We start from the raw sequence: 223,182 nt of genomic DNA on the forward strand, positions 1-223,182 counted from the left end.
TCCAGCTCCTGCTCGATGCCGCGCGCATGCAGAACCGCCCGCCCGATCACATCCTGCTCGCGGGTCCTCCAGGACTCGGCAAGACCACGCTGGCGATGATCATCGCGCATGAGAGCGAACGCCCGCTGCGGCTTTCGAGCGGACCGGCGATCCAGCACGCCGGCGACCTCGCCGCCCTGCTCTCGAGTCTCGTGCCCGGCGAGGTGCTGTTCATCGACGAGATCCACCGCATGGCGCGGTCCGCGGAGGAGATGCTGTACCTCGCGATGGAGGACTTCCGCATCGACATCATGGTCGGCAAGGGAGCAGGTGCGACCAGCATCCCGTTGGACCTAGCCCCGTTCACGCTCGTCGGCGCGACCACCCGCTCGGGTCTGCTCCCGAACCCGCTGCGCGACCGCTTCGGATTCACGGGCCACCTCGAGTTCTACGACGAACCGGAGCTCGAGCGGGTCATCGATCGCTCTTCTCGCATGCTGCGCGTCGATCTGCCCCGTGATTCGCTCTCGGAGATCGCCCGCCGGTCGCGAGGCACACCTCGAATCGCCAACCGCCTGCTCCGACGAGTGCGTGACTACGCGCTCGTCCACGGCGGCGGGGAGGCTTCGCTGCACGGCGTCCGGGCCGCACTCGAGCTCTACGACGTCGATCCGATCGGGCTCGACCGCCTCGACCGGGCCGTGCTCGAGGCGCTCGTGCGTCGTTTCCGCGGCGGTCCCGTGGGCCTCAGCACGCTCGCGGTCGCGGTCGGCGAAGAGGCCGAGACCGTCGAGAGCGTCGTCGAGCCGTACCTCGTGCGCATCGGATTCCTCGGCCGCACACCGCGTGGTCGCGTGGCCATGCCGGAGGCCTACGCCCACCTGGGCATCGCGCACCCCGACGGGGCGCTTCGTCTTGATGACCTATAATCGCTGAAGACTTCCCCCGATAGAACTGCGCGCCCGTTTTCTGGTGCGCGCACCTGAGAAAGGCCCTTCGCCACCATGCCCATGGAAATCCTCCTCTTCGGCCTTCTCGCCGTGCTCGTCGTGTTCATGTTCGTCAACGGACGCAAGCGCCAGAAGCAGATGAAGGCAGAGCAGGAGGAGAAGGCCACCAAGACCGTTCCCGGTGTCAAGGTGCTCATGCAGGGCGGCATCTACGGCACGATCGTGGCCTACGACCACGATGACCTCGACTCGCCCGCGCTCGTCGAGATCGCGCCCGGCACGGTCATCGAGGTGCACAGCCAGGCGATCCTGCGCATCGTGGAGCCCAAGGATGCCATCGTCGAGGACGCTGACGACTCGGTCGTCGTGATCGACGAGGCTCCGATCGTCGACGACGCTCCGGCCATCGAGACCACCGAAGAGACCCGTCGTCGTCTCGAGCGCGACGCCGACGACAAGTAGCCTTCGCGCTGCACCACCTCGGCACTCCGGCATCGTAGAAAGCTGATCACACGTGGCCACTTCTTCCCCGGTCCGTCACGCCTGGCGGGTCCTCACGGGCCTGCTCCTGGTGACGGGCATCCTCTTCGGCATCAACGCGCTCGGCGTCCACGTGTTCGAGAAGAGTTCGTGGACTCCTGAGCTCGCGCTCGACCTCCAGGGCGGCACGCAGATCGTGCTGAGCGCCGAGACCGAAGACGGTGCCGCGCCCTCGCCGGAGCAGCTCGACCAGGCGGCGTCGATCATCCGCCAGCGCGTCGATGCGTCGGGCGTGGCCGAGGCCGACATCACCACCGAGGGTGGCCGCAACATCGTGGTCCAGATCCCTGGTGTGGCCGACGAGCAGACCCGCGCGCGCATCCAGTCGAGTGCGCAGCTCGAGTTCCGCCCGGTGCTCGCCACGACCGCCGGCACGAACCAGTACGTGGGAGAAGACGGGAACGAGACGGCGTACCCGACTCCGGACGACTCGCTGAACGCGACGCCGACGGCCGAGCCGACCGACGCGAGCGACCTCGCGTGGGTCACCGACAGGCTCGCGGCGGAGTTCCAGGCGTACGACTGCGCCAACCCTGACAACGACCCCTCGAATGCACCGAAGGACGAGCCGCTCATCGCGTGCGATCCCTCCGGTCAGGCGAAGTACCTGCTCGGTCCGACCGAGCTCACCGGTGACGCGATCACCGACGCATCCGCAGGCCGCGATCCTCAGTCGGGTGCATGGCTCGTGCAGCTGACGATGAACGCAGACGGTGCCGAGGCTTTCGGCGAGGTCAGCACCCGCTTGAACCAGAACCGCCTGGCGGAGCTCTCCCCGCGCGATCAGTTCGCCTTCGTCCTCGACGGCTCCGTGATCAGTGCACCGCGGATGAACGGGCAGATCCTCGACGGTCGCCCCAGCATCTCGGGTGACTTCAACCAGGAGTCGGCGACCGCCCTCGCAGACCAGCTCAAGTTCGGCGCGCTGCCGCTGAGCTTCGAGGTGCAGAGCTCCGACACGATCTCGGCGACCCTGGGCACCCAGCAGCTCCAGATCGGTCTCATCGCCGGACTCATCGGGCTCGCACTCGTCGCCATCTACTCGCTGATCGTGTACCGAGCACTCGGATCCGTGATCATCGCATCGATCGCGGTGATGGCGGTGCTGACCTACATCATCATCTGCATCCTGGCGTGGAGACTCGGCTTCCGCCTGTCGCTCGCCGGCGTCGCGGGCCTGATCGTCTCGATCGGCTTCACCGCCGACTCGTTCATCGTCTACTTCGAGAGAATCCGAGACGAGCTCCGAGACGGCAAGTCGATCACCTCGGCGGTCGAAGACGGCTGGGGCAGAGCCAAGCGGACGATCTACATCTCGAAGTCGATCAACATCCTCGCGGCCGTCGTGCTCTACATCCTCGCCGACTCCACGGTGAAGGGCTTCGCCTTCACTCTGGGCCTGACGACCCTGATCGACGTGTTCATCTTCGTGATCTTCACGCACCCGGTGATGCAGCTCCTCGCCCGCACGAAGTTCTTCGGGGGCGGCCACAAGCTCTCGGGCCTCGATCCCGAATCGCTCGGCGCGGTGTACCGCAGCCGATCGCAGTTCCGTCAGGTGTCGACCGCGACGGCGGGCCGTGGTGCGAAGAACGCCAGGGCCAAGGGCGAAGCCGAGCGCCGTCAGACCATCGCAGAGCGCAAGCGCGCCGAAGCACTAGCCGGTGACAGATCCAGCCGCACCGGAAGCGAGGGGGACGCCTGATGGCTTCCATGAACGAGTTCGGCAACAACCTCTACACGGGAAAGACGTCCTTCCCGTTCGTCGGCAAGCGCCGCCTGTGGTTCATCATCGCGATCGTGCTGGTGGTCGGCTCGGCGCTCGTGCCCCTCATCCGACCGATCCAGTTCTCGATCGAGTTCACCGGCGGCTCGCAGTTCACGGTGCAGGCGCCCGACAGCTTCGAGCAGGAGACCGCCACTACTGCAGTGCAGTCCGTCGTGCCGGGCGCGGCGACCAAGGTCGTCGTCGTCGGTGGCAACGACATCCGTGTGCAGACCGACCAGATGAGCGCCGAGGAGACCCAGCAGGTCTCCAACGCCCTCGCCGACGCCTATGGTGTCGCGCCCGAGAGCGTCACGTCGTCGTTCATCGGACCGGCCTGGGGTGAGAACGTCACCAAGCAGTCCCTCTGGGGTCTCGCGATCTTCCTCGCGCTCACCTTCCTGATCCTCGCGATCTACTTCCGCACCTGGAAGATGTCCGCAGCGGCGATCATCGGCCTGCTCGATGTGCTCGTGATCACGGTCGGCGTCTACGCCCTGGCCGGCTTCGAGATCTCGCCTGCGGCCGTGATCGGCTTCCTCACGATCCTCTCGTACTCGCTGTACGACACCACAGTCGTGTTCGACAAGATCAGGGAGAACACGACGGAGGACGGCGAGAACTCGTCTCGAACGTTCGGCGAGTCGGTCAACCTCGCGGTGAACCAGACGCTCATCCGATCGATCAACACCTCGGTCGTCGCGGCGCTGCCTGTGGGAGCCGTGCTCTTCATCGGCGCCTTCTGGCTCGGTGCCGAGTCGCTCACCGACATCTCGCTCTCGATCTTCGTCGGCATCCTGGTCGCCACCTACTCGACGCTGTTCGTGGCCGCTCCGCTCTACTCGCTGTTCCGCGAGAACGAGCCGCAGATCGCTGCGCGCGATGCGAAGATCCGCGAGGCGCGAAGCCTCGCCACTGCAGAGGCCTGATCCCCGCTCTGCGGGGCCGCACCCCGCAGAGCCCGCGTAAACTGTTGTGATTCGGAGGTGAGCGGATGGCGGAACCGCAGACGGCGTCGCAGGGCTCCAGCCTGAGACGACTGGTTCCCCGCATCTTCTCCCGCGCGCCCAGGGTCAACGACCTCGACAACTTGATCCGCACAGTGCGCGCGAATCATCCCAAGGGTGATCTCGCCGTCATCGAACGGGCCTACACGGTCGCGAAGGACAAGCACACCGGACAGCTGCGTCAGAGCGGTGAGCCGTACATCACGCACCCGCTGGCCGTGGCGCAGATCCTCGCCGAGATGGGACTCGGCCCCCGTGCGATCGCCGCGGCTCTGTTGCACGACACCGTCGAAGACACCGGCTATGCCCTCACCGACCTCACGGCGGAATTCGGCGACGAGGTCGCGATGCTCGTCGACGGCGTCACGAAGCTCGACAAGGTCAAGTACGGCGAGAGCGCGCAGGCCGAGACCGTCCGCAAGATGATCGTCGCGATGTCGAAGGACATCCGCGTTCTGCTCATCAAGCTCGCCGATCGGCTGCACAACGCGCGCACCTGGGGCTTCGTCCCCCCTGAGAAGGCCGCGAAGAAGGCCAAGGAGACGCTCGAGATCTATGCGCCTCTGGCCAACCGTCTCGGCATCCAGGCGATCAAATCGGAGCTCGAAGACCTCTCGTTCGCCGTGCTGCATCCGAAGATCTACAACGAGATCCATAACCTGATCGCCCAGCGCACCCCGCAGCGCGAGAAGTACCTCGCTCAGGTCGTCGAGGAGATCGACGAGGATCTTCGTGATCTGCGCATCCGCGGCAAGGTCGTCGGACGCCCGAAGCAGCTGTACTCGGTGTACCAGAAGATGGTGGTGCGAGGTCGCGAGTTCGACGACATCTACGACCTGATCGGCATCCGAGTGCTCGTCGCCTCCGTGCGCGACTGCTACGCCGTGCTCGGGGCGATCCACGCGCGGTGGACCCCGCTCCCCGGTCGTTTCAAGGACTACATCGCGACCCCGAAGTTCAACCTCTACCAGTCGCTGCACACCACGGTGATCGGTCCGTCCGGGCGCACGGTCGAGATCCAGATCCGCACGCATGAGATGCACCAGCAGGCCGAGTACGGTGTCGCCGCGCACTGGATGTACAAGGAGCGGATGAACGGCGGCAAGGCCGAGGTCCGTGCGTCCGACAGCGACATGGCCTGGCTCGCGCACATCTCGGACTGGCAGGCCGAAACCGCCGACCCGGGGGAGTTCCTCGACTCTCTCCGCTTCGAGATCGGCGCCAAAGAGGTCTACGTCTTCACCCCCAAGGGTCGTGTCGTCGGACTCCCGGCCGGCGCGACGCCCGTCGACTTCGCGTATGCCGTGCACACCGAGATCGGCCACCGCACGATGGGCTCGAAGGTGAACGGCCGTCTCGTGCCGCTGGAGTCCGAGCTCAAGAGCGGTGATGTGGTCGAGGTCTTCACCTCGAAGAACCCCGACGCCGGTCCGAGCCAGGACTGGCTCGGCTTCGTCAAGAGCACCCGCGCACGCAACAAGATCCGCGGATGGTTCACGAAGGAGCGTCGCGAAGAGGCCATCGAGCAGGGCAAGGAGGCCATCGCCCGTGCGATGCGCCGCCAGAACATGCCGCTGCAGCGGCTGATGAGCCAGGACTCGTTCGCCGAGGTCGCTCACCAGCTCCGCTATGAAGACGTCTCGGCCCTGTATGCCGCCGTGGGCGAGGGGCATGTGTCGACGCAGTCGGTGCTCGAGAAGGTCACGGCGCTGGTCGCAGCGACCGACCCCGCCACAGGTCCGATCGACCTCCCCGGAAGCATGCCCTCGCGAGAGCCCCGCTCCGGAGATTCCGGGGTGCTGGTGCGTGGTGCATCCGACATCCTGGTCAAGGTCGCGAAGTGCTGCACCCCCGTGCCCGGCGATGCGATCGTCGGCTTCGTCACCCGCGGCAGCGGCGTCTCGGTGCACCGCACCGACTGCCCGAACGTCAAGGCTCTCCAGAGCGACGAAGACCGGTTCGTCGAGGTGTCCTGGGCGCCGACGACGAAGAGCGTGTTCCGAGTGCAGATCCAGGTCGAGGCTCTCGACCGCTCGGGGCTCCTCTCTGATGTCACCCGAGTGCTCAGCGAGCACCACGTCAACATCCTGTCGGCGACGGTCAGCACCACCGACGAGCGCCTCGCGATCAGCCGCTTCGTGTTCGAGATGGGCGATGCCGTTCACCTCGACCGCGTGCTGAACGCCGTGCGTCGCATCGATGCGGTGTACGACGTCTACCGCGTCACGTCGTCCTGACGAGGAGCCTCTCGAGAGCACCTCGTCCGGCACGCTTTCCCGGAACGCGGGTCATTGTTTCGAGTTCGAGAAGCGCAGCCGGCACGAGGCTCGGCTCGGCATGGGCCAGGAGCAGCATCCATCGCCGCAACGACTCGTCGCGGTGCAGGCCGAGGGCGAGGTCGACCATCGTGCGTTCGGGGGTCATCACCGGCACCCCGCCGATGAGCACGACGTGCGTGAGCGAGAGCGCGGTGTCGTGCAGGATCACCCGAGGGGGCAGCGCGAGCCGGATGCGATGGCTGACCGCGCGCCTGACGTGGTGGCGGGCGGGCGGAGCATCGCCGGCCCCGTGAATCCACGCCGCGGATGGCCCGGATGCCGCGGTGTCGGCGGGCACGAGAGTCGCGATCGCGGCCGCCCTCGCACTGGAGCTCTCGATCAGAACGGCGGGGATGTAGCCCTCGCCGAGATCGACCACGTGCCCGTCGATCCTCGCCGCGCTCAGTTCGGGGATGGTGAGTCGATCACCGGGCAGATACAGGAACGCGGGATGCATCACGCCAGTCTGGCGCGGTGCATCCCGCGTTCCGGGTCGATCCGGGGATCTGTGGAGAAGGTCAGCCGCCGAGCGCGTTGAGCCAGGTGCGGCGCGCTTCGAGAGCATCCGCTGCAGCCTTGGCAGCCTTCTTGTCTCCCGACTTCTCTGCGGCGGCGAGCTCGGCCTCGAGCTTCTCGATCGCCTCGAGAAGCTGCGAGCTCATGTCGTTCGCACGCGCCTTGGTCTCGGGGTTGTTCTTCTTCCAGTCGACCTCTTCGCGGGCCTTGAGCGCCTGCTCGATCACGCGCAGGCGATCGTCGAGCGCGCGCTCCTTGTCTCGGGGGAAGATGCGACCGATCTCGTCCCACTGGCGCTGGATGCCGGTGAGCAGCGCGCGGGCGCGCTTGATGTTGGGCTCGTCGGCCACGGCCTTCGCCTCTTCGAGCAGTGCCTGGCGAGCCTCGATCTTCGGAGCGGAGTCTGCCTCTTCGGCCGCCGACTGCTCGGCACGCGCCGAGTACAGCGCGTCTCCGGCCGCCTTGAATCGGGCCCACAGCGCGTCGTCGGCCTTGCGTCCGGCACGGCCGGCGGCCTTCCACTCGTCGAGCAGGGTGCGGTACGCCGGGATGCCGTCGACACCGCGCGGTGCGAGGGCCTCGGCGCGCTCGACCAGACGGGTCTTCGCATCGCGGGCGCTCTTGTGGGTGTCGTCGAGCTCGGAGTAGAACGCGCGGCGTGCCTTGTCGACGGTGCCACGTGCGTCGCGGAACCGCTTCCAGAGCTGCTGCGAGACACCCTTCGACAGGCGTGGTCCGCTCTGCTGCTGTGCCTGCCAGGCGTCGAAGAGCTCTCCGAGCTCTGCAGTCACCTGCTTCCACTGCACCTTCGACAGGTCGCGGGCGGCGATCTCCTCGGCACGCTCGACAAGGACCGTGCGCTCAGCGATGGCCTTGTCGACCAGTTCCTTCGCCTGCTGGGCCTCCTCGGCCGTCGCCTCGGAGAGCGACGAGGTCAGGGCGTTCAGCCGCTCGCGGAGCCCGGCGAGGTCGCCGACAGCGGCCGCATCCGTCGCCTCGGCGAGAAGGTGGCCCGCCTGCTTGACGAGGTCGGCGGCAGAAGCGCCCCCCGCCTCGTGACGCTGTTCGAGCGTGTGCACCTTGAAGGCGATGTCGTCGTACTTGCGCACGAAGTAGGCGAGTGCCTCGTCGGGGGTGCCGTCAGGGTACTGACCGACGACGCGCCAGTCCTCGCCCTCGCGGACCTCGACGGTGCCGTCGTCTGCGACGCGACCCCACTTCGCTGCGTCGGACGACGACGCGGCACTGGCGGCGGTCGGCGCGACAGCAGCGGGCTTCGGCACCTTTCGCGGCAAGGGCGCAGCCGGGGGAGCGGGAACGGGGGGAGTCGGCTTCGACGGCTCTGTGGCAGACACGGTGATTCTCCTTGCGCGGTAGGGCCCGCGGGAGGCGGAAAGGACGAGCTTCAGCCTAGTACGAGAGCGAGGTTGCAATGTGGTGGTCGGATCTCACAATGGCCGTTACCGATCTGTGAGCTAATCGTTCGACGCACGAAACACCGCGCGTCATATGCGGGAAACATCGTGCTCCTATCGTCGCCATCACGACGTCCCCCGGCGATAGGAGCAGTATGAGCGAGGCCGTCCTCACCCCCGCGGAGATCGTGGTGGTCGGAGCCGGCATGGTCGCGCACCGATTCGTCGAGAGCCTGATCAGCACTGCCGAGGTGCCGATCCACGTCACCGTGATCGGCGACGAGGCTCGACACCCTTACGACCGGACGGGAATCTCCGGGCTGTTCTCCGGAGCGGCGCCCGACTCGCTGGAGCTGGACCGCTCGGTCTTCGAAGACTTCCGCGTGCGATTCATGGCAGACGACAGAGTGCTTCGCATCGACCGCGGTGCGCGGACCGTGATGACCCGGTCACGACGGATCGTCCGGTACGACTCGCTCGTGCTCGCCACGGGTTCGTATGCCACGAGCGGGGACATCGTCGGCTCCGACCTGCGCGGATGCTTCGGCTATCGCACTCTCGAGGATGCGCAGAGTCTCGAGTGCTTCGCGGATCGCCGCAGGAAGGAGCTCGGTCGTCCGCTCCGCGGCGCTGTCATCGGCGACGGATCGCTCGCGATTGACGCCGCCGGCTCCCTGCAGCTCTTGGATGTCGTGCCCGTCGTCGTGCAGCACTCCGATCACCTGATGCCCGTGAAGCCGATATCGGAAGCTCACGGCTTCTCATTCACAGGTCTCCTCGAGGCGAGAGGCATTGCCGTCCACACCGAGTCGCACGGTGTGCGTCTGGCGGCGGACTCGTCGGGTGCCGTGGGGGCCGTCGAGTTCGGCGACTCCGTCGAGCCTGTCGATCTGGTCGTTCTCACGGTTGGCCTGCGCCCTCGGGATGAGCTCGCCCGCAACGCCTCGATCGGTGTCGACCCATGGGGCGGCATCGTGATCGACGAACGATGCACGACCTCCGACCCGTGTATCTTCGCGATCGGCGAGGTGGCGAGTTTCGAGGGCCGACGTGTCGAAACGCTGTTTCGCGGCTATGCCATGGCGGAGGTCGCGGCAGCCCGGATCCTCGATGCCGACGCGATGAGTGCTCCGCGAGATGTCACCGCGGTGACGGGTGGTGCGCTGCGGATGAGCGCGTCCGCGGCGGCAGGACCACGACGTATGCGTTCGCTGCAGGCTGTCTGATGTCGATCGTGACGATGCGCAGGGTGCGGCCATGACGCCCGCACGAACCCTCGACTCGACGCTGGTGGGGTGCGCGATCGTCATCGCGGACGAGTGCGCGTCCGGTGACCTCGACGCGATGCTGAGCAGTCGGGGAGCGAACGTCCGGCGTGCGTTCGTTCCGCGCTCGCATGCTCACGAGATGGGCTCGGCCGCGATGCACGCCGCTCGCGGTGAAGTGGATGCGGTGATCCTCGCCTCAGCTTCGGTGGCCGGATTCTGGGTCGAGGCCGCAGAACAGGCAGATGTGCTCGAGAGCATCCGGCGGCGTGCTGGATCGGGCCGCCTGCTTCTCGTATCCCTCGGTGCTGGCGTCGCGGATCGGCTGGGTGACGCCGACCTCCGGACGGCGGTCTCGGATCCCGAACGACCCACGTCGTCGGTCGACCGGGTGATCGAGCATTTCGAGCGTGGCGGCGCACTGTCTCTGCCCACCGATGCCGGCCTGGTCGAGGTCCGGAGCGGTGGCGTCGTCGTCGACGGGGCGTTCGTTCCGCTCTCGCGGTCCGCCGTCGCATTGATCGACGCGCTGGCCTCAGCAGGGGGTCGCGTCATCTCGAGGGCGGAGCTCGGAGCGGCGCTTCCCGGACCACAGCGCACACCGCACGCGGTCGAAGCAGCGGTGGCGCGTCTGCGCGAGGCGCTCGGGCAGAGGGCGCTCGTGCACACGGTGGTGAAGCGCGGCTACCGACTGGCCGTCAACGAGACCTGACAGCGCTCGGAGCAGCGGTGGTGAGATCCGGACGAGTGCGGCACCGCAGAAGACGCCCGCTCGACACGGGACTGAGAGCTATTCGGCCGGAGCGTCGGACGGAAGCGGGTCGGGCAGCGGAGTCTCCGTCGGTACCGGCGCGACTGTCGGTTCGACCGTGGGCGTGGGAGCGGGTTCTTCCGGCGGCCTCGTCTGCGCGAGGGCGACCTGACTGGCGATCGCGCCGGCGATGACCAGTGCGGCGACGACGGAGGCCACCGCGTTGTCACGGGCGCGGCGTCGGATCTGCCCCTCGTGCCACGTCTTGCGGGCGGTGTGCAGGCGCGCGCGCTCCGCCTCGGTGCGCGACTGCTGCGTGCTCTTCCCGCGTCCGGCCATTGCGTGCTCCCTTACTGGACGTGAATGTGCAACGTCGCCTGAGAGCCTACCGTCGAGATGACGCTGCGCTGTTGCGCCCGAAGTGTCGGTGCCCCGCGTTAGCCTGGACGGATGACCTCCGCAGCCGCACTGCTCTCCGGGCAGACGCCCCTCGCCGTGCGCATGCGCCCCGTGTCGCTCGATGAGGTCGCCGGTCAGAAGCACCTGCTGCGCGCCGGTTCGCCGATCGTCGCCCTGGCCGACCCCGCCGCCACCTCGCCGGGCGCCGTCTCGATCATCCTGTGGGGGCCGCCAGGCACCGGCAAGACGACCCTGGCGCAGGCGATCGCGCGATCATCCGGTCGCAGGTTCGTCGAGCTGTCGGCGATCACCGCCGGCGTCAAAGACGTGCGCGAGGTCATGCAGGAGGCGATCACCCAGCGTGACCTCTACGGTCAGACCACGATCCTGTTCCTCGACGAGATCCATCGATTCACCAAGGCGCAGCAGGATGCGCTGCTGCCCGGCGTCGAGAACGGCTGGGTCCTGCTGATCGCGGCCACCACCGAGAACCCCTCGTTCTCGGTGATCTCGCCACTGATGTCGCGGTCGCTGCTCCTCACCCTGCAGCCGCTGACAGACGACGACGTCGGACTGCTCGTCGATCGGGCGGTGACCGATGCGCGCGGGCTCAACGGCGCAGTCACTCTGGCCGATGACGCGCGCGCTGCCCTCATCCGGCTGGCGTCCGGCGATGCCCGGCGTGCGCTCACGGGGCTCGAGGCGGCCGCAGCGGTCGCGCTGTCTAAGGGCGAAGAGGGCGTGGTGCCGGCCGCGACCGCCGATGACGTCGCTCAGGCCGTCGACAAGGCCCTGCTGCGCTACGACCGTCAGGGTGACGAGCATTACGACGTCATCAGCGCGTTCATCAAGTCGATCCGCGGATCCGATCCCGACGCGGCGCTGCACTACCTCGCCAGGATGATCGAGGCGGGGGAGGACCCTCGTTTCATCGCCAGGCGGCTTGTCATCTCCGCCTCTGAAGACGTGGGCCTCGCCGACCCGCAGGCCCTCTTGATCGCCGTCGCCGCAGCCGACGCTGTCGCGTTCATCGGTATGCCGGAAGGGCGGATCCCGCTCGCCGAGGCGACTGTCTACCTCGCCACGACCGCCAAGTCGAACGCGGCGTATGTGGGAATCGACGCGGCGATCGCCGACATCCGCTCCGGGGGGTTCGGTCGGGTGCCGCTGCACCTGCGAGACGCCCACTATCCGGGTGCCAAGCGGCTCGGCCACGGACGCGGCTACGTCTACCCGCACGACGGCGAGTTCGGCATCCTTCCGCAGCAGTATCTGCCCGACGAGCTGCAGGGCAAGCGCTACTACGAGCCGAAGAATCTCGGGGCCGAGCGCGACATCTCGGCCCGCCTCGAGCGCATCCGTCGCATCCTCGACGGCCGCTGACGCGAATCTGTTAGACTGGATCGGCTCGAAACCAAGTTTTCGGGCATCTCCTCGTTCACACCCCACCTTGCTGGCGCCCCGGCGTGCGCTCCAAGGCAGAACGCGGACGATACGTCCGTGAGTCGTGAAAGACGCGACCACGTCATCGGAAGGATAACTTCGTGACCACGAAGTCCCAGGACCGCCGCAAGGTGCGCCTCAGCCGCGCACTCGGCATCCCGCTCACCCCGAAGGCCGCCCGCTACCTCGAGAAGCGTCCCTACGCTCCGGGTGAGCACGGCCGCACCAAGCGCAAGGCTGACAGCGACTACGCCGTCCGTCTGCGTGAGAAGCAGCGTCTTCGCGAGCAGTACGGCATCCGCGAGAAGCAGATGCGCAACACGTTCAACGAGGCTCGCCGTCAGGACGGCCTGACCGGTGAGAACCTGGTCGAGCTGCTCGAGATGCGTCTCGACGCCCTCGTCGTGCGTTCGGGCTTCGCCCGCACCACCGCACAGGCTCGTCAGCTCGTCGTGCACCGTCACATCCTCGTCGACGGCCAGCTCGTCGACCGCCCGTCCTTCCGCGTGAAGCCGGGTCAGCTCATCCACGTCAAGGCCAAGAGCGAGGGCACCGAGCCCTTCCAGGTCGCAGCAGCCGGCGGTCACGCCGAGGTCCTGCCGCCCGTTCCCGGCTACCTCGAGGTCGAGCTCGACAAGCTCCAGGCTCGCCTGGTTCGTCGCCCGAAGCGCGTCGAGGTCCCCGTGACCTGTGAAGTGCAGCTCGTCGTCGAGTACTACGCAGCTCGCTGAGTTCAGCTTTTCCGCAGAAGGCGTCGGGGTCACCCGACGCCTTCTGTCGTTTCCGCATACGATGGAAGCACCGCGCCCACGCGGGCCAGAGGCAAGGATGGCGACATGAAGAACGTGCAGTGGTTCCTGATCGGTGTGATCGGCGGCTTCATCGCGGCGCATCTCATGAACAACGACCCGCGCGGTCATGAAATCCTCGCCGAGGTCGACGCCCGCTTCAACGAGTTCACGGGGATCGTCGGCGAAGCCTTCCGCGAGGAGCAGGCTCGCCTCACCGACCCCGCTGACGACTGACCGTCTCGGCACCCTCGCCGAGACATCACGTCAGTCGGCACGCCCTTCCACACCCTGTACGCAAGGACACCTGGCACCCCTATGAAAACTGCGGAGATCGCGGAGCGGTATCTCGACTTCTTCGAGAAGAACGACCACCTCATCGTCCCCTCGGCCTCGCTGGTCAGCGACGACCCCTCGCTTCTCTTCACGGTCGCCGGAATGGTGCCGATGATCCCGTATCTCACCGGAGTCGTGCCCGCCCCGCACCCGCGCATCGCCGATCTGCAGAAGTGCATCCGCACCAACGACATCGAAGAGGTCGGCAAGACCGCGCGTCACGGCACCTTCTTCCAGATGATGGGCAACTGGTCGTTCGGCGACTACTTCAAAGAGGGCGCGATCCGCTACGCGTGGGAGCTGCTGACGAGCTCCGAGGCCGATGGCGGCCTCGGTTTCGATGAGAAGGACCTCTGGGTCACCGTCTACGAGACGGATGACGAGGCCGAGGCGATCTGGCGCGACATCATCGGCCTCAAGCCCGAGCGCATCCAGCGTCTGGGGCGAGCCGACAACTACTGGAACACCGGCCAGCCCGGCCCCGGCGGACCGGACTCCGAGATCTTCTTCGATCGAGGCCCCGCATACGGCAAGGACGGCGGCCCGGCCGCCGACGACTCGAGGTTCCTCGAGATCTGGAACCTCGTGTTCATGCAGGACTTCATCGAGAACATCCGGGGCAAGACCGAGTTCGACATCGTGGGGGAGCTGCCCCAGAAGAACATCGACACCGGCATGGGACTCGAGCGCGTCGCTTTCCTGAAGCAGGGCGTCGAGAACATGTATGAGACCGATCAGGTGCGTCCGGTGCTCGACCGCGCGGTCGAGCTCTCCGGCCGCCGCTATGGCGCCGTGCACGAGGACGACGTCCGCTTCCGTGTGGTCGCCGACCACGTGCGCTCGTCGCTGATGCTGCTCTCAGACGGCGTTCGCCCGTCCAACGAGGGCCGCGGCTACATCCTCCGGCGCCTGATGCGTCGCACCGTGCGCTCGATGCGCCTGCTCGGTGTCGACGAGCCGGTGTTCCCCGAGCTCTTCGCCACCTCGCGCGATGCGATGAAGTCCGCCTACCCGGTGCTCGAGAAGGAGTGGTCGACCCTCTCTGCTTCGGCGATCGCCGAGGAGGAGACCTTCCGGCGCACGCTGGCATCGGGTTCCACGATCCTCGATCTCGCACTCGACGAGACGAAGAAGGGCGGCGGAGCGTCGCTGAGCGGCTCCGAGGCGTTCCTGCTGCACGACACCTACGGCTTCCCGATAGACCTCACGCTCGAAGTCGCAGAGGAAGCGGGTCTGGCGGTCGACCGCGAGGCGTTCGACACCCTGATGCAGGAGCAGCGCTCACGCGCCAAGGCCGACGCCCGCAACCGCAAGCGTCAGCTCGCGGACGTCTCGGTGTACCGTGACCTCCGCGCTCTCGGCGAGACGGGCTTCGACGGATACTCCGAGCTCGAGGTCGACTCGCGCATCCTCGGGATCCTCGTCGATGGTCAGACGGTTCGCAGCGCGACGGAGGGGCAGATCGCCGAGGTCGTGCTGGCTGAGACCACGCTGTACGCCGAATCCGGTGGTCAGGTCGCCGACAAGGGTGTGATCGTCGGCCCCGGGTACGAGCTCGAGGTGCTCGACGTGCAGCGCCCGGTGCCCGGACTCATCAGTCACACCATCGAGGTCACCCGCGGTGTCGTCGCCGTCGACGATGCGGCCACGACCGTCGTCGATGCGGCCAATCGCCGCGCTGCGCGCCAGGCGCACTCGGCGACGCACCTGGTGCACGCCGCGCTCCGCGACACGCTCGGTCCGACGGCGACGCAGGCCGGGTCGCTCAACCGCGCGGGCTACATGCGGTTCGACTTCTCGTGGTCGCAGGCGCTCTCCGCCGACACCCGCACCGAGATCGAAGAGATCACCAACCGCGCCGTCAACGACGCTCTCGAGGTCACGACCCGCATCCTCACGCTCGACGAGGCGAAGGAAGCCGGAGCCATGGCTCTGTTCGGCGAGAAGTACGGCGATGTCGTGCGCATGGTCGACATCGGCGGGCCGTGGTCGCGCGAGCTGTGCGCGGGAACCCACGTCAGCACGAGCGCGGAGATCGGTCTCGTCAGTGTCGTCGGCGAATCGTCGGTCGGCGCATCGAACCGCCGCATCGAAGCGCTGGTCGGTCAGGATGCGTTCCGCGAGCTCGCGGCAGAGCGCGCGCTCGTGTCGCAGCTCACGACTTCGCTCAAGACGCCTCGCGACCAGCTGGCCGAGCGCATCGCCGATCTCTCCGCGAACCTCAAGGCGGCCGAGAAGCGCATCGCGCAGTTCGAGTCCAAAGAGCGCGCAGGTCGTGTTCCCGCCATCGCCGATGCGGCGAGCCGCGTGGGCGCGTTCCGCGTCGCTGCGCAGTCACTCGGCGAGGTGGCTTCGGCCGATGACGTGCGCGAGCTCGTGCTCGGTGTCCGGGATCGCCTCGGGTCCGACGCCGCGGTCGTCGCTCTCGGCGCCTCGGTCAACGGTCGCCCCGTGGTGGTCGTCGCGACGAACGACGCCGCCCGTGCGGCCGGCGCCAAGGCCGGAGCGCTCGCGAAGCGCGCCGCTTCGGTGCTCGGTGGAGGCGGCGGCGGTCGTGACGACGTCGCTCAGGGTGGTGGCACGGATGTCGCAGCCCTGCAGTCGGCGCTCGAGGCCGTGTCACAGGAGCTGCAGTCAGCGTGAGTGGTTTCCGCCGCGGCGTGCGCATCGGTATCGATGTCGGGCGGGCGCGCGTCGGGGTCGCTCGCTGCGATCCGGATGGCATGCTTGCGGTGCCTGTCGAGACGGTGCAGCGGAATGAGCAGGCGATCGACCGGATCGCCGTGATCGCCGAGGACTACGACGTGCTCGAGTTCGTGGTCGGACTGCCCGTCAATCTGATGGGCGCCGACACGGCGTCGACGACGGATTCCCGCGAGTTCGCGGTCGCCCTGCAGGCGCGCACCGGCACTCCGGTCCGGCTCGTCGACGAGCGACTCAGCACTGTCACGGCACACGCCGCGTTGCGTTCTTCGGGCAGATCACAGAAGAACTCTCGTAGCATTGTGGATCAGATCGCCGCGGTGGTCCTGCTGCAGCAGGCGATCGACACGGAGAAGAGCACCGGAAACCCGACCGGTGCCACGATTCCGCTCGACGAGGAGTCCCCCGATAATGCCCGAACGTGAGAGTGCTTCGCCCCAGCACGATCCGGACGCCCGCCTGGGTGACCTGTTCGAGAACCTTCCCGACCCGTCGCAGCAGATCCCGACGGTCGACAACACCCCACCCGTACCCGGGTCGCGGCGCGCAGCGCGCGAAGCAGCCGCCGTGCAGCCGCCTGCTGTCCCTGCAGTCCCGTCTCCGGACACCTCGACAGGTGAGGACCTGACGACCCAGGCGATGCCGGCAGCAGCCGCCGGCGACTCGATCGACCCGCGCTCGGCTGCGCCCACGCCGTCAGCGGATGCGGTGACCTCCGCAGAACGAGCCTCCGTCGCGCCGTCGGACGCGCCCACCGGCGACGAGGCCCCGACCAGGGCGGGCGATGGCTCCGTGGCAGGCGGCCGTCTCGAAGACCTCTTCGACGGACATCCGGAGGACCACACAGGCAACCGACCGCCGGCGAAGAAGAAGCGCCGGGCTGGCTGCCTCGTGGCCTTCATCATCGTCCTCGCCGTGATCGGCGGCATCGTCGGTGCCGGCGTCTGGGCGTGGAACGCGTACGGCGACAAGATCAGCGACGCGCTCGGCTGGGGCGATCCCAAGGACTGGGAGCCGGGGATGGCCACCGGCGAGGTGCTCGTGACGATCCATGAGGGCGACACAGGCGCACCGGTGTCGACGGCGCTCTACGAAGCCGGCGTCACGCGCTCGGAGGACGTCTTCTACGACTACCTCGTCACCGAGAACATCGCGATCACCTTCTATCCGGGCATCTATTCCCTGAAGGAGAAGATGACGGCCGAAGCGGCTCTCCAAGCGCTGCAGAATCCCGATAACAAGCGCGAGAACTCGGCCAGCGTCGGCGAGGGCGCGACCATCGAGTCCTCCCTGCCCGACATGGCCGAGTCGCTCGGCATGCCCATCGAGGAGCTCCAGGCGGCGGTCGATGCGGATCCTGCGACGTATGGTGTCACCGCGCAGAGTCTCGAGGGGTGGCTCTTCCCGGCCGTCTACACGTTCGATCCGGAGGTGACGGCCACGCAGGTGATCCAGCGCATGGTCGATCGCACGAAGGAAGCGCTGACAGAAGCCGGAGTGCCCGCCGAAGATGCACAGCGCGTGCTGACGATCGCGTCGATCATCCAGCGCGAGGGCCTCACCGGAGACTTCCCGAAGGTGTCCCGCGTGATCGAGAACCGTCTCGACATCGACATGAAGCTGCAGATGGACTCGACGGCGCAGTACGGATACGGCTCGCTCCACGAGGGTGTCGTCTCGAGCTCCGCCGAGGCCCTCGAGGACGACAACCTCTGGAACACCTACGTGCACACCGGTCTGCCGGTCACGCCGATCGCCAGCCCGAGCTACGCGGCGATCGACGCCGCGATGCACCCCGCTGACGGTCCGTGGCTCTACTTCGTGACCACGAACCTCGCCACCGGAGAGACCCAGTTCTCGGTGACCTATGAGGAGCACCTGCAGGGAGTCGAGAAGTGGGAGCAGTGGTGCCAGGAGAACCCCGACGGGGGATGCTCGGCCGGATGACCCATCGGCGCCTCGCGGTGTGGGGAGACCCGATCGCGCACTCCAAGTCCCCTCAGCTGCACGCCGCGGCTTACGCAGCGCTCGGCGTCGACTGGGAGTACACGCGTCGCCGGGTCGACGAGGCGGCGTTCGGCGGCACCCTGGGCGCTCTGGACGATTCGTGGCGCGGGCTCTCGCTCACGATGCCCCTCAAAGAGCACGCGCACCGCGCCGCGAGAACGCACGATCGCTACGCGGACCTCACCGGAGCGGTCAACACGCTGCTGCTGACCGACGGCATCCGCGGCTTCAACACCGATGTCGGCGGCATCCTCGACGCCCTGGGCGAGCAGGATCTGCTCGACATCGAGAGCGTTCGCATCCTCGGCGCCGGCGCCACGGCCTCATCCGCTCTGGTCGCGTGCGTCGAGGCAGGAGCCCGCGCGATCGACGTGCGGGCTCGCCGACCTGAGCGCGCTGCCGAGCTCGTGGCTCTCGGGCGGCGGCTCGGGGTCTCCGTCTCGGCGTCGCCCTTCGATGCAGACGCGGTCGACGTCGGCCTCACCGTGGCGACGCTGCCCGGTGGCACGGCCCTCGACTCGACGACCGCCGCGCGATTGAGTGCGAGCGGGGGAGTGCTGTTCGATGTCGCCTATTCGCCCTGGCCGTCGGCGCTCGCATCCGCGTGGAGCGACGGCCGCGCCGCCTCCGGCGAGGCGATGCTGCTGCGTCAGGCCGTGCGTCAGGTCCGGATCTTCGTGCATGGTGACCAGAGCGTTCCGCTGCCGTCCGAAGAGGCCGTGGTCGCCGCCATGAAGACCGCTCTGTAGTCACCGGTCGTCACGCGGCACGATCCGAGTCGAAACGCGTGGGAGACTAGAACAATGCTCCGCGTGCTCACGGCCGGCGAATCGCACGGCCCAGAACTCATTGCCGTCATGGAGGGTCTGCCTTCGGGCGTCCCGGTGTCCTCTGAGGCGATCCAGGCCGATCTCGCACGTCGCAAGCTCGGTTACGGGCGCGGCTCGCGCATGAAGTTCGAGCAGGATGAGCTGACGATCTCGGGTGGCGTCCGCCACGGCAGGACCCTCGGCAGCCCGATCGCTCTTCGCATCGGCAACACGGAGTGGCCGAAGTGGATCGAGGTCATGAACCCTGAGCCCGTCGAGCTGACCGACAAGTCCCGCGGCCGGAGCGCACCACTGACCCGCCCGAGGCCAGGTCACGCCGATCTCGTGGGCATGCAGAAGTACGACTTCGATGAGGCCCGGCCCATCCTCGAGCGCGCCAGCGCCCGTGAGACCGCTGCCAGGGTCGCGCTCGGCGCCATCGCCCGCTCGTTCCTCGGCGAGCTGGGCATCCGCCTCGTCAGCCACACGCTGTCGATCGGCCCGGTGCGGGTGCCGGACGGCGCTGAGCTTCCCACCCCCGACGACGTCGACAGGCTCGATGCCGATCCGCTGCGCTGCTTCGACGCGGCGACATCCGCTCTCATGGTGGCCGAGGTCGATGACGCGAAGAAGGACGGCGACACCCTCGGTGGAATCGTCGAGGTGCTCGCATACGGGCTTCCGCCCGGACTCGGCTCGCACGTTCACTGGGATCGCCGTCTGGACGCGCGCCTCGCGCAGGCCCTCATGAGCATCCAGGCGATCAAGGGCGTCGAGATCGGCGACGGCTTCGAGACCACGCGCCGACGCGGCTCCGCCGCCCACGACGAGCTGTTCGCGACCGCAGAAGGCATCTCACGCGGCTCTGACCGCGCAGGCGGCACCGAGGGCGGCATGTCGACCGGAACCGTGCTGCGCGTGCGCGCGGGAATGAAGCCGATCGCCACCGTGCCGCACGCTCTTCGCACGATCGACATCGCATCGGGCGAGGACGCCACCGCACACCATCAGCGATCCGACGTGTGCGCCGTGCCCGCAGCCGGGGTGGTGGCCGAAGCCATGGTGGCCGTCGAACTCGCCAACGCCGTGCTCGAGAAGTTCGGGGGCGACAGCATCGGCGAGACGCGCCGCAACCTCGAGGGCTACCTCGCAGCGATCCCGGCCGAGCTGCGCACGACGCCCGCGTCCGAGGCTGCGCTCATCGCGCATGACGAGCGAGGCTGATCGGCTGACGCTGGTGCTGGTCGGCCCGATGGCCGCCGGCAAGACCAGCGTCGGGCGTCGCGTCGCACGCAAGCTCGGCGTGCCGTTCGTCGACACCGACAAGCGCGTGGTCGCGGCGCACGGCTCCATCCCCGCGATCTTCGAGCAGCACGGAGAGCCGCATTTCCGCGAGCTCGAGCGCGCCGAGGTCGCAGAGGCTCTGCACGAGGGGGGCGTGATCTCCCTGGGCGGAGGGGCGGTGACCGACGCGGGCACCCGAACGCTGCTGCTCGAGCATCCGGTCGTGTTCCTGACCGTCACTGCTGCAGCGGTGGCCGATCGGATCCACAGCGGCGGACGCCCCCTGCTCGCAGGCGATGACCCCGTCGCGCGATGGACGCAGATCTTCGAAGAACGTCGAGACTGGTATGACGAGGTGGCATCCGTGACGTTCGACACGTCGCGGCGCCCCATGCAGCGCATAGCCGACGACATCGTGGCATGGAGGAGAGAACTGGGATGAGTACGACAACCATCAGCGTGACAGGGGAGAACCCCTACGACATCACCATCGGACGCGGCATCCTCGATCGGGTGTCGGCGGCCCTCGAGCCTGGAGTGCGCAAGGTGCTGGTCGTTCACCCGCCCACGCTCGCCGCCCGTGCGGCAGAGCTGCGTGATCGCCTGCTCGCCGACGTCGAGAACGGCCAGCGTGAGGTCTTGCTCGCCGAGGTGCCGGATGCCGAGCAGGGCAAGCGCGTCGAGGTGGCCGCCTTCTGCTGGCAGGTGATGGGACAGGCCGACTTCACCCGCTCGGATGCCGTCGTCGGATACGGTGGCGGCGCCGTGACCGACCTCGCCGGCTTCGTCGCCGCGACCTGGCTGCGTGGGGTGCAGCTCATTCAGGTGCCCACCACGGTGCTCGGCCTCGTGGACGCATCGGTCGGCGGCAAGACCGGGATCAACACGGCCGAGGGCAAGAACCTCGTCGGTGCCTTCTGGGCGCCGCGCGCGGTCATCGGCGATCTCGATGAACTCGCCAGTCTCAGCCCGAACGAGGCGACGGCAGGCTTCGCGGAGGTGGTGAAGGCCGGATTCATCTGGGCTCCCGAGATCCTCGACATCATCGAGGCCGACCCCGCGCGCGCCGTCGACTCGACGACACCCGAGTTCCGGCGGGCGATCGAACTCGCCATCGACATGAAGGCCCAGGTCGTCTCCGATGACTTCCGCGAGGCCGGTCAGCGCGAGATCCTGAACTACGGCCACACTCTGGGCCACGCGATCGAGCATGCGGAGCGGTACCGCTGGCGGCACGGTGCGGCAGTCTCGATCGGCATGCTCTACGCGGCGGAGCTGTCGCGACTGGCCGGGCGGCTGTCGGACTCCGCCGCCGAGCGCCACCGCATGATCCTCGACTCGCTCGGACTGCCGACCGGCTATCGTGCCGGTGCGTGGCCGCAGCTGCTCGCGACGATGCAGCGCGACAAGAAGAGCCGGGGCGGAATGCTGCGGTTCATCCTCCTCGACGACATCGCCAAGCCCACCGTTCTGCAGGCGCCGGACGAGTCGCTGATGTTCGCCGCTTACCAGGAGATCGGTGAATGACCCGCCGCATCCTGCTGGTCAACGGACCGAACCTCAACCTGCTCGGCAGCCGCGAGCCCGAGGTCTACGGCACGGCGACTCTCGCCGATGTCGAGAAGCTCACCGCTGCGGCCGCCGAGGCGGCGGGCTTCGAGCTCAGGGCCGTGCAGAGCAACCACGAGGGGGTGCTGATCGATGCCATCCACGCCGCCAGGGAGGACTGCGCCGCGATCATCATCAACCCGGGTGGGCTCACGCACACGAGCGTGTCGCTGCGCGATGCCCTGACCGGAGTCGCTCTGCCGTTCGCCGAGGTGCACATCTCCGACGTGTACGCGCGGGAGGAGTTCCGGCACCATTCCTACCTCCACGACGTCGCGGCGGTGCGTGTGATCGGCGAGGGTGTAGACGGCTACGCGAGCGCCGTGCGGCAGCTCGCAGCGCTCATCGCGTAGAATCGACTCTCGGCCCACCCCAGTCCACCTCGGACGCGAGCGGCCCCCAGACTCCAGAAACGGAAAGCCCAGCGCATGGCATCTACCGCAGACATCAAGAACGGCGTCGTCCTCAGCATCGAGCGGCAGCTCTGGAGCGTCGTCGAGTTCCAGCACGTAAAGCCCGGCAAGGGCGGCGCGTTCGTCCGCACCAAGCTCAAGAACGTGATGAGTGGCAAGGTCGTCGACAAGACGTTCAACGCCGGCGCGAAGATCGAGATCGAGAACGTCGACCGTCGTGACTACACCTACCTGTACACCGATGGTGACGGGTACGTCTTCATGGACCAGACCGACTACGACCAGATCACGGTCCCCGCAGCGACCGTCGGCGACGCGAAGAACTTCCTGCTCGAGAACCAGCAGGTCACGATCGCGCTCAACAACGGCAACCCGCTGTACATCGATCTGCCGGCGTCCGTGATCCTCGAGATCACGTACTCCGAGCCGGGCGTGCAGGGCGACCGTTCGTCGGCCGGCACGAAGCCCGCCACGCTCGAGACCGGCTACGAGATCCAGGTGCCCCTGTTCGTCGAGACCGGCACCAAGGTCAAGGTCGACACGCGCACCGGCGACTACCTCGGTCGCGAGAAGTAAGGCGTGAGCGCCCGCACGAAGGCGCGCAAGCGCGCACTCGACATCCTGTTCTCCGCTGACGTTCGAGGCGACGAGGTCGCTGTGGCCCTGGCCGCAGAGGCGAAGCGAGCCGCGAGCGAACCCGCCCGTGAGGCCTCCTGGCTGTATGCCCGCGAGGTTGTCGACGGCATCATCGACCACCGTGATGAGATCGACGAGCTCATCACCACGCACAGCCGCGACTGGAAGCTCGAGCGGATGCCCGCGGTCGACCGCGCGCTGCTGCGCATCGGCGTCTGGGAGATCCTCTTCAACGCCGAGGTGCCCACGGCCGTCGCCATCGATGAGGCGGTCGAGCTCGCCAAGGAGTTCTCCACCGACGATTCGGGCGCATTCGTGCACGGTGTGCTCGCCCGCGTCTCTCGCGCGGCCTGAGCGACGACTCAGGACGCGGTCTCCGAGATGTCGGAGGCCGCGGGAAGGATGGGGTCATGCCCGCGCCGCACGTCGATCTTCGAGATCTCATGCAGATCACCGATGCGGGTGGTTATCAACGCGGTCTCGCGTACTTCCGCGAGGGCAACGTCCTCGACGTGGTCTGGCATGAGGATCTCCTCGAACTCGAGGGGCATGTCCGTGGCAGCTCGGACGCCCAGTATGTGACCGAGGTCCTCTTCCACTCGTCGAACGGAACGAGGCGGCCGCGTACGACCCGCTGCTCGTGCCCGGTGCGCAGCGGGTGCAAGCATGTCGTCGCCACGCTGCTCGCCTCCAACGTGCACGAGTACTCCCAGCAGGCTGCGGCTCTCCAGCGGCAGCCCGACGCCCCGACCGAGTCTGCCGCGCCTCGCAGCGCTGCGGCGCCGTCGTGGCGCAACCTGCTCGACCCGTCGGTGTCCCGGCATCCGCAGCGGCTCGCGCTCGGGATCGAGCTGCGGCACCGCGAGTCCCGGAGTGAGAACCACTGGGGCCCACGCCCCGTTCGCGCTGCCACGGCACGCGACCTGGCACGCCCGCACGGTGAGCTGCTGCTGGCGATCCGCCCGATGATGCGCAGCGCGCAGACCGGTGCTTGGATCCAGGGCGGCGCAGGCTGGGATGCCGTCCGTCGTGACGCCTCGCAGTTCGGCCGCGACCAGAATCGCTGGTTCGGAGACCTGCTCAGCATCTCGCGGGATTCGCTGCTCTCCGGCAACGCCGGCGAATGGCTCGTGCTCGATCAGGTGGAGTCGCCGTTGCTCTGGCGACACCTCCGATCCGGCGCCGAGCTCGGCATCCCGCTCGTCGCGAGCCAGAAGAGCGCATCGGTGCGCATCGCCGCCAGCGCAGAGGTCTCGACGCGCATCACGCGAGCGGACGACGGCTCCCTGGTGGTGTCCGCGGACGTGCGCATCGACGATCGTGAGATTCCCGACCGGGAGGTGCATCCGATCGGCCGCACGGGGGTCTACTCGGCCGGCCTCGTGGGTGCGCGGATAGAGATCGTCCTCGCCGAGGCGTCTCTGAGCGAGCAGACACGTGCGCTGCTCGCGGCATCCGATCCGATCGTCGTGCCCTCCGACGACGAGCAGGCGTTCATCGCCGACGCCTACCCGCTGCTGGCGAGGCGCAGCACGGTGCGCACGGTCGGGGCGGTCGCGCTTCCTGACGTTCCCGAGCCCGAGCCCGTGTTGACCGTCAGCTACGAGCGCGGCGATGTCGTGAGCTACACGTTCGAGTGGTCGTACGGTCAGTTCGGGCGCGTGCCGTTCGCCTGGAACGACGCGGCCGTGCGCGACGCCGCGGTCGAGACCGCCAAGAGGGCGAAGATCGAGGCGGCGTGGCAGGAGTTCCGCACGACGAGCTTCAGGCCGAGTGGATCCTTCCACGACATCGACGCGGCGGCGTTCGTCGCGGAGGGGTTTCCCGCGCTCGAGGCGGCGGGAGTCCGCGTCGAGTCGAGCGGAGAGCGCAAGGCGTACCGCGAGCTGACCGGCGACCCCCAGGTCAAGGTCACGACCGTCGAGTCGACGGACTCCGACTGGTTCGATCTCGGCATCCTCGTGACGATCGACGGCCGGATGATCCCGTTCGGGCCGCTGTTCACGGCGTTGAGCAAGGGGCGCAGGAAGCTGCTCCTCTCCGACGGCGGCTACTTCTCGCTCAACCACCCGGCGCTGGATCGTCTCCGCGACCTCATCGAGGAGGCGGGCGAGCTCGACGAATGGGAGACGGGCCCGCGGATCAGCCGCTACCAGACCGATCTCTGGGAGGAATTCGAGGATCTCGCAGACGAGGCCGAGCCTGCTGTCAGCTGGCGCGCCACGGCGGACGGCCTTCGTCAGGCCACCGGTGTTCCCCCGACGCCAGTGCCCGCGGGCGTTCAGGCCGACCTGCGCCCGTATCAGAAGACCGGCTTCGACTGGCTGGTCTTCCTGTGGCGTCATCGGCTGGGAGGGATCCTCGCCGACGACATGGGTCTCGGCAAGACGCTGCAGCTTCTCACGTTCGTGCAGCACACGAGAGATGCCGGCGAGACGCGGCCGTTCCTCGTGCTCGCCCCCACGTCGGTGCTGAGCACCTGGCGGTCAGAGGCCGCACGTTTCACCCCGGGCCTTCGCGTGTCGATCGTCGACAGCACGAGCGGCAAGCGCGCTGACGCGTTGAGGGCGGCGGCCCGGTCGAGCGACCTCGTCGTCAGCTCCTACACGGTCGCGCGACTCGATGAAGAGGAGTTCCGCGAGGTCGAGTGGGCCGGACTGATCCTCGATGAAGCCCAGTTCGTCAAGAACCCGAAGACGAGGCTCCACCGCGCCATCTCGACGTTCCATGCCGACGTCACGTACGCCGTGACGGGCACACCGATGGAGAACAGCCTCTCCGAGCTGTGGTCGCTTCTCAAGCTCGCCGCCCCAGGGCTCTTCCCCTCGGCCCGCAAGTTCAAGGACCGGTACATCCAGCCGATCGAGAAGGGGAAGATCCCCGAGAACGAAGAGGGCGGCGAATACCGCGCTCGGCGCCTCGCCCAGCTCCGTCGTCGCGTCAGGCCTCTGATGCTGCGACGGACGAAGGAGCTCGTGGCGCCCGATCTGCCTGCCAAGCAGGAGCAGCTTCTCGAGGTCGAGATGAGTCCCGAGCACAGGGCCCTCTACGACGTCGTGCTGCAGCGCGAGCGTCAGAAGGTCCTCGGACTCATCAACGATCTCGATCGCAACCGCTTCATCGTCTTCCGCTCGCTCACGCTGCTGCGCATGCTGAGCCTCGCACCGGCGCTGGTCGACGAGGCCGACGCCGAGATCGGCTCGAGCAAGCTCGACACGCTTCTCGAGCGTGTGGTCGAGCTGCAGGCCGAGGGGCACCGCGCTCTCGTCTTCAGCCAGTTCACCTCGTTCCTCGATCTCGCGGCCGCACGCCTCGAGGCCGCGGGCATCCCCTACGCGCATCTCGACGGCTCGACGCGGCGCAGGGAGCAGGTGATCGACGGGTTCAAGGCGGGGGAGCAGCCGGTGTTCCTGATCAGCCTGAAGGCCGGCGGTTTCGGACTCACGCTGACCGAAGCCGACTACGTCTTCCTGCTCGATCCCTGGTGGAACCCGGCCGCCGAAGAGCAGGCGATCGACCGCACGCACCGCATCGGGCAGACGAATCAGGTGTTCGTCTATCGGATGATCTCGACCGGCACGATCGAGGAGAAGGTCCTCGAGCTGCAGCGTCGCAAGGCCCGACTCTTCACCGCTGTGATGGACGACGACGAGCTCTTCGCGCAGTCGCTCACGGCCGATGACATCAAGGGTCTGTTCGACGAGGCGTGATTTGTTCCGGCCGGGTCACCGCATCCGTCCAGGACCCCGTCGGTAGAATCGAACGGTTCACTTCAGGAGGAATGCATGCGGATCACGGGACTCGGCCACGCCGGGATGTTCATCGAGACAGTCGGCGGGAACATCATCTGCGACCCGGTTCTCGGGCCCTCGTTCTTCGGCTCGTGGTTCCCCTTCCCCGACAACCGCGCGCTCGACTGGGAGCGGTTCGGCCGTGAGGCGGACTTCCTCTACATCTCGCACCGGCACCGCGATCACTTCGATCCGGCGCTGCTCGAGCGCTACATCCGCAAGGACATCGAGGTGCTGCTGCCCGAGTACCCGATCGATGACCTCGAGCAGGATATCAGGGCGCTGGGCTACACGAACATCACCTACGCGCCGGCGGGGAAGATCATCGAGCGCGGCGATCTGAAGATCATGATCACGCCGCTGCGTGCGCCGAGCGACGGCCCCATCGGCGACTCGTCGCTGAGCGTCGACGACGGCACCGGATCGGTGCTCAACCAGAACGACTCCCACCCCCTCGACCTCGACACGCTGCTGCACTTCGGCAAGCCGGACGCGTACTTCACGCAGGTCTCGGGCGCGATCTGGTGGCCCATGGTCTACGACCTGCCGCTGGATGCGAAGCAGAACTTCGCGAAGCTCAAGCGCGACGCGCAGAACAAGCGCGCCATGTACTACATCGACAAGGTCGACGCACCGCACGTCTTCCCGATGGCCGGGCCGCCGATGTTCCTCCGCGACGATCTCTTCGACTTCAACGGTCTCGGGCGCAACGGCGAGTCGATCTTCACCGACCAGAAGCAGTTCCTCGCCCACATGAAGGAGCTCTCGCCGCAGTACGACGGGCACCTGTTCGTGCCGGGCACGGTCGTGACCGTCGACGCCGGTGAGGTGTCGACCGAGCAGTCGCTGTACACCGAGGCGGAGCTCGCCCACATCTTCGACGAGAAGTGGGAGTACCTCGAAGAGCAGCGGGCCTCACGTCAGCAGGAGATCCTCGACGAGGAGGCTTCGCGCGCCGAGGTCCTGCCGCCAGCCGAGATGCTCGAGGAGCTGAAGGCCTGGTGGGAACCGCTCCTGAAGAAGTCCCGCACGATCCGACTCGGAGTCGGCGGCTGCGTGCGATTCCGGATCGGCGACCTCGACATGGTCGTGGACTTCCCCCGGGCGAAGGTCCGCGAGTACGCGGGCGAGGAATGCATCTACTGGTACACGATCCCGGCCGACCTCGTCTCTACCAACATCCGCGATCATGAGATCGACTGGTCGAACTCGATCTTCCTCTCGATGCAGTTCCAGGTGGGACGCAGCGGCAAGTTCAACGAGTTCCTCACGACGTTCCTCAAGTGCCTCTCGGTCGACCGCATCGAGTACGTCGAGAACTGGTACCAGGAGCAGACAGATCAGACCGAGGATGCCGAGATCGGCGACTGGGTCGTTCAGCGCCGTTGCCCCCACCTGCGGGCTGACCTGACGAAGACCGGCAAGGTCGACGAAGACGGCGTACTGACCTGCAGCATGCACGACTGGAAGTGGGATCTCAAGACCGGCCGGTGTCTGTCGACGAGCGGCCACCCCATCCGTTCCACGAAGATCGACGAGGTCAGCGACGCTGTGCTCAGCGAGGCCAGCTGACGTGTCACGAACCCCGCATCCGCAGGGATCGGGTCGTGATGCCCGCACGTCGCGGCTCGAGCACCAGGGGCCGTTGCGTGGTGCGCGATGGATCGTGCGCTCCGACCCCGAGCGGCTCGTGCGCATCGCCGCCGACTTCTTGACCGGCGTGGGCTTCGAGTTCCGAGACGACGACTTCGACGGCGGTCTCCGCGCGCGAGGTTCGGAATGGACGGCGACCGCGCTCGAGATCGGCGACGAGAAGGGCTCGAAGCGCAGCTGGTGGCGGGGTCTGCTGACCGACGAGCTGCCGTTCCCGTTGCCCCATGCGCTGCAGCCCGTGCTGCCCCCGACGCTCGTCGTGGCCGCAGCACGGCCCGTCGTCGCCGGGGTCGCCGAGCTCGTGGTCTTCCCTCACACCTCGACACGCGGAGATGCGACGCATGCGCGGGCAGCGGCGCCACGGGTCACGGCCGCCCTGGAACAGATCACCGCGGCCGCCGGGGCCGAGGGTGCGATGCTCTCGCACGAGTCTCTCTCAGGCATGGCGAACGACGGGTCGCCCGCCTCGCAGGCCGTCGTGCGCGAAGTCCTGCAGTGGCGCTGAGCCGCGCTAGACTGAGTGCATCAAGCAACCTTTAACACCGTCCTGTGAGGCGGAGAAGGGAGCGGCCGATGAGTGCACGAACTGTGTTGCACGAAGCCGATATCTCGCGGGCTCTGACCCGCATCGCACACGAGATCCTCGAATCCAATCGAGGGGCTGAGAACCTCGTCCTGCTGGGCATTCCGACCCGCGGAGTCACTCTCGCCCATCGCCTGTCCGCTGTGATCGGCGAGATCGCGCAGACCACCGTCCCGGTGGGTGCCCTCGACGTCACGCTCTTCCGCGACGATCTCGCGAAGCAGCCGACGCGGTCTCCTCGTCCGACCGACATCCCCGCCGGTGGCATCGACGGCAAGACCGTCGTCCTCGTCGACGACGTGCTCTTCTCCGGCCGCAGCATCCGCGCCGCGCTCGATGCGCTGCAGTCGATCGGTCGCCCCTCGATCGTCCGCCTCGCGATCCTCGTCGATCGCGGCCACCGCGAGCTGCCGATCCGGCCCGACTTCGTCGGCAAGAACATCCCGTCCTCCCGTCAGGAGCGCGTCAACGTGCGGCTGGCCGAGCACGACGGCGCCGAAGAGGTGACGATCGAAGCATGAGACATCTCCTCGACACCCGTACCCTCGATCGCGAGACGGCTCTGCGCATCCTCGACGTCGCTGAGGACATGTCCGACACGCAGTCGCGCGAGGTCAAGAAGCTCCCGACCCTCCGCGGCAAGACCGTCGTGAACCTCTTCTTCGAGGACTCGACGCGAACCCGCATCTCGTTCGAAGCCGCGGCGAAGCGCCTGTCGGCCGACGTGATCAACTTCGCCGCCAAAGGCTCGAGCGTTTCCAAGGGCGAGAGCCTGAAGGACACCGCCCAGACGCTGCAGGCGATGGGCGCGGATGCCGTCGTCATCCGCCACCCCGCGTCAGGCGCGCCGCAGACCCTCGCCACGAGCGGCTGGATCTCGGCCGGCGTGGTCAACGCCGGCGACGGCACGCACGAGCACCCGACCCAGGCGCTTCTCGATGCGTTCACGATCCGCAAGCGGCGCTTCGGCGCTGACAGCCGGGGTCGCGATCTCGCCGGCATCCGGGTGGTGATCGTCGGCGACGTGCTGCACTCGCGGGTGGCGCGATCGAACGTCTGGCTGCTCGCCACGCTCGGCGCCGAGGTCACTCTGGTCGCTCCGCCCACCCTGGTGCCGCAGAACGTCTCGCTCTGGCCGGCGAAGGTCGTCTACGACCTCGACCAGGCTCTGGCCGAGGGGCCGGACGCCGTGATGATGCTCCGCATACAGCTCGAGCGCATGAACGCCGCATATTTCCCCACTGAGCGGGAGTATTCCAGGCGATGGGGTCTTGACGCACTGCGTGTGGCGGGCCTTCCGGACGGTAGCATTGTCATGCACCCCGGACCCATGAACCGCGGGTTGGAGATCTCCTCCGAAGCCGCCGATTCCCCGCGCTCGACCGTGCTGGAACAGGTGACGAACGGAGTGTCCATCCGCATGGCGGTGCTGTACCTGCTCCTTGCAGGAGAACGAGACGACGAACGAGGGGGAGACCAGTGAGCGAGACCCTCGTGATCACCGGCGCACAGCTTCTCGGTGCCGAGCGCGCCGACATCATCGTGGAGAACGGGCTGATCTCCGAGATCGGCTCCGGACTGAGCCGTGCGGGTGCACGGGTCATCGACGCCGACGGCTTGGTGGCCCTTCCCGGACTCGTCGATCTGCATACCCATCTGCGCGAGCCCGGCTACGAGGCCTCCGAGACGATCCTCACCGGCACCAGGGCGGCGGCGGCCGGCGGCTTCACAGCCGTCTTCGCCATGCCGAACACCTCGCCGGTGGCCGACACCGCCGGGGTCGTCGAGCAGGAGCTCGCGCTCGGTGAAGCGGCCGGGTACGCCACCGTGCAGCCCATCGGCGCCGTGACCGTGGGGCAGAAGGGCGAGCGTCTCGCCGAGCTCGGCGCGATGGCGACCTCCCGCGCCCAGGTGCGCGTCTTCAGCGACGACGGCTTCTGCGTCTTCGACCCGCTGATCATGCGTCGCGCGCTCGAGTACGTGAAGTCCTTCGGCGGCGTCATCGCCCAGCATGCGCAGGATCCCCGCCTCACCGAGGGCGCGCAGATGAACGAGGGCACCGTCTCGGCCGAGCTCGGACTCGCCGGATGGCCGGCCGTGGCGGAGGAGTCGATCATCGCCCGCGATGTGCTCCTCGCCGAGCACGTGGGTTCGCGTCTGCACGTCTGCCACCTCTCGACAGCGGGCTCGGTCGACATCATCCGCTGGGCCAAGAAGCGGGGCATCGACGTCACGGCCGAGGTCACCCCGCATCATCTGCTTCTCACCGACGAACTCGTGCGCGGGTACGACGCGCGCTACAAGGTCAATCCGCCGCTGCGTCGTGAGGAAGATGTGCTGGCGGTGCGCGAAGGCCTCGCTGACGGCACCATCGACATCGTCGCGACCGACCACGCGCCGCACCCGAGCGAGCACAAGTCGTGCGAGTGGCAGGCAGCCGCCAACGGCATGGTCGGACTCGAGAGCGCGCTGCGGGTCGTGCACCAGTCGATGGTGCAGACCGGCCTGATCGGCTGGGAGGACGTCGCTCGGGTGATGAGCGCGGCGCCCGCGCGCATCGGACGCCTCTCGGGTCACGGACTGCCTCTCGAGGCGGGCGCGCCCGCGCAGATCACGCTCTACGACCCGTCGGTCGCCGGCGTCTTCACCGAGTCGGACCTGCACGGTCGCAGCGTGAACTCGCCGTACCTAGGCCGCGACCTTCCCGGTCGAGTCGAGTTCACACTGCACCGCGGAGTCCTGACGGTCGACGGCGCAGACGTCGTCGAGGAGCTGAACGCATGAGCGCACGCGACATCGCCATCGCGATCACCATCGCAGCGGCGGCGCTCGTGCTCATCGTCATGTTCACCGCGTGGCGACGACGACTCCGACGCGACTCGGGTCTCGCAGCACCCCTCGGGGTGCCAGAGCACGCGGAAGTGATCGACCGTCACGAGGTGCTCTACGTCTCGACCACCAAGCACGACCAGCCGCTCGAGCGGCTGACCCTGCATCCGCTCGCCTACCGTGCCAGGGGAGAGGTCGCGGTCACCGACCGCGGGCTCGCACTCTGCCTCGACGGCGCGCCGACGGTCTTCCTCGCCTCCGCACGGCTCGCGAGCGTCGATCGTGCGACCGTGACGATAGACCGCGTCGTGGAACCGGGCGGACTCGTCCGCGTCGCCTGGAGCGCAGACGACGACACGATCGTCGACTCGTACCTCCGTCTCACAGACGGCGACCCCCAGAACTTCATCTCAGAACTGCAGCGCCTCGTCCCGGCCACGGACGACACCGCCGCCCCCGACACAGGAGCAACGTCATGACAGCCCTCCCCGAACCCGCCGTCCTCGTCCTCGAAGACGGGACCCGCCACACGGGCCGTGCATACGGCGCGCGGGGCACCACTTTCGGCGAGGTCGTCTTCGCCACCGGCATGTCCGGCTACCAGGAGACCCTCACCGATCCCTCGTACGCAGGCCAGATCGTCCTGCAGACGGCACCGCACATCGGCAACACCGGTATGAACGACGAAGACCGCGAGTCTCGTCGCATCTGGGTGGCCGGCTACATCGTCCGCGACCCCTCGCGCGTCGTCTCGAACTGGCGAGCCAACGCCTCGCTCGACGAGATCCTCGAGCGAGACGGCATCGTGGGCATCAGCGGCATCGACACCCGCTCGATCACCCGACACATCCGCTCGGCCGGCTCGATGCGCGGCGGCGTGTTCTCGGGCGACGCCGCGAAGATCGACCCCGAAGAGCAGCTGCGGCTCGTGCGCGAAGCCCCCGAGATGGCCGGTCAGAACCTCTCGTCGCAGGTCTCTGTCGACGTCGCCACGGTGACGACGGCGATGGGGGAGCGGGTCGGCAATCTCGCCGTCCTCGACCTCGGAGTCAAGCAGGCGACGATCGACAATCTCGCAGCCCGTGGCTTCGAGGTGCACGTGCTGCCCCAGGACGTCACGATCGACGACATCCGCTCGATCGACCCCGTCGCCGTCTTCTACTCGAACGGCCCCGGAGACCCCGCGGCGTCGGGCGACCATGTCGAGCTGCTGCGCTCGGTGCTCGACGACGGGCTGCCGTTCTTCGGGATCTGCTTCGGAAACCAGCTGCTCGGCAGGGCGCTGGGGCTCGGCACCTACAAGCTGCCCTTCGGCCACCGCGGCATCAATCAGCCGGTGCTCGACAAGTCGACCGGACGCGTCGAGATCACCGCTCACAACCACGGTTTCGCCGTGGAAGCGCCGCTGGAGGGTTCGTTCGACAGCCCCCACGGCTACGGCAAGGTCGAAGTCAGCCACGTCGGTCTGAACGACAACGTCGTGGAGGGCCTCCGCGCCCTCGACATCCCGGCGTTCTCGGTGCAGTACCACCCGGAGGCCGCTGCCGGCCCGCACGACGCCAACTATCTCTTCGACCGGTTCCGTGACATGGTCATCGCCAGCAAGAAGGACGCCAAGTAATGCCCAAGCGCGACGACATCAACTCCGTTCTCGTCATCGGCTCCGGCCCGATCGTCATCGGTCAGGCCTGCGAGTTCGACTACTCCGGCACCCAGGCGTGCCGTGTGCTCCGCGAAGAGGGCGTCAGGGTCATCCTGGTCAACTCCAACCCGGCCACGATCATGACCGACCCCGACTTCGCCGACGCGACGTACATCGAGCCGATCACGTGGCAGGTCATCGAGACGATCATCGCGAAGGAGCGCCCTGACGCGATCCTTCCGACCCTGGGCGGACAGACCGCACTGAACGCCGCGATCGAGCTGCACAACCACGGCATCCTCGAGAAGTACGACGTCGAGCTGATCGGCGCGAGCTTCGAGGCGATCAACAAGGGCGAGGATCGCCAGATCTTCAAGCAGCTGGTGCTCGACGCCGGAGCCGACGTCGCCCGCAGCATCATCGCGCACACGATGGACGACCTGCTCGAGGGTGCGGCCGAGCTGGGGTATCCGCTCGTCGTGCGCCCCTCGTTCACGATGGGCGGTCTCGGCTCGGGCTTCGCGTACGACGAAGAGGACCTCCGCCGCATCGGCGGAGCCGGTCTGCGCGATTCGCCGACCACCGAGGTGCTCCTCGAGGAGTCGATCCTCGGCTGGAAGGAGTACGAGCTCGAGCTCATGCGCGACACGGCCGACAACACGGTCGTCGTCTGCTCGATCGAGAACGTCGACCCCGTCGGCGTGCACACGGGCGACTCGATCACCGTCGCCCCGGCCCTGACGCTCACCGACCGCGAGTACCAGAAGCTCCGCGACATCGGCATCGACATCATCCGCGCCGTCGGCGTCGACACCGGTGGCTGCAACATCCAGTTCGCCGTCGACCCGAGCAACGGCCGCATCATCGTCATCGAGATGAACCCGCGCGTCTCGCGCTCGAGCGCTCTCGCCTCGAAGGCCACCGGGTTCCCGATCGCCAAGCTCGCGGCCAAGCTCGCACTCGGCTACCGCCTCGACGAGATCCCCAACGACATCACGGGTGTCACTCCGGCGAGCTTCGAGCCCACGCTCGACTACGTCGTCGTCAAGGTGCCGCGGTTCGCGTTCGAGAAGTTCCCGGCCGCCGATGCGACGCTGACGACCACCATGAAGTCGGTGGGTGAGGCGATGGCGATCGGCCGCAACTACGCGACCGCGCTGCAGAAGGCGCTGCGCTCGCTCGAGAAGCGAGGCTCGAGCTTCCACTGGGGCGAGGAGAACCGTTCGGCAGCCGAGCTGCTCGAGATCTCGAAGATCCCGACAGACGGTCGCATCGTCACGCTGCAGCAGGCGCTGCGCAAGGGCGCGACGGTCGAGCAGGCATTCGAGGCGACCGCGATCGACCCGTGGTTCATCGACCAGATCGTGCTGATCAACGAGGTCGCCGAGACCGTGCGCACGGCGCCGGAACTCGACGCTGCCACGCTCCGCTACGCCAAGGAGCACGGCTTCTCCGACGCGCAGATCGCACAGCTCCGGGGCGACCAGGAGGCTGAGATCCGCGGTGCGCGCCACGCCTTCGGCATCCGCCCCGTGTACAAGACGGTCGACACCTGCGCGGGCGAGTTCCCGGCTCTCACGCCGTATCACTACTCGAGCTACGACTTCGAGACCGAGGTCATCCCGTCTGAGCGCACCAAGGTCGTCATTATCGGATCGGGTCCGAACCGCATCGGCCAGGGCGTCGAATTCGACTACTCGTGCGTGCACGCGTCGTTCGCGCTCTCGGATGCCGGCTTCGAGACCATCATGGTCAACTGCAACCCCGAGACGGTGTCCACCGACTACGACACGTCGGATCGGCTCTACTTCGAGCCGCTGACGCTCGAGGACGTGCTCGAGGTGCTCGACGCGGAAGCCGCCAGCGGCACCATCCTCGGCGTGGTCTGCCAGCTTGGCGGCCAGACGCCGCTGGGTCTGGCCAAGGGCATCGAGGCCGCGGGCTACAAAGTGCTCGGTACGAGCCCCGCGGCGATCGACATCGCTGAGGAGCGCGAGCTGTTCTCTCAGCTGCTCGACTCTGCCGGTCTCATCGCACCGCGTCACGGCACCGCTGTGAACGCTGATGGTGCTGTGGCCGTGGCCGACGAGATCGGCTACCCCGTGCTCGTGCGTCCGAGCTTCGTGCTCGGCGGACGCGGGATGGAGATCGTCTACAGCGCGGAGTCGCTGCGCGAGTACTTCGTGCGCACGGCGGGCGAGGTCATCATCGAGGAGGGCAAGCCCCTGCTCGTCGACCGGTTCCTCGACGATGCGATCGAGCTCGACGTCGACGCGCTGTACGACGGCACCGATCTGTACATCGGCGGAGTGATGGAGCACCTCGAAGAGGCCGGCATCCACTCGGGCGACTCCAGCTGCACTCTGCCGCCGGTCTCGCTGGGCCGCACCGACATCGACCGGGTGCGCGAGGCGACCCTCGCGATCGCCAAGGGCGTCGGCGTCCGCGGACTGCTGAACGTGCAGTTCGCGATCAGCGCCGGCGTGCTCTATGTCATCGAGGCGAACCCGCGTGCGAGCCGCACGGTGCCGTTCGTCTCCAAGGCCCTGGGCATCCCGATGGCGAAGGCGGCGAGCCGCATCATGGTCGGCTCGACGATCGCCGAGCTGCGCGCCGAGGGCATGCTCCCCGAGAAGGACGGCTCTCGTGTGCCTCTCGATGCCCCGGTCTCGGTGAAGGAGGCCGTGCTTCCCTTCAAGCGGTTCCGCACGGCCGACGGCAAGACCGTCGACTCGATCCTCGGCCCGGAGATGCGCTCGACCGGCGAGGTCATGGGCATCGACCGTGACTTCCCGACCGCGTTCGCCAAGAGCCAGGCGGCCGCGTACGGCGGGATGCCGACCTCGGGCACCGTGTTCATCTCGGTGGCCGACTCCGACAAGCGCGCGGTGATCCTGCCGGCGCACCGTCTGCAGCAGCTCGGGTTCACGATCGTCGCCACCGAGGGCACAGCCGAGATCCTCTCGCGCAACGGCATCGCGGTGACCGTGGTCGAGAAGTACAGCGAGACCCAGGAGTCGGGCGCGACCAACATCGTCGACCTCATCAACGACGGGTCGATCGACATCGTCGTGAACACGCCTTCGGGGGGCGCGGCGCGCGCTGACGGCTACGAGATCCGCGCGGCGGCCGTCGCGGCCGACAAGGCGCTGTTCACAACGATGGCGGTGCTCGGCGCCGCGGTGAGCGGCATGGACGCAGCGCACGAGGGCTTCCAGGTGAAGAGCCTGCAGGAGTACGCACTCGACCGGAAGGCCGCTTTGTGAGCGCACGCTTCGGCGAACGGGTCCGTGCCGCCCTCGCGGCGCACGGCCCGCTGTGCGTGGGGATCGACCCGCATGCGGCGCTGCTCGCGGCCTGGGGGCTCGGTGACGACGCCTCCGGAGTCCGCGAGTTCGGACTGCGCACGGTCGAGGCCGCCGCCGGCCGCGCGGGGATCGTGAAACCGCAGGTGTCGTTCTTCGAGCGCTTCGGCTCCGCGGGTATCGCGGCCCTCGAAGACGTGCTCGCGGCTGCACGCGCGGCCGGGCTCGTCGTCATCGCGGATGCCAAGCGCGGGGACATCGGCTCGACCATGGATGCGTACGCCGCGGCGTGGCTCACGCCGGGGTCTCCGCTCGAGGCGGACGCCCTGACCGTGAATCCGTTCCTCGGGGTCGGTGCGCTCGACGGCGCCTTCGCTCTCGCCGAAGAGTACGAAAAGGGTCTCTTCGTGCTCGCCGCCACGAGCAACCCCGAGGCGCAGACGCTGCAGCGCTCGATCTCCGAGACCGGCCGCGCGGTGTCTGCGGACATCATCTCGGTCGTCTCGGCTCGCAACGCGGAGCACACGGACACAGGCGAGTGGGGGAGCTTCGGGTTCGTCATCGGAGCAACGGTGGACTGGACGGATGCCGGTATCGCCGCATTCGCGCCGATGGCGCCCATCCTCGCTCCCGGTTTCGGCACGCAGGGTGCGGCTCCCGCAGACCTCCACCGTCGATTCGGCTCGATGAGTCCTGCGATCATCGCGAGCGAGAGCCGCAGCATCCTCTCGGCCGGGCCCGCTGGTCTCGCCGCCGCCATCGACGCCCGCGTCGCAGAGTACAGGGAGGTCGGCCGTGGCTGAATCCCGTCCCGTTCCCGAGGTCGACCGCGCCGCCGCCGCACGCAAGGCAGTCGAGCGGCGCCGCGCCCGCGCATCCCTCAAGCGCGACCTGACGATGCGTGTCGTCACCCCGCAGTCCGTGCTCGCGCGGGCCACCGCCGACCCCGACTCGGTCGAAGGATCGATGCGCATCACGGACTTCCTGCTCGCCCTCCCCGCCATCGGCGCGGGGAAGCGCGACCGGATCCTGGCGGAGCTGCACATCTCGCCGGTGAAGCGACTCGGAGGGCTCGGCGTCAGGCAGCGGGTGGCGCTCTCGCACTGGCTCGACTCGCGCTTCCCGCTCCTTCAGCCGCGGGGGGCGCGAAGCCGCCTCCTTGTCCTCGCCGGTCCGACCGCGGTGGGCAAGGGCACGGTCGCAGCACACATCCGCGAGCACAACCCCGAGATCCACCTGTCGGTCTCGGCGACGACCCGTGCGCCGCGGCCGGGCGAGATCGACGGAGTGCACTACTACTTCGTCGACGATGCGGAGTTCGATCGGCTGATCGCCGAGGATGAGCTCCTCGAATATGCGGTCGTGCACAACAGGTCGCGATACGGGACTCCCCGTGCCCCGATCGATGCCGCACTGGCTGCCGGCAAGACCGTGCTGCTCGAGATCGACCTGCAGGGTGCCCGCCAGGTGCGCAAGGCCGAGCCGGCCGCGACGCTGATCTTCCTGCTGCCGCCGACCTGGGACGAACTGGTTCAGAGACTGGTCGGTCGAGGGACCGAAGGCGCCGAGGAACGTGCCCGCAGACTGCGCACCGCGAAGGTGGAACTCGCCGCGCAGAACGAGTTCGATCACCTCATCGTGAACGAGGACGTCGCCGCTGCGGCCGCAGAGGTCGTAGAATTGTCTTCAAGCTCTGCGCGCTGAGCGTTTTCGCGCGCCGTTGCACAGTCTTCGCGACGATCCCGTCGCCTGATCAGGAGGTCCCACCATGGCCGGACACCACACCAACGGAATCATCGATCCCCCCATCGACAACCTTCTCGACCGCGTCGACTCGAAGTACGAGCTCGTGATCTACGCCGCCAAGCGCGCCCGTCAGATCAACGACTACTACTCCGACCTCCACGAGGGAAACCTGTTCGACAACGTCGGCCCGCTCGTCGACTCGTCCGTCGAGGACAAGCCGCTGACCATCGCTCTGCACGAGATCAACGAGGACAAGCTCCGCCTCCGTCACGCCGAGTGACGTCCGATGACCGCACCGCCGACTGATGTCGGCGGTGCGGTCCATCATGGGAGCCACCCCCTTCCTGCTGTCCGATTCCGTTCTGGAGCCCTGATGAGCGCGCTGCGTCTGTTCACGTCCGAGTCCGTCACCGAGGGGCACCCAGACAAGATCTGCGACCAGATCTCAGACAGCATCCTCGACGGACTCATCGCGAAAGACCCCGGCTCGCGGGTCGCGGTCGAGACGCTGGTGACGACCGGTCTCGTGCACGTCGCCGGCGAGATCCGCACCGAGGCGTACGTCGACATCCCGACCATCGTCCGACAGGTCGTCAATCGCATCGGCTACACGTCGAGCGACACCGGCTTCGACGGAGACTCCTGCGGTGTGAGCATCTCGGTGGGGGAGCAGTCGACAGACATCGCCCACGGCGTCGACAACGCCCAGGAGCACCGCGACGGCTCATCCGTCGATCCGCTCGACGGACTCGGTGCCGGAGACCAGGGCATCATGTTCGGCTTCGCAACGAACGAGACGCCCCAGCTGATGCCGATGGCCGCGTGGACCGCACACCGCATCGCCGAGCGTCTCGCCGAGGTCCGCCGCTCCGGCTTGCTGCCGTTCCTCCGTCCAGACGGCAAGACGCAGGTCACGCTCGGGTACGACGGCTTCACGCCACAGACCGTCGACGCCGTCGTGCTGTCGACCCAGCACCACCCCGAGATCTCGCAGGACGAGCTCAAGGCGCAGGTGCGCGAGCACGTCATCGACCCGATCCTGGCGACCACGGGGCTCGACCTCGACGACATCACCTACTACATCAACCCGGCGGGCCCCTTCGTGACCGGCGGCCCCAAGGGCGACGCAGGGCTCACCGGCCGCAAGATCATCATCGACACCTACGGTGGCGCCGCGCGTCACGGTGGGGGCGCGTTCAGCGGCAAGGATCCGTCGAAGGTCGACCGTTCGGGCGCCTACGCGACCCGCTGGGTGGCCAAGAACGCTGTCGCGGCAGGACTGGCAGACCGGCTCGAGGTCCAGGTCGCGTACGCGATCGGCGTCGCACGTCCGGTGGGTCTCTACGTCGAGACCTTCGGCACAGGCAAGGTGTCAGACGAGGCGATCACGCGCGCGATCAACGACGTCTTCGATCTCCGTCCTCAGGCGATCATCGAGCAGCTCGATCTGCTGCGCCCGATCTATGCGCAGACAGCCGCCTATGGGCATTTCGGTCGCGAGCTGCCGGAGTTCACCTGGGAGCGCACCGACCGCGCTGAAGAGCTGCGGCGCGCTGCAGGCCTCTGACGGAGCGCGGGCCTGATGGCGATCCGCTCATGACGGCCGAGAGCCGTCGCATCGCGCGCGTTCTGCTGGACTCGCCGCTTCCGCAGCTCGATCGGCTCTTCGACTACGCGCTGCCGGCAGAGCTCGGAGACGTGCCGATCGGGGTGCGCGTGCGCGTGCCGCTTCGCACCGCCGGTCGGGTGATCGACGGGTACGTGGTCGAGATCGACACCGAGGACGACGCCGACAGGCCGCTCTCCGAGGTCGAGAGCGTCGTCTCGCAGGTTGCCGTGCTGCCCGAGCGCACCTACCGGCTGGCTCGTCGTGCAGCCGACCGCGCGGCGGGCTCGGCGTCGGATGTGCTGCGTCTCGTCATCCCCAAACGTCAGGTGCGGGTCGAGAAGGCGTGGACCTCAGACGCGCCGGCGCCGGTGCCGATCGATGACGCCGTCGCCTCCGCCGCTTCGCTCATCGCCCTGTACGACCGTCTCGAAGAGGTTCTCAAAGACGCCGGCAGGGCTGCTGTGGAGGCCATCCCGGTGCATCACCGGGGCGAGCCGGGCTGGGCGGCTCTGCTCGCATCGACGGCGACGCGGATGCTCGCGGCCGGACGCTCCAGCATCCTGATCGTGCCGGATCATCGCGACCTCGATCTGCTGCTCGCTGCCCTCGGGTCGCTCGTTCCGCCCGAGGCCGTCGTGCGATACGACTCACGGCAGACCAACCCCGACCGATACCGCTCGTTCCTCAGATCGCTCGAGGATGCGCCGTGCATCGTGGTCGGCAACCGCTCTGCCGTGTACGCGCCGGTGCGCGCCGGGCTCGTCGCCGTGTGGGACGACGGCGATCCGCTGCTCGGCGAGCCGCTCGCGCCCTACATCAACGCGCGCGATGCGGCACTGCTCCGTCAGGAGCAGGAGGACTCCGCCTTGCTGTTCGTCGGCCACACCCGCACGACGGACGTCGAGCGCCTCGTCGCGCACGGCTATCTGCAGGACGTGCGGGCCGCGCGGCGCGTGATGCCGAGGGTGATCCTGAGCACTGCGCAAGAGATGGATGCGCCGACGGCGCAGCGGATGCCGTCGTCGGCCTTCCTCTCGGCACGCAACGCCGCGTCCGAGGGGCCGGTGCTCGTGCAGGTCTCTCGCCCGGGATTCGCGCCGTCCCTCGTGTGCGCGGAGTGCCGCGCCCCCGCCAGATGCGCGCACTGCGGCGGACCCCTGGGCGCCAAGCATCGCGGCGCCGTGCCAGTATGTGCCTGGTGCGGCCGGGGCGCGCGAGCCTGGGCGTGCCCGACGTGTTCGTCGACCAAGCTGCGTCTGGCGTCCTCGGGCAGTGAGCGGACCGCCGATGAGCTGGGCAAGGCGTTCCCGGGCGTCCGGGTGATCGTGGCCGACAGCGCGCACCCGGTCGAGCACGTCGCGGACAAACCGGCGCTGATCGTCGCGACGCGCGGCGCCGAGCCGCTCGCCGAAGGGGGCTATCGTGCAGTGGTGCTGCTCGACGGTCCGCGGATGCTTCAGGCCCCAGACCTTCGCATCGGTGAGGCCTGCCTGCGGTGGTGGTCGAACGCGGCCGCACTCGCGGCGCCAGGCGCGCCCATCCACCTCGTCGGGGTCGACGGCACGATCGCCCGAGCGCTCGCGACCTGGAACCACTCGGGGTACGCACGTGGCGAGCTCGCGGAGCGCGCACCGCTGCACATGCCTCCGGCCGCGCGCGTCGCCCTGGTCGAAGGGTCCGCCGCGGCCGTCGGCCGGGCGCTGGCTTCGTTGCAGGAGCTCGCCCTGCCGTCTGACGCGGTCCTGGGCCCGGTCCCCATCGAATCCGACGACTATCCGCCGCGCGTGCGCGCGCTCGTACGGTTCGAATACGGTGCCGGAGTCAAGGTCGCGGCGACGCTGCGAGCCTCCGTCGTCGCCGAAGCCGTCAGCAATCGTCGAGGCAAGGGCAAGTCGACTCGGAGCACGCTCTCGGTTCGGCTCGATATCCTCGATCCAGAGCTCTGATCATTCCGATCCGATCTCACCCGATCCACATCGCATCCCTCCGGAGCACCTTCATGCGTCTCGTCTTCGCCGGCACACCATCGGCAGCCGTCCCCACCCTCCTGCGTCTCGCGGCAGAGCACGACATCGCGGCTGTGGTCACGCGACCCGATGCGCCCGTGGGGCGCAAGAGGGTTCTGACGCCGTCACCGGTCGCTCAGGCGGCAGCCGACCTCGGTCTGCCGATCATCAAGGCTGCGCGGCTCGACGACGAGGCGACAGAAGCCATCGCCGCCCTGCGGGTCGAGCTCGGCGTGATCGTCGCGTATGGCGGTCTCGTGCGCGAGCCGCTGCTCTCCACTCCGGCGAAGGGGTGGATCAACCTGCATTTCTCGCTCCTGCCCCAGTGGCGGGGCGCGGCTCCCGTGCAGCGCGCGCTGATCGCCGGCGATGCCCATCTCGGAGCGAGCGTCTTCCAGCTCGTTCCCGCCCTCGACGCGGGCGATGTCTTCGCGACCCGCGTCGTCGATGTGGCACCCGGAGCTACGGCCGACGCGGCGCTCGCGACCCTGGCCATCGACGGGGCACAGCTGACGGCAGAGGTCGTGCAGTCCATCGCCGACGGCACGGCGCAGTCGGTGCCGCAGCACGGCGAGCCGACGCTGGCACCGAAGCTGACGCTCGACGACGGGCTGCTCGACTGGAGCCAGCCTCTCACCCAGGTGTTCGCGCGCTTCCGCGGCGTCACTCCCGAGCCCGGAGCGCACACCACCGTCGACGGGATCCGCCTGAAGATCCTCGAGGCTGCACCAGCGAGCGACGACGTCACGCTCGAACCGGGCGAGATCGCTGCGACGAAGTCGGCGCTCCTCATCGGCACCGGCTCAACGCCCCTCTCGGTCACTCGTGTGCAGCCGTCGGGCAAGGGGGCCATGAACGCGGTCGACTGGTGGCGGGGCCAACGCGACACCGATGGTCTGCGAGCCGGAGCATGAGCGGCGAGGGCGACGCGAAGCGTCGCGACGGTCGTCCGGGCGGTTCGCAGGGCCGGTCGCAGGGTCGCCCCCACGGGCAGCGTGGCGGTCAGGCGCGGGGTGGTCAGTCTCAGGGCCAGCGTGGCGAGGGCCAGCGCGGCGACCAGCAACGCGGGCCGCAGCGCACGGTGCAGCCCGCTCGTCGAGTGGCCTACGACGTCTTGCGAGCGGTCTCCGAGTCGGATGCCTACGCCAACTTGATCCTGCCTCCGGCGATCGCCGAGGCGCGACTCGACCCGCAGGATGCCGCCCTCGCGACAGAGCTCGCGTACGGAACCCTTCGTCGTCGTGGCACCTACGACGCGATCATCGCCGCGGCCGCCGATCGTCCGGCGGAGGAGATCGACCCCGCCGTCCTCGACGCACTGCGACTGGCGACCCATCAGCTGCTCGCCACACGGGTCGCCTCTCACGCAGCCGTGAACGAGTCGGTGAACCTGGTCGCCTCGACGCAGGGCCGAGGAGCATCGAGCTTCGCGAACGCCGTGCTGCGCAGGATCTCCCGCGAGACACCGGGGGAGTGGGAGGAGCGCATCGAGAGCTCGGCGAGGTCCGATGACGAGCGTCTCGCACTGCGCTCCGCGCACCCGGTCTGGGTGATCCGAGCGCTGCGACGCGCTCTGGCGGCCGAGGGACGCGCCGACGAACTCGACGATCTCCTCGAGGCCGACAACGCGTCGCCGGAGGTGACGCTGGTGGCGCTCCCCGGACTCGCAGAGCCGGGTGAGCCACGGCGTCCGTATGCGCCGACGGCCTACGGGTCGCCCGGTGGCGACCCACATCGTTTGATCGCCGCGACCGGCGGCACCGTCCGCGTCCAGGATGAGGGCTCTCAGCTGGTGGCGCTCGCCCTGACGGCGGCCGCGCCGATCACGTCGGGCGAGCGCTGGCTCGACCTGTGTGCCGGCCCGGGTGGCAAGACCGCGCTGCTCGCTGCCATCGCCCGCGAGCACGACGTCACGCTCGAGGCCAACGAGGTCATCCCGACACGGGCACGTCTCGTGCGCAACGCCCTGCGCGGCGTGCCGGGCGAGGTCGTGGTGCATGAGGAGGACGGTCGCTCGTTCGGCGCCACCCACCCCGGCGCATTCGATCGCATCCTCGTCGATGCACCGTGCACCGGTCTCGGTGCGCTCAGGCGGCGTCCGGAGGCGCGCTGGCGCAAGACCCCCGCCGACGTCGCCGAACTCGTGCCGCTGCAGGTCGAGCTGCTGAGCTCCGCACTCGACGCGCTCGCGCCGGGCGGGATCGTCGCGTACGTGACCTGCTCACCGCATCTCGCCGAGACCACGGGCGTGGTTCAGGAGGTGCTCCGAGGCCGCACCGACATCAGCGAGATCGATGCGCGTGCCGTGCTCCACGGCGTCTCCGACTCGCCGATCGACCTCGCGGACGACGGTTCCGGTCGGGTGCAGCTGTGGCCCCATCGCCACGGCACCGATGCCATGTTCCTCGCCCTTCTGCAGCGCAGCGCCAGCGAGCAGGGCGACGCGAGCTCCGAAGAGAGAGACTAGAGACGTGGACCTCCCCAGCGCACCTCGCATCAACCCCAGCATCCTGGCCGCCGACTTCGTGAACATGCAGCGCGATCTCGCCAAGATCGCGACTGCGGACTTCGCGCATGTCGATGTGATGGACAACCATTTCGTGCCGAACCTCACGTTCGGGCCGCAGATGGTCGAGCGAATCCAGGCGACCAGCCCCATCCCGCTCGACGTGCACCTGATGATCACTGAGCCCGAGCGCTGGGCCCCCGCCTACGCCGAGCTGGGAGCCGCCAGCGTCACCTTCCACCTCGAGGCCGCGGCGGATCCGATCTCGCTCGCTCGCACTCTGCGCAGCATCGGCGCGCGCGCGGGTGTGGCGATCAAGCCGGACACCCCCGCGGAGGGGTTGTACAGCGTGCTCGAGGAGTTCGACCAGATCCTCGTGATGACCGTCGAACCCGGGTTCGGCGGGCAGGGGTTCATGCACGAGACGATGCCCAAGCTGCGTGCTCTCGCCGATGAGGCCAAGCGCCGCGGATCCAACGTCTGGCTCCAGGTCGACGGCGGCATCTCGGATGCGACGATCGAGGCCGCCGCCGCAGCGGGCGCCGACACGTTCGTCGCAGGATCCGCGGTCTACGGGGCTGACGACGTCGAGGCGGCCGTCACCCGGCTCAGAGACCGCGCCAGAGCCGCTAGCCTGGAATCGTGAAGACTTTCGACGAGCTGTTCGCCGAGCTCAGCGTCAAGGCCGTGACCCGCCCAGAGGGGTCGGGTACGGTCGCGGAGCTCGACGGCGGCGTGCACACGATCGGCAAGAAGATCGTCGAGGAGGCCGCCGAAGTCTGGATGGCATCCGAGTACGAATCCGAGGAGGCCGCTGCGGAGGAGATCTCGCAGCTGCTCTACCACGTCCAGGTGATGATGATCGCGAAGGGCCTGAGCCTGCAGGATGTCTACCGACATCTGTGAAGCGCTCCGCCCCACTCGCTTCGATCTGAAGGCTCCCCATGCTGCGCATTGCTGTTCCCAACAAGGGCTCTCTCTCCGAGACGGCCGCCGACATGCTCGCGGAGGCCGGCTACGCCGGTCGCCGTGATCCCAAGACGCTCCACGTCGTCGATGCCGACAACGACGTCGAGTTCTTCTATCTCCGCCCGAAGGACATCGCCACCTACGTCGGCTCAGGCGCCATCGACGTCGGAATCACGGGTCGCGATCTCCTCCTCGACGCTCGCATGCCCGGTGCACGCGAGATCGAGGCGCTCGGCTTCGCCGGGTCGACGTTCCGCTTCGCCGCACCCTCGGGACGCTACACCGACGTGTCAGAGCTCGACGGTCTGCGCATCGCGACGTCGTACCCCGGTCTCGTCGATGCGTTCCTCGATGAGCGCGGCATAGCGGTCGACCTCGTGCCGCTCGACGGCGCAGTGGAGTCGGCCGTGCGCCTCGGTGTCGCAGACGCCGTCGCCGATGTCGTAGAGACGGGCACGACGTTGCGTCAGGCAGGGCTTGACGTCTTCGGCCCTGTCATCCTGCAGTCCGAGGCCGTGCTGATCGCCGGCCCGCACGATGCGGAGGGCGCTGACACGCTTCTGCGCCGTCTGCGGGGTGTCATGGTGGCCCGCCGGTTCGTGATGATCGACTACGACCTGCCGCTGGCTCTGCTCGACGACGCGGTGAAGATCGCCGGCGGCATCGAGTCGCCCACTGTCTCGCCGCTTCGCGACCCGGAGTGGGTCGCCGTCCGCGTCATGGTCGCGCGTGCGCGGGTCAACCCCGTGATGGACGCGCTGTACGCGCTCGGCGCTCGCGCGATCCTCGTCACGGCGATCCACAACGCGAGGCTCTGATGACGCTCGCGAGTCGCGTCATTCCGTGCCTCGACGTCGCCGCAGGTCGCGTCGTCAAGGGCGTCAACTTCGAGAACCTGCGCGACATGGGCGACCCCGTCGAGCTGGCGCGCCACTACGCGGCGCAGGGCGCTGACGAGATCACGTTCCTCGACGTCACCGCGACCGTCGATGCCCGTGCGACGACGTACGACGTCGTGCAGCGCACCGCTGAGCAGGTGTTCGTGCCGCTGACGGTCGGCGGGGGAGTGCGCAGCGTCGACGACGTGGCGCGGCTGCTGTCGGTCGGTGCTGACAAGGTCGGCGTCAACTCGGCCGCCATCGCCCGCCCTGAGCTGATCGGCGAGATCGCCGACCGCTTCGGCGCGCAGGTCCTGGTGCTGTCGCTCGACGTCAAGCGCGCACCCGGCACGCTCTCCGGCTTCGTGGTCACCACCCACGGCGGACGCACCCAGACGACCCTCGATGCGCTCGACTGGGCGCGTGAGGCGGCAGAACGCGGGGCAGGCGAGCTGCTGGTCAACTCGATCGACGCCGACGGCACGCGTGACGGCTTCGACCTCGAACTGGTCAAGCTCATGCGAGAGGCCGCCTCTGTGCCGGTGATCGCCTCGGGCGGCGCGGGCAAGGCCTCCGACTTCGCCCCGGCGATCAAGGCAGGAGCCGATGCGGTGCTGGCAGCCAGTGTGTTCCACACGGGCGCGCTCACGGTCGGCGACGTCAAGGACGCGCTGCGCGCGGAGGGAGTGCTCGTCCGATGAGCGATATCGAGGGGCGCATCGCTCAGGTCGCCTTCAACGACGACGGCCTCGCGCCGGTGATCGTGCAGCAGTGGGACACGGCAGAGGTCCTCATGCTCGCATGGGTCGATGCCGAGGCGCTGCGCCGCACCCTCACCACGGGCCGCGCGGTGTACTGGTCGCGCTCCCGTCAGGAGTACTGGCGCAAGGGAGACACCTCTGGGCACATCCAGGTGGTGCACGAGGCGAGACTCGACTGCGATGGCGACGCGATCCTGCTGCGCGTCGACCAGACCGGCCCCGCCTGCCACACCGGCACCCGCACCTGCTTCGACACGACGGACCTGCACGCCGTCGAGGGGAGCTCTGCCGAGTGACTCTCGCGCACAGGGGCCGTTCGATCGCCGTCTCGGGGTTCCTTCTCTCGGGCGCGATCGGGATCATCTCCTCGACCCAGACGTGGCTCACGGTCGAACGTGCGGATGCCGGGGAGGCGATCCTCGTGCCCGGGGCATCCGCGCTGCCGCTGCTCGCTCCTCTGAGCCTCGCTGTGCTGGCGCTCGGCATCGCGCTCTCGATCGTCGGCCCGGTGGTGCGACTCGTGTTCGGCGTGCTCGCCACCGCAGCCGCGCTCTTCCTCGGCTGGACGACTCTGCAGCTGCTCCTGACCGCGCCGCTGAGCGCTGTCGGCCCCACCGTCACCGAGACGACCGGGCTCGCCGGCAGCACGGCGATCGCCGATGTCGTCGCCGGCATCGAGCTCTCGGCCTGGCCCGTGATGACGCTCATCGGCTGGGTCATCCTGCTGGCGGCATCCCTCGTCGTGCTCCTCACCTGGCGGCGCTGGAAGCGCGGAGGACGCCGCTATCGCACCGATGCCGCACATGTCGACCAGACCGCCGGGCCCGTGGACGCGATCGATTCGTGGGACGACCTGTCGCGCGGAACCGACCCGACACGATGACCCCGATAGACTTGATCCGAACCAGCACGTCGTCCCCCGGAGGAGACCATGACCAACCCGATCGCTGACCCCGGCCACGGACACTCGCCTGCCGCATGGACGGGCGTCATCATCATGCTCGCCGGCTTCACGATCGGCACGCTGGCGTTCTGCCTCGCCGAGTTCAGCCCCGTGTGGGTCGCCCTGATCTGGGTGGGTGCCGCGATCGTCCCGATCGGTGCGCTCGTGGGCTGGCTGCTGTCGCGGGCCGGTTACGGCGTGAAGGGCCCCAAGTACTCGCCGAAGGCGCACTAATGGTGCTCGCCGACCTCACGGCCGGCGCAGTCGCAGACGCTGAACGTCGCGCTCTCACCCGGCCTCTGGCCGACGTGGAGCGCGATGCTCTCGCACGCCCCGCCGCCAAGGATGCGCTCGCGTTCCTCGCTCCCTCCGAGCGCGTGAAGATCATCGCCGAGGTGAAGCGCGCCAGCCCGTCCCGCGGCGCCCTCGCCGAGATCCCCGACCCGGCACTCCAGGCGTCTCTGTACGAGACGGGCGGTGCATCTGCGATCAGCGTCCTGACCGAAGAGCGTCGATTCGGCGGCAGCCTCGCCGACCTCGAGGCCGTCACGGCCCGCGTGTCCCTGCCAGTGCTGCGCAAGGACTTCATCGCGAACCGATACCAGGTGCTCGAAGCCCGCGCGGCCGGTGCCGACCTCGTGCTGCTGATCGTCGCCGGGCTCGACCCGCACGTGCTCCATGATCTGTTCGGCTTCATCACCGAGCTGGGCATGACGCCGCTCGTCGAGACGCACTCGGCCGACGAGCTCGAGGTCGCGATCGATCTCGGTGCGCCGCTGATCGGCGTCAACGCCCGCGATCTGACCACACTCGAGCTCGACCGCGATCTCTTCGGCCGTCTCGTCGACCGCATCCCGGACTCCGCGGTCAAGATCGCCGAGTCCGCGGTCCTCACACCTGCAGATGTCACGCACTACCGCTCAGCGGGTGCTGACGTCGTCCTGATCGGGGAGGCGCTCGTCACGGGCGACCCGGTCGCCACACTCAAGAGCTTCCTGGAGGCGTGATGAGCCTGCGAGATCAGCATGGTCCCCTGTTCGGCGAATACGGCGGGCGTTACATGCCCGAGTCGCTGATCGCCGCGATCGACGAGCTTGCAGCGGCATACGCCGATGCGATCGTCGACCCGGTGTTCCGCGCAGAGCTGGCGTCGCTGCTCAGCTCGTACGCCGGGCGTCCGTCTCCGCTCACCGAGGTCGCCCGGTTCGCCGAGCACGCCGGTGGTGCGCGGGTCTTCCTCAAGCGCGAGGACCTCAACCACACCGGCTCGCACAAGATCAACAACGTGCTCGGCCAGGCGCTGCTGACCAAGCGCCTCGGCAAGAAGCGTGTGATCGCCGAGACGGGCGCGGGCCAGCACGGCGTCGCCACGGCGACGGCAGCGGCCCTCTTCGGTCTCGAGTGCACGATCTACATGGGTGAGGTCGACACCGAGCGCCAGGCGCTGAACGTCGCTCGGATGCGGCTGCTCGGCGCAGAGGTCGTCGCCGTCACCTCAGGATCGCGCACCCTGAAGGATGCGATCAACGACGCCTACCGCGACTGGGTCGCGTCGGTCGAGACCACCAACTACATCTTCGGCACCGCCGCAGGCCCGCACCCGTTCCCCGCGATGGTCCGCGACTTCCAGAAGATCATCGGCGAGGAGGCGCGACAGCAGCTCCTCGACGAGGTCGGGCGCCTGCCCGATGCTGTCATCGCCTGCGTCGGAGGCGGCTCGAACGCGATCGGGATGTTCGACGCCTTCCTCGACGACGAGGGCGTGAAGCTCTACGGCGTCGAAGCCGCCGGTGATGGCGTCGACTCTCCGCGGCACGCGGCGTCCATCGAACGTGGGCGCCCGGGAATCCTGCACGGTGCGAAGACCTACGTTCTGCAGGACGATGACGGCCAGACCGTCGAGTCCCACTCGATCTCCGCCGGTCTCGACTACCCGGGTGTCGGCCCCGAGCACTCCTGGCTCGCCGACATCGGTCGCGCCGAGTACATCCCCGCGACCGACGACGAGGCCATGCAGGCACTGCGTCTGCTGAGCCGCACCGAGGGCATCATCCCGGCGATCGAGTCGGCACACGCGCTTGCGGGCGCTCTGCGTCTGGGTCGTGAGATGGGGCCCGATGCGGTGCTCGCCATCTGCCTCTCCGGCCGCGGAGACAAGGACATGGACACCGCCGCACGCTACTTCGACCTCTACGATGCCGAGGCGCTCGCGCACGATGTCGAGGACGAGAGCGACGCAGAAGCAGCCGCGTCCAAGGGGGAGCCGGAACTATGAGCCGCGTGGAACAGGCGATAGCCGCAGCGCATGAGGCCGGTCGCAGCGCGTTCGTCGGATACCTGCCGGTCGGGTTTCCCGATCTCGAGACGAGCATCCAGGCCGCGATCACCCTCGCCGAGAACGGCGTCGACATCATCGAGCTCGGCCCGCCCTACAGCGACCCTGTGATGGACGGCGCGGTGATCCAGGAGGCGACCACCGCGGCGCTCGCGAACGGGTTCAAGATGAAGCACCTCTTCACCGCCGTGCGCGCGATCACCGCCGCCACCGACGTGCCCGTGCTGGTCATGACGTACTGGAACCCGGTGTTCCAGTACGGCGTCGATCGTTACGCCGACGACCTGCTCGCGGCCGGCGGCGCCGGGCTCATCACCCCCGACATCACCCCGGAGGTCGCAGGGGAGTGGATCGCCGCGAGTGAGCGGACGGGTCTCGACCGCGTCTTCCTCGCGGCCCCCACCTCGACGGACGAGCGGCTCGAGCTGGTCGTGAAGTCCTCGACCGGATTCGTCTACACCGTCTCGACCATGGGCATCACCGGTGAGCGCACCGAGCTCGACCGGGCTGCCCGCACGCTCGTCGGCCGCCTGCGTGAGCACGGCGACGTCCGGGCCTGCGTCGGCATCGGAATCTCGACCGCCGAGCAGATCGCCGGAGTCTCCGAATACGCAGACGGCGCGATCGTCGGCACCGCCCTGGTCCGCGCTCTCCGCGACGGCGGCATCCCCGCTCTCGCAGAGGTCACCCGAAACCTGGCAGTCGGCACGTCGTCGGCACGCCCCGTACACGAGAACTAGAATCGCACTCATGTCCCTCGCGCTTCACAGCACCTTCAGCGGCGTGCTCGCCAGCATCCCGAGCCCCCCGGTCTCCTACATCGACCTCGGCCCGCTACGGATCCACTTCTACGCGCTCTGCATCATCGCCGGCATCATCGCCGCGGTGCTGCTGACGAACCACCGCCTCACGAGGCGCGGTGCAGAGCCGTGGGTCGTGATCGACATCTCGATCCTCGCCGTTCCACTGGCGATCATCGGCGCGCGCATCTTCCACGTGCTCACCCACCCGAACTTCTACTTCGGCGAGGGCAAGAACACCTGGAACCCGTTCGAGCCCGGCTCCGTCTGGGCGATCTGGGAGGGGGGCATCGCCATCTTCGGCGCCCTCATCGGTGGCGCCATCGGTGCGTACCTCGGCTGCCGCTGGACCGGCATCCGCTTCTGGACCTTCGCCGACGCGCTGGCGCCCGGTCTCCTGCTCGCGCAGGCCATGGGACGCTTCGGCAACTGGTTCAACAAGGAGCTCTACGGTCTGCCGACCGACCTGCCGTGGGGTCTCGAGATCCCCGCTGACAACTCCGCGTTCCCCCCTGGGCTCCCCGAGGGCACGCTCTTCCACCCGACCTTCCTCTACGAGGTGATCTGGAACGGCCTCGGCGTCATCGTGCTGCTCTGGCTGAGCCGCAAGGCGACCGCGTTCCAGTGGGGAAAGCTCTTCGCGATCTACCTCATCTGGTACAGCGCCGGCCGCGTGGTCTGGGAGTCGATCCGCATCGATCCGAGCGAGATCTTCCTGGGCCTGCGCAGCAACGTCTGGGCAGCGATCATCGGCATCGTCGTGGGCCTCGCGATCCTCATCGTGCAGTCGCGACGTCACCCCGGACTCGAGCCCTCGCCGTACCAGCCCGGCCGCGGCCGGACCGACCTGGACGCTGATGTAGAATCGCAGAACAATCCCTCCGATTTCGTGGACGTGAGTGAGCCTCCGTCCGAAGAAGTCGCCGCAGGAGCCAGCGCCACAAGCACCGCTCCCACGGACACCGAAGGCGCTCGATAGCCGACCGGTCCGTGCGGACCCCATCACATCCACCCGGCCAATGACGTCCCCGGGTCAGCTGCAGATCTGAGGACGGTACTGGTGTATTTTCAGCCTCCCTACGGCGCTTCCGGCGCTTACCCCCCGAAGCAGGGCATGTACAACCCGGCGTTCGAGAAGGACGCCTGCGGCCTCGCCATGGTCGCGACGCTTCGTGGTGAAGCGGGCCACGACATCATCGCGCTGGCGCTCGAAGCGCTGCGCAACCTCGAGCACCGCGGTGCGATCGGCTCGGATGCCGGCACCGGAGACGGCGCGGGCATCCTGACGCAGATGCCCGACGTGTTCCTGCGCGCGGTCACCGATTTCGAACTGCCCCCGGTCGGCGAGTATGCCGCGGGTCTGGCATTCCTCCCTCGTGATTCGAGCGAGCGCCGTCAGCAGAAGGCCGGCATCGAGAAGATCGCCCGCTCCGAGGGCCTGCGCGTGCTCGGATGGCGCGAGGTGCCGACGGTCAACGACAACCTGGGCAAGCTCGCCGATGAGGCTCGCCCCGCCTTCGAACAGCTGTTCGTGAGCGCAGGGGGAGCGACGCACTCCGACGCGCCGCTCACCGGCATCGCACTCGACCGCGTCGCGTACCGCCTGCGCAAGCGCGCCGGACACGAGCTCGGCGCCTACTTCGTCTCGCTGTCCGCCCGCACCCTCGGGTACAAGGGCATGGTCACGACGCTGCAGCTCGAGCCGTTCTACCCCGACCTGCAGGACGAGCGCTTCATGTCGGAGCTCGCCGTCGTGCACTCCCGCTATTCCACCAACACCTTCCCCTCGTGGCCGCTGGCGCAGCCGCTGCGCATGCTCGCGCACAACGGCGAGATCAACACGGTCGGGGGCAACCGCAACTGGATGCGGGCACGTCAGTCCCAGCTCGAGTCCGAACTGCTCGGCGACGTCGCGCCTCTGCTGCCGATCTGCACCGACGGCGCCAGCGACTCCGCGTCGTTCGACGAGGTGCTCGAGCTGCTCACCCTCACTGGTCGCAGCCTGCCCCACGCCATCATGATGATGGTGCCGGAGGCCTACGAGAAGCAGTCCGACATCTCGCCCGAGTTGCGCTCGTTCTACGAGTACCACTCGAACCAGATGGAGCCGTGGGACGGTCCGGCCGCCCTCATCTTCACCGACGGCACCGTGGTCGGAGCGACCCTCGACCGCAACGGCCTGCGCCCAGGACGCTGGACCGAGACGACCGACGGCCTCATCGTCATCGGCTCGGAGACCGGCGTGCTCACATTCGAGCCCGAGCGGATCAAGCGCCGTGGACGCCTGCAGCCGGGCAAGATGTTCCTCGTCGACACCTCGCAGCAGCGCATCATCGAGGACGAGGAGATCAAGCACGACCTCGCGACCATGCACCCGTGGCAGGAGTGGCTGGATGCCGGGTCCGTGCGTCTCGCCGACCTGCCGGAGCGTGAGCACATCGTGCACCCGCCGGCGTCGATCACCCGACGTCAGCGCACCTTCGGCTACACCGAAGAAGAGGTGCGTCTGCTGCTGACCCCGATGGGGCAGACCGGTGTCGAGCCGCTCGGCGCCATGGGATCCGACACGCCGATCGCCGTGCTGAGCAAGCGCCCGCGTCTGCTCTTCGACTACTTCACGCAGCAGTTCGCGCAGGTCACCAACCCGCCGCTCGACTCGATCCGTGAAGAGGTCGTCACGAGCCTGAAGCTGGGTCTCGGTCCCGAGAGCAACCTGCTCACCTGGGGCCCTGACCACACGCGCACGGTGTCGCTCGACTTCCCGGTCATCGACAACGACGAGCTCGCGAAGATCCGCCACATCGACAAGGCGCTTCCCGATCGCTCGAGCGTCACCATCCGCGGGCTGTACCACTTCGACGCCGGTTCGAACACGCTCGAGAAGCGTCTCACCGAGATGTGCGACGAGGTCGACGCGGCCATCGAGAGCGGCGCCGAGTTCATCATCCTGTCTGACCGTGACTCGAACAAGGATCTGACCCCGATCCCCTCGCTGCTCATGGTGTCGGCCGTGCACCACCACCTGATCCGCCGCGAGAACCGCATGAAGGTGGGTCTGATCGTCGAGGCCGGAGATGTGCGCGAGGTGCATCACGTCGCGACCCTGATCGGATACGGCGCCTCGGCGGTCAACCCGTACCTCGCGATGGAGACCGTCGAGCATCTGGTGCGCACCGGCTACATCACGGGCATCAGCCCCGAGAAGGCCGTCCGCAACCTGATCTACGCGCTCGGCAAGGGCGTCCTGAAGATCATGTCGAAGATGGGCATCTCGACCGTCTCGTCGTATGCCGGCGCTCAGGTCTTCGAGGCCGTCGGTCTGAGCGAGGAGTTCATCGACAAGTACTTCACGCGCACCGAGTCGAAGCTCGGCGGGATCGGCATCCAAGAGATCTTCATCGAGAACCAGGCTCGTCACGACTACGCGTACCCCGAGGACGAAGCAGCTCGTGCGCACGAGCGGCTCTGGACCGGTGGCGAGTACCAGTGGCGCCGCGACGGCTCGCCGCACCTCTTCAACCCCGAGACGGTGTTCAAGCTGCAGCACGCCACGCGCGAGCGCCGCTACGACATCTTCCGCGAGTACACGAAGATGGTCGACGACCAGGCGGCGGAGCTGAAGACGCTCCGCGGGATGTTCACGCTGCGCACCGGCACCCGCAAGCCCGTGCCGCTCGACGAGGTCGAACCGGTATCGGCGATCGTGAAGCGCTTCTCGACGGGCGCGATGAGCTACGGATCGATCTCCAAAGAGGCTCACGAGACCCTTGCGATCGCCATGAACCGGCTCGGCGGCAAGTCGAACACCGGTGAGGGCGGCGAGGACACCGACCGTCTGCTCGACCCCGAACGTCGCAGCGCGATCAAGCAGGTCGCCTCAGGACGCTTCGGTGTCACGAGCCTGTACCTCACTGAGGCCGACGACATCCAGATCAAGCTCGCCCAGGGCGCCAAGCCCGGCGAGGGTGGTCAGCTGCCTCCGCAGAAGGTCTACCCCTGGGTCGCCCGCACGCGCGGCGGCACGCCTGGTGTCGGCCTCATCTCGCCGCCGCCGCATCACGACATCTACTCGATCGAAGACCTGAAGCAGCTCATCTTCGACCTGAAGCGCGCGAACCCCGAGGCGCGCATCCACACCAAGCTGGTCAGCCAGTCGGGTATCGGCGCGGTGTCTGCGGGTGTCGCCAAGGCGCTCAGCGACGTCATCCTGGTGTCGGGCCATGACGGCGGCACGGGCGCGAGCCCGATGAACTCCCTCAAGCACGCGGGGACGCCCTGGGAACTCGGTCTCGCCGAGACGCAGCAGACGCTCATGCTGAACGGCATGCGCGACCGCGTGGTCGTGCAGGTCGACGGACAGCTGAAGACCGGACGCGATGTCATCATCGGTGCTCTGCTCGGCGCCGAGGAGTTCGGTTTTGCCACTGCACCGCTGGTCGTCAGCGGGTGCATCATGATGCGGGTCTGCCACCTCGACACGTGCCCTGTGGGCGTCGCGACGCAGAACCCGGTGCTGCGCGAGCGCTTCACCGGCAAGCCGGAGTTCGTCGTGAACTTCATGGAGTTCATCGCCGAAGAGGTCCGTGAGATCCTCGCAGAGCTGGGCTTCCGCTCGATCGACGAGATCGTCGGACGCGCCGAGCTCATCGAGGCGAACGCGGCCCTGCAGCACTGGAAGGCAGAGGGTCTCGACCTGAGCCCCGTGCTCGAGGGCCCCGCGTTCCCCGCGAGCGAGCCGCGTCGCAGCCGCCGCACGCAGGATCACGAGCTCGAGAAGCACTTCGATGTGCAGCTCATCGACATCGCGAAGCCCGCTCTCCTCAACGGAGAGCCGGTCGTGGTCGAGCTGCCCATCGCGAACACCGAGCGTGCGGTCGGCACGATGCTGGGCCACCAGGTCACGTCGCGCCACGGTGCCGCGGGGCTTCCCAGCGGCACGATCGACGTCACGCTGCACGGCACGGCCGGTCAGTCGCTGGGAGCATTCCTTCCCTCCGGCATCGTGCTGCGCCTCGAAGGCGATGCGAACGACTACGTCGGCAAGGGCCTCTCCGGTGGCGACATCTCGATCCGTCCGGCTCGGGGCTCTGCCATCGCGCCGCACGAGAACGTGATCGCCGGCAACGTGATCGGATACGGAGCGACGTCGGGAACGATGTTCCTCTCCGGCGTCGTGGGCGAGCGATTCCTCGTCCGCAACTCCGGTGCCACGGCGGTCGTCGAGGGCGTGGGAGACCATGCGCTCGAGTACATGACCGGGGGAGTCGCAGTGATCCTCGGCTCGACGGGGCGCAACCTCGGCGCGGGCATGTCGGGGGGAGTGGCCTACATCCACTCGCTCGACAGCGGCAAGATCAACGCCCAGTCGCTCGGCAGCGGCGAGCTCCGGCTCGAGCCGCTCGACCGTGCCGACCTCGAAGTGCTGCGCAGCCTGATCGTCGCACACGTGGAGCGGACGGCCTCGCCGCTCGGCTCCGACATCCTGGCGCGGTTCGATGAGACCGCCGGCCAGTTCACGAAGGTGCTTCCGCGGGACTACGCCGCAGTGCGCAGCATGCGCGAAGAAGCAGTCGCCGAGGGCATCGACCCCGACGGCGACATCGTCTGGAACCGCATCCTGGAGGTGACCGGTGGCTGATCCCAAAGGTTTTCTGAAGGTCACCGAGCGTGAACTTCCGAAGCGTCGCCCTGTGCCCGTGCGCATCATGGACTGGAAAGAGGTCTATGAGGCCGGTGACCAGGCGGTCCTGAAGCGTCAGGCCGGGCGCTGCATGGACTGCGGCGTGCCGTTCTGCCATCAGGGCTGCCCGCTGGGCAACCTGATCCCCGAATGGAACGACCTGACCTGGCGCGGAGAAGGGCGTGCGGCGATCGATCGCCTGCACGCGACCAACAACTTCCCTGAGTTCACCGGTCGTCTGTGCCCTGCCCCGTGCGAGAGCTCGTGCGTGCTCGGCATCAATCAGCCTGCGGTCACGATCAAGCAGATCGAGGTCTCGATCATCGACGAGGCCTTCGCCAAGGGCTGGGTCGAACCGCAGCCTCCCGCTCGTCTGACCGGCAAGACGGTCGCCGTCGTGGGCTCCGGCCCTGCAGGGCTCGCGGCCGCGCAGCAGCTCACCCGTGCGGGTCACACCGTCGCGGTCTTCGAGCGAGACGACCGCATCGGCGGTCTGCTGCGCTACGGCATCCCCGACTTCAAGATGGAGAAGGGGCAGCTCGAGTCGCGCCTTCGCCAGATGCAAGAAGAGGGCACGAGGTTCCGTGCCGGAGTGGAGATCGGCAAGGACATCTCGTGGTCCGACCTCCGCGCCCGTTACGACGCCGTCGTGATCGCCACCGGATCCACGATTCCCCGCGACCTGTCGATCCCGGGTCGCGACCTCGACGGAGTGCACTTCGCGATGGAGTACCTCGTCGAGTCCAACCATGCGGTCGCCGGAGACAAGGTCCCCGAGCAGATCAGCGCCGAGGGCAAGCACGTCATCGTGATCGGCGGCGGCGACACCGGTGCGGACTGCATCGGCACCGCGCACCGTCAGGGCGCGATCAGCGTCACCAACCTCGCGATCGGCAAGCAGCCTGGCACCGAGCGGCCGGGACACCAGCCCTGGCCGATGATGCCGACGCTCTTCGAGATCTCTTCTGCTCACGAAGAGGGCGGTGAGCGCGTCTTCCTCGCCTCGACTGTCGAGTTCCTGTCGAACGACGTCGGCGAGGTTCGTGCTCTGCGCGTCGCCGAGACCGAGTACATCGACGGCCGTCGCGTGCCCAAGAGCGGCACCGAGCGCGTGATCCCCGCAGACCTCGTGCTGATCGCGATGGGCTTCACCGGCCCGGAGCAGGACGGCTACACCGAGGACACGCTTCCGCAGGTCACCGACCGTGGCGCCTTCCGACGTGACGACAGCTACGAGTCGACCGTCCCCGGTGTGTTCGTCGCCGGCGATGCCGGCCGCGGGCAGTCGCTCATCGTGTGGGCGATCGCCGAGGGCCGTGCGGCCGCAGCCAACGTCGATCGGTTCCTCATGGGCACCACCGTTCTGCCCGAGCCGGTGCGGCCGCATGAAGTCGCTATCGGCCTCCAGCCCGCGTAGGCTGAGCCGCGGCACCGTCGCCTGATTTCCATCCCCCACTACCCTGGAGCAATCTGTTGAGACGCGCGAAAATCGTCGCCACCCTGGGCCCCGCCACCTCCACCTATGACACCGTGCGTGCACTGATCGACGCCGGCGTGGACGTCGCGCGCCTGAACCTCAGCCACGGTGACTACTCCGTGCACGAGAACAACTACGCCAACGTCCGCAAGGCTGCCGATGACGCAGGCCGCGCCGTCGCCATCCTCGTCGACCTGCAGGGACCGAAGATCCGCCTCGGCAAGTTCGAGAACGGCCCCTACGAGCTCGCCGCCGGCGACATCTTCAAGATCACGACCGAAGACATCATCGGCAACAAGGACATCTGCGGAACGACCTTCAAGGGCCTGCCCAACGACGTCAAGCCGGGAGACTTCCTCCTCATCGACGACGGCAAGGTCCGCGTCGAGGTCGTCGAGACCGACGGCGTGACCGTCACGACCCGCGTCATCGTCGCGGGAGCCGTGTCGAACAACAAGGGCATCAACCTTCCCGGTGTCGCCGTCAACGTCCCCGCTCTGAGCGAGAAGGACGAAGACGACCTCCGCTGGGGCCTTCGCATCGGCGCCGACCTCATCGCACTGTCGTTCGTCCGCAATGCGGAGGACATCAGCCGCGTGCACGAGATCATGGCCGAAGAGGGCGTCAAGGTCCCCGTCATCGCCAAGGTCGAGAAGCCGCAGGCCGTCGACGCGCTCGAAGAGATCGTCGACGCCTTCGACGCGATCATGGTCGCCCGTGGTGACCTCGGCGTCGAGCTTCCGCTCGAGGCCGTTCCGATCGTCCAGAAGCGCGCGGTCGAACTGGCGCGCCGCATGGCGAAGCCGGTCATCGTCGCGACGCAGATGCTCGAGTCGATGATCAACAGCCCCGTGCCCACGCGCGCAGAGACCTCCGACGTCGCGAACGCCGTGCTCGACGGTGCAGACGCCGTGATGCTCTCGGGCGAGACCAGCGTGGGCGACTACCCCGTGGTCGTCGTCGAGACGATGGCTCGCATCATCGAGTCCACCGAGGAGCACGGTCTGGAGCGCATCGCCCCGCTGACGACCAAGCCGCGCACCCAGGGTGGTGCGATCACCCTCGCCGCCCTCGAGGTCGCGGAGTTCGTCGACGCCAAGTACCTCTGCGTGTTCACGCAGTCGGGTGACTCGGCCCGCCGCCTCTCGCGTCTGCGCTCGCGCATCCCGATGATCGCGTTCACCCCCGAGCCGAGCATCCGTCGGCGCATGGCCCTCACATGGGGCATCCGCTCGAAGCTCGTCGACATGGTGCAGCACACCGACCTGATGTATCTGCAGGTCGACGACTATCTGCTCGGCAGCGGTCTCGCCGTCGAGGGTGACAAGGTCGTCGTGATCTCCGGGTCCCCTCCCGGAATCGTCGGCTCGACCAACGACATCCGCGTCCACAAGGTCGGGGACGCCGTGAACGGCGCCGCTCCGATCTACAAGGAAGCGACGATCTGATCCAGGTCGCACAGGAAGGGGCGGAACGATTGTTCCGCCCCTTCGTCGTGCGTTCGGCAAGGTTCCGCGGGACCATGTCAAGCGGCTGGCGCAGGAGTTCGCGCCGCACCTACGGTGAGCGGATGACTCTTCTCTCTCGGCGCATCGTCGTGGCGGGCCAGGCCTTCCGCCTTCACGAAAGCACCGAGACGAAGGCATCGGATGCCGTCACGTACGTGCTGATCCACGGCGTCGGCATGTCGCATCGCTATTTCGCTCCTCTGCACGAGGCCCTGCCGGAGTCGGCACGGGTGATCTCGATCGACCTCCCCGGTTTCGCGGGATTGCCGCAGCCAGAGCGCGATCTCGAGGTCGCAGACATGGGACGCCTGCTGGCAGAGCTCGTCGCGGTGCTGGGCCCTGAACGCGTCGTCTACGTCGGGCATTCGATGGGAGCCCAATGGGTGCTCGAAGCTGCGCGTGCGCGCACAGAGCCTGTCGAGGGCGTCGTGATGATCGGCCCGGTCGTCGATGAGCGTCACCGCACTCTCGGTGCGCAGGCACGGGCTCTGGTGGTCGACACGCTGGGGGAGTCCCCGGCCGCGAACGCCGTCGTCCTGGTCGACTACCTGCGGTGCGGCATCCGCCGGTATCTGAAGCAGGCACGGCGGATGGTCGAATACTCGACGGCGTCGGGGGTTCGGGCACTGCAGATGCCGGTGCTCGTCATCCGCGGAGGCGACGACCCGGTCGCCGGATCGGAGTGGGGCCACGCGCTCAGCGCCGCGGCACGCGACGGAGTGCTCGTCGAGATCCCCGGGCAGGTCCACAACGTGCATTTCTCCGCCCCGCAGGCAGTCGCAGAAGCGATCGAGGGGTGGGCGCCATCCGCACGCTGAGACGAGCCGTCTGGTGGATCGCCGACTACACCTATGCCGTGTACTGGCAACTGCGCGCTGCCTTCGACCGACGCGACGCCGCATCGTTCGCGAGCGGCTCTGAGGCACCGATCGTGATCCTTCCCGGCGTGTACGAGACCTGGCGGTTCATGCAGCCGCTCATCACGGCGCTGCACGCCCGGGGCCACCCCGTGCATGTCCTCGATTCGCTCAGGCACAATCGCAGGCCGGTCGTCGAATCAGCCCAGCTCATGACCGACTTCCTCGAGACGGCGCAGCTCACCGATGCGCTCATCGTCGCGCACAGCAAGGGCGGTCTCGCGGGCAAGATGGCGATGGCCGGCCCCTCCGGCTTCCGGGTGCGCGCCATGGTGGCGGTCGCCACGCCCTTCGGCGGCTCCAGCTATGCGCGCATGTTGCCGGTCCGCTCTCTCCGGGCGTTCTCGCCCTCGGATCCTTCGATCATGCAGCTCGCGCGCCAGCTCGATGTCAACGAGCGGATCGTGTCGATCTACGCAGAGTTCGACCCGCACATCCCCGAGGGCAGCGAGCTCAGCGGCGCGATGAAGAACGTGCGTCTCGACTCCGGCGGGCACTTCCGGGTTCTCGCGAATCCCCGGGTCCTCGCAGAGGTCGCCGCGCTGTCCGAGCGCTGAGCGACCGGTCGGCGCTCAGGCCTCACTGTTCCTTCCACGGCCCCGCAGGTTCTCAGCCGCAGACCTGTACTCTGGTCAGGCGCAGCCCGCCCGCACGGCGGCAGGCCCGCACCCCACCCATGGATGACCTGACCATCGAACCCGCCGTGGCCGAGCGACCCGAGCGCTCCCGCCCGCTGGTCGGAGCGCCATCCGCAGCTCAGCGGCCTGCCCTCATCGGGCACCCGGAGCTCGACGACACGCCGCCGCTCACGAGGAAATCGGGAAGCATCGGCGTCCGATTCCGTCTCAGGCGTCGCTTCCGCACCTACGATGCCATCGCCTGCGTCCCCACGTATCTTGCTCAGACCCGCACATGCGACACCATTCTCGGCCCCGACGGCGGCCGGGTGCACGACGGCCAGACATATGAACCGGTGCTGGTCGGCGGACTTCACGTCGATGCAACGGATGAGAACCTCGACGCGATCATCCGCGCCGTGGTTCCGCGGGACGTCGTCACCGCCGACCATCCTGCGGTCGCTGAGCGGATGATCCTCGAGGCGATGAGCCCCGCCCTCGATCGATATCTGTTGATCGACGGTCGGGTATGGATCAGCATCTGAACTGATGTGCCGGCGGTGGGACTCGAACCCACACGCCCTTTCGGACAGAGCATTTTGAGTGCTCCGCGTCTGCCATTCCGCCACGCCGGCTCGTGTGTCGCGTCTTCGACTTTAGCGCAGGCGATCCGCACTGACCCGCACCCGTCACACCATCGGGGGACCTCAGAGGTGGTCTCCACTAGGATGGGTCTGTGACCGAGCAAGAGCAGGCAGCAGAACAGCCCACGTCATCCGCACCCCGACGCGTCGTCGTCGCCGAGGACGAGTCGCTGATCCGTCTCGACATCGTCGAGATCCTCCGCGACAACGGCTTCGATGTCGTCGGTGAGGCAGGTGACGGCGAGACGGCCGTGGCACTCGCGACCGAGCTCCGCCCCGACCTCGTCATCATGGACGTCAAGATGCCGCAGCTCGATGGCATCAGCGCAGCCGAGAAGCTGCACAAGGGCAACATCGCACCCGTCGTCCTTCTCACGGCGTTCAGCCAGAAGGAGCTCGTCGAGCGCGCGAGCGAGGCCGGAGCGCTGGCCTACGTCGTCAAGCCCTTCACTCCGAACGACCTGCTGCCCGCCATCGAGATCGCCCTCGCCCGTCACGAGCAGATCATCACGCTCGAGGCCGAGGTCGCCGATATGGTCGAGCGCTTCGAGACCCGCAAGCTCGTCGATCGTGCCAAGGGCCTGCTGAACGAGAAGATGGGCCTCTCCGAGCCGGAGGCGTTCCGCTGGATCCAGAAGGCATCGATGGACCGCCGTCTCACGATGCAGGACGTCGCCAAGGCGATCATCGAGCAGCTCGCTCCGAAGAAGTAGTCTTTGCTGCCGCTCGACGCGGAGCACCTGCTGCGTCCTGTTCAGATCGGTGACGGCGCTGCACTGGCGAGAGCGTATTCGGCGAACCGAGAGCATCTCGCACCGTGGGAGCCGCTCAGGGCGCCGGAGTTCTTCACCCCGGAGTGGCAGGAGTTCCACGCCGAGCAGTGCGTCATCGAAGCCTCTGCAGGCCGGAACATCCGCTTCGTGATCGAGTCGTCCGACGGCGAGATCCGCGGACGGATCAACCTCAACAACATCGTGCGCGGTGCGTTCTGGAACGCCGATCTGGGTTACTGGATCGACAAGACTCGTCTCCGTCGCGGTCTCGCATCCCGCGGGGTGCGCCTCGTCGCCGCGTACGCGCGCGACGAAGTGCGACTGCACCGCCTGCAGGCAGCGACACTGCTGCACAACTCCGGCTCACAGCGTGTTCTCGCGGACAACGGCTTCGAGCGCATCGGCATCGCACCGCAGTACCTGCGCATCGCGGGGGAGTGGCAGGACCACCTGCTGTTCCAGCTGCTGCTGGAAGAACCTCTCAGCGAGCCTCGGGAGCGTCCTTGATCATGTTGGTGATCCGGATCGTCGAGCACCGGCGGCCCTGATCGTCGGAGACGACGATCTCGTGCACCGTGATGCTGCGCCCGAGGTGCACGGGCGTGCACACGCCGGTCACCACGCCGGACGTCGCCGATCGCGTGTGCGTCGCGTTGATGTCGACCCCCACGGCCAGTCGCCCTGGACCCGCGTGCAGGTTGGCGGCCATGGATCCCAGCGACTCACCGAGCACGACATAGGCGCCGCCGTGCATGAGGCCGACGGGCTGCGTGTTGCCCTCGACGGGAAGCGTCGCGACGCAGCGCTCGGTGGTGAACTCGAGGAACTCCATGCCCATCTTCTGAGCGAGCGCACCCATTCCCCGGGCTGTCGCCCAGTCGAGTCCTGCACTGGTCGCGGTGTCGCTCATGGTTCCTCCTCAGCGGGTGTCTGTCGTCCTCGTTAGGCTGACAGGGTGACGGACTCCGCAAAGCCTACCCTCATGGTCGTCGACGGCCATTCGCTCGCCTATCGTGCCTTCTTCGCCCTGCCGGTCGAGAACTTCACGACCAAAGACAACCAGCACACGAACGCCATCTACGGCTTCCTGTCGATGCTGGTGAACCTCATCAAGGCCGAGCAGCCGACGCACATGGCGATCGCATTCGACACCTCTCGCCATTCGTTCCGCACCGACGTGTACCCCGAATACAAAGCGACACGCTCCGAGTCGCCGCAGGAGTTCCGCGGGCAGATCCCGCTGCTGCAGGACTGCCTGGCCGCGATGTCGATCCCGGTGCTCACGAAAGAGGGGGTCGAGGCCGATGACATCCTCGCGACCCTCGCGGCGCAGGGCGCCGAGCAGGGCTACGACGTTCTCGTGGTCTCCGGCGACCGTGACACCATCCAGCTGGTCACCGACGACGTCACGCTGCTGTACCCGTCGGTTCAGGGCGTCTCGCAGCTCAAGCGGTACGACCCGGTGACCGTGCAGGAGCGCTACGGCGTGCGACCCGAGCAGTACCCCGACATCGCTGCTCTCGTCGGCGAGACGAGCGACAACCTTCCCGGGGTGCCCAAGGTGGGCGAGAAGACGGCAGTCAAGTGGCTGACCCAATTCGGCTCGCTCGACGATCTGCTCGAGCGCTCAGACGAGATCAAGGGCGTCGTGGGCGGCAACCTGCGCGAGCACATCGAAGACGTGCGACGCAACCGCCGGCTCAACCGACTGCTGACCGACGTCGAACTTCCCGTCGCGCCTGACGACCTCGCCGTCGCGCCGATCGATGCCCAGGCCGTGCGCGACATCTTCGCCCGTCTCGAGTTCCGCACTCTGCTGCCACGCGTCTTCGAGGCCGTCGGCGCGGGGGAGGTCGCCGACGACCCGGCGACGGCTGTGGTGCTGCCTGAGCCCACCCAGGTCACCGCGGCAGAGTTCGTCAGCTGGGCCGAGTCGCAGCCCGACGACATCGCCGTGCGGATCGTCGTGCAGGGCGGTGCTCCGACAAGGCTCGGGGCCGCGGCTGCGGGCGAGCTCCGTGAACTCGACTGGAACCACGACGTCGTCGATGTCCTGCGTCCATGGCTCGAGTCCGCGAGGCCCAAGGTGCTCCACGACGCGAAGCCCCAGGTGAAGGCCCTGCTGCGACTGGGTGTGCGGTTCAGCGGCTTGGCCTACGACACGAGTCTGGCCGGATGGCTGCTGCGTCCGAGCTTCCCCGACAAGACCCTCGGCGACCTCGTAGAGCGCTATCTCGGTGAGAAGCTGCCTGAGGCAGACCCGACGCAGCTCGTTCCTGAGACCGAAGGCGCCACTCCGTCGCAGGAGGCCTGGTTCACGCTCCGTGTCGCCACCGCACTGCGCGAGGACATCCCCGAGTCCGTCGCCACCGTGCTCACCGACATCGAGCTTCCGACGCTGCTGACCCTGGCCGACATGGAGGTCGCGGGAGTCGCGGTGTCGCACGACGTAATGTCGACGTTCTCGGGCGAGCTGGCGACTCGCGCCGAGGCTCTCGCTCAGAACGCGTTCGGCATCGTCGGTCGCGAGTTCAACCTCGGCTCTCCGAAGCAGCTGCAGGAGGTGCTGTTCGACGACCTGCAGCTCCCCAAGACCCGCAAGACCAAGACCGGGTACTCCACGGATGCCGCCGTGCTCGCCGACCTGCAGGAGTCTCACCCGCATCCGTTCCTCGGTCTGCTGCTGCAGCATCGTGAGGCGACGAAGCTGCGCCAGATCATCGAGTCGCTCGACACGGCCATCCAGCCGGATCACCGCGTGCACACGACGTACGTGCAGACCGGCAGCCAGACCGGACGCCTGTCGAGCACCGACCCGAACCTCCAGAACATCCCGGTGCGCACCGAAGAATCCCGACGCATCCGCAGCGCCTTCCAGGTGGGAGAGGGCTACGAGGCACTCCTCACCGCCGACTACTCCCAGATCGAGATGCGGATCATGGCCCACCTCTCGGGCGACGAAGGCCTCATCGAGGCGTTCAACAGCGGCGAGGATCTGCACCGGTTCGTCGGTGCGCGTGTCTTCGGCGTCGAGCCGAGCGATGTGACCTCCGCGATGCGCACGAAGGTGAAGGCGATGTCGTACGGGCTCGTCTACGGCCTCTCGGCATTCGGGCTGTCGAAGCAGCTCCGCATCGAGCAGTCTGAGGCGAAGCAGCTGATGGTCGAGTACTTCGCTCGGTTCGGTGCGGTGCGCGACTACCTCCGGGCATCCGTCATGAAGGCCAAGGAGGTCGGGTACACCGAGACGATCTTCGGACGGCGCCGACCGTTCCCCGACCTCGCGAGCCCGAACCGGGTGCTGCGCGAGAACGCCGAGCGCGCAGCGCTCAACGCGCCGATTCAGGGAAGCGCCGCCGACATCATGAAGATCGCGCTCCTGCACATCCACGAGGACCTCAGGTCAGAAGGTCTCACCTCGCGCGCACTGCTGCAGATCCACGACGAGCTCGTCGTCGAAGTGGCACCGGGGGAGTGGGATGCGACCGAACGGATCGTTCGAGCGCGGATGGGCGATGCGGCGGACCTCACCGTGCCTCTCGACGTTCAGGTCGGACGCGGACACGACTGGAACGAGGCAGCTCACTGAGCATCACCGGGCTATCGTGACGGGTAAGAACCCAGCGATGGGCATGCCAATATCCTGCGCCGGGGGTGCAGGGCTACGCTGGAGGGATGACCTCTTCCCCTCGCACACCGTCTGCCATCGACAGAGTCGCCGATGAGTGGGTCGACACCATCGCTGTGCTCGCTCCGACGCTCGGCACCTACATCGGTCGAGACGAGGTCAACGACCGTTTCGGCGACCTGAGCCCCGAAGGGCACGAGCAGATCGCGTCAGCGACCCGTTCGACACTCGCGAAGCTGGAGGCCCTCGAACCGGTCGATGCGATCGATCAGGTCACGAAGACCGATCTGGCCGCTGAGCTCAGCCTCGACCTCGAGCTCCATGACGCCGGCTGGCACCTCCGCGACCTGAACGTCATCGCTTCGGCACCCCAGGACGTGCGGTCGGCTTTCGACCTGATGCCGACGGCCACAGCCGACGACTGGAGCGTCATTGCGACGCGTCTCGCTGCAGTGCCCGGTGCGCTTCGGGGCTACACCGAGACCCTCCGCGCCGGCATCGCCGCCGGAGTCACCCCCGCTCGCCGTCAGGTGGTGGAGGTCGCGACACAGATCGACCGTTACACCGCGGACGACGGATTCTTCGCCGCGTTCGTGGCCGAGGCGGCCCCCCACGAGGGCAATCTCCCCGCGTCCCTCGCACGCACCCTGGCCGACAACTCCGCCGCAGCGCGGGTCGCATACGACGAGCTGCGCAGCTTCCTCGCGGAAGAGCTGGCGCCCGCGGCGACCGAGACCGACGCGGTGGGCCGCGAGCTCTATGCGCTGAACTCCCGTCGCTTCCTCGGAGCGACGATCGACCTCGATGAGACCTATGAATGGGGCCGTGAAGAACTCGCCCGCATGGTCGCCGAGCAGACCGCGATCGCGAACGAGATCCTCCCCGGTGCGTCGGTCGAAGAGGCCGTCGCCCACCTCGAGGCCGACCCGGCTCGCAAGCTCGTGGGCACCGAGGCTCTGCAGCGCTGGATGCAGGAGACGAGCGACCGCGCGGTCGCCGAGCTCGGCGCGACGCACTTCGACATCCCGGAGGCGATTCGCACCCTCGAGTGCATGATCGCCCCCACCCAAGAGGGCGGTATCTACTACACCGGTCCGACCGACGACTTCTCGCGTCCAGGGCGCATGTGGTGGTCGGTTCCTGAGGGCGTCACCGAGTTCGACACCTGGCGCGAACTGACGACCGTCTACCACGAGGGTGTTCCCGGCCATCACCTGCAGATCGCGCAGGCCGTCTACAACCGCACCGAGCTCAACTCGTGGCGGCGTCTGCTGGCCGGCACCTCCGGCCATGCAGAGGGCTGGGCACTGTATGCCGAGCGTCTGATGCAGCAGCTGGGCTACCTCGACGACCCGGCCGACCGTTTGGGCATGCTCGACGGCCAGCGCATGCGTGCAGCCCGCGTCGTGCTCGACATCGGCGTGCACCTGGGCAAGCCGCGCCTCGATGGCGAAGGCACCTGGGACGCCGACTACGCGTTGGACTTCATGCGCAAGAACGTGAACATGTCCGACCAGTTCGTGCAGTTCGAGGTCAACCGCTATCTCGGCTGGCCAGGCCAGGCGCCCTCCTACAAGGTGGGCCAGCGCATCTGGGAGCAGGTGCGCGACGCCTATCAGGCTGAGCGGGGCGCGGACTTCGACGTGAAGGAGTTCCACAAGCGGGCTCTCGACATGGGCGGCGTCGGACTCGACACGCTCCGAACCGCCCTTCTGACGCGCTGAGGGAATGCGGCGGCAGCATCCGCTGTTCATTCAGCTGAATAGAAAGGGCTGACATGAGCATCGAGTTCGGGCTGGACACCTTCGGCGACATCACGAGAGGCGACGACGGCGAGCTTCTCACGGGCGCGCAGACGATCCGCAACATCGTCCAGCAGGCGGAGCGAGCCGACAGCGTCGGCGTCGACTTCTTCGGCGTGGGGGAGCACCACCGCACGGAGTTCGCCGTGTCGGCGCCGGAGATGGTGCTCGCCACCATCGCGGGTCGCACCAAGAGCATCCGCCTCGGCACCGCCGTCACCGTGTTGTCCTCCGACGACCCGGTGCGCGTCTTCGAACGCTTCTCCACCCTTGACGCCCTCTCGAACGGACGAGCCGAGGTCGTGCTCGGCCGGGGCTCGTTCATCGAGTCCTTCCCGCTCTTCGGCTATGACCTCCGCGACTACGACGCCCTCTTCGAGCAGAAGCTGGAGCTCTTCGTCGAGCTTCTCATAGAGCAGCCGGTGACGTGGTCCGGATCGATGCGCGCATCGCTCGAGAACGCGAACGTCTTCCCGAAGACCGAGAACGGTCTGCGCACCTGGGTAGGGGTGGGCGGCAGCCCGGAGTCCGTGGTGCGTGTGGCGCGTCACGGGCTCGGCCTCATGCTCGCGATCATCGGAGGTCCGGCCGGTCGCTTCCGCCAGTTCGTCGATCTGTACCACCGTTCGGTGGCGTCCTTCGGCACCACCTCGCACCCGATCGCCGTTCACTCCCCGGGCCACATCGCCGACACCGATGAGGAGGCATGGGAGGCCGCGTACTCCGGGTTCGAGGCGATGAACAACACCATCGGTCGCGAGCGTGGATGGCCTCCGTACAGCCGGGCACGCTTCCAGAACGACGTGGGCCCTGCGGGAGCCCTCTACGTCGGTTCGCCCGACCGGGTCGCCGCCAAGATCGCCGACACCGTCACGACGCTCGGGCTCGGCCGCTTCGACATGAAGTACGCCACCGGCACGCTCTCGCACGACTCGATGATGCGCAGCATCGAGCTCTACGGTTCCGAGGTCATTCCTCGGGTGCGCCGGCTGCTGGCCGATCGCGACTGACGCACAGCTCAGCAGCGCGGTGCGCCCATCTACGATGAAGGAATGGCCAACACCGCGCTGCCGAGCCGGGCGTCGATCGCCGGGCGCCTCGATGAGCTCCCGTTCACGCGCCGTCACCTGCGTCTTCTCACCGGCTCAGGGGTCGGTTGGGCTCTGGACGCGATGGACGTCGGACTCATCTCGTTCATCCTCGCGGCTCTCACTCAGCAGTGGGGACTGACGAAGACGGATGCCGGATGGATCGCATCCGTCGGCTTCATCGGCATGGCGATCGGCGCCACCCTCGGCGGCCTTCTCGCCGACAGGCTCGGGCGACGCCAAGTCTTCGCACTGACGTTGCTGATCTACGGCGTGGCAACGGGAGCAAGCGCACTCGTGAGCGGTCTCGCCGCGCTCCTCGTGCTGCGGTTCCTCGTAGGGCTTGGCCTCGGTGCCGAGCTTCCCGTGGCTTCCACCTATGTGAGCGAGTTCGCGCCCGCCCGCATCCGAGGCAGGCTCATCGTCATCCTCGAGGCGTTCTGGGCGCTGGGATGGACGGCGGCCGCGCTGATCGGCTTCTTCGTGATCCCCGCATCCGACGAAGGGTGGCGCTGGGCCTTCGCACTCGGCGCGATCCCCGCCGTCTATGCGCTGATCGTCCGGTGGGGGCTCCCGGAGTCGCCGCGGTGGCTCGCCTCGCGCGGGCGCATCGCCGAGGCCGACCGGATCGTCGCGACCTTCGAGGCGGACGCGGGGGTCGAACCGGGGCCGGCGATCAGGCGAGAGCCGGTGTCGCGAGCGATCGCCGTCACCACGCGCGCGCGATTGACCACGCTGTGGAACGCGGAGTTCCGCGTACGCACCATCTGCCTCTGGATCGTCTGGCTCTGCGTGAACTTCGCGTACTACGGCGCATTCATCTGGATCCCCAGCATCCTGGTCGATGCGGGGTTCGATCTCGTTCGATCTTTCGGATTCACGCTCATCATCACCCTCGCTCAGCTCCCGGGCTATGCGGTCGCCGCGTGGCTGATCGAGGTGTGGGGCAGGCGCACCACGCTCTCGGTCTTCCTCGTCGGATCCGCTGTGTCGGCTGTCTTCTTCGGAACGTCGACGACCGAGGCCGCCATCATCGCCTCCGGCATGGCCCTCTCGTTCTTCAATCTCGGCGCCTGGGGTGCCCTGTACGCCGTCACTCCGGAGATCTACCCGACATCGCTGCGGGGGACAGGGGCGGGCTGGGCTGCGGGAGTGGGCCGCATCGCGTCGATCATCGCCCCGCTGGTCGTGCCGGTCGTGCTCGTCGCCGGGGGCGCACCGGTGCTGTTCGCGGTGTTCGGCGCGTGCTTCGTCGTCGCGGCGGCGGCGGCGTGGGGCCTGGTCGATCGCGGCGGGATGGCGCTCGACGACCGCTGATTGCCTGAGTGTCCGTGCGCGGGAATAGGCTGGCGAGGTGACTGACGTTCGCTATGTGGCCATCGGAGATTCCTTCACCGAGGGAGTGGGTGATGTTCTACCCGACGGCCGCGAACGAGGATGGGCGGATCTCGTGGCTCAGGGTTGGGCCGATGCCGCCGGTCACCCGATCAGCTACGCCAACCTCGCGATCCGCGGCAAGCTGGCCTGGCCGATCGTCGAGCAGCAGCTGGAGCCCGCGCTCGCGCTGCGTCCGACACATCTCTCGTTCAACGGCGGCGGCAACGACATGCTCCGGCCGAGGACCGACCTCGAGCACATCGCCGACGCTTTCAGTCGCGTTCTGCGCCGGTGCGACGAAGAGGGCGTCACGCTGATCCTTCTCTCCGGGGCGAATCCGAGCGGCCAGCTTCCGATGGGGTCACTCGTGCAACGTCGCGGAGACCTGCTCTCCGATGCCGTGCTGCGCAGGGTCGAGGGTCGCGACGACGTCGTGCGGGCATTGAACTGGCCCGATCGCGAGCTCGCAGACGCGAAGTACTGGTCTGCCGATCGCCTGCACATGAGCTCAGCGGGTCATCACCGCGTCGCCGCGCGTGTGCTGCAAGGCCTGGGGTTCGAGCCGCCGTCGACGTGGTGGTCGCCGACCTCTCTCACCGCCGGCGGACCGGCCGGCCTCGCCTACTATCGCGAGTTCGTCGGCCCCTGGGTCAGGCGGCGCGTCACGCGCACCTCTTCCGGAGACGGCCGCGCCGCGAAGTACCCCGACTGGGTCGAGAGAGTCCCGCAGGCGTGACCGACATCGAGATGCGCCGCATCACGGGCGGTTCGGTGACCCTGCATGATGCGCGTCGCAAAGTCGAGCGCACCGTCACTGTCGAGGACTTCGAGATCGGAGTGTTCCCGATCACCGAAGAGCAGCTCGCCGAGATCCTCCCCATCGCGTCGCAGCATCCGCGGCGGCCCGCTGTCGACCTGAGCTGGTTGCGCGCGATCCACTTCTGCAATGCCGCCTCCGAATGGGAGGGCCTCGATCCGGTATATCGGTTCGACGGCGAGGACGTCACCTGGGACGCGACGGGCGACGGATATCGACTGCCCACCGAGGCCGAGTGGGAGTACGCCTGCAGGGCGGGCTCGGTCGGTCCTCACTATGCACCTTTGACTGACGCCGCCTGGACGAGCGCCGACGCTGTCTCATCCCCGCAGGATGTCGGTGGCAAGCTGCCGAACCTGCACGGGCTCTTCGATACGCTCGGCAACGTGTGGGAGTGGTGCTGGGATCTTCTGGATCCTGCCCGCTATGGCGACTACCGGGTGTTCCGCGGTGGCGGATTCGCCGACGATTCCTGGAGCGTGCGGGCGTCGGTGCGCCGAGGGGGAGGACCCCGGATGCATCACGAGGACGTCGGCTTGCGTGTCGCCCGAGGAGCCTTCGACACCCCGGATGACGCACAGGGCTGGTCAGCGCGTGCGGATCGCGAGCGGGCGGTGATCGACGGACCCGTGCCGTTCGGATGGACGCCGCTGAGGCGACCGGGGCGCTGACTTCAGGCTCGATCGATCAGCTTCACCATGTAGTGGTTCGGATCGGCCGACGGTGCGAAGCCGTACTGCTCGTACAGCCCGCCGGCGGTGCTCGTGGCGAGCATGATGCGCTTGACCGTCGTGGATTCGCGAAGGTCTTCGAGCACACCTTCAACCAGCATCCGACCGATTCCGTGCCCTCGGGCGCTCCCGTCGACGAACACGTCGCACAGCCACGCGAAGGTCACTGCGTCGGTCACGACGCGGGCATACCCGACCTGCCGGTCCGTCTCGTCGCGGATCGAGTAGTTGCGCGATGCGTCGATCGCGGCATCCTGCGTCGCGCGACTGCGGCCCTTCGCCCAGTACGATTCCTCGCTCAGCCAGCGGTGCACCAGGTCACCGTCGATCAGGGCGCGGTCGTTCGAGAGGGTGAAGCTCGTGGGCATGAGAATCATCCTAGAAGCAGTCAGCGTCGCCTCTCGGGATCCAAGCCCATCCTGATGCGCGTCCGCTTGCGCTCGATCAGGATGAACGTGACCCCGAGGATCCAGAGCGGGATGGGCATGAGGAACGCGACACGGAACGCCTCGAGCGAGTAGGTCTCCGGCGTCCCCGCACCTTGCAGGTCGAGTGCGAGACCGATGAGGAAGATCGCGATCAGAGCCGCGATGAAGCCGCCCGCATTGGTGACGCCGGTCGCGGTGCTCAGGCGGTGCGAGGGGTTGTGGGTGCGCGCGTGGTCGAAGGCGATCATGCTCGCAGGGCCGCCCGTCGCAAGCGCCACGGCGAGCACGTACAGCAGCCAGAGTGGAGCCGGTTCGGGCAGAGCGAGGACGGCCACCCAGGCGATGAACTGCACCCCGACGGCAGGGAGCACGAGGGCGAGCGAGCGCTGATTGGGCAGACGACGCGAGAGGTCGCCGATGATCGGACCGAGCGCCATTCCGGCGACCACATACACCGAGATGATCCCCGCCGCGTGCGCGGTGTCGAGGCCCTGAGCCGCGGTGAGGAACGGCATTCCCCAGAGCAGGATGAAGGCGGTGCCGGCGAAAGGCGTCGTGAAGTGCGACCAGAAGGCGAGACGGGTGCCGGGGTGCGCCCACGCCGCTCTGATGCCGACGCCCGTATCGATCGCCGAGGTCACGACGCGGATCACGCCCGTGTCGGTGTCGACCGTCACATCAGCACCGCGGTCGGCAGGGTGATTGCGGATGACGAGCGCGACGAGGATCGTGAACAGCACGCCGAGCCCCGCGATGCTGCCGAAGGTGATCGTCCACGTGGTCGCATGCAGAAGCGCCGCGAGCGGAACGAGCGCGATCAGCTGACCCGCCTGACCGACGATGCCGGTGAACTGCACCATGATCGGCCCTCGCTGCGCGGGGAACCAGGTCGCCACCAGTCGAAGCACAGCGGGGAAGATCGCCGCATCTCCGGCGCCGAGCAGGATACGGGCGAAGATCGCGATCCCGATGCCGGGGGAGAGGGCCATGGTGAGCTGGCCCGCGGCCATCAGCAGCATCCCGATCGTCATGATGGGGCGTGAGCCGAAGCGATCGAGCAGGATGCCGATGGGGATCTGCATGCCACCGTAGACGGCGAGCTGCACCACGGCGAACAGCGCGAGGGTCGAGGCATCCGCCTGGAACCGATCGGCGGCCTCGACGCCGACGGCGCCGAGAGACGTGCGGTTGGTGATCGCCAGGACATACGCCGCGACGCCGACGCTCCAGATGAGCCAGGCCCTCCATCCCGGGGTGGTCACGGGGGAGCGAGGAACCTGTTGCACTCCTCCCACGGTACTCCTGGTCTGCGACCTCTCTGATCGCGTGGAGCGGGACGACGCGGACTGCCGGATGTCCGATGCGGTCGCTACCGTGGCTGCATGACACCTGCACCTGTGCATCACTCGATCAACTATGTAGAGCTCGTCGTCTCGGATCTCGAAGCCGCGAAGCGCTTCTACGGAGACACGTTCGGCTGGGTCTTCGTCGATTACGGACCCGCCTATGCGGGAATCGCCTCGCTGACGGGCGACGGGTCGGAGGTGGGTGGTCTGCTGCTCTCGGATCAGCCTCGCCCGGCCGGCGGCCCGCTCGTGCTGCTCTACTCGGACGACCTCGACGCCACTCACGCTGCGATCACGGAGGGGGGCGGCGCAGTGATCCAGGGACCGTATGACTTCCCTGGCGGCCGCCGACTTCACTTCGTCGACCCGAGCGGCAACGAGCTCGGCGTCTGGGCAGCGCAGTGAGGGCCGACTGACTGCGTGAAGCGCAGCTTCCGCGATGACGCGAGCGCGAGGTCGCACGCCGCCGAAAAACTTTGCTCTTGCGCTAACTGTGCACCGCGCGCAATACTTTACTTCATGGCTAACCATGAGGATGTGAGCGAGGTGTTCCTCGCCCTTGCCGACCCCACCCGGCGCCAGGTGATACGAACACTGGGGAGTGGTCCTGCGAGCGTCGGAGACCTGGCGCGGCCGTTCACCATCACGTTGCCGTCATTCATGAAGCACATACGAGCGCTGGAGCAGAGCGGGCTGATCCACACAGTCAAACGCGGGCGGGTGCGCACCTGCAGTCTCGATCGTGATCGCCTGTCAGTGGTGGGGGACTGGCTCGACGAGCAGCGCCTGGTCTGGGAAGCCCGCACCGACCGTCTCGAAGACGTGGCGACCGAATTGGAGGAGATCTGATGACCATCAGCGCACACGACCCCCGGCTGGATCTGACGCTCGAGAGAGTGATCAGAGCCTCTCCGTCTTCGATCTGGCGCGCATGGACCGAGCCGGAGCTGTTGGCGCGCTGGTGGGTTCCTGCCCCCACGCAGGCTCGAGTCGATCACCTCGTTGTGAAAGCCGGCGGCGCTTTCGTCACCAGCATGCGCGAACCAGGAGGGGAGTACCTCCCGCATACGGACGGGATCTTCCTCGTGGTCGAAACGGGCAAGCGCCTGATCTTCACCAATGTCATCGACAGCCGCCTGAGGCCTGCACGACCCGAACCCGTCGCCATGACCGCGGAGATCGTGCTCGACGAGCATCCCGACGGCACGGACTATCGCGTGATCGTCCGACATGGCGACCCGGCGGCACGCAACCGTCATGAGCATCTCGGGTTCTTCGATGGTTGGGGCTCGGTGACATCAGCTCTGGCCGAACTCGTCGAAGCCGGATCGGCGACGCGAGCGTGAGTGCCATCCTCCAGGCGCGGGGCGCGCTGGGCCGTGAGACGCTGCAGACGGCGCGGTTGACCCTCCGCCCCCAGGCGGTCACGGATGCGGAGGTGTTCCACCGACTGTGGACTGAACGCGACGAGCGCGTACCTGCGCATAGAAAACTCGATGCGCAAGGTCACCCGACAGTCTCCGACATCGCGGCCCGCATCGCGAACGAGGCAAGCGCGCGCTCCGATTTGCTGACCGTGCAGGATGCCGCGACCGGCGAAGCGTACGGCTACTGCGGGCTCATCTTCGAGGACAACGGAGCAGAAGGAGAGCCGGAGATCGCCTTCGAACTTCTGCGCAGTACCCAAAACCGCGGGTACGCGACGGAGGCCGCCACAGCCGTTCTCGCGTGGGCGGTTTCAGCAGGCCACGATCGAGCGTGGGCGAGCGTCTGGGAATGGAATGTCGCCTCGCGCCGCGTGCTCGAGAAGCTCGGCTTCGTGGACTCAGGCAGTGATCGCCCCGCGAGCGAGCACGGGCGGAACATCTTGACAGTGACGGCGCTGCGCTCGACGCCCGCCGTCATCGATCCGACGCAAGGCGGATTCTGAATGACGGAGCACGTCGCCGTCGTCGAGCACGACGCCCTGTCCGAATCACAGTCGGCGGCGCTGAGAGACCTCTTCGACCGCGAGTACCGAGCGGAGCACGGAGAATGGAATCCTGACCGCCCGTACGGGTACTCGCCGGTAGATGTGCACACGGTGCTCTTCCACGGCTCGACCGCGATCGCTCACGTCGGATTTCAACGGCGCTTCATACGAGTCGGCGCGCACGAGGTCGCGGTCGCAGGAACCGGGGGAGTCCTGGTCCATCCGGACTGGCGCTCCGACGGAGTCGGCCGTCGCGTGATGACCCACGCCCAGCAGGTGATGCGCGACGACGATCGTGTCGACTTCGGCTACCTCGGGTGCCGAGAAGAGGTCGCATCGTTCTACGAGCGCACCGGCTGGTCCCGGGTGGACGCCGTGGAGCGCCACGTGTCGATGATCGACGCGAACGTGACGGTGACATCTTCAGCGGGGCCGATACTCATCTTCGCAGCCGGCTCGGGCGCTGGCAGAGATCAGTGGCCGCAGGGCGACATCGACCTTCGCGGTACTCCATGGTGATCCGCGGGCAGTGGAGAGGGGTCGCTCTGCTTGCGACCTGACATAATGTGCATTATCGGCGTTACCACGATCACTGCAATCGGGGCGATCGGGGCGGTCGATAGGCTCGACACGTGAACGGAAGCAACGTCGAGATCGACTGGGAAGCAGCGAGAAGCGCGAACAGGCAGAACTGGGATGATCGCGTCCCGTTGCACGAAGCAGCATACGGGTTGGACGCTTACGACGATCCGACCCACATCAGCGACGTCGTGAGCGACGATCTGCCAGTGCTCAGTCGTTTCGTGGGCGGTGGAACTCTCTCAGGACTCGACCTCTGCCATCTGCAGTGCCACATCGGCACGGACACGATCTCTTTGGCGCGCGCCGGGGCGACCGTGACGGGCGTCGATTTCTCGGAGCCGGCGCTACGCGCCGCAGAGGCGCTCGCGAATCGCGCAGGAGTCTCCGCCACGTGGGTCCAGACCGACGTCCTCGACGCGAGCAACGCCGTGTCGGGCCATTTCGACGTCGTCTACACGAGCATCGGGACGATCTGCTGGCTCGAGGATCTCGACCGGTGGGCGACCCAGATCGTCGCTCTGCTGCGCCCGGGTGGCACGTTCTTCATCCGAGACGGCCATCCCGCACTGCTCGCTCTCGACGAGGATGCGCAGGACCTCACGACGCGCTACCCGTACTTCGGCGACGGCCGCGCGCAGCGATGGGACGACGAATCGACCTACGCCGGAGACGGCAAGGTCGCGCACCCGCGCACGTACGAGTGGCCGCACCCCCTCTCCGAGATCCTCGGATCGTTGCTGAGAGCGGGTCTCCGCCTCCTGCACTTCGACGAGGGCCGAACACTCCCCTGGCAGTTCAGCCCGCGGATGGGCGAGGTTCCGGGCGGCTACGCGTGGCCCGAGGCGGAACGCAACCTCATCCCCTGCACCTTCACCATCGTCGCGCGCCGGGACTGAGGCAAGGCCTCCCCTACGCGCCGACGTACTCTGCCAGGTGCTCCGCGGTGACCGTCGACTTCGCAGCGACGAGATCCGCCGGGCTTCCCTCGAAGACGACCCGACCCCCGTCGTGGCCTGCGCCGGGTCCGATGTCGATGATCCAGTCTGCGTGGGCCATCACCGCCTGGTGATGCTCGATCACGATCACGGTCTTGCCGGATTCGACGAGTCGATCGAGAAGACCGAGGATGTTCTGGACGTCCGCCAGGTGGAGCCCCGTGGTCGGTTCGTCGAGGACGTACGTGTCGCCCTTCTCCCCCATCTGGATCGCCAGCTTGACGCGCTGACGCTCGCCGCCCGACAGCGTCGACAACGGCTGCCCGAGGGAGAGATAGCCCAGGCCGACGTCTTCGAGGCGCCCGAGGATCGTGGCGGCAGCGGGAAGCTTCGCCTCACCCTCGGAGAAGAACACCCGCGCCTCGGCGACGGGCAGATCCAGCACCTCGGTGATGTCCTTGCCTCCCAGCTTGTACTCGAGGACGGCAGCCTGGAACCGCTTGCCGCCGCAGTCCTCGCAGGGCGTCTCGATCGTGTCCATGAAACCGAGCTCGGTGATGATCACTCCGGCGCCCTTGCACGTCGGACACGCTCCTTCGGAGTTCGCACTGAACAGCGCGGGCTTGACCCCGTTCGCTTTCGCGAACGCCTTGCGAATGGGCTCGAGCATGCCCGTGTACGTCGCGGGGTTGCTCCGTCGTGATCCCTTGATCGCACCCTGGTCGATCGCGACGACGCCCTCGAGCTTCGACACCGATCCGTCGATCAGCGAGCTCTTGCCCGAACCGGCGACCCCGGTGACCACGGTGAGAATGCCGGTGGGGATGTCGACATCGACGTTCTGCAGGTTGTTGGCGGTGGCGCCGCGGATCTCGATCGCACCGGTGCCACTGCGCACCGATTCCTTGAGCGCCGCTCGATCATCGAGATGATCACCCGTGCGCGTGCCACTGGCCTTCAGCCCTTCGACGGTCCCCTCGAAGCAGATCTCGCCTCCCGCGCTTCCCGCGCCGGGTCCGAGATCGACGACATGGTCTCCGATCACGATGGTCTCGGGCTTGTGCTCGACGACCAGCACCGTGTTGCCCTTGTCCCGGAGGCGCAGCAGCAGCGTGTTCATGCGCTGGATGTCATGCGGATGAAGGCCGATGGTCGGCTCGTCGAACACGTAGGTGACGTCGGTGAGAGACGACCCCAGGTGGCGCAGCATCTTGATGCGCTGCGCCTCTCCGCCGGACAGCGTACCGGAGGGACGTTCGAGGCTCAGGTACCCCAGGCCGAGTGTGACGAACGCGTCGAGGTTGGCACGCAGCGCCTCGAGCAGCGGAGCTGCGCCGGGGAGCTCCAGACCGCGCACCCATTCCGCCAGGTCGGTGACCTGCATGCGGCACGCATCGGCGATGCTGATGCCTGCGATCTTCGACGAGCGAGCGCCCTCGGTCAGACGGGTGCCGTCGCACTCGGGGCAGGTCGCGAACGTCGCCACGCGTTCGACGAAGGCGCGGATGTGCGGCTGCAGGGCGTCGAGATCCTTCGAGAGCATCGACTTCGTGATCTTGGGGATGAGTCCCTCGTAGGTCATGTTGATGCCCGAGATCTTGACCTTCGTGACTTCACCGTAGAGGAAGAGCTGGCGCTGCTTCTCGGTGAACTCAGCGACCGGCTTGTCGGCCGGATAGAAGCCCGACGCGGAGAAGCCCTTCACCATCCAGCCGTCCGCGGTGTATCCCGGGACCATGATGGCCCCCTCGTCGAGAGACTTCGACTCGTCGACGATCTGAGCGAGGTCGAGATCGGACACCGCTCCCCTGCCCTCACACCGAGGGCACATGCCCCCGAGGTAGATCGCGTCCTTGACGATCTTCCTCTCCCCGCCAGGCCCCGTCATAACTCCGCTGGCCCTCTGGGTGGGGATGTTGAAGGAGAAGGCGGTGGGGCCTCCGATGTAGGGCTGACCCAGCTTGCTGAAGAGGATCCGCAGCATCGCATTCGCATCGGTGACGGTGCCGACCGTCGACCGGGGATTCGCCCCGAGACGCTCCTGATCGACGATGATCGAGGTCGTGAGCCCCTCGAGCACGTCGACGTCGGGGCGGGGCACCGACGGCATGAATCCCTGCACGAACGCACTGTAGGTCTCGTCGATCATGCGTCGGGACTCGGCGGCGATCGTGTCGAAGACCAGCGAGCTCTTGCCCGACCCTGACACCCCGGTGAACACCGTGAGACGACGCTTGGGGATGTCGACGCTCACCTCTTTCAGGTTGTTCTCGCGCGCACCCTGCACGCGGATGATGTCGTGGCCGTCAGCGGGGTGCGTCGTCATGAGGATCCTCGAGTAGGGACCGGCGTCAGCCGGCCTGGTTGATTCGGAGCAGATTGCCGGCGGGGTCGCGGAACGCGCAGTCGCGCACTCCGTACGGCTGGTCCATGGGCTCCTGGACCACGTCGGCGCCGCTGTCGACGAGCCGCTCGAACAGGGCGTCGAGATCGTCGCTCGCGAGCGTCAGTGCGCCATAGCTGCCCTTGGCGATGAGCTCGAGGATCGTCTGACGCTCTGTGTCGGTGATCCCGGGATCCGTGGCCGGCGGGTGCAGCACGATCGACGTCTCGGGTTGTCCGTGGGGACCGACCGTGAGCCACCGGAGACCGTCATAACCGACGTCGTTGCGCACCTCGAAACCGAGGGCGTCACGGTAGAAGCCGAGGGCAGCGTCGGCGTCGGTGTGCGGAAGGAACGCGTAATGGATGCTGATTTTCATGGGATTCACGTTAGATGTGCGCCGGTACGCGGCGCTTCTTGATTCCTGATCGGTCTGATCACGTGCTTCGCCTGGAAGGTGGGGATGCCGTCGACATCCGCTGCGCGCTCACGATACACGCGGGGTGAGACACCGACGAGCTCGGTGAATCGTGTGCTGAAGGTGCCGAGCGATGAGCACCCCACTTCGAAGCACACCTCGGTGACGCTGAGGTCGCCGCGGCGCAGCAATGCCATGGCCCGCTCGATCCGCCGCGTCATCAGATAGGAGTACGGCGATTCGCCGTAGGTCTCCTTGAACTGCCTGCTCAGATGCCCCGCCGACATGTGCGCGCCGCGCGCCAGAGCCTCGACATCGAGAGGCGTCGCATACTCGCGATCGATGCGATCCCGCACTCTGCGCATCACGACGAGCTCGCGGAGCCGCGCATCGTCGTCCGGGGTCACCCCCCGATTTTCGCATGACCTCGCGTAACAGCGTGTGAACGTCCGCGACATATCGATATCGGCCTCCCCCCATCTCGCCCCAGACAGCGCTACTCTGTGACCATCCCTCACAGGCTTTTCTCAGAAAGGGGTCCCCAACCATGTCTGATCCACTCGCAACCGAAGCGAAATCACTGTTCAAGTCCATTCGCGTGGTGCTGGCGGTCTCGGGCGCCATCGCCCTCATCGCCGGCATCGTCCTGCTCGTCTGGCCGCTCAAGTCCGCCGTCATCGTCACAGGCATCTTCGCCACCTACCTCGTGATCGCTGGTCTCGTCTACATCGGCCTCGGCATCTTCTCGAAGGTCAAGGGCGGGTGGGCTCGAGTCGGCCACATCGTGCTCGGCCTCGTCTACATCGTCGCCGGCGTCATCGCGTTCGCGAACCTCGGTGTCGCCGCTGCGACCCTCGCACTCGTCGTCGTCATCTTCATCGGCATCAGCTGGATCGTCGACGGAGTGGTGGCGCTGTCCCTCCTGGGCAAGGATGGCTCGCGAGTGTGGACGCTGCTCTACGCACTCCTGAGCATCATCGCCGGTATCGTCGTGCTCTTCTCCCCGCTGTATGCGGCAGCGGTTCTCTGGCTGGTGCTCGGCATCTCGCTCGTCGTTCTCGGTATCGTGCAGATCGTCCGCGCGATCACCCTCGGCAAGGACGCGAAGGAGTTCGTCGCCGCGGCGAAGGCCGACTCCGCGATCTGACCCTCTCGCAACGGAAGAGCCCCGTCCATCCAGACGGGGCTCTTTCGGTTGGTCTCAGAGATTCACTCCGCTGCGAAGGCGCTCACGTCGCCGACGAGCCGGGTGTTGTCGGCGGGAACGGCGTCGACTGCCGCGCGTGCGATCTCCGCGGCGAACTCCGACACGTTGTAGAGCCTGCCTGCCGACTCGCGGCGCTCGGCGATCGCCCCGGGGTTGGCGCGCTCGAGCAGCGTCGCCGTGATCGTGCCTTCGATCATGTCGCCGGAGACGACGGTGAAGCCGATGCCCTTCTCGGCGAGACCCGGGATGCGCTCACGGAGCGCGTCTTCGCCGGCGCGCTTCGAGAGGGCGACCGGCTCGTACTCCGGCATCGTCGGCGTGGTGCGGATGAAATGCGCCTGGTGGCTCGTCACGAAGACGACTCGAGATCCGTCGCCGAGCAGAGGGGCCGCGGCGTCGAGGACGTTCAGCTGCGCATCGCGGTTGAGGGTGAGCGCGTAGTCCTCAGCCATCCCTGATTCCATGCCCCCTGATGCGTTCAGGACGAGCACATCGAGACGACCGAACTCGGCATTCACCGTGTCGAACATCTCGGCGACCGACGCGGGGTCGGTCAGATCGGCACCGACGACGAGCACGCGCCGACCCAGCTCGCGCAGCTGGGTGGCGAGCTTCTCGGCGCGCGGCGCCTTGTTGCGGAAGTTGATGACCACGTCGGCGCCGGCCTCGGCCAGGTAGCGCACGGTGTCCGCCCCGATTCCTCGAGACGAGCCGGTGACAAGGGCGACCTTGCCGTCGAGAGAACCTGCGGGAAGAACGTCGGTCACGGTGACTCCTCTGATGCGTGAATCGCCGTGATGACACGGCGCTTTCAGACTATCAAGACGGTCCTGTCGAGCCGGGACCCGGCTCGTGCTGCGTGATAGGTTGACCGCAAAGGAGGCCGCATGGACAACTTCGCGACATTCGTACAGTTCATCGACCAATGGGCTTGGATCGGATGGCTGATCCTGATCGCCATCTTCCTCGTGATCGAGATGCTCACTCTCGACTTCACCTTCCTCATGCTGAGCTTCGGCAGCGCGGTCGGACTCGTCACCGACTTCGTCGGCATCCCGGTCTGGGTGCAAGTGCTGATCGCCGCCGCGGCCGCAGGACTGTTCATCCTGTTCCTGCGTCCACCGCTGATCAAGCGCCTGCATCGAGGTGAGGACCCGACGAAGTCCAACGTCGAGGCGCTGCTCGGCCTCCGAGGCACCGCTCTGCAGGACATCACCCAGATCTCGGGCCAGGTGAAGCTGAGCAACGGCGACACCTGGACCGCCCGCACCGCCGGGGTCATGCCGATCCCCCAGGGCTCGCCGATCGCAGTGATCGCGATCAACGGCGCGACCGCGACCGTCCGTCCCGTCAACGACTAGGAGAACCTCTTGGACGATGCATCGTTCATTCCCGCAGCGATCGGGTGGATCCTCGTCATCGCGATCATCATCTTCGTGGTGGTCACGCTGGCCCGCTCCATCCGCATCATCCCCCAGGCCACGGCAGGCGTGGTCGAGCGTCTGGGCCGTTACCACAAGACCTTGATGCCAGGACTCAACATCCTGGTGCCCTTCATCGATCGTCTGCGGCCCCTCATCGACATGCGCGAGCAGGTCGTCTCGTTCCCGCCGCAGCCCGTGATCACCGAGGACAACCTCGTGGTGTCGATCGACACGGTGGTCTACTTCCAGGTGACGGATGCCCGAGCAGCCACGTACGAGATCGCGAACTACCTCGGTGCTGTCGAGCAGCTCACGACGACCACCCTGCGCAACGTCGTCGGTGGCCTGAACCTCGAAGAGGCTCTGACCAGCCGCGACAACATCAACGGCCAGCTCCGCGTCGTGCTCGACGAGGCGACGGGCAAGTGGGGCATCCGCGTCGGCCGAGTGGAGCTCAAGGCGATCGACCCGCCCATCTCGATCCAGGACTCGATGGAGAAGCAGATGCGCGCCGAGCGTGACCGACGCGCGGCGATCCTCACGGCCGAGGGAACGAAGCAGTCCGCGATCCTCGAAGCCGAGGGCGCCAGGCAGGCAGAGATCCTCCGCGCAGAAGGTGACAAGCAGGCGGCAGTGCTGCGTGCACAGGGTGAGGCCGAGGCGATCCAGAACGTCTTCACCGCCATCCACCAGGGTGAGCCGGACGACAAGCTGCTCGCCTACCAGTACCTGCAGATGCTGCCGAAGATCAGCGAGGGACAGTCGAACAAGCTCTGGATCATCCCGAGTGAACTCACCGAGGCGCTCAAGGGCATCGGCTCCGCGTTCACCCCGCGACCGGGTCAGCCTCCGACGAACCCGCCTGGCGCGTGAAGCACCCCTACTTCGAGAAGGCGGGCCACCCCAGAGTCCTCGCTCACCGCGGTCTGATCACCGCGGCGGGCGGGGACTCCGGCGTCTGGGAGAACTCGGCCGCAGCCTTCGCAGCCGCTCACGCCGCCGGCGCCCAGTACATCGAAACGGACTGCCGGATGACCGCCGACGGCGACGTAGTGCTCTTCCACGACGCGACGCTGCAGCGGCTGGTGGGCGACCCCCGATCCGTGCGGGATGTGCGCACCCGCGAGCTCGCCGAGATCTTCGCCGATCACGGCGGACTCCTCACCGTCGCAGAGGCGCTGTCGGCCTTCCCGACGACGCGTTTCAACATCGATGTGAAGACCGCCGAGGCCGCCGAGCCCCTCGGCCCGATCCTCGAGGATCACACGCACCGCGTGCTCGTCACGAGCTTCTCGGATGCCAACCGTCGCGCGACGACCGCAGCCGTGCTCCGTGCCGGTGCCGCTCTGCGCCCGGCCACATCGGGTGGCAGCCGCACCATCGCCGCGGTCCGCGCTCTCTCGGCCGTCCGCCTCTCCCCCGCCCGCGCTCTGCACGACATCGACGTCCTGCAGATTCCCGAACGTCATCGCGGTGTGAAGGTCCTCACTCCCTCTCTTCTCCGCGCTGCGCACCGACGCGGCGTCGAGGTCCACGTGTGGACGGTGAACGATGCTGACTCGATGCGAAGGCTGGTCGAGGCGGGTGTCGACGGGATCGTCACCGACCGCGCCGACCTCGCGATGGCCACGATCGGCCGCTGAGCGCGCCACGCCGCCTTTACGCTGTGGCGCTGGGATTCAGCTGTGAATCGCGCCGAGAATCCGCTCGCGTGGATGAAGCGCACAGGCTGGAGCGTTATACCTGACAGCGACGAGAGGACCACACAATGGCAGATCGCAGCCTACGCGGCATCCGACTCGGCGCCCAGAGCCTACAGAGCGAAGAGGGCGTCGTTTTCATGGAGCGCCGTGAAACCACCTACATCTGTGACACCTGCGGCCATGTCACGAACCTGATGTTCTCGGCAGACGCAGAACCGCCCCAGACGTGGGAATGCCGCGCCTGCGGAGCAGACGCGCGCCTGAACGTCGACGGCCAGGCCGTCACGCTCGACGCCACCGACGAGAAGGCGGCCCGCACGCACTGGGACATGCTCCTCGAGCGTCGCACCCGTGCAGAGCTCGAAGAGCTTCTCGAAGAGCGACTCGCCTTCATCCGCGCCCGACGCGGTGCAGGCGAAGACCCGACTCGCGAGAAGATCGGCGCTTAGCGCCGACGGGCGCGCAACCACCCGAAGGCCAGCGCGCCCAACCCGCCCCACAGCAGAATCTGCTGGATCCAGGGGCCGAGAACCATTCCAGCGGTAAGGCCGGAGCGCAGCTCGACATCCTCGAGCAGCGCTCCGGCCTTTCCTGCATCCAGACTCGAGACAGTCGACCCGTCCGGGCGGATGATCTGACTGGTTCCGACGGTCGAGATGTTAACCACGCTGCGACCCGTCTCGATCGCGCGCATCCGCGCAAAGGCGAGCTGCTGCAGGTTCTCATCGGTTCCGCGGAAGTCCGCGTTGTTGGTCTGGAAGACGAGCACCTCGGCTCCGTCACCGATCCCCTCGTTGATCACGTCGTCGTAGATCACGTCGAAGCAGATCGCCAGACCGACCTTGACTCCGTCGACATCGATGATCGGAGGGTTCGTCCCCGGCGTGTATTCGCGTTGGATGAGACCGATCAGATCGGGCGCGAGGGCGTTGAAGAACGGGCGGTCGGGGACATACTCGCCGAAGGGAACCGGATGCCGCTTGTCGTGCACCTGTCCGTCGCCGCCGTCTTTCGTCCACAGCATCGAGGTGTTGTAGAACAGACCCTGTCGTTCCGTCGCGGCGTTCGCAAGCAGCGGCGCGCCGATCCGCGAGGCGATCGCGCTCATTCTCCGCGCCAGCGAATCCGACTGGAACGGGTCGAAGTCGAGCGATCCCTCTGGCCAGACCAGCAGGTCGACGTCTTCGCCATAGAGCGGTTCGGTCGCGTCCGTCTGCGCGTCGATGAGCGAGTAGGGCTGGCGCTCGTCGAAATAGCCGCTCGGCCCGTTCCCCTGCACGGCGGCGATGCGCATCGATCCGCTGACGGTCGTGGGGAACAGGGGTGTGGCGAGCAGGGCTACCGTCGCGATCACCGGTGCGATCAGCGCGGTCGGGCGGCGCCAGGCACGTTCGCGAATCACCTGGATGACGAGGGCGACGAGGAACACCATCAGGAAGCTGAGTCCGCTGACGCCGATCCACGACGTGACGGGGGCCAGCGGGCTCTCGGCCTGGCTCATGCCCAGACGCGCCCAGGGAAAGCCTCCGTAGGGCCAGGAGCCGACGAAAAGCTCTCGCGCGACCCACAGAGCGGCCACGACGGCCGGAAGAAGCAGGAGCCGCGCCCAGACACTCGGGAAGGCCCTGGGGATCCAGCGATAGGCCAGTGTGGTCAGGATCAGGGCCACTGCCGTGAGAACGCCTTCGAGGACGCTCAATGCGGCCCAGGGCAGCGGACCCAGATAGCGCGACGTGAACGACACGAGGAGCCCGAAGAAGATCACCCCGTAGACGAGTCCCACCGCGAGCGCACCTCCGGCCCGACGGCCGATGAGCGCGACGAGGAGCAGGGCGGAGGCCGGGAACGCCAACACCCACACCGCGGTGTCCGGATAGGAGAGATCCATCAGGAGGGCGGCCGCCGCCGCGGCCGGAAGGGCGAGAGAAAGCGGCAGAAGAGGGCGCTGTCGCGCTCGGGGATCAGGCATGGTTCCGGTTCTCACATCGAGGAGTAGGCGACGATGCCGCGGCGCACGCCGTCGAGAGCGACGCGGGCATTGCGGGCCAGTGCGCCGTCCTCGGCGACGATGGAGAGCTGGTCGAGCAGGTCGATCGTCTGCTTCGCCCAGCGGACGAAGTCGCCCGCGGCCATGTCGGCGTCGATCAGGACTCGATCGAGCATCCCGCCGCGGGCCCACGAGTGCATCGCGCCGGCGAGACCGGCAGCCAACGGCTCGGACCCCGGGAGGTGGTGATCCTTCTCGAGATCATCGAGCTCGGCCCACAGCGTCGTGGTCTTCTCGTACGCGGCGCGGAATGCACCCCTGGGCAGATCGCGCTCGCCCGAGTTCGCCTCGTCGCGGCGCGGCTCGTAGACGAGGCAGCATGCCATGGCGGCGAGCGACGGGGCATCCAGGCCGTTCCACAGACCCTGCCGCAGGGATTCCGCGACCAGGAGGTCGCGCTCTCCGTAGATCCGACGCATCGTCCGCCCGGCCTCCGTGAGGGTGGTCTCGTCTTCGTCGTCTCTGTGGAGGTAGTCGAGCGTCTCGAGCACCTCGACGACGCGGTCGAAGACGCGAGCCACGGTGCCCGTCCTCGTCTCGATCTGACGACGGATGCGGTCGTTCTGCCGCTTGAGCTTCCAGTAGCGCTCCGCCCAGCGGGCGTGGGACTCGCGATCAGGACAGCGGTGGCAGCCGTGCCGTTGCATGCGGGTGCGCAGACTCTGGATCTGCTTCATGCGCTTGTCGCGCGACGCCCGGGGAGCGTTCGAGTCCTGACGGTTCTTCTTCTCGAGATCGCTGAGTTCTCGGCGGATCGAGGCGTAGTCCAAGAAGTCGCCGTGGTCGCAGACCATCGCCGCCTTGTAGCCCTCGAGAGACTCCTCGGCCTCGCGCACCTGACGGGCGAGTCCGACCACCGCCCGATCGGCCTGGAACTGAGCGAAGGACGACTCGAGCACCTCGCGCGCCCGCTGTTTGCCGAACAGGTCGATCAGGTTGACGGCCATGTTGTACGTCGGCCGGAAGCTGGAGTTGAGCGGATAGGTGCGTCGTGAGGCCAGCGCGGCGACCGCCTGCGGATCCATGCCCTCGGTCCACTGCACCACGGCATGGCCCTCGACATCGATGCCGCGTCGCCCGGCTCGTCCGGTGAGCTGGGTGTACTCCCCCGAGGTGATCGCCACGCGGGCCTCACCGTTGAACTTCTCCATCTTCTCGAGCACCACAGTGCGCGCGGGCATGTTGATGCCGAGCGCCAGGGTCTCGGTCGCGAAGACGACCTTCACGAGCTTGCGCTTGTAGAGCTCCTCGACGACCTCCTTGAAGGCGGGCAGAAGCCCGGCGTGGTGGGCGGCCACGCCGCGTTCGAGGTTCTCCAGCCAGTCCCAATAGCCGAGAACGCCGAGATCCTCATCCTGCAGCGTCCGGGTCCTGTCTTCGACGATCGCGCGGATCTCGGCCCGCTCCTCGGTCGAGGTCAGGCGGACCCCCGACCTGCGGACCTGCTGCACCGCAGCGTCGCAGCCTACCCTGCTGAAGATGAAGAAGATCGCCGGCAGCAGATTCGCCTGTTCGAGCAGCCGCACCACGTCGGGGCGATCCATGCGCTCGATCCTTTGCACGTTCGCCGCCCGCACGGCTCGGCGTCCTCCACGAGGTGGACGCTGCGCCTGTCGTCCCGCATGACGATTGCTGCGGTACGACTGCGCCTCACGGTTGTTCTCGTAGTTCGAACCCGTGGCGGAGCGGATTCGCATCAGCTCTTGGTTCACGAGCGCCGTCGCGATACCCGCGCGGTCGTCGAAGAGCGGGAGCAGATCGTCGCGCACCAGCACGTGCTGCTCGAGCGGCACCGGTCGGATCTCCGAGACGATCACCTCGGTGTTCCCGCGGACCGTGTCGATCCAGTCTCCGAACTCCTCGGCGTTCGACACCGTGGCGCTCAACGACACCAGTCGCACCTGCTGCGGCAGGTGGATGATGACCTCTTCCCACACGGCCCCGCGGAACCGGTCGGCGAGGTAGTGCACCTCGTCCATCACCACGAACTGAAGGTCGCGCAGCGCCGCGGAGTCGGCGTAGATCATGTTGCGCAGCACCTCGGTCGTCATGACGACGATCCGCGCGTTGCCGTTGATGTTCGTGTCGCCGGTGAGCAGACCCACATCGTCGGCGCCGTAGACGTCGACCAGCTCGCGGAACTTCTGATTCGAGAGAGCCTTCATGGGCGTCGTGTAGAACGCCTTGTCGCGCGGCGTCTGCATCGCGAGATGGATCGCGAACTCTCCGACGATCGTCTTGCCGGCCCCGGTAGGGGCGGCGACCAGCACGCTGCTGCCGTCTTCGAGAGCGTGGCATCCTTCGATCTGGAACGGATCGAGCTCGAACTTCTGGTTCGCTGCGAAGGCGACGGTCGCCGGATGCCCTGCGGCTTCGCGAGCCGCGGCGTATCGTTCGGCCGGCGAGCTCATGCGCTCAGGGGCTCGATGCCGGCGGCCTTTTCGAGCTTGCGCTTGCGCCGATCGAACAGCATCGAGATCAGTGTCGCCGCGAAGTACAACACGATCATCGACCCCATCAACAACAGCATCGAGAAGACGTCCGCGGGGGGCGTAGTGACTGCGGCGAAGATCGTGCAGACGAGGATGGCCACGCGCCAGCCCTTGAGGATCTCCTTACCGGAGACGACCCCCGCGAGGTTGAGCGCGACGAGGAAGACGGGGAGCACGAAGGCGATGCCGAGCACCAGCAGGAATTTGAAGACGAAGTCGTAGTACGTCGAATAGTCGAAGAACTGCGCCATCCCCGTCGGGACGAACGAGGCCATGACCTCGATGACATGCGGAAGGACGAAGAACGCGACCGTGCAGCCGCCGAAGAACAGCGGAATCGCCGCGCCGAGGAAACCCCAGGTGTACTGGGTCTCCTTCTTGGTCAGCCCAGGCATGACGAACGCCCAGATCTGCCAGAGCCACACCGGTGCGGAGAGCAGGAACCCGATGGCGAACGCGATGCGCATGCGCAGATCGAAGCCGCTGGTCACGGTGGTGAAGTTGAGCCCGGTGTACTCGCGCCCCGCCTCTTCGGCGATCGTCCGGATCGGGACCGAGAGCAGCTCGATGATCGGCTCGGTCACGAAGAACGCGATGATCATCGCGACCACGAGTGCCCCGGCGGCGATGAACAGTCGCCGACGCAGCTCGATCAGGTGCGCGCCGAGAGACATCCGCCTGTCGCGGCCCGGCGTCTCCTGGTCGGCGGATTCGAGAGCGGACACGAATTATGCGGATCGAGGAGGCTGACCCGGATCCGTGTCGCGAGCCGTCACCGTGGTGTCCGCGACCGAAGGCGCGGGGGCCGGGGATGCGGGGTCCGCGGCGTCAGTCGCGTCCTCGTTCTTCATCGCCTTCATCTCGCCCTTGAAAACCCGAGCGGACTGTCCGAGGCTCTTCGCGAGTGCCGGCAGCTTCGCCGCACCGAAGAGCAGCAGGATGACGGCGAGGATGATCAGCAGATGTGGCCAACCGAAAGCGCCCATGATTCTCCTTCGTCGTTTGGTGAAAGTCTAACGGGCGTTGTCGCCCTCAGGGTGGCGATACAGGGCGAGTCCTGCGGCGGCCCATTCCCGTGCAGCCGTCCGGGCGACGCCGGGATCCACGACTTCGAGGGCTCCGCCGAACTTCGCCGCCAGTCGCTTCACTCCCCGAGGGTCGGCCAGGTGCAGTCGCACGGTGACGATCCCGTCACTGACGTCAGCGTTGTCGGCGGTGAGGAAGTCTCCGAGCAGAGGCGCCATCCTCTCGGGCACGCGCACGCGGACCTCGCCCTCGTCCTCGACGGCGGTGAACGCCTCCGGGACGTGGTCGCCGGCGTGGGTGATCGGAATATCGGTCAGACGCGCATCGCTCACCCGATCGAGATGGAACGTCCGCATCGCCTGTCGCATGTGGCACCACCCCTGCAGATACCACTGCGCGTTGGTGATCAGCACCTGCACCGGATCCACGGTGCGCGTGGTGGGTGCCGCATCGGGCGCCTGGTAGGTGAACGACACGGCGACACCGTTCTGCACACCCTTCGACACGACCTGGCGCACCTCGTCGACAGCACTCGGCGCGACGACGACCTCTGCCGGAGCATCGGCCGCACCGCGCGAGAGCTTCGAGATGAGACCGCTGATGAGTCCTGAGTCGGAGACCGCCGGCACGGCCGCGACCATCTGCAGACCTGCGAGCAGAGCCGCGGCCTCGCGTGCGGTGAAGCGCGGAACCCGTCGCAGGGCGACGTCGTTGGTGATCTCGATGACATCCTCTTCGTCGAGGAGGTCCCAGTTGATGTCGAACATCTCCTGCGGCTGCTGCCAGAAGCCGGAATCACCGGGCAGACCGATGACCGTCAGCTTCTCGACCATCTGTCGCATCTCCGCCGGAGACACCCCGAACTCCGCGGCCGCCTCGGCGAGCGAGACCTGGCCGTGCTCGAGCAGGTAGGGCACGAGCGTCAGGTAGACGCGGACTCGGTCGGCGGCGAGCAGCGGCTTCGCCTGGGCGCTCATCGTGGCTCCCCTGCGTCTGCGTTGGCCGCGACGACAGCGGTCAGGCGATCGACGACGGCGGTGCGAAGAGCTGCGGGCTCGACCACGCGCACCTCCGGGCCGTACGAGGCGAGTTCGTCGGCGAAGATATGCAGGTCGACGAACGGCACGCGGATTCCCTGAGTCGCCGCCGGTGTCGCGCGGCGGCCCAGACGCAGCGACGCCTCGGTGCCAGGCGTGACCTCGAGCAGAGCGGAGTTCTGAGAGGCGACGCGCTCGAGCCCGCTCAGGGCACGCTCCCCCGCGCCTTCGCGCAGCGAAGAGTCGAAGGCCTTAGCCGTGATCTTCACGTCTCCGACGATTCTGCTGAGCAGGAACATGCGGTCCTCCTCTATGTCCACATCGACACCGAAGACGTGCCATCTCGCCTCATAGTCGACGAGAGCGAGCGGACGGATGCTGCGACGACGGGGCGCGTCCTCCCCCGGCTTGAGGTAATCGAAGACGACCACACGACTCTTCTCGATCGCGTCCTGCAGCTGCGGGAACGCCGCATCGCGAGCCGTGATCCGCGGCGCGAAACCGATGATCGGCTCGTCGCCGTCGATCCCGAGCGCCCGGATCTTGCGCACGCCCGCCTTGGCGTCGCCCGACGCCGATTCGGCGCTCCACACACTGCCGGCCAGCTGCAGCACGGCGAGCTCGGCAGCGGTGAACTCGATGTCGCTGGGCAGGTCGTATTCCGCCTGGGGAATGCGATAGCGCGCTTCGCGGAGATCATTGGGGTCTGCCTGGTCGCCGATCGTCTCGACGGGGACGCCGAGCGTACGAAGCTCGTCCTTGTCACGCTCGAACATCTTCTCGAGCGCGTCAGAGCGCACGCCCGCATCCGCGCGCTGACGGTAGCCCGACACGTTGTCGAGGATCTGCTGCTTGGTGAGCCCGATCTCCGTGGCCATGAGCGCCACGACGAGGTTCGTCAGGCGCTCTTCCGCCGGAATACGGGCTGCCATCACTGCTCCGGGACGGGAACGATGCCCAGGATGTCGACCACGATGGCGGTCGCCGGGGTTCCGTCTGCTTCCGGCACGACGACGAGCAGCTGCGAGCCGACGGTCGCACCGACGAGCTCCTTCGCAGCCGGACCGATGTTGGGCTCCGCACCCCAGCTGCTCGAGGTGACGGTCTTGTCGTCCCAGCCCAGGGCCATGATGTTGGTCACGATCGTCGAATCCTCCTCGACCTTCGCGCCGTCGCCCTTGATGAGCGTCTGGGTCACAGCCTCCGTGGGAGCATCGCTGTCGGGGATGATCACACCCGGGGTTCCGTCGGGAGCGCGAACCACGGTCGGCAGGCCACGGGCGTCGTTGAACTGCGATGCACCTTCGGCGTGTGCCAGGTAGACGTCCTGCAGGTCGACGACCGCGACGACGTTCTCGTCCTTCGCGAGTCCGAAGGCCTCGACATTGGCCTCGCCGAAGTCCTCGGGGGTCAGCACCGCGACGATCCGGCTGCCGCCGGTGGCGCACTCGAGCACAGTCTCGAGTCCGGCGGAGCGCTCGGCCCAGTACGAGATGCTGTGCACGCGGCTCGGGTCGCCGTTGAACTCGGATTCGTACAGCTTCTCGCCGCTCTCCCCGCCGTAGAAGGCGATGTCGAGCACCATGGGCTGAGACGTGGAGGTGAGGATGTTGCCCTCACCGGTGATCGCATCGGCGAAAGAGGTCTCGTCGGCCTTCACAGGGCTGTAGACCGTGACGTCGGGAGCTTCACCCAGATCGCCCTCCACGGACACCGAATCCTTGACGGATGCGGTCGATGCGGCCGCACGATCGCAGACGTCACCGGCGAACGACGGCGCCGACGCGCATCCGGTCAGAGTGAGGACGGCGAGGCTGATGGTGGCCAGAACGGCGGACGTTTTACGCACGCGCTCCAGTCTATTCCGTCGGTGGCTCCGATTCGCGCGAACCGGATGCGAGACGCGCCCCTTCGGCGGCCTTCGCCGCCTCCCTGGCTCGCTTGCGGAGGTTCTTGTCGTTGATCTCCCGATCGCCGACGGCTCCCGGCGTCCACGCGTCGACATCCGCATCGCCATAGCTGCTCTTCGAGGCCCTGCGCTTGACCTGGGGAGCCACGGCTCCCGGTGCCAGCCGACGAGCCGTGAGAAGGAATCCGGTGTGCGCGACCATGCGGTGATCCGGCCTGACCGCGAGTCCTTCGACGTGCCACCCTCGCACCATCGTCTCGGATGCCTCGGGATCGGTGAACAGCCCGGTGCCGCGGATGTACTCGGCGACCCGCGAGAGCTGGGTGGCCGTCGCGACGTAGCAGAGTACGACGCCGCCAGGGGTGAGTGCGTCGGCGACCACGTCCATGCACTCCCAGGGCGCGAGCATGTCGAGCACGACGCGATCGACCGTGCCGGCCGGGAACTCGGCCGGGAGCGCATCGGCGAGATCTCCGACGACCACGTTCCAGGTGTCCGGCGTCTCGCCGAAGAAGGTCTCGACGTTCCCCCGTGCGACCTGGGCGAAGTCCTCACGACGTTCGAACGACACCAGGCGACCGACCGGACCGATCGCCCGGAGCAGCGAGAGCGAGAGCGCGCCGGATCCGACGCCCGCCTCGACGACGACCGCCCCGGGGAAGATGTCGGCCTGCATCACGATCTGCGCCGCGTCCTTCGGGTAGACGATCGCCGCGCCGCGCGGCATCGACATCGCGAAGTCGCGGAGCAGGGGCCGCAGCGCGAGGTACTCGTGCCCCGAGCTGTTCGCGGCGACCGAACCGTCAGGAAGACCGATGAGGTCCCGATGGCGGAGCACTCCCTGATGGGTGTGCAGCTCGCCGTCCTCGCGGAGGGTCACGGTGTGCAGGCGTCCCTTGGGCCCGGTCAGCTGCACCCGATCGCCCTCCCGGAACGGCCCGCTCGGCCGCTGTGAGGTGATGTCGGTCATCGGGTGGCTCCCGTCATGGAGGTCTTGCGGTCGAAGAGTTCGATCAGGTCGGCGGCGGTGCGGCCCTCGAGGGTCGACCACAGCTCGTGCGCCCCGACGTCGTCGAGGGAGACGATGTGCGGCACACCGAGAGCCACGGCGCCGGATGCGATGCCCGCGCGGAGTCCGGTCGGCGAGTCCTCGATGACCACGGCGTCGGCGATGTCGATCTCGAGCAGAGACGCCGCATGCAGATACGGCTCGGGGTGAGGCTTGGGGTGGGTCACGTCGTCGCCGGCGACGACGATGTCGAAGGCTTCGAACTCGATCAAGTCGACGACGCTCAACGCCATGCGACGCAGCGACATCGTGACGAGACCGGTGGGGATCCCGGCCGACTTCAGATCCTGCAGCAGCTCGCGGGCACCGGGGCGGAAAGGCACTCCCTGCGTGCGCAGCGCCTCCTGCACTCCGTCGGTGAGGAGCGAGATGATCGCCTCGGCATCCATGTCGACGCCCGCGTTCTGGAGGATGATCGCGCTGTCGATGAGACCGTTGCCGACGAGCTGAAGGGCATCGTCGTGGGTCCACGTTCCCCCGAAGGATTCGACGAGCGCCGTCTCGGCTGCCATCCAATACGGCTCGGTGTCGACGAGAGTTCCGTCCATGTCCCAGAGGATCGCGCGGGGCTGTCTGCTCACCGAACCATGTTACCCGTGGCTCCGCCCGGTCCCCGCGCGGTCGGACTAGCCTGGAGGGATACCGATCCGGAACTGGCGAAGGGAGCCCACGATGGATGTCCTCGGTTCACGCATCGTCATCGTCGCCTTCGATGGCTGGAACGACGCGGGTGAGGCCGCGAGCGGCGCGATCGCCGCGCTGCGTTCGGCGAACGACTACGACCTCGTGCACTCCATCGACCCGGAGTTGTACTTCGACTATCAGTACACCCGCCCGGCCACGAAGATGGATGCCGAAGGCCGCCGCCAGCTCACCTGGCCCGAGGCGGGGCTGTGGCGCCCGCGCGACCCCGGGCCCGGCCCCGAGTTCTGGGTGCTGACCGGAGTCGAACCCGCGCGCACCTGGCAGTCGTTCGCTGCGGAGTTCATCGACGTCGCCCTCCGCGACGACATCACCGGGTTCGTGACCCTTGGCGCGATGCTCTCGGATGTGCCCCACACGCGTCCGATCTCGATCTTCGCCTCGAGCCAGAACGAGCAGGTCCGCGAGGCCCACGGCCTCGAACGGTCTCTCTACGAGGGCCCCGTCGGCATCCTCAGCGTGTTCGAGCACTTCGCCGAGAGCGCCGGCATCCCGACCGCGAGCCTGTGGGCCAGCGTGCCGCACTACGTCGCTTCTGCCACTCCGTCGCCGAAGGTGACCCTCGCGCTTCTGGACCGGCTCGAGGAGCTGACCGGCGTCGACGTCCCGCGCGATCACCTGCGCACGGAGGCTGCCGCCTGGGAGGCGTCGATCGACGCTGCCGCCGCCGATGACGAGGACATGACGGAATACATCCGCCAGCTCGAGCAGACCCGCGACACGTGGGACTCCCCCGATGCGTCGGGCGATGCGATCGCTCAAGCCTTCGAGCGTTATCTGAAGCGCCGAGGCGACGGCCCCGGAGACCACAAGCGCTGAGCTCGGAGGTCACCGGGAGTCGCGCCGTTATGCCGCGATGACGCCGGTGCCGAGGAGAACCAGGAGCACCGTGCCCAGCAGGATGCGGTAGATCACGAACGGCAGGAAGCTGCGCTTCGAGATGTAGTTCATGAAGAACGCGATCACGCCGAGTGCCACGACGAACGCGATGCCGGTCGCCGCGAGCGTGTCGCCGAAAGAGAAGAACGAGGGCTCGTCCCAGCTCTTGAACACCTGGTAGAAGCCGCTGCCGAACACGGCCGGGATCGCCAGGAGGAACGCGTAGCGAGCGGCGGCCGCGCGCTCGTAGCCGAGGAACAGGCCCATCGTGATCGTCCCGCCTGAGCGCGACACACCGGGGATCAGCGCGAGCGCCTGCGCGAAGCCGTAGGCGATGCCGTGCGGGTAGGTCAGCTGATCGAGCTTGCGTCGCTTCGCACCCACGTGGTCGGCGATGCCGAGCAGGATGCCGAACACGATCAGCATGATCGCGACGATCCAGAGCGACCGGAACACGGTCTCGATCTGATCCTGGAAGAGCAGGCCGAGCACCACGATCGGGATGCTGCCGATGATGATCATCCAGCCCATCCGGGCATCCGGATCGCTACGCGGAACCCTGCCGGTGAGAGACCGGAACCACTGCGCGATGATGCGCACGATGTCGCGCCAGAAGAACACCACCACCGCCGCCTCCGTGCCGATCTGCGTGATCGCCGTGAACGCGGCACCGGGGTCTTCGCCGGACGGCAGGAAGGTGCCGAGGATGCGCAGATGGGCGCTGGAGGAGATCGGGAGGAACTCGGTCAGTCCCTGGACGATGCCGAGGATGAGCGCTTCGAACAAGTGCATGGTGGAGCTTTCTGAGTCGTGGTGCGCGGACGTGGAGCAGAGAGCTCAATACGTGCGCAGCAGATCGGCCAGCACCCGCTGACCGAAGACAAGCGATTCTACGGGCACTCGCTCATCGACCCCGTGGAACATCCCCGTGAAGTCGAGGTCGGCAGGGAGGCGGAGCGGCGCGAACCCGTACCCGGTGATCCCGAGATGGGCCAGTGCCTTGTTGTCGGTTCCGGCGCCGAGCAGATACGGGATGACCGGCACTCCGGGGTCGTGACGACCGAGACTCGCCACCATCGCCTCGACGAGCTCGCCCTCGAAGGGCGTCTCCATGCCGATGTCTCGCACGACCGTCTGGATCTCGATGTCGTCGCCGACGATCTGCTGCAGCTCGGCGAGCACATCGTCTTCGGTGCCGGGGATGACGCGAACGTCGATCAGCGCTTCTGCGCGCTCGGGGATCACGTTGTGCTTGTACCCGGCGGAGAGCGCTGTGGGGTTCGTCGTGGTGCGGAAGGACGACCGCAGGAACGCCTCAGCGGGTCCGGCGGCCGCGGCGAGGGCGTCTGGATCGTCGACCGAGCGGCCCGTGAGATCGCTCAGGCCCTGCAGCAGCGCCTCGGTGGTGGGCGTGAGTCGGAGGGGCCACCGCGTCCGCCCGAGGGCCGCCACGGCCTCGGCGAGCTTCGTGACGGCGTTGTCGTCGTGCAGACGGCTTCCGTGGCCGGCGCGCCCCCTGGCGACGAGGCGGATCCAGATGAGCGCCTTCTCCCCCACCTGCAGCAGGTAGGCGCGGCGATCGTCCACCGTGATCGAGTAGCCGCCCACCTCGCTGATGGCCTCGGTCGCTCCCGCAAACCACTCCGGGTGGTTCTGCACGACGAGAGCCGACCCCTCGACGCCGCCGTTCTCCTCGTCGGCGAAGAAGGCGAGCACCAGATCGCGCTCCGGCTGCTCCCCCGCACGCAGGAGGTCTGCGACAGCGGTCAGGATCATCGCGTTCATGTTCTTCATGTCGACCGCTCCCCGCCCCCAGAGCATCCCGTCCTTGACGATTCCCGCGAACGGATCGACGGTCCAGTCCTCGGCCATCGCCGGCACTACATCGAGGTGTCCATGGACGACGAGCGCCGGCTTGCTCCGATCACGACCGGGCACCCGCGCCATCACGTTCGTGCGCCGCGGAATCGGCTCGTAGTATTCGACGTCCAGACCGAGCTCCTGCAGGTACGCGCCGACGTACTCGGCGGCTTCACGCTCGCCCTTCGCGTTGCCTCCGCCGAAGTTCGAGGTGTCGAATCGGATCAGGTCGCTCGCGATGCGAACCACCTCGGGGAGAGCCACGTCAGTCATGAGGTCCAGGCTATCGAAACGCCGTGGCGCGCCCGGGCGTCACCGCCGGTTTCTGAGTGCCTCGAAGCTCGTGCTAATGTAAATCTTCGTTCGGCAACGAACATCCAACACCTGCGCGGGTGGCGGAATGGTAGACGCGCTACGTTGAGGTCGTAGTGCCCGTAAGGGCGTGGGGGTTCAAGTCCCCCTCCGCGCACAGACAGGCCTCGGATATCCACACGATATCCGAGGCCTTCTTCGTACCAGCGGTCTTACCGTGTCGTCGGGCAGAGCTCGAGGTGAATTCCTCGGGCCCTGCCCGACGGTCCGGCGCCGGCGTCAGAGCGCGCTGACGCCGAACACCAGCCCGAGCACGTACGTGACAGCTGCAGCACCGAATCCGATCGCCAGCTGCCGCAGCGCGCGACGCAGGGGCGGTCCTCCCGACAGGATGCCGACCATCGCTCCGGTCGACAGCAGGGCGACACCCACCAGCACGAGCGCGACGACCACTGCAGTGGTCCCCTCGAGTCCGAAGATCCACGGGAGCACCGGAATGATCGCGCCGGACGCGAAGAGCAGGAAGCTCGAGATGGCCGCCGTCCAGTCGCTGCCGACGATCTCGTGGTCGTCTCCGGCGTGGATGTGGATCGGCCCCGTCGTCGTTCGCTCGACTCCGGCACGCGCGGCATCCACTATCCGCCGCGCGCGCTCGAGCGCCTCCTGCTGGCCGATACCGCGCGCGCGGTAGACCAGAGCGAGTTCGTTCTCGTCGATGTCGAGGTCGGCAGCGGACGCCGCGGCATCCTCGTTCGCTTCGGTCGACGCCAGCAGCTCGCGTTGGGAGCGCACGGAGACGAACTCCCCCGCCCCCATCGACAGAGCGCCGGCCAGCAGACCCGCGATTCCGCTGAAGAGGACGAAGGCGGAGCTGACACCCGTGGCGCCGATGCCGAGCACGAGGGCGAGGTTGCTCACCAGGCCGTCGTTCGCTCCGAAGACGGCCGCACGGAACGACCCGGACAGACGGCGCCTGCCACGCGCGGCGAGGCCTCTGACCACTTCGGAGTGCACCTTCTCGTCTGCGCGCATCGCGGGAGTCGCGTACTGCTCGGAGTCGTACGGAGATCTGTCCTCGGCGCTCTGCGCGAGCGCGAGGACGAAGATGGATCCGAAACGCCCGGCCATCCAGCCGAGCAGACGTGACCGGATGCCCGCTCGCGGCAGTCGCGCCGGCTCGGCGCCCAGCAGATCGAGCCAATGCTGCTCGTGTCGCCGTTCGGCATCGGCGAGGCTGAGCAGGATGTCGCGCTCCTCGCCGGTGCGACGGTTCGCGAGCTTCTGATAGACGAGTCCTTCGGCGCGTTCTTCTACGAGGTACCGCGCCCAGCGGCGACGGTCTGCGGCGGTCGGCTCGGCGGCAGCGGGGGCTGTCATGAAGTCTCCTGATCGACGATCCCCGAGAACGGGGCAACCGTTCAACGCTAGCTTCGAGCGCCTGTCACGACGGCACCGAGGGCAGGATTGCCAGCTTTTCGGGCCTCCGAACCGAAGGCTGTGTTCAGGATCGGACGCGCTTGCGGAGCACGTCGATGCGCGACTGCAGCTGCGTGACTGTCGCTTGCGCGACAGCAGGACCACCGCAGATCCGGCGCAGCTCCGCGTGCACCGCCCCGTGCGGCTCGCCCTTCTGACGGGCGTACAGACCCACGAGGCTGTTCAGCAGCTGGCGCTGCTCGCGAAGCGTACGGTGCAACGGCGCCGGGAGCGTGGTCGTCTCGGTCGGCCCGGCCTCGGCCTCCCGCGTCTCGCGCAGGCGCGTCTGACGCGCCTGGCGTTGCATCAGCAGCTCGTGCACGTGCTCGGGCTCGAGAAGACCGGGGAAGCCGATGAACTCCTCCTCCTCGGGCGTGCCCGGCTCGGCGAGCTGGCCGAACTCCTGTCCTTCGAACACGACCCGGTCGAAGTGCGCGACAGACGAGAGCGCCTGATAGCTGAACTCCTGTGTCAGCGCATCCGAGGCGTCGTCTTCGCGGTTCGCCGACTCGAGCAGCGAGTCCTCGAGCCCGTCGTCGTCTTTCGACTGACGATCGAGCGCGTGGTCGCGCTGCTTGTCCATCTCGTTCGCGAGTCCCATGAGCACCGGAACCTGAGGAAGGAAGACACTCGCCGCCTCACCCCTGCGGCGGGCCCGCACGAAGCGACCGATCGCCTGGGCGAAGAAGAGCGGCGTCGATGAGGACGTGGCGTAGACCCCGACGGCGAGTCGGGGCACGTCGACGCCCTCCGACACCATGCGCACCGCGACCATCCAGCGATCCTCGCTGTTGCTGAACTTCTCGATGCGCTCGGAGGCCGTCGCGTCATCGGACAGGACGACCGTCGGCCGCTGACCGGTGATGCTGTGCAGGATCTTGGCGTAGGCGCGTGCCACCGTCTGGTCGGTCGCGAGAACCAGTCCCCCGGCATCGGGCACGTGGTGCCTGATCTCGGTCAGACGACGATCCGCCGCCGAGAGCACCGCAGGCATCCATTCGCCCTCGGGGTCGAGCGCGGTGCGCCAGGCCTGCGAGGTGACGTCCTTCGTGTTGTCCTGACCGAGATGCGTCTCGAGCTCGTCGCCGCTGCTCGTGCGCCACCGCATCTTGCCCGCGTACATGTGGAACAGCACGGGTCTGACGACGCCGTCGGCCAGCGCTCTGCCGTAGCCGTAGTTGTAGTCGGTGCGGGAGATGCGGGCACCGGACTCGTCAGGGTGGTATTCGATGAACGGGATCGGCGCGGTGTCGCTGCGAAACGGGGTGCCGGAGAGCAGCAGCCGACGCTTCGCCGGGCCATACGCATCGCGGATCGCGTCGCCCCAGCTGAGCGCGTCGCCACCGTGATGCACCTCGTCGAGGACGACGAGCGTCTTCGCGTCTTCGGTCAGGTGGCGGTGCACCGACGACTTCGCCGCCACCTGCGCGTAAGTGACCACGGCGCCGTGGTAGTGCCGTGCCGGAGCCCAGTCGCTGTTCCTGAAGCGGGGGTCGAGACGGATGTGCACCCGGGCCGCGGCATCGGCCCACTGCGTCTTCAGATGCTCGGTCGGGGCGACCACGATGATCCGGTTGACCTCACCCATGCGCATCAGCTCGACCGCGAGGGTGAGGGCGAACGTCGTCTTTCCTGCACCCGGTGTCGCCGCCACGAGGAAGTCGCGCTGATCGGCCTGGAAGTACTGCTCGAGTGCCTCCTGCTGCCAGGCGCGCAGCTTGTTCGCGGTTCCCCAAGGGGCACGCTGAGGAAAGGACGGAGAGAGCATCGAGACAACGATAATCGCTGCCGCCGACACTCGGCACGCTCACGAGTTCCGCCGCGCGCGTCTCGCCCGGACGCTCGTACCCGGGTAGGCTCGTTCACTGCGCGACCGCCACCGCACGGCTGCGCTCGTCGTGAAGGAGAGCTGGATGACAGATCAGGATTCGATCCGAACCCCCGAGCTCGACAACGAGAATCCGCACCCCTGGCGCAGGTTCGTCGCAATCGGCGACTCGTTCACCGAGGGCATCGGCGACCCGGACCCGTCGCAGCCGGGCAGCCACCGTGGCTGGGCAGACCGTGTCGCCGAGGTGCTTTCGCGCCAGGTCGACGACTTCGCCTATGCGAACCTCGCCGTGCGCGGCAAGCTGATCTCCCAGATCGTGCGCGATCAGATCGAGCCCGCCGTGGCGCTGCATCCCGACCTCATCTCGATCTGCGCCGGGGGCAACGATGTGATCCGACCGGGCACCGACCCCGACGCGATCGCCGCCCAGCTCGAGGACGCCGTCGCTCGTCTGTCGTCGACGGGCGCCGCGATTCTGCTCTTCACCGGCATCGACACGGCCTTCACCCCGGTCTTCCGGGCTTTCCGCGGCAAGGTCGCCATCTACAACGAGAACGTGCGCGCGATCGCCGAGCGACACGACTGCATCGTCGCCGATCAGTGGGCGCTCAAGGTCGTGCAGGACATGCGGTTCTTCGACGACGACCGACTGCATTACAACTCGCTGGGCCACCACGAGGTCGCCCGCATGGTTCTGCGCGCGCTCAACGTGCCCAACGATCTCGAGGCCATGCAGCCCGAGACGATCCCGCTCCGCACCTGGCGCGAGGCCCGCACCGAGGATTTCGGCTGGGCACGAGAGCATCTCGTGCCCTGGGTCCTGCGGCGTCTGCGCCACCAGTCATCCGGCGATCACATCGTGGCCAAGCGCCCCGAGCCCTCCCCGATCATCCTCCCGAAGTCAGACTGACGACGGCCAGCGGTCAGGGCGAGGTGAGCGCCCACAGCGCCACTGCGGCGGCAGACGCGACGTTCAAGGAATCCACGCCACCGGACATCGGAATCGTCACGACCGTGTCGGCGTGGTCGAGGGCCGTGCGGGAGAGCCCGTCGCCCTCTGAACCCATGACGATGGCGACTCGCTCGGGGCGGTTCGCGACATATGCATCGAGCGTCACGGCGTCATCGCTGAGAGCGAGAGCTGCGATGTCGAACCGCGCGGCGTGGAGGTCTGCCACGGCAGACTCCCAATCGGTGATGCGGGTCCACGGCACTTGGAACACGGTCCCCATGCTGACGCGCACGCTGCGCCGATACAGCGGGTCCGCCCCCCCGGGTGACACGAGCACCGCGTCTGCTCCGAGACCGGCGGCCGCACGGAACGCCGCGCCGACGTTCGTGTGATCGCCGACGTTCTCGAGGATCAGCACGAGGGTTGCGTCTACGAGGACCTCGCGCACGGTCGGCAGCACGGGACGATGCATCGATGCGATCGTGCCCCGGTGGACGGCGAAACCGGTCACCGATTCAGCCACCTCATCAGGAACGACGTACACCGGCACGTCGATGTGCCCGACGATCGCCCTGATGTCATCGACCCGACGCTCCTGCACGAGCACGGAACGCGGACGATGGCCCGCCGCGACGGCCCGCGCGATCACCTTGGTCGATTCGGCGATGTACAGCCCGCCGGCAGGTTCCTTGACAGTCCGGAGCGCGGTGTCTGTGAGCCCTCGGTAGTCATCGAGTCGTCGATCGTCCGGATTCGTCACGCGCAGCAGTTCCACGAGCCCCAGTCTGCCATCGCCCGAGAGGCCGGCTCCACGATCGGCGGCGGAGCATCGGCCACGCTGCACGTCGTAGACTCGCTCAGGGAGGTTCTGTGAGCGCATCGAGTTCGGTCGAGTTGTCGGCCACCATCGCTCGCACCGCTGAACTTCTGCGCGGTCGCAGGATCGCACTGCTCACCGGCGCCGGCATCTCGACGGATTCGGGAATCCCTGCCTACCGTGGCGAGGGATCGCGCAACCGCACCGATCCGATGACCATCCAGAAGTACCTGGCCGACGAGGCAGCGCGACGACGCTACTGGGTCGGGGGGCACCTCGGATGGCGGGCGTTCGCCCGAGCCCAGCCGAATCCGGGCCACCTGTCGCTCGCAGCGATGGAGTCATCTGGTCACGTCAGCGGTGTCATCACCCAGAACGTCGACGGACTGCATCTGCGTGCGGGCAGCTCCCATGTCATCGAAGTGCACGGCACGATGCGCAGGGTGCTCTGCCTGAAGTGCGGCCAGGTGTTCGACCGTCGCGACGTCGCGGTGCAGATCGAAGAGCGGAACCCGTGGATCACGGTCCCCGAGAACGTGGCGTTGAATCCCGACGGCGATGTGCTCCCCGAGAGCACCGACGGCTTCATCGTTCCCGTATGCACAGTGTGCGAAGGGATGCTGAAGCCTGATGTCGTGTTCTTCGGCGAGTACGTCCCGCAGGATCGCTTCAAGGCGGCTGAGTCGTTGCTCCGCGCCAGCGACGCGCTGATCGTCGCCGGCTCGTCCCTCGTCGTCAATTCCGGGGTGCGCCTCGTCGAACGCGCACGAAGGCGCAGCATCCCGCTCATCATCATCAACCGTGAGCCCACGCGCGCGGATGTCTGGGCGAATGTCACCATCGCCGCGGGCACCAGCGATGTGCTCCCCGCGATCCAGGAGCTCCTCGAATGACTCTGCTCACGCTCATCCGCCATGGCCAGACCGACTGGAACCTGGCCCGTCGGATCCAGGGTTCCACCGACATCCCCCTGAACGAGAAGGGCCGCGCGGATGCACGGACCGCCGCCGGTGTGCTCGAGGGCGTCACGCACCACTCGATCTACGCCAGCCCGCTGAAGCGCGCGCGGGAGACGGCTGAGATCATCTCGGAGAGCCTCGGACTCGGAGCACCCGTGCTGGTGCCCGACATGCGCGAACGCGAGTTCGGCGAGGGCGAAGGCATGCTCGTGTCGGAGTACATCGAGAAGTACGGCGACTGGCTGTCGCCGGTGCCCGGAGCGGAGACGCTGGAGGGGGTCGCAGAGAGAGCGCTCGTGGCGCTCGATGCGATCGCCCGTGACGCTCGGCGCCGATCGGCACCCGTGGCGGAGTCCGTCATCGTCGTGACGCACGGAGGCGTGATCCGATCGCTGATCGACCACGTCTCCGGTGGCACGCTGCCGCGGGTCGGCGAGGTCCTCGCGAACGGCTCTGTGCACCGTTTCGAGGCGTCTCCCGGGTCGCTGCGTCTGATCGACCAGGGGATCCTCGTCTGATCAGCGAGTGCGGCCGAGCACCGACCGCGCATGCCTCAGCACGGGCTCGTCGATCATGCGTCCTCTGAAGCGGAAGACTCCTCGTTCGCTCTCGGCCGCCGCGAGCACTCCGTGTGCCCACTCGACGCTGGCTTCATCCGGTGCGTACGCCGCGCGGATCACCGCCACCTGACTCGGGTGGATGCACGCGGTCGCGACGAACCCCGAAGCGGCCGCATCGACCGCCTCGGATTCGAGACCGGAGACGTCCTCGATGTCGACGTGCACCGCGTCGATGGCTCCCTTGCCCTGGGCTCCTGCCTCGAGGAGCACCCGTGAGCGCGCATACCGGGCGACGTCGCGATAGCCGCCCTTCGCCGTGCGACTCGATGTGCCGCCGAGGGAGGCCACCAGATCCTCCGCGCCCCACATCATCGCGACGACCTGAGGGTGCGCGGCGATGCGATCTGCTGCGTGGACGCCCCTCGCCGTCTCGCACAGGGCGATCAGCGAGAATCTCTCCTCGAACGCGGCGAGGCTCTCCGCGCTCTCCGTCTTCGCGACCATGACGGTGCGGAAGTCGGTCTGGGCGAGGGTTGCGAGATCGGCGGTGAATGCGGCGGAATCCGGCGCGTTGACGCGGACGATCACCCGATCGGGGTCAAGGTCGGCATCGATGAGATTCTGCCGGGCGCCGGCTTTCGCCTCTGGTAGCACGGCATCCTCGAGGTCGAGGATGACCGCGTCCGCCTTCTCGAGAGCGCCTCGGAACCGCTCGGGTCGGTCGGCAGGACAGAAGAGCAGCGCGGGCCCCAGGCTGAAGGTCATCGTCCCGCCTCCGGCAGGCAGTGGACGAGGACGGTGCGGGTCGCCGTCGCGACGACCGTGGCGTCCTGGTTGCGTCCGGTATGGGCGATGGTCACGATCCCCTGCCCCGGGCGTGATGTCGACAGCCTCTTCTCGACGACGACGCTCTCGGTGTACAGCGTGTCGCCGGCGAACAGCGGGTGAGGGAACGCGATCTCCCCGAATCCGAGCTGAGCCACCAGAGTGCCCTGGGTCAGCTGCGCCACCGATGCCCCGACCATCGTCGAGAGCGTCCACATCGAGTTGATCAGACGCGCACCGAAGGGGCGCTGCGCATCGGCGAAGGCCGCATCCAGGTGAAGCGCCTGGGTGTTCATGGTGAGCGTCGTGAAGAGGACGTTGTCGGCCTCAGTCGCGGTGCGTCCAGGGCGATGCAGGTAGCGCGCGTCTGTGACGAACTCCTCGAAGAAGAGTCCCCGCTGGACGATGTCGTGCACGGTCATGCTGCCACGCTACCCGGCGAGTCCCAGCGCCCGCGCGATCACGAGCAGCTGCACCTCGGTGGTGCCTTCACCGATCTCGAGGATCTTCGAATCGCGGTAGTGACGGGCGACCGGGAACTCGTTCATGAAGCCGTTGCCACCGAAGATCTGCGTCGCATCCCTCGCGTTGTCCATGGCCGCTTCTCCGGCGACGAGCTTCGCGATCGCGGCCTGCTCGGCGAACGGGCGTCCCGCGTCGCGAAGACGCGCCGCATGGTGCCAGGCGAGTCGCGCGGTGTGCACTCGAGCGCGCATGCGCGCGAGTGTGAACTGCGCGTTCTGACGGGTGCTGAGGGCGCTGCCGAAGATCGTGCGGCTCTTCGCATAGTCGACGGCGGCTTCGAGACATCCTTCCGCGGCGCCCGTCGAGAGGGCGGCGATCGCGATGCGTCCCTCGTCGAGGATGCTGAGGAAGTTGCGGAAGCCGCTGCCCTGCTCCCCCAGCAGGTTGCCCGCGGGCACACGCGCGCCGGCGAAGCTGAGCGGATGCGTGTCTGACGCGTTCCATCCGACCTTGTCGTACGGGGCCTCCACGGTGAATCCGGGGGTGCCGTTGGGAACGATGATGGTCGAGATCTGCTTGCGCCCACCTTCGTTGCCGGTCACGGCGGTAACGGTGACGAAGCGGGTGATGGGCGTCCCCGAGTTGGTGATGAACTGCTTCGAACCGTCGATGACCCATTCACCCCCCTCGAGACGAGCGGTTGTGCGGGTCGCTCCGGCGTCGCTGCCCGCCTCCGGCTCGGTGAGACCGAAGCCCGCGAGGGCGCGGCCGGCGAGCAGGTCGGGCAGATACTCGCGCTTCTGCTCTTCTGTGCCGAAGCGGAACACCGGCATCGCCCCGAGGCTGACTCCGGCCTCGAGCGTGATGGCGATGGACTGGTCGACGCGCCCGAGAGCCTCGATCGCGATGCCCAGGGCCATGTAGTCGCCTCCCTGGCCGCCGTGCTCCTCGGGGAACGGAAGACCGAACAGCCCGAGATCCCCCATCTGGGCCACGACATCCATCGAGAGGGTGTGCGTGCGATCCGCCTCGTAGGACTGCGGTGCGACGACCCCCTCAGCGAAGTCGCGCACCATCGCGGCGAGCTCGCGCTCCTCATCGGTCAGCTCGTACATGCTCACTTCTCCTCCGTCGTCATGTGCGCGACCGGCTGATCGCGTCGTACCTGATCACCGACGGCCACCGTCAGGCGCACCGTCCCGTCGTGGGGTGCCAGCACCGGGTGCTCCATCTTCATCGCCTCGATCGAGACGAGAGGAGTGCCGGCGGTCACCGCGTCGCCGTCGCGGACGTGCACGGCCACGACGCTTCCCGGCATCGGGGCTCGCGCATCCGGGCCGCTCGCGGTCTCGCGCTGCTCCCGCGCCTGCAGTCTGTGCAGCATGCGGGCCCGACGATCCAGCGGTCGCAGGTGCACCGTGCGTCCGTCCTCGCTCACCCAGACGCCGCCGTCGGCCTCCGTCGCGACCGCCACGCGGGGCCGAGGGCCGTCGGACGCGGGGGCGCAGATCACCTCACCCCGGTCGGTGAGGAACGAGACCTCGCGACGATCAAGCCCCGTGAGCGACTCCCACACCTGACCAGCGCGTCGAGCCCTTCTGGCTTCGCCGACTGCGTCATCGGCGTGCGACACAGCGCGGCTCGCGGCCGCCAGCATCGTCGGCGACGGCGGCTGGTCATCGAGCGGCAGAAGCGTCTCGATGAGTCCGGTGTCGAGATCGCCGGCCATGACCCGCTCATCGCGGCAGAGCAGTCGGAGGAAGGCGATGTTCGTGTCCACGCCCAGCACGACGGTTCTGCTCAGAGCCTCGTCGAGGCGGCGGAGGGCAGTGCTCCGGTCATGGGCGAAAGCGATGACCTTGGCGATCATCGGGTCGTAGAAACCCGTCACCTCGCTGCCCGTCTCGACCGCCGCATCGACTCTCACGCCCTGAGGCGGGTCGAAGAGCAGGATGCGGCCGGTCGAGGGAAGGAACCCGCGCTCGGGCGACTCGGCGTAGACACGAGCCTCGACGGCGTGCCCTCGCATCGGGGGCGCAGGGTCGAGGCGCCCTCCAGCGGCGACACCGATCTGGAGGGCGACGAGGTCGAGTCCTGTCACCTCCTCCGTGACGGGGTGCTCGACCTGCAGGCGGGTGTTCATCTCTATGAAGAAGACCTGGTCCGGGGCGTCCGCGTCGACGAGGAACTCGACGGTGCCGGCGCCGACGTACGAGACACTCGCCGCGGCCTGCGTCGCGGCCTCGAGAAGATGGTCTCTGGTCGTGTCGGGAATGCCTGCAGACGGAGCCTCCTCGATGACCTTCTGGTGGCGGCGCTGGAGCGTGCACTCGCGCTCGCCGAGGGCGATCACCGTGCCGTGCGTGTCGCCGAACACCTGCACCTCGATGTGGCGTGGGCGTCGGATGAGCCTCTCCAGGATCAGCGAGTCGTCACCGAAGGCCGAGCGTGCGACCCGTCGCGCAGAGGCCAGGGCAGCGCTCAAGCCGGCTGATGCCTCGACGACCTCCATACCCTTGCCGCCACCCCCCGCGCTCGGTTTCACGAGCAGGGGGTAGCCGACAGCGTCCGCCTCCTCGGCGATCTCCGCGTCCGACAGACCTCTCGCATCGAACCCTGGCACGACGGGCACTCCCGATCGCACGACGTGATCGCGGGCCTTGGCCTTGTCGCCCATGATCTGGAGCGCGTCGATCGACGGCCCGATGAAGACGACACCGCTCTCGGCGCACGCTTCGGCGAGCCCGACGCTCTCAGAGAGGAAGCCGTAGCCGGGATGGATGGCCTGTGCTCCGGTCGCGCGCGCGGCCGCGATGACGGCATCGATGTCGAGGTACGACTCGGCGACCGGCGCCGCTCCGATCCGCACGGCGTCGTCGGCCTCGCGTACATGGGGTGCGTCGGCATCCGCATCGCTGTAGACGGCGACGCTGCGGATGCCCATGTTCCGCAGCGTGCGGATGATACGGCGCGCGATCTCGCCTCGATTGGCGACGAGCACCGTGTCGAATTCGCGGGAGGGAGAGGTGGTCGTCATGGCGGTCACATCCTGAAGAGGCCGAAGCGCGGCTCGGGCAGGGGGCTTCGGGCGACCACGTCGAGGGCGAGCCCCAGCAGGTCGCGGGTCTGGGCCGGGTCGATGATGCCGTCGTCCCACAGGCGGGCGGTGGCGTAATACGGCTCGCCCTGGGTCTCGTACTGCTCACGGATGGGCTGCTCGAACGCCGCCCGCTCGTCCGAGCTCCAGGTCTGTCCGCGTGCCGTGAGCTGGCCGTCCTTGACCGTGCCGAGAACCGAGGCCGCCTGGGCGCCGCCCATCACCGATATGCGGCTGGCCGGCCACGTCCACAGGAATCGCGGCGAGTACGCCCGTCCGCACATCGAGTAGTTTCCCGCGCCGAAGGATCCGCCGATGATCACCGTGAGCTTCGGCACGCGCGTGCTGGCGACGGCGGTGACCATCTTGGCTCCGTCCTTCGCGATGCCCCCTGCCTCTGCGTCCGACCCGACCATGAAGCCCGAGATGTTCTGCAGGAACACGAGGGGGATGCCGCGCTGATCGCACAGCTCGATGAAGTGCGCACCTTTCAGCGCGGACTCGCTGAACAGCACGCCGTTGTTCGCGACGATCCCGACCGGATGCCCGTGCAGCCGCGCGAATCCGGTGACGAGGGTCGTGCCGTACTCCGCCTTGAACTCCCGGAACGTGTCGCCGTCGATCAGCCTCGCGATGACGTCGTGCACGTCGTATGCGGCGTTCACATCGACGGGGACGACGTCGTAGAGCGACCCGGACTCCGCCGGTTCACGGGTGTCGTGCACGTCCCACGCCGGAGGGAGAGGCGCAGGCAGCGTGGCGACGATGTCACGCAGGATCTCCAGCGCGTGCTCGTCGTCTTCGGCGAGGTGGTCGACCACACCGCTGCGCCGGGCGTGCAGCTCGCCGCCCCCGAGCTCTTCCGCAGAGACGACCTCGCCGATCGCCGCCTTGACGAGCGGCGGGCCACCGAGGAAGATCGTCCCCTGGTCCCGGACGATCACGGTCTCATCGCTCATGGCCGGGACGTAGGCGCCGCCGGCCGTGCATGAACCGAGCACGGCGGCGAGCTGAGGGATGCCCTCTGCAGACATCCGGGCCTGGTTGAAGAAGATGCGGCCGAAGTGCTCCCGATCGGGGAACACTTCGTCCTGCTTGGGAAGGAAGGCGCCGCCGGAGTCGACGAGATACAGGCACGGCAGTCGGTTCTCGAGCGCGATCTCCTGCGCGCGCAGGTGCTTCTTGACCGTGAGCGGGTAGTACGTTCCGCCTTTGACGGTGGCGTCGTTGCAGACGACCATCACGTGGCGTCCGTGCACGAGACCGACCCCGGCGATGACTCCGGCGGCCGGTGCGTCTCCCCCGTACAGTCCGTCTGCTGCCAGCGGCGCGATCTCGACGAAGGGACTGCCCTCATCGAGGAGCCTGGTCACACGGTCTCGCGGAAGCAGCTTGCCCCGAGCGATGTGCCTCTCACGAGACGCTTCAGGGCCGCCCCTGGAGGCGACAGCCAGCCGTTCGTGCAGCTCGGCAGCGAGGGACTGCTGGGTTGCGGGCATCGCGACGTCCTCCTAGATTACGGGGCGCCGGCGTCATCGCCCTGGCGCACTCGATGCTTTCTCGGTTAGTGTTCACTAACCGACGGCATCAGGTTAGCGAGGATTAACTGAGATGACAAGCCCCCTCACCGCGCGAGATCGCGCGAAGGCAGAGCGCTCGGACGCGATCCTCCGAGAGGCGGCGCGGCTCTTCGCCGAGAGCGGATACAACGGGGTGAGCCTCGAGGACATCGGCGCCGCCGTGGGCGTATCCGGCCCGGCTGTCTACCGTCACTTCGCGGGCAAGCAGGCGCTGCTCGGCGCCGTGCTGATCAAGGTGAGCGACGATCTCGTCACGGGCGGCACCCGGGTCGCGGCCGACGGATCCACGCCCGAAGCGCGCATCCGTGCACTCGTCGCCTTCCACGTCGAGTTCGCGCTCGGCAACGCCGACGTGATCCGCGTTCACGATCGAGACGTCGTGCACCTGGCGGCTCAGGACCACGCCACGGTCCGACGACTGCAGCGCGCTTACATCGAGCTCTGGATCGACACGCTGCATCCTCTGGTCGAGGCCGATGCCGACGAGCTGCGCCTGCGGGTGCAAGCGTGCTTCGGGCTGATCAACTCGACACCGCACAGCACCCGGGCAGCGGCCAGACGCCACTCCGCCACCGCGGCAGTGCTCGCCGCGATGGCGGAATCGGCGCTCCGAGCGACTATCTGAGGAGCATCGCCCGACCCGGTTCCTCCAGCACGTCGGCGACGTCCTTGAGGAACCTCGCGCCCTCCGCTCCGTCGACGATCCGGTGATCGAACGAAAGGCTGAGCGTCATCACATGGCGAAGGGCGATCTCGCCGCGGTGCTCCCACGGACGGCGCCGGACCGCTCCGATCGCGAGGATCCCGGACTGCCCTGGCGGAAGGATCGGGGTGCCCGCGTCGACCCCGAACACCCCGATGTTCGAGATCGAGAACGTGCCACCAGACAGCTCGACCGGAGACGTCCTGCCTTCACGCGCCGTGGCGGCGAGAGACTTCACGGCATCCGCGAGCTCGATGAGGCTCAGGGTCTCGGCGTCACGGATGTGAGGCACGATGAGTCCGCGTTCGGTCGCTGCGGCGATCCCGAGATCGACGTAGCCGAACTGCACGATCTCTCCGGCGGGCTCGTCCAATCGCGCGTTCAGGCCGGGCGTGCGGGTCAGTGCGAGACAGACCGCCTTCGCCACGACCGCGAGCGGACCGATCCGGTGCTCGGACAGCGAGCGGTCGCCGCGCAGCGACTCGAGAAGGTCCATGGTCGATGTCACATCGACCGTGTGGAAGACCGTGACGTGCGGCGCGGTGAAGGCGCTCTCGACCATGGCCGCCGCCGTGTGCTTGCGGATTCCGCGAATGGGGATGCGCGTCTCTCGCGAGTGCTCGCGAAGCCCGGCCGCGTCGTTCGGAACTGCAGCGTGCTGCAGTGCGGGTTCGGCCTGCTCGACGGCCACTCCGGTGCGAGAGACGTAGTCGTCGATGTCGTCACGTGTGATCACGCGATCTCCGACCGACGCTGCCACGAGGGCGAGGTCGATGCCGAGACGCTTGGCATACGCGCGCACCGGAGGGGTCGACCGGGGCCGTTCGACGACGACCTCGACGCTCGCCGTCGGCGAGGCGTCATGCGGCGCGGCCTCGAGCACAGCCGTGTCGGTCGTCGCTCTGCCGCCGGCCGCACGTCTGGCGCGTCGAGCGGGCCGCCCGGATGCCGTGGGAGCGGCTCCGTAGCCCACGAGGTTGGGCTGTGCCTTCTCCTGCTCTTCGGCTCCGGCGGGGTCCGCCGACGCCGACCCATCGGCGCCCTCCACGTCGAACTCGATCAGGGGAGCCCCCACCGCGATCGTCTGCCCCGCCTCGGCGTGCAGAGCGGCGACGACACCTTCGTAGGGAGAGGGCAGCTCGACGATCGCCTTGGCCGTCTCGACCTCCGCCAGCGTCTGGTTGAGCGTCACGGTGTCGCCGGGTGCGACGAGCCATTGGACCACCTCGGCCTCTGTCAGCCCCTCCCCGAGGTCGGGCAGGCGGAATTCCGCGTTCACGCGTCGGCTCCCGTCAGGCTGTTCGGACGATCGAGCACACGGTCGACGGCGTCCAGCAGCCGGTCGAGGTCGGGCAGGTGGTACTTCTCGAGCTTCGCCGGCGGATAGGGGACGTCGTGTCCGGTGACGCGCAACGGAGCCGACTCGAGGTACTCGAAGCATCGCTCTGTGACGCTCGCGATCACCTCGGCGGCCATGCCCGCCTCGCGTGACGCCTCGTGGGCGACGACGACCCGTCCGGTCTTGCGCACCGACGTCGCGACCGTGTCGTAGTCGACGGGCGACAGCGAACGCAGATCGATGACTTCCAGAGAGATTCCCTCGTCCTCCGCAGCCTCGGCCGCCTGCAACGCGGTCGCGACCATCGCCCCGTAGGTGATGAGCGTCGCATCGTCTCCTGCACGGACGACGCGTGCGAGTCCCATCGGCGCCGCATCCGCCAGCGGTGCGTCGAGGTCGACCTCGCCCTTGTGGTGGTACAGCCGCTTCGGCTCGAAGAAGATCACCGGGTCGTCCGACGCGATGGCCTGACGCAGACTCCGATACGCGTCTTCCGGATTCGACACGGCGATCACGCGCAGTCCTGCCGTGTGCACGAAGTACGCCTCGGGTGATTCCGAGTGGTGCTCGGCCGCGCCGATCCCGCCGGCCCACGGGATGCGGATCGTGATCGGCATCTTCACCCGGCCCTGCGTGCGATAGTGCAGTTTGGCCACCTGGGCGACGATCTGATCGAACGCGGGGTACACGAAGCCGTCGAACTGGATCTCGACGACGGGCCGATAGCCCCGGAACGCCAGCCCGACAGCCATGCCGACGATGCCGGACTCCGCGAGAGGCGTGTCGATCACACGCTTCGCACCGAACTCATCGAGGAGTCCGTCCGTGATGCGGAAGACACCGCCGAGTCTGCCGATGTCCTCCCCCAGCAGCACGACCTTGTCGTCGTCGCGCATCGCCTGGCGAAGACCGGCGCCGAGCGCCTTGCCGAGAGTGATCTGAGTCATGATCACACCTCGCCGTCGAAGGACGCCAGGTGCGCGGCGTACTCATCACGCTGACGCTCGAGCCCGGAATGCGGCTCGGCATAGACGCCATCGAAGACGGCGAGCGGGGGGCGCGTCACCATGCTCAGGCACTCGGCGCGCATCTCTCGCGCCGCGATGTCCGCGGCCTGCTGCGTGTCCGCGACCTGCTCATCGCTCAGACCGCCGATCGACCGCAGGTGCGCCTCCAGGCGAGCGATGGGGTCGCGACGGCGCCACGCCTCGAGCTCGTCATCCCTGCGGTAGCGGGTCGGATCATCGGCTGTCGTGTGCGGGCCCATCCGGTACGTGACCGCTTCGATATAGGCGGGGCCCTTTCCCGACCTGGCGTGCGCGAGGGCCCAGCGCATCGCGGCCATGCACGCGAGAACGTCGTTGCCGTCGACCCGCAGGCTCGGGATGCCGAATCCGGGCGCCCGCCCGGCGATCGGATACTTCGACTGCACCGACACGGGCTCCGAGATCGCCCAGTGATTGTTCTGACAGACGAAGACGACCGGGGCCTGATAGGACGAGGCGAAGATCATCGCCTCATTGACATCGCCCTGACTCGTGGCCCCGTCGCCGAAGTAGGTGACGGCGACTTCGTCCGCCCCTTCGTGACGGATGCCGAGGGCGTAGCCGACGGCGTGGAGCGTCTGCGCTCCGATGATGATCTGCAGCGGAGCGACCCGGAGCGCGGCAGGGTCGTGACCTGCCCCCTCCTCGCCGCGCCACATGCGGACGAAGTCTCCGGGCTTCGCGCCACGCGCATAGATGACCCCGGTCTCCCGATAGCTCGGGAAGACGTAGTCCTGCGGTGCGAGCGCCTTCGCGGTGCCGATCTGGGTGGCCTCCTGCCCCTGGCAGGGTGCCCAGAGTCCGAGCTGTCCCTGGCGCTGGAGCGCGACGCCCTCCGCGTCGATACGACGGAGGATGAGCATGTCGCGATGGAGCGCCCGCAGCTGTGCGGCGTCGACGTCATCGACGTAGGGGTCGAGCAGCGGGTTCGAGATGCGCTCGCCCTCGGGTGAGAGGATGCGCTCGGCGAGTTCGAGATCCTGTGCCGTGTCGGCGATCGGGGTGATCTGCGGTGACATCATCGTCCTCCTCATTCGTGGCCGTCGTCACGGGTTCTACGCTCGGCCCCGGCATCATCGCCGGTTCACTTGAGCGTACGTCCGCTCATCACCTCGCTCAAGCAGCCGCGATCGGCTTGAGCATGTTGCCAAATATGGGCTGCTCCCACCCTGCTATCGTTTGGCAGTATGGCCGGACTTGACCGCATTGATCTGGAACTTCTCGCCGCCCTCGCCGATGATCCCCGTGTCACGATCGTCGCGCTCGCGGAGAACCTCGGGCTGTCGCGCAACACCATCCAGGCGCGCATGGCGCGACTCGAGCAGACCGGGATCTTCCAGTCGTATGAGCGATCGTTCTCGACCGATGTGCTCGGGTTCCCGCTTCAGGCGTTCGTCAGCATCGGGGTGCGTCAGACCGAGCTGCCCCGCATCATCAACGAGCTTGCGCGCATCCCCGAAGTGGTGCAGGCGCACGGACTCAGCGGATCGATCGACCTGCTCGCGCGCGTCGCGTGCAGAGACGCGCGGCACCTCTTCGACACCGACGCCCGCATCCTCTCGATCGAGGGTGTCGAACGCACCGAGACCTCTCTGGCCATGGGCGAGGTGATCCCGTTCCGCGTCGCCGGCCTCATCGGCCTCGCGCGACGGGAATCCTGAGGAATCGGCGAACGGCGCCCGCAGCTTCGGCGGGCGTCTCGTAGTGGATCAGGTGGCCGACCTCGGCGATCTCGACCAGAGTGGCGTCGTCGAACCGGGTCGCGAGACGTCGCTCGACCTCGATGGGGGTGATGTCGTCTCGCTGGGCGGCGATGAGCAGCGTGGGAGTCGAGATCGACGAGGCGAACTCGCTCACGTCATGCGACACGCTCGTCACGAACGCGTCCCGGAGCACGTCACGGTCGGCGAAGCGCGAGAAGTAGGTGTCGTGCTGGTCGTGGATGAACCGACGCAGCTGGGGGTCGGCCGTCTTGGCCATCGTGATGCTCATGACCCGGACGATCAGCCGGTTGCGCAGGAGCGCAGTGCCCGCTCGTTCGGGCAGACGCGCACCGAGCGAGTAGTACAAGACGGCGAGACGCGTCATGATGCCCTTGGGGCCCTCGAGTGCCGGTGCGCCGATCGGGTTGATCAGGATCAGCCGCGGCGTCTCGAGCCCCGCCGCGACCGCCGCAGAGGCGACGATCGATCCGAAGGAGTGTCCGAGTATCACCGCTCCGGGAGCGACTGTCGCCGCGAACTCCGTCAGCCAGGCGACGTACTCGTCGAGATCGTACGAACGGCCAGCGACGGGCGCCGTCTCGCCGAAGCCGGGGAGATCTGGAGAGATCACGCGAACCTCGGGAAGGAATGCGAGTACCGGCTCGAGGCCGTGGTGCTCACCCCGGAACCCGTGCACGGCGACGACCGTCATGTCAGCATCGGCAGGTCCGTACTCCCAGAACACCGTCGTGCCGCCTCGGACCTCGACCTCGCGGCGCACGACGGGCAGTCGGCTGAGGCGATCTGCGTAAGGAGAGGGGACGGTCATGCACCAAGTCTAGAGTCGGCGGATGCATGCTCTCCGTGTGCCTCCGCTCGGATGTCGGAGCCCGGATCTACGGTGAAACCATGCCCCCAGCCCCCTCGCTCCCGCACTGGATCACTCGTGTAGGCGTGTTCGACCTCGAGACCACCGGTGTCGACGTGGAGAGAGACCGGGTCGTCACCGCGCACGTGGGGCTCCTCGACGCGGATGGGCGCGAGATCGCCGCTAGGGACTGGCTGTCGGATCCCGGTGTGCCGATCCCCGAGGGTGCTACAGCCGTGCACGGAGTCACCACCGAGCATGCCCGTCAGCACGGGCGTACGGGTGCCGAGGTGGTCGGAGAAGTGACCGCTGCCCTGCGATCCCTTCTCTCTCAGGGGGTTCCGATCGTCGCGTACAACGCGGCATACGACTTCTCCCTCCTGGCGCACGAGGCGCGTCGCCACGGAATCGCACCGCTCGAGAATCCCTCGCCGATCATCGACCCGCTCGTGATCGACAAGGCCTATGACCGATACCGCCCAGGCAAGCGCACCCTCGAGGTGGTCGCGGCTCTGTACGCCGTGCGACTCGAGGACGCCCACGAGGCCGCCGCCGATGCGGTGGCCGCAGGCCGGGTCGCGCAGGCGCTGGCGCGTCAGTTCGTGCTTCCTGAGACCCTCGAAGAACTGCACACCCGGCAGATCGGGTGGGCCCGTTCTCAGGCGGCGAGCCTCACCGAGTACTTCATCCGGATCGGTCGCCTCGAGCCCGAGGAGCGCCTCGACGGCACCTGGCCGGTGCGCGCACATCGCACCCTCGGGGAGGTGCCTCGCGATGCGGTTTCGAACCAGTGACGTCTCACGCGTGGAGAGCACCTGGAAGCAGTTCGTCCCCTCCGCGGTCCTGCACGACGTAGACCCCGAGCGGTTCCACTTCGATTGGCACTCGGCCGATCTCGGGGGTGTGAACCTCGTGCGATACGACCTGGCGGCGGAGGTCCGCTCGACAGCAGAACCGCACGACCAGGTTCTGGTTTGCCGAGTGGACGGTCCGGATGCACAGGTGTACTCCGATCGCGGCGATCTCGATGCGAGCCGCCCGTGGATCTCCGACGGGCCACGAGTGCATGCACGGTGGGACGCGGGGGCCCGGGTCACCGCACTCGTGTTCGAACGCGACACCCTGTCGCGCCTCGCCCGGCGGATCAGCGGCGACGACGACCTCTCCATCCGTATCGGCGACCTCTCCCCTCGTTCCGAGTATGCGGCCGCAGCATGGGACCGCATGTTCGCGTACCTCGAGCAGAGCGCCGCCCCCCTCGAGACCACGGACGATCACGAGATCCTGCGCAGCGAGTTGGCACGCCATGCGGCGGCGACGACGCTGGCGGCTTTCGCGACGACGAGCCGCCTCGAGCGGCATCGCCCGACGCAGACGACAGCTGCCCCGGCGACCGTGCGCCGTGCTCTCGACTTCATCTCCGAGAATTCACACCGGCCGATCACCGTCGACGACGTCGCCGCGGCCGTCCACATCTCGACGCGGGGACTCCAGTACGCCTTTCGACGAGCGCTCGACACGACGCCGGCCGAGTCGCTGCGACGGGCGCGGCTGGACGGCGCCCATCGCGACCTCCAGTCCGGGTCACCCTCGACGGTGGCCGCGGTGGCTCGCCGATGGGGTTTCTCGCATCCTTCACGATTCGCCGCCGCGTATCGCGACAGCTTCGGTGTGCTTCCTTCCGTGACAGCTGCGCGGCATCGCCGATGACACCATGCGAACAGATTGTTCGTGACCATCGCGCGTCGTGAGCGGCCAGTGCGGAGGCTCGCTCTCGAACCCATATATTTCGGCATATGGGTTCTCTCTATTACGGCGCCTCGGAGCCGATCCATATCGACGATCGTGCGCTCGCGCACCTCAAGGTCGTCGTGGCGACGAAGCTGCGTCGCAACGAGAGCTTCACCCTGACCTGGAAGCACCCGGAAGGCGATCCCGAGGGCCGCTCGACGGTCTGGCTGCATCCGTCGATCCCCCTGCGGTTCGTGTTCGACGAGAGCGAGGCGCCGGATCTCAGCCGTCGATGGATCGAGAATCTCGCGCATTCGGCAAACTCGAGCGGCGGCATCACACTCGTGGACGAACTGATCGAGCCTTCTCCCGACCTGCAGCCCGCAGACGCTCGCTGATCCGGACGAGGCAGGCGGGGTGAGCTCCCCCGGTGTCAAGTCCCTCGTTGGCCCCGTCGATCGATGACAGGATCGCGTCGATGACGGAACTCAGCGAAGTGCATGTGACGGGGAGCGCCGTCTCTGTCCGGTCAAGGACGAGACCCGCCCACTCCCCCACGACGTCGGTGGTCATCCCCGTCAAGGACGACGCAGCGCTGCTGGCACGGTGTCTGCGGGCGCTGCACGCACAGGAGACGCCGGCCGACGAGATCATCGTGGTCGACAATGGCTCCTCAGACGCGTCGGCATCCGTGGCGCGGGAGTTGGGAGCGCGGGTGTTGACCTGCATCGAGCCGGGCATCTCGGCCGCAGCGTCCACCGGATACGACGCCGCACGCGGTGATCTGATCCTCAGGCTCGACGCGGACTGCGAACCGGATGCCGACTGGATCTCCGCCGTCGTCTCGGTCTTCGGGGAGGACGCGCGTACTGGCGCCGTCACCGGACCTGCGCGCTTCACCGATGGACCCGCGGCGCTCCGCGTCCCGCTCGCTCGGCTCTATCTCGGGGCGTATACGAGCATCTTGAGTGTGACTCTCGGTCATCGACCACTTTTCGGCTCCAATCTCGCGTTCCGCAGGGATGTGTGGCACGCGGTGCGTGCTGACGTGCATCGCGGCGACCCTCAGATCCACGACGACCTCGACCTCGCCTTCCACGTCGGCGAGAACCACCGCATCGCGCGGCTCCCTGGCGAGTCGATGGGGATGTCGATGAGACCCCTCACCGCAGGACGGTTCGGCCGGCGTGTGCACCGCGGCTTCCGCAGCGTGCTTGTGCACTGGCCTCGAGACTTCCCACCTTTCCGATGGGCACGCCTGGTGGTCCGGCATCGCCTGCGCGGCCCTGCATCGCGGAGGACGCGATGACCGCGCCACCGCTGATCGGCCCCGCGCTCGCACCGGAGTTGCACGTGATGTCCTTCAACATCCGCCGTGCGATGGAGGGCCGTCTGCGTCCGGAGCGCGACCGTTGGAGCGTGCGCGCACCGGCCGTCGCTGAGATGCTCGGCTCGGAGCGTCCCACGATCCTCGGGCTGCAGGAGGTGCGGCCCCGCGCGATGACGGTCGTCACCCGCGCGATCGGCCGGACCCATCGGTTCGTCGGCAGAGGAAGGGCCCGCGATGGCGCGGGCGAGGGCAGTCCGCTCGTCTACGACGCCGAACGCCTGGAGCTGCGTGGCTGGGAGCAGCGGGCCCTCTCGGCGCGGCCTGACGAACCGGGCAGCCGATCCTGGGGCAATCTGCTCCCCCGCATCCTCGTGACGGCGGAGTTCTCGGACAGGTCGACCGGCGTCCGGTTCATCGTTGTCAACGCCCACCTCGACCATCTGTCCTCTCGTTCTCGACGACGATCAGCAGAGGCCATCACTGCCCTGATCCGGGAGCGCGCGCTTCCGGCGATCGTGATGGGCGATCTCAATGCCGGCCCCCGCTCCGAGGCCGTACGCACGCTTCTCTCTCGCGCGGAGCTCACCGATTCCTGGAGCGCCGCAGAAGATCGGCTGACGCCGCTGTGGAGCACGCTCAACGGGTATCACCCACCCCGGCTCACAGGGCGGCGCGTCGATTGGATGCTCGTCAGCCGAGACGTGCGGGTGCGTGCTGCCGCCATCAACGCACGCGTCTTCGACGGGATCAGACCGTCGGATCACCTCGCCGTACAGGTGATGCTGCGTATGGACGGGAAGACGCAGTGAAAGAGGACTTCCTCCGTCGGCCTCGGTCCCTCGCGGAGTGGTCCGCAGACGCCCTGCGCGTTGTGGGGATCATCGGCGTCGGAGTCGCACTGATCTGGCTCGTGCCGACGGACGCCGGCATCGCCGCGCTTGCTCTTCCGGCTCTGATGCTGCCACGAGCGCTGGGGTTGCGCGGGGGGTTGGATCTGGCCGTGTGCGTGACCGTGCTCGTCGCTGCGTGGAGCAACGTACTCGACCTGTACCGCACGATCCCGGGGTGGGATCTGCTCGTGCACCTGGTCTGCACGGGCGTTCTGACGATCATCGCGGCGCTGATCCTCACGCGGGCTGACGTCGTCGCGATGACTCGTGATGGCGGCGCCCGACCGCGGACTCCGCTCGTCCTCGCGCCGCTCGTGGCACTCGCGCTCAGCGCGGTGTGGGAGATGGTCGAGTGGCTGGGCTGGGCCTACCTCAGCGATGAGATCTTCGTCACCTATCAGGACACCATCGGCGATATGGTCTTCGGCGGGATCGGCGGCATCGCGGCCGGGGTCATCCTCGCGTCATCATCTCTGACCCGAGCGCACTCGACAGGTGACGTCGCGGGATCGACGAGCAGGAGTAGGGCGGGCGGGACTTGAACCCGCGATCGTTGGGTTATGAGCCCACTGCCTTAACCAGCTTGGCCACCGCCCCGTGAGCACCAGCCTATCGGGCGGAACCGATCAGATCGGCGTCGCGGCGGCGTGCGTCTCGAGGTGCGCCAGATAGATGTCGGCGTTGGCGATCAGGTCAGCACGCTCATCGTCGCTGAGCGATCGGCGCACCTTCGCGGGAACCCCGGCCACGAGTGAACCGTCCGGCACCTCGGTTCCGCCGAGCACCACCGCTCCTCCGGCGATGAGGCAGCCCGCGCCGATGACGGCGCCACTGAGCACGACAGCCCCCATGCCGATGAGTGAACCGTCTCCGATCGTGCATCCGTGGACGACTGCGTTGTGACCGATCGACACCTTCGCACCGACGACGACGGGATGAGCCGCATCGACGTGGACCGAGACGTTGTCCTGCACGTTGCTGCCGGGGCCGATGATGATCGCCGCCGAATCTCCCCGGAGCACGGCGTTGTACCAGACACTCACCCCCTCGGCCAGCGAGACGTCTCCGACGATGCGCGCTCCCTCGGCGATGAACGAGTCGGCGGCGACCGACGGGGTCTTTCCGGGGAGCGCGAGGACAGAGGCTCCGGCTGCGATGCTCATGAGGTGAGACTATCCTCACAAGGCCGGATTTCCGCATGATTCCGGGGCACTAAGCCGAGCCTTCGCTTGCTTGCGGAATGTTTTCAGACGAGTAGCGTTGTCATCATCAGGCACGAAGAGACAACTCCGGAGGAGTCAAGATGAGCAAGGTACAGACCGTTTCCACCACCGCCAGCGACCCGACAGTGGCAGCTGCAGCGGCTCAGTTCCTCTCCCCCGTCGTGCTCGGACTCCAGGCACTGACGATCGATGGCAAGCAGGCGCACTGGCACGTGCGCGGTGCCAACTTCGTCGGCGTCCACGAGCTCCTCGACACGATCGTCGCGCACGCAGGAGACTTCGCAGACACCGCCGCAGAGCGCATCGTCGCCCTCGGCCTGCCGATCGACGCGCGCATCAGCGCCGTAGCCGCCAAGGGCAGCGCGACCTCGGTTCCCGCCGGCTTCACCCAGTCCGACGAGCTCGTGCGCGCTGTCATCTCCGACATCGACGCGATCCTCATCGACGTGAAGGCTGCGATCGACGGGCTCGACGAGGTCGACCTCACGAGCCAGGACGTCGCGATCGAGATCATGCGCGGACTCGAGAAGGACCGCTGGTTCCTCGTGTCGCACATCGCCGCATAAGCATCCGTCTGACGAAGAAGGGCACCGGGTTCTCCCGGTGCCCTTCTTCGTGCTCCGGCCGTCATCCGCCGTAGGTCAGGCGCCCGGCCACCATCGTCGCCGTCACCGGCATCCCTCGCAGATCCGCACCGGAGGCGGTCAGCGGGTCGTAGCCGCACAACGTGATGTCGGCGAGCTCGCCCGGGCGCACCGAGGTGCGGACGCTCGCCCGGAGAGCCTGCTCCCGCGTCAACCGCTCCTCGGGGTGCCAGGGATCGCGGTCATCGTCGGTGCGGGTGACGGCAGCGGCGATCGCCTGCCACGGATCGAGCGGCGCCACAGGCGCGTCGGATCCGAAGCGCAGCTCGACACCGGCGTCACGCAGGGCGCCGAGCGGGTAGCCGATCGAGGTCTGACCGGCCCAATGCCGTCCGACGAGATCTCTGTCGTCGAGCGCGTGCTGCGGTTGCACGCTCGCGACGATGCCGAGTCTGCCGAACCGCGCGAGATCGGCGTGCCGCACCAGCTGGGCGTGCTCGATGGTCCCGACCGCACCCGACGCGGTGAACGCATCGAGCGCGCCGGTGACGGCGCGGTCGCCGATCGCGTGCACAGCGACCGCGAGTCCCGCTCCGGTGGCGACGGTGAGCAGCTCTGCGAGCTCGGCCGGCGGCACGGTGAGAACCCCGAAGTTCTCAGGATCACCCGGATACGCGTGCGAGCACGCGGCGGTCCGCGTGCCCAGCGAACCGTCGCTGATCACCTTCAGCGGCCCGACGTGGATCAGGTCGCGTCCTGCCTCCGGTGCATCCTCCGCCTGATCCAGCTCTCCCGACCTCAGGCCGGCACGGATGGCTCGCTCGAGGTCGAAGGGATAGATCGCGAACTCGACACGATGCGCGGCGAACCCCGCCGCGACTCGGCGGGGCCACGCATCGGCGTTCCACGCCATGTCGAAGTCCACCAGTCCCGTGACGCCGCGAGACGCTGCGCGCTCGCCTGCGTCCAAGACCGCCGCATCGCCGCGATCAGGGTCCACGGCGTTCAGTCGACGCGAGATCTCGAACGCGTCCTGCTCTCGCAGCATCCCGTCGACGCTGTCGAAGCCCTCGAGCCGCAACGCGGCCGAGTTGAGCCACGTGCTGTGCACGTCCGCGTTGATGAGGTAGGTGGGCACCTCTCCGGTGACGTTGTCGAGCAGAGCGAGCGTGGGGCGATCGGGCCACATCGCATCGCGGAATCCGCTGCCCACCTTCCGCCCATCCGGGAGGGGTGCCGCGGCGGCCATGATCGCAGCCGCCTCAGATGCGGAGGCCGCGCTGCCGAGGGCGACGCGCTCGGCAGCCAGCGCCCACTGGACCGTGTGAACGTGGTTGTCCCACAGGCCGGGCACCGCCCACGCTCCGTTGCCCTCGAGGATCTCACCCTGCGGGTCGAGTGCGCCCGCGGGTGCGATGTCGCTGATCCGACCGTCTTCGATGAAGATGTCGACCGGCTCGTCGTCGATCAGGAACTCCCTGCCGGGGCCCGACACCCGTACGCCGGCGATTGTGCCGATCCGCTCCCCGATTCTGATCACGAACGGCCTCCGGAGCGCGCCTGCTCGGCGCGACGCATCTCGGTGGCGAGGTCGGGCTGCGCGTATGGCCCGTCGCCTTCGAGTTCGGCGATCACGGCCTCCACGGTGTCGAGCGGCTTGTTCTGGCTGAGTTTGCGCTTGGCGACGACCCTGGACGGGGTGAGTCTGAAACCCACCGTCCCTCCGGCCAGCCGCGTGACGAACGAGGGGTCGTTCGGCCGTTCCCACATTCGGCGGGGCTCCGGCATCCGTCCCTCGAAGCGATCGACCAGCCGGTCGAGCACGGCGAGGTTCTCTTCGTCGCTGAGGATCTCGGGAACCCCAGCAAGATGCACGGCCGTGTAGTTCCAGGTCGGAACCGACTGCACGTCGCCGTACCACCCGGGCGAGATGTAGCCGTGCGGCCCCTGGAAGACGACGAGCAGCTCCCTCTCCCCCATGCCGTGTATCAGGTCGTCGGGACGCCCGACATGGCCCACGACCGTGAGATCGTCGCGGTCGTCATCGAGCAGAACGACGTAGTGCGAAGAGACCAGGCCATCGGGACCGTGGCTCACGATCGTCGCCCACGGATTGGCATCGACGACACGACGGATCTCGGCCATATCAGCGAGCGTGAAACTGGGGTTCTGACGCATCCCCTCAGCCTATGGCCGACGGGTCACGCTTGGCAGCGCGGGCACCAGTACAGCTTGCGCGCCCCGATCTCCTCGAGAGCGATCTCGGTGCCGCAGATGCGGCAGGGCAGACCGGCGCGATGGTAGACCCAGTGCCTGTCGTCACGGCTCGCCATCGCGGCTCGATACGCATCGGGCGAAAGGTCGTCCATGGTCATCATCTGGCCGGTTTCGACGCCGATGGCGAGAAGACGCACCCAGTCATGCCAGAGCGCCCGCACGACGTCTTCCGGAACCTCGCGGCCGGGCGTGTGCGGGTTCAACCGCTGGCGGAACAGCATCTCGGCCCGGTACACGTTGCCGATGCCGCTCACCACGGCCTGATCCATGAGCAGGAGCGCGATCACCGTCTGCTTCTTGCGGACCGCCTCGACGAAGCGCTCCTCGTTCTGCGCAGGATCGCCCACGAGCGGATCGGGGCCGAGCTTCGCGACGCTGGCGAGCATCTCCTCAGGAGTCTGGAGCACGCAGGCGGTCGGACCGCGCAGATCCGCGGCGGTGATGTCGGTCATCAGTCGCAGCCGCACCTGGCCGACGACCGGCGGCGGCCACTCGAACCCCTCGTCGGCGAGACCCTTCGTCTGCTCGGACATGCGGACGTGCACGCGGGTCCGGCGGGGTGCGCCGATCGACGCGAGCGAGTTCTCTCCGGCGTCGTCGAGGATCTCCTCGTCGACCACCGTGCCCCGCTGGTTGGTCTGCCCCATGCGACCGTTCGCTGAGGCGATGGTGGGGTCCACCAGGATGTCACCGGCGAAGTCCCAGGCCCCGTAGAGACCGAGGTGCACGCGCAACCACACGTCGCCTTCGGCCTCGAGGAACATCTGCTTGCCCACTGCCTGCACGCTGATCGCCTCACGCCCGTTCAGAACGGCCGCTCCCTCGGCGAATCGTCCCTGCGGGCTCGAGGCCAGCATCGACTTGCCGACGAAGTTCCGATCGAACTGTCGAGCGATGCGGTGAACGGAGTGGCCCTCGGGCATGTCAGGCTCGCGGGTCCGGCAGCAGCGAGCCGTCGCGCTCGAAGTCCGCGATCTGACCGATGCGGCGGACATGGCGCTCGTCGTGCGAGAACGGCGTCGCGATGAAGGTGTCGATGAAAGACGTGACCTCGTCGAACGAGTGCTGACGCGCTCCGATCGAGATCACGTTCGCGTCGTTGTGCTCGCGGGCGAGTTCTGCGGTCGACGTGTTCCACACCAGCGCGGCGCGGACGCCCTCGACCTTGTTCGCGGCGATCTGCTCGCCGTTGCCCGAGCCGCCGAACACCACACCCAGCGTCTCGACCCCGGCTGCCTGATCGGCCACGACCGCCTGCGCCGCGCGGATGCAGAACGCGGGGTAGTCGTCGAGCGCGTCGTACACGACCGGCCCGTGATCGATGACTTCGTGCCCTGCGCCGCGCAGGTGATCCTGCAGCTGCGTCGAGAAGTCGAGACCGGCGTGATCGGTGGCGATATGGATGCGCATGGCATCCATCCTAGAAGCGCAGGGGGTCAGCGGGTGCTCACGGAGCCACGCCGGAAGCCGCCGGCTTGAATCCCGCCCGGACGTTCTCGCAGCAGCCGGGGCGGCACACGTCGAACGCACCGGGCAGAGACGTCACGTGGGGGCGTTCCTCGTTGGGACGTCCCTCCAGGCGCTCGACGATCAGGTCGACGATGCCCGTGACGAACGACGGAGCGACCCCGGGGGTCGGAGTGCGCGTGAAGGCGAGTCCCGCCTCCTCCGCGGCTTCGGCGGCCTCGGTGTCGAGGTCCCAGAGCACCTCCATGTGATCGCTCATGAAACCGACCGGCACCACTGCCACGGCCTTCCGACCGCGCTCGGGGAGCTCGCCGATGACGTCGCACACGTCAGGCTCGAGCCACGGCTGCGAGGCGGGGCCCGAACGAGACTGGTAGACCAGCTCCCACGAGACGTCGGCCGCGGCGGGGATGCTGTCGCGGACGCGATCCATCACCCATGCCGCGACGGCGAGGTGCTGCGCGGCATACGCGCCGCCTTCGCCCCAGTCGATGTCCCGCGCGCCCGAACGCTCGGCATCCGCGGTCGGGATGCTGTGCGTCGAGAAGAGGATCTGGATGTCGGCCGGGGCGATGCCCTGAGCGAGGAAGGTCTCCACGGCCTCGCGGACGCCCGTCTCGAACGCCTCCACGAACCCGGGGTGGTCGTAGAAGGGACGGATCTTGTCGATCGTCACCGTCTCGCCGAGCTTCGTCTCCTCGAGCACTCGCGCGAAGTCCTCGCGGTACTGCCGGCAGCTCGAGAAGGAGCTGTAGGCACTCGTGGCGAAGGCGAGGAGCGTCGTCTTGCCGTCTGCTGCGGCTTCGGTGACGACCTCTTCGAGGTACGGGCTCCAGTTGCGGTTGCCCCAGTACACCGGAAGATCGATGCCGCGGCGGGCGAGCTCGGCCTCGAGCGCCTCCTTGAGGATGCGGTTCTGTCCGTTGATCGGGCTCACGCCGCCGAAGTGGCGGTAGTGGTGCGCGACCTCTTCGAGACGCTCATCCGGGATCCCCCTGCCACGCGTGACGTTGCGGAGGAACGGGATGACGTCATCCTGTCCCTCAGGGCCACCGAATCCGGCGAGCAGGATGCCGTCGTAGGCCACCGGGGTGGTCATGTACGGCGCGCCGGAGGCAGCAGCATCGGAAGCAAAGAGGACGGTGTTCGGCTCGATCGCGGTCACGCGTCTATTCTTTCATCTCCTGGAAGTGAGTCAGGCCGCCGTGCTGGCGTAGGCTGTCATGGTTGCCGTGGGCGCCAACTGCGCTGGGTTGCGGCAGCATCCCCTCACCCCTGGGAGTACAGCTGTGCCTGGAGAGAACCTCACCCGCATCGAAGCGCAGGAGCGCCGCGACGTCATCGACACCCAGTCGTACGAAGTCTCGCTCGACCTGACGAAGGGTGCGGAGGTCTTCGGCTCCCGCAGCGTCGTCCGGTTCACCGCGACGCCGGAGAGCCTCACCTTCATCGACCTGATCGCACGTGATGTGCGCGAGATCTCGTTGAACGGAGAGCAGCTCGACCCCGACGAGGTCTTCGCCGACTCGCGCATCGCGCTCGCCGGCCTGCAGGCCGAGAACGTCCTCGTGGTCGACGCGGACTGCCTGTACACCAACACCGGCGAGGGACTGCACCGCTTCGTCGATCCCGTCGACGGCGAGGTCTACCTCTACTCCCAGTTCGAGGTCCCCGACTCGCGTCGAGTGTTCGCCGTGTTCGAGCAGCCTGACCTGAAAGCCACCTTCCAGTTCACGGTGACCGCTCCGGCATCGTGGAAGGTCGTCTCGAACTCCCCCACGCCCGAGCCCATCGTCCACGACGACCACTCGGTAGCGACGTGGGGCTTCGAGCCCACGCCTCGCATCTCGTCGTACATCACAGCCCTCGTCGCGGGCCCCTACGAGGCGACGTTCTCCGAGCTCACCAGCGCCTCGGGCCGCGTGATCCCGCTCGGCGTCTACGGGCGCAAGAGCCTGTGGCAGCATCTCGACGCCGACTACATCTTCGACAAGACGCGCGAGGGCTTCGCATACTTCGAGTCGAAGTTCGGCGTGCCCTACCCGTTCGCGAAGTACGATCAGCTCTTCGTCCCCGAGTTCAACGCCGGTGCCATGGAGAACGCGGGAGCGGTCACCTTCACCGAGACCTACGTGTTCCGCAGCAAGGTCACCGACGCCGTCAAGGAGCGCCGCGTCGTCACGATCCTGCACGAACTCGCGCACATGTGGTTCGGCGACCTCGTGACCATGAAGTGGTGGAACGACCTCTGGCTGAACGAGTCGTTCGCCGAGTGGGCATCGACGATCGCGACCGCCGAGGCCACCGAATGGACCGAGGCGTGGACGACGTTCAACGCCATGGAGAAGACCTGGGCCTACCGCCAGGATCAGCTTCCCTCGACCCACCCCATCGTGGCTGAGATCAACGACCTCGAAGACGTGCAGGTGAACTTCGACGGCATCACGTACGCGAAGGGCGGCTCGGTTCTCAAGCAGCTCGCCGCCTGGGTGGGCATCGAGGCGTTCTTCGCCGGCGTCTCGCAGTACTTCCAGAAGCACTCGTGGGGGAACACCGAGCTGAGCGACCTTCTCACCGAGCTCGAAGCCACCAGCGGACGCGATCTGAGCACCTGGTCGAAGAAGTGGCTCGAGACCGCGGGCGTGAACACGCTCGAACCGGTGATCGCAGACGACTCGGACGGCACGATCACACGATTCGCCGTGACGCAGACCGCTCCGGCCGACTACCCGACCATCCGTCCGCACCGGCTCGGCATCGGGTTCTACAACCTCCAGGACGGCGCACTCGTGCGCTCGCACTACGCCGAGGTCGACGTCGACGGAGACCGCACCGAGGTTCCCGAGCTGCATGGCCTCGCGCGTCCCGACCTCGTGCTGCTCAACGACAACGACCTCGCCTACGCGAAGATCCGCCTCGACGAGCGCTCCCTCGCCACCGCGATCGCGCACCTCGCCGACATCAGCGACCCCCTCGCGCGCTCCCTCGTCTGGGGCGCCGCCTGGGACCAGACCCGCGACGCCGAGACCGCGGCCTCCGATTACGTCGACCTGGTGCTCGGCAACATCGGCCGCGAGACCGAGTCGACCACGGTCCGCACGACGCTCGCGCAGCTGCGCACCGCCGCCACGCTCTATGTCAGGCCAGAGGCTCGTCTCGCCGCTCGCCAGAAGGTCGCAGACGGACTCTGGGCTCTTGCAGAATCCGCCGAATCGGGCAGCGACAGCCAGCTCCAGTTCGTGACGGCCTTCGCGAACGCCCTGGTCACTCCCGAGCACGCGGGCATCGTGGGGCGCCTGCGCTCCGGCGAGGAGACGCTCCCGGGCCTCGAGATCGACGCGGACCTCAGCTGGCAGCTGCTCGTCGGACTCGCCACGATCGGCGCGACGGATGCGGCATCCATCGATGCCGCGCTCGCGTCTGACAACACGTCGAAGGGCGGCGAGTTCGCCGCGCAGGCACGTGCGGCGCTGCCCGACTCCGCCTCGAAGAAGGCGGCGTGGGCGTCGCTGATCGAACGCGACGACGCTCCGAACACGATCGTGCGGTCTGCCGCGCTCGGCTTCGTGCACCCGGCCGGCGCCGAGGCTCTTCGCGAGTTCGTGCCCGCGTACTTCGACATGCTGGTGCCGATCTGGGAGTCCCGCAGCTACCAGATCGCGCAGTATCTGATCGTGGGCCTGTTCCCCACGGCCATCGCCGATGTCGAACTGCGCGACGCGACACGCGCGTGGCTGTCGGCCAACCAGGACGCGGCACCGGCGCTGCGCCGTCTGGTGCTCGAGAACCTCGCCGACGTCGAGCGCTCGCTCGCTGCGCAGTCCCGCGACGCGGAGGACTGAGCCCGCTTCTCCCATCAGGCCTCTGCGCGATGCGTCCAGCCCGCGCAGAGGCCTGATCGCTACTCTGGAGGGGATGATGCAGCCATTCGAAGTCACCCCATCACCCGAGGAGACGGTGCCAGCCACCGCGTGGACCGACTTCCTCGCGATCCTCACGACGGTCGGCTGGAGGGCGCTCCACGTCGCGATCATCATCGCCTCGTGCGTGATCATCGCTCTCGTGCTGCGCGTGGTGATCAGACGGGTGGTGCATCGCATCGTCGACAGCGCCAAGAACAAGGCGGCCGTCGACGACACCCAGGCGCTGGAGCGCTCACCCCTCGCTGACATGCGTCTCGTCCAGCGGACGCGCACGCTCGGCACGATCCTGCAGAACATCGTCAACGTGATGCTGGTGGTCATCGCCGTCGTCCTCGTGGTGAACGCGCTGGACAACAGCCTCCTCGGCTCTCTTACGCTCCTCACTGCCGCTGTCGGCGCCGGTCTCGGCTTCGGTGCCCAGAACATCGTCAAGGACGTGCTCAACGGCATGTTCATCGTCGCGGAGGACCAGATCGGAATCGGCGACGTCGTCGATCTCGGTCTCGCCTCGGGCGTCGTCGAGTACGTCAGCGTGCGCATCACGCAGGTGCGTGACGTGAACGGCACGCTCTGGTACGTCCGCAACGGCGAGGTGCTCCGCATCGGAAACATGTCGCAGGGCTGGGCCAGGGCGATCATCGATCTCGGCGTGCCCCTCGACTCCGACCTCGAGAAGGTCGAGCAGACGATGCTCGACACGGCACTGGCACTCTCGAAGGACCCGAAGTGGCGAACCCGCATCATCGAGAAGCCGGAGCTGTGGGGTCTCGAGTCGATCGACGGCGAGGCCCTCGTCATCCGTCTCGTCATCAAGGCTCGGGCCAACGCCAAGGACGACGTCGCCCAGGAGCTCCGCAAGCGCCTGCGATCGGCCATGCTCGAGAACGACATCGCGCTCCCGATCATGACGACCGTGGTGCCCACCGGGCTCGACGGGGCGCGCCGGGTGCGGGGCGCCAATCCCCCCAAGACCCGTCCGAACGCCGTCACCGGTGTTCCCGTCATCCCGGATCGTGGAATCTGGCGGCGCAAGAAGACCAACGACGACGGGAGCTCCCAGAAGTGACGTTCTACGACGAGGTCGGCGGTCGCGACACCTTCGCGAAGATCGTGTCGGTCTTCTACCGCGAGGTCGCACTCGATCCGGTCCTGAAGCCGATGTACCCCGAGGAGGACCTCGGCCCCGCCGAGGAGCGGCTGCTGATGTTCCTCGAGCAGTACTGGGGTGGCCCGACGACCTACGGAGAGACACGCGGACATCCGCGCCTGCGGATGCGCCATATGCCGTTCCACGTCGACCCCGATGCTCGTGACAGGTGGCTCCGGCACATGCGAACGGCTCTGGACGAGGCGCAGTTGTCGCCACTCCACGAATCGACGCTGTGGGACTACCTCGAACGCGCCGCGTATGCCATGGTGAACACATTCGAGCCGTCCGGCATAGGCACACCGTCGGCCGGGCGCCCCACGCTCGAGACGCGATCACGTCAGGAATCAACGGAGAGCACATGACGAACACGCCCCTGTCTGCAGACGTACTGGTCATCGGATGGGGGCTCGCGGGTCTCGTCGCAGCAGGTGAGGCGCTGGACGCAGGCCGCCGTGTGATCCTGATCGACCAGGAGCCGCGCACCAACCTCGGCGGGCAGGCGTGGTGGTCATTCGGTGGCCTGTTCTTGATCGACTCTCCTGAGCAGCGGCGCATGGGCATCCGCGATTCGCTCGCCCTCGCCACGCAGGACTGGTTCGGGACCGCGTCGTTCGACCGCCCTGAAGACCACTGGCCGCGCCGGTGGGCCGAGGCCTACCTGCAGTTCGCCGCCGGAGAGAAGCGCTCGTGGTTGCGCGAACGCGGAGTGGGTTTCTTCCCGGTCGTCGGCTGGGCCGAACGCGGAGGCTACGGGGCGCTCGGCCCAGGCAACTCCGTCCCCCGATTCCACATCACCTGGGGCACCGGGCCGGGTGTCGTCGCACCGTTCGCCGCTGCGGTCGAACAGGGCGAACGCGAGGGCCGGATCACGATCCTCCCCCGCCATCGCGTGACGGAGCTCGTCACCACCGACGGGGCGGTCACCGGCGCACGCGGGATGATCCTGGAGTCGAGCCCTGCCGCTCGCGGGGTCGAATCGTCACGGCATGAGATCGGCGACTTCGAGATCAGGGCAGGCGCCACGATCGTCTCGTCCGGCGGCATCGGGGGAAATCACGACCTCGTGCGCGCCGCATGGCCAGCCCGCCTCGGGGTGCCTCCTGAGCACATGCTCACGGGAGTGCCCGCGTACGTGGACGGATCGATGCACGCCGTCTCCGAGTCGGCCGGTGCTCGCCTCATCAACGGCGACCGCATGTGGCATTACGTCGAGGGCATCACGAACTGGGATCCGGTGTGGCCGTCGCACGGCATCCGCATCCTCCCCGGCCCGTCCTCGTTGTGGCTGGATGCGACAGGCAAGAGACTGCCGGTTCCGCTGTTCCCCGGGTTCGACACACTCGGAACGCTCGCGCATCTCCGCACGACCGGTCACGACCACTCCTGGTTCGTCACGTCGCGTCAGATCGTCGAAAAGGAGTTCGCACTCTCGGGCAGCGAGCAGAATCCTGATCTCACCGGCAAGGACGTGAGCCTGCTCCTCAAGTCGCGGCTCGCCAAGGGCCCGACGGGGCCGGTGCAGGCGTTCCTCGACGAGGGCGAGGACTTCATCGTCGAGAACGACCTCGAATCGCTGCTCGAGCAGATGCAGCGGCATCCCGGTGGAGAATCGCTCGACATCGATCATGTGCGACGGGAAGTCGTCGCGCGTGATCTCGAGATGGAGAACGAGTTCACGAAAGACGCCCAGATCGGCATGCTGCGTTCGATGCGCGGCTACCGCGGAGACAAGCTGATCCGCACCGCAGCTCCGCATCGTCTCCAGGATCCGTCGGCCGGCCCTCTCGTCGCCGTCAAACTGCACGTTCTCACCAGGAAGTCACTCGGCGGGATCAACACCGATCTCGACGGCCGCGCTCTCGGAGCCGACGGCGAACCGATTCCGGGTCTGTATGCCGCAGGCGAGGCCAGCGGCTTCGGAGGCGGCGGCGTGCACGGCTACCGGGCACTCGAGGGTACGTTCCTCGGCGGGTGCCTCTTCTCGGGGCGACAGGCCGGACGCGCCGCGGGTCGCTGAACTCGCGCTCCCCGCTATTGGGCGGAGCCCGTGCCCCTGACCGCCGTGAGGCCCGTGGCAACGGGTCCTCGAGCGAGAACATGACCTCGCCGGAAGGCGAGTCGAGTCCACCGCCCTGACTGCATCACCGGAACGTCCTCCTCGCCGGAGATGAAGCCGAACGCGTCGGCCGCGAATGCGACCCCACGCGGCAGGCCGCCGAGATCCTCGTCGGGCTCGCCCCAGATGGCTGCACGGAGCGCTCTGACCGCTTCTTCCCCGGATCCGGGCGTCGCTCCACGCGCGACAGCGCTGATGCCCCACTGCGCACGTCGAGCGATGACGGATGCCGCCAGGGTCGAGGTCGGCTGCCAGTGGCCGCGCGGCGGAGCGACGCCGGCCCATGCGGGTGAGAGCCCCGTCTCGGGCAAGGTCAGCGCGCGTTCATCGTCGGTCGCCGTGAGGGAAGAGACGACGACATCGCACTCGAGCTCAGGGTCCGCCTGCACGACGCGCATCGCCAGCACTGTCGGAGTCTGATCGAACAGACCGTGGGGCGCGAGAGCGGCTCCTGTGAGCGCGAGAACACCCCGCGCCGCCTGCAGCCGAACCCCCTCATCGGAGATGCGGGTCGCTCGCCCGAGGAAGGTCAGAACGTCCTTCGCCGTCTCGGCGTCTGCAAGAAGAAGCTGGTGGGGCACACCCTCTAAACTAGCAACGCCAGCGGCATCCGCAGTCGCGGGAAGGAAGTCATGACCGCAGACGCCCACGCGATTCGCACCGTCGAACAACTCTTGGACGTGCTGGACCTCGATTCCACTCAGGCCCGCACCACCGAGGACATCTTCACCGGGTCTTCGCATCCGATGCCCTCCGGGCGGATCTACGGTGGTCAGGTGCTCGCGCAGAGCCTCCTCGCCGCGGAACGGACCCTGCCCGAGGATCGTGCAGTGCACTCCATGCACGGGTACTTTCTGCGGCCGGGCGACGCAAGCCAGGGAATCACGATCGCCGTCGACCGCATCCACGACGGCCGATCCTTCTCCACCCGTCGCTCACAGGCGTATCAGAACGGTGTACCGATCTTCTCGATGATCGCGTCCTTCCAGGACGACGATCCGGGCATCGAGCATGCAGTTCCGATGCCTGAGGGCATCCCCGGTCCGGACTCCCTGCTGCCCGACGAGCAGCGCGTCGACGGGCTGCCGTCCGGCGTGGTTCGGATGCTCAGCGATCGGGCGGCTGACGTGCGCCATATCGACTCGCCGATGTTCCTGCCGAGCGACGATTCCCGCGTGCCTCAGCAGGGCGTCTGGATGCGCATGAAGGCGCCGCTCCCTGACGACCAGCGCATTCACCGGGCGGCTCTCGCGTATCTGAGCGATATGACGATCCAGGAATCGATCCTGCGCGCCCATGGCGTGTACTGGGGGCTTCCCGGGTTGAAAGTGGCGAGTCTCGACCATGCGATGTGGTGGCACCGACCTGCTCGTGTCGATGAGTGGCTGCTCTACCTGCAGGAGTCGCCGAACGCTCGCGGCGGTCGCGGCCTCGCTCAAGGCCGCATCTACACGCAGTCCGGCGACCTGGTCGCCTCTGTGGCACAGGAGATCATGGTCAGGGTTCCGACCCCGGTTTGATGTCGCGTCCTGCGGGTCAGCGGTGCGTGTATTCGATGGAGGGGCCGACGTACGGCTCCCACGCGTCGCGCATCTCCTGCGTGAGACGTGTGGGTCGGCCCGTCTTGGCGTCGACGAGCACGATGATCGCGGTCGACCGCGCATAGATGGTGCGGGGCTCGGCTGAGGGGTCGTTGTGCACCTCGTAGCAGACCTCGACGCTGGAGCCGCCGAGCTTGCCGAACCACATCTGCACCTCGAGCGGCCGTCGCTGGTACGGCACCGGAGCGAGGTACTCGATCTCCTGCCGCGCGATGAGCGTCAGCGTGCCCTCGTCGATGCCCGAGTCGAGCACAGCGGTCGAGGGCGCCTGCTCACCGGGACCCGCACGCCAGAACGCGCGCACGCGCGCCTCCTCGAGGAGCTTCAGCATCGAGGTGTTGTTGACGTGATTGAATGCGTCCAGATCGCCCCAGCGGAGGTGGATCGGGATGTGCAGCCGGGGCCCCGGTGTCAGGTCTGACATCGGTGATCAGTCGCGCGTGAGCTTGCGGTGCGTCGACCGGTGCGGCTTGGCCGCGTCGGCGCCGAGGCGCTGGATCTTGTTCTCCTCGTATGCCTCGAAGTTGCCCTCGAACCAGTACCACTGAGCGGGCTTCTCGTCGGTGCCCTCGTACGCGAGGATGTGGGTCGCGATGCGGTCGAGGAACCACCGGTCGTGTGTGATGACCACAGCGCAGCCGGGGAACTCGAGAAGCGCGTTCTCGAGTGAACCCAGCGTCTCGACGTCCAGGTCGTTGGTGGGCTCGTCGAGGAGGAGCAGGTTGCCACCCTCCTTGAGCGTGAGGGCCAGGTTCAGACGGTTGCGCTCACCACCCGAGAGCACACCTGCCTTCTTCTGCTGGTCCGGACCCTTGAACCCGAACTTCGAGACATACGCACGTGAAGGGATCTCCGTCTTGCCGACCGTGATGACGTCGAGGCCGTCGGAGACGACCTCCCACAGCGTCTTGTCCGGGTCGATGTTCGAGCGCGACTGGTCGACGTAGCTGATCTTGACAGTCTCGCCGATCTTGAGGTCGCCACCGTCGAGCGGCTCCAGGCCGACGATCGTCTTGAACAGGGTCGTCTTACCGACACCGTTGGGTCCGATCACGCCGACGATCCCGTTCGGCGGCAGGTTGAAGCTGAGCCCGTCGATGAGCACCCGGCCGTCGAAACCCTTCTGCAGCTTCTTCGCGTCGATCACGATGCTTCCGAGGCGCGGCCCCGCGGGAATCGAGATCTCCTCGAAGTCCAGCTTCCTGGTGCGCTCGGCCTCTGTCGCCATCTCTTCGTAGCGCGCGAGTCGAGCCTTCGACTTGGTCTGGCGGCCCTTCGCGCTGGACCTGACCCACTCCAACTCCTCCTTGAGGCGCTTGGCGAGCTTCGCGTCCTTCTTACCCTGGACCTCCAGGCGTTCGCCCTTCTTCTCCAGGTAGGTCGAGTAGTTGCCCTCGTAGCCGATCAGGCGGCCGCGGTCGACCTCGGCGATCCATTCGGCGACGTGGTCGAGGAAGTACCTGTCGTGAGTGATGGCGATGACCGCGCCCTTGTAGGCCTGAAGGTGCTGCTCGAGCCAGAGCACGCTCTCTGCGTCGAGGTGGTTGGTCGGCTCATCGAGCAGCAGCAGGTCGGGCTTCTGAAGGAGCAGCTTCGCGAGTGCGACGCGACGCTTCTCACCGCCCGAGAGCGGGGCGATCGCCGCGTCTCCCGGTGGCGTTCGCAGGGCGTCCATGGCCTGCTCGAGCTGCGAGTCGAGGTCCCAGCCGTCAGCGGCGTCGATCTCCTCCTGCAGGGTGCCCATCTCGGCGAGGAGCGTGTCGAAGTCGGCATCGGGATCTGCCATCAGCATGGAGATCTCGTTGAACCGGTCGACCTTCGCCTTGATGGCGATGCCGTCCTGGATGTTCTCGATCACCGTCTTGGTCTCGTCGAGCACAGGCTCCTGCATCAGGATTCCGACCGAGAAACCGGGAGACAGCTTCGCCTCACCGTTCGACGGCGTGTCCATGCCGGCCATGATCTTGAGGATCGTCGACTTACCGGCGCCGTTCGGACCCACCATGCCGATCTTGGCACCGGGGAGGAACGCCATCGTGACGTCATCGAGGATGAGCTTGTCGCCCACCGCCTTGCGCGCACGAACCATCGAGTAGATGTACTCAGCCACCGAAAACCGCTCCTTCTGTTGGCGTCGAAGATCGACACTCCAGCCTACCGGCGATCACGGAGGCCGCCACCGAAGCGAGGTGCGACATCTGAAGACACGGCTGAGCGAGTCGCGACTCGCGCCGTGAAGATCACGAGTTACCAGTCGATCGCTCGTGTCGTCCCGACGAGACAACGACCCTCGGCGAGTTGGGGCATAACGACCGTGACGGGTTCGCCCGTCGACGGACCCACCTGACCGACGAGGCACTCGGTGTCACCCCACCGCACCGAGAACTGGATGCTCTCAGCCGGATTACCGACCGTCGAGACGTCCTGTGTGACCTGCATCGCACCGCGGTCGAACCCGGCGGCGATCAGGGCGTCTATGTAGGCACGACCCGACACCTTCTGGTCTGACGACCACACCGCGGCGGTGACGGCCGCGAAGAGCGGCAGGTTGTCACTCGCGGTGCCGTCTGCGACGTACACGGGACCTTCGGGAGACGCCGACTCGCTGGGGGTCACACCGGCGTCCGTCGGCTCGGGGGTGATCGGTGCGGTCGGACCGCACGAGGTCAGCAGCAGCACCAGCGTCATGGCGACACCGGTCGCGATGGCCGCACGCGATGCGGAGGAGTCCGGTCGTCGAAGCACGAACTGAGTCTAAGGGCGTCCTCCCCCGCACGCGCTCGAGCGCGCTCACTAGCGCCATGTGCGCCAACGTCGACCCTCCACGAACCTCAGAGAGGGCTCGTCGCTGCGGCAGACGAATCCACGAGGCCGTCTTCGGCGCCCCCGAGATCGCCGTCCCTCGCCGCCCATGACGTGTCGATGTCCGGCACGTCGCCACCCGATTGCGACGACTGCTCGGCGCCGTCGTGCGGATCGGACGTCGCGGCGCTTCTCGGCGAGGCATCCGCGGCCGATCGTGCACTTCGGCGGTACGCCGTCGTCCCCCACCGGAGATCGTGGCCGATCGCATCGGCGTCGATGTCGACGCTCGTGCCCTGTTTGCCGTTGTTCTCCCAGGCGCGGATCTTCATCCGCCCTGTCACGATCACGCTGTCACCCGACCGCAGCGACACCTTGGCATGTTCCCCCAACTGACGGAAGGCGGCGACCGAGTACCAGTTCGTCATCACATCGACCCATGTCTGCGTCGCATCATCGAACCGCCGATGCGTGCTGGCAAGTCGGAAGTTCGTGACGGGAACTCCGCTGGTCGTTCGGCCCTGAGTCGGATCGGTGGCGACGTTGCCCACGATGGTCACTGTGTCATGCATGTTTTTCTCCTCTGTGCCCGGAGCGTGCGTCCGGATCACTTCAGAGTGCGCCCTGTCGACGCCTCGACGTTGCCGAGAACACGGGCATCCTGAGTAACCCGGATCGGCGTCGGGATGTGCAGAACAACTGCGTCGCCTTCCCACTCTCCCGATGTCGGTGGTCGGTCATACGTTCGAATCATGAAAGGAGATTCGATGTCTGCAACCCTGAACACGTCCATGCCCGAGGTTCCCTACGCCACACCACGACTGACAGCCAAGAAGGAGCACCTCGTGCGCGCCTCAGCGCACCTCTGGCGGGTTCAGGACGCGAGGGAGCGGGTTCTCGGGCATCTGCGCCTCATCCCGGATCCGCTCGGGGAGCGCTACCGGGCGGAACGCCTCCATCTCGCCACCGCGTCGTTCCGACTCGTCGGGGACTTCTGGAGCGCAGATGATGCGGTCGCCGCCCTGCGCAACGGATGAGTGCGCTGCCCGGCTCAAGGCGATGGTGCCCCCGGCAGGATTCGAACCTGCGACCAAGAGATTAGAAGGCTCCTGCTCTATCCCCTGAGCTACGGAGGCGCACAGATCTACCGTACCGCGCCCGACTCGGATGTCGGAGCCGTCGATAGGATGGCGAAATGGTATCTGCCTCAGAGAACGACCGCCTGGTATGGATCGATTGTGAGATGACCGGTCTCGATCTGGCCGTCGACGAGCTCGTCGAGATCGCCGTCGTCGTCACTGATTTCGAACTCCGACCGGTCGACCCCGGCTTTCAGATCGTCATCCGCCCGAGCGACGCAGCACTCGAGAACATGAATGACTTCGTGACGAAGATGCACGAGTCGTCCGGGTTGATCACCGAGATCCCCCACGGTGTATCGCTGGCCGAGGCCGAAGCGCAGACCCTCGCCTACATCAAGCGATTCGCTCCCGTCGAGCGCAAGGCTCCTCTCGCCGGCAACACCATCGGCACAGACCGGATGTTCCTGGCCAAGTACATGAGTCAGGTCGATCAGTGGCTCCACTATCGCAACGTCGACGTCTCGAGCATCAAAGAACTCTCGCGGAGGTGGTACCCCCGGGTGTTCTTTCAGGCGCCGGCGAAAGACGGCGGACACCGCGCCCTCGCCGACATCCTCGAGTCCATCCGTGAGTTGCGCTACTACCGCGAAGCGGTCTTCGTCGACGAGCCCGGACCCTCGAGCGACGACGCTCGCGACATCGCCGCGCGCACCGTGTCAGAGTTCACTCCGAACATGTAATAGACTCGTCTGGTTGCCGATCACGATCGGCACATGGTGGGTATAGCTCAGCTGGTAGAGCGCTGGCTTGTGGTGCCGGATGTCGCGGGTTCGAGTCCCGTTACTCACCCCAGTAGGGAGTAGGGCAGGCGGGGGATCAAACCCCCGCCGCCTACATCCCCGCCTACATAGCCACGGATCACGCCCAACTGAAGGGCGGTCCCGATGAGCGATCGGTGCCTGAACCCAACGCAGTCAACTTGCTGTGGAACATTCGTGGTCGGCTATGGATCTTGCCTAGGTGTCATGGGGCACGAGGGGCATCATGGTCCTGAGGCGATTTACGCGTCAGGGCCGCCAGATTGGGACGACCGCAAGGATCTTCTCGAAATCTGGCAGGCCCATGCGCCCCTCCCGGACATTCCTTTACGAGACGGCGTCTTCGATGCGCTGCTGGCAGTCGCTTCGTGGGGTTACAGTCGGGCGACTGGGCAACTAGTGTCCGACCCCCAGCGTAGGAATGGAGAGTGACCATGACCATCAACCGAGACTTCACCCCCAGCGACAAGCAATTCCGCCGCGACTATCTGGAGGCGATCGCTGACCGCGGGTTCGAAGACCTGTATGCCGCCGAGTATGACCGCTGGGTTGAGTCCATGCGCGCCGAGGCTTGGGATGCGGGGTACGAAGCCGCGGCACGGTTCCACGAGGGCGAGCGGGGTCACTGGGAGGACGATTCTCCACGCAAGGGGCTTCGGACGTGGCGCTCAGCTCCCGCACCAGAGAACCCGCATGTGAACCATCGTGGCTAGTGTCTCTCCCCGCACTCTCGCATCCGGCGAGGTGCGTTGGCGCGTGCAGGTGCGCGTCAAGGGGCAGATGAAGCAGACGACGTTCTTGGAGAAGAAGGGCGCCGATCAGTTCGCGGCGCTCGTGGATCGCGTCGGATGGGAAGCTGCGGATCAGGTTCGGCAGACGCGCGGACAGAAGGACGCCGCGACACCCACCCTGCGCGAGTACACCCACCGGTACCTTTCCCCCGAAAGCGGCCTGCTCACGGGCGTGGAGAAGGGGACTCGGGAAGGCTACGAAGCTGAGGCTGAACGATCCTGGTTGCAGCTATTCGGGGACGTGCCGATCGACCTCATCACCAAACCCGACGTGGGCGCGTGGCTCGCGTGGCAGGAACGTCAACCCGTGTGGCGTGACCGACACAAGCCACGCGACCAACAGAAGCATGTGTCATCCAAGACGATCAAGAACTATCACGCACTGCTGTCCGCGGTACTCAAGTCTGCGGTCGATGAAGGCTTCCGGAAGGACAACCCCGCCTACAAGATGCGGATGACTCGCGGGGTGAAGCGTGAGAACGTATTCCTCACGCCGACAGAGTTCTCAACGCTGCTCCACTTCACCCCTGAACGCTACCGACGCATGATCCTGTTCCTCGCCGGCACGGGGCTCAGGTGGGGTGAGATGAGCGCTCTGACGTGGGGTGACGTGAATCTGTACGGCAATCCCCCAACGGTGCGTGTGACGCGCGCGTGGAAGAAATCGAAGGGTGGGCCACTGCTCAGCTACCCGAAGTCGTCCAAGTCGCGGCGCTCCGTATCGCTGTTCCCAGATCTCGTCGCAATCATGGGCGAGCCTGGCGCATCAGACGAATGGGTGTTCACTGCGCCCCAGGGTGGGCATATGTGGCACGGTGCGTTCTACTCACGTATCTGGCGCAACGCTGTGATCAAGGCGTCTGACCCGGAATCATGCCGCGCGGTGGGTCTCGAGCCGCTACGCCGCGAGCCAACCGTTCACGATCTGCGCCACACCCACGCTTCATGGTTGATCGCTCAGGGCATCCCTCTCCCCTACATCCAGGCGCGCATGGGACACGAGTCGATCACCACCACGGTGGGCGTGTACGGGCACCTTGTCGCGGATGCTCACGACCAGATGGCTAGTGCGATCGCGCTCACTCTGTCGGGTGCTCAATCACCACTTTCGATCACGCAACACGCCGAACCGTAAAACGTACTTGACATGTCCGCAATTACAGACACATAATAGGGACATGACGAACAACCACCACTCGGGCCGGCGGGTCGTGATGCCAGCCAGAAGATGCTTAGGGGTCAATGGTGACCCCGCCAACGGCAAGAAGAGCAGCGCTCCCACACGCAGAAGAACCCCCGCCCGATGAACTGGGCGGGGGTTCTGTGGTTCACGGGGCAACGACGAATAGCCCCCACCCCGAGATAGTCAGGGTGGGGGCTTCGTCATGTGGATAGATCGGCGGGTGTCGCTGCGGGGCGGGCGGGGTCGTTGCCGCGTGCTACAGCCGGATAGGTTGCGTCGAGCTGTGCGGATGTTCTCGTCTGTCGCACTGTTGCCCCACCACTTTGAGTGTTTCGACCCCAACCCCATTTTGCGGGACCGTTGCCTTCAACACGGGTGGCGAACGTTTCGGCTGGTTTGGGTGTTGTCGACTTGTCCCATACGTGTGCTTGGAAGTAGCCGTAGTCGGGTCCGAACTGGTTGTTGATGATCTGAACGTTGCGGACTTCTCCGGTGACACCTTCCGCCTTGTGTATGTCGTTGATGTTGCGGCGCCCGTCGTCACAGACTTCGAGTTGTGCGGCGGACCCGTGGTTGAGTTTGTTGCCCCACACGCGGGTGTCATTGGAGTCGAGCACCATGATGGAGTATTGGGCTGGACCTTGGGTGACGTCGTTGAATGCGATGTCACCGAACCCGGATAGTTCTGCTTCGATTTTCGCTTCAGTCCCGGGTGAACCTGTGACGGTGTTGTGGGCTATCAGGTATTGGTAGCAGTACACGTCCAACCAGATGCCACCACAGTCTGGGATGCCGGTAACAACGTTGTGGGCGATGTGGATGTTGCGTGCTCGGGTGTGTTTCATGGCAGCGGTGACGGGTTGCATCATCGGCTGCTTGGAAACATTTGCGTCTTCGAACTTGCACCATTCGATGGTGAGGTTCGTGGTTTTCTCGGACTGGATGTGGCAGACACCGGATCGCAGGAAGGTGCAGTTGCGTACGGTGACGTCACGGTTGGAGTAGATGTTGAGTGCACCGGTTCCGCGTCTGGTTGCGACGGGCCATGAGCCGGTGAAGTCTTCGAATACACAGTTTTCGATGAGTGAACCGTCTGACCCGGATGCGAATGTGACACCGGAGTTGGGGTCGGTGGTGGTGATTGTGTTGCCGTTGCGGAGTCCGATGCCGAGGATGCTGGTTTTGGATTTGCCTACGATGGGGAGTTGCACTTTCCCTTCGAAGTCCAACCATGCTTCACCGTCCGCCATGATGGTGACCGGCTTCGACAGGGTGAGCGTCTTCGTGACACGGTGCACGGCGCCTTCGAGGACGATGGTCGCACCCGAGGGTGCTGCCGCGTATGCGAGGTGGAGGGACTGCGAGGCGCTGACCCGGATCGCATCGGCGGGGATCTTGTATCCCGTGCCGAGTTTTACCGCGCCGGCAACCTTCACGACCGGTGGCAGGGTCTCAAGTTCACGGATGCGCTCAAGGAGTGTGGCATTCTCGGTGCGCAGACCCGTGATCGCCTGGTCAGCGTCAGCTAGCCGGCGTTCGTACTCTGCCTGTGCCCCGTCAACGACCTGTTGGAAGGCGGTGACCGCGTCGGTGTAGATGCTCATGTTGCCCCTAGTGTTCGTCGAGGTCGGGTTCGATGCGGATGACGTAGTACCCGTCTGTTGGCGCCGTTCGGATTTCGCCGGCCTGGGTGATCTCCAGTTCGATGTAGTGGCGTCCGAGTGCCCATGTGCCGTCGAGGTTGTGGGTGATGGTGCCTGTTGCTGCATCGGTGACGGTGTGTGGCAGTTCTTCGAGGTCACCGGTTCGTGTGAGGTGGCGCACGAGGAGCCGCACTGTCGCACCCGTGAGGTCGTGGTTGACGGTGAATGTGACCGGGAACTGATCGCCTTGCTTCACCATGTCGCCTCCAATGTAAGTTGCGGCACGGTTGCCGTGAGTTCGAGGGTCGGAATGTCAGCCTCGAGGGTGAGCATGACGGGGAACACTGTTTCGGCGCCCGACACCACGCCTACGCCGGTGAGGGCGAGCGTTCCGGTGGCGTTCGTGTCCGTGTTGTTCGCATGGCTTGCCATTGCAAGGAATGCGAGCATGCCGAGCGCGGTTCGGGTTGTCTGGATTGTGCGGGCCGCATCGCCTGAGAGTGTGAGTGTCCCGGTGGCGACGCGGACGATTCCGCCCGTCTCGAGCATCCCCGTACCGCTTGCTGCGAGTTCACCTGTCGCGGTGTGGGTGCTGTTGATGCTGCGTGTTCCTGCGCCTGTGATTCCGAGCTCGCCGATCGCAACGGTTTCAACGTTGACGACTCGACTGGCAGACCCGGACAGGATGAGCATGCCGCCACTGTCGCGCGACGTGTCGATGGAACGTGTGGCCGTTCCCGAGAGCACGAGAGAACCAGTCGCGGTGACGTCAATGTTCGCCCCACCCCACGTGTCCGACCACGTGTCGGACCAGTAGCCCTGAGCGAGTTGCGCGTCCTGCACGAATGAGATTGTTGCCGCAGTGTGGGTGGCATCGTTAGGGGTGGAGTTGTGGTCGCCACCGGTCGTGCTTTGGGTGCATCGGAGGGTGAGCCGGGGACCGTACTTCGTGTCCCACGCCTGCCCGTTCACCGTATAAGGAACGGTGGTGTCGGACGTGTCCCACTGCATGATCGCGTTCCGACCATCCCACGTCGAGAGCGTGGCAAGCAGGGGGTCGAACGTTGCCACAGCTGCACGAAATGCCGTCTCCCCGGACACGCCATACGCGGTCTCAAGGTTCGCCCGGTCAGTCGTTCCCGCGGTTAACCACCGGTTCGACAGGTCTGCGGTGCCAGACAGTGAAACGAATCCGGCACAGTACGGGGCAACAACGTTCGACTGTGACGCGAGCCATGCACCAACAAGTGCACCCATCGAACGTCCGATGACGATGACTTTACTGATGGCCCAGGTGGCGACGGTCGCAGCGAACATGGCCTCGTATGCGTTGCGTCCTGCCGTGTTGCCCCAGTTCGCACCCGCACCGTGGCCTTCGATGTACGCCCACCCGTTGTCGATGAGCCAGTTGCGGAGTGTGGTGTACCCGGCACCGAACTGCTGGTCCGCGTCGGTGCTGACCGCGCCAGGGTTTCCGTGGCAGAAGAGTACAGCCGGGATGCTGCTACCACCGACGCTGTTGTCTGCGATGGCCCGCCATGCTGACTCGCCTCCTGCCGTGAACGGGTACACGGTGTAGGTGGTCCCGTTCGGAGTTGTAGGCATTACGGTGTCCCCCAGTAGTCCTTCTGTGCGGTCTGGATCGATGCACGGGATGCCGTCTCGTTGGTTGCCCACGCGACGATTTCCTGCACGGTCCCGTTGTAGAAGTTCGACACGCTCGACCCGGCATGTGCACCGAGCCCTGTGCGTACGGGTGAGGTTGCACCGGATCGGGTGGCGGTGAGTGCAGCGTGTGCCGTGGTGTTGTCTTTCCACGTGTTGATTGCTGCTGATGCTTCGGCGTAGAACACCTGATGCTGCGACAGGTCGAATACGTTCGATCCGGTAGCCGCGGCCCCCCACAGTGCTGTGCCCGCGTCGTTCGTGGCTGCGACGTGCAGGTTGGCGGACGACCCGCGAATGGCACGCCAGAAACCGTTGTTGGACGCCGAGCTGGACTCACTGAACACGGTCGCATTGGTGACCGCGTTGGAGTTCGACTTGAGCACTGCTGCCACCGTTGCCGTCGTAGCCGCGAAAAGTCCAGCCGTGGGTGACAGCAAGTAGTCGTCCGTGCCGTCGAACACCACGGCAGGCTTACTGTTCACAACATCCACAACACCCGCGTTCACAATGCGTGGCTGTGCAGCTGTAGTCGCCTGCGTGAAGTGACGTGCACCCGCACCCTGGTCGTACCAAGTGGCGACGTACGCAGACCCAGCACCCGCAAACGTGGTCAGCGCGGTTGTGTCAAGTGCGCCGACCGACGTGAACGAGATGTCCTGTTCCGTGTTATCGCTCGACCGGCGGACGCGAATCGCCGGGCCAGTGTACGAACCCAGCAGACGCCTCAGAGAATGCACCCTGTACGGCGCCGCGAACGAATCGAACGCGCCCGTGAACGGTGAGGTTCCCGTCTCAAGTGCGACCAGGCGGGCGTCCATGTCCAGAACCGCAGCCCGAATGGTCGTCCACGCCGTCAAGAAACCAGGCGATCCGGGAGTACCCGCCGCGGGGATGTCATACGGTCCAGCCATGAGAAGCCTCCTACGCGACGGTGATGGTGGGGGTGACAGTGACTGTCTGCTGACCAGGCAGTACACCAGTCGAAGACAACAGGGCGAACCCTGCAACGAAAGTCGACCCGTTCCAGACACCCAAGTGCGTGTAAGTCCCCGCGGGGACATCGAAGACAACCGGTGAGCCCGTTACCGAACCGTCAGCCGAAGCGCCCGTCCACGTGGTCACCTTGCGCGCGTACGCGGGAGTCCCACCTGTTGCCTCGCTCGTGCCCGTAGTGCCAGGGTCAGCAGTGTGCAGGCTGATGCTGTTCCCGAGGGCGGTGACCGCGAGAGCCGCCGCCTCCTTAGCCGCGTTCGTGAAAGCCATGCTCAGACCTCCGAGTTCTTCGAGGGCACGTTAGGTGCCGTGACAGCGAGTCCGAAGATGCCAGCGAGGAAGCTGGTGACTGCGGTTGCGGGGATGAGCCACTGTGAGAAGTCGAGCTCGACACTCGCACCATCGAGGACGGCGGCAGTGGGGAACACGACCAGCGCGATACCGAGGATCACGTTGGCGACCTTGCGCACACGCGGGTCGGCGACAACAACGTTCGGGGTCTGGCTGGGGATGATGGGGTCACTCATGGGTTTTGTCCTTTCGAGACCGGGAAGCAATGTCGAGTGCGCGGGAAGTCCACAGCACCCAAGTGAGACGGATCGCAGTCAACGCGACCGCACACCAAGTAAGAGGGCGTAGAAGCTCCCGACCGAAATACTCGGCACCAAGCCAACGACCCAGGAACGACAGCAACGCCACAGACAGCAGAGCCACCACGAAATACATCAGTGAACGGCCCGCCTGGGTGAGCCGCCAGTTGAAGAAGATTGCGTATGAGGCCACGAAGATGGCGGTAGCGATCGACGCGAAGATGATCGCAATGTCAGCGATGAGGTCAGTGACCACAAGAAGTTCAGGCATGACCCCTCCGAGTGAATGTGATCTGGATCGACTCACCGAAGTGATTCAGTGTGCGCCGTTCCAACAGGTATGAAGTGAGCCGTGCGATCGCCGGCCCCTGGTTCTCGGCATCCTGCTGATCGCGGGTAGCCTTCGCACGCATCGACTGCGCCTCGAGAATGTCGTCCGGCACAACAACCGTCTCGGTCTTCGGTTTGCGTTCACGCATCATGCACCCCCGCGATCTACGGTTGGTGGTCCTGCGGCTTGCAGGAACGCCTTGACAACCTTGTTCGCATCGATGAGTTCAGTGTTCTGAGCTCGAACCACGGCGTTCACTTCTTCCGTAGCCTTCGCTGTCTGCTTCCACTCGTCACCACGAGCCACCGCATCCGCAGTACGCTGATCCGCCGCCGACAGTTCACGGTCATGTGTCGACTTGGGGATGAGGCGACCCGTGAGGATCATCAACACCACCAGCGCAACGAGACCGACAGCGCCGATGTCACGAACTACCGGGTTCGCGAAGAAGGACAGAACATCCACGCGACCACCCCCTCACCGGACATCCGGCACAACGACCGCATCAGCCTTTGAGCCGATCCCGCGCCCGCTTATCCGCCTCATCGTTGACCTTCTTGGCGATCTCATCCAGGTTGAGCTCGGGAACATCCACGTCGGGGATCTCCACCTTCACCACAGGGGCAGGTGAAAGCACGGCACCCTGCGAACGAATCAGATCGTTCAGGCGCTCCGAAGTCATCGTGACAATCGAACCCAGCACGGGAGGCAGGGTCACAAGAGGCTGACCATCCTTCTGGCGCTGACCATTCACCGCCGCGACCGTCTCGCGGTGCCGGTTGTACTCCGCAGCGCTCTGATAGTTGTATGTCGGACCACCCTCGGGGATCGCGACAACAAGGCCGTCATCACGGCGTGCGTAAATGGTCATCTTGGTGCTCGCTTTCGCTGAGAGTGGTGGGGCTTCCGGCTTCGACAAGCCACCAGCAGGAACCGGATTGAAGATGTTCGGCACGGCGTAATGCCATGCCTCGTTGAAGTTGAAACCCTCGGGCACAAGTCCGTAGTTGCCGGCGTTGCGACGAAGCCAATTCGACCGCGCAGACCCCATCGTGCCGATGCCCGAACCGCCGCTGTCCGCAAGATCCACAGCCGCCGTCGAACCCTGAATCTCATGATTCGAAGTCCCAGGCTGTGCGACAGTTCCAAGCCCACTACGCCGCACATAACGGACGCCGTTCCACCAGCGAACATCCCCGAAAGGACCACTGCCCGAAGACTGTGGCCGGTAACGATCCAGGAAGATTGCCCGCTGCTCCGAGTTCAGCCGGATGCCCTTCGATGAGTCGAGCGTGAGATGGACCCCGAACAGTCGTCGCAAGTCCGCGTCCAGGCGCTCGAGACAATGCTTCATCCAGGGCGTGAGACGCGCGCCGTCCCAGTAGACGTATTCGATGCCACCCATGTCGGCCACCCCGGTTCTCTGCTAAACTGTTGCCAATGGCGAAAGCTCGACCCCTGTTCATGCAGGAGCCGTCTGAAGTTCGAGCTAGAAACCCCCTGGATGCGTGAACGTCCAGGGGGTTTCGTTCTGTCCTTGGTCGTTACAGCGCGCGGTAAGAGAACGTGAAGTAGACGACGTTCGCTCCCGTGCTCGCTGCGGGGAACTGGATCTCCGCACGGTCGTTCGCGATGTCCGCAGAGATAGCGGCAACCACACCGAACTGGGTACCACCAACACCGAACAGATCGGTCGACGCGGACGCGAGATCAGACGCCACGGGAAGAGTCACACCAACCCGTGTTGCCGCAGAAGCCGCCGCAGTAGGAGTCACAGTGACACGACCAGAGACCGTAATCAGGTCACCCGAGCGACGCCAAGTGATCGCACCAGCCGTAGCCGACGCGACGTTCGCAACGCCCGTCACAGTCGGCGTGAAACTGCCGCCCGCAGGATCGTTCAGCGTCTTCCCGAGGGTTCCCGCATCGTACGAACCCGCAACATGCGCGCAGGCGGTGATCGTGGTGCTCCACGTGGCCGCGTACGTATGCGCGGTGCCCTTCACTCGCGCACCAGACACCACAACACCAGTGCAGCCAGCCGCAACAAGGATCGCCGCACCCTCCGTGGACGATGCGCTCGCCAGCAGGTTCGCGTTCTCCACAAGAGGACCAGTGATCGTCGCGTTACGGCCACCGACCGTCCCACCACTCGACGTCTCCGAATACACCCGGATACCGTTACTTCCTGTGTTCTTCACCACGGGCGAAACAAGCGACCAATCAGCGGAGTCAGAGATCGCGATACCGAAGTAGTCCGAAACGCCGTCCACGAGGGGTGCCGTGATCGTGAAAGTGTGGTTCACGCCCTTGCGCCCGTTCACCCAGATGCCGACGAGCTTCGCGGCGTACACCTGAGCGCCGGTGATCGTGAAGTTGTAGCATGCAGCCGCAACGTTCGCAGTGGTTTCACCGGTCACCAGGATCGGGTACTTCGAAATCCCGCCACCATGAATGACCGGGTTGATGATCTGGAAGTCGTGCGATCCGCCCCACTGGTCAATCACACCGTCATGCAGTGCCGCACCCGTAGTGGAAGACACCTCGGCAGACACGCGGTCAATCACGTAGAACGAGCACCCGATCGACGCGACCGCGGCACCCGGCGTCTTCGCGTGAACACGCTCGATCGCATACTGGGTCGAATCAACACAGTGGATCGCCCGCATCCCCGTCGTGAAGACCGTCATACCGGACGCATCCAACATCAGATCACTGATGCGGAACCCGGTCTTGCCAGTCGCGTCGATCTGACGGTGACCAATCCCCGTACCACCCGACGCGAGCACGTCAGCCTTCAGCACCGACCGGCGACCCGCACCCCGCAGATGCACACCCGACGGGATAACGAACGCGTCATTGTGGAGGTACACGCCAGGCGGAACGTACACGGTTCCAGGGTTCAGACCAGCAGCGTTCAGAGCCGTCTGAATCGCACCCTGGTTCTCCGCAGCCGTCTTGGAAGGACTAGCACCGAATACCCGAACGTTGTACACGGGCGCGTCCGCGACCACCGCCGACACCGCCGCGTTCGTCACTGATCCCTGCGCACCGAGATATGTCCCAATCGCCTCATCGGCGGGGACAGCGTTCTGGCCCGGAAGGCCGCGGGGAACCTGGAAGTGAGCATGCTTCACCTCAGACGTGCCCGACATGATCACAGCCGCGCTCTCATCAGCCGGCACCGTCTCCGCAGACGCAGACGCAATCGTGCCAGCCGGCCCCTGCGCACCCGTCTCACCCTTCGGAATCCCGAAAGCGAACGTCCGCGAAGTCGGAGTCCCACCCGCAGTGACCGTCGCCGAGCTCGAAGGCGGGAGTGTCGTAGTCGACACCCCAAGAATCAGCGCGTCGTAACCATCGCGCCCCGGAGCGCCAGAAGCTCCCGTCGCACCAGTGTCACCCTTATCACCCTTAGCACCACGGATGCTGTCAGTAAGTACCCAAGCCATCAGATCCACTCCCTCACTTCATCCGTGACAGGATGAATCCAATAAATCCCCGCCCGATCGACCGGGGGTTGTGTCGTCGCGTACCACACGCGTGTCATTACATTCGGCATCGTCGAGATCGGCCCACCACCCGGCTGCGCAATGAAATCCCACTGCGCCCAACCAATAGGCGTGCCGCCATCCGAATCCAGCCACTCACAACGCAGCGAATACCTGGTCGGAGGAACAACATCAATAGAGGCCGTCAAGTTCACGGCAAACAAACCACCCGACTCAAGCACCACCGGAATCCGCTTCGCAGCAGACGGCCCAGTCGGCGAAAACGCGTCATGCTCCGGCTGAACCCACAACTTCGGGAATGCCGTCATGAAGGGGCCCTCACGAAAATCGGTGAGCTTCCCCGTGTACTCATAAATAGTGAAGTCAGCCATGATGCCCCTTAACGAAAAAAGCGCCCCCATTGGGACGCGAAACCTTTGTGTTCAGATATCAGGACAAGCGGTAGAACTGGCCCGCAAGGTCAACCCACACGCCGCCCACATACCCTCCCGGGACATCGCCAACCGGCTTGGTAGCCATACCCGGAATGCGGATCGTGTTGTTCACGAAGTAGACAATCTGAGCACCAGACGTGAACGTGAACGAATTACTGCCACCATTGATCTGAGACCCACCCAACGTTATGCGGGGGTCCGCATAACTGCTGTCAAGAACGACGTCACCGCCGCCGCCCTGAACCGTGATCTTCCCGCCACCGTTCACGGTCACGTTGCCGCGCTGATCCGTGTTGCCGGTCTGCACCACGTTCCCGGCGATCGTCCCGGCACCGTTAAGATTCCATGGCCCATTCTGCGTCAGAGTTCCCGTGGCCGTGACATTGCCGGCGATCGTCCCGGCGCCATTCATATTCCAAGGACCGTTCTGCGTCAACGTTCCCGTCACGGTGACGTTGCCAGAGATCGTCACGTTGCCCGAGATTGTTCCCGCCCCCGAAAGGTTCCACGGCCCGGATACGGTAAACGAACCCGTCACCGTCGATGTGCCGTTGACAGACAGAGTGCCATTCACGAGCAAAGAGCCACCGCCATCAACACGAATAGTTCCGCCGATAATGCGAATTTGGCCGTCCGTCACCGAAGACTTCTCGAGCGGATTCGCAGACATCAGAACGCGAACCTGCTCTTGCAGCCTACGGAGCTCGGCATACACATCAGAGAGATCGTCAGCCATACGCCTGCACCTCCGGGTTGAGAGTCAAAGAACCATACGAGCCACGCACCGAAACGACACGCTGCCGGTAGATGCCGTCCGCATTCCACCAGTCATCCGCCACGGCCATATCAAGGAGATGTCCAGGCGCCACAAGCTCAGGCGAGAAATCATCTCCCGCATCAACCGAGAGGGACCACTGACGAACCGGATACCGTTCAACCGCGAACGCCTCATCTGCCATCTTCTGCAACGCCACCTGATCACGAATGTCCTTCGCATAACGGAACGAGTCACGAATCGGACGCCCAGCCGGATCACCAGCCCACGCCGTGATCGTGTCCTCGCCATGCCCCTGACCTACATAGAACACACCAGTCAGACGCTTCGACGAATCATCCTTCACCGACACGCCAGTCGCAGCGGGCTTCTCCACACTCAATGGCACATCAATCGCCGATCCGATCGCGATCTGAACCTGCACCAGCATCTGCCATCGCAACCCGTACGACGCTGTGAAGTATGGGCGGAACCCGATCTCGCAGCCGAGATCCTCCACAGCCCGCAGCAGTGACTCACCCGTGACCATCTCGTCACGCCGAATCACCCGCGAGAACGTACCAGGAGCGTCCGCCGACAGGTCAACCAGCGTCGCCCATTCCGTGGCCCACTGAGTCAACCGCGACCAGATCTGCGCAGCCATGCCCGAACGGGTTCGATTCGTGATCGTCAGGTCGCCGCCCGCATAGTTGTTCACACCAAACGTCGACCGCTCGGAAGCGAACGTGCGGATACCTCGCCCAGTGACCGTGAACGTGCCATTCGCCATGTCGTAGTCCACGACCCGGTTGAACGTTGCCGACTCGATGTGGTCACCCCAGGAGACGACGATGATGCGAGTATCCGCGTCGAACAGGTTGTTGAACGCCGCTCGAGCCTCAGCCCGAGTATCGAACCCCTGAGCCTCCGCAATGAACGTCAGCGACGACTCATCAACCCCCGACACTCGAGACGTCCACGTGCCGCCTGACGGATACAGCCTTTGGATGCGCTCACCCGTGAACCAGTCGTGCACCCAGCATTCGCGTGGAGATTCCATCGAACCCCCTAAACGAATGTGTCTCTAACCTTCAAAACCGCTGTAGACGGCCCCGTAAACGTAGAAGCTGCACCGGGAGACACAATCAACGACTGCGCCTTCGAGAAAACGCCAGACTGCAACACCCCGCCACGACGGATGCGAGCATTCGCCGTATCAATCGTGTGCGTCTGACCCGAGCTCAACGCCTGAGTCACAACAAACTGTCGACCAGCGACCGCAAGCGTGTACGGTGCACTTTGTGGCCCCGTCACCACCGCATCAGCAACCGCCCTGAAATTCCCGTAGTGATACACCGGACCAGGCTCGAACGTGTGCGTCTCCCCAAACACCTCAGGGTCAGGACACCACACACCGATCGAATAGGTGGCGATCGTCCCGTACACCTCCCGATGAACCTCAGGCTCATCGTCAAGCTGCACGTCACACCAATGGGTTCCGAACTCTGACTCGATCGTCAACCGCCCGAACTGTCCATCCGCGAGCACCCCTGAGAGTTGAGCGAGCGCATGGTCCTGTTCAGCCGGCGAATCCGTTTCGATGTCGCCACTCCACGTCACAACTCGACCGGTTCGATAACCGCGCTGCTTCTGGGAGCCGTGACCCAGGGGGCGCGGCGAATCGTTGCGCCGCACCCCCGGACCGCCCTTACCAATCCACCCCTGCAACGCATCGCGCGACACAGAGAACCGAGTCGGCCCCGCGTCACCTGAGAAAGTGATATCACCAAGACGAATCTGCATAGATCACTTCCTCAGTTCAGCGTTGATCCCAGCAGCAGACTTGCGAGCGATCTGCGAATCACTGTGCTCCGGCTTCGGGTAGAAGTACTGCTTGACTTCGATCGGACGCTGATCGACCTGAGCCGGAACCTGCGCCGAACCGATACGGTCACCCGGAGTAACCCACGAACCCGACCGAAGTGACGCCCGGTAGGACTCGATACTCGCGTGACCTCCAGCCGCGTCAACCTCAGCCGCAGTCAGTACATGCTCGCCAGGAGCAAGCATCCTGAGCTCCGAGTCGACACCCTTAGCGCCAGGGCCGATTACAGGACCACCCATAGCTTGACCGGGAGGCTTGAGCACCGTCCCCGCGCCCACAACCGTCGTGGTGACGGGTATGTTCAGAGACTTCGGGAGACTGTTGAACGCGTTGTTCAGATCCTGGAGGTTCCACTTAGCCTGAGCCGTCTCGATGAGCATCTGCGTCGTGTGAGCATCCGGCGTAGCGAAGATCTGATCCGCTAGCTTTATGACCTCATCCCGGTTGTAACCGGCACCAGCAGCCGAGTCAATGAACGCCTGACGCTGCGCAGCCAAAGTATCGAGATACTTCTTCGTCGCGTCGTCCGCGTTCATCGTCGTCAGATCGTTCTCATATACAGCCGCCGCAGCATCCTGAGCCTTGCTAGCCACATCTGCAAGAGACGCCGCATTCGCGGCACCCGCCTCCGTAGCCTGGTCCAGAGATAGAACGAAACCGTCAAGAGTCCCTTGAGACTCCTCATAAGCATCCTTCTGCCGCTGCACCTCTTCCGAGATCCCAGACAGAGCAGTCAGCCAGTTCGAGTTAGCCGTCACGGCATCCTGCGCGATGTCGTTAGCCTCGTTGATCTGGTCGATCAGTTCAGACAGGTCAGCCGTCAGATCTGCAACAACTTCCGACTGTTCCATGTACGCATCCGCAGCGGTCTGCGCCGCATCCGCCGAGTCCTCCATCGCATAAGCGAGAAGGGCGGTCATGTCGACCTGGCCCTCTTTGGTCGTCACATCGCGACCCTCAGCATCGGCCAGCTTCACGAGTTCATCGCGGTACGGCTTCATCGCATTCAGAAGATCAATCTGCTCCGACTTCGACAGATCCATCTCTTCAGAAAGCATCCGGAACGACCGAGCCGCAGCCGGAGCATCAGTCTGAGCGAGCTTCGCCATCTCCTCACCCATCGTGGTGAGGACAGCCGAAAGCTGACTCGTCTCACCACGCAGGCCCCGAAGGAAGTCGTTGTTCGCGATGATGTCCAAGTTCTCCTTGAACGCCTTCGTCGTCGACACCGCTTCGTCAAGCCGCGACAAGAACGGCACGGCAGAATCGCCGGCCTCAAACAACTCAGCAGACGACGTCGCATTCTTCAGGACGTTCTGGAACACCTCAGTCGACGTGCGCAACTTCTCTTGAGCAACCGAAAGACCCACAACAGCAGCCGTAGCTGCAATCATCGCGATCCCATACGGGCCAGTCAGGAACTGCCACATAGAGGTCAGAGAGGACTTCGCGCTAGCCCCAGAAATGTTCAGCGTCTCGAGAGCGATCTTCAGTTCGGCAAGTTTCGGAACCGCAAGCAGTGCGCCGCCACCAAGCAGCGCCATCACACCCACCGACGACGTCAGCACAGCAATGACGCCCTGCACAGGATCGGGAAGATCCGTCATGAACCCCGAGAATGCGGCCACTCCATCCGCTGCGGCAGAAACGGCGGGAAGGAACACCTGACCGAAGTCAATCGCCGCATCGCGCACGGCGTTGCCAGCAATCTGAATCTTCGCCTCAGTTGTCTCATACCGCTTAGCCGCTTCTTCCGCCAGGGCGGTGTTCTCATCCCACGCCTCGGAACCAAGCTCCAGCGACTTACGCAGAAGGTCGCCCGAGTTCGCCATGCCAAGCAGCGCCTGAGAGACACGGATGTCGGTCTGACCAAGATTGGTGAGTGTCTGGAAGACGTCACCGCCCTGAGCGTCGATCCGACCCAGTCCTTCCACGAAGGTGGCAATCGCGTCAGCCGGCGCTTCTTTGAAAGACTTCTGAAACTCAGTCGACGAAACGCCCGCAACCTTCGCGAACTCGTCCAGCTTCTCCCCGCCATTGGACACAGACATGGCAATGTCTGTCATGATCCTGGAGATAGCCGATCCGCCAGCCTCAGCCTCAATACCAACCGAAGCCAGAGCGTTCGCGAACCCGAGAACCTCAGACTCCGTCAGACCAACCACGCGGCCAGCACCAGCGATGCGCTGAGCCATCTGCACGATGTCACGCTCAGTCGATGCGCCATCGTTACCCAGTGCCACCAGGGCCGCACCAAGGTTGTCGACATCCTCAGGAGCCGTCTGCATCACGTTCATCAACTGTGCGATCGACGTTGCCGCTTCATCCGCCGACAGGTTCGTCGTCTCCGAAAGGTCGATCATCGTCTTCGTGAAGTCGACGACATCTGCACGAGCGACGCCAAGCTGACCCGCAGCCTCCGCAACCGCAGCAATCTCCTGATGAGTGGCAGGGAGAGTCTGCGCGAGAGAGCGAAGGCCATCTTCGAGCTCGGCCATCTGCTGCTCGTTGCCGTCGACAGTTTTCGTCACGCCTGCCCACGCGGACTCCCAATCGAGAGCCGCCTTGACCGACAGCGCGGTGACAGCGGTCATAGCCGATCCGGTTAGAACAAGACCCTGCCCCAGCCGCTCGAACGCCTGCTTCTTCTGCTCAAGCTTCTCGGCCTCAGTACCAACCGCGCGGGTCGCTCGAGCGGCGTCCAGCATGCCCTTCTCGAAGTCGGAAACCTGGGCCGCAAGGCGAACCTTGACCACTCTTTCAGCCACTTGGCACCTCCGCTGTCGGGGAAAAACCCGCTAAGATCCGGGCATGGAGAACTTCGGAATCGACAACAGCGCCTACGCGTCCAAGTCGAGTCCGCCTGCAAAGGCAGAGCGGAACCCGAATAGCGCCTGGCTGACGACATTTATGGTCGGCCTGACCATCTCTGCCGTCCTCGCAGTGCTAGGTTCCTTCGCTGGTGGGTTGTTGGTCCTGATCGTCGTCATGGCAATAGGGAGTTTCTTCACGATGGGCATAGCTGCCGTCGTGATGTTCCTCACCTCGGGGAAGGGCTAGTCCTTCATCTGCACGCGCCATAGCGTGTCGTGCATCGCATCCTCGCCCCAGCGGCCCTGGTAAGCGTCCTGCTCCCTGCGAAGTCGCTGCGAAGCGAAGTCTGTGATCGGCATTGGAACCGTGAAGGCATCCTTGTTGGCCGGGTCCGTTGCCTCGGACAGCAGAAGGCCATGACTACCCCGTGGGGCATTCTCTGCGCGTCGGGACGCGAGAAGGCGAGCAACCTCCACCGGCGTGAACCGTGACTGTGTTGCCGAAACCGACAGCACCTCGCCGGTCGCACCCACAGTCACCGTCTTCGGTGTCCAACCTCGAAGCTCGCGAACAGTGACATGAAGTTCTCGGGCTAGCTGTGCTTCTTCTTCCGCGAGCCCGCTGAGGCTTTTCCCGCGTCGACGACCAGCCGTTCCGGAGTCCGCTCATGCGCCGCCCACAGAGCAGACGACACATCCTTGCGCCCTGTGGCCGTCAACGCGCCCCACACGGCGGGCCACTTCGAGACCTTCTTGCCCTCAGAATCCTCACGGACCATGTCATCAACCGAATCGCCATCAACCAGCGCGACATTCGGATAGTCGGCCACCAAAGCATCAATGTTGTAGCCAACATTCAGATCACGCATCACATCCGAACGCGGGGGATGCTTCAACGCCAGATCGCGCCAATCCGCACCCGACACAGGCAGAAACCGAACGCCAACCTGCTGGCCGGCAAGAATGACCGGCACCAACTCAGGCTCCGCGTTCTCAACCATCTCCTGCGCCTTAGCCAGCAACGCATCCAGATCCAAAGCCATGACTTACCTCTCACCTTCCTCACCGAAGGGAAACCGTGGGCGAGTCCGGTGAGGGAACCCCGCCCACGGTGGTCGTTGTTACGCGACGATCACAGACTCCGTCAGAATCTCGCCGGTGATCTCAGGGACCATCTGCTTCATCAGTTCGGTGTTCGCGGTCGGAGGCACGTCGGTCGACGTACCAATCCGTGCAGGGATAATCGCGTTCACGATGTCCCCAGCCGCGAAGACGTGATCGTTCGGGTAGCCGAGGATGTGAGCGAAAGCGCCCGCAGTGCCCTTGGCGCCCAGAACAAGCTCGGCGTCAGTCGGCTCCTCGCGGTTGTAGACGTAGCGCGTGGTGAGGGTGTAGTCCTTCGTGCCCTCAAGCTTCAGAGCCTGCGCGAGCGTGTACCGCGTCGACGTGATCGAGTTGATCGTCACCGACAGGTCGAACCCGTCACCCGCAAGACCATAAGTAAGGCGCTTGTTCGCCACGTTGTTCACATCGGCGACCGCCAGAGGCCCACCGGTGTAACCGGGAATCCAAAGGACGATGCCGTTTCCGTCAGAGGCGGTTCCCGCCTGTACTGGCTCATTTGCCATTGTTTCTCCTTGAGGGAATGCCCCTCGGAGGGGCCATGTACTCGAAACACCGGTTGGTGCCCGTGCATGCAAAAAGCCCGCACCATCAGGTACGGGCTTTCGCAGGATTGTGTTCTTACTCGGCGGACTTCGCCTCGAGCTTCTTCGCAGCGGGCTTCTTCGGCTCCACCACCACGTAATCGTCCGGGTACTTCTCCACCAGACGCCTGTCCACGAGGAACTGGGTACGCTTCCCCTTCGCGGAACGAACATTCACAAGATCAGCCATCAGGCCCTCCTCGATTCAGATTTGAAACGGGCTAGCTCGGAAACACCGAACCACTTGTCCTTCTTCGACAGGTTGCATGAAGCGCAAGCTGGGCGAAGGTTCGCAAGAACGTGAGCGCCACCGCGTGACAATGGCTTCACATGATCGAGGTGCTCATACGGGCCGCGGCACATCCAGCATTTACGCCCGTAGTAGTCAAGGCGTGAGGCCAGCTCGCTTGCCGAGAAAGGCAGGGTCGGAGCGTTTCGCATCAAGGCCTTCCGGCGCCAACGACCCGCACGAACCTTGTCCGGATTGCTCTCGTGCCACTCGCGAAGTTTCAACGCTCGGCGTTCCGCATTGTCCGCGGCATACTTGCGCCTACGGGCCAGCAACCTGTCAGGGTTTCGTTCTGCCCACGATCGAGCCAACTCGCGGCATCGATCCGGATTAGCAGCCCGCCACTCGGCGTTTCGTGCGAGATGCCACTCACGCCCGGAAGCGTAGTACTCCCGGTTGTAGGCGAGACGCTGCAAGACCTCATCGGAAGACCGATTAGCGTACCTGTGTTTACGCGCCGCCCGGATCTCTTCCCGGTTCTCGGCGTAGACAGCCCTGGCCTTTTCGATCGCTTCCTCGCGATGACGCAGGTAGTACTCCCGCATGTACTTCTTCTTGCAGGGAGAGCACACGGTGCCCTTCGGCGGGAACGGGCCAGACCCAGAACACTTGCTGCACGTCCTTGCGGTAACATCTACCATGTAGCCACTCCTAAGGTGGTTGCCATGCCCCCGGTCTGTTAGCGCAGATGCGGGGGTCTACTTCGTCGTAGGCTAATTATAGCCGACGGCTAGGACTTTTTGCGCTCTGGAAGCAGTTCAGTCGGGCTGAGACCACGTTTCGAAACTTAGGTCCAGATAGTGCAGGTCGGTCACCGAGTCGTACCGGCCCTTGCCCTCTTCGACACCCGGAACCAGCTTGACCGGGTCGCACCTGCGCCCATCCACGATTGGGACAGCGCCAATCAGCGACAGGACGGCGTCAGCAAGCAGGAGCAATCCGTCAGCGTCAACTGCAACAATCCGCACGTCGTAGCGCCAGCGGGTGCGAGCGGCCAAGTTCTGATGCTCCATGAACCTCAGCTGGAAATCAGCCGGCCCATCAGGAAACAAGATCACGTAGTTCGCGCGAACCGGTGTCCCGTTCGTGATGCGAACGTTCGAGAACACCTTGTTCGACAGGATCGACACGGCGATGAGTAGAGCCCTGAACGCGTTGAAATGAGCGCGCATCGTCACCCCTTCTCAATCGCAGCACGAAGACCATCAAACAGAGCGATCTCGATACCGCGCACGAAGTCTTCCTCGTGCGCCTCAACAGCGTTGCGACCCGCGTGCAGCGGTGGTGCTTTCACTCCGCCAGGAGCTTCTTCAAGGAAACCGGCAGAGCCACCGTTGCGACCAAGATCCGGGCCGATCTCAACCTCGGGGCCAGTCGCAGCATCCTTCTCATCGAAGTCGATCGAGTAAGGGTAAGCGCCTGAGAAACCTTCGCCGCGCGACACCTTCGCACCGGCCCGCCAGTCGCGCTTGATCCCGACCGCTGTCCCCTTCAACGCCTTCTTCACAAACGGCGCAACCTCAGATGGGGCGCCGGTCAAGTCTGAGGCGAGTTCCAAGAACTCGGCGAAATCATCAGCCATCACTCACCTCTATGTCTTTACTATCGTCTTTACAACTGGTATCCTGTAAAGACACCAACCGAACGTCGGAAGGTGCTGGGAAGATGAGGACATGAGCGATCTGAACTTTCACCCTCGAAAGGGCGAACCGTCCGACGCGCAGGTGCAGGAGGTTGCCACGGCAATCCACAACGTCCCCGCCGCGCCGGGAGCAGAGCGTGAGAACAACCTCACCTGGGACGAGGCCAAGTGGTATGCCCGCACCGCTCTACGCGCCGCAGGAGCCGTGGCTGGGGAACCGGAATGGGAGTACGCGCGCGTCTACTACGACGAGGGTGGCAATCCCCAGGTGCGGAAAGTACAGAAGTCTGACATTGACGCCCACCGGCCTGACGGACACCGCTCAGACGGCTCGCCCTACTGGAACTACACCCCACATCGCCGTCGCAAGGCTGGGGCCTGGGCGCCAATCGAACAGAACGGTGCATGATGGGTAGTCTGCAGACTCCGGTGACGAACTTCCGCATCCCCGCCGACATCAAAGCCGCCGCGGTCGCGAAAGCCGAAGCCGAGGGCAAGACCCTCTCCCGCGTCGTCATCGACCTACTCCGCGAATACGCCCGCGACTAACCTAGTTCTGTGAGCGGATACCTATAAGCCGTGACGGCTCCTGCAACAGCCGCACCCTGCACCCGAAACTGACGACCAACCAGCAACGGATCAGAAGAACCCGTCACCAACACCTCGTCATCAGCCCAAAACCGGCCAGTACCAAACGGTACAGACAGATACGGTTCCTGTGCTCCAACCGGAGAACTCGTAGCATCCGAGTTGGACACCTCGCGCGAACCCCAACGGATACGCGCCTTGCCCGTGTAACGCTCCGCCTCGAGCACACGCGTCGGATCACCAGTGACCGGGTCGGTGCCATCTGTGAAACGCCCAACCTGCACCGACTCAGACATGCGCGACTCAGCCTCAGCACGCAGGCCCGGAAGAGCGGAAGCAATGTCCGTACCGAGAGTCATCAGTCCCCCAGTTCGTAGATCGGAACCCCGGCGATGTCGGCACCACACGAGCACCAGTTCGCACCCATCGACAGAGAACACCACGGAAGGTGGATGGTCGCCGAAGCGGGAAGCATGTCAATCGAAAACGCCTTGTTCTCATCCGGCGCCACCAGGCCGAGGATCTTCCACCACTCATCAAGAATGGTGATCCGGCCCTTGCCCGACTGATACGAACGAGAAGTGGTCCCGTCATCAACCGTGATTGAAACTTGCGTGGCATCGTCGGGACGCTTGACGTAAGCAGCAACGGCCTCGCGCACCACATAGTCAAGCTTCGCTTCACTGATCGACTCCACGTCGATCTCAAGTTGTTCAGCCCGATCCTCGATCAGCATCATGGCATCATCGATGTCCATGTCCCACTGCTTCTCAAGGATCGAACCAGGTTCAGGGGCGGCCCTGCCAAGCTTGACCGCGATAATTGCGGGAGTCACTGTCATGACCGCCCCCTTCACTAGTTACTTCTTCGAACGCGGCTTGCGCGCCTTCTGCGAGTCGTCTTCAACCGGTTCCCACTCGGAACCGAGACGTTCGACCTTCTCGTCAGCGACCTGCACGATCGCCCCGGACTTGATGTGTCGAAGGCGAGCCATGATCAGACCAGGTCGTGGATCTTGGCGAATGCGTTGAGATTCGCGATGCCCCAGCCGTAAACAACCTCGGCGCGGAACGCAACCTGGTTCTTACGCTTCAGGTCGCCGCCGCCGTCCGGGTCACCGTACTTGATGACCTCAAGGCCGATCGACTTCTGGACGCCCCAGCGGATGGCCGAGAAGTCTCCGACGAATCCGAGCACCTTCGTGTCAACCGCGAGGACACCGGAGCCGCGAACCGTATTGGAAACCGACGCGCGGTGACCATCGAGCTCGCTGGTCTCAATGCCGAGCCGGAAGCCCGGGTAGAGCTTCTGCTCCGAGTTGATACCGCGGAGCGAAGAGAACTTCGCAGCGTAGGCCGGGTCAAGTGCGATATCGCGGGGAACAAACCCGTCCGCGAGGACAAGGTTGTCTGCCGCGTCAAGGCTGACGTACGGCTTGTCGGCTGCCGCGTACTCAACCAGGTTCGTGGTGTCCGTGAGCCCACCGTTCATGGCGGCAACAACAGCTCCACCGGTCGGGTTGATCTCGTGGAACACGCCGAAGTCGAGCGCACGCGAAAGAGCCGGCTGAATGAGGGCGAGGATCTCATCGATAACCTCGAGCTGACGGTCCTCGTCCGCCCACAGGACTTCCTCGTTGAAACGAAGAGTCTTGTGGAACTTGAACGGCTTGATCGTCTTGCTCGTAGGAACAATGGTCGACGCACCCTTGTCGCCACCCTCAGCGACATACTCTGCCTCGCCGATATCGAACGTCCAAGATTCGCCCTCACCGAACGTCATGGGGGTCTGAGCGGACAGCGTGGACACGGCGGAGCCGTTGCTGATCGCGCCGAGCCAGGGGGTGATCTTCTGCTTCGGGATCGTAAGAGACCCGGTTGCGAATGATGCCATGGTGTTGCCTTTCGTTTAGTCGGGGCGGTTGAACAGGTTCCGCGCGAACTCGCGCATCTCCTCGTCACCGCTACCGCTTGTCTTGTTGACGCCCTCTTTTCGGGCGACATTGCCTGTGCGCTTCTGATCTGCGATCCGCTCAGACAGGCGCTTGGCCTGCGCTTCGAGAGCGTCCGCGTCGGAACCAGTCAGGAAAAGGTCGCGGTCCTCGGCAGTAATGCCGTGACGTGTGGCAATTTCGGATCGCAGCGCGCGGGCTTCCGCCTCCGCATGCTTGGACTCAAGCTCGGCGAGCTTCTGCTCAACCGTCTTCGCGCCCTCCGCTTTCGCCTTCAGGTCGTTGTAATCCGCATACTTCGCTTCGACCCGCGCAATGCGGTCCTTGACGATGCGGTCCACCTCAGCCTGGCTGAGACCCTGTTCCTGCTTCTGCTCGCCACCCTCGGTCGTCGTAGCGGCGTCCGTAGTCGTGGTTTCACTCATTGGTTCCATCCGTTTCTGTGCCGTCGCACGTCAGAACCCCGAAACTGTCGGGTACAGCCCGCCGAAAACGGGAAGTCAATCGGGGTAGTTCCCCTTGAGGTAATCGCGCAGGAACGCCTTCTCCTTGGGAGTGCGTCGCCGCTTCGAAGCCATGTACTGAGCGGTATCCGCCTCAGGCCCCACGTCTCCGCCCTTGAAGACAGGAGCCGCGGTGCACATGCAGTCGTCGTGAGACGCAAATGTCGCGGTCTCCTTGCGATAGACGGCGCCACGGTCAGCAAGCATCCGGCAGAAGCTGCAGGACTTCGAACCGCGCGATATCCGCTTCCACCCGATGCACGCCGGGTCTTGCTTCCGGTTCGTGATGATCGTGTCGCGGTAAGGGCGAGCCATCTCCGTCCGCATCAATTGTGCGAACCGCGCTGCCGCGAGCTCGTCATCCTCAATCGACAACGGCTCCGATGCCCAGGCGATACCACGGCGGATTTTCACCGTTCGATCAAGAATCACTGGGCTGGCCGCATACGAACCTGCAGCACCGACTCGGGCATCATCGTAGAACTCGGCCGCAAGAGCCGACGAGCCCTCCGAATAGAAGCCGAGCACATCCGGCACCGTGTCAAGTAACTGCAGACGGCGCGACTCCCACTGTCCGGAGGAACGGCGCAGCATCCACCGCACCGTGTCCTCCGCGTCATCACCCAGTAGCGTTAGCTCCGCTTTCGACTCCAGCGCTGTCACCATTCGGAACCTCCGCCTGACGCGCCGCGATAATCGACAACGCGGCATCACGGCCACGCATCTTGTCCTTTTCCGACAGAAGCAACTTGATCTGCTGAGGAGTGAACCCCAGAACTTCCAGACCAACAGTCGTCTCGCGAACCCACTCGGGAGCAGCGGCAACCTGCTTAGCCCCGGCGTCCGCAACAGCAGCACGCGACAGGTACACGGGCGAACGCCACTTCGTATCAATCGAAGCCCAGTCATCCGGAACCTCATCGAGACCGTTCTGGATAGCCAGAGCACGAGTCACCGTTCGACGAATCGGAACCGACCAGTCATCAGTAGCACCCTCAGCCTCAGCAATCAGATCCTCACGCGACGCGCTATACGAATCAGCACTCGTCGGGTTGGCCATGTCCGTCAGCGCGAACGCCGAATCAGGCAGGTCATACTCTCGAGCCTCAAGCTTCGCCAACGCATTCAAGTCCGCCAGATGCGGTGCCGGCGACTGTGCCTCAATGTGCTTCACGTCCGCGCGGCTACCCTCAATGATCTCGCCATCATCATCCACGGCATCCGGCAGCGCCAAAGCCCTACCAAGAGCTATCTGCCACGAAGCCTTGTAGGTGCCGTCCGAGTTCTTGAACATCGAATCGTTGGCACCCAGGAGAATCAGTTGCGGGATCGTGAACACGTCCATGTGCGCCTCAAGACGAACCAGCTCTCGAAGAGCTGAGTACTGGTGCGAAATCGCCGCGGGGGTAATCCTTGAACGCCCCATGCGCTTTGACGAGCGAGGTTTGTACACCAACGGCTCAACCGGAACATGCCACGGATGCTCAGAACGATCAACGGACCATGCGCCATCCACATAATCCGCGTTTACCGTCACGCCGTCCAGGTACAGCACGAACCCAGTGATCTTGTTCCGGTCGCGAGAAGTCACCGACAGAAGGTTGTCCAACCGGCGCTTCCGGTTGTTCCACTCCCCCGTTGCATTCAGCGCATCCTTCGCGTGAACCAGTGCCGCTGGTTCATCCTCATCGCCCTGAGTCGTGATCAGATACGAGATCCCGTGGATCAGAGAATCGGTGCGCCCCTGAGACAACTCAGAAAGAAGGAAGTTCGAGTCCTGCAGCTCCTGCATCCCCAGAGACTCAAGATCGCCGCCCGCCCACACCATCTCCTCAAGATTGCAGCGACGCGCCAGGCCATCCACGCCCTTAGCCGCCCACCCGAGAGCAATGCCCAGGTTGTGATACTGCGGCGGGATGATCGTCCCCACCTGACGAAGCGCGCTCTTCCCGTCATACAGGTCAGAACGCTTCCGGTTGTGGTGCTGCTTCTCCCGCAGCTTCTTCAACAGAAGATTCACCGTAACCGTCTCGTCCTCGCTCAAACCAGGAACGCGCAGATTCTCATCCGTCACAAGATCACCGCCGTCCGTTCACTAGTCCTGCGTCGAGTCGGACGCTCCACGTCATCCTTCTGAGCACCCCAAAGCGCCAAAGTCGCCGACACAATCGGCGTGATATCAGACTGCGCATCCTTGCGGTTCCACGCCCACGCGCCAGCCAACGGACGCTTACGTGCCACAGACAGAGCGATGTTCATCTGAGCCTGATCCGTGTGCCGAAGCTTCGGAGAAGGCTCCATCACGCCGTCAAAGAACTTGCCGCAAGCAATAGCCATGTCCCGACCCTCCGACGCGGCCAAAGTTACGATCACATCAGTGCCAACGAGATAATTCCGCCCCTTGCGAACCTCAACCAGACCCGACATCTCATCCACAACCACTGCATGCAACCGGTTCTTCTCCGCGCGACCCTTGACCCACGCCGAAACCCACTCGACCGAACCCTTTTGGTCATCGAGCTCAACATGCCACAAACCATCAGCACGCAAACCCGCAAGAGACACCGAAGCCGCAGAACGATCCGGCGCCACGTCGATCGCCAACGTCAGCCGATCGATCGGCATCGAAGCGGGGTCTTTCACCCGTCCCCACGACGCCGCATCGATGACCTCAGGAGTGCCAGCCGCATCCCAGATGCCCATAGCCTCGCGACGGAACGAATCATCATCCGTCAGTTGCTCACGCATCCGCTGCATCGACTCGAGCGGCGTCCGCTGAGGGTAAGACGGGTTCGCCTTCTCCCACTGCGCATGATCATCCGGGTCAGCATTGTCATCCGCCGAGAACTCGACGTACACCATGTTCTTTGCCTTGCCAGTGATCGCCTTCGCGCGACGATTCGTGAACTCCTCGCCAGGATCAGTCGGCCTGGGAGGAGTCCCCATGAAGAACAACAGGGCACCAGACGGCTGCTTAGACGCGTTCGTCGCCGGCACCATGTCCTCAAGCGCCTTCTCCGAGAGAATCTGCGCCTCGTCGAACACCTCAACATCAACCGCATCAAAACCGCGACCAAAACCAGCCTCACGGGCGCCGAACATGATCACAGACCCGTTGGTGAACCGTATCTCCTGCTCACCATTCGTAGAACGGATCGCACGAACATGCGGCCAAATCTTCTTCCGACGAACCATGCCCTGCATCGTCGTGAACGTCATCGTTGACGTACGCGTACGGTGCGCAGTCCACAGAACCGTCAGATTCGGGAACAGCACACACAGGGCGATGATGATCATGCCGACCAGGAACGTCTTACCCACCTGGCGCGGGATGCTCAGAACAACACCACCAACCGTGGATGCGTACTTCCCGGCCTTGTCGAGACCGAGAGCCACCGTCCCTACGCCCTGCTGCCACGCATCAAAAGTGATACCGAACTCGGCACACTTCGACTCAACCCGCGGCCACACCGTCTCCACGATCGACTTCGGGAACACAACATGGCGAGCAACGTCAGATAGTTTCGGGGTCGAACTTTCCGTTCGGGACTTCGACGCCATTCTCAGCCTCCTGCAGCTCCCGCGCGTCGATCGACTCGATCTCGTGAACCGTCTCCATCAGCCGCTTAGTCAACGCCGCAAGATCACGAGCAGGGGTCGACGCATCCTCAACGGCAGTCGCAATCCGATCCCGCGTAGCCTCGAGAAGCTCCCGTGTCGTACCGTTCTTCGCCGCATCCGCGACAGAACGAATGTTCGAAACTCCGTCATTGGAACCAGTCATCGAGCCGCACCGCCTTGTGGAAAAAATGTCGGGGAGGGAGGACGGCAAGCCCCGGAGACCCGCAGGCCGTTGGGTCAGGGGGGCACTCCCCCTGGTGTTCGAAGCTGTGTTCGAAGGTCAGTTGAGTGTGCCTGATCTCTTGATGATCGGGGCTACGAGTCGTGCTCGTTTGGCTGAGTTGCAGCGCCAATGAACTGGTGCGGCGTTGCTGGTGTCGTGTCGACCGCCCTTGTGGATGGGCACGATGTGGTCTGCTACGAACGCGTCAGGGTTGGGTTTGCGTGTGCCTGGTATGAAGTATGGAAGGTCGTAGTCGATGGGTTCACCGCAGATCCTGCAGTTGCCACCGAGGCGGCGTACGTGCTCCCGCATGCGGTCTTGCATTGCAGTGTTGCGTCGGACCATGGCAGCATCACCTACTTGCGAGCGTGCTCGTGCTTAACGCAGGCAACCCCGAGTAGCGCGTGGCTTACTCGGGTGCGGGCGTCGGTGCGCGGGGGTGCGGAGTTCGTGGTTAGTCGTCGCCTAGGAGGTAGGAGACGCGGCTTCTCGAGGGGCTGTAGTAGCGGTCTTCGGCGCCGCAGTCGCATCGTTCGCAGGCTGCTTCTGAGTTCCATCCGGTTCCGCAGTCGTCGCAGATCCAGGTGTCAGTCACGAGTTGGCCCCGTTGCTGGGTGCTGCGTGGTGTCGTACTCCGCATGTGCAGGTTGTGATGCCTGTGTTGGCTACGAGGATGACCCGGTTGCAGCGCGCGCATTGGTGTGTGGTTGCGGGGTGGAACGTGGCAGCAACCTTGTCGTTAGCTCCCATCGATTATCTCCCCTAGTTTCCAGTTGCGCATTTTGGGTTGCCAGTCGGACGCTGTGGGTACTTCTTCGTTGTGGTGGAAGATGTATGCGAGCGCGGGTTGGCGGATGATGTAGACCAGGATGGTGAGTGTGATGATGATTGCGGCGCCTTTGAGTGCACGCATTAGTCGTCTTCGTTCTCGTGTTCTGAGCGTTCGAGTGTCCGCATCCACGTGTGCAGCCAGAGGATCGCACCACCGTAGACGCCGAGAAGGATTGTGAATCCCCAGCCGGCAATGTTGAACGCGAGTTCAGTCATCGTCTTCACCAACGTGGCATTCGGTGGGTAGACACCATTCACCTTCACCCTCGTGGTGGATCACTGCGAGGTCATGCAAGATTTCACGATCGCTCTCCATGAGCGTGTCCTTTCAGACAGTTACGAGTTCGACGACGAGTGCACCCATTGCTTCCGCCGCTGAACGATGCTTGTTCAGATGGTGAAAGCAGTAGGCGAGTACTCGTCCGCTGGGTAGTGAGAGGACGCCGCGTGCACGAACACTGGTGCCGCATGCGTCGCAGGTTGCTTTGGTGAAGTCTTCGTCATCCACGATCAGCTCCCTGCGCGAAAGGGTGAGGGCCGGAACGTGTATGTTCCGGCCCTCTTTGGTTGTCCCCACCATGCCTCGACGCCGGTTGCCTTACGATGTGGCTTCTGCCTATGGCTGTATGCGTGGGAGGTGGGAGGTTTGTGTCAGCGGACTATGCGCCGAGTGGTGCGGTTCTTGACCACGTTGGATCGAACCCAGTTACCGCAGCCCTGGCACGAGTACAACGCGTACTCAGTGAGAGCCGTGAACGTCGAATCACCCTCGCTCTTCAGCTTCGGGGAACCACACACAGGGCAACCGGTGTCGTTGCCTGAGAGCAGCGGCAGGTTCACCCCGGAAGGCAACCACGGCAGGAGGCGAAGGTAGAGCTTCTCGGTGAGCCGCACGTCCTGGATGCAGTAGCGCTCCATGAGGCGTTGAGACTTCTCATCACCGTCGATCACACGCATCCAAAGACCGAAACCATCGTGGTGCGTCTTCGAACCCAACCCGAGCTGAGAAGCAACGAAGTCAAGCTTCTTCGACAGCGGCCGGAACTCTCGACGCACAACCTTGAGAAGGTCGATCGTCTTGTACGGCTTCGGACGTGTCATGCCCAGGCGGGCGAACTCCCAGTTCAGGTGCTTCATATCGAAGCCGTCACCGTTGTACCAGACAACGACGTCCGCTTCAGCGAGCATCCGGTGAGCGTGAGCAACCATCTCATCGTTGCCGTGCTCCCACTCGGAGAAGTGGTGCACCTCATGCTCACCCAGCCATTTGGCGGCGAACGATAGAAGGTGGATGGGTTCGACTACCTGCGCGAGCCCGAAGTTCTGGTTGAACATGCCGAAGTGCCTGGACAGTGCAGGTTTGGTCTCGATGTCGAGCGTGAGGATTCGAGCCCGCTTGACGTCCTTGTGAAGCTTTCCGATGAAGCTCATGCGGTGATCTCGCTTCTCCACTCACGGAACGCGGTGGCACCAAACTTCGGTGCCGGGTAGTCCTCATCGGATTCGAGGACTGGTTTCAGTTCTACGTGCGGGTGCTTCCGTTTGTCGATCAGAGCGGCGACGACAACTTCCCGTTCACCGTCTGGGAGCGAGTCAAGCCATGCGTCGTAGTGTTCGGATGCCGTCTTCGGTTTCCGGGTTGCTAGCTTCTCGGTGAATGCCACCGTGCGCTCCTAGGTTTGATAAGCGGGTCAGTTGGTGTTCAGTTGTCATCCGGCTTGATGCCGAACAGGTCTTGGAAGTAGGCGAGTCGGCGCGGATGAACACGCTCGAGCCATTCCCACGGGTCTTTGTCCCACTTGCCCGTCCCGCTCCCCCTGTTGCACTTGACGCAGGAGGGGAAGAGGTTCGAGATGTCGTTCGTTCCACCGCGAGAACGGGGAACGAAGTGTTCGATCTCTTGGAATGGTGCCGACTGGCAGTAGATGCACTGCTCGGGGTTGATGCCCTGCGAAGCCCACGCACCACGGAGGATCGCCTTCACCGGGCGGGGTGCGTCACCATGTTCGATGGTGAGCTTCGGCGCGATACGGCCAGCAAGCGAGAACCACTGTTGCCGAGCGAGGTGCACATTTCCATCGCTGCCCATGTAGGCAAGGGCGCCGGCGGCAGAGATACCGCGGCTGAACCAGTGTCTGACGCTGAGAAGTTCGGGCTCGAATGCTGCCTGCATCTCCAGGTCGCTGCCGAGTTCGGCAAGCTCATCCTGAGTTCCGGTCCAGCTCTTACCAACCGTTAGCATGCGGAGGATCAGGACGCCGAGCGGGTGTTCCGATGCGGCTTTCTCATGCTCATCGCTGAGCGCCATCGCCAGTCTGGCTTCGTAAGTCGGCTTCTCGTTGAGCATCGCGCTGATGGAGCGAACGAGATCAAAGGTCGGGTCCACTTCGCGGAGAGGAGAGCCTGCATCCATGAGTTTCGCCGCATGAATGAGCTTCTCGCCGAGTTCGCGGAAGTGCGTGGAAGTGGACGCGTCGATAGACAAGCGGCACACCTCCTGCGGGGATGAACTGCTTGTGAGTTATAGGGGTGCTCGCCTCACCGTTACGTGGCTCGAGCGTTTTGAACGACGGTTTTGCGCGCTTCGGGTTGTACGGGAGCATCGCCGTGGTTTGGTTACTCGCGCGTGAACCCGGTGGGTGCTGTCGTTCGTTTGTGTGAGCGCACGCGTTATGGGACACCGGCCTAGGTGTCTCGTGCGCATTGTTGCCACCTCGTCACGGTGGCCCTCAACCCGCCTCGCCACGTTTAACCATGAGCTGTCGGGGAGTGCAAGAAAGCCGCCCACCAGATGAGGTTGAGCGGCTTGGATTTTGGAGACACTAATCTCCGGTGAGCCAATGATATCAGAGATTCACGGATTCCGCATCCATATCATCGACGGAGTGTCTTAGGCCCCGCAACTCCCATTGGCCTTGCCATTCGTGGCCGCAAGCTCGACAGCTTGCCTTAGCCCCTTCCCAGACTGAGGCCGAGTTAGCCCAGTATTGAACAACGATTGGGTACGGGACGGGATCGCCGTCTTCATTCGGGTAGAAAGTCTCTCGACACTCAGGGCAAGCCGATGTCATCTGAATCATCTTTGGCGGATTCAACATGCCGCGGATCTCGCCGGCCCACTTCCTCAGTTTGCGAGTGTAGAAGGTGTCAAGACTTTCGCCCTGCGTTGCAACGAATGCGACATACCACGATCTGAGGTCGATTGTGGCGTTACGGGTTGTCGGCGCTTTCACCAGGCGGCACCAGTCAACAATCTGAGACGTGATCATGCCCGCAGCGTGCAGGGCATCCGTGTTGAGGAGGTTTCGCGCCCATGGTGCTGCGCTACCTCCTGATGGTGAGCCGAGGCCGGATGCGACTGCTTCCGTGAGCTGCACGAGTAGCGCATCCTCGGAAGCCCATGTGTAACCAGAGTCGGTTTGCACCTTGACATTGCGCGGGAGGGTCAGATCATCTACGGCATCGAGAAGATCGCTCATCACGTGTCCTTCCTGTGGCAATCGCACGGGCACCCACGGTTTGGGCATCCGGTGTGTTCGGTGGTTGACGGAAACGCACAAAAACCCGAACGCGACATGATGACGCGCTGCCTAGTTGATTCGGTCATCGTCAAAATGGAGTTGTTGTATCGGCTGTTGCCCACGTGTCGGTGCTGGTGGGTGTCTGTGCGGGTGCGGACTGTGCAGGCTGCTGTGCGCGCGGGATGACGCCCAACGTTGCGAACTTCAGCTCAGTCTCAACCGCGATAGTTCCATCCTGTTTCGTGTAACCGCGTGGTGCCGGCTGACCCGTGATCGTCACAAGCGTCTTCTTGGTCACCGTTCCGATGATCGGTTCAGCAGCTTCATCCCAGAACGATGCGGTGAACCATGCCGTCTCACCCGCATCCACCCACTGGTTGGTCTGCTTGTCTAGCTTCCGCGGCGTGTGCGGAACACTGACCTTGACGACCCTGTGCCCGTTGACTTCGCGGATCTCGAGGTCGTTGGCTACGAAGCCTTCGATGGTTGTTGTGGCCTTGCTCACGTGTTTCTCCTTGCTTCGATTGCTTCGTCGATGAGGTCGGGGCGATATCCCGACCAATGTTTCCGGCCATCCATGACAACGGGGGCCGACCGATGATTCATCGCTTTGAGTAGGTCTGCGTAGTCGGCTGCACTGTTCTCGATTACGACAACACCTGCCTCTTGGAACCGTCGTAGTGTGGCTTTGCAGGGTTGGCAGTTGGGTTGCGTGTACACCACCACCTCAGTCATGGCCACTCGTCCGGGTCTCGGTCCAGGAGCGTCCTGCACAGTTTGCATGTGACGTCTCCCGGATAAGGGGTTGAGAACTTGAAGGATGCCGGTCCGTTCGCGTGCAGAGTCTTAGACAAGTCGCCGCGCCAATGCACGAATCGCGTTTCCTGGAATACCTCAGTCATGCGGCACCTCCCATGTGAACGGCCCACACTTTGGGCCGCACCAGCAGATGCCGCCGTCGTTCTCGTGACTCATCGCTGTCATCTCCTCGCTCATGCGGCTCCTGCGATCTGTTGTGGTTCGGATAGTTCGGCAGCCCACCTGTCACGGTAGAAACGGTGCGGTTCGAGCTTGAGTGACCGGCGTGCGACACGAACCGACTCGACCGGTTCGCCGAGACGGTGTGCGATCACAGGGTCAGGTGCACCCTTCGACCATTCCGCTTCCACACGGTCACGGAATGATGGTGCTTGACCGTCCGCTTTCGGTCGGAACGCTTTGAGCACCATCCCGCCGATCAAATGTGGGAGGTCTGTGCCACGTTTCTCCGCATGATCCGTCAACGCCCACCCGATCGGATCAGGGAGCTCGAGAGTCACCTTCATGTCGTTTCGCCTGCCTTGAGGAATGTCACCCAGTGAGTCTTTGCGGTCTTGCCGCTTCGATGTCCGACGAGTGGCAGGTTTGGCGTGAGCGCGAGAATCTGTCTCACTGGGATCTGTGTTTCGTTCCACTTGAAGATGAGCACTCCATAGTCGGCGAGGACTCGGAAGCACTCGGCAAACCCAAGGGTCAGGTCATGCCCCCAGTTGAGAGGATCGAGCTTCCCGTACTTCTTGCCCATCCAGGCGCTGTCGCCGACGCGCACAAGATGTGGCGGATCGAACACTACGACTCTGAACGCCCCGTCTTCGAAAGGAAGGTTGCGGAAGTCCATCTCGACATCTGGGTGCACGTTCAGTGCGCGGCCGTCGCAGAGAATGTGATCCTCGGTGCGGATATCCCCGAACATCACGCGCGGGTCTTCCTTGTCGAAGTAGAACATTCTGCTTCCCGATGCCGGGTCCAGAACTAGCTGCTGTTCGTTCACGTTCACAGTCATTTACGCCACGTCCTTAAAGGTTCGAACAAATACGGCCCACTCGATGCACTGCCGCGGTGACCACGCATCCACATCCGGGAACCACCTACGCACCGTGGTTTGGTGTGCGCCAACCGTGCGGGCTGCTTCACTGAACGACGCACCCTCCCGAATCAACGCGAGTGCTTGTTCACGGTCTTCATCTGGGTGACGGACGGCAGGTTCCACATGGTTGATGTGTAACCGTGTCCGCCACCGTGAGATCGTGCGTTCCGACACGTTGAACCGTTCCGACAACTGCCTCGTCGTCATTCCGGCCCGGTCACACGCCACAAACTCCGCATCACGCTCAGCCGCATACCAGGCAGACAAACCAACCGGCCTAGACATTCGCTTCCTCCTCGTCCTTCCTCGCAGCACACGGGTAACGGACACACGAACCATCCGCCGCCCACTTATGACCGTTCGCACACGGGTCAGGTCTGTGATCCGCCAACGCCGCATCCCACTGCGCATTGATCGAACCGATCGAGGCAGATGCGGGCTCGTCTTCCCACCGTCGATCCGTCAACCACCCCTGTGCGTACTTCGGGGTGCGACCATCAACCGTCTTGCCGCCCATGATCGGACCAAGCTCGGCTTTGTATGCTTCGACACCGGCCATGATCGCCTTGATGTCAGCACCAGACTTGATCGCTTTGACGAACGACTTCCTCGCCGGCTCCTTGCCCTTCTTCACGGGCCATGCACGCCAGAAGTCGTCGAACATCCGATTGATCATCTGCGCGCTCGGCGAACCCGAAGGGTGCGCAAAGTCTTTGTTCTTTATCGGGTCGGGTCGGGTCGGGTCGGGAGGATTCGCTTCTCCATCAGTAGAACTAGGAGACCCGATCAGTTCTCCATCAGTTATCTGATCGAGATCTGACAACTGATCCGGGAAACACCACTCGCAACCGGGCACCTTCGTGCGCCGTTTTACGTGCCACCGCTTGTGATTTCCGTGCTTGGCACCCTCGGCCTTCGCCTCACGGCCAGCCTGCACAGTCTCCGCATCAGGGTTGTACTCCGTCCACGCATGGAACGCCGTGCCCTCAGCAGCTTCGACCCATAGGCCTGCCGTGATCAACGCATCAACCAACTTTGCGCGCCCGCCGAACTCCTCAATCATGTATTCGGGCACGAAACCGTCAAGGCCTTCACCCGCCGCCCATGACCCTGAGATGACCCAGAGGCCCATTGCTTCGAGCCGGATCGCGCGAGGGATGCGTCTTACTTTTCTAGATGCGTGAAGTCGATCGTCTACTTTGAACCACATGTACGCACCTCCTTGTCATTCGGTTCTCCTGCGGTGGCATGTGCATGTGTCGACCCGGCAGAACGAAGCCGAGTAAGCACGACCTGGATGACACTTCGGGCAGCGACCACACGCCGGCTCTTCCCTGGCATACGTGGTCGGGATAGCGCCCGGTGCGGTGATGAAACTCATGTCCTGTTCCTCCTCAAACGTTCAAGAGACTTCGGTGAATAGCCCGCGTAGATGCCCTCACGTTGGTTTGTACGCAACGCGAACTCGAGACACTGGGCGCGTACCGGACATTCGCGGCAGATCTTCTTCGCACGTTCCGCAGTCGGCAGGTCGCCATGACGCGGGAACCAAAGTTCAGGGTCCGTGGTCGCACACCGCGCGGCCGTCATCCAGGTCTCTGGGCGGACGTGATCATCCGTGTAAACCCTCATCGCACGCCGCCTTCGAGCAAGGTTGCGAACGCCTCGAGCGTCATCGTGACGTGCTGATCCGCTGGGTTCGCTGAGCCGTGACGTTTGTGTACAACGACACCGATCACGGCGTCATCGTTGCCACGTTCGATCTCGGCCTCCCGCAACCAACCAGGGAGGTCGATCTTGCTGGATACGTTCTTGACTTCGATGACCACGCGACCACCTGGGATGCGTACCCCCGAGATGTCACCGCGATCCTTGCTGCCTGACTTCGCTCGTCTCTCGATCCGGTCATCAGCTAGACGAAACGCGAGGAAGTTGGCGACGAGTGATTCCATGAGAGTGCCGGCTTTCTTGGCGGATGCACGATTGCGCGTCACGGGGTCACGACCTCTGCATATGCCGGCAGGTCGCTCGAGAGATGCGGCCCCCACAGCGGGTCTGAATCGAGGTTCCAGACGCCCGAACCGCGCTTCGTCCACTGAGACCCATCATGAGTTCTCAACGTCGTTCCTGGAGGCATTTCGTCGAACTCTTCGACCGTGTACATGTCATCTCCTGGGTTGCGTAAGGGCGCGCATCCGTGGTGGTTGCGCGCCCTCAAGTGGTTGGTGTGTCAGCCTTTGAGCTGTGCACGTTTCTGTTTGATGGCGTCCGTGATGTCTGTGTGGATGCCGAGTGTGTGTGCGTGTTTTTCGATGCCGTCGAGTGTGGTCGTGTCGGTAGCATTCGTGATCGCGTGTAGGGCTTTGGTGATCGTCGTCGGGTCAACAGGCGGGGCATCAGGAAGCGGCTGCACAACGAACGGGGCACGACGACCACGAGTCACGGTCAGGTTCACGGTTACGGGTGCGTCAATGTGTGATGCGTGCGAGATGCGGATGCCACCAGTGACGTCTTTGCCGAAACGAATCGTCTGATCGTTGTACAGCCGAAGCTTGCGACCGACGTAGTTGGACGCCTCTGCACCCCAAATCTGGACGAGCACCCTCCGCATCGACTTCCCCGGCCGGTATGTGCGTCCAGGGAACTCGGATAGGTGGATGAACACTGGCTGTTCCGCTGTCCCCGCCGTGACGTTGGTGATGCTCACGGTGCGGGGTGCTGCGGTCAGGTCGTCTGCGTTGACCTGCTGGCTGTTTGGCTCAAGCGTCTGTGAGAGATCCATCAGTTGCCTCCTGGGAAGTTCAGGCGAGCGAACTCGCCGAAATGCTCGATCGCTGCGGCGTCGTAAGCTCGAGCGGCTTCCTCCTGTGTGGCGAATACGCCCAGGTGGTGGTAGGTGCCACCAGATGTCAGAGACGCGAGCCAGGGAGCATGTGGGACTACGGACTTTTGCACACCCTTGAACTTGTTCCTGCTGTCTGCGCGCATCTTGCGGTTGGCCGCGTTCTGAGATGGAGACGCTTCCCGCAAGTTGGCACGTCTGTTGTCGAGCGTGTTGCCGTTGATGTGGTCTACGTGCTGGTCGGTTGGAAGAATCAGCCGGTGCAGGATCTCCCCGTGCGACTTCTTTCCCACCCAAACGGTGCGTACGGCGTATGGGTGCGTCGCATGACTGCTGGCATGCCACTTCCCGCCATCCATTGCCCACTCGTAGTCGGCGTCGTCTATCAGCGCAACCAGGCCGCGCGACAGGATGATCTCTTTTGTCACAGTCGGATCTCCTCATATTCGGGTCGCCGTTCGGTTGCGGGCAGGCCAACTGTCGCGGTGTTGAAGTTCCTGATGATGTTGGCGACGTTGATCTCAAACGTCTTGGCCGCGGCTTCGATGGCAGAGAACCAACGCGGGTCGGGGAACACGCGGTGAGGCCAGAGAGGAAGGCCAGCACTGAACGAGATGTAGTCACACCATTTGCGTCCGGTGATGAACATGCCTGCCTGCATCTGGGCCATGTTGTACACGGGTGGTTTGCCGTCGAGTACGTGGGCGATGTGCTTCTCAGGCTTGCGGGACTTGATTTCTACGAGTCCTTCATCGCCTACGAAGCCGTCTGGTGAGTAGCCGATCGTGTAACCGTCCTGCTCGAGCGTGACGAATCCGATTTCTTCGACTGGTGCGAAGTGTTCGGCGTATACGGCTCGAGCGAAGGGTTCGTCGTCTGTGCCACGCTGCATGTCTGCGGTGGGGTGCACGTACTCGACATGCCCGGTGATCCGTTCGGCTGCGAGCTGCATCGTGAGGGTGCGCGAGGTCTCGTTGTCCGCGACCTTCAACGTTGACGGCGTGATGTGCTTGCCGAGGTTGCTGGCGGTGAGTAGTCCGCGTCGTGCCTGCAACCATTCTTCGGTTCCTTGTACCAGGGTGGCGTAGGTGACTCTGTTCATACGAATTCCAATCCGATGATGCCGAGGTTGTTGTATCGGGCTTCGACGTGTGCTTCTCGGAGTGCGTCTTTCCAGTAGTGGCGCGGGAAGATTGCGAGGACGTATTCGCCGCGCATGACTTTCCAGCACCCGGATTCGGTGTGTCTAACCGATATGCGTGAACTCATGGTCGCCAACCTCCAGATTCTTCGAGTCTTAACGTGCGTACGATGGATTCCCAGTAGCGGACGTGGGATTGTGCGAGTGCGATAACGGACCCGATGCCTGAGTGTTCGGCGCGGATGAGGTATGCGCGTTCTTGGGAGAGCCTGATTTCCGCCTCATCAAGAGTCATCACGTCTCCTGATATCGCTATCTGCTGCGATGACTCCGAGAACCTCGAAGTCAATGACTGCCTCTGGGACTGCGGTGCTGAGCTTCTCGTTGTATAACCGCATCGCGGAATCGAGTACGTTGACGGCACGGATGCCAACGCCGCCATCATCCATTTCAACCAGAACTCGCACTCTCATCACTGCTCTCCTCGGTGGTCGGCCTCACAGCCGTCCTCGCACTCATCGGTGCATCCTGTGTAGAACTCGTCATCCGGGTCTGTGATGTTCCCGCTCATCTCTTGTCCCTTCCGATCTGATTCATATTGGTTCCGCGGCAGGTAAATGCGACCACGGCAAAGCAGGTAAAGAAGAACCCCGCTAACCAAACGGTGGCGGGGCTGTTGGGTGTGTTTGCGAGTGCTATGAGGCATGTGGCGGCGAGAGTGAACGCCGCAAAACGAATCGCCATCATGTCGGCTCCTCTTGCGGATAGACAACCTCAACTCGGATGCCCCGTTCCTTAGCCTGTGCGAGTATTTGATCCACCAGTGCTTGCGTCTTGCCTGCACTGCGCGCCGAAACGATGAAAGTGGGGGCGGGAGGCACCTGAGCCGGTCGGTATTGCAGGAACTCTCTAACCGCGTTCGCGGCATCGATAGGCAGCGCGAGTGCCCACCCGAATGCGGTAGTGATCTCGATGGCCCCGTCCCCTCGGTCACGGACGCCAACTCCAGCGCTCGATATGAATGCTGTTTTCAGACTTTCTTCGTAAAAGTTCATGGTCGTCTCCTCGCCTTGGTTCCGCGGCAGCTCCATGCGACTACGGCAAAGCAGGTAAAGAAGAACCCCGTCAACCAGATGGTTGCGGGGCTGTTGGGTGTCTGGCTTAGTGCTCCGAGGCATATGGCGGCGAGCATGAAAGCTGCGTATCGAATCGCCATCATTTCAATCCATCCCGTGCGGCTAAAAATGCTTCGCGCTTGCTTTTACGAACAGCGGACAGCTCGAGCATTATCATCGGAATGGCTCCTGCCGCGATTGCCCGCGCTCGCATGGGGCGGGTCACGTCGTAGTGCTCGTACACGGGGTGGCCCGGCTTCTGGATATACGAACGCCGCAGACCAATCTTGTCAGCCATCGCATCGAGTTCTTCACGGGTGTCCGCTTCCATGTGGCACCACTCACCAGATACCGTGCGTGCCCCATTCGGGACGACAGCCCTCCGAAACATGTCGTCCACGTAGACGCTCATCGCTGCTCCTCATTCCCGCCCGGCGACACCGCTGTATGCAGGACGAGCGTCGCCGTCTCGTGGTCGTAACGGAATAGGATCTCGGCATCTTCGTTGAAGCCAGTCGAATCGCGGGCTGCGTAGACTTCGCCGTCAAGCTCGGCGTAGTGCTCGAGGAACCGATAGATGAGGGAATGCATAGCCTCATCACCGTCCCAGGCTGGCGACCAATTCGACACCGCCTCGCAGAGCTCTTCGAGGGTCATACCGTCTTCAGGTGCAATCATCCCGTCGTTGGTCGACGTGTGCCCGTTCATCGTGCCGCTTCTCTCTGTTCGGTGGTCATAAAAGTGACCCGTCGTCCGAGTGTTTGTGCAACGTCGTCCCACATGTCACTGAGACCGATCCGGTATGCGAGGTTCAACCTGTTGCCGTCCACAAGGGCACGGAAAATAGCGTCATCCATTGCGAACTCCTCTGTGGTTGAGCGGCTTGTTGAACAGGTAGCAGATGGGCATGTGGTAGCGGGTCTCGAAGTCGTCCGCTAGTGACTGTCCGCAGATTCCACATAAGGCGGGATATTCAGCGCCCATCGTCCGACTCCTTGATTGCGTTGATTGCTGCTTTTGCGTGTGCCATCCACCATGCGTGGTCATCCGGGTGTGTTGGTGGCCACGGTGCGATAGGTGCATCCGGGTCGTTAGGGTCGGGCAGCGTGTACATTGCCGCCGCGACCCGTTCGATCAGAACCCACGGCGTATCAGTCATCGGATCATTCCTTTGTTCATTGCGCGTTGGTATGCGAGCGTGCCAACAACCACACCCGCATCACGAAGACGACGATCACGGGCACGACGACACAAGAAGGCGAACATCAGTAACGCCGCCTCAACTGCTTCACTCGACCCGGCCAGATCTTCCAGCACGAAACCGGTTCGCCATCATCGGTGACAATTCGAACAAGCGCCGCAAATGACAACGTGCGCTCGTCGGCGACCTCTCGAATCGCGGCAACCAAATCAGAAGATCGATGTGACCGAAACGTCTTGCCCTTCCAGTCGTAACGACCATCAGGCATCACCCAGATCTCATTGCCGATGCTCTTCACCTGAACCTGGAAACCCATGTCGTTCACTCCTTCGTGTCATCACCAAAACTGTTTATGGGAGGCCGGATAACCCCATACACCCGACCTCCCAACGCGTGACCCCAGACCACGCAACCCGCGAACCCCAGAACGCGGGTTTAGAGTCCTCGCCCGGTACTACGCCGGGAAAACCGATCTCAGGCTCGAGGACGGAGCAGTTTCAACACATGCTCAGGTGTTCAGGTTCCCCATCCGTTTGCATATGCAGTGACTTGCCGCACGAACGGTTCTAGCCGCACAACCCCCGACGTATCGGGAACAGTCAGATGTACTAGCCGTGGGAACCTTCACTTTCTCCACACCCCGCCCTCACGAGACGGAGCAGCCACACAACCCAATGCGTGGACCTCACACCAACAACCGGCTAACACCCAGAACCCTTGTCCCAGACCAAGGGGAGCGAACTCCCGTACCTGCGTTGTGACGCTTACCTCTATGTAGTTGGCCCTGCACCCTTAGCCGGTCGGTGTAACGCGGGATGGGTTCGGGATTCAGTTAGTGGTCACGCTCGAGGCGTGACGAGTACCCCCTAGGTGAGCGACCACCTAGGAAGCGGATCTGTTTGCGGGGATCAGCCGTGCGGGTACTTGCCCGTCAGTTGCAGAACATCCAACGCGGACAGATCATCCGGGTACGGGTCAGGGGATGCGTGACGTAACTCGATTGCCAACCACGTGACGCCCGCGATGAAGGCAAGCAACAGTGTTGGCAGAACCGGGAGTGCGTCGATCATGATGCTCTCCTCGACCGTGATCGGGAGGGTTGAGCCCATGCATCCTGAGGCGGGGTAATCCGCGCCACCTCGTCGACTGGGGCTCCGTCAGCGAATCTCACGCCGAGAGCGGCGGATTCGTTGAGGTCATACGGGCTGATGCCGAGGAACCTGGATACAGTCTCAAGTTCCTTCGTGGTGTACGACGTTCTGCCGTACCACTTGTCTGCAGCTGTCGGGCGGCTGCGTTCGATCACCGACGCGAGATCCTTCTGCTTGAAGCCGAGGCGACTGAACTCGGCTCTGACGGCCGCTGCGATCGACCCCTGATAGGTCGTGTCCGTAATTTCTGGCATGCCCTGATCGTATGTCAGAGATTACCGCCACGCAAGCCCCCGTGACCAGAAAGTCAGAAATTAGCTACAATCGGGGTATGGGTCTCAAGTCACACGCGCAGTCGGAGGGGTTCTCCGCTGATCTGAACGCGTACCTCAAGCACATCATCAACGGGCATGGTCGCGATGACCTGTCCGGTAGGTGGCTGACTGAGATCACGCACAGCGCGAGGGCACGCGACTATTGGTCGAAGCTCATCAAGAATGAGCGAGCGATGACCACTAACGACATCGACGTGCTCGCCGGCACGTTCGGGATGAGCCCCTTCGAGTTCGTCCGTCAGGCACGAGAACTGGCGGACGGCAAAGAGGTCGAGGTGCCGAATGTCGCACCCCACCCGGAAGATTACGAATCAAGCGAAGATCCGGGTGAGGAACTACCCAACGCGGCTGCACCGAAGCGGACGCCAGGATCGTAACCAAGGTCGGGGGGCCATGCGACAACTACTTGCCAGGGCCGCCGCCTACGGTCTGAGCGTGCACGGTACCGACATGACCGGCGACAAACTCGGACGATACGTTCCCGAGTTGCGCCGCATCTACTTCGACCTGCAGCTACCCATCGCGGATCGTCGGACGGTGATTGCTCACGAGTTGGGCCACCATCACTATGGGCACGATTGCAGCACGCCCGCGAATGAGCGTCAGGCGGACGCATACGCGGCAACCCTGCTGGTCGATCCCGAGTGGTACGCCGAGCTCGAAGCGATCAACCACGACGCCGAGTGGATTGCGGAAGAGATGAACGTAGCGCCGTACGTCATCATCGACTATCGGAGGCTCTGCCTGCAGCGCATCGGAGACGCGACCTACACGCGTCCGCGAATGGGTGTCGGTCAGTGGCTGCACCGCGCGCTAGCAGGCTGATGTCGGTGTAGGGTGCGAGAATAGAAACAGCCCCGAGCGGTGGTGGTACACCGCCCGAGGGCCTGACCCGCATCACTGTTACGAGCAGAGAGGGGCTGGCATGAAGCCTACCCGAGCACTTACCCCCGACCGCATCGTCCGATTCTGGGCCAAGGTGGATCGTCGCTCTGACGATGAATGTTGGGAGTGGATCGCAGGACGCAACGCGGCGGGTTACGGACAGTTCCGCGTAGCCGGTGCTGGAGTGAGCCCGGCGCACGCACATCGAGTGTCATACGAGATCCTGGTCGGAAACATCCCGGACGGCTTGCAGCTTGACCATCTCTGCCGAAATCGCGGTTGCGTCAATCCGCACCACCTCGAACCAGTGAGCGGACGTGTGAACACCCTTCGCGGCGTCGGACCCACCGCAATCAACGCCGCCCGAACACACTGCAAGCGCGGGCATGAGTTCACGCCTGAGAACACGATCATCCATCCGCTTGGCCGTAACTGCCGCAAGTGCCAGGCCATCACGGCCCGTGCGCGGCGTGAGGCTCGCGCAAGTGAAGGCGTGCCTTCATCACCCTGTCAAAACCATTGATTTTCCGGTAAGCTGTATTTACCGCCACCCGCATGGGGTGACGGCCAACATCCGCGTGATTCCGCGGCAAAACAGGCATTTCAGGGGTACCGGCGTAACCGGTTCGAGTCCCGTTACTCACCCCACTCAGAGAAGGTCCGAGTCGAGAGACTCGGACCTTTTCTGTATCACGATGCGCCACGCACACCGGGCGCGAACGACGGTGATCGACGCAAGTGAGCCACCCGTAGGATTGCGGGGTGTCGCTCGCCGTGTGGTTCTCGCTTCTGACCGCCTGCGTGGTGATCAGCTTCACGCCGGGGGCCGGCGCGATCAATACGATGTCGAATGCTCTGAGCCAGGGCTGGCGCCGTTCGATCTGGGGAATCCTCGGACAGCAGATCGCTCTCATCGTGCACGTCGTGATCGTCGCGGCGGGCCTCGGACTCGTCGTGTCGCAGTCCGAGGTGCTGTTCAACGTGATCCGATACGCCGGCGCGGCATACCTGGTCTTCCTCGGCATCCGTCTGATCCTCACGAGACCCAAGCTCCCCGCTGCCGACGAGGGGACGACTGTCGACCTTCATGAGGGCCACTGGTCGATGATCAGACGCGGATTCTGGGTGAATCTCCTCAACCCGAAGGCGATCGTGTTCTTCCTCGCATTCATCCCTCAGTTCATACGGCTCGATCAGCCGCAGCTCCCTCAGTACCTCACCCTCATCGGCACGGTCATCATCGTCGACATCGTGGTGATGTGGGGATTCTTCGCCACTGCGGCCCGACCGTTCCGTCGGCTCACACGATCCGCGAGCGGACAGCGCACCCTCAACAGCGTCTTCGGGGTGCTCTTCATCGCCGTCGCCGGTCTCCTCGTCTTCCTCCACTGACGCTTCGCTCCCCCAAGCCGGCAATAGGCTGGACCTGATGGAAATGAATGCTGCGGACTTCGAAGAACTCGTGATCGACGAGCTCGATCGGCTGCCCGACGAGATGGTCGACGGGCTGGAGAACGTGGTGTTCGTCGTCGAGGATCGGCCGGAGGACGGAAGTCTCGACCTGCTCGGGCTCTACGACGGGCTGGCCCTGACCGAACGTACGCAGTACGGCTCCGGCGAGCTCCCCGATCGGATCGTCGTCTACCGTGAGCCGCATCTGGCTGCGTGCGAGACGGACGACGAGCTGCGCGACGAGGTGCACGCGACCCTGGTGCACGAGATCGCGCACTTCTACGGCATCGACGACGAGCAGCTCCACACGCTGGGGTGGGCATGAGTCCCCTCGCCACGCCCGACGTCGATGAGCTGGTCGATCTCTCGGCAGCTCCGCTCGAACCATGGGAGGTCGTGGTGTGGAACGACCCCGTCAACCTGATGAGCTACGTCGTGCGAGTCTTCCGCATCTACTTCGGCTACTCGCTGGAGCGCGCGACGGTGCTCATGCGCCAGGTCCACCACGACGGCCAGGCCATCGTGGCGACGGGGCCGCGAGAGACGATGGAGGTGCACGCCCAGGCGATGCACGACTACGGCTTGTGGGCCACTGTCCGAAAGGCCGCGAGATGAGCGAGCCTATGGTGCGGATACGTATGGCTCGGGTCGAGGGGGCGCAGCTCGCGCAGCTGGTCGACGACTTCCGCGAACTCGTGGGAGCGAATCGCGACGTCGAAGATCCCGCGATCGGCCGCCTGGTTCCCGATCCCTACCCCGGGGATGAGGAGTCCTCTCGCTCGTTCCGGGAAGCGACTCGTGACGACCTGCTCGATCGACGCACTCTGGACGCGGACATCGTCCGCACCGCACTCGCAGGCATGCGCGGTGACCTCGGCGAGATGTCGCAGAGCGAGGCCTTCACAGAGCACGACCTCGACATACCACCGTCCGACATCGACGCGTGGATGCGCACACTCACCGCGCTGCGCCTCGTGATCGCGGAGCGCCTCGGCATCGAGAGCGATGACGATCATGACCCCGAAGACCCGAGGTTCGGCGTCTACGACTGGCTCGGATACCGCCTCGAACTCACGATCGACGCGGCCGACGAACTCCTCTGAGTACTACGGGACCTCGATGACCCTGGTCGCGAGCGCGCGGGGATCGTCGCGTACGATGTGATCGCTCTCCTGCTGCGCCCAGCGATCCCAGTGCGGACGGTATGCGTCGCCGTCCCGCGCCAGTGCTCGGGCCTTGCGACCGATCTCCGACGACTCGACCCAGACACGGACATCCGCGATCGCGGCGGTGGCAGGCGTGAGGATTCCACTCCCCTCGATCAGCACCCCGAGTGCGGGGTCCACCGCGTGAGTCTCGGCCTCGGTGCCGCTCTGCCAGTCCCATCGTCTCCACTCGCCGAGATACCCTCGGCCGTGCGGACGGAGGATGCCGTCCAGTGCGCGCTCGACTCCGTCTCTGAGCCCGCCCCAACCCGGATAGATCGAGTCCAGCGCGACCAGCTGCACTCGTCCGGCGATCGGCCAGCGCTCGACGAGCATGCGCGCGAGAGTCGTCTTTCCTGCTCCGCTGCGACCGTCGATCAGGACGACCGGGTTCGCCGCCGCGAGCAAATGGATGTCGTCGACGATCAGGGCCGCGGCCCGCTCGAGAGCGGCAGCGACCGGGTCATCACTTCTTGAGGGCACGGATGATGCGAGAGAGCGCGCGTCCGATCACCCAGATGAACGGCACCGCGACGACGAGCAGCGTCACGATGTTCGGCTCGAACCGGAGTCCCTCTTCGCGACGCACGTAGACGCCGACCGGGACCGACACACCGCCGCCTCCGCCGCCTTCGGCGCCGTCACCGCTTCCTCCGCCGAAGCCGGAGTAGGTGAACGCCACCGGAGTGATGCTCACGCCGTCGAGATCCTGCGGCTCGCCGTACGCGCTCTTCACGCCGAACGAGGCGGCCTGCTGTCCGAGTTCCAGTGCAATGTTGGGCATGGTTCCACGCTAGCCCAGGAATCGGTTGAGGGAAGGGTCAATCCAGCCCGTGCGCCCGGGGATGCTGCGCGGCACCACGCCCGTCGCCCCGGCCGATGTGTCTCGCTCGGCTGATCGTGGCCGTGCCGAAACGTGCGACCGCATCGTCGACCGCGCCCTCGACCCGCCGCCAGTCCTCGTCGTCATCCCAGAGGCCGAAGCCGCCGCCACCGGCCGGCCGCAGCTTCTCAGCGCGCACCCCTACCAGACGCACGGGATCCCGACGTTCGATCTGGTCGAAGAGCGCCTGGGCGGCCTCGCCGATGCGCTGGCCCACCGCAGTGGGCTCCGAGAGCGTCTGCGAACGGCTGATGGTGCGGAAGTCGTCGAACCTGATCTTGATGGCGACCGTCGACGTCTCCCATTCGGCTTTCCGCAGGCGCGCTGCGACGCGGTCGGCGAGGCGCAGGAGCTCTGCTCTCAGGAAAGACCTGTCCGAGATATCGGTGTCGAAGGTCTCCTCGTGCCCGACGCTCTTCTCGACGCGCTCTGTCTCGACTGTCCGGGGGTCTTCCCCGCGTGCGAGCTCCGCGAGCCGCGCACTCAGAGCCGGCCCGACGGCGCGGTCGAGCATCGCCTGAGATGAGGTGCGGATGTCTCGCACCGTGCGGATTCCGCGCCCCTCCAGTGCCTCGGCCGCCTTGGGGCCCACGCCCCACATCGCGCGCACCGGACGGGGGTCGAGGAAATCCTGGGTGTCGGATGCCGCGACGACGAGCATCCCATCGGGTTTCGAGATCGTCGAGGCCATCTTCGCCACATGCTTCGTGGCAGCGACGCCGACGCTGCACGTGATGCCCACTTCATCTTTGACCCTCGCGCGAACGAGATGCGCGATCTGCGCGGGGCTTCCCCAGAGCCGCCGAACGCCGCGGACGTCGAGAAAGGCCTCGTCGACCGACAGCGGCTCGACCAGCGGCGTGAACGACTCGAAGATCGCCATCACCTGACGCGAGACCGCCTGGTAGCGATGGAAGTGCGGAGGAACGACGCGCGCCGATGGACACAGGCGCAGCGCCTGGGACACCGGCATCGCCGCACGCACGCCGTAGCGGCGCGCCTCGTAGGAAGCGCTCGACACCACCGATCGGCCATCGGGCGACCCGATGATCAGCGGGAGGCCGCGCAGGCTCGGATCGTCGAGAACCTCGACCCCTGCGTAGAACGCATCCATGTCGACGTGCAGGATGCTCGTGCCGGTGTCGTCGGCATCGACAGACGACACGATGCGCCCTCTGCCGTCACCGTGTCCCATGAGACCATTCTCCCCCGGACCTCAGACATGAGGTCCGGGGGATCCGGTTACTGCGCAGCGCGCTCGAGAACGAGTTCGCGGACTCGGGCCGCGTCGGCCTGGCCCTTCATCGCCTTCATCACAGCGCCGATGACGGCACCGGCTGCCTGAACCTTGCCATCCTTGATCTTCGCGAGAACGTCAGGCTGGGCTGCCAGGGCCTCGTCGATCGCTGCGATCAGCGCACCGTCGTCCGAGACGACCGCGAGTCCGCGGCCGTCGACGACCTCCTGCGGCGTTCCTTCGCCGGCGATGACTCCCTCGAGCACCTGCCGAGCCAGCTTGTCGGTGAGGGTCCCGGCGTCGACGAGCTTCTGCAGCGCCACGACATTCTCAGGGGAGATGAGCTCGGTGGCATCCCTCTCCTGCGTGTTCGCGAGACGGCTGATCTCACCCGTCCACCACTTGCGGGCCGTGGCAGGAGTCGCCCCGGCGGAGATCGTCGCCTCGACGGCGTCCAGCAGGCCGCCGTTTCGCACGTCCTGGAACTCCAGGTCGGTGAACCCCCACTCGGCCATCAGGCGGCGCCGACGGGCGACCGGCTGTTCGGGCAGCTGCGCACGGAGCTCCTCGATCAGCTCTGCGGCAGGCTCCACAGGGAGCAGGTCGGGCTCCGGGAAGTAGCGGTAGTCATCGGCATCCGACTTGGGGCGACCAGGCGAGGTCGTGCCGGTGTCCTCGTGCCAGTGTCGGGTCTCCTGCGTGATCGTGCCGCCGTCAGCGAGGATCTGCGCCTGACGCTGGATCTCGTAGCGCACAGCGCGCTCGACCGAGCGCATCGAGTTGACGTTCTTCGTCTCGGTGCGCGTGCCGAGCTTCTCCTGGCCGCGAGGGCGCAGAGAGATATTGGCGTCGCAGCGGAGGTTGCCGCGTTCCAGGCGGGCTTCCGAGATCCCGAGGCTGCGAACGATGTCACGGATGGTCGCGACGTAGGCCTTGGCCACCTCGGGTGCGCGATGCTCGGTGCCGAAGATGACCTTCGTGACGATCTCGACGAGCGGGACGCCTGCGCGGTTGTAATCGACGAGCGAGTACTCGGCGCCCTGGATGCGTCCGGTGGCGCCTCCCATGTGGGTGAGCTTGCCCGCGTCCTCTTCCATGTGCGCACGCTCGATCGGGATCTGCACGATGGTTCCGTCTTCGAGCTCGACCTCGACCTCACCCTCGAACGCGATCGGCTCGTCGTACTGCGAGATCTGGTAGTTCTTGCCGAGGTCGGGGTAGAAGTAGTTCTTCCGCGCGAAGCGGCTCGACGGTGCGATCGAGCAGCCGAGTGCGAGACCGAGGCTGATCGACGAGCGGATCGCGGTCTCGTTCACGACGGGCAGCGAACCGGGCAGACCGAGGTCGACCGGCGCGATCAGCGTGTTCGGCTCAGCCGCGTGATAAGCCTCGTTGGCCGGGTTCGGCGCGTCCGAGAACATCTTCGTGTTGGTGTTGAGTTCGACGTGCACCTCGAACCCGAGAACGGGCTCGAACAGCTCCAGCGCCTTGTCGAAGTCCATGAGCTTGGCAGTGGCCATCAGCGGGTCCCTCCCACGAGCTGGGGTGCACGCGTGAGGAGCGGTGCTCCCCACGAATCGACGAGAAGCGTCTCGACTGCTGCGCCGACCTTGTAGAGCCGCGCGTCCTCCCGCGCCGGCGCGATGAACTGGATGCCGACGGGCAGTCCGTCCTCTGCCGCGAGGCCGCTGGGAATCGAGATCCCCGGGACGCCGGCGAGGTTCACGGGGATCGTCGTGATGTCGTTGAGGTACATCTGCAGCGGATCGTCGATCTTCTCGCCGATCTTGAACGCGGTGGTCGGAGCCGACGGCGTCGCGATGATGTCGACCTCGGCGAACGCGTTCGCGAAGTCCTGCTGGATGAGCGTGCGGACCTTCTGAGCGCTGCCGTAGTACGCGTCGTAGTACCCGGCCGACAGAGCGTAGGTGCCGAGGATGATGCGTCGCTTGACCTCGTCGCCGAAGCCGGCGTCGCGCGTCGCGGACATGACGTCCTCGACGGTCGGGTTGCCGTCGGGCGTGACGCGCATACCGAAGCGCACCGAGTCGAACTTCGCCAGGTTGCTGGAGGCCTCCGCGGGGAGGATCAAGTAGTAGGCGGCGACGCCGTACTCGAAGTGCGGGGCGCCGATCTCGACGATCTCCGCACCCTGAGCCTCCATCAGCGCGAGAGCGCTGCGGAACGACTCGGCGACGCCGGGCTGGAAGCCGCTGTCGGGCAGCTCTCGGATGACACCGACCTTCAGTCCCTTGAGCACCTCTCCGCGTGCTCCTTCACGGGCGGCATCCGCGAACGAGGGCCACTCGTCGCGCAGCGAGGTGGAGTCCTTCGGGTCGTGACCGCCGATCGCGTCGTGCAGCAGACCCGCATCGAGCACCGTGCGCGTCACGGGTCCGACCTGGTCGAGGCTGGAAGCGAGGGCGATCGCGCCATAGCGGCTGACACCGCCGTAGGTGGGCTTGACGCCGACCGTGCCGGTCACGTGCGCGGGCTGACGGATGGATCCACCGGTGTCGGAGCCGAGCGCCAGCGGAGCCTCGAAGGCGGCGACAGCCGCGGCCGATCCGCCGCCGGAACCGCCCGGAATGCGGTCGAGGTCCCACGGGTTGCGGGTGGGGCCGTAGGCGGAATGCTCGGTGGAGGAACCCATGGCGAACTCGTCCATGTTGGTCTTGCCGAGCGGGATGAGCCCCGCAGCGCGGGAGCGAGCGACGACGGTCGCGTCGTACGGGGAGCGATAGCCCTCGAGGATCCGCGAACCGCTGGTGGTCGGCTGGTCGGTCGTGACCAGCACGTCCTTGATGGCGAGAGGCACACCGGCGATGGGGCCGAGCTCCTCGCCCGCCGCCCGCCTGGCATCGACGGCCGCTGCGGCCTCGAGCGCACCCTCGTTCACGTGCAGGAACGCATGGACATCGCCGTCGACTGCGGCGATGCGGTCGAGGTGCGCGCGCGTCGCCTCGACGCTGGAGATCTCGCGACTGGCGAGCTTCTCTGCAAGCTCGGCTGCGGTCATCCGGATGATGTCAGTCACTGTTCTTCTCCCAGGATCGCGGTGACGCGGAACCGACCGTCGGCCTGGTCCGGCGCGTTCTGGAGCACCTGTTCGTGCGTGAGCGTCTCGCCCACCACATCGGGGCGGTAGACGTTGCTCAGCGGGATCGGATGACTCGTTGCAGCGATGTCGGGGCTTGCGACCTCCGACACCTTCGCGATGTTGTCGACGATGGCATCGAGCTGGCCCGTCAGCCGGGTCACCTCGTCGTCGTTGAGCTGGATGCGCGCGAGCACGCCGAGATGGCGCACAAGATCAGGAGTGATTTCAGACACGTCGCAAGTCTAGTTGGCGTGTCCGACGTCTCCCCGCAGTCGAGCGGAGCCGGACCTATGCTGGGCAGGTGAGCTCGTACAAGCCTCCCCGCCCATGGATCGCCAGCTATGCGGAAGGCGTCCCCGACGACCTCGCCCCCGTCTCGGGATCGCTGATCGACATCGTCGCCGCATCCGCTCGCGACTACCCGGACGCCCCCGCGCTGCAGTTCTTCGGCCGTGAGACGACCTATGCGCAGCTGCAGGATGCGATCGACCGCGCCGCCGAGGGCCTGCGCCGCCTGGGCGTGCGCGCCGGGGATCCGGTCGCGATCGTCCTGCCGAACTGCCCGCAGCACATCGTGGCGTTCTACGCCGTGCTCCGTCTGGGCGCGGTGGTGGTCGAACACAACCCGCTCTACACGCCGCGCGAGCTGCGGAAGCAGTTCGAGGATCATGGCGCGAAGCACGCCATCGTCTGGAACAAGGTCGTCTCGACGGTGCAGGAGTTCCCGGCCGATCTCGCGGTGACGAATCTCATCTCCGTCGACGTGACGCGGGCCATGCCTCTTCTCACCCGCGTGGCCCTGCGATTGCCGGTGGCCAAGGCGCGTGAGTCGCGCGCGGCGCTCACCGAGCGCGTCCGCGGAACCGTGACCTGGGACTCGCTCGTGCAGTCGTCCCCTGTTCCGGCGACGCACCCGAAGCCGTCCACCGGCGACCTGGCGATCATCCAGTACACGTCAGGCACCACGGGTACCCCCAAGGGTGCGGCGCTCACCCACGGGAACCTGCTCGCGAACGCCGCCCAGTCGCAGGCGTGGGTGCCGTCCATCCAGCGCGGCAAGGGCTGCGTCGTGTACGCGGTGCTGCCGATGTTCCACGCCTACGGCCTCACACTGTGCCTGACCTTCGCGATGTCGATGGGTGCTCGACTCGTGCTCTTCCCGAAGTTCGATCCGGATCTCGTGCTCGATGTGATGAAGAAGCACCCGGCGACGTTCCTTCCGCTCGTGCCCCCGATCGCAGATCGGCTACTCGCCGCCGCGAATGCCAAGGGCGTGTCACTCGACGGCATCGAGGTCGCGATCTCCGGAGCCATGGCGCTGCCGCACGAGTTGGTGGTGCCGTTCGAGGCTGCGACGAACGGCTTCCTCGTCGAGGGCTATGGACTCAGCGAATGCTCCCCCGTTCTGATGGCGAATCCGGTCGCGGACAACCGTGTGCCCGGCACCGTGGGGCTTCCGTTGCCCGGCACCGAGTGCCGCGTGGTGGATCCTGAGAACCCGACCGTCGATGTCGACCCTGGCGCAGCGGGCGAGCTCCTCGTGCGCGGTCCGCAGGTGTTCTCCGGGTACTACGGCAAACCGGAGGAGACGGAGGCCGTCTTCGTCGACGGCTGGTTCCGCACCGGAGACATCGTGACGGTCGACGATGCGGGGTTCATCCGAATCGTCGACCGCATCAAAGAGCTCATCATCACCGGCGGCTTCAACGTCGCGCCGACAGAGGTGGAGAACGCGCTGCGACAGCACCCGCAGGTCGCGGATGCCGCGGTGGTCGGTCTGCCGAGCGATCATTCCGGCGAGGAGGTCGTCGCGGCGATCGTCGTGGACTCCGGAACGGACGTGGACGTCGAGGCGATCCGCGAGTACGCGCGCAGCATCCTCACCCCCTACAAGGTGCCCCGTCGTGTCTTCGTCGTCGACGAGCTGCCGAAGTCCTTGATCGGAAAGGTCCTTCGGCGGCAGGTCAAGGAGAAGCTCCTGGCGCTGACCTCGGGCGCATGAGGGCGCCCTCACAGGCGCTGGAACTCGGGACGCGCTACCCTTGATCAGTGACCCCTGAAGACGCTGTAACCACCGAAGCCCCCGAGACCCCTGGATTCGAGGAGCTCGGTATCACCGGACCCGTCCTCAAGGCGATCCGCGATCTCGGCTATGAGACCCCCTCCCCCATCCAGGCCGCGACCATTCCGACTCTCCTGTCAGGACGCGATGTCGTCGGCATGGCGCAGACCGGAACGGGAAAGACCGCGGCCTTCGCGCTCCCCGTGCTCGAGCGCCTCGACGTCTCACAGAAGACGCCTCAGGCGCTGGTCCTGGCCCCGACCCGTGAGCTCGCCCTGCAGGTCTGCGAGGCCTTCGAGTCGTACGCCTCGAAGATGAAGGGCGTGCATATGCTGCCTGTCTACGGCGGCCAGGCCTACGGTGTGCAGCTCTCTGCTCTGCGCCGCGGCGTGCACGTGATCGTCGGAACGCCCGGCCGCATCATGGATCACCTCGCCAAGGGCACTCTCGACCTCTCCCAGCTGCAGTACCTGGTGCTGGACGAGGCCGACGAGATGCTGAAGATGGGCTTCGCCGAAGACGTCGAGCAGATCCTCGCGCAGACGCCCGTCGAGAAGCAGGTCGCACTGTTCTCCGCTACCATGCCCCCGCAGATCCGTCGCCTCGCGCAGAAGTACCTGCGCGACCCCGAAGAGATCAGCATCAAGTCGAAGACCGCGACCGGCACCAACATCACCCAGCGCTACCTCGTGGTGTCGTACGCGCAGAAGGTCGATGCGCTGACCCGTATCCTCGAGGTCGAGAACTTCGACGGCATGATCGTGTTCGTCCGCACCAAGAACGAGACCGAGACGCTCGCCGAGAAGCTGCGTGCTCGCGGTTACTCGGCCGCCGCGATCAACGGCGATGTCGCCCAGGTGCAGCGTGAGCGCAGCGTCAACCAGCTCAAGGACGGCAAGCTCGACATCCTCGTCGCGACGGACGTCGCCGCCCGTGGTCTCGACGTCGAGCGCATCAGTCACGTCATCAACTTCGACATCCCCACCGACACCGAGTCCTACGTGCACCGCATCGGTCGCACCGGTCGCGCCGGTCGCAAGGGTGACGCGATCAGCTTCATCACGCCGCGCGAGCGCTACCTGCTCAAGTCGATCGAGAAGGCGACGCGCCAGCAGCCGGCGCAGATGCAGCTGCCGAGCATGGATGATGTCAACACCACGCGTCTCGCGCGCTTCGATGACGCGATCACGACGGCGCTCGGCGACAACTCGCGCATCGAGAAGTTCCGCGACATCATCGCCCACTACGTGCGCAACCACGACGTGCCGGAGGCCGATGTGGCCGCCGCACTCGCGGTCGTCGCGCAGGGCGACACACCGCTGCTGCTCGACCCTTCGGATGACCCGCTGACGAAGGCCGTCGAGTACGACAACCGTCCGCCGCGCGAGAACAACAACCGCGACCGGCGCGAGCCGCGCGAGCCTCGTGAGCGTCGTGGACGCGGTGATTACAAGCCCTACCGCATCGAGGTCGGTCGACGTCACCGCGTCGAGCCCCGTCAGATCGTCGGTGCCCTCGCCAATGAGGGCGGCCTCGGCCGTGACGACTTCGGCGCCATCAACATCCGCCCGGACTTCACGGTCGTCGAACTGCCCGCGAATCTCGACTCCTCGGTGCTCGACAAGCTCAAGGACACCCGCATCTCGGGTCGACTGATCGAGATCAAGCCCGACCGCGGCCCCGCAGCCCGACGCAACGACGGCCCCCGCGACGCCGGCGCCCGAGGAGGCTACGACCGCCCGCGTCACGAACGCGACGACCGGCCGGCCCGCAGCGACGAGCAGGGCGAGAGGCCGTTCCGCAAGCCGCGTCACAAGGACTGACCGGCACATGCACATCGAGCGCGCAGGCCCCGACGATGTTCGGGGCCTGGCGCGCTTGAAGTGGATCGACAGAGCCGCTGACGACGCTGACCCCGCGGAGTTCGACTCGTTCGTGGAAGCGCTCGGGTCCTGGTGGGAAGCCCATCAGGCCACGCACTCTGCGTTCATCGCGCAGATCGAGGATGCGACGGTCGGCGCGGCATGGGTCGCACTGCTCCCCCGAGTGCCGAGCCCCGGAGCGAGCGATCGTCTCTCTGCCGACATCCAGAGCGTTTTCGTGATGCCCGAGCACCGTGGCAGAGGCGTGGGCACCGCACTCGTCGACGCAGCGACAGCCCACGCGCACAGCGCCGGCGCCTCCCGGGTCACTGTGCACTCGAGCGAGCGCGCTGTTCCGGTCTATCGGAGGCTCGGGTTCGCCGGATCACCGAAGTTGCTCCAGCGCATCGCCGAAGCATAGTCACGTCAGGACCCTGACGTTCCGGTCGCCCCGCTGCGTGCGAGGCGCGCGGCGACATCGAGGAGTGACTCCGGCCGAGCGAGCAGCGATCGCTGCTCCGGGTGGTCGATGAGGTGCTGCAGCAGCCTGTGGGCGCCGTCGACCGCGGGCTCCCAGTACCCGCCGACATGGTGACGACTCAAGGGTGCGCTGGTCGATTCCCCGTCGATCAGCACGTCGACCGTGCCGTCATCCGGATCCATTCCGAGATCTGAGAGAGCGAGGAACGTCAGCGCACCGATCACGATCGTGCTGACGAGCCCCGGCAGCCGGAACCGCGTGACCGGCACGTCGAGCAGCACTCGCTCGACCTGGGCCCACGGGACGATGCCTCGATTCTCACTGCCTTCGCGAAAGAGCACCGCGTCGGGTGTGAGGCGCAGGTGGTGCCTACCCGGATCGCCCACGGCCAGCGCGCCCGGAACGACGATCAACGGTCCATAGCGCTTCATCCGAGCGCGTCCGGCCCCTCGGTCACGAGAATGTGGAACTGAGCAGCGTCCAGAATGCGGATGCCGAGCTCCTCCGCCTTGCCGAGCTTGGACCCTGCGCCCGGGCCGGCCGCGACGAAGTCGGTCTTCTTCGAGACACTCGACGCGGCTTTGCCTCCCGCCTTGATGATCGCCTCCTGTGCACCGTCGCGCGTGTATCCGTCGAGCGAACCGGTCGCGACGATGGTGAGCCCGTCGAGCACGCCTCCTTCGACGACGGCAGCCCCCGGGCCCGGATGTCCGGGCGTCGCCCATTGGACTCCGGCCTCGGCCCACCGCTGCACGATCTCCTGGTGCCAGTCGATCTCGAACCATGCGAGCAGCGAGTCGGCGATGATGCCCCCGACCCCCTCTACCGCAGCGAGCTCGTCGCGTGAGGCCGCGCGGATGGCATCGAGGGAGCCGAACCACTGCGCGAGCGCTCGTGCAGCCACTGGTCCGACGTGACGGATGTTGAGCGACACGAGAAGCCGCCACAGGTCTTTCGTCTTGGCCTTCTCGAGCTCGGCCAGGAGGGTGAGGGCCTGCGACGACGGCTGCGGCCCCTCGAGGCCGGACCTCTTCTCTGCGGCCGTGGGGTTGCGGCGGAACGGCGCTCGTGTCTTCACCAGCCCGTCGTCGTCCTCCTTCGGCAGCCCCGTCTCGGCGTCGCGGACGAACAGCTCGATCGGCACGATCTCTTCGAGCGTGAGTGCGAAGAGTCCCGCCTCGGTCTCGAGGGGCGGGACGGCCGGCGACGTGGGCTGCGTGAGCGCGGCGGCGGTGACTTCGCCGAGAGCCTCGATGTCGAGCGCACCCCGTGAGCCGATGTGCTCGACGCGACCACGCACCTGCGCAGGGCACGATCGCGCATTCGGACACCGCAGATCGATGTCCCCCTCTTTCATCGGACGCAGCGGAGTGCCGCACTCGGGGCACTCTGCGGGCATGATGAACTCGCGCTCCGTGCCGTCGCGCTTGTCGACCACGGGACCGAGCACCTCGGGGATGACGTCTCCGGCCTTACGCAGGACGACCGTGTCACCGATGAGCACGCCCTTCGCCTTCACGACATCCTTGTTGTGGAGAGTCGCCTGCCTCACCACAGAGCCCGCCACCTGAGCGGGAGCCATCACCGCGAACGGCGTGGCCCTGCCTGTGCGCCCGACCGAGACGACGATGTCGAGGAGTTTCGTCTGCACCTCTTCGGGCGGGTATTTGTACGCGATCGCCCAGCGCGGGGCTCGGCTCGTGGCCCCGAGCTCATCGTGCAGGGAGAGCTCGTCGACCTTGACCACGATGCCGTCGAGTTCATGCTCGATGTCGTGACGGTGCTCGCCGAAGTACTCGACGAACGCAGCGACCTCGTCGATGCTCGTGCACACCTTGGTGTGAGGGCTCGTCGGCAGACCCCACTCTGCGAGCTGCGCGTATACCTGGCTCTGCGCCGCGACCGGCGGGTCCTGCCAAGCTCCGATGCCATGCACGTAGAGGGCGAGCGACTCGATGCGCAGCATCCCCGCCTCGAGCTCGAGACCGTTCTTCTTGTCTATCTGCTGCCGGAGGCCTCCGCTCGCCGCGTTCCGCGGATTGGCGAAGGAGGGGAATCGACGGGCAGCGGCCGTTCGGGCCTTCTCTTCGTCGAACGGCTTCTTCACGCCAGATCGCGCCTCCCACCGCGCGTGCGCGTCGTCGTAGGCTCGCTCGCGGAACTCGGCCTGAGCCGCGTTCAGGCGCTCGAACGCCGCAACCGGGATGAACACCTCACCGCGGACCTCGACGATCGCTGGGTGGCCCGTGCCGGAGAGCTCGAGCGGGATCTCGGGCAGCCGCAGCGCGTTCTCGGTGACGATCTCGCCGACGCGGCCGTCGCCGCGCGTCGCCGCAGAAGTCAGTCGGCCGTTCTCATATCGGAGGTTGATCGCGAGACCATCGATCTTGAGCTCGGTGAGCCAGTCGACGTCACGCCCCGCCGATGCCCGCGTCTTCGCTGCCCACTCGCGCAGCTCGTCGATCGAGAACACGTTGTCGAGACTCAGCATGCGCTCGGCGTGCTCGATCGTTGCCAGACCTGTCGCTTCGGCGGCACCCACCATCTGGGTGGGCGAATCCTGGCCCTGAAGCTCGGGGTGCAGGCGTTCGAGTTCTTCGAGCCTGTGCATCCATCCGTCGTACGTGGCGTCGTCGACGAGCGAGGTGTCGCGACCGTAGTACGCGTCCTTCGCCTCGAGGATGCGAGTGGTCAGCTCGTCCGCTTCGACACGGGCGTCTTCCAACGAGATGTTCTCCGGCACCCCGCCAGTCTACGAGCGAGCACCGACATCCCGAGCGCGGCTCTAGGCGCCGACGGGCACCGCCGACACAGTGCGATCGATCGTGAACTGGCCGAGGACGCGTGTTCCCACGTAGAGCACCGCGGTCTGCCCCGGTGCGACGCCGTCGAGCGGTCGATCAGGCACCACTCTCACTCCGTCCACAGAGACGAACGCCTGCGCCGGCTCCGGTTCCGAGTGAGCGCGGATCTGCACGTCACAGCTGAACTCCGCATCTTCGGGGGCGGCACCGGCCCAGCTGAACCGATCACCGGAGATCTCGCGTGTCGCGAGAGCCTCCTTCGGACCGACGACGACGGTGTTCGACACTGGCCGAACCTCCAGCACGAATCGAGGCTTGCCGTCGGGGGCGGGAACCCCGAGCTTGAGCCCGCGGCGCTGGCCGACGGTGAACGCATGCGCACCCTCGTGAGACCCGACGACGGCTCCGCTGCGGTCGACGACCTCGCCTGTCGCGGTGCCCACCTTCTCGGCCAACCAGCCTCTGGTGTCGCCGTCAGGGATGAAGCAGATGTCATGGCTGTCGGGCTTCTGGGCCACGCTCAGACCGCGCGCTTCCGCTTCCGCACGTACGACGGCCTTGGACGGTGTGGTTCCGAGCGGGAAGTAGGTGTGCGCGAGCTGTTCGGCCGTCAGCACACCCAGCACATAGGACTGATCCTTCGCGTTGTCGGCAGCCCTGTGCAGCTCGAGGCCGGCTTCCGTGGGGATCAGCGTCGCATAGTGCCCCGTGCAGACGGCATCGAAACCGAGCTCGATCGCTCGCTCGAGCAGAGCGGCGAACTTGATCTTCTCGTTGCACCGCATGCAGGGATTGGGAGTGCGCCCCGCCTGGTACTCCGACACGAAGTCGGCGATCACGTCTTCGCGGAACCGCTCCGAGAAATCCCAGACGTAGAAAGGGATGCCGAGGAGATCGGCAGCCCGTCGGGCGTCGAGAGCGTCCTCGATGGTGCAGCAGCCCCGGCTGCCGGTGCGCAGCGTGCCGCCTGCGCGGGAGAGAGCGAGATGCACTCCGACGACGTCGTGCCCCGCCTCCACTGCCCGCGCGGCCGCGACTGCGGAGTCCACTCCGCCACTCATGGCCGCAAGAATCCTCATAGTGCCAGTCTACGAGCGTGCAGCTGAGCCGGAGCCGGAAGCCCTCGCATAAGCATCGGCGATCGATGCGAGCACCGCATCGACGTCGGCATCCGTGGAGGTGCGTCCCAGCGAGAACCGGAGCACGCTGCGTGCATCCTGCTCGGTGCGCCCCATGGCCATCACCACATGCGACGGCTCTGCGACCCCTGCCTGGCACGCCGATCCGGTCGACGCGGCGATACCCGCCATATCGAGGAGGAAGAGCAGGCTCTCCCCCACCGCGCCGGGGAAGAGGACGTGCGCATTGCCCGGGAGCCGCCGCGAACTGTCGCCGAGCAGCTCAGCCTGCGGCACTCGTGTCAGGATGCCGTCGACCAGCCGATCACGCATCGCCGCGAGTCGAGTCGACTCCGACTCCCGCTCCGACTCGGCGAGTTCGAGCGCGGTGGCGAACGCCGCTGCGCCCGCCACGTCCTGCGTCCCGGCACGGAGCCCTCTCTGCTGCGCGCCACCGCGAAGGAGCGCGGAGAGCCGCGCGGTGCGAGCTGCGACCAATGCGCCGACTCCGACCGGCGCCCCGATCTTGTGTCCCGCGACGCTCATCGCCACCAGGCCGGCTGCATCCGGGGCGTCGCCTCTCAGCGCTCGGAAGGACAGCGGAAGATGACCGAGTGCCGACACCGCATCGAGGTGAAGGGGAACGAGAGCCGCCGCAGCCGACGAGGCCAGCTCCGCGGCGTCATTGATCGTCCCCGCCTCGTTGTTGGCGACCAGCGCGGTTGCGAGCGCCGCACCCGGAAGCTGATCCGCGAACGCTCCCACGTCGATGGACGCCGTGCGAAATACCGGTACAGCGCGCAGCACCGCTCCCGCCGCGACCAGAGCCTCGACCGTGTCCACGGTCGCGTGATGCTCGGCATCCGGCATCACGATGGCATCGGTGCCGGAAGGGCGCGCATTCCAGAGCCCCTGCAGGGCGAGATTGATCGACTCCGTACCCCCCGAGGTGAAGATCACCTCGATCGGATCGCACCCGAGCACCCCTGCGGTGCGCTCGCGAGACTCCTCCAGCAGGCGCCTCGCATCCTGCCCCGCACCGTGGGTCGATGACGCGTTCCCGACCATCTCGCTCGCGTCGAGCCAGGCCGCCCGCGCCTCCGGGCGCAAGGGCGTCGTCGCCGCGTGGTCGAGATAGTGCTGCATTCCTCCACTCTCCCCCATTTTCCCGGTGGTGGCGTGCACATGGAACTGAGTACATGCTGTCCTGGGACCCGAGTGCAGACCTCTAGGGTGTATTCATGCCCGCGATCCGAGACATCACCGTGCCCGGCGGCACTGCACTCGACAACCTCGGTGTGCGCCTTCACGACGGCGTCGGAACCCTCCGCGTCTGGTCGCAGAACGCGTCCTCCATCGAGCTCGTCGTCTTCGATGCCACCGACCTCGACTGGGTGATCGATCAGGTCGACCTCGAACGCCTTCCCGGCGGTATCTGGGAAGTGACCACAGAGCTGCTCCAGCCGGGAACCCGATACGCGATCCGCGTGGGAGGCCCGCACGGTCCGGGGAACACGTTCAACCCCGAGACCCTCCTGCTCGATCCCTATGCTCGAGGTCTCGCCCAGGGCGACGGCTACGAAGAGTGGCGCTCCGTCGTGATCGTCGACGGGTTCGACTGGGGGGAGTCCGTCAAGCCGCGGATCCCGCTCGACCGGACCGTGATCTACGAAGGCCATCTGAAGGGGCTGACCAAGCGCCAGCCCGATGTGCCGCCTGCTCTGCACGGCACATATGCAGGGCTCGCGCACCCGGCGATGATCGAGTACTTCCATTCTCTCGGCATCACCTCGATCGAGCTGCTTCCCGTTCAGGCCTTCGTGCCGGAGCCGCGATTGCTCGAGCGCGGCCTCACGAACTACTGGGGCTACAACACCCTCAACTTCTTCACACCGCACAACGCCTATGCGACCGAGGACGCCCGCAAGGGCGGCCCTGAGGCCGTTCTCGCCGAGTTCAAGGGCATGGTGCGGCTGCTGCACGAAGCCGGGCTCGAGGTCATCCTGGACGTCGTCTACAACCACACGTCGGAAGAGGGCCTCGGCGGTCCTCGCTCGAGTCTGCGCGGCATCGACAACGCGAGCTACTACCGACAGGACGCGTCCGGCGCGTACATCGACACGACGGGGTGCGGCAACACGCTCGACACCTCGACCGATGCCGGCGCGCGACTCGTGCTCGACTCGCTGCGCTACTGGGCGCAGGAGATGCAGATCGACGGATTCCGGTTCGACCTCGCCGCAGCGATCGCGCGCGACGGCTCACACACCTACACGCCGGAGCATCCGCTGCTCACCGCGATCGCCAACGATCCGATCCTCAGCGAGACCAAGCTCATCGCGGAGCCATGGGATGTCGGCATGGGCGGTTGGCAGACGGGCAACTTCCCGAACGGGTGGATGGAGTGGAACGACCGCTACCGCGACCGGGTGAGGAACTTCTGGCTGAGTGACATCGACTACGCGCGTCGTGCCTCCGCTCCGGTCGGCATCGGCGGCTTCGCCACGCGTCTCGCCGGCTCGTCGAACACCTTCGCCGACGAACGAGGCCCGCTCGCGAGCATCAACTTCGTCACGGCGCACGACGGATTCACCCTGCACGACCTCGTGTCGTACGACGTCAAGCACAACGAGGCGAACGGCGAGCAGAACCGCGACGGCGCCGACATGAACCGTGCGTTCAACCACGGCATCGAGGGACCGACCGACGACCCGGCCATCCTCGCCGCACGTCGCAAGGCGATGCGCAATCTGCTCGGCACCCTTCTGCTGTCCGCGGGGATCCCGATGCTCACCGCAGGCGACGAGGTGGGGCGCACCCAGCGCGGCAACAACAACGCCTACGCCCAGGATTCTTCGATGACCTGGCTCGGATGGGACGCAGAGCCGTGGCAGGAGGACCTGCGCGCGCACGTCGCTCGGCTCATCCAGCTCCGTTCTGAGAACCCCGCCCTGCGTCCGAGCAAGTACGCCCGACTCGGCGAGCACATCCCCAACGCATCCGTCATGGACTGGTTCGACCAGAACGGCGAGACGATGGAGAGCGAGCAGTGGACGGACCCCGGGAACCGCACGCTGCAGTACGTCGCGGCCTCGACACCCGACCGTGAGGCGGCCAATCGGATCCTCCTCATCGTGCACGGCACGGAGTCGCCCATCGACGTGCGCCTCCCGGAGGAGCTCGAGGATGCGACGCGATTCGTCTCGCTCTGGTCGAGTGCAGACGACCGGCCGGACGCCGGCGGTGAGGTGTTCGCCCCAGGTGACATCCTGCCCATCCCCGGCACCTCCATGCGACTGTTCCGCGTGGAATGACGGGCGGCGCGCCGGTGCCTTCCGCGAGCTACCCGCTCAACGTCGGGAGCGGTACATTCGGGGGGTGGCCGCACGTATGAGCAGCACCAGTCCGAAGGCTCTCCGAAGCCCCGCACAGATCCCGTCGCGCCCGCTGGGCGCCGTCTCGGACGGCGACGGGCTCGTCGCGACTCGCATACCGCTGGTCGGCGGCACACCGTCCGTGCCGGGCGGTTTCGCGCCCAAGGCCTTCGTCGGCGAGGTGGTGCCGTTCAGCGTGGTCGCCTTCCGCGAGGGGCACGACCTGATCGGCGTGCAGCTCCGGTTGACCTCACCGGACGGCGACGAGACGCTGCACCGCCTGACCCCTTTCCTCGATGGCACCGATCGCTGGGGCGCCGAGATCGCGATCGACCTTCAGGGGCGATGGACGTATCGATTCGAGGCGTTCTCCGACGACTTCGCGACCTGGGCTCATGCCGCCGAGGTGAAGGTCGCCGTCGGCGTCGACGTGCCGGTGATGGCGGCGCTCGGGGCCGAACTGCTCACGCGCGCAGCGGCCGAGAAGGACCGCCCCGCAGCTCAACGCAGACGTCTCAGTGACATCGCCGCAGCGCTGGACGGGGGCGATGCGGCAACCACGACCGCTGCCTCGACCGACCCAGAGCTCACCGGATTCTTCCGTGACCGGCCGCTCATGACACTGCGCTCGGCGTCAGCGGTGCACACTCTGCTGGTCGAGCGGACTGCGGCAGGCGTCGGCGCATGGTACGAGTTCTTCCCTCGCTCAGAGGGCGCGAAGCGCCTCAAGGACGGCACGATCAAGAGCGGGACGTTCAGGACGGCCGCCAAGCGCCTTCCCGCGGTCGCCGCAATGGGATTCGACGTCATCTATCTGGTGCCCGTGCATCCGATCGGGACGACGAACCGCAAGGGCCGGAACAACACGCTGACGACCGAACCGGGGGACCCTGGTTCGCCGTACGCGATCGGGTCTGCCGACGGCGGTCACGACGCGATCCACCCCGAGCTCGGCAAACCGGCCGACTTCCGCGCCTTCGTGCGAGCTGCGAAGAACGAGGGGCTGGAGGTCGCTCTCGATCTCGCTCTGCAGGCGTCTCCGGATCACCCCTGGGTCGATGAGCACCCCGAGTGGTTCACGACCCTTCCCGACGGCACCATCGCCTACGCGGAGAACCCTCCGAAGAAGTACCAGGACATCTACCCCCTGAACTTCGACAACGACCCTGCCGGCATCTACCAGGAGATGCTGCGCATCGTGCGGCACTGGGTGCGCGAGGGCGTGAAGATCTTCCGGGTCGACAATCCGCACACGAAGCCGCTGCAGTTCTGGGAGTGGCTCATCGCCACAGTGAACGCCCAGGACCCGGACGTGATCTTCCTCGCTGAGGCCTTCACGCGCCCTGCCGTGATGCGAGCGCTTGCCGCCGTCGGTTTCCAGCAGAGCTACAGCTACTTCACCTGGCGTAACACCAAGGCGGAGCTCGAGGAGTTCCTCACCAGCGTCACACACGAGACCAGTGACTACATGCGACCGAACCTCTTCGTGAACACGCATGACATTCTCACCGAGTATCTGCAGTTCGGTGGACGCGCGGCTTACCGGATCCGCGCATGCATCGCGGCCACCGCTGCCCCTGTCTATGGCGTGTACGCCGGCTACGAGCTCTTCGAGAATGTCGCACGTCCCGGCTCCGAGGAGAACATCGACAACGAGAAGTACGAGTTCAAGTTCCGTGACTGGGAGGGTGCAGAGGCCGCCGGCGACTCGTTGGCCCCTCTGCTGCGCCGACTGAACGAGATCCGCAGCGCGCATCCGGCTCTGCGTCAGCTCCGCAACCTCTCCGTGCATTGGAGCGATGACGACTCTGTGCTCGTGTACAGCAAGCACCTCGATGCGGCCTTCACCGGCACCGGCCACTCCGACACGGTCCTCGTGATCGCCAACGTCGATCCGCACTCCGTTCGCGAGACCACAGTCCACCTCGACACGACGATCTGGGGCGTGCCGCAGGGCGAGCCGTTCGAGGTCGAGGACCTGCTGACCGGTGCCGTCTGGACGTGGGCCGACCACAACTACGTGCGCCTCGACGCCTTCGCCGAACCGGTGCACATACTGAAGGTGAGGAGACGAGCATGAGCTACGTCGAAGATGCCACGACGTCGTCGGACTGGGCCGCAGTGGCGGCCGGCTCCCACCACGACCCGCACGCCGTGCTCGGCTCGCACCCGTTCACGGATGCGAGCGATCGTACCGTCACGGTGATCCGAGCCCGTCGTCCTCTCGCCTCCTCCGTGGCGGCAGTCTTCCGGGACGGGAGCAGACTCGACCTCGATCACGTCGCGCACGGCATCTGGGAGGCGCAGCACGACGGCGCGCCGGTTCCGTATCGGATCGCCACCGCATACGGCGACGACGACGAGACCGTCAGCGGCGACCCCTACCGTCACCTGCCCACCCTCGGTGACGTCGATCTGCATCTGATCGCAGAGGGACGACATGAGCAGCTGTGGCAGGTGCTGGGAGCGCACGCACAGACGGTAGGAGGCGAACCCGGCGTCGCGTTCGCGGTGTGGGCTCCTAATGCCACGGCGGTTCGAGTGGCCGGCGAGCACAACGGCTGGAACGGCGAAGCGCACGCGATGCGCTCGATGGGCGTGAGCGGCATCTGGGAGCTGTTCATTCCCGACCTCGCGATCGGCACGACCTACAAGTACGAGATCTGCACCCGCGGAGGCTCTTGGATCTTCAAGGCCGACCCGATGGCGCAGGCCGCTCAGGTCCCGCCCGAGACAGCATCGGTCATCACCCAGTCGACCTACGACTGGTCGGACGGCGCGTGGATGACTCGCCGTGCAGCGACCCATGCGGTCGCCCAGCCGCTGTCGATCTACGAGGTGCACCTCGGCTCCTGGCGCGGTGGCCTGAGCTACCGCGAGGCCGCAGAGCCCCTCATCGCTCATGTCGACGAGGCCGGTTTCACACACGTCGAGTTCATGCCCCTCGCCGAGCACCCGTTCGGTGGCTCGTGGGGCTACCAGGTCAGCGGGTACTACGCGGCGACGAGTCGTTTCGGCAGCCCAGACGATCTGCGGTACCTGATCGATCAGCTCCATCAGGCCGGAATCGGCGTGATCATGGACTGGGTGCCCGGGCACTTCCCCAAGGACGCCTTCGCCCTCGCGAAGTTCGACGGACAGCCGCTGTACGAGCACCCCGACCCGCGACGCGGCGAGCACCAGGACTGGGGAACCCTGATCTTCGACTACGGCCGGCCCGAGGTTCGCGGTTTCCTGGTGGCCAACGCCCTCTTCTGGCTGAGCGAGTTCCACGTCGACGGCCTTCGAGTGGACGCTGTGGCCTCGATGCTCTATCTCGACTACTCCCGCAACGAAGGCGAGTGGGAGCCCAACATCCACGGAGGCAGGGAGAACCTCGAGGCGATCCGCTTCCTGCAGGAGGTCAACGCGACCGCCTATCGCCTGCATCCGGGCGTGCTGATGATCGCGGAGGAGTCGACGAGCTTCCCCGGCGTCACCGCACCGACCGACCACGCCGGACTCGGCTTCGGGTTCAAGTGGAACATGGGCTGGATGAACGACTCTCTCCAGTACATCGAACGCGACCCGATGTACCGCGCGCACTACGAAGGTGAGATGACGTTCTCCTTCGTCTACGCGTTCGGAGAGAACTATCTGCTGCCGATCAGCCACGACGAGGTCGTGCACGGCAAGGGCAGCCTTCTTGCGAAGATGCCCGGCGACCACTGGCACAAGCTCGCGAACGTCCGTGCATACCTGGCCTACATGTGGGGTCATCCTGGCAAGAAGCTGCTCTTCATGGGGCAGGAGTTCGGGCAGCTGGCGGAGTGGTCCGAATCCCGCGAACTCGACTGGTGGCTGCTGGAGCAGCCCTCGCATGCGCAGCTGCAGAGTTTCGTCGGCCAGCTCAATCGCACGTATCGAGCTCAGGCACCGCTCTGGGAGCGCGACAATGACGGCTCATCGTTCGCGCGTCTCGGCGCTCCGAGCTGGGACCCGAACGTGATCGCGTTCGAGCGCCGTGACGCCCACGGCGGCCGTGTCGTCGTGATCAGCAACTTCGCCGGCGTCGAGCGCAGCGGCCACCGCCTCGCTCTGCCCGTCGAAGGCGTATGGCAGGAGATCCTGAACACGGATGCCGCAGAGTACGGCGGCCGCGGCTCAGGCAACCTCGGCATGGTCGTCGCGCACTCCGACGAGGGCGGACCTGCCGTGGCGACGGTCACGATTCCCGCGCTGTCCACCATCTGGCTGCGTCACGAGGGCGAGCCCCACGTGCCCACGATCAGCCACGGCTGACCAAGCGCGGCTGAGAAGCCACGGCTGACCCGCCTCGGGCTGGTCAGCCGTGGTGCGGCATCAGAAAAGCAATGAGGAAAGCCTGTTGCGAGCAGTGATGACGCGAGGATCCGCGGCGCCGATCAGGCCGAACAGCTCGATCAAACGCTCGCGGACCGGCGTCCGCTCGTCCGACGGCAGCTGAGCGAACAGGTCGAGCAGCCTTCCGAACGCATCATCGACATGGCCACCGGCGAGGTCGAGATCAGCGACATCGAACTGCGCCTGGATGTCTCGCGGCCCGGCCGCAGCCGCGGCCCGCGCGTCGTGCAGGTCGAGCTTCTGGACGCGGTCGAGCAGTCGCACCTGCCCCAGGCCGGAGATCGCATCCTCATCGCGAGGATTCTCTGCGAGAGCCTTCTCATACGCCGCGATCGCCGCAGCGTAGTCACCGGTCTCGATGGCGGCGAAAGCCTCGGCGTGCAGGGGCGGCATCGACGGTTCCTCCGGCGCCTCCTGCCCCGCAGGTGCTTCGCCGACGTTCAACGTGCCGGTCACCCCGTTCTGGGCTGCAAGCTGGAGCAGCTGTGCGAAGACCTCTCTGACCTGCTGCTCGGGAACCGCACCCGTGAACATCGGGACCGGCTGACCGGCGATGAGCGCGACGACCATCGGGATCGACTGGGCGCGAAAGCCCTGGGCCAACTGCGGGTTGGCGTCGACATCGACCTTGGCGAGGAGTACTTTGCCGCCGAGTTCGCGCGCCACCTTCTCGATGATCGGGCTCAGCTGCTTGCACGGACCGCACCACTCGGCCCAGAGATCGACGACCACCGGCACAGTGCGTGAGAGCTCGAGGATCTGGCCGAACGACTCGTCGGTCGCATCGACCACGATGTCGACAGCACCGGCAGCAGGGCTCTGCGCTGCCGCAGCCGGCGCTGCCGGGCGGTTTCGCAGAGACGAGAGGTCGACGGCTCCTCGGAGCGCGGCGGGAGAGATATCGGTCACTTGATCACCTCGACGGAGAGAAGGTCCTGTCGGACTGCCAGAAGACGGATCTGCTCCGTCGAACCCTGCGCGGGAACGGAGAAGAACAATTGGAACTCGTACTTGGTCGTCACGCCCTTGGCGGACTCGGAGACGCCCGTCAGGGCCTTCGCCTGCGCGTTGTCTCCGAAGCGGATGACCGCGTCCGCCGATGTCGGCGTCACCGACTCCGTGTCGACGAGCGAGACAGCCACGATCGCTCCACTGTCGAGCGTGGCCATCGACACCGGTGCGGAATCCGCAGGGATGATGTCGAACGCAGTCTGCGAGGTCTCGGCGGCGCCGTTGTCCGCCAGGTTCTGCACGACGGCCTGACGGCTGTCGCGAATCGACTGGGCGAGATTCTGGGAGATCTCATCGAAGAGCCCGTAGGACGCGCTGGTCTCACCCGCATCGACGATGTCCGCGAATGTCGCAGCGAGCTCACTCGGCGGGAGTGTGAGGAACGCAGAGTCGTCCGGCACGAGCGAGGTGCCGAGCCAGGGCGCGGCCACCTCGGGGAAGACGGCGTCGGCCGACATCTCGGCCATGTTGGTCACCTTGTAGTTCGACCACGGGTCCTGCTGCGTCATCGTGAGGATCACGGGCGGAACAGTGTCGTCTCCTGCGTCCTTCGAGAGCAGCAGCACCGTGCGCGGCCAACGGTCGGTGGCCTCGGGCAGCACGACTTCGACATCGTCGGTCGGGATAGCCGCAGGCACCGGGGTTTCCGGAAGAGCGGTGCGAAGCGCGTACTCGGTCGTCCGAGCCGTCAGCGCCGGGCCATCGAGACGGGTCCCCGCCAGAGCTATGTCCATCGCCGCGTCTGCGTCTGCGAGGGTCGTCGACACCTCCTGCAGGATTCGTCTCGCCTGCGTCTCGGTCACTGCAGGGGGCTTCTGGTTTTCCGGGGCGATCACCGTCGCGCTGGGCGATGGTGACGGCGTCCCCTCGCCGAACTGCGGCCAGGAGTCGGGCGAGCAGCCGGTCGCGAGCAGCGCGGTCACCGCGAGGGCGGGCAGCGCCAGCAGGCGGCGTTTGCGGACCGTGGTCGTCGCACGCCTCTCTGACTTGCGATCGCGGTCGGTGTCTTCCGCGCCGGCCGCGTCATCCGCGCCTTCGTGGCCTGCTGCGGTCGGCGCCGTGCCCTCAGCGGAGGGAACCGAGTCGTCGGGTGCGTCGGCTCGCTCGATCGCTGCGCGTTCCGATGGCGGCAGCTGTGCCACATCGATCGGCTCAGTCGCCGGGAGGGGGCCAGGACCCTTGCGACGGGGGCCTCGCCCTCGGCGCTGATGGCGGATGGCGAGGACATAGAGCACGAGGCCGACGAGGAGCATCGCGGCGCCCGCCGCCATGAGCGGGCCGGCAAGAGGCGTGGACGTGTCGAGAGGCCACGAGACCACGATGTCGTCAGGAGCATCTGCGGTGCCGTCATACGCGATGATCATGCTGACCCCCTCGGGGAGCTGCATGTTGTCGACGATGAGAGCGTCGGTCTCGGTGAACGAATCCAGCCAGAGATCGGAACCGGCCGGATTGCGGCCCGGCTCTGCGGCCGCGCCGTCTTCGGCCGGAGTCTCGGACGGGACCGGAGTCTCCGCGGGGGCAGGGCTCTCCGTCGGAGCAGGGCTCGCTGTCGCATCATCGCCGGCAGTGGCGCCGGCAGGGATCAGCTCGGCCTCAAGCTCGCCGTCCTTGCCTGCGGTCACGTGGTTGTACGAGGCGTCGGCCAGCCACGCCTCCATGTCGGCCGTCCGGCCGTATGCCGCGAAGATCTCACCTTCTCCACGCACGAGCAGGGTCTGAGACCCCGGGTGCTCGCGCAGGACGTCACCGTCCAACAACACGTAGGGGGCAGGTTCTTCTACAGCGACTGAGACCTCCTGGGTCGACGGACCCATGAAGATGGTTCGCTGCGCGATGCCCGCAGCGATCAGTCCCGCAGCCAGCACGAAGGCCATGACGGCCCATACGAAACGCACGAATAGTCTCCTCACACGACCCGGACGCACGCCCGAGTCGCAACACTCGACATTTCAGACTAGCGAAATCAGCTGTGTGTTGCCCACGAGGGGCACGCCCGAGTCGCATGCGGCACGTCGTCGCGGCCAGTCGCGATGCGGTGGATACGCTTGCAGAGTCCCGCATTCCGAGGAGCAGCGATGAAGATCCACAACCCGTTCCGTACCGCTCTCGTGGCGACGCTCGGCGTGGGGTTGGGCATCCTGCTGATCGGCAGCGTGGAGAGCCTCTCGACCGTGCTGCTCTACGTCGGAACGGCGCTCTTCCTCAGCCTGGGCCTCGACCCGCTCGTCTCGTTCCTCGAACGCAGACGGCTCCCCCGCTGGCTCGCGGTGCTCATCACGATCCTCGCGGTTCTCGGTGTGTTCGCGGGCATCATCCTGATCGTCATCCCGGTGCTCGTCGACCAGATCTCGCAGCTCATCGCCGAGATCACGGCCATCGTTCAACGAGGCACATTCCTCGCAGACCTGCGCCAGTGGATGGTCGAAACATTCCCCAATCTCAAGGTCGACGACGTCTTCGCCTATGTCACGAACTGGCTCGAGACGAACCTCGCCCAGATCGGTGGCTCGATCGGCCAGAGCGTCCTCGCGGCCGGCGGTGCTGTCGTGAGCGGCCTGTTCGGCGCGTTCATCATCCTCATCCTCACGATCTACCTCACCGCTTCCACGCCCTCACTCAAGCGCGCCGTCTATCAGCTCGCCCCCGCGTCGAAGCGCGAACGGTTCATCGACCTGGCCGAGCAGATCACCGATTCGGTCGGCTACTACGTCATGGGGCAGGTCACCCAGGGCGTCATCAACGGCATCCTGAGCATGATCTTCCTCACGATCATCGATGCGCCGTTCCCCGCCGTCCTCGCCGTGGTGGCCTTCTTCTTCTCGCTGATTCCGCTCGTCGGCACTCTCACGGGTTCGACGATCATCGTCCTCGTGTGTCTGATCCCCGGGCTCGGCTCACCGGCGACAGCGATCGCCGCGGCCATCTACTACCTCATCTACATGCAGATCGAGGCGTACATCATATCCCCGAGGATCATGAGCCGCGCCGTATCAGTCCCGGGCGCGGTCGTCGTTGTCGCGGCCTTGGCAGGCGGCAGCCTGCTGGGCCTGCTCGGTGCGCTGATCGCGATCCCCGTGGCGGCCAGCATCCTGATCCTCTACCGACAGGTGCTGATCCCCCGGATGAACGAGCTCTAGACAGCAACCCACTCGGTCGGCAGCGGGAGAGCCTCCGGGTTCACCGCTGCGACGATCTCGGTGAGGACGCGCCGCGTCTGGCTCTCGCCCACCCAGAGGTGCTTGCCACCCTCGACGGCGATCAGCTTCGCGTGAGGGATCGCCGCGAAGCGCTCGCGTGCTTCTGCCGGGCGAAGGTAGTCGTCGAGCTCGGGAACGAGTACGACGACCTCGACGTCGGAGCCCGCCCACGCCGCGACCTCGGCATCCGTCGCCCGGTGGAGCGGCGGGGAGAGAAGGATGATGCCCTCGACGTCATGCTCCCGCCCGTATTTCAGGGCGAGTTCGGTGCCGAACGACCAGCCGAGCAGCCATGGGCGCGGAAGACCGCGCTCGCGCACGAACTCCATCGCCGCTGCGACGTCGAACTGCTCTGCCGCTCCCCCGTCGAAGGCGCCATCGCTGGTGCCACGCGGTGAGGTGGTGCCCCTGGTGTTGAAACGCAGCACAGCGAGATCAGCCAGCGCAGGCAGTCGCGCGGCGGCCTTGCGGATGATGTGAGAGTCCATGAACCCACCGGCCGTCGGAAGCGGGTGCAGCGTGACCAGGGTGGCCGCAGGTGCTGATGACTCGGGCATCGCCAGCTCGCCCACGAGAGTCAACTCATCAGCGGTCTCCAGCACGATGTCCTCGCGCAGCGCCGGCAGCTCGATCGGTCCACGGATCTCGATGCTCATGCAATCCTCCAACAGTGTGTGTGCCAATGCCGTCGCGCGGCAAGATCCGCGGCATCGCCGAGAACTCCGTCTGCGCGCCAGACCACGAGGTGCGCCGTGCCCGGCACGACGCTGCGCCCGCATCCGGGGCAGATGTACTCCTTCAGAGCTTGCACCGCAGACACCGGCTGCACGGTCCACTCCGAGCCGCGTCTTACCTCGGTGCGCTTCCATGACGCGAGGAGGCGGTCGAGCGAGTCATCGGTGTCAGGGCGCGCCGGACGGCGTTTGCGAGAGCGGGACATGACACCGGCTCACCACCAGTGGTTGTTCGTCCAGAAGGCGTGAGCGCCGGCCCAGCTGCCGTATCGACCGGTGGCGTATCCGGTCGCCCAGCGCAGGTTGTCGATCGGATCGTAGCCGTTGCCGGGAACCTTGCTGCAGGGCAGTGCCTGAACGAGACCGCATGCACCCGACGACTTGTTCGTCGCGTTCGGGTTCCACCCGCTCTCGCGGGAGACGATGTAGTCGACGTAGCCCCAATCGGACTCCGCGATGCCTGCAGCAGCCATCCACTCGGCGGGGGCTCCGCCGCCGGTGTAGTAGAGAGGACCGCTGGGGCCGGGTTTCGACGACCCTGAAGATCCGGAAGGGGCAGTCGTCGGTGTCGGTGTGGGCGTCGGCTTGGGCGTCACGTAGACCGAGAACGTGCCTCGCTGAACGGGTGCGATCGCGGCACCCTCTGCCGTGACAGTGAGGTTCTGCGTCTCGCTGAGCGCCGCCGAGTACGCCGACTCCGGGCCGACCGCGTCGGGCTGCTGGGCGAGTGCGACCCCGGTCGGTGCCACCATGGCCGCGGCGAAGCCGACGACCGCAAGGCCGCTGAAGAAGCCCGCGACGCCCCGTCGGCGACTGCCATTGCGCGCCGAAAGAGTCGCCGATGCGGGCACAGGCGTGACGTCGTTTCGATGAGGTGTCATGTCGTTTCGGGGGTTCACGATGTGTGGCAGTCTACCCGGTGAGGCGCGAGTCGGCCATCGGAACGCTCAGCGAACAGCCAGGATCACGTCGACGGTCGCGTCGAGCAATGCGTCGACCTGCTCTTCTCGGTATCCCCCGCGCTGCATGCGGAACGCCGCCGAGCGCAGCTGCTCGGCAGTCAGCGGCTCGCCATCCCGCAGATAACGGGCGATCCGGGTGCCGACGTGGTCGACCTCGTCGATCCGGTAGCCGAACGTGAGAACGCCCGTGCGTGCGAAACGCTGCCGCTTCGGACGCGCGAGGTGGTCGAGGATGACCTGGGCGTCATCTCGAGCCTGCTCCACCCACGCCCCGGCTCCCTGCGCTCGGACGACCCGGTCGCGCGCACGAGCCGCCAGCGCATCCTCCACCCGCCCGAGTGCGGCGTCGACCTCGGCCACGACATATCCGTTCTTGACGAGCGGGAAGGATGCCACACGGACGTCGGCTGCACTGAGGTCGCCGGCGTCTCCTTCGAATGCCGCCCTGGCGGCCGCAAGGAAGGTGTCGACCGCGGCGCGGTGATAGCCGCGCACCCGCCCCGTGGTCAATGAGAACGCGGGCGGCGCCTGCTCGGCAGCGTCCGCTGTCTGTACGTCGTCGGAGACCATCACAGCACCACCCAGGAGGAGAAGAGGAAATACAGGCACAGCGCGGGAATCGTCGACGGCAGGATGCTGTCGAGTCGGTCGAGAAGACCTCCGTGCCCAGGGAGCCAGGAGCTCATGTCCTTGATCCCGAGATCACGCTTGAGCATGGACTCGCCGAGATCGCCCAGCGTCGCGGACAGGAGGATCGCGATGCCGAAGATCACACCGGTCCACCACGGCAGCTCGAGCAGGAAGATCGCGAGGAGCACACCGGCCGTGATCGACCCCACCACAGCTCCGCCGAATCCCTCCCAGGTCTTCTTCGGGCTGATCTTCGGTGCCATGGGGTGCCGCCCGAACGCGAGCCCGGCAGCGTATGCACCGGTGTCGGCGACCACGGCGATCGCGATGAAGCTCAGTACCCACCACTGGCCGCCCTCCTGCTTGAGCAGGATCAGCGCGACAGCTGCGAGGAACGGCACGTAGATCTGAACGAACCCGCCGATGACCGCGTCCGTCAGCACATCGCCGTAGGTTCTGCCGTCTTTGGCGATCATCTGGGCGATGAGCCGCCAGACGATCACGAATGCGACGGCGAAGAACAGCATGACCCAGACGAACCACAGGTCGAGGAAGAACGCGGACAGCACGAGCAGAGTGGCAGCGATGAACTGAGGGATCACGTCGATCCGCCGACCCGATGCACGCAACGCCAGTGAGAGCTCGTAGACACCGAGCAGCGCCGCGGCCAGCGCGAACGGCACGAAGAGGACCTTGATGAACAACAGCGAGGCGAGCAGCGCAGCGCCGAACGCGAGCCCGATCAGGGTCGCCAGGATCAGGTCGCGCCCTGTGCGCTCCTTGATTCGCTCGTTCGCCTGGTCGAGCTGACCTCGAGCATGCGTGACATGCGTGCCGAACTCGTCGCGCTTCGCCCGCCACTGCTCTTTGATGGCATTGTGCTCACCCGTGTCCAGACGGGACTCCGTCATCGCACGCTCGTCGCCAGGGAGTGGCGGACGAAGCGGGATACTCGTCGCGTCGAACGCCGCGAAGGCGCCGTCGACCAGCGGGATGGCGCCGGTCGAGGTCGACGAGTCGCGCGCCTCGCGGCGCGTCTGCGGCTTGTCGCTGCCGTCGTCAGTGGGTTCGTCGGACATGCCGCCTATACCTCGAGGAGTTCAGCCTCTTTGCGCTTGAGTGCGTCGTCGATGAGATCGACGTGCTGGCGCGTGAGGGCGTCGAGTTCCTTCTCTGCACGGGCGATCTCGTCTTCGCCGAGGTCGCTCTTGAGGCCGTCGAGTTCGTCCTTCGCCTTGCGACGGATGCCGCGCACGTGCACCTTGGCGTCCTCGGCCTTGGTCTTGACGAGCTTGACATACTCCTTGCGACGCTCAGCCGTGAGCTCCGGCATGGTCACGCGAACGAGGTTGCCGTCGTTCGTGGGGTTCGCGCCGAGGTTCGGCATGTCCCGAATAGCCTGCTCGATACCCTTCAGAGCGGTCTTGTCGTAGGGCGTGATGATGAGCGTGCGCGCTTCCTGGTTCGCCAGCGAGGCGAGCTGAGCGAGCGGAGTGGGCGTGCCGTAGTAGTCGACGAGCACCTTCTGGAACAGCTGCGGGTTGGCGCGGCCGGTGCGCACCGTGGAGAAGTCCTCCTTGGCGGCCTCGACCGCTCGTGCCATACGGGAGGTGGTTTCAGCGAGGACATCCGCGATCACGGTGACTCCTATCGTCGGGGTGTTCTGAAATTCTATCGGGCAAGGCCCGTGAGCACCGGCAGGCGCTCAGGCGGTGACGAGAGTGCCGATCGGCTCTCCCAGGAGCGCACGCGTGACATTGCCGGCTGGTTCCATGCCGAACACGCGCATGTCCATGTTGTTGTCCATGCAGAGACTGAACGCGGTGGAATCGACCACCTTGAGCCCGCGCTGAAGCGCATCGCGATACGTGACGCGCTCGATGCGCTCCGCATCGGCATGCTTGTTCGGGTCGGCGGTATAGATCGCGTCTACGCCGTTCTTGGCGACGAGGACTTCCTGCGCGCCGATCTCGAGGGCGCGCTGTGCGGCGACCGTATCGGTGGAGAAGTACGGCAGGCCGGCACCTGCGCCGAAGATGACGACGCGGCCCTTCTCCATGTGCCGCTCGGCACGAAGCGGAATGTACGGCTCAGCGACCTGAGTCATCGAGATGGCCGACTGCACGCGTGTGGGCGCACCTGCCTGCTCGAGGAAGTCCTGCAGGGCGAGCGCGTTCATGACCGTGCCGAGCATTCCCATGTAGTCGGCTCGTCCGCGGTCCATCCCTCGCTGGCTGAGCTCCGCTCCGCGGAAGAAGTTGCCACCGCCGACGACGATGGCGACCTCGACCCGATCGACTGCCGCGGCGATGTCGCGCGCGATCTGACTGACGATGTCGGGGTTGACGCCGAGCTGGCCGGCGCCGAACGCCTCACCGGAGAGCTTCAGAAGGACGCGACGGCGTCCTGTGCGTTCGGTCATGGGTGTGATCCTCTCGTCCCGATTCAAGATAGTGCCTTCTGGGCATGAAGAAGGGGTTCGGATCGCGTTAATCCGAACCCCTTCGACGGTGTTACGCGCCGACCTTGAAGCGCGCGAAGTCCGTCACGGTGATACCGGCGTCCTTCGCCACCTGGGCGACGGACAGCTTGCTGTCCTTCGCGTAGTCCTGCTCGAGCAGGGCGACCTGCTTGATGAACGCGGAGACGCGGCCCTCGACGATCTTGGGCAGCGCCGCCTCCGGCTTGCCCTCGTTGCGAGAGATCTCGGTCACGATCTGGCGCTCCTTCTCCACGGCGTCGGACGGAACGTCTTCACGGGAGAGGTACGACGGGTTCGCGAACGAGATGTGCTGCGCGATGCTGCGAGCGGTCTCGGCGTCATCACCCGTGTAGGCGACGACGACACCGATCTGCGGCGGCAGGTCCTTGCTCGTGCGGTGCAGGTAGACCTCGACCTTGTCGCCCGAGATCGTGCGAACGCGACGCAGCTCGACCTTCTCGCCGATGATCGCGGCCTCTTCCGAGATGACCTGCTCGACGCTCTTGTCGCCCGCCTGGGCGGCGAGAGCAGCCTCGACCGAATCGGCCTTGACGGCTGCGACAGCGTCGGCGACCTTGTCGGCCAGCGCGATGAAGCGCTCGTTCTTCGCGACGAAGTCCGTCTCGCAGGCGAGCTCGATCAGCGTCACAGCGCCGTCCTGCTCGCGAGCGACGATGAGGCCCTCGCTGGTGGAGCGGTCAGCGCGCTTCGCGTTGCCCTTGGCACCCTTGAGACGCAGGATCTCGGTGGCCTTCTCGACGTTGCCGTCAGCCTCCTCGAGCGCCTTCTTGGTGTCGACCATTCCCGTGCCGAGCTGCTCACGGAGCGCCTTGAGATCGGCGATGGTGAAGTTGGCCATGTGTGGTGGCTCCTTGCTTCGTGATGTGTGTGGTGGTCGCGGAATTACTTGGCGTCTGCCTCAGCGGGGGCCTCGGTGGCCTCTGCTGCGGGAGCCTCGTCGGTCTCGGCCGGAGCCTCAGCAGCGGCGTCCTCGGCCGGAGCCTCGGCAGCGGCGTCCTCAGCCGGAGCCTCAGCAGCGGCGTCCTCGGCCGGAGCCTCAGCAGCGGCGTCAGCCGGAGTCTCGAGAAGCTCCTTCTCCCAATCGGCGAGCGGCTCAGCGTCGCCCGTCTCGGGGTTGTGCTTCTGCTGAAGGCCCTCGGCTGCTGCGTCCGCGATGATGCGGGTGAGCAGCGAGACCGAGCGGATCGCGTCGTCGTTGCCGGGGATCGGGTACTGGAAGTCGTCGGGGTCGGCGTTGGTGTCGAGGATTCCGATCACCGGGATGCCGAGCTTCTTCGCCTCATCGATGGCGAGGTGCTCACGCTTGGCGTCGACGACCCAGAGGGCGGACGGCGTCTTGGTGAGGTTGCGGATACCACCGAGCGACTTGTGCAGCTTGTCGAGCTCGCGCTTCTTGAGGAGGAGTTCCTTCTTCGTGAAGCCCGAAGCGGACGGGTTCTCGTAGTCGAGCTCCTCGAGCTCCTTCATGCGGGCGAGACGCTTCGCGATCGTCTGGAAGTTCGTGAGAAGCCCACCGAGCCAGCGCTGGTTGACGTAGGGCTGACCCACGCGGGTCGCCTGCTCGGCGAGGATCTCCTGCGCCTGCTTCTTGGTGCCGACGAAGAGGATGGTGCCGCCGTGCGCGACGGTCTCCTTGACGAAGTCGTAGGCCTTGTCGATGTACCCGAGCGACTGCTGCAGGTCGATGATGTGGATGCCGCTGCGCTCGGTGAGGATGAAGCGCTTGACCTTCGGGTTCCACCGACGGGTCTGGTGTCCGAAGTGCACGCCGCTGTCGAGCAGCTGGCGGATGGTGACCACAGCCATGGTCGTCTCCTTGTTCTGGCGCGGATCTGCGCCCTTGAGGTTGCCAAGTCGATCGGATGATCGGACTTCCTGGTGCCCGGCGCACTCCCGCCTGAGTGAAAACAGGACCTGTGGGAGTGGATGCCACGACTGAAGTCGCTTTGGGCACGCGTAGTCACCCCGAGATCGAGGTGCTCCCCCAGCATACAGGATGCCGGGGCTGCACTCACCCTGCACATGACACCCGTTTCGGGCATTCTGCACACGATCTGCGCAGGCGCCCGTCCATCGCTGCGCCATCACCAGACCCGATGGACCATTGCTCCATGAGCACCCGCACACGCGCGAAGATCACCCTCCGTCTGCTGGTCATCGTCGCTCTCGCACTGCCGATCCCGACGAGCGCGAGAGCGTCATCATCAGACGGCGCGACAGATCCGCTCTGGCGATGGTCGATCGATGCGCCCCGCGCGGTCGCGTCGCCGTATCGCGCCCCGGCGCACGAGTTCGGCGCCGGCCATCGAGGCATCGACCTCGCGACGGCGCAGGGCGTGATCGTCCGAGCACCGGCCGATGGGACGATCGCGTTCCGAGGCACAGTCGTCGACAGGCCTCTGATCACGATCGCGCACGCCGGCGGCTATGTGTCGACGTTCGAGCCCGTGTCCTCCGCACTCGCCCCGGGTGACACCGTCTCGGCCGGAGACGAGATCGGCACGGTCGCGGCGGGCGGTCATGCCCCGCTCGGCGCGCTGCATCTGGGGGTTCGGCTCAATGGGGCGTACATCAACCCGATGCTGCTCTTCGGCCCGGTGCCGCGAGCGGTGCTCCTCCCCTGCTGCGGTGGGCAGTGATGCGCGTGACGTCAACGCCTCATGCGCGGGGGTGCGCGAGACGATACGTCGCAGTGAGACGCTCAGCGGAGACGTGAGTGTAGATCTGGGTCGTGCCGAGGCTGGCATGACCGAGGATCTCCTGTACCGCGCGCAGGTCAGCTCCGCCGTCCAGAAGATGAGTCGCGGCGGTGTGCCTGAGCGCATGGGGGCCGACGGTGTCTGCGCCGACGAAGGGCGCGAGCACCTCGGCGACGAGTGAGTACACCGCGCGCGGTCCGATCCGTGCACCACGGCTGCCGAGGAACAGAGCGGGAGACGACCGCCCTGTACGGGCCGTGAGTGCGCCACGCCCTCGAGACAGGTACGCACCGGTGGCGTCGCGAGCAGGAACCCCATAAGGCACCACGCGCTCCTTCGATCCCTTTCCCAGCACGCGTGCAGTGCCCCGGTCGAGGTCGAGGTCGTCGACATCGAGTCCGCACAGCTCGGAGACACGGATGCCGGCGCCGTATAGCAGTTCGAGAATCGCGTGGTCGCGGAGCGCAACCGGATCACCGGCGGAGGCGGCCAGGCGTTGCGCGTCGAGCAAGGTCGTCATCGCATCCTGAGACGCGATGGTGGGGAGGGTTCTCCCCCGCTTGGGAGCTACCAAACGCAGGCTCGGATCGTGATCGACGAGTTGCTGCTCCTGAGCCCAGCTGAAGAACGACCGCGCCGCCGCCGCCCGCCGTGCGAGCGTCGACCGCGCGTCACCGCGCTGAGTCGCCCGCCAGAGCCAGTCGCGGAGTGTCTCCAGGGTGACCTGGTCGAGCTCGAGCTCTCCGACGCTCTCGGCGAGATCCCGCAGGTCTGATCGGTAGGCGCGCACGGTGGCCGAAGAGAGCCGACGCACCCGGGCGAGGTGGTCGGTGAAGGCATCTGCGGCCGCCGCGAACTCCATGGATCAAGTGTGCAGGAGCACGGATCACCGACGGGTCAGCCGCGCCGCTCGCCATCTCGTATCCGCTGCCATCCCCCGTCGACCCGCCGCACCGCTCCGTCGAGCTCGAGCAATCCGAGCAACGCGCTGATTCTCTCGGGTGCGAGTCCCGACCTTCGAGACACCTCGAGAACGGCTCGCGGGGCGCGACTGCTCATGGCATCGAGCACCCGAGACTGATCCGGATCCGCCCCTTGGCCGGGCAACTCCCCTGCCGGTCCGTCGCCCCAGAGCTCGCGTATCTCGGCCGTCGTGGTGACGCACCTCGCGTCGTACTCACGCAGGAGCCGATGACAGCCGGCCGACGATGCGGATGTCACCGGCCCGGGCACTGCGCCGAGCGGTCGACCGAGCGCGGCTGCGTGACCGGCCGTGTTCAGCGATCCGCTTCGCCACCCTGCCTCCACCACCACCGTCGCATCGCTCAGTGCAGCGATGAGCCTGTTGCGCGACAGGAATCGCCATTTCGTCGGCGCGGTGCCGCAGGGGACCTCACTCGCCACGGCGCCGGTCTCGACGATCCGTCGAAGCAGTTGCTGGTGCCCTTGGGGATACGCTCGATCCACCCCGCCGGCGAGGAAGGCGATCGTCTTTCCGCCGACGCCGAGTGCGGCGCGATGAGCCGCACCGTCGATACCATATGCTCCCCCGGACACGACGACCGCGCCGCCTGAGGCCAGCTCGCCCGCGAAGTCACCCGCGAGCATCTCGCCGTATCCGCTCGCCGCCCGGGCGCCGACGATCGCGACTCGGGGCACCGCGCTCAGCAGCCCCGGGTCTCCACGCACCCAGAGCACGGTCGGGGCGTGCACCCCGAGGTCGTCGAGCGCACTCGGCCAGAGGGCATCCCCAGGCAGCAGCAGTCGAGCTCCGACATCCCTGGCGCCACGAAGAGCATCGACCACGCTGCGCGCGTCGGCTCGGGTCTTCCACCGGGCCCGCCCGTCGGCGAGAGCCCGACTGCCGACTTCTGAGCTCGGGGCCCTCCCGGTGCCCAATGCGAACCTGAGTGCGCCCGATGCGCCGCACTCTTCGATGAGAGCCCCGGCCACGCCATCGCCCGGCTCGGCGAGGACCGACCATGACACTCGTGCGAGTGCCTCCTCTGCGTCTCCTGACGGCCTGATCTGTTCGAGCGCCGCTCGAACCGCAGCGTCACCGGTGAGCGATTCGATCATGATGCGTATCCCCTCTTGAGAAACAGCGCCTGGCCCACCTCATCGCGTCCTGGCTTGTCGGCCCCGGCGAGATCAGCCATGGTCCATGCCAGCCGCAGCACCCTGTCGTAGCCGCGTAAAGTGAGCGTCCCCCGCTCGAGAGCCCGGTCCAGCGGCGCTCTCGCATCACCGGGAATTCGCAGATCGAGCTGTCTCAGCCGGGCCCCGGGCACATCGCTGTTGCGACGCCATGGGGTTCCACGCCATCGAGCGACAGCTCGCTCCCGCGCCTCGACGACTTGCGCGCGAGCGACCTCGCTCGTCATCCCGGTGCGGTCTCCGACCATCGCCTGCGAGGCGGACACCCGAGAGACGTGCAGCTCCACATCTATGCGGTCTCGCAGCGGACCCGAAAGCCTCGTCGAGTACCTCCTGATCGCCAACGACGGGCACGCGCACTCCGCGCCGCGCACCCCGTAGTTGCCGCACGGACAAGGATTGAGCGCCACGAGCAGCTGGAACCTCGCCGGGAAGAGCGCTGTGATCCCCGATCGGCTCACTTCGATCACACCCGACTCGAGCGGCTGCCGCAGCGCGTCGAGCGCCACTCTCGAGAATTCTGCCGCTTCGTCGAGGAAGAGCACGCCCCTGTGCGCCCGCGAGATCGCGCCGGGGCGAACAGACCTCGTTCCGCCTCCGACGAGCGCCGCGACGGAAGCACTGTGGTGCGGCGACTCGAGCGGAGGCACGACGTCGAGAGACCGCACCGATTCCCCCGTGAGCGAGCGGATCGACGCGACCTCGAGCGCTTCGTCTTCGGTGAGACTCGGAAGGATGCCAGGCAGCCTTCGTGCGAGCATCGTCTTGCCTGCCCCCGGCGGGCCGCTGAGCAGCATGTGGTGGCCTCCCGCCGCGGCGACGATCAGCGCGCGCACGGCCTCCTCCTGCCCCACGACGTCGGCGAGATCCAGCTCCTCTGTGCGCTCGCGTGCGACCGCCGCCGGCGCGACCGGATCAGCATCGAGCACGTCGACCTCCGCGCCGTGCCAGACAGCCACCTGTGAGAGGCTCGCCGCGGCGCGGATCTCGATGCCCGGCACGAGTCTCGCCTCTGCCTCGTTGCCCCACGGAACGATCACGGTGTCGAACCCCGCTCGCGCGGCAGCGAACACGGACGGCAACACCCCGGGAACGGGCCGGAGTCGACCGTCGAGCCCGAGCTCACCGAGATGCACAACGCGCGCGATGGACCGACTCGACAGCGCTCCCCCGGCCGCCAGAGCAGCGACGGCGATGCTGAGGTCGAAACCGGCGCCCTGTTTGGGGAGGCTCGCGGGAGAGAGATTGACCGTCAGTCGGCGACGTGGCAGATCGAGCGCCGTGTTCTTGCACGCGTTGTGCACCCGCTGAACCGCTTCCCCGAGTGATTTGTCGGGCAGCCCGATGATCTTGAACTCGGGTGTCTGATTCGAGATGTCCGCTTCGACCTCGACCATGTGTCCATCGACCCCGGTGAGCGCGACCGCCCAGGTGCGGGCCGTCTTCACGACACGTCCACGAGATGTTCGAGGGTGCTGTGCTGCGGGTCCGCGCCGATGATCCCGATCGCGTCGATCCGGATGATGAGCCCGCCGGCCAGGTCTGGATGATCGGCGGCCCACGCATGGGCAAGCTGCCATAGACGGCGGACCTTGCGGGCGTCCACCGCTTCGAACGGGTGCCCGTGAGCGATCGTCCGTCTCGTCTTGACCTCTACGACTGCCAGATGGCGGCCGCGGATGGCGACGATGTCGATCTCGCCCTGTGCACATCGCCAGTTGCGGTCGAGTACCTCATATCCGATACCGGTCAGGTATCGAACCGCCTGTTCTTCACCGGATCTACCGAGCTCGTCTTTCGCTGCCATGGTGACAGCCTGTCGATCGACCTCGACGATAAGCGTTCCGGATGAGACGAAGCGCCGGGCCCTCGGGACAGCCCGTCAAGAACCCGAACCGTGCAGAAGAGGTCACTCCCCGTCGAGCGACAGCTCCTGTGGCAGTTCGAACTCGCGGCGCTGAAGCTCTTCGACATTGACGTCCTTGAACGTCAGGACCCGCACGGCCTTCACGAACCGGTCGGCACGATAGATGTCCCACACCCAGACGTCACTCATCGAGATCTCGAAGTAGAAGTCGTGCTCGGTGTCACGGCGTACGACGTTCACCTCATTGGCGAGGTAGAACCGCCGTTCGGTCTCGACCACATACTGGAACTGTGCGACGACGTCGCGGTATTCGCGGAACAGCGCGAGCTCGAGCTCGCGGTCGTAATCGTCGAAGGCTTCCTCATCCATGATCCCTCCATCCTAGAGTCGGCGACACTGCGATGCCGCACGCAGACTCAGAACAGAGTCGGGACATCTGCGATCGCCCAGGACGATCGATGGTGCGGGGAGAGCCCGTGGCTCTTGATCGCATCGCGATGCTCGAGGCTCGCGTATCCCTTGTTCCTGTCCCATTGATACGCGGGGTGACCTTGGTGGAGCTCGGCCATGTAGGTGTCTCTGGCCACCTTCGCGATCACCGATGCCGCCGAGACCGACGCGCAGTCACGGTCGCCCTTGACGACCGGCCGGACTCGTAGCGGAACCGGATGCACCGGCGAGACGTAGTCGTGATTGCCGTCGAGCAGCACGAGCGCTCCGTCGAGGGTCACTCCCGAATCCACCACGGTCTGCACGGCGCGAGACGCCGCGAGCCCGAGCGCCCGCATGATGCCCACCTCGTCGACCTCGGCCGCACTCGCCCAGCCGACTCCCGACGCCTGCACCCACGCCGCGGCCCTCGCGGCGACGTCCGGCCGACGCTTCTCGGTGACGAGCTTCGAATCCCGGAGTCCTTCGGGCACGCGGCGGCGCGCGCCAGCCGCATCCATCACCGCAGCTCCGACCGCCACCGGCCCGGCAAGAGCACCGCGTCCGACCTCATCGAGAGAAATGAGGAGATCGCACTCGCTCAGCAGCCTGCGCTCCAGAGTGAGCTTCGGAGCGACGACGGTCATTCCGGATCCGGGACGCCGTTGAAGCTGTCGTGGTGGCCGTCGATAGTGCCCATACGGTCGAAGGGCCACGTGGTGAAGAACGCCTTGCCGACGACGTTCTCGATCGGCACGAACCCGCCGCTCGGAAGATCCTGATGCGCCCGCGAGTCGCGCGAACTGTCGCGGTTATCTCCCAGCAGCCATAGCGAGCCCTCCGGCACCACCACGTCGAAGGGATCGTTAGACGCCGCAGTGTCGCCGTCCGGCAGATTCAGGTAGCTGAGCTCGTCGATGGGCGCGCCGTTGACCGTGATCTGGCCGAGCGCGTTGCAGCAGACGACGTGGTCGCCGGGCAGGCCGATCACCCGTTTGACGAGGTGATCCTGAGAGTCGGTGGCCGAGATGCCGATGACGTTGAGCATCCAGTCGAAAGCTTCGATGAGAGGCGGTCGAGCGGGAGTCTGCGGCTGTCCGTCGAGCCACCCGCCCGGATCCTTGAAGACCACGACATCGCCGCGTTCGTAGGCAGTCCACCGGGGCGTCAGCTCATCGACGAGGATGCGATCTTTGACCATGAGGGTGCGTTCCATCGAGGCCGACGGAATGTAGAAGGAGCGGACGACGAAAGTCTTGACGACGAAGGAGACGAGTGCGGCGATGACGACGATCACGAGGACGTCTCGCAGGAACACGAGGAAACCGCGACGCCGCTTCGTCGGTGGAGTGGACGCGGCGGCGGAGTCAGTCGTCATGAGGGTTCCTTCACAGTCTCGCACCGCACGGAGACGGCATCATCAAGGGTCGCACACCCCGGGGATAACACAGCACCCCGGGACATCGTGTCCCGGGGTGCTGTGGAGAACCTGCGCGTCAGTTGTCGCGCTTCTCCTTGATCTTCGCCTTCTTGCCCCGCAGCTGGCGGAGGTAGTAGAGCTTCGCGCGACGCACGTCACCACGGGTGACGACCTCGATGTGGTCGATCACCGGGGAATGCACCGGGAACGTACGCTCGACGCCCACCTGGAAGCTGATCTTGCGAACGGTGAAGGTCTCGCGCACGCCGTCGCCCTGGCGGCCGATTAC

The 223,182-nt window shown here is 66.0% G+C and carries 238 protein-coding genes and 5 tRNA genes (2 of these 243 only partly in view); 114 read left to right on the forward strand and 129 right to left on the reverse strand.

Going from position 1 to position 223,182, the window contains the following annotated elements:
- The 5 genes from ruvB to RQG82_RS00590 all read left to right on the forward strand — a co-directional run.
- Positions 1–908, forward strand: partial view of a Holliday junction branch migration DNA helicase RuvB gene (ruvB, locus tag RQG82_RS00570; protein ID WP_311257204.1) — the 3' portion only. The gene continues 118 nt to the left of window position 1, outside the view; the window shows 908 of its 1,026 coding nt (coding positions 119–1,026); its start codon lies beyond the left edge, outside the window; its stop codon occupies positions 906–908.
- An 81-nt stretch (positions 909–989) separates the two neighbouring features.
- Positions 990–1,391 carry a preprotein translocase subunit YajC gene (yajC, locus tag RQG82_RS00575; protein ID WP_311257205.1) on the forward strand — a complete coding sequence of 134 codons (402 nt, stop codon included), beginning with the start codon at positions 990–992 and terminating at the stop codon, positions 1,389–1,391.
- A gap of 52 nt (positions 1,392–1,443) precedes the next feature.
- Positions 1,444–3,174 carry a protein translocase subunit SecD gene (secD, locus tag RQG82_RS00580; RefSeq protein ID WP_311257206.1) on the forward strand — a complete coding sequence of 577 codons (1,731 nt, stop codon included), beginning with the start codon at positions 1,444–1,446 and terminating at the stop codon, positions 3,172–3,174.
- Positions 3,174–4,163 (forward strand): protein translocase subunit SecF, encoded by a 990-nt coding sequence (gene secF / locus RQG82_RS00585; RefSeq protein WP_311257207.1) that lies wholly within the window; start codon positions 3,174–3,176, stop codon positions 4,161–4,163. Before secD ends, secF begins: the two co-directional genes overlap by 1 nt.
- Positions 4,164–4,228: 65 nt before the next feature.
- Entirely contained in the window at positions 4,229–6,478 is a 2,250-nt protein-coding gene (locus RQG82_RS00590) for a bifunctional (p)ppGpp synthetase/guanosine-3',5'-bis(diphosphate) 3'-pyrophosphohydrolase (protein ID WP_311257208.1), read from the forward strand.
- On the opposite strand, the gene RQG82_RS00595 is transcribed toward RQG82_RS00590, so the two are convergent.
- Both RQG82_RS00595 and RQG82_RS00600 read right to left on the reverse strand, forming a co-directional pair.
- A complete protein-coding gene (locus RQG82_RS00595) occupies positions 6,465–7,016 on the reverse strand; it encodes a type IV toxin-antitoxin system AbiEi family antitoxin (protein WP_311257209.1) in 552 nt (183 codons plus the stop codon). The genes RQG82_RS00590 and RQG82_RS00595 overlap by 14 nt on opposite strands.
- A 61-nt stretch (positions 7,017–7,077) precedes the next feature.
- On the reverse strand, positions 7,078–8,430 hold the full coding sequence (locus tag RQG82_RS00600) for a DUF349 domain-containing protein (RefSeq protein ID WP_311257210.1): 1,353 nt from the start codon (positions 8,428–8,430) through the stop codon (positions 7,078–7,080).
- A 215-nt stretch (positions 8,431–8,645) separates the two neighbouring features.
- On the opposite strand from RQG82_RS00600, the gene RQG82_RS00605 reads away from it, so the two are divergent.
- Together RQG82_RS00605 and RQG82_RS00610 are read left to right on the forward strand one after the other, a co-directional pair.
- Positions 8,646–9,716, forward strand: a complete 1,071-nt coding sequence (locus RQG82_RS00605) for an FAD-dependent oxidoreductase (protein WP_311257211.1) — start codon at positions 8,646–8,648, stop codon at positions 9,714–9,716.
- Positions 9,717–9,747: 31 nt separating this feature from the next.
- Complete coding sequence (locus RQG82_RS00610) at positions 9,748–10,467, forward strand: winged helix-turn-helix domain-containing protein (protein WP_311257212.1); 720 nt, start codon at positions 9,748–9,750, stop codon at positions 10,465–10,467.
- Positions 10,468–10,545: 78 nt separating this feature from the next.
- Here RQG82_RS00610 and RQG82_RS00615 read toward each other — a convergent pair whose 3' ends face one another.
- Positions 10,546–10,845, reverse strand: a complete 300-nt coding sequence (locus RQG82_RS00615) for a hypothetical protein (RefSeq protein ID WP_311257213.1) — start codon at positions 10,843–10,845, stop codon at positions 10,546–10,548.
- A 111-nt stretch (positions 10,846–10,956) separates the two neighbouring features.
- Here RQG82_RS00615 and RQG82_RS00620 point away from each other — a divergent pair, with 111 nt between their 5' ends.
- The 46 genes from RQG82_RS00620 (at position 10,957) to RQG82_RS00845 (ending at position 62,032) form a co-directional block, all read left to right on the forward strand.
- Positions 10,957–12,288: a replication-associated recombination protein A gene (locus tag RQG82_RS00620; RefSeq protein WP_311257214.1), complete on the forward strand. Its 1,332-nt coding sequence runs from the start codon at positions 10,957–10,959 to the stop codon at positions 12,286–12,288.
- Between the two features lie 161 nt (positions 12,289–12,449).
- Positions 12,450–13,079 carry a 30S ribosomal protein S4 gene (gene rpsD / locus RQG82_RS00625; protein ID WP_210097983.1) on the forward strand — a complete coding sequence of 210 codons (630 nt, stop codon included), beginning with the start codon at positions 12,450–12,452 and terminating at the stop codon, positions 13,077–13,079.
- Positions 13,080–13,184: 105 nt separating this feature from the next.
- The gene (locus RQG82_RS00630; RefSeq protein WP_311257215.1) at positions 13,185–13,373 is read left to right on the forward strand and encodes a hypothetical protein; all 189 of its coding nucleotides are present in this window, start codon (positions 13,185–13,187) and stop codon (positions 13,371–13,373) included.
- Between the two features lie 81 nt (positions 13,374–13,454).
- The gene (gene alaS, locus RQG82_RS00635; RefSeq protein WP_311257216.1) at positions 13,455–16,115 is read left to right on the forward strand and encodes an alanine--tRNA ligase; all 2,661 of its coding nucleotides are present in this window, start codon (positions 13,455–13,457) and stop codon (positions 16,113–16,115) included.
- Positions 16,112–16,600, forward strand: a complete 489-nt coding sequence (gene ruvX, locus RQG82_RS00640) for a Holliday junction resolvase RuvX (protein WP_311257217.1) — start codon at positions 16,112–16,114, stop codon at positions 16,598–16,600. Before alaS ends, ruvX begins: the two co-directional genes overlap by 4 nt.
- Positions 16,587–18,122, forward strand: a complete 1,536-nt coding sequence (mltG, locus tag RQG82_RS00645) for an endolytic transglycosylase MltG (protein ID WP_311257218.1) — start codon at positions 16,587–16,589, stop codon at positions 18,120–18,122. The genes ruvX and mltG overlap by 14 nt, the downstream gene beginning before the upstream one ends.
- Positions 18,119–18,931, forward strand: a complete 813-nt coding sequence (locus RQG82_RS00650) for a shikimate dehydrogenase (RefSeq protein ID WP_311257219.1) — start codon at positions 18,119–18,121, stop codon at positions 18,929–18,931. Before mltG ends, RQG82_RS00650 begins: the two co-directional genes overlap by 4 nt.
- 54 nt (positions 18,932–18,985) lie before the next feature.
- Positions 18,986–20,215 carry a chorismate synthase gene (gene aroC / locus RQG82_RS00655; protein ID WP_311257220.1) on the forward strand — a complete coding sequence of 410 codons (1,230 nt, stop codon included), beginning with the start codon at positions 18,986–18,988 and terminating at the stop codon, positions 20,213–20,215.
- Positions 20,199–20,717, forward strand: coding sequence for a shikimate kinase (locus tag RQG82_RS00660; RefSeq protein ID WP_311257221.1), 519 nt, complete (start codon positions 20,199–20,201; stop codon positions 20,715–20,717). Before aroC ends, RQG82_RS00660 begins: the two co-directional genes overlap by 17 nt.
- The gene (gene aroB, locus RQG82_RS00665) at positions 20,714–21,802 is read left to right on the forward strand and encodes a 3-dehydroquinate synthase (RefSeq protein ID WP_311257222.1); all 1,089 of its coding nucleotides are present in this window, start codon (positions 20,714–20,716) and stop codon (positions 21,800–21,802) included. The genes RQG82_RS00660 and aroB overlap by 4 nt, the downstream gene beginning before the upstream one ends.
- Positions 21,799–22,236 (forward strand): type II 3-dehydroquinate dehydratase, encoded by a 438-nt coding sequence (aroQ, locus tag RQG82_RS00670; RefSeq protein WP_311257223.1) that lies wholly within the window; start codon positions 21,799–21,801, stop codon positions 22,234–22,236. Before aroB ends, aroQ begins: the two co-directional genes overlap by 4 nt.
- Before the next feature lie 75 nt (positions 22,237–22,311).
- Positions 22,312–22,872: an elongation factor P gene (efp, locus tag RQG82_RS00675; RefSeq protein WP_140037127.1), complete on the forward strand. Its 561-nt coding sequence runs from the start codon at positions 22,312–22,314 to the stop codon at positions 22,870–22,872.
- 3 nt (positions 22,873–22,875) lie between these two features.
- Positions 22,876–23,286 carry a transcription antitermination factor NusB gene (nusB, locus tag RQG82_RS00680; RefSeq protein ID WP_042536620.1) on the forward strand — a complete coding sequence of 137 codons (411 nt, stop codon included), beginning with the start codon at positions 22,876–22,878 and terminating at the stop codon, positions 23,284–23,286.
- Between the two features lie 56 nt (positions 23,287–23,342).
- Positions 23,343–26,642, forward strand: coding sequence for an SNF2-related protein (locus RQG82_RS00685; RefSeq protein WP_311257224.1), 3,300 nt, complete (start codon positions 23,343–23,345; stop codon positions 26,640–26,642).
- A 75-nt stretch (positions 26,643–26,717) separates the two neighbouring features.
- On the forward strand, positions 26,718–28,295 hold the full coding sequence (locus tag RQG82_RS00690) for a Rieske 2Fe-2S domain-containing protein (RefSeq protein ID WP_311257225.1): 1,578 nt from the start codon (positions 26,718–26,720) through the stop codon (positions 28,293–28,295).
- A gap of 1 nt (position 28,296) precedes the next feature.
- Positions 28,297–28,881, forward strand: a complete 585-nt coding sequence (locus tag RQG82_RS00695; RefSeq protein WP_311257226.1) for a hypothetical protein — start codon at positions 28,297–28,299, stop codon at positions 28,879–28,881.
- A 68-nt stretch (positions 28,882–28,949) separates the two neighbouring features.
- Positions 28,950–29,480, forward strand: a complete 531-nt coding sequence (pyrR, locus tag RQG82_RS00700) for a bifunctional pyr operon transcriptional regulator/uracil phosphoribosyltransferase PyrR (protein WP_140037124.1) — start codon at positions 28,950–28,952, stop codon at positions 29,478–29,480.
- Positions 29,477–30,442, forward strand: coding sequence for an aspartate carbamoyltransferase catalytic subunit (locus RQG82_RS00705; RefSeq protein ID WP_311257227.1), 966 nt, complete (start codon positions 29,477–29,479; stop codon positions 30,440–30,442). Before pyrR ends, RQG82_RS00705 begins: the two co-directional genes overlap by 4 nt.
- Entirely contained in the window at positions 30,439–31,743 is a 1,305-nt protein-coding gene (locus RQG82_RS00710) for a dihydroorotase (RefSeq protein ID WP_311257228.1), read from the forward strand. The genes RQG82_RS00705 and RQG82_RS00710 overlap by 4 nt, the downstream gene beginning before the upstream one ends.
- The gene (locus RQG82_RS00715) at positions 31,740–32,267 is read left to right on the forward strand and encodes a hypothetical protein (protein WP_311257229.1); all 528 of its coding nucleotides are present in this window, start codon (positions 31,740–31,742) and stop codon (positions 32,265–32,267) included. Before RQG82_RS00710 ends, RQG82_RS00715 begins: the two co-directional genes overlap by 4 nt.
- Positions 32,264–33,409, forward strand: coding sequence for a glutamine-hydrolyzing carbamoyl-phosphate synthase small subunit (gene carA, locus RQG82_RS00720; protein WP_056376910.1), 1,146 nt, complete (start codon positions 32,264–32,266; stop codon positions 33,407–33,409). Before RQG82_RS00715 ends, carA begins: the two co-directional genes overlap by 4 nt.
- Positions 33,409–36,696: a carbamoyl-phosphate synthase large subunit gene (gene carB / locus RQG82_RS00725; protein ID WP_311257230.1), complete on the forward strand. Its 3,288-nt coding sequence runs from the start codon at positions 33,409–33,411 to the stop codon at positions 36,694–36,696. The genes carA and carB overlap by 1 nt, the downstream gene beginning before the upstream one ends.
- Positions 36,693–37,538 (forward strand): orotidine-5'-phosphate decarboxylase, encoded by an 846-nt coding sequence (gene pyrF / locus RQG82_RS00730; RefSeq protein ID WP_311257231.1) that lies wholly within the window; start codon positions 36,693–36,695, stop codon positions 37,536–37,538. The genes carB and pyrF overlap by 4 nt, the downstream gene beginning before the upstream one ends.
- On the forward strand, positions 37,531–38,439 hold the full coding sequence (gene gmk / locus RQG82_RS00735) for a guanylate kinase (protein WP_311257232.1): 909 nt from the start codon (positions 37,531–37,533) through the stop codon (positions 38,437–38,439). The genes pyrF and gmk overlap by 8 nt, the downstream gene beginning before the upstream one ends.
- 64 nt (positions 38,440–38,503) lie before the next feature.
- Positions 38,504–38,761 (forward strand): DNA-directed RNA polymerase subunit omega, encoded by a 258-nt coding sequence (gene rpoZ / locus RQG82_RS00740; protein ID WP_042536631.1) that lies wholly within the window; start codon positions 38,504–38,506, stop codon positions 38,759–38,761.
- A 93-nt stretch (positions 38,762–38,854) separates the two neighbouring features.
- Positions 38,855–40,048, forward strand: a complete 1,194-nt coding sequence (gene metK, locus RQG82_RS00745; protein ID WP_311257233.1) for a methionine adenosyltransferase — start codon at positions 38,855–38,857, stop codon at positions 40,046–40,048.
- Between the two features lie 29 nt (positions 40,049–40,077).
- Positions 40,078–42,036: a primosomal protein N' gene (locus RQG82_RS00750; RefSeq protein ID WP_311257234.1), complete on the forward strand. Its 1,959-nt coding sequence runs from the start codon at positions 40,078–40,080 to the stop codon at positions 42,034–42,036.
- A gap of 53 nt (positions 42,037–42,089) precedes the next feature.
- Entirely contained in the window at positions 42,090–43,010 is a 921-nt protein-coding gene (fmt, locus tag RQG82_RS00755) for a methionyl-tRNA formyltransferase (RefSeq protein WP_311257235.1), read from the forward strand.
- A complete protein-coding gene (locus RQG82_RS00760; protein WP_311257236.1) occupies positions 43,007–44,563 on the forward strand; it encodes a transcription antitermination factor NusB in 1,557 nt (518 codons plus the stop codon). The genes fmt and RQG82_RS00760 overlap by 4 nt, the downstream gene beginning before the upstream one ends.
- A gap of 4 nt (positions 44,564–44,567) precedes the next feature.
- A complete protein-coding gene (gene rpe / locus RQG82_RS00765; protein ID WP_311257237.1) occupies positions 44,568–45,248 on the forward strand; it encodes a ribulose-phosphate 3-epimerase in 681 nt (226 codons plus the stop codon).
- Entirely contained in the window at positions 45,245–45,508 is a 264-nt protein-coding gene (locus RQG82_RS00770) for a phosphoribosyl-ATP diphosphatase (protein WP_311257238.1), read from the forward strand. The genes rpe and RQG82_RS00770 overlap by 4 nt, the downstream gene beginning before the upstream one ends.
- A 38-nt stretch (positions 45,509–45,546) precedes the next feature.
- Positions 45,547–46,389: an ATP phosphoribosyltransferase gene (gene hisG / locus RQG82_RS00775; RefSeq protein WP_311257239.1), complete on the forward strand. Its 843-nt coding sequence runs from the start codon at positions 45,547–45,549 to the stop codon at positions 46,387–46,389.
- Entirely contained in the window at positions 46,389–47,150 is a 762-nt protein-coding gene (gene hisF, locus RQG82_RS00780; protein WP_311257240.1) for an imidazole glycerol phosphate synthase subunit HisF, read from the forward strand. The genes hisG and hisF overlap by 1 nt, the downstream gene beginning before the upstream one ends.
- Positions 47,147–47,506: a phosphoribosyl-AMP cyclohydrolase gene (hisI, locus tag RQG82_RS00785; protein WP_311257241.1), complete on the forward strand. Its 360-nt coding sequence runs from the start codon at positions 47,147–47,149 to the stop codon at positions 47,504–47,506. Before hisF ends, hisI begins: the two co-directional genes overlap by 4 nt.
- Complete coding sequence (locus RQG82_RS00790) at positions 47,503–48,093, forward strand: Trp biosynthesis-associated membrane protein (RefSeq protein ID WP_311257242.1); 591 nt, start codon at positions 47,503–47,505, stop codon at positions 48,091–48,093. Before hisI ends, RQG82_RS00790 begins: the two co-directional genes overlap by 4 nt.
- A gap of 48 nt (positions 48,094–48,141) precedes the next feature.
- A complete protein-coding gene (locus RQG82_RS00795) occupies positions 48,142–48,387 on the forward strand; it encodes an HGxxPAAW family protein (protein WP_290160720.1) in 246 nt (81 codons plus the stop codon).
- A gap of 2 nt (positions 48,388–48,389) precedes the next feature.
- Complete coding sequence (gene trpC / locus RQG82_RS00800) at positions 48,390–49,160, forward strand: indole-3-glycerol phosphate synthase TrpC (protein ID WP_311257791.1); 771 nt, start codon at positions 48,390–48,392, stop codon at positions 49,158–49,160.
- Entirely contained in the window at positions 49,160–50,428 is a 1,269-nt protein-coding gene (gene trpB / locus RQG82_RS00805) for a tryptophan synthase subunit beta (protein WP_311257243.1), read from the forward strand. Before trpC ends, trpB begins: the two co-directional genes overlap by 1 nt.
- On the forward strand, positions 50,425–51,228 hold the full coding sequence (gene trpA / locus RQG82_RS00810; protein WP_311257244.1) for a tryptophan synthase subunit alpha: 804 nt from the start codon (positions 50,425–50,427) through the stop codon (positions 51,226–51,228). The genes trpB and trpA overlap by 4 nt, the downstream gene beginning before the upstream one ends.
- A gap of 10 nt (positions 51,229–51,238) precedes the next feature.
- Positions 51,239–52,267, forward strand: a complete 1,029-nt coding sequence (lgt, locus tag RQG82_RS00815; RefSeq protein ID WP_311257245.1) for a prolipoprotein diacylglyceryl transferase — start codon at positions 51,239–51,241, stop codon at positions 52,265–52,267.
- 135 nt (positions 52,268–52,402) lie between these two features.
- On the forward strand, positions 52,403–56,926 hold the full coding sequence (gltB, locus tag RQG82_RS00820) for a glutamate synthase large subunit (RefSeq protein WP_311257792.1): 4,524 nt from the start codon (positions 52,403–52,405) through the stop codon (positions 56,924–56,926).
- On the forward strand, positions 56,919–58,385 hold the full coding sequence (locus tag RQG82_RS00825) for a glutamate synthase subunit beta (RefSeq protein ID WP_311257246.1): 1,467 nt from the start codon (positions 56,919–56,921) through the stop codon (positions 58,383–58,385). The genes gltB and RQG82_RS00825 overlap by 8 nt, the downstream gene beginning before the upstream one ends.
- Positions 58,386–58,441: 56 nt before the next feature.
- On the forward strand, positions 58,442–59,893 hold the full coding sequence (gene pyk, locus RQG82_RS00830) for a pyruvate kinase (RefSeq protein ID WP_311257247.1): 1,452 nt from the start codon (positions 58,442–58,444) through the stop codon (positions 59,891–59,893).
- A 122-nt stretch (positions 59,894–60,015) separates the two neighbouring features.
- A complete protein-coding gene (locus tag RQG82_RS00835) occupies positions 60,016–60,771 on the forward strand; it encodes an alpha/beta hydrolase (RefSeq protein ID WP_311257248.1) in 756 nt (251 codons plus the stop codon).
- A complete protein-coding gene (locus tag RQG82_RS00840) occupies positions 60,750–61,427 on the forward strand; it encodes an alpha/beta hydrolase (protein ID WP_311257249.1) in 678 nt (225 codons plus the stop codon). Before RQG82_RS00835 ends, RQG82_RS00840 begins: the two co-directional genes overlap by 22 nt.
- A gap of 119 nt (positions 61,428–61,546) precedes the next feature.
- Entirely contained in the window at positions 61,547–62,032 is a 486-nt protein-coding gene (locus RQG82_RS00845; RefSeq protein WP_311257250.1) for a hypothetical protein, read from the forward strand.
- Positions 62,033–62,039: 7 nt separating this feature from the next.
- Here RQG82_RS00845 and RQG82_RS00850 read toward each other — a convergent pair.
- Positions 62,040–62,122: transfer RNA gene (locus tag RQG82_RS00850), tRNA-Leu, on the reverse strand.
- Positions 62,123–62,223: 101 nt separating this feature from the next.
- Here RQG82_RS00850 and RQG82_RS00855 point away from each other — a divergent pair.
- Both RQG82_RS00855 and RQG82_RS00860 read left to right on the forward strand, forming a co-directional pair.
- Positions 62,224–62,844, forward strand: coding sequence for an ANTAR domain-containing response regulator (locus tag RQG82_RS00855; RefSeq protein WP_042536652.1), 621 nt, complete (start codon positions 62,224–62,226; stop codon positions 62,842–62,844).
- 3 nt (positions 62,845–62,847) lie between these two features.
- Positions 62,848–63,411 (forward strand): GNAT family protein, encoded by a 564-nt coding sequence (locus RQG82_RS00860; protein ID WP_311257251.1) that lies wholly within the window; start codon positions 62,848–62,850, stop codon positions 63,409–63,411.
- On the opposite strand, the gene RQG82_RS00865 is transcribed toward RQG82_RS00860, so the two are convergent.
- Complete coding sequence (locus RQG82_RS00865) at positions 63,386–63,814, reverse strand: hotdog fold thioesterase (RefSeq protein ID WP_079112796.1); 429 nt, start codon at positions 63,812–63,814, stop codon at positions 63,386–63,388. The genes RQG82_RS00860 and RQG82_RS00865 overlap by 26 nt on opposite strands.
- Before the next feature lie 45 nt (positions 63,815–63,859).
- On the opposite strand from RQG82_RS00865, the gene polA reads away from it, so the two are divergent.
- The 6 genes from polA (at position 63,860) to RQG82_RS00895 (ending at position 72,287) form a co-directional block, all read left to right on the forward strand.
- Positions 63,860–66,493, forward strand: coding sequence for a DNA polymerase I (gene polA / locus RQG82_RS00870; protein WP_311257252.1), 2,634 nt, complete (start codon positions 63,860–63,862; stop codon positions 66,491–66,493).
- Positions 66,494–66,579: 86 nt separating this feature from the next.
- Entirely contained in the window at positions 66,580–68,256 is a 1,677-nt protein-coding gene (locus tag RQG82_RS00875) for a DUF885 domain-containing protein (RefSeq protein ID WP_311257253.1), read from the forward strand.
- 53 nt (positions 68,257–68,309) lie between these two features.
- Positions 68,310–69,344 carry an LLM class flavin-dependent oxidoreductase gene (locus RQG82_RS00880; protein WP_311257254.1) on the forward strand — a complete coding sequence of 345 codons (1,035 nt, stop codon included), beginning with the start codon at positions 68,310–68,312 and terminating at the stop codon, positions 69,342–69,344.
- 42 nt (positions 69,345–69,386) lie between these two features.
- A complete protein-coding gene (locus RQG82_RS00885) occupies positions 69,387–70,739 on the forward strand; it encodes an MFS transporter (protein ID WP_311257255.1) in 1,353 nt (450 codons plus the stop codon).
- 37 nt (positions 70,740–70,776) lie between these two features.
- Positions 70,777–71,535, forward strand: a complete 759-nt coding sequence (locus RQG82_RS00890; RefSeq protein WP_311257256.1) for an SGNH/GDSL hydrolase family protein — start codon at positions 70,777–70,779, stop codon at positions 71,533–71,535.
- Positions 71,536–71,546: 11 nt separating this feature from the next.
- Positions 71,547–72,287 (forward strand): formylglycine-generating enzyme family protein, encoded by a 741-nt coding sequence (locus tag RQG82_RS00895; RefSeq protein WP_396653547.1) that lies wholly within the window; start codon positions 71,547–71,549, stop codon positions 72,285–72,287.
- A 2-nt stretch (positions 72,288–72,289) separates the two neighbouring features.
- Here RQG82_RS00895 and RQG82_RS00900 read toward each other — a convergent pair whose 3' ends face one another.
- On the reverse strand, positions 72,290–72,715 hold the full coding sequence (locus tag RQG82_RS00900; protein WP_311257258.1) for a GNAT family N-acetyltransferase: 426 nt from the start codon (positions 72,713–72,715) through the stop codon (positions 72,290–72,292).
- 20 nt (positions 72,716–72,735) lie between these two features.
- Positions 72,736–74,061 (reverse strand): MFS transporter, encoded by a 1,326-nt coding sequence (locus RQG82_RS00905; protein WP_311257259.1) that lies wholly within the window; start codon positions 74,059–74,061, stop codon positions 72,736–72,738.
- A gap of 96 nt (positions 74,062–74,157) precedes the next feature.
- Between RQG82_RS00905 and RQG82_RS00910 the strand changes: the two genes are divergently transcribed.
- The 6 genes from RQG82_RS00910 to RQG82_RS00935 all read left to right on the forward strand — a co-directional run bounded on the left by RQG82_RS00910 (position 74,158) and on the right by RQG82_RS00935 (position 77,571).
- Complete coding sequence (locus RQG82_RS00910; protein WP_311257260.1) at positions 74,158–74,526, forward strand: VOC family protein; 369 nt, start codon at positions 74,158–74,160, stop codon at positions 74,524–74,526.
- A 132-nt stretch (positions 74,527–74,658) separates the two neighbouring features.
- Entirely contained in the window at positions 74,659–74,970 is a 312-nt protein-coding gene (locus RQG82_RS00915; RefSeq protein ID WP_311257261.1) for a metalloregulator ArsR/SmtB family transcription factor, read from the forward strand.
- On the forward strand, positions 74,970–75,467 hold the full coding sequence (locus tag RQG82_RS00920) for an SRPBCC domain-containing protein (protein WP_311257262.1): 498 nt from the start codon (positions 74,970–74,972) through the stop codon (positions 75,465–75,467). Before RQG82_RS00915 ends, RQG82_RS00920 begins: the two co-directional genes overlap by 1 nt.
- Complete coding sequence (locus RQG82_RS00925) at positions 75,464–76,051, forward strand: GNAT family N-acetyltransferase (RefSeq protein ID WP_311257263.1); 588 nt, start codon at positions 75,464–75,466, stop codon at positions 76,049–76,051. The genes RQG82_RS00920 and RQG82_RS00925 overlap by 4 nt, the downstream gene beginning before the upstream one ends.
- The gene (locus RQG82_RS00930) at positions 76,052–76,612 is read left to right on the forward strand and encodes a GNAT family N-acetyltransferase (protein ID WP_311257264.1); all 561 of its coding nucleotides are present in this window, start codon (positions 76,052–76,054) and stop codon (positions 76,610–76,612) included. It abuts the gene before it with no gap.
- A gap of 113 nt (positions 76,613–76,725) precedes the next feature.
- On the forward strand, positions 76,726–77,571 hold the full coding sequence (locus tag RQG82_RS00935; RefSeq protein ID WP_311257265.1) for a class I SAM-dependent methyltransferase: 846 nt from the start codon (positions 76,726–76,728) through the stop codon (positions 77,569–77,571).
- 13 nt (positions 77,572–77,584) lie between these two features.
- Here RQG82_RS00935 and RQG82_RS00940 read toward each other — a convergent pair whose 3' ends face one another.
- From RQG82_RS00940 to RQG82_RS00950, 3 genes are read right to left on the reverse strand one after another with little or no spacing between them, the layout of a single operon-like run.
- Positions 77,585–79,936: an excinuclease ABC subunit UvrA gene (locus tag RQG82_RS00940; RefSeq protein ID WP_311257266.1), complete on the reverse strand. Its 2,352-nt coding sequence runs from the start codon at positions 79,934–79,936 to the stop codon at positions 77,585–77,587.
- Positions 79,937–79,961: 25 nt separating this feature from the next.
- Positions 79,962–80,372, reverse strand: coding sequence for a VOC family protein (locus RQG82_RS00945; RefSeq protein WP_311257267.1), 411 nt, complete (start codon positions 80,370–80,372; stop codon positions 79,962–79,964).
- Positions 80,373–80,377: 5 nt separating this feature from the next.
- Positions 80,378–80,776, reverse strand: a complete 399-nt coding sequence (locus tag RQG82_RS00950; RefSeq protein ID WP_228385702.1) for a helix-turn-helix transcriptional regulator — start codon at positions 80,774–80,776, stop codon at positions 80,378–80,380.
- 182 nt (positions 80,777–80,958) lie between these two features.
- Here RQG82_RS00950 and RQG82_RS00955 point away from each other — a divergent pair, with 182 nt between their 5' ends.
- A complete protein-coding gene (locus RQG82_RS00955; RefSeq protein WP_311257268.1) occupies positions 80,959–81,558 on the forward strand; it encodes a DUF308 domain-containing protein in 600 nt (199 codons plus the stop codon).
- 62 nt (positions 81,559–81,620) lie between these two features.
- Here RQG82_RS00955 and RQG82_RS00960 read toward each other — a convergent pair whose 3' ends face one another.
- Entirely contained in the window at positions 81,621–82,385 is a 765-nt protein-coding gene (locus RQG82_RS00960) for an SDR family oxidoreductase (RefSeq protein WP_311257269.1), read from the reverse strand.
- Between the two features lie 120 nt (positions 82,386–82,505).
- Between RQG82_RS00960 and RQG82_RS00965 the strand changes: the two genes are divergently transcribed.
- The 4 genes from RQG82_RS00965 (at position 82,506) to RQG82_RS00980 (ending at position 85,194) form a co-directional block, all read left to right on the forward strand.
- Positions 82,506–82,979, forward strand: a complete 474-nt coding sequence (locus RQG82_RS00965; RefSeq protein ID WP_311257270.1) for an NfeD family protein — start codon at positions 82,506–82,508, stop codon at positions 82,977–82,979.
- 9 nt (positions 82,980–82,988) lie between these two features.
- Positions 82,989–83,915 (forward strand): SPFH domain-containing protein, encoded by a 927-nt coding sequence (locus RQG82_RS00970; protein WP_311257271.1) that lies wholly within the window; start codon positions 82,989–82,991, stop codon positions 83,913–83,915.
- A complete protein-coding gene (locus RQG82_RS00975; protein WP_311257272.1) occupies positions 83,912–84,685 on the forward strand; it encodes a glycerophosphodiester phosphodiesterase family protein in 774 nt (257 codons plus the stop codon). The genes RQG82_RS00970 and RQG82_RS00975 overlap by 4 nt, the downstream gene beginning before the upstream one ends.
- A gap of 125 nt (positions 84,686–84,810) precedes the next feature.
- Positions 84,811–85,194 (forward strand): RNA polymerase-binding protein RbpA, encoded by a 384-nt coding sequence (locus RQG82_RS00980; RefSeq protein ID WP_042536672.1) that lies wholly within the window; start codon positions 84,811–84,813, stop codon positions 85,192–85,194.
- Here RQG82_RS00980 and lnt read toward each other — a convergent pair.
- Genes lnt through RQG82_RS01025 form a run of 9 tightly spaced genes read right to left on the reverse strand, consistent with a single transcriptional unit; the run spans position 85,191 to position 94,906 of the window.
- Entirely contained in the window at positions 85,191–86,714 is a 1,524-nt protein-coding gene (gene lnt / locus RQG82_RS00985) for an apolipoprotein N-acyltransferase (RefSeq protein WP_311257273.1), read from the reverse strand. The two genes, RQG82_RS00980 and lnt, sit on opposite strands and share 4 nt — an antisense overlap.
- An 11-nt stretch (positions 86,715–86,725) precedes the next feature.
- Positions 86,726–89,203 carry a DEAD/DEAH box helicase gene (locus RQG82_RS00990; RefSeq protein WP_311257274.1) on the reverse strand — a complete coding sequence of 826 codons (2,478 nt, stop codon included), beginning with the start codon at positions 89,201–89,203 and terminating at the stop codon, positions 86,726–86,728.
- Positions 89,200–89,958 (reverse strand): twin-arginine translocase subunit TatC, encoded by a 759-nt coding sequence (gene tatC / locus RQG82_RS00995; RefSeq protein ID WP_311257793.1) that lies wholly within the window; start codon positions 89,956–89,958, stop codon positions 89,200–89,202. The genes RQG82_RS00990 and tatC overlap by 4 nt, the downstream gene beginning before the upstream one ends.
- Positions 89,959–90,012: 54 nt before the next feature.
- A complete protein-coding gene (gene tatA / locus RQG82_RS01000) occupies positions 90,013–90,270 on the reverse strand; it encodes a Sec-independent protein translocase subunit TatA (protein WP_311257275.1) in 258 nt (85 codons plus the stop codon).
- A gap of 27 nt (positions 90,271–90,297) precedes the next feature.
- Positions 90,298–91,287: a WYL domain-containing protein gene (locus RQG82_RS01005; protein ID WP_311257276.1), complete on the reverse strand. Its 990-nt coding sequence runs from the start codon at positions 91,285–91,287 to the stop codon at positions 90,298–90,300.
- The gene (locus tag RQG82_RS01010; RefSeq protein WP_311257277.1) at positions 91,284–92,279 is read right to left on the reverse strand and encodes a WYL domain-containing protein; all 996 of its coding nucleotides are present in this window, start codon (positions 92,277–92,279) and stop codon (positions 91,284–91,286) included. The genes RQG82_RS01005 and RQG82_RS01010 overlap by 4 nt, the downstream gene beginning before the upstream one ends.
- Positions 92,279–93,196 carry a hypothetical protein gene (locus RQG82_RS01015; RefSeq protein ID WP_311257278.1) on the reverse strand — a complete coding sequence of 306 codons (918 nt, stop codon included), beginning with the start codon at positions 93,194–93,196 and terminating at the stop codon, positions 92,279–92,281. The genes RQG82_RS01010 and RQG82_RS01015 overlap by 1 nt, the downstream gene beginning before the upstream one ends.
- Before the next feature lie 10 nt (positions 93,197–93,206).
- On the reverse strand, positions 93,207–94,226 hold the full coding sequence (locus RQG82_RS01020; RefSeq protein ID WP_309688445.1) for a tRNA (adenine-N1)-methyltransferase: 1,020 nt from the start codon (positions 94,224–94,226) through the stop codon (positions 93,207–93,209).
- Positions 94,223–94,906 (reverse strand): HAD family hydrolase, encoded by a 684-nt coding sequence (locus tag RQG82_RS01025; RefSeq protein ID WP_396653532.1) that lies wholly within the window; start codon positions 94,904–94,906, stop codon positions 94,223–94,225. The genes RQG82_RS01020 and RQG82_RS01025 overlap by 4 nt, the downstream gene beginning before the upstream one ends.
- A gap of 91 nt (positions 94,907–94,997) precedes the next feature.
- On the opposite strand from RQG82_RS01025, the gene RQG82_RS01030 reads away from it, so the two are divergent.
- Entirely contained in the window at positions 94,998–95,846 is an 849-nt protein-coding gene (locus RQG82_RS01030) for a PAC2 family protein (RefSeq protein ID WP_311257279.1), read from the forward strand.
- 27 nt (positions 95,847–95,873) lie between these two features.
- On the opposite strand, the gene RQG82_RS01035 is transcribed toward RQG82_RS01030, so the two are convergent.
- The gene (locus tag RQG82_RS01035; RefSeq protein ID WP_053096057.1) at positions 95,874–96,698 is read right to left on the reverse strand and encodes an undecaprenyl-diphosphate phosphatase; all 825 of its coding nucleotides are present in this window, start codon (positions 96,696–96,698) and stop codon (positions 95,874–95,876) included.
- 45 nt (positions 96,699–96,743) lie between these two features.
- Positions 96,744–98,039: a M20/M25/M40 family metallo-hydrolase gene (locus RQG82_RS01040; protein ID WP_311257280.1), complete on the reverse strand. Its 1,296-nt coding sequence runs from the start codon at positions 98,037–98,039 to the stop codon at positions 96,744–96,746.
- Between the two features lie 113 nt (positions 98,040–98,152).
- Here RQG82_RS01040 and RQG82_RS01045 point away from each other — a divergent pair.
- Positions 98,153–98,235: transfer RNA gene (locus RQG82_RS01045), tRNA-Leu, on the forward strand.
- A 122-nt stretch (positions 98,236–98,357) separates the two neighbouring features.
- Here the strand turns inward: RQG82_RS01045 and RQG82_RS01050 are convergent.
- Both RQG82_RS01050 and RQG82_RS01055 read right to left on the reverse strand, forming a co-directional pair.
- Positions 98,358–99,455 carry a VIT1/CCC1 family protein gene (locus tag RQG82_RS01050; RefSeq protein WP_311257281.1) on the reverse strand — a complete coding sequence of 366 codons (1,098 nt, stop codon included), beginning with the start codon at positions 99,453–99,455 and terminating at the stop codon, positions 98,358–98,360.
- Positions 99,456–99,579: 124 nt separating this feature from the next.
- Positions 99,580–101,322, reverse strand: a complete 1,743-nt coding sequence (locus tag RQG82_RS01055; protein WP_311257282.1) for a DEAD/DEAH box helicase — start codon at positions 101,320–101,322, stop codon at positions 99,580–99,582.
- A gap of 145 nt (positions 101,323–101,467) precedes the next feature.
- Between RQG82_RS01055 and RQG82_RS01060 the strand changes: the two genes are divergently transcribed.
- Positions 101,468–102,295, forward strand: a complete 828-nt coding sequence (locus RQG82_RS01060) for an SGNH/GDSL hydrolase family protein (protein ID WP_311257283.1) — start codon at positions 101,468–101,470, stop codon at positions 102,293–102,295.
- 13 nt (positions 102,296–102,308) lie between these two features.
- Here RQG82_RS01060 and RQG82_RS01065 read toward each other — a convergent pair whose 3' ends face one another.
- Complete coding sequence (locus tag RQG82_RS01065) at positions 102,309–103,112, reverse strand: RNA methyltransferase (protein WP_311257284.1); 804 nt, start codon at positions 103,110–103,112, stop codon at positions 102,309–102,311.
- Positions 103,113–103,207: 95 nt separating this feature from the next.
- On the opposite strand from RQG82_RS01065, the gene RQG82_RS01070 reads away from it, so the two are divergent.
- A complete protein-coding gene (locus RQG82_RS01070) occupies positions 103,208–104,047 on the forward strand; it encodes a Sir2 family NAD-dependent protein deacetylase (protein ID WP_311257285.1) in 840 nt (279 codons plus the stop codon).
- The gene (locus RQG82_RS01075; protein WP_311257286.1) at positions 104,044–104,631 is read left to right on the forward strand and encodes a histidine phosphatase family protein; all 588 of its coding nucleotides are present in this window, start codon (positions 104,044–104,046) and stop codon (positions 104,629–104,631) included. Before RQG82_RS01070 ends, RQG82_RS01075 begins: the two co-directional genes overlap by 4 nt.
- On the opposite strand, the gene RQG82_RS01080 is transcribed toward RQG82_RS01075, so the two are convergent.
- Genes RQG82_RS01080 through RQG82_RS01100 form a run of 5 tightly spaced genes read right to left on the reverse strand, consistent with a single transcriptional unit; the run spans position 104,632 to position 110,559 of the window.
- Positions 104,632–105,438, reverse strand: coding sequence for a CoA ester lyase (locus RQG82_RS01080; RefSeq protein ID WP_311257287.1), 807 nt, complete (start codon positions 105,436–105,438; stop codon positions 104,632–104,634).
- Entirely contained in the window at positions 105,435–105,920 is a 486-nt protein-coding gene (locus RQG82_RS01085; protein ID WP_311257288.1) for a MaoC family dehydratase, read from the reverse strand. The genes RQG82_RS01080 and RQG82_RS01085 overlap by 4 nt, the downstream gene beginning before the upstream one ends.
- Before the next feature lie 9 nt (positions 105,921–105,929).
- Positions 105,930–107,078, reverse strand: a complete 1,149-nt coding sequence (locus RQG82_RS01090; protein WP_311257289.1) for an acyl-CoA dehydrogenase family protein — start codon at positions 107,076–107,078, stop codon at positions 105,930–105,932.
- A gap of 2 nt (positions 107,079–107,080) precedes the next feature.
- Positions 107,081–109,000 carry a biotin carboxylase N-terminal domain-containing protein gene (locus tag RQG82_RS01095; RefSeq protein ID WP_311257290.1) on the reverse strand — a complete coding sequence of 640 codons (1,920 nt, stop codon included), beginning with the start codon at positions 108,998–109,000 and terminating at the stop codon, positions 107,081–107,083.
- 5 nt (positions 109,001–109,005) lie between these two features.
- Positions 109,006–110,559 carry a carboxyl transferase domain-containing protein gene (locus RQG82_RS01100; RefSeq protein ID WP_311257291.1) on the reverse strand — a complete coding sequence of 518 codons (1,554 nt, stop codon included), beginning with the start codon at positions 110,557–110,559 and terminating at the stop codon, positions 109,006–109,008.
- Positions 110,560–110,671: 112 nt separating this feature from the next.
- Between RQG82_RS01100 and RQG82_RS01105 the strand changes: the two genes are divergently transcribed.
- Positions 110,672–111,265 (forward strand): TetR/AcrR family transcriptional regulator, encoded by a 594-nt coding sequence (locus RQG82_RS01105; protein ID WP_311257292.1) that lies wholly within the window; start codon positions 110,672–110,674, stop codon positions 111,263–111,265.
- Here RQG82_RS01105 and RQG82_RS01110 read toward each other — a convergent pair.
- Genes RQG82_RS01110 through pdhA form a run of 3 tightly spaced genes read right to left on the reverse strand, consistent with a single transcriptional unit; the run spans position 111,258 to position 114,747 of the window.
- On the reverse strand, positions 111,258–112,622 hold the full coding sequence (locus RQG82_RS01110; protein WP_311257293.1) for a dihydrolipoamide acetyltransferase family protein: 1,365 nt from the start codon (positions 112,620–112,622) through the stop codon (positions 111,258–111,260). The two genes, RQG82_RS01105 and RQG82_RS01110, sit on opposite strands and share 8 nt — an antisense overlap.
- Positions 112,619–113,629 carry an alpha-ketoacid dehydrogenase subunit beta gene (locus RQG82_RS01115; protein WP_311257294.1) on the reverse strand — a complete coding sequence of 337 codons (1,011 nt, stop codon included), beginning with the start codon at positions 113,627–113,629 and terminating at the stop codon, positions 112,619–112,621. The genes RQG82_RS01110 and RQG82_RS01115 overlap by 4 nt, the downstream gene beginning before the upstream one ends.
- A gap of 2 nt (positions 113,630–113,631) precedes the next feature.
- On the reverse strand, positions 113,632–114,747 hold the full coding sequence (pdhA, locus tag RQG82_RS01120) for a pyruvate dehydrogenase (acetyl-transferring) E1 component subunit alpha (RefSeq protein ID WP_311257795.1): 1,116 nt from the start codon (positions 114,745–114,747) through the stop codon (positions 113,632–113,634).
- A gap of 168 nt (positions 114,748–114,915) precedes the next feature.
- Between pdhA and RQG82_RS01125 the strand changes: the two genes are divergently transcribed.
- Entirely contained in the window at positions 114,916–115,389 is a 474-nt protein-coding gene (locus tag RQG82_RS01125) for an Lrp/AsnC family transcriptional regulator (RefSeq protein WP_042536698.1), read from the forward strand.
- On the opposite strand, the gene RQG82_RS01130 is transcribed toward RQG82_RS01125, so the two are convergent.
- Positions 115,361–116,260, reverse strand: coding sequence for an alpha/beta hydrolase (locus RQG82_RS01130; RefSeq protein ID WP_311257295.1), 900 nt, complete (start codon positions 116,258–116,260; stop codon positions 115,361–115,363). The two genes, RQG82_RS01125 and RQG82_RS01130, sit on opposite strands and share 29 nt — an antisense overlap.
- Before the next feature lie 80 nt (positions 116,261–116,340).
- On the opposite strand from RQG82_RS01130, the gene RQG82_RS01135 reads away from it, so the two are divergent.
- The 6 genes from RQG82_RS01135 to RQG82_RS01160 all read left to right on the forward strand — a co-directional run bounded on the left by RQG82_RS01135 (position 116,341) and on the right by RQG82_RS01160 (position 120,792).
- Positions 116,341–117,093: an exonuclease domain-containing protein gene (locus tag RQG82_RS01135; protein WP_311257296.1), complete on the forward strand. Its 753-nt coding sequence runs from the start codon at positions 116,341–116,343 to the stop codon at positions 117,091–117,093.
- Positions 117,074–118,009 carry an AraC family transcriptional regulator gene (locus RQG82_RS01140; protein WP_311257297.1) on the forward strand — a complete coding sequence of 312 codons (936 nt, stop codon included), beginning with the start codon at positions 117,074–117,076 and terminating at the stop codon, positions 118,007–118,009. Before RQG82_RS01135 ends, RQG82_RS01140 begins: the two co-directional genes overlap by 20 nt.
- A gap of 86 nt (positions 118,010–118,095) precedes the next feature.
- Entirely contained in the window at positions 118,096–118,428 is a 333-nt protein-coding gene (locus RQG82_RS01145; protein WP_311257298.1) for a hypothetical protein, read from the forward strand.
- Positions 118,429–118,508: 80 nt separating this feature from the next.
- Positions 118,509–119,339 (forward strand): glycosyltransferase family 2 protein, encoded by an 831-nt coding sequence (locus RQG82_RS01150; RefSeq protein ID WP_311257299.1) that lies wholly within the window; start codon positions 118,509–118,511, stop codon positions 119,337–119,339.
- The gene (locus RQG82_RS01155; RefSeq protein WP_311257300.1) at positions 119,336–120,169 is read left to right on the forward strand and encodes an endonuclease/exonuclease/phosphatase family protein; all 834 of its coding nucleotides are present in this window, start codon (positions 119,336–119,338) and stop codon (positions 120,167–120,169) included. Before RQG82_RS01150 ends, RQG82_RS01155 begins: the two co-directional genes overlap by 4 nt.
- Complete coding sequence (locus RQG82_RS01160) at positions 120,166–120,792, forward strand: hypothetical protein (protein ID WP_311257301.1); 627 nt, start codon at positions 120,166–120,168, stop codon at positions 120,790–120,792. The genes RQG82_RS01155 and RQG82_RS01160 overlap by 4 nt, the downstream gene beginning before the upstream one ends.
- Here the strand turns inward: RQG82_RS01160 and RQG82_RS01165 are convergent.
- Both RQG82_RS01165 and RQG82_RS01170 read right to left on the reverse strand, forming a co-directional pair.
- Positions 120,774–120,847: transfer RNA gene (locus RQG82_RS01165), tRNA-Ile, on the reverse strand. The two genes, RQG82_RS01160 and RQG82_RS01165, sit on opposite strands and share 19 nt — an antisense overlap.
- Positions 120,848–120,876: 29 nt before the next feature.
- Positions 120,877–121,413, reverse strand: a complete 537-nt coding sequence (locus RQG82_RS01170; protein ID WP_311257302.1) for a gamma carbonic anhydrase family protein — start codon at positions 121,411–121,413, stop codon at positions 120,877–120,879.
- 140 nt (positions 121,414–121,553) lie between these two features.
- Here RQG82_RS01170 and RQG82_RS01175 point away from each other — a divergent pair, with 140 nt between their 5' ends.
- The gene (locus RQG82_RS01175) at positions 121,554–122,039 is read left to right on the forward strand and encodes a Dps family protein (RefSeq protein ID WP_042536706.1); all 486 of its coding nucleotides are present in this window, start codon (positions 121,554–121,556) and stop codon (positions 122,037–122,039) included.
- Positions 122,040–122,100: 61 nt separating this feature from the next.
- Here RQG82_RS01175 and RQG82_RS01180 read toward each other — a convergent pair whose 3' ends face one another.
- From RQG82_RS01180 to RQG82_RS01200, 5 genes are read right to left on the reverse strand one after another with little or no spacing between them, the layout of a single operon-like run.
- Positions 122,101–123,597: an amidohydrolase family protein gene (locus tag RQG82_RS01180; protein ID WP_311257303.1), complete on the reverse strand. Its 1,497-nt coding sequence runs from the start codon at positions 123,595–123,597 to the stop codon at positions 122,101–122,103.
- On the reverse strand, positions 123,594–124,235 hold the full coding sequence (locus RQG82_RS01185; protein ID WP_311257304.1) for an FMN-binding negative transcriptional regulator: 642 nt from the start codon (positions 124,233–124,235) through the stop codon (positions 123,594–123,596). Before RQG82_RS01185 ends, RQG82_RS01180 begins: the two co-directional genes overlap by 4 nt.
- Before the next feature lie 23 nt (positions 124,236–124,258).
- Positions 124,259–125,257 (reverse strand): zinc finger domain-containing protein, encoded by a 999-nt coding sequence (locus RQG82_RS01190; RefSeq protein WP_311257305.1) that lies wholly within the window; start codon positions 125,255–125,257, stop codon positions 124,259–124,261.
- 1 nt (position 125,258) lies between these two features.
- A complete protein-coding gene (locus RQG82_RS01195; RefSeq protein ID WP_311257306.1) occupies positions 125,259–125,744 on the reverse strand; it encodes a ribose-5-phosphate isomerase in 486 nt (161 codons plus the stop codon).
- A gap of 37 nt (positions 125,745–125,781) precedes the next feature.
- Complete coding sequence (locus tag RQG82_RS01200; RefSeq protein ID WP_311257307.1) at positions 125,782–126,966, reverse strand: ferrochelatase; 1,185 nt, start codon at positions 126,964–126,966, stop codon at positions 125,782–125,784.
- Positions 126,967–127,090: 124 nt separating this feature from the next.
- On the opposite strand from RQG82_RS01200, the gene pepN reads away from it, so the two are divergent.
- The 4 genes from pepN to RQG82_RS01220 all read left to right on the forward strand — a co-directional run bounded on the left by pepN (position 127,091) and on the right by RQG82_RS01220 (position 132,891).
- Positions 127,091–129,643 carry an aminopeptidase N gene (gene pepN, locus RQG82_RS01205; protein WP_311257308.1) on the forward strand — a complete coding sequence of 851 codons (2,553 nt, stop codon included), beginning with the start codon at positions 127,091–127,093 and terminating at the stop codon, positions 129,641–129,643.
- A gap of 73 nt (positions 129,644–129,716) precedes the next feature.
- On the forward strand, positions 129,717–130,790 hold the full coding sequence (locus tag RQG82_RS01210; RefSeq protein WP_311257309.1) for a mechanosensitive ion channel domain-containing protein: 1,074 nt from the start codon (positions 129,717–129,719) through the stop codon (positions 130,788–130,790).
- Positions 130,787–131,236 carry a globin gene (locus RQG82_RS01215; RefSeq protein WP_140037002.1) on the forward strand — a complete coding sequence of 150 codons (450 nt, stop codon included), beginning with the start codon at positions 130,787–130,789 and terminating at the stop codon, positions 131,234–131,236. The genes RQG82_RS01210 and RQG82_RS01215 overlap by 4 nt, the downstream gene beginning before the upstream one ends.
- On the forward strand, positions 131,233–132,891 hold the full coding sequence (locus tag RQG82_RS01220) for an FAD-binding dehydrogenase (protein WP_311257310.1): 1,659 nt from the start codon (positions 131,233–131,235) through the stop codon (positions 132,889–132,891). The genes RQG82_RS01215 and RQG82_RS01220 overlap by 4 nt, the downstream gene beginning before the upstream one ends.
- A 14-nt stretch (positions 132,892–132,905) precedes the next feature.
- Here the strand turns inward: RQG82_RS01220 and RQG82_RS01225 are convergent, their stop codons facing one another.
- The gene (locus RQG82_RS01225; RefSeq protein ID WP_311257311.1) at positions 132,906–133,571 is read right to left on the reverse strand and encodes a hypothetical protein; all 666 of its coding nucleotides are present in this window, start codon (positions 133,569–133,571) and stop codon (positions 132,906–132,908) included.
- A gap of 51 nt (positions 133,572–133,622) precedes the next feature.
- On the opposite strand from RQG82_RS01225, the gene RQG82_RS01230 reads away from it, so the two are divergent.
- Positions 133,623–134,510, forward strand: a complete 888-nt coding sequence (locus tag RQG82_RS01230; protein WP_311257312.1) for an acyl-CoA thioesterase II — start codon at positions 133,623–133,625, stop codon at positions 134,508–134,510.
- A 16-nt stretch (positions 134,511–134,526) separates the two neighbouring features.
- Here the strand turns inward: RQG82_RS01230 and RQG82_RS01235 are convergent, their stop codons facing one another.
- The 4 genes from RQG82_RS01235 to RQG82_RS01250 form a co-directional block, all read right to left on the reverse strand.
- Positions 134,527–135,015: a thioesterase family protein gene (locus tag RQG82_RS01235; protein WP_311257313.1), complete on the reverse strand. Its 489-nt coding sequence runs from the start codon at positions 135,013–135,015 to the stop codon at positions 134,527–134,529.
- 6 nt (positions 135,016–135,021) lie between these two features.
- On the reverse strand, positions 135,022–136,701 hold the full coding sequence (gene ettA / locus RQG82_RS01240) for an energy-dependent translational throttle protein EttA (RefSeq protein ID WP_311257314.1): 1,680 nt from the start codon (positions 136,699–136,701) through the stop codon (positions 135,022–135,024).
- A gap of 137 nt (positions 136,702–136,838) precedes the next feature.
- Entirely contained in the window at positions 136,839–137,336 is a 498-nt protein-coding gene (locus tag RQG82_RS01245; protein ID WP_311257315.1) for a DUF6993 domain-containing protein, read from the reverse strand.
- Positions 137,337–137,422: 86 nt separating this feature from the next.
- Positions 137,423–137,965 carry a single-stranded DNA-binding protein gene (locus tag RQG82_RS01250; RefSeq protein ID WP_311257316.1) on the reverse strand — a complete coding sequence of 181 codons (543 nt, stop codon included), beginning with the start codon at positions 137,963–137,965 and terminating at the stop codon, positions 137,423–137,425.
- A 195-nt stretch (positions 137,966–138,160) separates the two neighbouring features.
- On the opposite strand from RQG82_RS01250, the gene RQG82_RS01255 reads away from it, so the two are divergent.
- Positions 138,161–138,430, forward strand: a complete 270-nt coding sequence (locus RQG82_RS01255) for a hypothetical protein (RefSeq protein ID WP_311257317.1) — start codon at positions 138,161–138,163, stop codon at positions 138,428–138,430.
- 23 nt (positions 138,431–138,453) lie between these two features.
- Here the strand turns inward: RQG82_RS01255 and RQG82_RS01260 are convergent.
- A tRNA-Arg gene (locus RQG82_RS01260) sits at positions 138,454–138,529 on the reverse strand.
- A gap of 59 nt (positions 138,530–138,588) precedes the next feature.
- Between RQG82_RS01260 and orn the strand changes: the two genes are divergently transcribed.
- The 4 genes from orn (at position 138,589) to RQG82_RS01280 (ending at position 141,219) form a co-directional block, all read left to right on the forward strand.
- The gene (gene orn, locus RQG82_RS01265; protein WP_311257318.1) at positions 138,589–139,215 is read left to right on the forward strand and encodes an oligoribonuclease; all 627 of its coding nucleotides are present in this window, start codon (positions 138,589–138,591) and stop codon (positions 139,213–139,215) included.
- 36 nt (positions 139,216–139,251) lie between these two features.
- Positions 139,252–139,327, forward strand: a tRNA-His gene (locus RQG82_RS01270).
- 400 nt (positions 139,328–139,727) lie between these two features.
- On the forward strand, positions 139,728–140,006 hold the full coding sequence (locus RQG82_RS01275) for a hypothetical protein (protein ID WP_311257319.1): 279 nt from the start codon (positions 139,728–139,730) through the stop codon (positions 140,004–140,006).
- Positions 140,007–140,049: 43 nt separating this feature from the next.
- The gene (locus tag RQG82_RS01280) at positions 140,050–141,219 is read left to right on the forward strand and encodes a site-specific integrase (protein WP_311257320.1); all 1,170 of its coding nucleotides are present in this window, start codon (positions 140,050–140,052) and stop codon (positions 141,217–141,219) included.
- Between the two features lie 248 nt (positions 141,220–141,467).
- Here RQG82_RS01280 and RQG82_RS01285 read toward each other — a convergent pair whose 3' ends face one another.
- The 14 genes from RQG82_RS01285 to RQG82_RS01350 all read right to left on the reverse strand — a co-directional run bounded on the left by RQG82_RS01285 (position 141,468) and on the right by RQG82_RS01350 (position 155,845).
- Positions 141,468–142,871 (reverse strand): right-handed parallel beta-helix repeat-containing protein, encoded by a 1,404-nt coding sequence (locus tag RQG82_RS01285; RefSeq protein WP_311257321.1) that lies wholly within the window; start codon positions 142,869–142,871, stop codon positions 141,468–141,470.
- A 7-nt stretch (positions 142,872–142,878) separates the two neighbouring features.
- Positions 142,879–143,169 (reverse strand): hypothetical protein, encoded by a 291-nt coding sequence (locus RQG82_RS01290; RefSeq protein ID WP_311257322.1) that lies wholly within the window; start codon positions 143,167–143,169, stop codon positions 142,879–142,881.
- Positions 143,163–144,227, reverse strand: coding sequence for a hypothetical protein (locus RQG82_RS01295; protein ID WP_311257323.1), 1,065 nt, complete (start codon positions 144,225–144,227; stop codon positions 143,163–143,165). Before RQG82_RS01295 ends, RQG82_RS01290 begins: the two co-directional genes overlap by 7 nt.
- 287 nt (positions 144,228–144,514) lie before the next feature.
- Complete coding sequence (locus RQG82_RS01300; RefSeq protein WP_311257324.1) at positions 144,515–145,489, reverse strand: arabinofuranosidase catalytic domain-containing protein; 975 nt, start codon at positions 145,487–145,489, stop codon at positions 144,515–144,517.
- A gap of 354 nt (positions 145,490–145,843) precedes the next feature.
- Positions 145,844–146,098, reverse strand: coding sequence for a hypothetical protein (locus RQG82_RS01305; protein ID WP_311257325.1), 255 nt, complete (start codon positions 146,096–146,098; stop codon positions 145,844–145,846).
- The gene (locus RQG82_RS01310) at positions 146,091–146,432 is read right to left on the reverse strand and encodes a hypothetical protein (RefSeq protein WP_311257326.1); all 342 of its coding nucleotides are present in this window, start codon (positions 146,430–146,432) and stop codon (positions 146,091–146,093) included. Before RQG82_RS01310 ends, RQG82_RS01305 begins: the two co-directional genes overlap by 8 nt.
- 207 nt (positions 146,433–146,639) lie before the next feature.
- Positions 146,640–146,957 carry a hypothetical protein gene (locus RQG82_RS01315; RefSeq protein ID WP_311257327.1) on the reverse strand — a complete coding sequence of 106 codons (318 nt, stop codon included), beginning with the start codon at positions 146,955–146,957 and terminating at the stop codon, positions 146,640–146,642.
- 40 nt (positions 146,958–146,997) lie between these two features.
- Positions 146,998–147,897: a M15 family metallopeptidase gene (locus RQG82_RS01320; protein WP_311257328.1), complete on the reverse strand. Its 900-nt coding sequence runs from the start codon at positions 147,895–147,897 to the stop codon at positions 146,998–147,000.
- Between the two features lie 139 nt (positions 147,898–148,036).
- Positions 148,037–149,647, reverse strand: coding sequence for a glycosyl hydrolase family 28-related protein (locus RQG82_RS01325; RefSeq protein WP_311257329.1), 1,611 nt, complete (start codon positions 149,645–149,647; stop codon positions 148,037–148,039).
- Positions 149,648–149,943: 296 nt separating this feature from the next.
- Complete coding sequence (locus RQG82_RS01330) at positions 149,944–150,375, reverse strand: hypothetical protein (RefSeq protein WP_311257330.1); 432 nt, start codon at positions 150,373–150,375, stop codon at positions 149,944–149,946.
- 58 nt (positions 150,376–150,433) lie between these two features.
- A complete protein-coding gene (locus RQG82_RS01335; protein ID WP_311257331.1) occupies positions 150,434–151,174 on the reverse strand; it encodes a hypothetical protein in 741 nt (246 codons plus the stop codon).
- The gene (locus tag RQG82_RS01340; protein WP_311257332.1) at positions 151,167–152,252 is read right to left on the reverse strand and encodes a hypothetical protein; all 1,086 of its coding nucleotides are present in this window, start codon (positions 152,250–152,252) and stop codon (positions 151,167–151,169) included. The genes RQG82_RS01335 and RQG82_RS01340 overlap by 8 nt, the downstream gene beginning before the upstream one ends.
- Before the next feature lie 8 nt (positions 152,253–152,260).
- Positions 152,261–152,995 (reverse strand): hypothetical protein, encoded by a 735-nt coding sequence (locus tag RQG82_RS01345; protein ID WP_311257333.1) that lies wholly within the window; start codon positions 152,993–152,995, stop codon positions 152,261–152,263.
- A 3-nt stretch (positions 152,996–152,998) separates the two neighbouring features.
- Positions 152,999–155,845 carry a phage tail tape measure protein gene (locus RQG82_RS01350; RefSeq protein ID WP_311257334.1) on the reverse strand — a complete coding sequence of 949 codons (2,847 nt, stop codon included), beginning with the start codon at positions 155,843–155,845 and terminating at the stop codon, positions 152,999–153,001.
- Positions 155,846–155,888: 43 nt separating this feature from the next.
- Between RQG82_RS01350 and RQG82_RS01355 the strand changes: the two genes are divergently transcribed.
- Positions 155,889–156,137: a hypothetical protein gene (locus tag RQG82_RS01355; protein ID WP_311257335.1), complete on the forward strand. Its 249-nt coding sequence runs from the start codon at positions 155,889–155,891 to the stop codon at positions 156,135–156,137.
- A gap of 346 nt (positions 156,138–156,483) precedes the next feature.
- Here RQG82_RS01355 and RQG82_RS01360 read toward each other — a convergent pair whose 3' ends face one another.
- The 6 genes from RQG82_RS01360 to RQG82_RS01385 form a co-directional block, all read right to left on the reverse strand.
- The gene (locus tag RQG82_RS01360) at positions 156,484–156,933 is read right to left on the reverse strand and encodes a hypothetical protein (protein WP_311257336.1); all 450 of its coding nucleotides are present in this window, start codon (positions 156,931–156,933) and stop codon (positions 156,484–156,486) included.
- 78 nt (positions 156,934–157,011) lie between these two features.
- Positions 157,012–157,518 (reverse strand): hypothetical protein, encoded by a 507-nt coding sequence (locus RQG82_RS01365; RefSeq protein WP_311257337.1) that lies wholly within the window; start codon positions 157,516–157,518, stop codon positions 157,012–157,014.
- A 115-nt stretch (positions 157,519–157,633) separates the two neighbouring features.
- Entirely contained in the window at positions 157,634–157,786 is a 153-nt protein-coding gene (locus RQG82_RS01370) for a hypothetical protein (protein WP_311257338.1), read from the reverse strand.
- On the reverse strand, positions 157,786–158,430 hold the full coding sequence (locus tag RQG82_RS01375) for an HNH endonuclease (protein WP_311257339.1): 645 nt from the start codon (positions 158,428–158,430) through the stop codon (positions 157,786–157,788). The genes RQG82_RS01370 and RQG82_RS01375 overlap by 1 nt, the downstream gene beginning before the upstream one ends.
- Positions 158,431–158,643: 213 nt before the next feature.
- Positions 158,644–159,057 (reverse strand): hypothetical protein, encoded by a 414-nt coding sequence (locus RQG82_RS01380; protein ID WP_311257340.1) that lies wholly within the window; start codon positions 159,055–159,057, stop codon positions 158,644–158,646.
- Between the two features lie 2 nt (positions 159,058–159,059).
- Positions 159,060–159,467, reverse strand: coding sequence for a hypothetical protein (locus tag RQG82_RS01385; protein ID WP_311257341.1), 408 nt, complete (start codon positions 159,465–159,467; stop codon positions 159,060–159,062).
- A gap of 91 nt (positions 159,468–159,558) precedes the next feature.
- On the opposite strand from RQG82_RS01385, the gene RQG82_RS01390 reads away from it, so the two are divergent.
- Both RQG82_RS01390 and RQG82_RS01395 read left to right on the forward strand, forming a co-directional pair.
- Positions 159,559–159,936: a hypothetical protein gene (locus RQG82_RS01390; RefSeq protein ID WP_311257342.1), complete on the forward strand. Its 378-nt coding sequence runs from the start codon at positions 159,559–159,561 to the stop codon at positions 159,934–159,936.
- A complete protein-coding gene (locus tag RQG82_RS01395) occupies positions 159,933–160,076 on the forward strand; it encodes a hypothetical protein (RefSeq protein WP_311257343.1) in 144 nt (47 codons plus the stop codon). The genes RQG82_RS01390 and RQG82_RS01395 overlap by 4 nt, the downstream gene beginning before the upstream one ends.
- Here the strand turns inward: RQG82_RS01395 and RQG82_RS20120 are convergent.
- From RQG82_RS20120 to RQG82_RS01535, 33 genes are all read right to left on the reverse strand, one after another.
- Positions 160,073–160,474, reverse strand: coding sequence for a DUF6093 family protein (locus tag RQG82_RS20120; protein ID WP_396653533.1), 402 nt, complete (start codon positions 160,472–160,474; stop codon positions 160,073–160,075). The two genes, RQG82_RS01395 and RQG82_RS20120, sit on opposite strands and share 4 nt — an antisense overlap.
- A complete protein-coding gene (locus RQG82_RS01400) occupies positions 160,474–160,956 on the reverse strand; it encodes a Gp19/Gp15/Gp42 family protein (protein WP_311257344.1) in 483 nt (160 codons plus the stop codon). Before RQG82_RS01400 ends, RQG82_RS20120 begins: the two co-directional genes overlap by 1 nt.
- An 18-nt stretch (positions 160,957–160,974) precedes the next feature.
- Positions 160,975–161,109 (reverse strand): hypothetical protein, encoded by a 135-nt coding sequence (locus RQG82_RS01405; RefSeq protein WP_311257345.1) that lies wholly within the window; start codon positions 161,107–161,109, stop codon positions 160,975–160,977.
- Positions 161,110–161,111: 2 nt separating this feature from the next.
- Positions 161,112–162,008 carry a phage major capsid protein gene (locus tag RQG82_RS01410; RefSeq protein WP_311257346.1) on the reverse strand — a complete coding sequence of 299 codons (897 nt, stop codon included), beginning with the start codon at positions 162,006–162,008 and terminating at the stop codon, positions 161,112–161,114.
- A 15-nt stretch (positions 162,009–162,023) separates the two neighbouring features.
- Positions 162,024–162,491 (reverse strand): hypothetical protein, encoded by a 468-nt coding sequence (locus RQG82_RS01415; RefSeq protein WP_311257347.1) that lies wholly within the window; start codon positions 162,489–162,491, stop codon positions 162,024–162,026.
- Between the two features lie 75 nt (positions 162,492–162,566).
- Positions 162,567–163,235, reverse strand: a complete 669-nt coding sequence (locus RQG82_RS01420) for a hypothetical protein (protein WP_311257348.1) — start codon at positions 163,233–163,235, stop codon at positions 162,567–162,569.
- The gene (locus RQG82_RS01425; RefSeq protein WP_311257349.1) at positions 163,189–164,643 is read right to left on the reverse strand and encodes a phage portal protein; all 1,455 of its coding nucleotides are present in this window, start codon (positions 164,641–164,643) and stop codon (positions 163,189–163,191) included. Before RQG82_RS01425 ends, RQG82_RS01420 begins: the two co-directional genes overlap by 47 nt.
- On the reverse strand, positions 164,640–166,130 hold the full coding sequence (locus RQG82_RS01430; protein WP_311257350.1) for a terminase large subunit domain-containing protein: 1,491 nt from the start codon (positions 166,128–166,130) through the stop codon (positions 164,640–164,642). Before RQG82_RS01430 ends, RQG82_RS01425 begins: the two co-directional genes overlap by 4 nt.
- Entirely contained in the window at positions 166,084–166,353 is a 270-nt protein-coding gene (locus tag RQG82_RS01435; RefSeq protein WP_311257351.1) for a hypothetical protein, read from the reverse strand. Before RQG82_RS01435 ends, RQG82_RS01430 begins: the two co-directional genes overlap by 47 nt.
- Before the next feature lie 117 nt (positions 166,354–166,470).
- Positions 166,471–166,758: an HNH endonuclease gene (locus tag RQG82_RS20125; RefSeq protein WP_396653534.1), complete on the reverse strand. Its 288-nt coding sequence runs from the start codon at positions 166,756–166,758 to the stop codon at positions 166,471–166,473.
- A 567-nt stretch (positions 166,759–167,325) separates the two neighbouring features.
- On the reverse strand, positions 167,326–167,460 hold the full coding sequence (locus tag RQG82_RS01440; RefSeq protein WP_311257352.1) for a hypothetical protein: 135 nt from the start codon (positions 167,458–167,460) through the stop codon (positions 167,326–167,328).
- A gap of 112 nt (positions 167,461–167,572) precedes the next feature.
- Complete coding sequence (locus tag RQG82_RS01445; RefSeq protein ID WP_311257353.1) at positions 167,573–167,752, reverse strand: hypothetical protein; 180 nt, start codon at positions 167,750–167,752, stop codon at positions 167,573–167,575.
- A gap of 143 nt (positions 167,753–167,895) precedes the next feature.
- Positions 167,896–168,675 (reverse strand): ribonuclease H-like domain-containing protein, encoded by a 780-nt coding sequence (locus RQG82_RS01450; protein WP_311257354.1) that lies wholly within the window; start codon positions 168,673–168,675, stop codon positions 167,896–167,898.
- The gene (locus RQG82_RS01455; protein ID WP_311257355.1) at positions 168,672–168,908 is read right to left on the reverse strand and encodes a hypothetical protein; all 237 of its coding nucleotides are present in this window, start codon (positions 168,906–168,908) and stop codon (positions 168,672–168,674) included. Before RQG82_RS01455 ends, RQG82_RS01450 begins: the two co-directional genes overlap by 4 nt.
- Before the next feature lie 38 nt (positions 168,909–168,946).
- Positions 168,947–169,729 (reverse strand): HNH endonuclease, encoded by a 783-nt coding sequence (locus RQG82_RS01460; RefSeq protein WP_311257356.1) that lies wholly within the window; start codon positions 169,727–169,729, stop codon positions 168,947–168,949.
- 361 nt (positions 169,730–170,090) lie between these two features.
- Positions 170,091–170,723, reverse strand: coding sequence for a hypothetical protein (locus RQG82_RS01465; protein ID WP_311257357.1), 633 nt, complete (start codon positions 170,721–170,723; stop codon positions 170,091–170,093).
- A 130-nt stretch (positions 170,724–170,853) separates the two neighbouring features.
- Complete coding sequence (locus RQG82_RS01470; protein ID WP_311257358.1) at positions 170,854–171,270, reverse strand: single-stranded DNA-binding protein; 417 nt, start codon at positions 171,268–171,270, stop codon at positions 170,854–170,856.
- Complete coding sequence (locus RQG82_RS20130) at positions 171,267–171,548, reverse strand: glutaredoxin family protein (RefSeq protein ID WP_396653535.1); 282 nt, start codon at positions 171,546–171,548, stop codon at positions 171,267–171,269. The genes RQG82_RS01470 and RQG82_RS20130 overlap by 4 nt, the downstream gene beginning before the upstream one ends.
- 538 nt (positions 171,549–172,086) lie before the next feature.
- Positions 172,087–172,587, reverse strand: coding sequence for an SAM-dependent methyltransferase (locus RQG82_RS01475; RefSeq protein WP_311257359.1), 501 nt, complete (start codon positions 172,585–172,587; stop codon positions 172,087–172,089).
- Positions 172,588–173,010 (reverse strand): helix-turn-helix domain-containing protein, encoded by a 423-nt coding sequence (locus RQG82_RS20135; protein ID WP_396653536.1) that lies wholly within the window; start codon positions 173,008–173,010, stop codon positions 172,588–172,590.
- Positions 172,949–173,881, reverse strand: coding sequence for a hypothetical protein (locus RQG82_RS01480; protein WP_311257360.1), 933 nt, complete (start codon positions 173,879–173,881; stop codon positions 172,949–172,951). Before RQG82_RS01480 ends, RQG82_RS20135 begins: the two co-directional genes overlap by 62 nt.
- A 167-nt stretch (positions 173,882–174,048) precedes the next feature.
- Positions 174,049–174,303, reverse strand: a complete 255-nt coding sequence (locus RQG82_RS20140; protein ID WP_396653537.1) for a WhiB family transcriptional regulator — start codon at positions 174,301–174,303, stop codon at positions 174,049–174,051.
- Positions 174,300–174,623, reverse strand: a complete 324-nt coding sequence (locus RQG82_RS01485) for a hypothetical protein (protein ID WP_311257361.1) — start codon at positions 174,621–174,623, stop codon at positions 174,300–174,302. The genes RQG82_RS20140 and RQG82_RS01485 overlap by 4 nt, the downstream gene beginning before the upstream one ends.
- Positions 174,624–174,661: 38 nt before the next feature.
- Positions 174,662–174,835, reverse strand: coding sequence for a hypothetical protein (locus RQG82_RS01490; RefSeq protein ID WP_311257362.1), 174 nt, complete (start codon positions 174,833–174,835; stop codon positions 174,662–174,664).
- Positions 174,836–174,901: 66 nt separating this feature from the next.
- A complete protein-coding gene (locus RQG82_RS01495; RefSeq protein WP_311257363.1) occupies positions 174,902–175,453 on the reverse strand; it encodes a hypothetical protein in 552 nt (183 codons plus the stop codon).
- Positions 175,453–175,941: an HNH endonuclease gene (locus RQG82_RS01500; protein ID WP_311257364.1), complete on the reverse strand. Its 489-nt coding sequence runs from the start codon at positions 175,939–175,941 to the stop codon at positions 175,453–175,455. The genes RQG82_RS01495 and RQG82_RS01500 overlap by 1 nt, the downstream gene beginning before the upstream one ends.
- Positions 175,938–176,615, reverse strand: a complete 678-nt coding sequence (locus tag RQG82_RS01505) for a YqaJ viral recombinase family protein (protein WP_311257365.1) — start codon at positions 176,613–176,615, stop codon at positions 175,938–175,940. Before RQG82_RS01505 ends, RQG82_RS01500 begins: the two co-directional genes overlap by 4 nt.
- Before the next feature lie 782 nt (positions 176,616–177,397).
- On the reverse strand, positions 177,398–177,709 hold the full coding sequence (locus RQG82_RS01510) for a hypothetical protein (RefSeq protein WP_311257366.1): 312 nt from the start codon (positions 177,707–177,709) through the stop codon (positions 177,398–177,400).
- Positions 177,710–177,869: 160 nt separating this feature from the next.
- Positions 177,870–178,181, reverse strand: a complete 312-nt coding sequence (locus RQG82_RS01515) for a DUF4031 domain-containing protein (RefSeq protein WP_311257367.1) — start codon at positions 178,179–178,181, stop codon at positions 177,870–177,872.
- A complete protein-coding gene (locus RQG82_RS01520) occupies positions 178,178–178,477 on the reverse strand; it encodes a hypothetical protein (protein ID WP_311257368.1) in 300 nt (99 codons plus the stop codon). The genes RQG82_RS01515 and RQG82_RS01520 overlap by 4 nt, the downstream gene beginning before the upstream one ends.
- Positions 178,478–178,742: 265 nt before the next feature.
- Complete coding sequence (locus RQG82_RS01525) at positions 178,743–178,928, reverse strand: hypothetical protein (protein WP_311257369.1); 186 nt, start codon at positions 178,926–178,928, stop codon at positions 178,743–178,745.
- Positions 178,929–179,034: 106 nt separating this feature from the next.
- Entirely contained in the window at positions 179,035–179,286 is a 252-nt protein-coding gene (locus tag RQG82_RS01530) for a hypothetical protein (RefSeq protein ID WP_311257370.1), read from the reverse strand.
- Between the two features lie 592 nt (positions 179,287–179,878).
- A complete protein-coding gene (locus tag RQG82_RS01535) occupies positions 179,879–180,040 on the reverse strand; it encodes a hypothetical protein (protein WP_311257371.1) in 162 nt (53 codons plus the stop codon).
- Between the two features lie 412 nt (positions 180,041–180,452).
- Here RQG82_RS01535 and RQG82_RS01540 point away from each other — a divergent pair, with 412 nt between their 5' ends.
- The 7 genes from RQG82_RS01540 (at position 180,453) to RQG82_RS01565 (ending at position 183,896) form a co-directional block, all read left to right on the forward strand.
- Positions 180,453–180,833: a hypothetical protein gene (locus RQG82_RS01540; protein ID WP_311257372.1), complete on the forward strand. Its 381-nt coding sequence runs from the start codon at positions 180,453–180,455 to the stop codon at positions 180,831–180,833.
- Positions 180,834–180,891: 58 nt separating this feature from the next.
- On the forward strand, positions 180,892–181,281 hold the full coding sequence (locus RQG82_RS01545) for an ImmA/IrrE family metallo-endopeptidase (protein ID WP_311257373.1): 390 nt from the start codon (positions 180,892–180,894) through the stop codon (positions 181,279–181,281).
- 100 nt (positions 181,282–181,381) lie between these two features.
- On the forward strand, positions 181,382–181,864 hold the full coding sequence (locus RQG82_RS20145) for an HNH endonuclease signature motif containing protein (protein WP_396653538.1): 483 nt from the start codon (positions 181,382–181,384) through the stop codon (positions 181,862–181,864).
- Between the two features lie 239 nt (positions 181,865–182,103).
- On the forward strand, positions 182,104–182,733 hold the full coding sequence (locus tag RQG82_RS01550) for a LysE family transporter (protein ID WP_311257374.1): 630 nt from the start codon (positions 182,104–182,106) through the stop codon (positions 182,731–182,733).
- 37 nt (positions 182,734–182,770) lie between these two features.
- Positions 182,771–183,118, forward strand: coding sequence for a metallopeptidase family protein (locus tag RQG82_RS01555; protein ID WP_311257375.1), 348 nt, complete (start codon positions 182,771–182,773; stop codon positions 183,116–183,118).
- A complete protein-coding gene (clpS, locus tag RQG82_RS01560; RefSeq protein WP_311257376.1) occupies positions 183,115–183,408 on the forward strand; it encodes an ATP-dependent Clp protease adapter ClpS in 294 nt (97 codons plus the stop codon). Before RQG82_RS01555 ends, clpS begins: the two co-directional genes overlap by 4 nt.
- A complete protein-coding gene (locus RQG82_RS01565) occupies positions 183,405–183,896 on the forward strand; it encodes a DUF2017 family protein (protein ID WP_311257377.1) in 492 nt (163 codons plus the stop codon). The genes clpS and RQG82_RS01565 overlap by 4 nt, the downstream gene beginning before the upstream one ends.
- 3 nt (positions 183,897–183,899) lie before the next feature.
- Here RQG82_RS01565 and RQG82_RS01570 read toward each other — a convergent pair whose 3' ends face one another.
- From RQG82_RS01570 to gatC, 6 genes are read right to left on the reverse strand one after another with little or no spacing between them, the layout of a single operon-like run.
- Positions 183,900–184,481, reverse strand: a complete 582-nt coding sequence (locus tag RQG82_RS01570; protein ID WP_311257378.1) for a hypothetical protein — start codon at positions 184,479–184,481, stop codon at positions 183,900–183,902.
- Positions 184,465–184,782 carry a hypothetical protein gene (locus tag RQG82_RS01575; RefSeq protein ID WP_311257379.1) on the reverse strand — a complete coding sequence of 106 codons (318 nt, stop codon included), beginning with the start codon at positions 184,780–184,782 and terminating at the stop codon, positions 184,465–184,467. The genes RQG82_RS01570 and RQG82_RS01575 overlap by 17 nt, the downstream gene beginning before the upstream one ends.
- 37 nt (positions 184,783–184,819) lie before the next feature.
- Entirely contained in the window at positions 184,820–186,076 is a 1,257-nt protein-coding gene (gene dinB, locus RQG82_RS01580; protein WP_311257380.1) for a DNA polymerase IV, read from the reverse strand.
- Positions 186,077–186,123: 47 nt separating this feature from the next.
- Positions 186,124–187,638, reverse strand: a complete 1,515-nt coding sequence (gatB, locus tag RQG82_RS01585) for an Asp-tRNA(Asn)/Glu-tRNA(Gln) amidotransferase subunit GatB (RefSeq protein WP_311257381.1) — start codon at positions 187,636–187,638, stop codon at positions 186,124–186,126.
- Positions 187,638–189,137, reverse strand: a complete 1,500-nt coding sequence (gene gatA, locus RQG82_RS01590; RefSeq protein WP_396653549.1) for an Asp-tRNA(Asn)/Glu-tRNA(Gln) amidotransferase subunit GatA — start codon at positions 189,135–189,137, stop codon at positions 187,638–187,640. The genes gatB and gatA overlap by 1 nt, the downstream gene beginning before the upstream one ends.
- A 14-nt stretch (positions 189,138–189,151) precedes the next feature.
- Entirely contained in the window at positions 189,152–189,451 is a 300-nt protein-coding gene (gene gatC / locus RQG82_RS01595) for an Asp-tRNA(Asn)/Glu-tRNA(Gln) amidotransferase subunit GatC (RefSeq protein ID WP_311257383.1), read from the reverse strand.
- Positions 189,452–189,519: 68 nt separating this feature from the next.
- On the opposite strand from gatC, the gene RQG82_RS01600 reads away from it, so the two are divergent.
- Genes RQG82_RS01600 through RQG82_RS01610 form a run of 3 tightly spaced genes read left to right on the forward strand, consistent with a single transcriptional unit; the run spans position 189,520 to position 193,563 of the window.
- On the forward strand, positions 189,520–191,220 hold the full coding sequence (locus RQG82_RS01600; protein WP_311257384.1) for a long-chain-fatty-acid--CoA ligase: 1,701 nt from the start codon (positions 189,520–189,522) through the stop codon (positions 191,218–191,220).
- A 47-nt stretch (positions 191,221–191,267) separates the two neighbouring features.
- Positions 191,268–193,103 carry a DEAD/DEAH box helicase gene (locus tag RQG82_RS01605; RefSeq protein WP_311257385.1) on the forward strand — a complete coding sequence of 612 codons (1,836 nt, stop codon included), beginning with the start codon at positions 191,268–191,270 and terminating at the stop codon, positions 193,101–193,103.
- A 7-nt stretch (positions 193,104–193,110) separates the two neighbouring features.
- Positions 193,111–193,563, forward strand: a complete 453-nt coding sequence (locus tag RQG82_RS01610) for a GNAT family N-acetyltransferase (protein WP_311257386.1) — start codon at positions 193,111–193,113, stop codon at positions 193,561–193,563.
- Between the two features lie 5 nt (positions 193,564–193,568).
- On the opposite strand, the gene RQG82_RS01615 is transcribed toward RQG82_RS01610, so the two are convergent.
- The 4 genes from RQG82_RS01615 to RQG82_RS01630 are packed head-to-tail and all read right to left on the reverse strand — an operon-like array spanning position 193,569 to position 198,691.
- Positions 193,569–194,054, reverse strand: a complete 486-nt coding sequence (locus RQG82_RS01615; protein ID WP_311257387.1) for a hypothetical protein — start codon at positions 194,052–194,054, stop codon at positions 193,569–193,571.
- Positions 194,051–196,366, reverse strand: coding sequence for an NAD-dependent DNA ligase LigA (gene ligA, locus RQG82_RS01620; RefSeq protein ID WP_311257388.1), 2,316 nt, complete (start codon positions 196,364–196,366; stop codon positions 194,051–194,053). Before ligA ends, RQG82_RS01615 begins: the two co-directional genes overlap by 4 nt.
- A 42-nt stretch (positions 196,367–196,408) precedes the next feature.
- Positions 196,409–197,506, reverse strand: coding sequence for a tRNA 2-thiouridine(34) synthase MnmA (gene mnmA / locus RQG82_RS01625; protein ID WP_311257389.1), 1,098 nt, complete (start codon positions 197,504–197,506; stop codon positions 196,409–196,411).
- A 9-nt stretch (positions 197,507–197,515) separates the two neighbouring features.
- Positions 197,516–198,691, reverse strand: coding sequence for a cysteine desulfurase family protein (locus RQG82_RS01630; protein WP_311257390.1), 1,176 nt, complete (start codon positions 198,689–198,691; stop codon positions 197,516–197,518).
- Positions 198,692–198,786: 95 nt separating this feature from the next.
- On the opposite strand from RQG82_RS01630, the gene glgX reads away from it, so the two are divergent.
- The 3 genes from glgX (at position 198,787) to glgB (ending at position 205,200) form a co-directional block, all read left to right on the forward strand.
- Entirely contained in the window at positions 198,787–200,859 is a 2,073-nt protein-coding gene (glgX, locus tag RQG82_RS01635; protein WP_311257391.1) for a glycogen debranching protein GlgX, read from the forward strand.
- A 76-nt stretch (positions 200,860–200,935) separates the two neighbouring features.
- Positions 200,936–202,999, forward strand: coding sequence for a maltotransferase domain-containing protein (locus tag RQG82_RS01640; RefSeq protein ID WP_311257392.1), 2,064 nt, complete (start codon positions 200,936–200,938; stop codon positions 202,997–202,999).
- On the forward strand, positions 202,996–205,200 hold the full coding sequence (gene glgB / locus RQG82_RS01645; RefSeq protein ID WP_311257393.1) for a 1,4-alpha-glucan branching protein GlgB: 2,205 nt from the start codon (positions 202,996–202,998) through the stop codon (positions 205,198–205,200). The genes RQG82_RS01640 and glgB overlap by 4 nt, the downstream gene beginning before the upstream one ends.
- Before the next feature lie 60 nt (positions 205,201–205,260).
- Here the strand turns inward: glgB and RQG82_RS01650 are convergent, their stop codons facing one another.
- Both RQG82_RS01650 and RQG82_RS01655 read right to left on the reverse strand, forming a co-directional pair.
- Positions 205,261–206,190, reverse strand: coding sequence for a tetratricopeptide repeat protein (locus tag RQG82_RS01650; RefSeq protein ID WP_311257394.1), 930 nt, complete (start codon positions 206,188–206,190; stop codon positions 205,261–205,263).
- Positions 206,187–208,190: a glycosyl transferase gene (locus RQG82_RS01655; protein ID WP_311257395.1), complete on the reverse strand. Its 2,004-nt coding sequence runs from the start codon at positions 208,188–208,190 to the stop codon at positions 206,187–206,189. Before RQG82_RS01655 ends, RQG82_RS01650 begins: the two co-directional genes overlap by 4 nt.
- 180 nt (positions 208,191–208,370) lie before the next feature.
- Here RQG82_RS01655 and RQG82_RS01660 point away from each other — a divergent pair, with 180 nt between their 5' ends.
- The gene (locus RQG82_RS01660) at positions 208,371–209,432 is read left to right on the forward strand and encodes an AI-2E family transporter (protein WP_311257396.1); all 1,062 of its coding nucleotides are present in this window, start codon (positions 208,371–208,373) and stop codon (positions 209,430–209,432) included.
- On the opposite strand, the gene RQG82_RS01665 is transcribed toward RQG82_RS01660, so the two are convergent.
- The 9 genes from RQG82_RS01665 to rpsB form a co-directional block, all read right to left on the reverse strand.
- Positions 209,429–210,148, reverse strand: a complete 720-nt coding sequence (locus tag RQG82_RS01665; RefSeq protein WP_311257397.1) for an alpha/beta hydrolase — start codon at positions 210,146–210,148, stop codon at positions 209,429–209,431. The two genes, RQG82_RS01660 and RQG82_RS01665, sit on opposite strands and share 4 nt — an antisense overlap.
- Positions 210,145–210,432 carry a hypothetical protein gene (locus RQG82_RS01670; RefSeq protein WP_311257398.1) on the reverse strand — a complete coding sequence of 96 codons (288 nt, stop codon included), beginning with the start codon at positions 210,430–210,432 and terminating at the stop codon, positions 210,145–210,147. The genes RQG82_RS01665 and RQG82_RS01670 overlap by 4 nt, the downstream gene beginning before the upstream one ends.
- A 9-nt stretch (positions 210,433–210,441) precedes the next feature.
- A complete protein-coding gene (locus tag RQG82_RS01675; protein WP_311257399.1) occupies positions 210,442–211,107 on the reverse strand; it encodes a transglycosylase SLT domain-containing protein in 666 nt (221 codons plus the stop codon).
- Positions 211,108–211,173: 66 nt separating this feature from the next.
- Positions 211,174–211,758 carry a DivIVA domain-containing protein gene (locus RQG82_RS01680; RefSeq protein ID WP_311257400.1) on the reverse strand — a complete coding sequence of 195 codons (585 nt, stop codon included), beginning with the start codon at positions 211,756–211,758 and terminating at the stop codon, positions 211,174–211,176.
- The gene (locus tag RQG82_RS01685) at positions 211,758–212,897 is read right to left on the reverse strand and encodes a phosphatidate cytidylyltransferase (RefSeq protein WP_311257401.1); all 1,140 of its coding nucleotides are present in this window, start codon (positions 212,895–212,897) and stop codon (positions 211,758–211,760) included. The genes RQG82_RS01680 and RQG82_RS01685 overlap by 1 nt, the downstream gene beginning before the upstream one ends.
- 5 nt (positions 212,898–212,902) lie before the next feature.
- Positions 212,903–213,457, reverse strand: coding sequence for a ribosome recycling factor (gene frr / locus RQG82_RS01690; protein ID WP_311257402.1), 555 nt, complete (start codon positions 213,455–213,457; stop codon positions 212,903–212,905).
- Between the two features lie 66 nt (positions 213,458–213,523).
- Positions 213,524–214,240, reverse strand: coding sequence for a UMP kinase (gene pyrH, locus RQG82_RS01695; protein WP_042536766.1), 717 nt, complete (start codon positions 214,238–214,240; stop codon positions 213,524–213,526).
- Positions 214,241–214,331: 91 nt separating this feature from the next.
- Complete coding sequence (gene tsf, locus RQG82_RS01700; protein WP_311257403.1) at positions 214,332–215,159, reverse strand: translation elongation factor Ts; 828 nt, start codon at positions 215,157–215,159, stop codon at positions 214,332–214,334.
- Between the two features lie 44 nt (positions 215,160–215,203).
- Positions 215,204–216,127, reverse strand: coding sequence for a 30S ribosomal protein S2 (gene rpsB / locus RQG82_RS01705; RefSeq protein WP_311257404.1), 924 nt, complete (start codon positions 216,125–216,127; stop codon positions 215,204–215,206).
- Between the two features lie 305 nt (positions 216,128–216,432).
- On the opposite strand from rpsB, the gene RQG82_RS01710 reads away from it, so the two are divergent.
- Positions 216,433–216,960, forward strand: a complete 528-nt coding sequence (locus RQG82_RS01710) for a peptidoglycan DD-metalloendopeptidase family protein (protein ID WP_311257405.1) — start codon at positions 216,433–216,435, stop codon at positions 216,958–216,960.
- 19 nt (positions 216,961–216,979) lie between these two features.
- Here the strand turns inward: RQG82_RS01710 and RQG82_RS01715 are convergent, their stop codons facing one another.
- From RQG82_RS01715 to rplS, 8 genes are all read right to left on the reverse strand, one after another.
- Positions 216,980–217,882, reverse strand: coding sequence for a tyrosine-type recombinase/integrase (locus tag RQG82_RS01715; protein ID WP_311257406.1), 903 nt, complete (start codon positions 217,880–217,882; stop codon positions 216,980–216,982).
- A 35-nt stretch (positions 217,883–217,917) separates the two neighbouring features.
- Positions 217,918–219,099, reverse strand: a complete 1,182-nt coding sequence (dprA, locus tag RQG82_RS01720) for a DNA-processing protein DprA (protein WP_311257407.1) — start codon at positions 219,097–219,099, stop codon at positions 217,918–217,920.
- Positions 219,096–220,625, reverse strand: coding sequence for a YifB family Mg chelatase-like AAA ATPase (locus tag RQG82_RS01725; RefSeq protein WP_311257408.1), 1,530 nt, complete (start codon positions 220,623–220,625; stop codon positions 219,096–219,098). Before RQG82_RS01725 ends, dprA begins: the two co-directional genes overlap by 4 nt.
- Positions 220,622–220,984, reverse strand: a complete 363-nt coding sequence (locus tag RQG82_RS01730) for a YraN family protein (RefSeq protein ID WP_311257409.1) — start codon at positions 220,982–220,984, stop codon at positions 220,622–220,624. Before RQG82_RS01730 ends, RQG82_RS01725 begins: the two co-directional genes overlap by 4 nt.
- 102 nt (positions 220,985–221,086) lie before the next feature.
- Positions 221,087–221,413, reverse strand: a complete 327-nt coding sequence (locus RQG82_RS01735) for a DUF2469 family protein (protein ID WP_042541663.1) — start codon at positions 221,411–221,413, stop codon at positions 221,087–221,089.
- A 47-nt stretch (positions 221,414–221,460) separates the two neighbouring features.
- On the reverse strand, positions 221,461–222,120 hold the full coding sequence (locus RQG82_RS01740) for a ribonuclease HII (protein WP_311257410.1): 660 nt from the start codon (positions 222,118–222,120) through the stop codon (positions 221,461–221,463).
- Positions 222,117–222,851: a signal peptidase I gene (lepB, locus tag RQG82_RS01745; protein WP_311257411.1), complete on the reverse strand. Its 735-nt coding sequence runs from the start codon at positions 222,849–222,851 to the stop codon at positions 222,117–222,119. The genes RQG82_RS01740 and lepB overlap by 4 nt, the downstream gene beginning before the upstream one ends.
- A 118-nt stretch (positions 222,852–222,969) precedes the next feature.
- Positions 222,970–223,182 carry the 3' portion of a 50S ribosomal protein L19 gene (gene rplS, locus RQG82_RS01750; RefSeq protein ID WP_042542128.1) on the reverse strand. Its footprint extends 135 nt past the window's final position, so only the last 213 of its 348 coding nucleotides appear in the window; the start codon falls outside the window, past its right edge; its stop codon occupies positions 222,970–222,972.

Origin of the sequence: Microbacterium sp. WCS2018Hpa-9 (genome assembly GCF_031843745.1) — a bacterium.
Lineage (GTDB): Bacteria > Actinomycetota > Actinomycetes > Actinomycetales > Microbacteriaceae > Microbacterium.

Bases quoted from the DNA above. Each gene is read 5' to 3' on its own strand.
- yajC (WP_311257205.1), top strand. From the start codon at position 990: ATGGAAATCCTCCTCTTCGGCCTTCTCGCCGTGCTCGTCGTGTTCATG.
- secF (WP_311257207.1), top strand. From the start codon at position 3,174: ATGGCTTCCATGAACGAGTTCGGCAACAACCTCTACACGGGAAAGACG.
- RQG82_RS00590 (WP_311257208.1), top strand. From the start codon at position 4,229: ATGGCGGAACCGCAGACGGCGTCGCAGGGCTCCAGCCTGAGACGACTG.
- RQG82_RS00595 (WP_311257209.1), bottom strand. From the start codon at position 7,016: ATGCATCCCGCGTTCCTGTATCTGCCCGGTGATCGACTCACCATCCCC.
- RQG82_RS00605 (WP_311257211.1), top strand. From the start codon at position 8,646: ATGAGCGAGGCCGTCCTCACCCCCGCGGAGATCGTGGTGGTCGGAGCC.
- RQG82_RS00610 (WP_311257212.1), top strand. From the start codon at position 9,748: ATGACGCCCGCACGAACCCTCGACTCGACGCTGGTGGGGTGCGCGATC.
- RQG82_RS00615 (WP_311257213.1), bottom strand. From the start codon at position 10,845: ATGGCCGGACGCGGGAAGAGCACGCAGCAGTCGCGCACCGAGGCGGAG.
- RQG82_RS00620 (WP_311257214.1), top strand. From the start codon at position 10,957: ATGACCTCCGCAGCCGCACTGCTCTCCGGGCAGACGCCCCTCGCCGTG.
- RQG82_RS00630 (WP_311257215.1), top strand. From the start codon at position 13,185: ATGAAGAACGTGCAGTGGTTCCTGATCGGTGTGATCGGCGGCTTCATC.
- alaS (WP_311257216.1), top strand. From the start codon at position 13,455: ATGAAAACTGCGGAGATCGCGGAGCGGTATCTCGACTTCTTCGAGAAG.
- mltG (WP_311257218.1), top strand. From the start codon at position 16,587: ATGCCCGAACGTGAGAGTGCTTCGCCCCAGCACGATCCGGACGCCCGC.
- RQG82_RS00650 (WP_311257219.1), top strand. From the start codon at position 18,119: ATGACCCATCGGCGCCTCGCGGTGTGGGGAGACCCGATCGCGCACTCC.
- aroC (WP_311257220.1), top strand. From the start codon at position 18,986: ATGCTCCGCGTGCTCACGGCCGGCGAATCGCACGGCCCAGAACTCATT.
- RQG82_RS00660 (WP_311257221.1), top strand. From the start codon at position 20,199: ATGACGAGCGAGGCTGATCGGCTGACGCTGGTGCTGGTCGGCCCGATG.
- aroB (WP_311257222.1), top strand. From the start codon at position 20,714: ATGAGTACGACAACCATCAGCGTGACAGGGGAGAACCCCTACGACATC.
- aroQ (WP_311257223.1), top strand. From the start codon at position 21,799: ATGACCCGCCGCATCCTGCTGGTCAACGGACCGAACCTCAACCTGCTC.
- efp (WP_140037127.1), top strand. From the start codon at position 22,312: ATGGCATCTACCGCAGACATCAAGAACGGCGTCGTCCTCAGCATCGAG.
- RQG82_RS00685 (WP_311257224.1), top strand. From the start codon at position 23,343: ATGCCCGCGCCGCACGTCGATCTTCGAGATCTCATGCAGATCACCGAT.
- RQG82_RS00690 (WP_311257225.1), top strand. From the start codon at position 26,718: ATGCGGATCACGGGACTCGGCCACGCCGGGATGTTCATCGAGACAGTC.
- pyrR (WP_140037124.1), top strand. From the start codon at position 28,950: ATGAGTGCACGAACTGTGTTGCACGAAGCCGATATCTCGCGGGCTCTG.
- RQG82_RS00705 (WP_311257227.1), top strand. From the start codon at position 29,477: ATGAGACATCTCCTCGACACCCGTACCCTCGATCGCGAGACGGCTCTG.
- RQG82_RS00715 (WP_311257229.1), top strand. From the start codon at position 31,740: ATGAGCGCACGCGACATCGCCATCGCGATCACCATCGCAGCGGCGGCG.
- carA (WP_056376910.1), top strand. From the start codon at position 32,264: ATGACAGCCCTCCCCGAACCCGCCGTCCTCGTCCTCGAAGACGGGACC.
- carB (WP_311257230.1), top strand. From the start codon at position 33,409: ATGCCCAAGCGCGACGACATCAACTCCGTTCTCGTCATCGGCTCCGGC.
- rpoZ (WP_042536631.1), top strand. From the start codon at position 38,504: ATGGCCGGACACCACACCAACGGAATCATCGATCCCCCCATCGACAAC.
- metK (WP_311257233.1), top strand. From the start codon at position 38,855: ATGAGCGCGCTGCGTCTGTTCACGTCCGAGTCCGTCACCGAGGGGCAC.
- RQG82_RS00750 (WP_311257234.1), top strand. From the start codon at position 40,078: ATGACGGCCGAGAGCCGTCGCATCGCGCGCGTTCTGCTGGACTCGCCG.
- fmt (WP_311257235.1), top strand. From the start codon at position 42,090: ATGCGTCTCGTCTTCGCCGGCACACCATCGGCAGCCGTCCCCACCCTC.
- RQG82_RS00760 (WP_311257236.1), top strand. From the start codon at position 43,007: ATGAGCGGCGAGGGCGACGCGAAGCGTCGCGACGGTCGTCCGGGCGGT.
- hisG (WP_311257239.1), top strand. From the start codon at position 45,547: ATGCTGCGCATTGCTGTTCCCAACAAGGGCTCTCTCTCCGAGACGGCC.
- hisF (WP_311257240.1), top strand. From the start codon at position 46,389: ATGACGCTCGCGAGTCGCGTCATTCCGTGCCTCGACGTCGCCGCAGGT.
- hisI (WP_311257241.1), top strand. From the start codon at position 47,147: ATGAGCGATATCGAGGGGCGCATCGCTCAGGTCGCCTTCAACGACGAC.
- RQG82_RS00795 (WP_290160720.1), top strand. From the start codon at position 48,142: ATGACCAACCCGATCGCTGACCCCGGCCACGGACACTCGCCTGCCGCA.
- trpB (WP_311257243.1), top strand. From the start codon at position 49,160: ATGAGCCTGCGAGATCAGCATGGTCCCCTGTTCGGCGAATACGGCGGG.
- trpA (WP_311257244.1), top strand. From the start codon at position 50,425: ATGAGCCGCGTGGAACAGGCGATAGCCGCAGCGCATGAGGCCGGTCGC.
- lgt (WP_311257245.1), top strand. From the start codon at position 51,239: ATGTCCCTCGCGCTTCACAGCACCTTCAGCGGCGTGCTCGCCAGCATC.
- gltB (WP_311257792.1), top strand. From the start codon at position 52,403: ATGTACAACCCGGCGTTCGAGAAGGACGCCTGCGGCCTCGCCATGGTC.
- RQG82_RS00835 (WP_311257248.1), top strand. From the start codon at position 60,016: ATGACTCTTCTCTCTCGGCGCATCGTCGTGGCGGGCCAGGCCTTCCGC.
- RQG82_RS00845 (WP_311257250.1), top strand. From the start codon at position 61,547: ATGGATGACCTGACCATCGAACCCGCCGTGGCCGAGCGACCCGAGCGC.
- RQG82_RS00865 (WP_079112796.1), bottom strand. From the start codon at position 63,814: ATGAGCGACACCGCGACCAGTGCAGGACTCGACTGGGCGACAGCCCGG.
- RQG82_RS00875 (WP_311257253.1), top strand. From the start codon at position 66,580: ATGACCTCTTCCCCTCGCACACCGTCTGCCATCGACAGAGTCGCCGAT.
- RQG82_RS00880 (WP_311257254.1), top strand. From the start codon at position 68,310: ATGAGCATCGAGTTCGGGCTGGACACCTTCGGCGACATCACGAGAGGC.
- RQG82_RS00885 (WP_311257255.1), top strand. From the start codon at position 69,387: ATGGCCAACACCGCGCTGCCGAGCCGGGCGTCGATCGCCGGGCGCCTC.
- RQG82_RS00895 (WP_396653547.1), top strand. From the start codon at position 71,547: ATGCGCCGCATCACGGGCGGTTCGGTGACCCTGCATGATGCGCGTCGC.
- RQG82_RS00900 (WP_311257258.1), bottom strand. From the start codon at position 72,715: ATGCCCACGAGCTTCACCCTCTCGAACGACCGCGCCCTGATCGACGGT.
- RQG82_RS00910 (WP_311257260.1), top strand. From the start codon at position 74,158: ATGACACCTGCACCTGTGCATCACTCGATCAACTATGTAGAGCTCGTC.
- RQG82_RS00920 (WP_311257262.1), top strand. From the start codon at position 74,970: ATGACCATCAGCGCACACGACCCCCGGCTGGATCTGACGCTCGAGAGA.
- RQG82_RS00930 (WP_311257264.1), top strand. From the start codon at position 76,052: ATGACGGAGCACGTCGCCGTCGTCGAGCACGACGCCCTGTCCGAATCA.
- RQG82_RS00940 (WP_311257266.1), bottom strand. From the start codon at position 79,936: ATGACGACGCACCCCGCTGACGGCCACGACATCATCCGCGTGCAGGGT.
- RQG82_RS00945 (WP_311257267.1), bottom strand. From the start codon at position 80,372: ATGAAAATCAGCATCCATTACGCGTTCCTTCCGCACACCGACGCCGAC.
- RQG82_RS00950 (WP_228385702.1), bottom strand. From the start codon at position 80,776: ATGCGCAGAGTGCGGGATCGCATCGATCGCGAGTATGCGACGCCTCTC.
- RQG82_RS00955 (WP_311257268.1), top strand. From the start codon at position 80,959: ATGTCTGATCCACTCGCAACCGAAGCGAAATCACTGTTCAAGTCCATT.
- RQG82_RS00965 (WP_311257270.1), top strand. From the start codon at position 82,506: ATGGACAACTTCGCGACATTCGTACAGTTCATCGACCAATGGGCTTGG.
- RQG82_RS00980 (WP_042536672.1), top strand. From the start codon at position 84,811: ATGGCAGATCGCAGCCTACGCGGCATCCGACTCGGCGCCCAGAGCCTA.
- lnt (WP_311257273.1), bottom strand. From the start codon at position 86,714: ATGCCTGATCCCCGAGCGCGACAGCGCCCTCTTCTGCCGCTTTCTCTC.
- RQG82_RS00990 (WP_311257274.1), bottom strand. From the start codon at position 89,203: ATGAGCTCGCCGGCCGAACGATACGCCGCGGCTCGCGAAGCCGCAGGG.
- tatC (WP_311257793.1), bottom strand. From the start codon at position 89,958: ATGTCTCTCGGCGCGCACCTGATCGAGCTGCGTCGGCGACTGTTCATC.
- tatA (WP_311257275.1), bottom strand. From the start codon at position 90,270: ATGGGCGCTTTCGGTTGGCCACATCTGCTGATCATCCTCGCCGTCATC.
- RQG82_RS01005 (WP_311257276.1), bottom strand. From the start codon at position 91,287: ATGAGCGCCCAGGCGAAGCCGCTGCTCGCCGCCGACCGAGTCCGCGTC.
- RQG82_RS01010 (WP_311257277.1), bottom strand. From the start codon at position 92,279: ATGGCAGCCCGTATTCCGGCGGAAGAGCGCCTGACGAACCTCGTCGTG.
- RQG82_RS01020 (WP_309688445.1), bottom strand. From the start codon at position 94,226: ATGACCGACATCACCTCACAGCGGCCGAGCGGGCCGTTCCGGGAGGGC.
- RQG82_RS01030 (WP_311257279.1), top strand. From the start codon at position 94,998: ATGGATGTCCTCGGTTCACGCATCGTCATCGTCGCCTTCGATGGCTGG.
- RQG82_RS01035 (WP_053096057.1), bottom strand. From the start codon at position 96,698: ATGCACTTGTTCGAAGCGCTCATCCTCGGCATCGTCCAGGGACTGACC.
- RQG82_RS01040 (WP_311257280.1), bottom strand. From the start codon at position 98,039: ATGACTGACGTGGCTCTCCCCGAGGTGGTTCGCATCGCGAGCGACCTG.
- RQG82_RS01050 (WP_311257281.1), bottom strand. From the start codon at position 99,455: ATGACAGCCCCCGCTGCCGCCGAGCCGACCGCCGCAGACCGTCGCCGC.
- RQG82_RS01055 (WP_311257282.1), bottom strand. From the start codon at position 101,322: ATGCTCTCTCCGTCCTTTCCTCAGCGTGCCCCTTGGGGAACCGCGAAC.
- RQG82_RS01060 (WP_311257283.1), top strand. From the start codon at position 101,468: ATGACAGATCAGGATTCGATCCGAACCCCCGAGCTCGACAACGAGAAT.
- RQG82_RS01075 (WP_311257286.1), top strand. From the start codon at position 104,044: ATGACTCTGCTCACGCTCATCCGCCATGGCCAGACCGACTGGAACCTG.
- RQG82_RS01080 (WP_311257287.1), bottom strand. From the start codon at position 105,438: ATGACCTTCAGCCTGGGGCCCGCGCTGCTCTTCTGTCCTGCCGACCGA.
- RQG82_RS01085 (WP_311257288.1), bottom strand. From the start codon at position 105,920: ATGACCGTGCACGACATCGTCCAGCGGGGACTCTTCTTCGAGGAGTTC.
- RQG82_RS01090 (WP_311257289.1), bottom strand. From the start codon at position 107,078: ATGTACGAGCTGACCGATGAGGAGCGCGAGCTCGCCGCGATGGTGCGC.
- RQG82_RS01095 (WP_311257290.1), bottom strand. From the start codon at position 109,000: ATGACGACCACCTCTCCCTCCCGCGAATTCGACACGGTGCTCGTCGCC.
- RQG82_RS01100 (WP_311257291.1), bottom strand. From the start codon at position 110,559: ATGCCCGCAACCCAGCAGTCCCTCGCTGCCGAGCTGCACGAACGGCTG.
- RQG82_RS01105 (WP_311257292.1), top strand. From the start codon at position 110,672: ATGACAAGCCCCCTCACCGCGCGAGATCGCGCGAAGGCAGAGCGCTCG.
- RQG82_RS01115 (WP_311257294.1), bottom strand. From the start codon at position 113,629: ATGACTCAGATCACTCTCGGCAAGGCGCTCGGCGCCGGTCTTCGCCAG.
- pdhA (WP_311257795.1), bottom strand. From the start codon at position 114,747: ATGTCACCGCAGATCACCCCGATCGCCGACACGGCACAGGATCTCGAA.
- RQG82_RS01125 (WP_042536698.1), top strand. From the start codon at position 114,916: ATGGCCGGACTTGACCGCATTGATCTGGAACTTCTCGCCGCCCTCGCC.
- RQG82_RS01130 (WP_311257295.1), bottom strand. From the start codon at position 116,260: ATGACCGTCCCCTCTCCTTACGCAGATCGCCTCAGCCGACTGCCCGTC.
- RQG82_RS01135 (WP_311257296.1), top strand. From the start codon at position 116,341: ATGCCCCCAGCCCCCTCGCTCCCGCACTGGATCACTCGTGTAGGCGTG.
- RQG82_RS01140 (WP_311257297.1), top strand. From the start codon at position 117,074: ATGCGGTTTCGAACCAGTGACGTCTCACGCGTGGAGAGCACCTGGAAG.
- RQG82_RS01145 (WP_311257298.1), top strand. From the start codon at position 118,096: ATGGGTTCTCTCTATTACGGCGCCTCGGAGCCGATCCATATCGACGAT.
- RQG82_RS01150 (WP_311257299.1), top strand. From the start codon at position 118,509: ATGACGGAACTCAGCGAAGTGCATGTGACGGGGAGCGCCGTCTCTGTC.
- RQG82_RS01155 (WP_311257300.1), top strand. From the start codon at position 119,336: ATGACCGCGCCACCGCTGATCGGCCCCGCGCTCGCACCGGAGTTGCAC.
- RQG82_RS01170 (WP_311257302.1), bottom strand. From the start codon at position 121,413: ATGAGCATCGCAGCCGGAGCCTCTGTCCTCGCGCTCCCCGGAAAGACC.
- RQG82_RS01175 (WP_042536706.1), top strand. From the start codon at position 121,554: ATGAGCAAGGTACAGACCGTTTCCACCACCGCCAGCGACCCGACAGTG.
- RQG82_RS01185 (WP_311257304.1), bottom strand. From the start codon at position 124,235: ATGCGTCAGAACCCCAGTTTCACGCTCGCTGATATGGCCGAGATCCGT.
- RQG82_RS01190 (WP_311257305.1), bottom strand. From the start codon at position 125,257: ATGCCCGAGGGCCACTCCGTTCACCGCATCGCTCGACAGTTCGATCGG.
- RQG82_RS01195 (WP_311257306.1), bottom strand. From the start codon at position 125,744: ATGCGCATCCATATCGCCACCGATCACGCCGGTCTCGACTTCTCGACG.
- RQG82_RS01210 (WP_311257309.1), top strand. From the start codon at position 129,717: ATGATGCAGCCATTCGAAGTCACCCCATCACCCGAGGAGACGGTGCCA.
- RQG82_RS01220 (WP_311257310.1), top strand. From the start codon at position 131,233: ATGACGAACACGCCCCTGTCTGCAGACGTACTGGTCATCGGATGGGGG.
- RQG82_RS01230 (WP_311257312.1), top strand. From the start codon at position 133,623: ATGACCGCAGACGCCCACGCGATTCGCACCGTCGAACAACTCTTGGAC.
- RQG82_RS01235 (WP_311257313.1), bottom strand. From the start codon at position 135,015: ATGTCAGACCTGACACCGGGGCCCCGGCTGCACATCCCGATCCACCTC.
- RQG82_RS01250 (WP_311257316.1), bottom strand. From the start codon at position 137,965: ATGCATGACACAGTGACCATCGTGGGCAACGTCGCCACCGATCCGACT.
- RQG82_RS01255 (WP_311257317.1), top strand. From the start codon at position 138,161: ATGTCTGCAACCCTGAACACGTCCATGCCCGAGGTTCCCTACGCCACA.
- orn (WP_311257318.1), top strand. From the start codon at position 138,589: ATGGTATCTGCCTCAGAGAACGACCGCCTGGTATGGATCGATTGTGAG.
- RQG82_RS01275 (WP_311257319.1), top strand. From the start codon at position 139,728: ATGACCATCAACCGAGACTTCACCCCCAGCGACAAGCAATTCCGCCGC.
- RQG82_RS01285 (WP_311257321.1), bottom strand. From the start codon at position 142,871: ATGAGCATCTACACCGACGCGGTCACCGCCTTCCAACAGGTCGTTGAC.
- RQG82_RS01290 (WP_311257322.1), bottom strand. From the start codon at position 143,169: ATGGTGAAGCAAGGCGATCAGTTCCCGGTCACATTCACCGTCAACCAC.
- RQG82_RS01295 (WP_311257323.1), bottom strand. From the start codon at position 144,227: ATGTTCGCTGCGACCGTCGCCACCTGGGCCATCAGTAAAGTCATCGTC.
- RQG82_RS01300 (WP_311257324.1), bottom strand. From the start codon at position 145,489: ATGGCTGGACCGTATGACATCCCCGCGGCGGGTACTCCCGGATCGCCT.
- RQG82_RS01305 (WP_311257325.1), bottom strand. From the start codon at position 146,098: ATGAGTGACCCCATCATCCCCAGCCAGACCCCGAACGTTGTTGTCGCC.
- RQG82_RS01310 (WP_311257326.1), bottom strand. From the start codon at position 146,432: ATGCCTGAACTTCTTGTGGTCACTGACCTCATCGCTGACATTGCGATC.
- RQG82_RS01320 (WP_311257328.1), bottom strand. From the start codon at position 147,897: ATGGGTGGCATCGAATACGTCTACTGGGACGGCGCGCGTCTCACGCCC.
- RQG82_RS01325 (WP_311257329.1), bottom strand. From the start codon at position 149,647: ATGTCGGGCACGTCTGAGGTGAAGCATGCTCACTTCCAGGTTCCCCGC.
- RQG82_RS01330 (WP_311257330.1), bottom strand. From the start codon at position 150,375: ATGGCTGACTTCACTATTTATGAGTACACGGGGAAGCTCACCGATTTT.
- RQG82_RS01335 (WP_311257331.1), bottom strand. From the start codon at position 151,174: ATGGCTGACGATCTCTCTGATGTGTATGCCGAGCTCCGTAGGCTGCAA.
- RQG82_RS01340 (WP_311257332.1), bottom strand. From the start codon at position 152,252: ATGGAATCTCCACGCGAATGCTGGGTGCACGACTGGTTCACGGGTGAG.
- RQG82_RS01345 (WP_311257333.1), bottom strand. From the start codon at position 152,995: ATGCAGATTCGTCTTGGTGATATCACTTTCTCAGGTGACGCGGGGCCG.
- RQG82_RS01355 (WP_311257335.1), top strand. From the start codon at position 155,889: ATGGAGAACTTCGGAATCGACAACAGCGCCTACGCGTCCAAGTCGAGT.
- RQG82_RS01360 (WP_311257336.1), bottom strand. From the start codon at position 156,933: ATGGCTTTGGATCTGGATGCGTTGCTGGCTAAGGCGCAGGAGATGGTT.
- RQG82_RS01365 (WP_311257337.1), bottom strand. From the start codon at position 157,518: ATGGCAAATGAGCCAGTACAGGCGGGAACCGCCTCTGACGGAAACGGC.
- RQG82_RS01370 (WP_311257338.1), bottom strand. From the start codon at position 157,786: ATGGCTGATCTTGTGAATGTTCGTTCCGCGAAGGGGAAGCGTACCCAG.
- RQG82_RS01375 (WP_311257339.1), bottom strand. From the start codon at position 158,430: ATGCGGGAGTACTACCTGCGTCATCGCGAGGAAGCGATCGAAAAGGCC.
- RQG82_RS01380 (WP_311257340.1), bottom strand. From the start codon at position 159,057: ATGCGCGCTCATTTCAACGCGTTCAGGGCTCTACTCATCGCCGTGTCG.
- RQG82_RS01385 (WP_311257341.1), bottom strand. From the start codon at position 159,467: ATGGCTGATGATTTCGCCGAGTTCTTGGAACTCGCCTCAGACTTGACC.
- RQG82_RS01390 (WP_311257342.1), top strand. From the start codon at position 159,559: ATGAGCGATCTGAACTTTCACCCTCGAAAGGGCGAACCGTCCGACGCG.
- RQG82_RS01395 (WP_311257343.1), top strand. From the start codon at position 159,933: ATGATGGGTAGTCTGCAGACTCCGGTGACGAACTTCCGCATCCCCGCC.
- RQG82_RS20120 (WP_396653533.1), bottom strand. From the start codon at position 160,474: ATGACTCTCGGTACGGACATTGCTTCCGCTCTTCCGGGCCTGCGTGCT.
- RQG82_RS01400 (WP_311257344.1), bottom strand. From the start codon at position 160,956: ATGACAGTGACTCCCGCAATTATCGCGGTCAAGCTTGGCAGGGCCGCC.
- RQG82_RS01405 (WP_311257345.1), bottom strand. From the start codon at position 161,109: ATGGCTCGCCTTCGACACATCAAGTCCGGGGCGATCGTGCAGGTCGCT.
- RQG82_RS01410 (WP_311257346.1), bottom strand. From the start codon at position 162,008: ATGGCATCATTCGCAACCGGGTCTCTTACGATCCCGAAGCAGAAGATC.
- RQG82_RS01415 (WP_311257347.1), bottom strand. From the start codon at position 162,491: ATGAGTGAAACCACGACTACGGACGCCGCTACGACGACCGAGGGTGGC.
- RQG82_RS01420 (WP_311257348.1), bottom strand. From the start codon at position 163,235: ATGGTGACAGCGCTGGAGTCGAAAGCGGAGCTAACGCTACTGGGTGAT.
- RQG82_RS01430 (WP_311257350.1), bottom strand. From the start codon at position 166,130: ATGGCGTCGAAGTCCCGAACGGAAAGTTCGACCCCGAAACTATCTGAC.
- RQG82_RS01435 (WP_311257351.1), bottom strand. From the start codon at position 166,353: ATGACTGGTTCCAATGACGGAGTTTCGAACATTCGTTCTGTCGCGGAT.
- RQG82_RS20125 (WP_396653534.1), bottom strand. From the start codon at position 166,758: ATGGTCCGACGCAACACTGCAATGCAAGACCGCATGCGGGAGCACGTA.
- RQG82_RS01440 (WP_311257352.1), bottom strand. From the start codon at position 167,460: ATGACTGAACTCGCGTTCAACATTGCCGGCTGGGGATTCACAATCCTT.
- RQG82_RS01450 (WP_311257354.1), bottom strand. From the start codon at position 168,675: ATGAGCTTCATCGGAAAGCTTCACAAGGACGTCAAGCGGGCTCGAATC.
- RQG82_RS01465 (WP_311257357.1), bottom strand. From the start codon at position 170,723: ATGAGCGATCTTCTCGATGCCGTAGATGATCTGACCCTCCCGCGCAAT.
- RQG82_RS20130 (WP_396653535.1), bottom strand. From the start codon at position 171,548: ATGCAAACTGTGCAGGACGCTCCTGGACCGAGACCCGGACGAGTGGCC.
- RQG82_RS01475 (WP_311257359.1), bottom strand. From the start codon at position 172,587: ATGACTGTGAACGTGAACGAACAGCAGCTAGTTCTGGACCCGGCATCG.
- RQG82_RS20135 (WP_396653536.1), bottom strand. From the start codon at position 173,010: ATGGTTCGTGTGTCCGTTACCCGTGTGCTGCGAGGAAGGACGAGGAGG.
- RQG82_RS01480 (WP_311257360.1), bottom strand. From the start codon at position 173,881: ATGTGGTTCAAAGTAGACGATCGACTTCACGCATCTAGAAAAGTAAGA.
- RQG82_RS20140 (WP_396653537.1), bottom strand. From the start codon at position 174,303: ATGAGGGTTTACACGGATGATCACGTCCGCCCAGAGACCTGGATGACG.
- RQG82_RS01485 (WP_311257361.1), bottom strand. From the start codon at position 174,623: ATGGAATCACTCGTCGCCAACTTCCTCGCGTTTCGTCTAGCTGATGAC.
- RQG82_RS01490 (WP_311257362.1), bottom strand. From the start codon at position 174,835: ATGTACACGGTCGAAGAGTTCGACGAAATGCCTCCAGGAACGACGTTG.
- RQG82_RS01495 (WP_311257363.1), bottom strand. From the start codon at position 175,453: ATGGATCTCTCACAGACGCTTGAGCCAAACAGCCAGCAGGTCAACGCA.
- RQG82_RS01505 (WP_311257365.1), bottom strand. From the start codon at position 176,615: ATGAACAGAGTCACCTACGCCACCCTGGTACAAGGAACCGAAGAATGG.
- RQG82_RS01510 (WP_311257366.1), bottom strand. From the start codon at position 177,709: ATGAACTTTTACGAAGAAAGTCTGAAAACAGCATTCATATCGAGCGCT.
- RQG82_RS01515 (WP_311257367.1), bottom strand. From the start codon at position 178,181: ATGAGCGTCTACGTGGACGACATGTTTCGGAGGGCTGTCGTCCCGAAT.
- RQG82_RS01520 (WP_311257368.1), bottom strand. From the start codon at position 178,477: ATGAACGGGCACACGTCGACCAACGACGGGATGATTGCACCTGAAGAC.
- RQG82_RS01525 (WP_311257369.1), bottom strand. From the start codon at position 178,928: ATGACTGATACGCCGTGGGTTCTGATCGAACGGGTCGCGGCGGCAATG.
- RQG82_RS01530 (WP_311257370.1), bottom strand. From the start codon at position 179,286: ATGGGTTTCCAGGTTCAGGTGAAGAGCATCGGCAATGAGATCTGGGTG.
- RQG82_RS01535 (WP_311257371.1), bottom strand. From the start codon at position 180,040: ATGATCGACGCACTCCCGGTTCTGCCAACACTGTTGCTTGCCTTCATC.
- RQG82_RS01540 (WP_311257372.1), top strand. From the start codon at position 180,453: ATGGGTCTCAAGTCACACGCGCAGTCGGAGGGGTTCTCCGCTGATCTG.
- RQG82_RS20145 (WP_396653538.1), top strand. From the start codon at position 181,382: ATGAAGCCTACCCGAGCACTTACCCCCGACCGCATCGTCCGATTCTGG.
- RQG82_RS01555 (WP_311257375.1), top strand. From the start codon at position 182,771: ATGGAAATGAATGCTGCGGACTTCGAAGAACTCGTGATCGACGAGCTC.
- clpS (WP_311257376.1), top strand. From the start codon at position 183,115: ATGAGTCCCCTCGCCACGCCCGACGTCGATGAGCTGGTCGATCTCTCG.
- RQG82_RS01565 (WP_311257377.1), top strand. From the start codon at position 183,405: ATGAGCGAGCCTATGGTGCGGATACGTATGGCTCGGGTCGAGGGGGCG.
- RQG82_RS01575 (WP_311257379.1), bottom strand. From the start codon at position 184,782: ATGCCCAACATTGCACTGGAACTCGGACAGCAGGCCGCCTCGTTCGGC.
- dinB (WP_311257380.1), bottom strand. From the start codon at position 186,076: ATGGGACACGGTGACGGCAGAGGGCGCATCGTGTCGTCTGTCGATGCC.
- gatB (WP_311257381.1), bottom strand. From the start codon at position 187,638: ATGGCCACTGCCAAGCTCATGGACTTCGACAAGGCGCTGGAGCTGTTC.
- gatA (WP_396653549.1), bottom strand. From the start codon at position 189,137: ATGACCGCAGCCGAGCTTGCAGAGAAGCTCGCCAGTCGCGAGATCTCC.
- RQG82_RS01610 (WP_311257386.1), top strand. From the start codon at position 193,111: ATGCACATCGAGCGCGCAGGCCCCGACGATGTTCGGGGCCTGGCGCGC.
- RQG82_RS01615 (WP_311257387.1), bottom strand. From the start codon at position 194,054: ATGAAGCGCTATGGACCGTTGATCGTCGTTCCGGGCGCGCTGGCCGTG.
- mnmA (WP_311257389.1), bottom strand. From the start codon at position 197,506: ATGAGGATTCTTGCGGCCATGAGTGGCGGAGTGGACTCCGCAGTCGCG.
- RQG82_RS01630 (WP_311257390.1), bottom strand. From the start codon at position 198,691: ATGCAGCACTATCTCGACCACGCGGCGACGACGCCCTTGCGCCCGGAG.
- glgX (WP_311257391.1), top strand. From the start codon at position 198,787: ATGCCCGCGATCCGAGACATCACCGTGCCCGGCGGCACTGCACTCGAC.
- RQG82_RS01640 (WP_311257392.1), top strand. From the start codon at position 200,936: ATGAGCAGCACCAGTCCGAAGGCTCTCCGAAGCCCCGCACAGATCCCG.
- glgB (WP_311257393.1), top strand. From the start codon at position 202,996: ATGAGCTACGTCGAAGATGCCACGACGTCGTCGGACTGGGCCGCAGTG.
- RQG82_RS01660 (WP_311257396.1), top strand. From the start codon at position 208,371: ATGAAGATCCACAACCCGTTCCGTACCGCTCTCGTGGCGACGCTCGGC.
- RQG82_RS01665 (WP_311257397.1), bottom strand. From the start codon at position 210,148: ATGAGCATCGAGATCCGTGGACCGATCGAGCTGCCGGCGCTGCGCGAG.
- RQG82_RS01670 (WP_311257398.1), bottom strand. From the start codon at position 210,432: ATGTCCCGCTCTCGCAAACGCCGTCCGGCGCGCCCTGACACCGATGAC.
- RQG82_RS01675 (WP_311257399.1), bottom strand. From the start codon at position 211,107: ATGACACCTCATCGAAACGACGTCACGCCTGTGCCCGCATCGGCGACT.
- RQG82_RS01680 (WP_311257400.1), bottom strand. From the start codon at position 211,758: ATGGTCTCCGACGACGTACAGACAGCGGACGCTGCCGAGCAGGCGCCG.
- RQG82_RS01685 (WP_311257401.1), bottom strand. From the start codon at position 212,897: ATGTCCGACGAACCCACTGACGACGGCAGCGACAAGCCGCAGACGCGC.
- pyrH (WP_042536766.1), bottom strand. From the start codon at position 214,240: ATGACCGAACGCACAGGACGCCGTCGCGTCCTTCTGAAGCTCTCCGGT.
- tsf (WP_311257403.1), bottom strand. From the start codon at position 215,159: ATGGCCAACTTCACCATCGCCGATCTCAAGGCGCTCCGTGAGCAGCTC.
- rpsB (WP_311257404.1), bottom strand. From the start codon at position 216,127: ATGGCTGTGGTCACCATCCGCCAGCTGCTCGACAGCGGCGTGCACTTC.
- RQG82_RS01710 (WP_311257405.1), top strand. From the start codon at position 216,433: ATGAGCACCCGCACACGCGCGAAGATCACCCTCCGTCTGCTGGTCATC.
- RQG82_RS01715 (WP_311257406.1), bottom strand. From the start codon at position 217,882: ATGGAGTTCGCGGCGGCCGCAGATGCCTTCACCGACCACCTCGCCCGG.
- dprA (WP_311257407.1), bottom strand. From the start codon at position 219,099: ATGATCGAATCGCTCACCGGTGACGCTGCGGTTCGAGCGGCGCTCGAA.
- RQG82_RS01730 (WP_311257409.1), bottom strand. From the start codon at position 220,984: ATGGCAGCGAAAGACGAGCTCGGTAGATCCGGTGAAGAACAGGCGGTT.
- RQG82_RS01735 (WP_042541663.1), bottom strand. From the start codon at position 221,413: ATGGATGAGGAAGCCTTCGACGATTACGACCGCGAGCTCGAGCTCGCG.
- RQG82_RS01740 (WP_311257410.1), bottom strand. From the start codon at position 222,120: ATGACCGTCGTCGCTCCGAAGCTCACTCTGGAGCGCAGGCTGCTGAGC.
- lepB (WP_311257411.1), bottom strand. From the start codon at position 222,851: ATGACGACTGACTCCGCCGCCGCGTCCACTCCACCGACGAAGCGGCGT.